Genomic DNA, 230,686 nt, shown 5'->3' on the forward strand with positions numbered 1-230,686 from the left:
ATGGATGCTTGGCCCCGCTGTCTGGAACGTCTCGAAGCTGAATTCCCGCCCGAAGATGTCCACACCTGGTTGAAACCCCTGCAGGCCGAAGATCGCGGCGACAGCATCGTGCTGTATGCGCCGAATGCCTTCATCGTCGAGCAGGTCCGCGAACGGTACCTGCCGCGCATCCGCGAGTTGCTGGCGTATTTCGCCGGCAATGGCGAGGTGGCGCTGGCGGTCGGTTCACGTCCGCGTGCGCCGGAGCCGCTGCCGGCACCGCAAGCCGTCGCCAGTGCGCCGGCGGTCGCGCCGATCGTGCCCTTCGCCGGCAACCTGGATTCGCATTACACCTTCGCCAACTTCGTGGAAGGCCGCAGCAACCAGCTCGGTCTGGCCGCGGCGATCCAGGCCGCGCAGAAGCCGGGCGACCGTGCACACAACCCGTTGCTGCTGTACGGCAGCACCGGGCTGGGCAAGACCCATCTGATGTTCGCGGCCGGCAACGCGCTGCGCCAGGCCAATCCGGCCGCCAAGGTGATGTACCTGCGCTCGGAACAGTTCTTCAGCGCGATGATCCGCGCGTTGCAGGACAAGGCGATGGACCAGTTCAAGCGCCAGTTCCAGCAGATCGATGCGCTGCTGATCGACGACATCCAGTTTTTCGCCGGCAAAGACCGCACGCAGGAAGAGTTTTTCCACACCTTCAACGCGCTGTTCGACGGCCGCCAGCAGATCATCCTGACCTGCGACCGCTATCCGCGCGAAGTCGAGGGCCTGGAGCCGCGGCTGAAGTCGCGCTTGGCCTGGGGCCTGTCGGTGGCGATCGACCCGCCGGATTTCGAGACGCGTGCGGCGATCGTGCTGGCCAAGGCGCGCGAGCGCGGCGCCGAGATTCCCGACGACGTGGCGTTTCTGATCGCCAAGAAGATGCGCTCGAACGTGCGCGACCTGGAAGGGGCGCTCAACACGTTGGTGGCCCGCGCCAACTTCACTGGCCGCTCGATCACTGTGGAGTTCGCACAGGAGACGCTGCGTGACCTGTTGCGTGCGCAGCAGCAGGCGATCGGCATTCCCAACATCCAGAAGACCGTGGCGGACTACTACGGCCTGCAGATGAAGGACCTGCTTTCCAAGCGCCGCACCCGCTCATTGGCGCGCCCGCGCCAGGTGGCGATGGCGCTCGCCAAGGAGTTGACCGAGCACAGCCTTCCCGAGATCGGCGATGCGTTTGCCGGCCGCGACCACACCACCGTGCTGCACGCCTGCCGGCAGATCCGCACGCTGATGGAGGCCGACGGCAAGCTGCGCGAGGACTGGGAAAAGCTGATTCGCAAGCTGAGCGAGTGAGCGTTCGGCGCCCTTCTCGCTCGGCTTGGAAAAAAGCGTGGATGAGTTGGGGCCAAATGCGGGAGAATCTGTGGATAAATGCGGCTGCAGCGTTGAGGCGAAAACTATCCACAGGTTTTCCCGCCGCTCCAGGGGCACTAGTCCATAGACTTTCAAGCTCAAAAATGTCTTTGGAAACAATACGTTAGCGTGGTTGTCCGCCGAAAACGGCCCTACCATCACCACCAAGCTTTTGATTTATTCCACATCTTTAAAGCATAGAGGCACGGAACCACATGCGTTTCACACTGCAGCGCGAAGCCTTCCTCAAGCCGTTGGCCCAGGTGGTCAATGTCGTCGAACGGCGTCAGACATTGCCGGTACTGGCGAACTTGCTGGTGCAGGTGAACAACGGCCAGCTGTCGCTGACGGGGACAGACCTGGAAGTCGAAATGATCTCGCGCACCATGGTCGAGGACGCCCAGGACGGCGAAACCACGATCCCGGCGCGCAAGCTGTTCGACATCCTGCGGGCCCTGCCTGACGGCAGCCGTGTCACCGTCTCGCAAACCGGAGACAAGGTCACGGTGCAGGCCGGGCGCAGCCGCTTTACGCTCGCCACGCTACCGGCCAACGACTTCCCGTCGGTCGACGAAGTCGAGGCCACCGAGCGTGTAGCCGTGCCGGAAGCCGGGCTGAAGGAGCTGATGGAGCGCACGGCGTTCGCCATGGCCCAGCAGGACGTGCGTTATTACCTCAACGGCCTGCTGTTCGACCTGCGCGATGGCCTGCTGCGCTGCGTGGCGACCGACGGTCACCGCCTGGCACTGTGCGAGACCGAGCTGGAAAAGTCCGGTAGCGCGAAGCGCCAGATCATCGTGCCGCGCAAGGGCGTGACCGAGCTGCTGCGCTTGCTGGAAGCGGCTGATCGCGATGTCGAGCTGGAACTGGGCCGCAGCCATATCCGCGTCAAGCGCGGCGATGTCACCTTCACCTCGAAGCTGATCGACGGCCGTTTTCCGGATTACGAGGCGGTGATACCGATCGGCGCAGACCGTGAGGTCAAGGTCGACCGCGAGGCGCTGCGTGCGTCACTGCAGCGTGCGGCGATTCTGTCGAACGAAAAGTATCGCGGCGTTCGCGTCGAAGTATCGCCGGGCCAGCTGAAGATCAGCGCGCACAACCCTGAGCAGGAAGAAGCGCAGGAAGAGATCGAGGCCGATACCAAGGTCGACGATCTGGCTATCGGCTTCAACGTGAACTACCTGCTGGATGCGCTGTCTGCACTGCGCGACGAGCACGTGGTGATCCAGCTCCGCGATGCCAATTCGTCGGCGTTGGTGCGTGAGGCCAGCAGCGAGAAGTCCCGCCACGTTGTGATGCCGTTGCGTCTCTGACCCTGCGTTCCACGTGGAACACGAAGGGCCCGGCTTACGCCGGGCTTTTTTGTGGGCCAAGGAACATTGAGACAGATGGCTCGCTGCCATCAAACGTGTCTGCCGGCGTACTCGGGGTTTCCCGAGCCAATGCGCCTTGGTTTGCGATCTGAGATGTCGTGAACGACCGTTGGCGCGAAGTCATGCGGATTGGCTGAGGCAGCGAGCTTCCGCGCACCTAGCATCAACTGCTGGACTGTTTCCCGGTTCCCATGGCAATGGGCGGATGTTGTGCGCGCTTGCTCTGGGCCTGCTCTGAAGACGGTAAGAGCCATCACGAGCAATCAGGAAAGCGATTATTTGCTCTCTGCCAATCAAGGCTCGAAAGCACTCGCGGTCTCGTGGCTGAACTCGGCGGCTATTGGCACACACTCTCTGCCTCAGTTCGCCCTGCTCCGTAAAAGAACTGACATCGCCACTTGAGCTAGGACATCAGAGCTAGAGGTGACCAGCGAAAAGCTAAGAGACCAGATCTTCGGAAAGAAAGGTTAATCCGACTTGAGCACGGCTTCGCAAGGCGCGTTTGAGTTATGCACAACGCTCAAAGCTTTTAAATCTAGGTAAATCTTAAAGGCTTGGTGGTGATGGTAGGGCCAGATTTCGCCGAAAAGTAGGTTAAACATCTGTTCTTAAACGCTTTTGTGGCCTTGAAACCCTGTGTCTAGACCCGCTCAAACGGCCTGATTACCTGTGGATAAGCGAAACGGCCGCCATGGGCATTAAAACTGTCCACAACTTGTCCCCAGTTTGTCGCCGCGTGACGGAAATGTTTGCCGCAGCACGTCCACCGCCGATCACGTATGCTCCGCCCCGTCCGATGCCGGACTTCAAGGCCAAGCAGACCGATCGATGCATGTAGCGCGGTTGTCCATCCATCGACTTCGTCGCTTCGAAGCAGTCGAGTTTCATCCAGCCAGCACGTTGAATCTGTTGACCGGCGACAACGGTGCTGGCAAGACCAGCGTGCTTGAAGCCCTGCATGTCATGGCCTACGGGCGCAGCTTTCGCGGCCGGGTGCGGGACGGGTTGATCCGCCAGGGTGGTCAGGATCTGGAAATCTTCGTCGAATGGCGCGAACGTGCGGGCGACAGCACCGAGCGCACACGCCGTGCCGGCCTGCGGCATAGCGGGCAGGAATGGACCGGCCGCCTTGATGGCGAGGACGTGGCCCAACTCGGGTCGCTATGTGCCGCGCTTGCGGTGGTGACCTTTGAGCCAGGCAGCCATGTGCTGATCAGCGGTGGCGGCGAACCACGGCGGCGTTTCCTGGACTGGGGCTTGTTCCACGTGGAACCTGACTTTCTGGCGCTGTGGCGCCGGTACGCACGCGCACTCAAGCAGCGCAATGCCTTGCTCAAGCAGGGCGCACAGCCGCGGATGCTAGATGCCTGGGATCACGAACTGGCCGAATCCGGCGAAACCCTCACCTCGCGGCGCCTGCAGTACCTGGAGCGGCTGCAGGAACGCCTGATCCCGGTCGCAACGGCCATTGCCCCGTCCCTCGGCCTGTCTGCACTGACGTTCGCACCTGGCTGGCGCCGCCACGAGGTTTCGTTGGCGGATGCCCTGCTGCTCGCCCGCGAACGCGACCGCCAGAACGGCTACACCTCGCAAGGCCCACACCGCGCCGACTGGGTGCCGTTGTTCGACGCACTGCCCGGCAAGGACGCGCTGTCACGGGGGCAGGCCAAGCTCACGGCACTGGCCTGCCTGCTCGCCCAGGCGGAAGATTTCGCGCATGAGCGCGGCGAATGGCCCGTCATGGCGCTGGATGATCTGGGTTCCGAGCTGGATCGTCATCATCAGGCCCGGGTGATCCAGCGCTTGGCCAGCGCGCCGGCGCAGGTACTGATTACCGCAACTGAACTTCCCCCCGGACTAGCCGACGTTGGCAAGACCCTTCACCGGTTCCACGTGGAACACGGTCAGCTGGCGCCTACGGCCGCCGCCGACTGATCCGCCGCGGCTGGCATGAGCCGGCTGGTATAATTTCCGCGCTATCCCCCTTTTCCCACGCGCGATACGGCTTCCGCCGTCCTCGTGCGTGTTGTGGAGCCAACGGCACGCGCATGACCGACGAACAAACCACACCGCCAACACCCAACGGCACCTACGACTCCAGCAAGATCACCGTGCTGCGTGGCCTCGAAGCCGTCCGCAAGCGCCCCGGCATGTACATCGGCGATGTGCACGACGGCACCGGTCTGCACCACATGGTGTTCGAGGTGGTCGACAACTCGGTCGACGAGGCCCTGGCGGGCCACGCCGATGACATCGTGGTCAAGATCCACGTGGATGGTTCGGTAGCGGTGTCGGACAACGGCCGCGGCGTTCCGGTGGACATCCACAAGGAAGAAGGCGTCTCCGCAGCCGAGGTGATCCTCACCGTGCTGCATGCCGGCGGCAAGTTCGACGACAACAGCTACAAAGTGTCCGGCGGCCTGCACGGCGTGGGCGTCTCGGTGGTCAACGCGCTGTCCGAGCACCTGTGGCTGGATATCTGGCGCGACGGCTTCCACTACCAGCAGGAATACGCGCTGGGCGAGCCGCAGTACCCGCTCAAGCAGCTGGAAGCCTCGACCAAGCGCGGCACCACGCTGCGCTTCAAGCCGGCGGTGGAGATCTTCAGCGACGTCGAGTTCCATTACGACATCCTGGCGCGCCGCCTGCGCGAGCTCTCGTTCCTCAATTCCGGCGTCAAGATTGCGCTGATCGACGAGCGCGGCGAAGGCCGGCGCGATGATTTCCACTACGAAGGCGGCATCCGCAGTTTCGTGGAGCATCTGGCCCAGCTCAAGACCCCGCTGCACCCGAACGTGATTTCGGTGACCGGCGAGCACAACGGCATCGTGGTGGACGTGGCCCTGCAATGGACCGACGCCTACCAGGAAACCATGTACTGCTTCACCAACAACATCCCGCAGAAGGATGGCGGCACGCATCTGGCCGGCTTCCGCGGCGCGTTGACGCGCGTGCTGAGCAACTACATCGAGCAGAACGGCATCGCCAAGCAGGCCAAGATCACCCTGACCGGCGACGACATGCGCGAAGGCATGATCGCGGTGCTGTCGGTGAAGGTGCCCGACCCCAGCTTCTCCTCGCAGACCAAGGAAAAGCTGGTCAGCTCGGACGTGCGCCCGGCGGTGGAAAATGCCTTCGGTGCGCGCCTGCAGGAATTCCTGCAGGAAAATCCGAACGAAGCCAAGGCCATCACCGGCAAGATTGTCGATGCCGCCCGGGCCCGTGAAGCCGCCCGCAAGGCGCGCGATCTGACCCGCCGCAAGGGCGCGCTGGATATCGCCGGCCTGCCGGGCAAGCTGGCCGATTGCCAGGAAAAGGATCCGGCACTGTCCGAGCTGTTCATCGTCGAGGGTGACTCGGCTGGTGGCTCGGCCAAGCAGGGCCGCAACCGCAAGAACCAGGCGGTGCTGCCGCTGCGCGGCAAGATCCTCAACGTCGAACGCGCGCGCTTCGATCGCATGCTGGCCTCCGACCAGGTGGGCACGCTGATCACCGCGCTGGGCACCGGCATCGGCCGCGACGAGTACAACCCGGACAAGCTGCGCTACCACCGCATCATCCTGATGACCGACGCCGACGTGGACGGCTCGCACATCCGCACGCTGCTGCTCACGTTCTTCTACCGGCAGATGCCGGAGCTGATCGAGCGCGGCTACATCTACATCGGCCTGCCGCCGCTGTACAAGCTCAAGCAGGGCAAGAGCGAGCTGTATCTCAAGGACGATGCCGCGCTCAACGCCTACCTGGCCAGCAGCGCGGTCGAAGGTGCAGCGCTGATCCCGGCCAGCGACGAGCCGCCGATCACCGGCGAAGCGCTGGAAAAACTGCTGCTGCTGTTCGCTGGCGCCAAGGAGGCCATTGCCCGCAATGCCCACCGCTACGACCCGGCGCTGTTGACCGCGTTGATCGACCTGCCGCCGCTGGACGTGGCGCAGCTGCAGGCCGAAGGCGACGTGCATCCCACGCTGGATGCGCTGCAGGCAGTGCTCAACCGCGGCACCCTGGGCACGGCGCGCTATCAGCTGCGCTTCGATCCGGCCACCGACAGTGCCGCCGCCTCGCTGGTGTCGGTGCGCAAGCACATGGGCGAGGAATTCACCCAGGTGCTGCCGATGGGCGCGTTCGAAAGTGGCGAACTGCGTCCGCTGCGCGAGGTTGCGCTGGCGCTGCATGGCTTGGTGCGCGAAGGCGCGCAGATCCTGCGTGGCAACAAGAGCCACCCGATCACCAGCTTTGCGCAGGCGCAAGCCTGGCTGCTGGAAGAGGCCAAGCGGGGCCGCCAGGTGCAGCGCTTCAAGGGCCTGGGCGAAATGAACGCCGAGCAGTTGTGGGAAACCACGGTCAATCCGGACACGCGGCGCCTGCTGCAGGTGCGCATTGAAGACGCCGTGGCGGCCGACCAGATCTTCAGCACCTTGATGGGCGATGTGGTGGAACCGCGCCGCGACTTCATCGAGGACAACGCGCTGAAGGTTTCCAACCTGGATATCTGATCCGCCGCCTGCACCGCCGCATCGCCACGCGCGATGTGGCGGTGTGCGCCGGCCCTGCAGGGATGACGATGAGCGCAGTTCTTCCGCCTTCCCCGGCGCCGGTTTCGGTGCCCGGTCCACCGTCACTGCGGTCCGCCGTGCTCGGTTTCTGCATCGATCTGCTGATCGCCATCGGCCTGTTGCTGCTGTTGAGCGTGGCCGGCTTTGCGGTGTGGGGCTTTCTGCGCAGCATGGGAGAGGTGCAGGCCGTGCGTGCGCAGGGCGGCAGTCCCTCCCCGGCCGCGATCATGGCCGCCATCGGCCAACCGGGCGTCATGGTGCAGCTGCTGATCGCGCTGGTCAGCACTGCGACTCCGGCGGTGCTGCTGTACTTCTGGCGTCGCCGTGCCACGCCTGCCGAACAGGCGACGTCGCGTGCCGCGATCCGGCGCCGGTCGACCTGGGGCTGGATCGCCGCCGTGGCCGCCGGCGTGTTCATGCTCAGCAATCTGGTCAGCGTTCTGGCCTCGGCGCTGGGCATCAAGCCGGTGCCGACCAACCTGCCGCTGATGGAAGAGGCCATCAAGCAATGGCCGCTGGCGCTGGTGGTGTTTGCGGTCGCCATTGCTCCGGCCTACGAAGAACTGCTGTTTCGGCGCGTGTTGTTCGGGCGTTTGCTGGCGGCCGGGCGGCCGTGGCTGGGCGTGGTGCTCAGCAGCCTGACCTTCGCCCTGGTGCACGAGGTGCCCGGTATCAGCGGCAATGGCGTGGTCGCCATCGCCCAACTGTGGCTGGTCTACGGCGGCATGGGCGCGGCGTTTGCATGGCTGTATTGGCGCACCGGCACGCTGTGGGCGCCGATCCTGGCGCATGGGATCAACAACGCGACCGCCCTGGCAGCCCTGTACTTTTTTGGTTTCGGCTGACCCGCTTGACGAAAAGTTAAGACGACCCTGCCAAAATGCCCCCAGGGTTCAAGGGGGATTGAATGAAAGCCAGGTTGTTGATCGTTGTTGCCGTCCTCGCGTTGACGGCGTGCGCCACCACTACTTCGCCAACCGGCCGCCGTCAGGTGGTAGGCGGCGTGACGCAAGACCAGCTCGACAAGCTTGGCGCGGAGTCCTTCGCGCAGACCAAGGCCAAGGAAAAAGTCAGCACCGACGGCAAGCAGAACGCCTATGTGCAGTGCGTGGTCAATGCCCTGGTCGCGCAGTTGCCGCCGCAATGGCGCGAGACGCGTTGGGAGACCGCGCTGTTTGTCGACGACGAAGCCAATGCCTTCGCCCTGCCCGGTGGCAAGGTCGGTGTGAATACCGGCATCTTCACTGTGGCCAAGACCCAGGATCAGCTGGCCGCCGTGCTCGGGCATGAAATCGGGCACGTAATCTCGCGCCACCACGAAGAACGCATCACTCGCCAGCTTGGCGCGCAGACCGGTCTAGGCATCATTGGCGCGCTGGCCGGCGCGGCCTACGGCGATGGTGCCGCCAGTGCGGTGAACCAGGTCGGCGGTATGACCGCGCAAACCGTGTTCCTGCTGCCCGGCTCCCGCACCCAGGAAAGCGAGGCCGACGTGGTCGGCCAGCGCCTGATGGCGCAAGCCGGCTTCGACCCGGCCCAGGCGGTGAGCCTGTGGCAGAACATGATGGTCGCCAGCGGCAACCGTCAGCCGCAGTGGTTGTCTACCCACCCGGACCCGGCCAATCGCATCCGCGAGCTCCAGGCCGACGTCAATGCCCTGCAACCGGTGTATCAGCAGGCCCGACAGGACGGTCGAGTGCCCCGTTGTGGGTAATGGCGCCGATGCTGCACCACAGCACGGAAACCGTTTTCGGGAACTGAGACTTTCTGCTAAGTTTGCCGGCTCAGAATTTTCGTACAGCTTCCATTCCGCTTTTCGTACCGCCCAACGGCGGCTCGTCCGAGGTGAATCATGAAACTGCTCAACCGCAAGCACGCCCTGTTGTCCCTGATCATCGCCGCATCGCTGGGCGGGGCTGTCGTTACCGATGCGGTCGCGCAGTCGGACCGCTCGACCGAGCGGGCCAACCGCAAGTCCAAGAACAGCGGCAAGGCCGAAGAGCTGTACCCGCAGTCCACCCGCACCGCGCCGACCATCAAGCCGTCGTCCAAGCTGGGCAGCAAGCTGCAGAAGCTGATCGAAACCTTCAACAAGGGCGAGGATTTCCCGGCGGTGCGGGCACAGGCCGACGAGATCCTGGCCAACAGCGCTGCCAACGAAGCCGACAAGGCGCTCGCCGGCCAGCTGGCCGCCCAGGCGGCGTACAACATGGACGACACCGCCGCTGCCAAGACCTATCTGCAGCAGGCCATCGCACTGAACGCGCTGGACAACAACGGCCAGTTCCAGTCGATGCTGATGCTGGCGCAGCTGCAGTTGCAGGATGACCAGCAGGCCGAAGGTCTGGCCACGCTGGACAAGTACCTGGACGAGAGCAAGTCGCAGCGCCCGGAAGATCTGATCCTCAAGGGCCAGGCGCTGTACCAGGCCGAGCGCTACAAGGACGCCATTCCGGTGCTCAAGCAGGCGATCGCTGCATCGCCCGAGCCCAAGGACACGTGGAACCAGCTGCTGATGGCGTCCTACGCCGAAGCCGGCCAAACCGGTGAAGCCGTTGCCGCCGCCGAGGCGCTGGCCGCAAAGACGCCCAACGACAAGAAGGCCCAGCTCAATCTGGCCAGCATGTACATGCAGGCCGACCAGATGGACAAGGCCGCCGGGGTGATGGACAAGCTGCGCGCCTCCGGTCAGCTGACCGAAGAGAAGGAATACAAGCAGCTGTACTCGATCTACGCCAACACCGAGAACAAGGAAAAGGACGTCATCGCCGTCATCACCGAGGGCATGCAGAAGGGCATCCTCAAGCCTGACTACCAGACCTACCTCGCGTTGGCGCAGTCGTACTATTACAGCGAAGACGTGCCGAAGGCGATCGAGAATTGGCAGAAGGCCGCCCCCCTCTCCAAGGACGGCGAGACCTATCTGAATCTGGCCAAGGTGCTGCATTCGGAAGGACGCATCCCCGAGGCCAAGCAGGCCGCACAGCAGGCGATCGCCAAGGGTGTTAAAAAACCCGAAGACGCCAAGAAGATCATCAATCTGAAGTAAAAAAAGAAAATAAACCCCCGAAATCCCTGTGTTTTTAGTGGTTACAGGACTCGGGATTGGTATAAGCTTGGGAGTTCCTGCGGTGTCAAAGCCGTCCGAAAACCTGGGGATCATCACAGTGATCCGGGCCCCCACTGAAAGAGCCATTGGCGCATGACGGAACAACTCGTTATCCACAGGCATGACTATGATGCCGGGAACCAGGGTCTGAGCTGGGCCCGCATTATCGGCATTGCTTTCGTAATTGCCCTGCACCTTACTGCATTGATGATGTTGCTGATCCCTGCAGTCGCGCCGAAGGCTCCGGCCGAGAAGGAGCGCACCACCATGGTCACCTTGGTGGATGCACCGCCTCCTCCCCCGCCGCCGCCGCCGCCGCCGCCGCCGGAAGACAAGCCGCCACCGCCGGTCAAGAATCTGTCGCCGCCGAAGCCGTCACCGGTTCCGCCGCCGCCGGAAGCTCCGGTGGTCGACGTTCCCGAACCGCGTCCGAGCGATATCGTCACGCCGCCGAGCCCGCCAGCTCCGCCGGCTCCACCGAGTGACATCGGTGCCAGCGTCGATATCTCGTCCAAGAACATGAACCCACCGAAGTACCCGCCGGCCGCATTCCGTGCCGGTGTCCAAGGTGAGGTCATCCTGATCGTGGATGTGGATGCCAACGGCAACGTGACCAATGTGTCGGTCGAAAAGTCCAGCCGCAACCGCGACCTTGACCGTGCCGCGATGGACGCAGCACGCAAGTGGAAGTTCAACGCCTCCACTGTCAATGGGCAGAAAGCCGCCGGCCGCGTCCGCGTCCCGGTCAACTTTGCTCTGAACTGATCCACGGGCCGGCTGCGGCCGGCCCAGGATCCTGTCTTCCTTTCGCTCCACCCTTCATCACCACACACAACAAAGGTAAGCGTCATGCTGCAGGAATTCGTTATCGCCGCCGCTGCAGGGGGCTCCAATCCGTCGGCCGCTCTTTCGCAGATGGGCTTTGAGCACCTGATCACCGAAATGACCTCCAGCCCCGGCGACTTCGCCGTGTCCTGGGTCGTTCTGATCACCCTGATCGCCATGTCCGCTGCCTCTTGGTACTGGACTGTCATCAACATCTTCCGCGCCACCCGTCTGAAGAGCGCGGCTGACCGCGTCACCACCGCGTTCTGGGATGCCCCGAATGCACAGGACGCCATCCGCGCCATGGAAGAGCAGCCGGCTTCCGAGCCGTTCTCCAAGATCGCACTGGATGCAGCCCAGGCTGCTGCGCACCACCAGCGTGCCGAAGGCAGCACCGGCGGTATGGGCGAGAGCCTGAGCCGTTCGGAGTTCGTCGACCGCGCTCTGCGTCAGGCCGTGACCCGCGAAAGCACCAAGCTGCAGTCGGGCATGACCCTGCTGGCGACCGTCGGTGCAACCGCGCCGTTCGTCGGTCTGCTCGGTACCGTGTGGGGCATCTACGGCGCGCTGATCAAGATCGGTGCAACCGGTTCGGCCTCCATCGACGCCGTTGCCGGCCCGGTGGGTGAAGCGCTGATCATGACCGCCATCGGTCTGTTCGTCGCAATCCCGGCCGTGTTCGCGTTCAACTTCTTCTCCAAGGTCAACAGCTCGGTGATCGCCAAGTTCGACACCTTTGCCCACGACCTGCACGACTTCTTCGCCACCGGTTCGCGCGTTCGCTAATCCGGTAGTAAAGAACGCCTTCGCAACGATTTAGACGGAGCCCGTTATGGCCTTCAGTAGTGGAAACAGCGGCGGCCCGATGGCCGACATCAATGTGACGCCCCTCGTGGACGTCATGTTGGTGCTGCTGATCATCTTCATCATTACGGCACCGCTGATGTCCCACAAGGTCAAGGTGGAGCTGCCAGAGGCCAACTTGATCCAGAAGGAAGATGCGGAGAAGCGCGCCGCACCGATCACCCTGGCCGTCAAGGAAGACGGGTCGCTGTACTGGAACGACGAGCCGATCTCCAAGGAAGCCCTGGAGTCGCGCCTGTCCACCGCCGCACAGCAGACCCCGCAACCGCCGCTCAACTTGCGCGGCGACCGCACCACCAAGATGCGTACGATCAACGAGATCACCAAGATCGCGCAGGGTCAGGGCATGTTGGACGTCGGCTTCGTTGCAACCAAAGAGAAGGGGCAGTAAGCCATGGCATTCAGTACCGGTGGAAACCGCGGCCCAATGGCCGACATCAACGTCACGCCCCTCGTGGACGTGATGTTGGTGCTGCTGATCATCTTCATCGTGACCGCGCCGATCATGACCTACCCGATCGCCGTGGATCTGCCGCAGCGGGTGCTCAACCCGCCACCGCAGACGACCGAACCGCCGCCGCCGATCGAATTGCGGATCGACGCCAGCAACCAGGTGTTCTGGAACAACAGCCCGACCCCGGTCGCGCAGTTGCAGCAGAAGATGGAAGAAGTGGTGCAGGCCGATCCAACCAATCAGCCGGAGCTGCGCATCGATGCCAACGAGGATGCTGAGTACGAGGTGATGGCCAAGGTCCTCGCCGCGGCAAAGAACTCGCAGATGAAGAAAATCGGCTTCATGCAGTAAGACATCGCACGACCGCAACACAACAGTCATGACGCGACTGCAACGCCACCGGAAACGGTGGCGTTTTTTTGTGCGGTGATGACGCGAGAGTGCTGCGCATGCGCGTTCGATGCTGCCGATCAAATAGTGGATGCAATCGGTGCGTTGTTGTTGATCCACATTTGCGGATGGCAGCGATGCGCTGTTGAAACGACCTCGCTGATGAAGCGTTGATTGGCAGCCATCGCCCGCTGCTGGTGTTTCTGTAGGTGCAGCGGTGCGTCTGATGCAGACCTACTCAAGGCATCTTGCGCTGCGTACCTATCAAGCGAGTCTTGGGAAAAGGCGTGCGTTGCGATGGGTTGGCAAGCAATCGCACTAGCTGCAGATCGCTTCTATCGCATCGCATCGAACGCGATGCCTTATCGCCGAGATGCATACAGAGATGCACACAGAGATGCGCTAAGTAGTGCCGCGCACACGCAACGAGCTTGTGACTCGTGCTTGCGATTTCCGTGACCAACCAAACAGCTGACACGTGCATTCGAACGCGTGTGCAGTGGCTTGATGGGATGCCTTGATGAGCTGACATGCAGAGCGACGTTCGCATGAGATCGACGAACGCTCGCACATGCAAACCTGACGTGCATGTCTGCACATTCCGGTCCACGTCTCATCGTCATTCGTCTTGGGTATATCTTCTCCCGAAGTGCGGAGCATGCAGCTTCGTTAGGACCTGATTCCGCCCAACGCGCGCCACCTGCTGGCGTCGGCTGTGGCAACACCCAAGCAGCAAGCGCCATCCAATATGTAAATAGTGAAGCGATGGACGACATGCCGAGCGGCATTCGCATGCGATCTGCGGACTCTCATACATTCAAACCTGACATCCATCTAGAAACGCACTTCCCCTCCACCCAAACGCATCCGCCTTTCGGGCAACCTCTTCTTGAACATCGAATCTGATGCCTAGTCGGCGCTGAGTCCATCAATGCTGGCAACATCGTGTTGCCGCCTCCAAACGCTCATGGCCATTTCGAGTACGGAGAGGCACGGGCTGAGTGGGTACGAAAGTGCTTGGGCGAAGCGCGATTGCACGCATCGCAAGCTCGACTGCGCGGCCGATGCGCTATGTGAGCCACAGCTGCCCCGCCCTTCCCACCCGCAATCCCGGGTGTATGCTCGATCGTGCAGCACCCACAACCACAGCACAGGAGGCAGGTCATGGCTTTCAGTACGACAGGGAACCGGGAGCCACTGGCGGATATCAACGTCACGCCATTGGTCGATGTCATGTTGGTGTTGTTGATCATTTTTATCGTGACCGCGCCCATGCTGGCCCGGCCAATCGTGGTGGATCTGCCGCAGCGCACGCCGCAACAGTTGGTGCAGGCCGTGCCGCCCGAGCCGATCGCCCTGCGGCTGGACGCCGACGGCCAGGTGTTCTGGAACGCCAGCCCATTGCCGCTGCAGCAACTGCAGGCCCGCTTGAGCGAAGAAATGCAGGTGACAAGCAGCCAGCAGCAGCCGGAATTGCACATCACTGCCAGCCCTGACGCGCAGTACGCGGTGCTTGCCAAGGTGCTGGCGGCGGCCAAGAACGCGCAGGTCAGCCGGATCAGTTTCGTGCAGTAAGTCATGCAGCTGCGCGTCCGTGACGGACGCGCAGCTGCATGTTGCGATAACTGCGCGCGGCTCGCTAAACCCGCGCCTAGGCGGCTGTGGTTGCGCTGCCCGCAATGATCGCCAGGTAGGCGCGCACGGTCGGTTCCAGGCCCTGATACAGCGCCTCGCCGATCAAGGCGTGGCCGATCGAGACCTCCAGGACGCCGGGAACCCCGGCCAGGAAATCGGCCAGGTTGTGCTGCGATAGATCATGGCCGGCATTGATCCCAAGGCCGGCCGCATGGGCACGCCTGGCGGCACCGGCGAACAGGGCCAGGGACGGTTGCGCTTGGCCGTGTTGATGGGCCTCGGCATACGGGCCGGTGTACAGCTCGATGCGATCGGCACCCAGCGCAGCCGCCTGCGCAATCTCCGGATTACCGGCATCCACGAACAGGCTCACGCGGCAGCCGAAAGTCTTGAAGGCGGCAATCAACGGCGCCAGCCGCGCGCCATCGCGGGCGAAGTCCACGCCATGGTCGGAGGTGAGTTGGCCGTCGCCATCCGGCACCAGGGTGACCTGTTGCGGGCGCGTGGCCTGGCAGAGTTCCAGCAAACCCGGATAGCCGGCGCGCGGCGGGGCGAACGGATTGCCTTCGATGTTGAATTCCACACCGTGCGTGCGTGTCAGTGTGCTGAGCGCGTACACATCGTCAGCGCGGATATGCCGCTGGTCCGGGCGCGGATGCACGGTGATGCCCTGGGCGCCAGCTGCAATGCAGCTGCGCGCGGCCTGCACTACATCCGGGTCTTGGCCGCCGCGCGAATTGCGCAGCACGGCGATCTTGTTGACGTTGACGCTGAGGTGAGTGCTCACGTGCTGCTCAGGCCTGCGGCTCGCCGTCGCGCGCGGCAGCCAGTGCAGCGGCCTTGCGGGCTTCGGCCAGTTCGCGCAGCCGGCGCAGTTCGGCCGGGTCGATCATGCTGCCGGTGTCGCGCTGGGTATCGCCCATGCGTGCGGCGAACCAGCCGCGGGTCCACAGCAGCAACAGCAGCAGTGCCACCAGCAGCGACACCACCAGCAACCACACATGCGGCGTGCTGAAGGCCAGTACCAGTGCACCCAGTGCCATAAGCAGAAACAGCCAGTGCATGACGAGCTCCCCGTTGAGTGGCGGCAGTGTAGCGCTGCGCCCGGCGTGGTTCCACGTGGGGCGCAGCGCGGTGGTCAGAGCAGCGGCGACAGCAGCCGCGCGAAGGCTTCCGGCAGGCGCGATCGCCAGAACGGCCGGCGCAGGTTGAAGCGCACTTCCTGCGCCTGGGCCATGTCGGTGCCGATCATGCCGGCGAGCTCGGCGGCCACTGCCTGGTCGCGGAACAGCATCGACAGCTCGAAGTTCAGCCGGAAGCTGCGGCTGTCGAAATTGGCGCTACCGACGATGCAGACATCGTCGTCGGCGATCAGCGCCTTGGTGTGCAACATGCGCGGGCCGTACTCGTAGATGCGCACGCCGGCCTCCAGCAGTTCATCGAAATACGAACGCGCAGCATAGGTGACCAGGCGCGAGTCGCTGACGCGCGGAATCAGCAGGCGCACGTCCAGCCCGCCCAGCGCCGCAGAGGTGAGCGCCATGCGCGCGGCCTCGCCCGGAACGAAGTACGGCGTGACTAGCCAGACCCGATGCCTGGCCTCATGGATGGCGGCCACCATCAGCCGGTGGATCGCCTCCCAGGACGAATCCGGGCCGGACACCAGCACCTGCGCATCGATGCTGCCCTGCTTGCGGGTGGGCACATCCTCCGGCCACAGCTGCTGGCCATGGAAGGCGCCTTTGGCCTGGCGGGTGGCGTAGAGCCAGTCCTCCAGGAACACCAGCTGCAGGCTGCGCACCACGTGGCCCTGCAGACGCACATGCAGGTCGCGAAACGCGTCGGGGCGAACCTGCTCGTTCTCTTCGTCGGTGACATTGATGCCACCGGTGAACGCGATGCGGCCGTCGATGACGATCAACTTGCGGTGCGTACGCAGGTTCAGCCACGGGCGCTTGAACGGCTTGAGCAGCTGGGTGGGATGGAACCAGGCGGTCTCCACGCCGGCCGCACGCAGCGTGCGCAAGGTGCGCCGGGTCATCGCCGAGGAGCCGACTGCATCCATCAACAGCCGCACCTTGACCCCCGCGCGCGCGCGCTCCATCAAGGCCTCGCAGATCGGCATGCCGCTGCGGTCGGGCTGGAAGATGTAGTACTCCAGATGGATGTGGTCGCGCGCGCGCGCGATCGCCTCGATGATCGCCGCATAGGTGGACGCGCCATCCACCAGCCACAGCGCTTCGGTGGCGCTGCTTGGGGCCAGGCCGGTGGTGGATTGGGCGATCTTGGCCAGCTCGGTGCAATCGGCATCGGGCGGACACACGCTGCTGTAGCTTTCCATGCCCGAACGCGACCGCCCGCGGCGCAGACGCTGGCGTTTGACCTTCTGCGGGCCCAGCCAGTAGTAGATCAGCAGGCCCAGATACGGCAGCGCGGCCAGCGAGAGCACCCAGCTCAGCGTGGCCACCGGCTCGCGCTTCTGCAGGATGATCCAGCTGACGATCCACAGCAGATACAGCACGTAGGCGGCGAAGAGGAGCGCTTTGAGGTGGGGAATGTCGGCCAGCCAATCCCACGCGCCCTGTGCAAGTGCGAGCATGCGCGGATTCTACGGCGCACACGCTCTGCTGCGATGACTGCCGGCTGCTGCCCTGGCGATCCTGGCAGCACATGCACGGGCGAGCTGCGGATTAGGACTCAATGAACCAAGACACGTCTTGCATTTGGTATGGGGCCTACCGAACGTCGCGCTGCAGTGCCCGTTGCCGAGGCGAGCGTTCTACTCAGACAGTGCAGGCAGCACATCGAACACGAAGGCTGAAACCTTCATCCATGCAGCGGGCTGATCCCAGCAGGTGAGACGCGGCCGCCGTAGCATGCCGGCATGGCAAGCGCGATCAAGGGCCGGGGTGCGACCGGCCATCTGCCCGGACGGTTCGAGGTCACCACGCCGCAGGCGGTGGACGATGGCTGGCACGTGGACGATAGCGACGAGTTCGCGCCGCCCGCATTGCGCACCCAGGTCACCGACGAGACCGCGCGCAGCATCATCAGCCGCAACCAGTCGCCGGACATCGGGTTCTCGCAGTCGGTCAATCCGTATCGCGGCTGCGAACATGGCTGCAGCTACTGTTTCGCACGGCCCTCGCATGCCTACCTCAACCTCTCGCCGGGGCTGGATTTCGAAACGCGGCTGTTTGCCAAGACCAATGCGCCGGAGCTGCTGCGCCGGGAACTGGCGCGGCCCAGTTACGTGCCCAGCCCGATCGCACTGGGCATCAACACCGACGCCTACCAGCCGATCGAGCGCAAGCGCGGGTTGACCCGGCAGTTGATCGAAGTGCTGTGGGAGGCGCGGCACCCGTTCACGCTGATCACCAAGAACGCCCTGGTCACGCGGGATCTGGATTTGCTGGCCCCGCTGGCGCGCGCGCGCTTGGTCAATGTGCACTTCTCGGTGACCACGCTGGATCCGCATCTGTCGGCCAGGCTGGAACCGCGTGCGTCCGCGCCGCATGCGCGCCTGCGCGCGATGCGCAGCCTGCACGAGGCCGGCGTGCCGGTCGGGGTGATGGCCGCGCCAGTAATCCCGTGGATCAACGACCATGAGCTGGAAGCGATCCTGCAGGCCGCCGCCGATGCCGGCGCCAGCAGTGCCGGTTACGTGCTGCTGCGCCTGCCGCACGAGGTGGCGCCGTTGTTCCGCGAGTGGCTACAGACCCACCACCCACAACGTGCCGAGCACGTGATGAGCACCATCGCCCAGCTGCGCGGCGGCAAGGACTACGACAGCACCTTCGGCACCCGCATGCGCGGCCAGGGCGTGTACGCAGACTTGCTGGCGCGCCGCTTCGCGCTGGCGCATCGCCGCGCCGGCTTCGACACCCGCCGCACCCCGCCGTTGGATACCGAACAATTCCGCCGCCCTGCACCGCCGCCCAAGCCGGTCAAGGACTCGCCGCAGGGGCAGTTGTTTTAGGGCGGGGAATCGGGAGTGGGGATTGGGGATTCGCAACGGCGAGAGCCACCGCAACAGCGCAGGTCTGCTGGTGCGATTCTCCATTGCCGATTCCCTATTCCCCGCCGTACAGCGCCTGCGCCGATTGGAACAAAATCCAGCTGGTGGCGATGAACTTGTCGCCGCCGACCGGGCGGTTGCCGCGGTGGGTGTGGGTGAAGGCGGTGGGCGCGATCAGCAGGCTGCCGGTGCGTGGGCGCGCCTTGCGGTGCTGGAACAGGAATTCGGTCTCGCCCTGTTCGAACTCTTCGTTGAGATACAGCGTCCACAGCAAATGGCGGTGCAGGGTCTCGGCACCGGCGTCGCGCGGATACAGTTCGCAGTGCCAGTACGGGTAGCCGCCCTGGTCGGCCAGATACCACTGCAGGTTGATGGCGCCCGGGCGCAGGCAGGTGCGCGCCAGGTCGCTCAAGGCCGCATCGCTCATCTGCGCAATGTCCTCGGCAACCAACCGATGCGGGCTGCCATCGGCGGTGGTGACCTGCAGCATCAACGGCGAAATCAACGCCTGCGGATACTGCCGCAGGTAGCGGAGCAGGCCCTCGAAGACGGCCTGTTGCAGACGGCTATCCACCGCCGCCCAGTCGGCCAGGCCGCTGATGCGTAGATCGCGGCTGTGCTTGAGGTCCGGGAACACGCCGCTGCCGATGCGGCCCGGCTGCAGCTGCTGGCTGTCGCGCATGCGTTGCACGATCGCCGCGCAGTCGTCGCGCGAAACGGCATCGTCGGTGATCTGGATGAAGTCGGGTTGGTCCATACGCAGGACCATAGCAACGTCATCGCTGTGCTGCACAGCCCTGTGTGCCGGTGCGGCACGCTCACGCACGCGGCGTCTGCGCAGTGACGATGATCGTCGCGCCGCGCAACGGCGAGGCCAGAGCGATGTCGTGCCATTGGTCGTGGTGTTGATGCTCGAGACGGCGCACCGCAATCAGCGGCGAACATGCAGGAGCGACGATGCATCACTGGCTGCAACGCGAGGTCGTGCAACTCGCCTGTCCCGTAAAAGCAAAGTGGCTGTTGCGCATGCGCGCAAGGTCGGCGGTGCGGTGGCGGTGCCCTAACCTTCGGCCGGGATCTTCGCGACGACATGGGTAAGCCCTGGATTTGCATCGCCAAGCTCCCGTGCGTGCCAGTCCGCGCGTCGCTATCTGCCACGCCGTAGCGCGATGTACTGCCGCCACAACCAGAAAAACAGTGCTCGGGCTTTGATCGACTTTTACAGCGCATTCGCAGCCGCCTCAAAGCGAACGGTCCATTGAGGCGACGCCCTACGGCTCCGCCAGTTCACAGATGCAGCGTGCCCCGGCGCCTCGAATCCATGCCATGGAGATACCTGCGCCCCAAAAAAACCCCGCCGAAGCGGGGTTTTTCGTACGTCATGCAGCAGCGACGATCAGAACTTGTAGTTGATCGACGCGGCCAGCACGTCGCCGTGCACCTTGTAGCTGCCGGCCAGCGCGTTGCCGGTGGCAGTGGTGGTGTCGCTGGTCGGATCGCTGGTGAACAGGTGCGTGTAGCCGAAGTTGTACTCGGCCTGCTGCGACGGACGCCAGCTCAGACCCAGCGAGACCCACTTGCGGCTCGCGTCCGGCACGCGCACGTCACGGTGCTCGGCGGTGGTCGGGGTCTGGTCATACGCCACACCGCCACGCAGGGTCAGCGTCTCGCTCATGCGGTAGTCGGCACCGATCGAGGCGAAGGTGGTGTCGCGGTAGGAGAAATCCAGCACGCTGTTGGGCTGATTGGAGGCGAAGTCCACGGTCACCTGGTCGAACTTGCTCCAGGCGGTGCGGGTGACGTCGGCCATGATCGACCACTGCTCGTTCACGTTGTGGGTGAAGCTGGCGGTGGCGCTGGCGGGCAGCTTGACGGTGGCACGGCCCTTGGTGTCGATGAAGGTGCCCGGTGCGGCGACGCCCAACACTGCAGCGGCATTACCCGGCACGGTGAAGTCGGCATCGCCGTCGGTGATCTTGTGCTCCACTTCCGAGCGGTAGCTGAAGCCGATGTGGGTGTTCTCATCGATGCTGAACAAGCCGCCGAGGGTGAAGCCCACTTCGGTGCTGTCGCCCTTGATGCGCGAATAGCCATCGGCGCTGCCCGGCGCGAAGCCTGGCACGCGACGCGCGGCCAGCACGCTGCCGAAGTCCACCGCATTGCCCAGGTCGATATCCAGACGCTCGGCGAACACCGAGGCGCCGAACGACACGTACGGGTTCACGTCGTAGGAGAACGCGACGTTGAAGTCGATCGCCTGCAGCTCGGTCTTGGTGCCGTGGTAGCGGCCGGTCCAGTCGCGGTCGTATTCGGTCTTGAAGCCGAACGGCACGGTCAGCGACGTACCGAGGTGCATGTTGTTGTTTTCACCGAACGGCACGTGGAAATACGCTGCCGGGACCGGCGCGATCATGCCCGCGTCGCCACCGTTGCCGCCGGAGATCGGCGCGCCGTTGGCGTAGCTGCCGCCTTCGCCCTGGTACTTGGCCGAGAAGCTGATGGCGCTGACGTCGGCCTGGAACAGGCGGCCGTCCAGCTGGCGCATGCCGGCCGGGTTGTTGGCGATGATCGATGCGTCGTCCGGGGCGCTGCCCGAACCTGCGAAGGCGCGGCCGAGGCCCTTGGCGCTGTTTTCCTTCAGCTGGAAGGCGGCACCGTGTGCCTGGCCAACGGCCAGCACGCCGGCAATACCAACGGCCAGCAGGGTGGCGCGGCTGAGAGTGGAAGCGGTAGACATGAGTTGTTGCTCTCCGGAATAAAGACTGCAGTGGTCGGTACAGCGCCCGCGCCCAGTGGCCAACATGGCCCTGGAGCGCGCCGGAGACCCCCCCCCGACATACGACGCCGTACGCAGTATAACCACGACGATTAACCGAACAATAACGAAGTGCGCGTTATTAGCCCGGTCAGGTTAGGGGTGGGTTCAGGACGGTGAACCCGCTATTGTGCCACTCCGATGTTTGTCTCGATCCCCTCCCGCAAGAAATCCGCGCCGCGCTGGGCGGTGCCGCTGCTGTTCGCGGCCGTCTGGCTGGCCTATCTGTGGTCGATCAGCCGCCCGACCGAGGCGCGCAATACGCTGTGGCTGGACTGGGGCGCGCTGTCCAGCGGCGTCTCCAATCTGGGCGACTGGTGGGCCACCTTGCGCGACGGCAGCGTGCTGCGCCTGTTCACCGCATTGTTCCTGCACGCGGACTGGTCGCACCTGTTGGGGAACCTGGTGTTCCTGCTGATCTTCGGGCTGCCGGCCGAGCGCATCCTCGGGCCCTGGCGGTTGTTGCTGCTGTTCCTGCTGGGCGGCGCGGCCTCCAACCTGGCGGCGATCTTCGCCATCGGCACGCCGGACCGGGTGATCATCGGCGCCTCCGGTGCGGTGTCGGCGTTGATCGGCACCTATCTGGCGCTGTTTCCTGGCGCCAAGCTTGGCGTGGTGCTGCCGCTAGGCGTGTTCCTGGAATTCATCCGCGTGCCGGCGCCGCTGTTGATCGGTGCGTGGGCGGTGTTGCAGGTGGTGTTTGCCTATATCGGCCCGGCCTTCGGCATGGTGGCGTGGTCGGCGCACATCGCCGGTTTCGTGTTCGGCATCGTCTATGGGTTGTATGTGCGCGCGGCGATCGCGCGGCGGCTGCGCAAGCGCCACGGGTTCTAGCGCCCTGCCCTGCGCCTATAATTGCCGCATGTCCAAGCCCTTGTACAAAGTCACTTTCCTCAATCACGGCAAGGTGTACGAGCTCTACGCCCAGCACGTCACCGGCAGCCATCTGTGGGGCTTCAACCAGATCAGCGAGCTGGTATTCGACGTGCATGACGGGTTGGTGGTCGACCCCACCGAAGAGCGCCTACGCGAAGAGTTCGGCAACACCAAGGTGCTGCACCTGCCGATGCAGAGCATCGTGCGCATCGAGGAAGTGGAAAAGAAGGGGCAGTCGGTGATCCGCGATGCCACCACCGGCGACAAGGTGGTCACCCCGTTCCCGCTGCCGACCAAGCCACGCTGATGCGCATCCTGGTGCCGGACGATTACCAGGGCGCCGTGCGCGCCCTGCCCTGCCTGCAGCGTCTGCAGGGCCATGAAGTGCAGGTGCTGGGCGCGCTGGCCACCGATCCCAACGAATGGGCCGAGCGGCTGGTGGAAGCCGATGCGCTGGTATTGATCCGCGAACGTACCCGCGTGGACGCCACCTTATTGCGGCGCCTGCCGCGGTTGAAGCTGATCAGCCAGACCGGCCGCATCGGCCCGCATGTGGATGTGGCGGCCTGCACCGAGTTTGGCGTGGCGGTCACCGAGGGCGTGGGCTCGCCGGTCGCGCCGGCCGAGTTGACCTGGGCGTTGATCCTGTCCGCCAGCCGGCGCCTGACCGAGTACCAGCGCGCCCTGCATCAAGGCCGCTGGCAGGCGCTGGGCGATTCCGGGTTGGGGCGCACCTTGCATGGGCGCACGCTGGGCATCTGGAGCTACGGCCGCATCGGCCAACGCGTGGCCGCATTCGGGCGGGCGTTTGGCATGCAGGTGCTGGTATGGGGCGGCGAGGCGTCGTGCGCGCAGGCGGCGCGCGATGGCTATGCAATCGCCGACAGCCGCGCGGCCTTGTTCGAACGTAGCGATGTGCTGTCGTTGCACCGGCGCCTGAGCGCGCAGACCCGGCATGACGTGACCGCCGCCGACCTGCTGCGCATGCGCCCCGATGCGTTACTGGTCAACACCAGCCGCGCCGAACTGATTGCACCCGGCGCGTTGATCGCGGCCCTGGACGCCGGCCGGCCCGGGCACGCCGCCGTGGACGTGTTCGAGCGCGAACCGGTCCTGGATGCGCGCGACCCGCTGCTGCAACACCCGCGCGTGCTGGCCACGCCGCACCTGGGCTATGTGGAACTGGACAGCTACGCGGCCTACTTCGAGGCCGCATTCGACAACGTGCTGGCGTTTGCTGCTGGCACACCGCGCAATCTGGTCAATCCTGAGGCATTGCTGGTTGCGCGTTAGGGTGTGATGTTGCGCCGGTGCGTTGCGGATTGCTGCTGCGCTGTAACTGCCGATGTCTGATGCGCGAACGGGTTGTCATCACCTGCTCTTCTAGAACGATGTAGCGAAAACAGCTGCAACAAGTCCGTATGTGTCCATGCGGCTTCCCGCAAGCACGCGTCGTGGTCCTGCGATGCACAGTGCGCCCAAGAGGCACGACCGCATGTCTTGCTGGCCACCTGCAATGACGTGCAGGGAGCACGCATGGCCGACACAATGGCCAGGTTTTGGAGCCCCCGTATTGGTGGCAGCGTGGCACGCATCATGCGCACCTGCGGTATCCGGACTGATCGTGTGCTGCTGCACCGCGCATCGATTTCGGTGACGCATTCGCGCGATATGCAGTGCGTGCATTCCATGCCACCCAGCTTAGGTGGTGGGCGCGAATCACTGCATCGAGCAGCGCGGCACCCGCAAAAGCCAGCAGAGCATCGTTATTGATGAAGTGGTGTTTTCAACGCGCAACCTCAACGCGCAACTGCGTCGCTGGGAGAGTGCTTAGGCTAGGTGCCCTCGCTCAGCGTCTAGGCTGCTGGCGAAGACGTGCTAAAGACGTTCTACACGTTTAATGACGTGCAGTGCGCGGAGTCCCTACGTATCGCGCACATCAGCAAGTGAGTGCGACCAAACGTGGAAGACCACCTGCAAAAAAGCGCCGACATCTTGCAGAGAGTTTTTCAAAGCAAATAGCAGTCGCCTGGCGACCAGCGATGCCTACGAGACGTGCCGCTATTCTGCAACGTCTGCGTCCAATCACCGCATGCGTGCCTAACAACTGCTGTATGTAAATTCGCGGCACGACGTACAACGTACGACGTCCGATGCGCGCATGCACACCAGCACCGGCTGCGCACTGCGGGTGCACGTGGCACCCGCAGCACTGCCCGTTACTTGACCGGCTCGTCCGGCACAGCTGCCGGTACTGGCGCCGCCGGCTTGGCCTTATCCGTCGGCTCGGCCGGCGTGGTCTGCTGGCTGGCTGGCGGGCGTGGTGCGGCCGGCTTGGGCTCGGGCGTCGGCTTGATGGCCTTGGGCTTTTGCGCTTGCGCCTTGGCCTTGCGCGCGGCCTGTGCCTTGGCGACCGAGCCAGGTTGCTTGAGTTCGGCCAGCGCCTCGTTGATCGGGCCATCGCCCGGCAGCACGTCGCCGGCGCTATAGCCCTCCTCGCCTTCCGCATCGCCGCGCAGGTGGCCCGGTAGGGTCGCCTCGCTGAAGTCGGTGAGGCTGGCCGGCACGTCGGCGTCGCCGGGCTGCGGTTCGGGAGTGAGCATCACTTCGGGCACGATGCCGCTGGCCTGGATCGACTTGCCGCTGGGCGTGTAATAGCGCGCGGTGGTGAGCTTGACCGAGTCGCCGTTGTCCAGCGGCAACACGGTCTGCACCGAGCCCTTGCCGAAGGTGCGGCTGCCGATGATGCGCGCGCGCTGGTTGTCGCGCAGCGCGCCGGCCAACACTTCCGATGCGCTCGCCGAGCCGGCGTCCACCAGCACCACCACCGGCGCACCGCCGAGCAGGTCGCCCGGGGTTGCGTCGAACTTGGCGTCGCTGATGGAGATGCGCCCGCGGGTGCTGACGATGTTGCCCTTGTCGAGCAGATCGTCGGCCACCTGCACGGCCGAGGTCAGCAGGCCGCCCGGGTTGCTGCGCAGATCCAGCACCAGGCCACGCAGCTTGCCGCCGGCCTGCAGTTGCTTGAGGTTCTTCTGGAAGTCGGCGCCGGTGTCGGCCTGGAAGGTGCTGATGCGGATGTAGCCGTAGCCGGGTTCGAGCAGCTTGCTGCGCACGCTGGCCACGCGAATGGTTTCGCGCTGCAGGGCGATGTCGAACGGCTTGGCGACCTTGTCACGCACGATGGTCAGCGTGACCTTGCTGCCGGATTCGCCGCGCAGCGGCTCCATTGCCTTGCTGGCGTCGATCGGTTTGCCGTCGATGGCCACGATCACATCGCCCGCCTTGACCCCGGCGCGTGCAGCCGGCGTGTCGTCGATCGGTGCAATCACCTTGAGCGTGTTGTCCTGCTGCTGCAGCAATTCCACGCCGATGCCGTCATAGGCGCCGGTGGCCTGTTCGTCGAAGGCCTCGGCGTCTTCCTTGTCGAAGTAAGTGCTGTGCGGATCGAGATCCGACAGCAGACCGCGCACGGCCGCGTGCATCAGCTTCTTGTCCTCGACCGGGTCCACGTAGGCCTGCTTGACCGCGTTGTACACGGCCACGAAGCGGCGGATCTCGTCCAGCGGCACCTTGGAGACGGCGGCTTCGTTGGCTTCCGGGTCGTCCGCGGTGGCCGGTGCGGCAGCGGGGCTGGCCTGCTGTGCCCAACCGGGCGACGCGAACAGGGCCAGCGACAGGGCAACGGACAGGACGGCTACGCGCATGAAGCACTCCGAAAAGAGAGAAGACGCCCCACAGCGCGGCGCTGGCTGGATTATGCGCGAAGCAGCAGTAAATCCGCGTTGAATCGCTGTCAACGCCGGTGTGCGAGCGAAGCCTCTACAAGGCTGCGCGATGAGACATGCTGCCGCGGTGCCGTCGGGACAGTCCGCAGCGACACTCTGGCGCCGCGAGCTGCCGGCATGTGAGCGGCAACACCATGCAGCAAGCAGACGCCGGATAAGAGCAGCGATCAAAACGACTGCGCAGCCGCCAGGCGGGCGCGGCCAGTGCTCGGAATCGGCATGTACCTCCGTACACTCCGGTTCCGCCGCGCCGTCCGCACCCACCTGGCTGCTGCTCGCTACGTTTTGTTAGCCGCTCTAAGTGCGGCGCCCCCTGCACTCAGCGGCGCTGCAGCCAGCTCGAAGGATCCACTGGCTGGCCGTTGCGACGCAGCTCGAAGTACAACGCCGGCACACCCTGCCCGCCCGAACTGCCGACCTTGGCCACGGCCTCGCCACGCTTGATGCTGGCGCCGGCATCGCGCAGCAAGGTGTCGTTGTGCGCGTACAGGCTCATGTAGCCGTTGCCGTGATCCACGATCAGGATCATGCCGTAGCCGGTCATCCAGTCGGAAAACACCACCGTGCCATCGGCCACCGCGGTGACCGTGCTGCCCTTGGGCGCGCCGATCAGCACGCCCTTGCTGGTATGGCCATCCGGCAGCGTGGCGTTGAAGCGCGCCAGCAGGTTGCCCGACACCGGCCAACTCAGGCCACCGACCTTGGGCGCCGGTGCGTTGGCCACGACCTTGGGCGGAGTCTTGCCGGGGCGTTCCGGGCGATCGGTCTTGCCGCGCTTGGCCTGCGCGGCGGCTTCGGCGGCTGCACGCTTGGCCGCCGCGCGGCGCTCGGCTTCTGCCTTGGCCGCGGCTGCACGCAGATTGGCCAGCAACTGCTCCAGTGCCTTGGCATCCTGGCCCAGGGCTTTCTCGCGCTCGGCGCGCTGTTGATAGCGGGTGTCCAGTTGCGCAACGGTGGCGGCCTGCTGCGAGCGGTCTTTCAGCAGCGACGAGGCCTGTGCTTTTTGTTGTGCGCGTGCGGCGTCCAGCGCCTGGCGCCGCTCGGTGATTTGCTGCTCGACCTGGGTCAGTGCTTCCAGTTGCGTGGTGAGCCCCTGGATGCGCTGCGCGCGTGCGTTCTGTACGTAGCGGTGGTCGGCCAGCATGCGCGTGGCATCGCCCACGGTGTCTTGCGACAACAGCACTTTCAGCGGCGCGTTGCGGCCTACATGGTCGGCGGCGCGCAGCAGTGCGGCCAACTGCATGCGTTGCTCGCGCAGGCCACGCTGCAGCTGCGCGCGCTGCTGCTGCAGTTCGGAGAGTTTCTGTTCGTGCGTACGCAGCGCGGTTTCGGTCTCGCTCAGCGCACGTGCGGTCTTGGCCACTTTTTCATCGGCCTGGCGCAGCTGCTGGGCGGCGGTGCCGCGCTTGCCTTCCAGGTCGCGGCGGTCGGCGCTGATGGTTTTCAATTCATCGCGCAATTGCTGCAGCTTGCGCTCGGCCTCGCGCTGGCTCTGCGCCCCGGCGCTGGTGCCGGCCAGCAGCGTGCAGGCGAACACGGCCGCGGCCAGCCATGCGCGTGCGGGCGGGCTGCGGGTCGGGTGCGGCAATGGCGCGGCGGCAGGAGGCAAACGAAAGTTCCAGTGACTTCAGGCAGGTGCGCGATTGTAGCCAAGCATGGTGTGATCGCTGCCACGTTACCGATATCCGCCGCGGCGGGAGGTTCAGCATGAAGCACGCGCATTGGATCCTCGTGTTCTCCCTGGCCTGCGGCAGCGCCTTGGCCGATGAGGACATCAGCAAGGTCAATGGCCGCATCAGCGCCGAGGCCGGCAAGACCTACGGCGACCTGGAAACGGTCAACGGTTCCATCGAGATCGGCGCCGCGACGCAGACCAAGAACGTGGAAACCGTCAATGGCAGTATCCAGGTTGGCGAGCGCGCCCGCACCGGCGGTGTTTCCACCGTCAACGGCGGCATCCGCCTGGGCAGCAAGGTGGTGGTGTCGGGCAATCTGGAAACCGTCAACGGCTCGGTGCTGGCCGAGCGCGGCAGCCAGATCAGCGGTGGCGTGGAAACCGTCAACGGCAGCATCGGGCTGGTGGAAACCGAGCTGGGCAAGGGCATCGAGACCGTCAACGGCGACATCACCGTGGGCGTGGGGTCGCACGTGCGTGGCGGGATCCTGGTCACCAAGCCCAATTTCGGCTTCTCGTTCAAGCCGAACCGCAAGCCGCGCGTGATCATCGGCCCGAATGCGGTAGTCGATGGCCCGCTGAAGTTCGAACGCGAGGTCACCTTGTACGTGCACCGCAGCGCCAAGATTGGCGCGGTCACCGGGGCCACCGCGCGCAGCTTCGATGGCGATGTGGCGCCGGAGGACTGACGCGCTCACCACCGGCTGCGCCTAGAATCGGGAACCCCCGCCGCACCGAGGAGTCCCGATGCCCCGCAAGATCGTGTTGTGTCTGGCCGCCGCCGTTGCGTTGGCGGGCTGCAAGCGTGAGTCCGCCGACCCCACCAGCGCGCCCAGCGCGCAGGCACCTGCCGACAGCGCCCCCAGCGCACCGGTCAGCAGCCACGCCTTCTCGCCGGAACTGACCACCGGCGACTTTGCCGAGCTGGTCAAGACGCTGGCCTCGGATTCCTTCGAAGGCCGCGGGCCGGGCACGCCGGGCGAAGAGAAAACGGTGACCTACATCCGCGACCAGATGCAGCGCATCGGGCTGCAGCCGGGCAATGGCGACAGCTGGTTCCAGGATGTGCCGATGGTGGAAACCACCGCAGACCCGGCCACCGCGCCCAGCCTGCGCAGTGGCGCGCAGAGCCGCCCGCTCACCTTTGGCACCGACATCGTGGTGGGCACGCGCACCGGCCAGGCCGAGGTCAAGCTCGACAACAGCGAGCTGGTGTTCGTCGGCTACGGCGTGGATGCGCCGGAGCAGCAGTGGAACGACTACGCCGGGCAGGACTGGAAGGGCAAGACCGTGGTGATGTTCGTCAACGACCCGGGCTTCCACAGCAACGACGCCAAGTTGTTCGACGGCAAGCGCATGACCTACTACGGCCGCTGGACCTACAAGTTCGAAGAAGCCGCGCGCAAGGGTGCGGCCGCCGCGCTGATCGTGCACGACACGCCCGGCGCCAGCTATGGCTGGGATGTGGTGAAGAATTCCTGGTCCGGCCCGCAGTACGACCTGCCGGCCAAGGACGACCCGGACCCGCGCCTGCCGGTGCAGGGCTGGATCAGCGCCGACACTGCCAAGCAGCTGTTCGCCGACGCCGGGCTGGACCTGGCGCAGGCCTACAAGGACGCCGGCAAGCGCGGCTTCAAGCCGGTGCCGTTGAAGGCCAGCTGGTCGGTGGACCTGAAGAGCACGATCGCCCAGAAGTCCTCGCGCAACGTGGTTGGCGTGCTGCCCGGCAGCACGCATGCCGACGAGGCGGTGCTGTACATGGCGCACTGGGATCACCTGGGCAAGCACGACGGCGAAACCGGCGACAACATCTACAACGGCGCGGTGGACAACGCGACCGGCGTGGCCGGCATTCTGGAAATCGCCGATGCCTTCGCGCACCAGGATCCCAAGCCGGCGCGCTCGGTGGTGTTCGTGGCGGTGACGCTGGAAGAATCCGGCTTGCTGGGCTCCAAGTACTACGTGGCCAACCCGAGCTTTCCGCTGGACAAGATCGCTGCGGTGATCAACCTGGATGCGATGTCGGTGGCCGGGCGCGCACGCGATGTCACGGTGGTGGGCATGGGCAGTTCGGAGCTGGAAGACATCCTCAAGCCGATCGCCGCCATGCAGGGGCGCACGCTGCACGGTGAGGCCACGCCGGAGAGCGGCTCGTACTTCCGCTCGGACCACTTCAACTTCGCCAAGGCCGGCGTGCCGGCGTTGTACGCCGACGGCGGCGAAGACCTGCGCGATGGCGGTACCGCTGCCGGCCGCGCAGCCGCCGAGGACTATGGCCGCAACCGCTACCACGCGCCTGGCGATCAGTACGACGCGGCCACCTGGAAGCTCGATGGCACCATCGAGGACCTGCAGGCGGTGTATGGCGTGGGCAAGCAGGTGGCGGCTGATCAGCAGTGGCCCAACTGGTATGCGGGCAATCCGTTCAAGGCCGCGCGCGACCGCATGATGGCCGGCAAGCCGGGTGCGGCCGCTGCGCCGGCGCCAGCGCCAGCGGCCAAGGACGACGCCAAGCCTGCGCCTGCGCCGTCGCGCTGAGCTGCGGGCAGCCCCTGTGACCGCGCGCTGCGTGGCGACAGGGGCTGCAGCGGTCTGCTACAACCAGTGCGAAACGCTGGCACGTTGAGTCCAACGTCTGACCGCACTTTGCGCCGAACAAAAAAGGGCCTCCGCATGGAGGCCCTTTCGTTTGTAGCGAGTTTAAGAGCGGCTAACAAAACGTAGCGAGCAGTCGTCAGGTGGATGCGGGCGGCCCGGAGGAACCGGAGTGTACGGGGGTACATTAGATTCCGAGCACCGGCCGCGCCCACCTGGCGGCTGCGCAGTCGTTCTGATAGCTGCGCTAAATCGCAATGCACATCCCGCGCGGCTGCTGCGTGCACGTGTTACACGGGAGCGATCAATCGTTATCCACGCTCACCACGTGCCCATCTTCCGGGTCAACGTGCAGGTCCACCTTCTGCCCACCACTTTGTTCGGCATCGGCCTTCCACAGGCCATCTTCGAACTTGAGGTCATGTACCTTGGAATAGCCCTTGGTGGAGAGCGCTGCACGAATGTCGGCCTCGCTCATCTTGGAGGTGGTCTGGTCGCCATACACGCGGCCGGTAGTCGGGTCGATCCGCACATCCACATCCTTGCCGTCGCCGCTGCGCGCATCGGCCGTCCACACGCCGTGCTCGAACTTGATGTCGTGCACCTTCGTGTAGCCCTTGGCCGTCAACATGCTGCTGACTTCGGCAGAAGTGAGAGCCTTGGCCGGCTTGGCGGCGTCCTGCGCGAACGCACCGTGTGCGGTGAGGGCAAGTGCGCCAATCAGCGCGGTGGTCATCAAACGCTGTGCCATGAGAGTGCTCCTAGCAGTGAAGTGCGTCCATGCTGGGCGTCGGCAGATGGCGGCGTGGTGAAAAAGCGACCCTATGCATTGCAAAAGTTCAGTTAGCTGACAACCGCAGATACATGCTCACCCATGCTGCACGCGGCGTTTACATCTGCGCATGAGGTCGCTCATAACGATCATTGCAGCCTAGCGCCGTCGTTGACCTCGAAAGCGCACGATCGTGTAGGCGAGCAAGCAGAGAGCCGCTGTGCACCGACGGTATCTATTGCCACGACTGCCACCGCAGCTAGAAGTACGTCTTCGTCGCAATTCAGGCAAAAAATCTGCAGGAATGCCCTTGGGCGCGATGAAGCCCTACCGATCACGGTAACGCTCCATCGCGCCCAGGGGCGCTCCTACGAAAGGCGGGCATGCGACAACGTGTCAGCGTGTAGCGCGCGCGGCCTGCGGCGAGAGGATGGTCATCTGCGGCTTGTCGGTGCCGTCCTTGTTCGGATGCACGTTGTAGGCGTAGCTGGTGTTCCACCATGCGCCCGCTGCCCACCATGTCCAGCCCAGCCAGACATCGGCGTTGTTTTCCATGTAGGCCAGCATGCCTTGCAGCGCGGTATTGCAGACGGCGTTGTTGGCGGTGCCGAACTCACCGAGAAAGCCACGCTTGTTGTTGGTGCGCAGCCATTGGGTGAATGCACGCAGGCGATCGGCGCCGATGGTTTCACTGACGCAGACACTGGAGGTGCCGCTGGAATCGGCATCCAGATACTGATGCACTTCGAACGCATAGCGATTGAGCGGGTCGCTGATCGATGCCAACGCGGTTGCATTGGAATACCCATCGCTGGTCAGCGAGTGCCAGCTGTGTGCGCCGGTCCACAGCGCACCCGGGACCAGGATCAGATTGTTGGCGCCGGTGGCACGGATCGCATCGATGCCTGCCTGCGCTGCACCGGCCCATTCGCTGGCAGAGATGTTGTTGGGCTCATTCATCAGCCCGAAGATCACGGCGTTATCGCTATTGAAGATCACCGCCAGGCGCTGCCACAGATCGGCAAAGGTGGCGAGCGGCACTTCCGGCCCACCCACTTTATAACCGTAGTACTTGCTGTAGTTGTGGATATCCAGCACCAGATACATGCCCGATGCCTTGGCGCGTGCCACCGCTTGCTGCACCAGTGCCAGCTGGGCCGGATCCAGCTCGCCGCGTGCGGCAGGTTGCAGACGTTCCCACAGGATCGGCAGGCGAATCACGTTCATTCCGGTCCCAGCGAAATAGCTGTAATCGGTGCTGGCGGGATACATGTAGTCCTTGTTGAGGACGCCAGGTTTTTTCGATGACGCAAATTCCGCACCCGACAAATTGACGCCGGCGTACTTGAGTGCACGCGTTTGTGCATGGCCCATCGGCAGAACACCGAGCAGCAGGAAGAACACCGCGCAGGACATTAGCCTGCGCAACCACAGAGAACACGACATGGAAACCACTCCTTCGACGACGGAAAAGATGCATCGCAGCCCCATGGCGTGCGATCGACGTTCGTTACGCTGCATCTGCCCGTTCAATGCATCACGCGTGCCAGCCGCGCATCGCGCGGTGGTTAAAGATGATGTGCGCAGGGGCTCACAAACAAACTGCGTTGTGGCCTGCACTTTATGCGGCGTGGGAGGAGCTGGCACCGGGATCCTGCGGTTGTGCCTGCTTTCAAGGGAGACTGCGCTTTCACGTGTGACGCGACCGCGACGAAATCTCGACATGCGATTTGCTAAGCGACGAAAGCGTGACGCCAAATCTCTGGCTGCGCATGCAACCGACGCACCAGCAGTACAGGTCTACTGCGTGCGCCGGCTGCTGCAGTTGTACACAAGCGAACTGATCGATTGCCGTTATCGGGTGACGCGATGCGCGCGTGCGCTCAAGGTTTTCATCTGCGGCTTGTCGCGGCCTTGCGCATCGGGCTGCACATTGAACGGATAGCTGGTGTTCCACCACGCGCCCGCCGCCCAGAACGTCCAACCGATCCACACATCGTGGTTGGTTTCGAGATAACCGAGCATGCCGTCCAGCGCCGCATTGCAGGTTGCGTTATTGGCGGTGCCGAATTCGCCAAGAAAGCCACGCTTGCCTTGCGCGCGCAGCCAGCCGGTGAAACTGCGCAAGCGCTCCGCACCGATCGTGCGGCTCACACAACCGGCACTGGTGCCGCTGGAGTCGGTGTCGAGGTATTGATGGACTTCGATCGCATAGCGATTCAATGGGTCGCGGATGTCCGCAAGCGCCACTGCATTGGACTGCCCGGCCACGGTGGAATACCAGCTGTGTGCGCCCGACCACAATGCACCGGGCACCAGAATCAGGTTGGTGGCACCGGTGGCACGAATGCTGTCGATGGACGCCTGCGCGGCGGCGGCCCAACTCTCTGGCGAGATGTCGTACGGCTCGTTCATCAGCCCGAAGATCACGGCGTTGTCGCTCTTGAACGCAATGGCCAGACGGCGCCAGAGGTCGGTGAACGTGCGCACCGGCACCGGCTTACTGCCGATCTTCTGGCCGTAGTACTTGGCGTAGTTGTGCACATCGATAATCAGGTATTGATTGGCGGCCTTGGCGTTGGCCACTGCCTGCTTCAGCAATGCCAGTTGTGCCTGATCCAGCGGACCTTGAGCTTTGGGCTGCATGCGCTCCCACAGGATCGGCAGGCGCACGATGTTCATTTGCTTGCCCGCGAAGTACCTGTACTCGGACGCGGCTGGATAGCGGTAGTCGATATTGAGCACGCCCGGTTTTTTGGACGACTGGATCTCTGCACCGGAGATGTTGACGCCTGCGTATTTCAGACGATTGGGGCTTTGCGCCTGTGCGATGGACATCGTGGCGATGCACAGCATGATCAACGCGCAGCGCAGCAGCTGGCGTGGCCAGGAGGGGGAGGCAGACATGGGGTGTTCCTTGCAGTTGCGGGGGAGATACGCTGCCCGCAACGTCATGCCGCGCGACGCGGCCAACAGCGCATCTGTCTCTACCCTAGGCGCAACGGCACGCTGAAACTACAGATGCGAGGTATCACTCTTCCAAGCTGTGCGTTATTTCGCAGTGGCGGCAGGATCTGGTCGACGCATCCGCGAGAGAGGCACTTTGTCATGCCCATGTATGGAAGCGTGCACGCAGCTTGCAACGGCGCGCGTGGCGCGTCGGCCAAGAGACCTGTGGCGAAAAAACTGCCTGGCTAAAAACACGGCATGCGGTGATCACTGCATGCACGGGCAGCCACACCGCAACGACCGCGGTGCGCCAGCGTGATCACGGTTGCCTATGTGGCTGCGAGCCGGTGTACGCGCACGTGGCAGTTCCACCTACACGCCGCACAAACGGCGCGTCAGATGACAGACATCGCCAACGTCGCGCGTGCGGCGTTGGCATTCGGCCGCGCTAAAGCGGCCAGCAAGTAGATACACAGACGCCAGGCAGGCGCGAGCGTGGAGGTGCATCGGTATGGACTGAGTGTCCACGCCAACGGCTCCGCGCATGCGCACTTGCCTGGCGTTTGCTCGCCGTGACGCTTATTTGCCGGCGCGGCGCGCGTGCTCGCTCAGGATCGACATCTGCGGCTTCTCGCTGCCGTCCTTGCCCGGCTGCACATTGAACGGATAATCCGGCTTCCACCACGCGCCGGCCGCCCACCAGGTCCAGCCCAGCCACACGTCGCTGTTCTTTTCCATGTAGCTCAGCATGCCTTTCAGCGCATCGTTGCAGACCGCATTGTTGGCCGTGCCGAACTCGCCCAGGAAGCCTTTCTGCTTGTTCTCGCGCAGCCAGTCGGTAAAGCCGCGCAACTTGTCCGCGCCCACCGTGGCACTGGTGCATTCGGGCTTGGTGCCGCTGTAGTCGCCGTCCAGGTATTGATGCGCTTCGAAGGCCAGATTGTTGCCCGGGTCCTTGAGAATCTGCAGGGCCTTGGCATTGGAGACGCCGTAGCTGGTGCTGCGCCAGCTGTGCGCGCCGGTGTAGGCCGTGCCAGGCACCAGAATCAAATTGGTCGCGCCGGTCTTGCGGATGGTGTTGATCGCCGCTTGTGCGGCCGCGGCCCAGTCGGTGGAGGAGATGCCATTGGGCTCGTTCATCAGCCCGAAGATCACCTGCTTGTCGTCCTTGAACTCCAGCGCCAGGCGGCGCCACAGATCGGCCAGTGCTGCAGGCGGCACCTCGTCGGTACCGATGCGCTTGCCGTTGTACTTGGCGTAGTTGTGCAGGTCCAGGATCAGGAACTGCTTGTTGGCCTTGGCGGCGGCCACGGATTTCTTGATCAACGCCAGTTGCGCCGCATCCAGCTCGCCATTGAGGGTTGGCTGCAGGCGCTCCCACAGGAACGGCAAGCGAATGGTGTTCATACCCTTGCTGGCGAAATAACTGAAATCCGCCGCCGCCGGGTAGGTGTAGTCCTTGTAGAGCGTGCCGGGCTTCTTGCGCGAGTTGAACTCGGCGCCGGAGATGTTGACACCCACGTACTTCAATCCGCCGCGGGCGTTGTCCGGCTCCTTGGCGTGCGCCAACGGCAACGACGCGAGCAGGGTCAGCGCGAGTGCGGCAGCGTGGGTACGGGGGGAGCGGGGGAGAGATGGGAACATGGGGGAGCCTCCTTCGGCAGTCGACGTAGGTGGCCGCAGGGGGAGGGCACGGCCAGCGAGGATGGTGCAGCGCCACACCATCGATGGTCAGCCTAGGGGCCCCGGCGTTAGCGCGCCATTCACGCGGGCAACGCTGATTTGATGATGCGCGAACGTCCAAAGCGCCATGCTGGCGCCACGGTCGAGTTCGCAAGCCGACTGGCAAGACGCACTGTCGCAGGAGTGCGACGGAGCGGTGTCCTAAGCTAATGCACCTACTTTTTTGCTGTCTGCGCCCTGCGCGGGCGGCGTTTCCGTCCCCTGGAGTATTCCCATGAGCAAAGCCCACGCCTACGCCGCCCAAACCGCCGACCAGCCGCTGGCGCCGTTCGTCTTCGAACGTCGCGCGCCGGGTCCCGACGATGTGCAGATCGACATCGCCTACTGCGGTGTGTGCCACTCGGACCTGCACACCGCACGCAACGAATGGCACAACACGGTGTATCCCTCGGTGCCGGGCCACGAAATCGTGGGCCGCGTCACTGCCGTCGGCAGCGCCGTGACCAACTTCAAGGTCGGTGACCTGGCCGGTGTGGGCTGCATGGTCGACAGCTGCCGCAGCTGCGCCTCCTGCCAGGAAGGCGAGGAGCAATATTGCGAACAGGGCTTCACCGGCACCTATAACGGCCCGATGTTTGGCGGTGGCGAGAACACCTATGGCGGGTACTCCGACCATATCGTGGTGGACCAGAAATATGTGCTGCACATTTCCCACAGCGACAACCTGGCCGCCGTGGCCCCGTTGTTGTGCGCCGGCATCACCACCTATTCGCCACTGGCGCATTGGAAGGTTGGCCCCGGGCAGAAGGTGGGCGTGGTCGGCCTGGGTGGCCTGGGCCACATGGCGGTGAAGATCGCCAAGGCCATGGGCGCCACCGTGGTGCTGTTCACCACCTCCGAAAGCAAGCGCGCCGACGCGTTGCGCCTGGGCGCCAGCGAAGTGGTGATTTCCAAGGACGAGGCGCAGATGGCGGCGCAGTACAACACCCTGGATTTCATCCTCAACACCGTGGCTGCGCCGCACAACCTGGACCCGTTCCTCAATGCGCTCAAGCGCGACGGCGCGATGGTGCTGGTGGGCGTGCCCGAACATTCGCATCCGTCACCGGCGGTGTTCAACCTGGTGATGAAGCGCCGCACGCTGGCCGGTTCGCTGATCGGCGGCATCCGCCAGACCCAGGAAATGCTCGATTTCTGCGCCAAGCACAACATCGTCTCCGACATCGAAACCATCCGCGCCGACCAGATCAACGAGGCCTACGAGCGCATGCTCAAGGGCGACGTGAAGTACCGCTTCGTGATCGATATGGACACGCTGGCCAAGGCGGCCTGATCCGTCAGCGCATCAGCCGTCCTGCCATCGCCTGCGTCGCTGTTGGGCTCAGGCGGTGGAGCTTGGCGTACAAGAACGTGTGACACACGCAGCAATGGAAACTATTCGTGTCAATGTTCACCGGATGCTTGCTTGATGACCTCTTTACAGAGCACCACCCATTCGCCTGAGAAATTCGCGTAGTTGGTCAAGGCACTATAGAAGGCTCGCGAATCCATCTCTGAGAACGTATGGAGATGTGCAACAAACGAGGGGTCGTAGTGATGGCCGACCTTATTGCGGAAGTCTGCAAAAGCTTCGATACCGTTTAGTGGATATCTTTTTCTAAGAGCTTTTATCTTAGCTTTGAGTGCGGATACGTCTGCGCCGCTTGAGGATGCGATATTCTGCAAGTTGGTGTTGCCGGTCTTCTGAAACCATATCTTGGCTTCATAAAGCATAGAGACGATGTCACCCATCCAAAGTAAACGAACAAGTCCTTCTGTGGTTGAGTTTTCGAAGGTAACGATATAACGAAGGATGTCACAGTGAAGAATGGCAGCTGCGGCCCATGTGTGTCGTTGCACTTCTGGATAGTGAGCATTATTAGTAGACGTCGCAGCTTTAAAAGCACGCTCAGCGTTGAGTGACGCCGTCCTAAGTCCTTCGAGGCGGCGAATTGACTGATTCAAAATCTGACGTGCCTCACGCCGCAGCCGGCTCCTTGACCTGCGCTTTGACACCCAGCAGCTGCACGATGCTGCCGGCCGCGTCGCGGCCTTCGGCCACGGCGGTGACCACCAGGTCGGCGCCGCGCACGCAGTCGCCACCGGCGAACAGGCGGGGGTTGCTGGTCTGGTAGGGCAGGCGGCCGTTGCCGTCGGCCGGGGCGACGATGCGGCCGTTGCTGCCGGCTTCCACGCCTTGCGAGGACAGCCACTCCGGCACCGTCGGCGAGAAGCCGAACGCGATGATCACCACGTCCGCTTCCAGCAGGGATTCGCTGCCTTCCACCGGCACTGCGTTGCGGCGGCCGCTGGCGTCGGGCTCGCCGAGTTTGGTTTCCACCACGGTCACGCCGATGGCTTCGTCGTCGGCGCCGGACTCGATCGACAGCGGCTGGCGGTTGAACAGGAAGCGCACGCCTTCTTCGCGCGCGTTGGCCACTTCGCGCGCCGAGCCCGGCATGCTGGATTCGTCGCGGCGGTAGGCACAGGTGACTTTGGCCGCGCCCAGGCGGATGGCGCTGCGCACGCAGTCCATGCCGGTGTCGCCGCCGCCCAGTACCACCACGCGCTTGCCGTTGAGGTCGGGCAGGGCGATCTGGTCTTCCCAGCCGGCGATCGGCCGGCCGTGCGGGTCGTTGCCGCTGACGATGCGGCTGTTCTGCACCAGAAACGGCAACGCCGGCAACACGTTCTTCAGATCCTGGCCGGGCAGGCCGCCGTCGGTGTAGCGGTACGCGCCGGTGCCCAGGAACACGGCATCGTATTCGCCGAGCAACTGTTCGATGCTGACATCCTTGCCGATCTCCACGCCCAGGCGGAACTGCACGCCCATGCCTTCCAGGATCTCGCGGCGCTTGCCGATCACCGACTTGTCCAGCTTGAAGCTGGGGATGCCGAACTGCAGCAGCCCGCCGATCTGTTCGTAGCGGTCGTAGACCACCGCTTCGATGCCGGCCCGCACCAGGCGGTCCGCGCAGGACAGGCCTGCCGGGCCGGCGCCGACCACGGCCACGCGGTGGCCGCTGGGCTGCACGTTGCCCAGGTCCGGGCGCCAGCCCATGCTGAAGGCGGTATCGACGATGTACTTTTCCACCGCGCCGATGGTGACCGCGCCGAATTCCTCCAGCGTGCAGCTGCCCTCGCACAGGCGGTCCTGCGGACACACGCGCCCGCACACTTCCGGCAGCGGGTTGGTGGAATGGCACAGCGCGGCGGCCTCGATGATGCGATCTTCCTGCACCAGCTGCAGCCACTGCGGAATGGCGTTGTGCACCGGGCACTTCCAGCTGCAGTACGGGTTGCCGCAATCCAGACAGCGGCCGGACTGGTATTGCGCGTCGGCCTTGTCGAACTTGCCGTACAACTCGCCCCAGTCACCGGACGTACGCAGCTCCACCGGGATGCGCGTGGGCATGGTCCGCGGCAGGTCAAGGAATTGGAAGGCTTGCTTGCGGCTCATAGGGGCTGGGATTCGGGAGTTGGGATTGGGGATTCGCTAGAGCGGGCGACCTGGGTCTGATGCAGTGCGAACCTCGAACAAAGCATCTCGACGCTTGAGCGCAGGGGATGGAGATCCGGGAATCGGAATTCGCCAATGCGACGGCAGGTCGCAGGGATCGAGCGAATCCCAAATCCCAAATCTCCAATCCCGTCGCTGCGCCGTGCCGCCATCAGGCGGCGCGCCGCAGCGACTCGGTCAACGACTCAATGCTGGCGGCCTTGGGTTTGACCAGCCAGAACTTGCCGATGTAGTCACGGAACTCGTCGAGGATCTGCTGCGCCCAGATGCTGCCGGTCAGCTCGCGGTGGCGGCTGATCAGGGTGTGCAGGTGCTGGCGATGGTTTTCGAAACCTTCGGCGGAGACGCGGTGGATGTCGATCAGTTCGTGGTTGTAGCGGTCCACGAAGTCGCGTTCGATATCCAGTACGTAGGCCAGACCGCCGGTGAAGCCGGCGCCGAAGTTCAGGCCCACCTTGCCCAGCACCAGCACCACGCCGTCGGTCATGTATTCGCAGCAGTGGTCGCCGGCGCCTTCCACCACCGCCAGTGCGCCGGAGTTACGCACCGCAAAGCGCTCGCCCGCGCGCCCGGCTGCGAACAGCTCGCCGCCGGTGGCGCCATACAGGCAGGTGTTGCCCACGATCGGCGTATTGCGCGCTTCAAAGCGTGCGCCGCGTGGTGGGCGCACCACCAGCCGGCCGCCGGCCATGCCCTTGCCGACGTAGTCGTTGGCTTCGCCTTCCAGCTCCAGCTGCAGGCCACCGGCGTTGAACGCGCCGAAGCTTTGCCCGGCGGTGCCGCGGAAGCGCAGGTTCAACGGCGCATCGCTCATGCCATGGTTGCCGTGCGCCCGCGCAATGGTGCCGGACAGGCGCGCGCCGATCGAACGGTCGGTGTTGTGGATCAGGAAGCGATGGTCGCCGCCGGTCTTGTTGGCGATCGCATCGGCGAGCAGGCCGTCCATCTGCGTGGCCAGGCTGTCCGGCGATTCGTACAGGCGCTGGGCCGCGCAATGGCTGCCGTCGTACTGCGCATGGGTGAGCAGGCGTGACAGATCGACCTTGACGCCCGGACGCGGCGAAACCTCGAGCTGTTCCAGCAGGTCGGTGCGGCCAACGATCTCGTCCAGCGAACGCACGCCCAGGTAAGACAACCACTGGCGCACTTCTTCGGCCAGCAGGCGGAAGAAATGCTCCACGCGTTCGGGCAGGCCGGTGAAGTAGTTCGCGCGCAGGCGCTCGTCCTGCGTGGCCACGCCGGTGGCGCAGTTGTTGAGGTGGCAGATGCGCAGGTACTTGCAGCCCAGCACAATCATCGGCGCGGTGCCGAAGCCGAAGCTGTCGGCGCCCAGCAACGCGGCCTTGACCACGTCCAGGCCGGTCTTCAGGCCGCCGTCGGTCTGCAGGATGGTGCGGTCGCGCAGGTCGTTGGCCACCAGCGCCTGGTGCGACTCGGCCACGCCCAGTTCCCACGGCACGCCCGCATAGCGGATCGAGCTGACCGGGCTGGCACCGGTGCCGCCGTCATGGCCGGACACGGTGATCAGATCGGCGCCGGCCTTGACCACGCCGGCGGCAATGGTGCCGACGCCGGCATGCGCGACCAGCTTCACCGACACCAGTGCGGTCGGGTTGACCTGCTTGAGGTCATAGATCAGCTGGGCCAGGTCTTCGATCGAATAGATGTCGTGATGCGGCGGCGGGCTGATCAGGCCGATGCCGGGCTTGGCGTAACGCAGCCGGGCGATCAGCTCGTTGACCTTGTGGCCGGGCAGCTGGCCGCCTTCGCCGGGCTTGGCGCCCTGCGCGACCTTGATCTGCAACACCTCGGCGTTGACCAGGTATTCCGGGGTCACGCCGAAACGGCCGGAGGCCACCTGCTTGATCTTGGAGCGCTTCTCGGTGCCGTAGCGGGCCGGATCTTCGCCGCCTTCGCCGGAATTGCTGCGCCCGCCCAGGCGGTTCATCGCAATGGCGAGCGCCTCGTGCGCTTCCGGCGACAACGCACCCAGGCTGATCGCGGCGGTGTCGAACCGGCGCAGCACATCGGCGGGCGGGGCGACTTCGTCCAGCGGGGTGGGGGTGTCGGCGCGCTTGAGCTGCACCAGATCGCGCAGCGTGGAGGCCGGGCGCGAATGCACCGCATCCACATACTTCTGCCAATCGCTGGCATCGCCGGTGCGGGTGGCGCGCTGCAGCGTCATGACCACGTCCGGGTTGTACATGTGGTACTCGCCGCCGTGCACGTACTTGAGCAGGCCGCCCACTTCCGGCTTGAGCTGGTCGTTCCAGGCGCGTGCGGTGAGTTCGCGCGCTTCGGTATCCAGCCGCGACAGGCTCACCCCGCCGATACGCGCCGGCGTTTCGGCAAAGCACAGCTCCACCACGTCCGGGTCCAGCCCGACGATTTCGAACAACTGCGCGCCGCGGTAGCTGGCGATGGTGCAGATGCCCATCTTGGAGATGATCTTGGACAGGCCCTTGTAGATGCCCTTGCGGTAGCGGCGGCCGATCTGCGACTGCTCGCCGCCCTTGCTCAGCTGCAGGATGCCGCGCCGGCCCAGGTCGAACAGGGTCTGGTAGGCCAGATACGGGTACACCGCGGTGGCGCCGAAGCCGAGCAGGCAGGCCATGTGGTGCGGGTCGCGCGCGGTGCCGGTTTCGATGATCAGGTTGACGTCGCAGCGCAGGCCCACCTTGCACAGGTGGTGATGCACCGCGCCGGTGGCCAGCAACGCGTGCGCCATCGGGCGGTCCGGCACTGGATAACGGTCGGACAGCAGCAGCATCACCGCGCCATCGCGGGCGGCGGCTTCCACTTCCTGGCAGATGCGTTCCAGGCCGGCCTTCAAGCCTTCTTCGACGCTGTAGGACAGGTCGATCAGCCGATTGCGCGCAACGTACTGCTCCATCTTCAGCAGCTGGCGCAGCTTGCGCTGGCTGAGCACCGGCGAATTCAGGATGACGTGGTTCACCGTCTCCGCGCCGGCATGGAAGATATTGGTCTCCTTGCCGAGCTGGGTGGTGAGCGACATCGCGATGCCTTCGCGCAGCGGGTCGATCGGCGGGTTGGTGACCTGCGCAAAGGCCTGGCGGAAGTAGTCGTACAGCGGCCGGGTCTGGCGGCTGAGCACTGCCATCGGGGTGTCGTCGCCCATCGAGCCGGTGGCCTCCTGCTCGGTCTCGGCCAGCGGGCGCAGGATCTGCTCCACTTCCTCGGTGCTGAGCTGGAACAGCTTGTGGTAGCTGCGCAGGGTCTGCTCGCTGAAGGGTTCTTCCACCAGCGAGGGGTCGATCAATTCGGTCTGCAGGTAAGTCACGCCCTGCTGCAGCCATTGCTTGTAGGGCGCACGCGCACGGTTGATGCGGTCGATGGCATCGGAATCGAGCAGATCGCCGCGCTTGAGATCGATCGCCATCATCTCGCCCGGGCCCAGCTTGCCCTTGCGGGTGATGCGCTCGGCCGGCAATTCCCACACGCCCGCCTCGGAGGCCACCAGGAAATGGCGGTCGGAGGTCAGCATCCAGCGCGCCGGACGCAGGCCGTTGCGGTCGAGCATGCAGGCCGCGTAACGGCTGTCGCAGGCCACGATGCCGGCCGGGCCGTCCCACGGCTCGGTATTGAGGCCGTAGAACTCGTAGAACGCAGCCAGATCGGCGTCCTTGAACTCCAGCGACTGGGTCGCCGGCGGCACCAGGATGCGCAGCGCCTGCAGCAGGTCCATGCCACCGGCGATCAGCAGCTCCAGCATGTTGTCCAGGCTCTGCGAATCGGAGCCGTGCATGGAGATCACCGGGTCGAATTCGGCGATGTCAAAGCGCGGCGTCTGCCACACCTTGCTACGCGCCTGCGCCCAGCGCCGGTTGCCTTCGATGGTGTTGATCTCGCCGTTGTGGGCGAGCAGGCGGAACGGATGCGCCAGCGGCCAGCGCGGCAGCGTGTTGGTGGAAAAACGTTGGTGAAAGACAATCGCGCTGGACGATAGATCGCTGCGCTGCAGGTCCGGGTAGAACGTGCTCAGCTTGTCCGGCAGCACCATGCCCTTGTAGCTGATGCCATTGGGCGACAGCGTGGTGACGTAGAAGTTGTCCACCTCGCGCAGGGCCTGCTCGGCGCGGCGGCGCGCCAGAAACAGCGCCAGGGTGAAGCCGTCTTCGGTCTGCTCGGCGCCGGCATCGACAAACACTTGCTCGATGCGCGGCAGGGTGTCGCGGGCCAGCTGGCCGCACACGCTGTCATCGGTGGGCACCACGCGCCAGCCGCGGAACTGCACGCCGGCAATCTGCAGCTGGGTTTCCAGCTCGCTGCGACAGCGCGCCGCATCGGCCTCGTCCAGCGGCAGGAACACCACGCCGGCCGCATAGCGCGTGCCTAGCGTGATGCCGGCATCGCGGGCCAGCCCGCGCAGGAAGGCATCGGGTTTGCGGATCAGCAGGCCGCAGCCGTCGCCGGTGAGCCCGTCGGCGGCCACGCCGCCACGGTGGGTCATGCGCGACAGCGCAGCGATCGCGGTATCGACCAGCGAACGGGAAGGCTGGTCGTCCAACTGCGCGACCATGCCAAAACCACAGGCGTCGCGTTCGTCGCGCGCGCTGTTGTAGAGACCGTAGTCGTCGAGCCCTTGGCGAGTGCGGGGGGCCATGTCTGCCTCTTTGCGATCCGGGAAAACGGCGACGACGTTGCACCGCTCGACCATGGAGCGGTGCAGGAGATCACCGGATCATCGACTAAAACACAGTTGATGCGGTGCCGCAATACACCGTTACAGCTGCAACGAGAGCGGCCTGAATCCCTTGTGCCAGCAGGCTTGGCGCCCGATGGGAGCGCCAGGCCTGCTGCGTGCTCAGCCGCAGCGGACCGAGGTGATCATGTTCTTGGCGTCCACTTCCAGATTGAGCCGTTCGCCGTTGAACTCCATCGTGGTCATCTGGCCGGGTTTGAGCACACGCACCGCCTTGGCACCGGCGTCGTTGCGGGCTTGTTCGCTCACGGTTTCGGTCAAGGGCTGGCCCACCAGCGATTGCACTTGAGTGGCATCGCAGGTGCCGATGGGCGGTGCGTCCGGTGCGGCAGCCGGTGCCGGGGCGGAGGCTTGTTCGGCGGCTTGCTGCGCCTTGGCGGAGACGGCTTCCTGCTCGTCCGGTTGCGGCTTGTTACAGGCGCTGAGTGCGGCCAGCACAACCAGCGTGCAGGCCAGGCGGGCGGTAGGCAGGACAAACCTCATCGATGACTCCAGCACAGGGGGATGGCCCAAGCATAAGCACAAACGCCGCCGCAGGCATTGCTTGCGCACGCTGCGTTGCCATGACGTTGACGCGGCCTAGTCCGGCCCGGCCCAACAATCGGCGCCAGCCTTCCGATGTGTGCGCAATGAAAGCCAACCGTGTTCTTCGCAATGCCGCCGTCGCTGCCAGCACCGCGGGCAAGCTGGCCACCGTCGCCACCACTGCGGTGGCCGCCACCGCCGCCGTCACCACCGCTGCTGCGGTGGCCCAGGCCAAGGCCACCGCGCGTGCGGCCGGCCTGGTCTATGTCAATGATCAGCAGCCCGGTATCAGCCGCCGCAAGGCTGGCAAGAGCTTCAGCTACCGGGACGCGGACGGGCAGCGGGTGACCGATGCCGACACCTTGCAGCGGATCCGCGCGTTGGCCATTCCGCCGGCGTATACCGAGGTGTGGATCTGCGCCAAGCCCAACGGCCATCTGCAGGCCACCGGCCGCGATGCACGCCGGCGCAAGCAGTACCGCTACCACGCCGATTGGGCGCAGGTGCGGGGCGAAGGCAAGTTCGAGCGCGTGATCGCCTTCGGCGAAGCACTGCCGAAGTTGCGCCGCCGGCTGCGCCGCGATCTGCTGCTGCCGGGCTTCCCACGCGAAAAGGTACTGGCCATCGTGGTGGCGTTGCTGGCTGACACGCTGGTGCGTGTGGGCAATGCCGAATACGCGCGCAGTAACCGCTCCTACGGGCTGACCACGCTGCGCAACCGGCACATGGAATTTCTGAAAGGCGGCCGCGCGCGGCTCAAGTTCCGCGGCAAGAGTGGCCAGGAACATGAGATCGAAGTCGACGACAAGCACCTGGTCAAACTGATCCGCGAATGTCAGCAGCTGCCGGGGCAGTCGTTGTTTCAGTACAAGGACGATGACGGCCAGCTGCAGCCGGTGGATTCGGGCGAGGTCAACGACTATCTGCGCGAGGCGATGGGCGAGGACTTCACCGCAAAGGACTTCCGCACCTGGGGCGGCACGCTGGCGGCGTTGCAGCGCCTGGCGCGGCTGCCCTTGCCCGAGCGCAGCAGCGAACGGGCGCTCAAGCAGGTGCAGAACGATGTCATTCGCGAGGTGGCCGATGCGCTGGGCAACACGCCGTCGGTCTGCCGCAAGGCCTACATCGACCCTTGCGTGTTCGAAGGCTGGCGCGCTGGCGAGTTGCAGACCCTGGCCACCGGTGTGCGCGGCGAACGGCAGTGGGAAGCGGCCACGCTGCGGTTCTTGAGCGCCTCGCGCGCCAAGGTGCGCAAGGTGGTGAAAGCGGCGAAGTCCTCGGCCACATCGGTCAAGCCAGCCAAGCGTGCGAGCAAGCGTGCCATCAAGCGGCCGACGACGGCGAAGGTGGGCGCACGCAAGGCGGCGTGATGCGGTGCGTGTCCTGGCGTGGTGCCGAGGCAATGGCGGTGTGCATCGCTTCGGCAGGTGCCTTGTGCGTTTGTCGCGCGACCTGTTGTGCGCGCGGTGCGCGACCGGATTGTGTGAATCAGCAGGCGTACGAACGGCGCTGCAGGCGGTAGGTAGTCGCCGGCGGCAGGTTGCGATACGTGCGCCCGATCTTGACCGCCTCCAGATCGAGCTGGTCGAGAATGCAGTCGGGCACCGAGCACTTCAATCCGTAGGTAAACAGATACATCCGGCCATCATCCTTGAGATGCAGGAAGGCACCGCGCACGATCGCCGCCACCTGGTGCATGGGCATGGTCAGCAAGCCCAGGCCACAGATCACCGCATCCACGCGCCCGCCGTCGATGCGCGGCAGTGCTTCCAGGCCGGTCACATCCATCTGCAGCAGGTTGGCACTGGGAAACCGCTGTTTGAGCAATGCGGAAAACGCCGCGTTGTACTCCAGCAGCACCAGGTTGTTTTCCTGCACGCCCCTGTCGAGCATCGCTTCGGTGAACACACCGGTGCCGGGGCCGAGTTCGAGCACCCGCTCGGTGGTATGCGAGAGCTCGGAGGTGATCACCGCGGCCAGCGCGCGCCCGGAGGGAAGGATCGCCGCAACCGATGCGGGCGCAGTGATCCATTCGCGAAAAAATGAAGTCCTGTACGAACGCGCCATCAATCCTCACACCCGGTTGCAGAGTCTGGCTCAGGCACCCGCCGCCTACCTTGTGGATGCAGTGTGCCAGCACGCCGCGCAAGGCATCCCCGCAAGGATGAGTCCGCCGGCAGTCTGTCGCGGGCGGCGGGATGTTTTCAACCGTTTGTGGCTGGACGGGTGTTCGCGGTGGTGCGTGCGTTCAGTGCGCGCGCGATGTCTTTGTAGATTAGCAACGTCGCGAAATGCATCCGCCCAGCAGTCACGACGTTGCACTGTGCGCAGTTGCTGACAGGGCTTCAGAGCGAGCGGCAACGGGCACTGCGGGGCCATGCGAACGCTCGGTCATACAAGGATGTGCAGTGTGGATGGCAAGCAGAAGAAAATTGCTGCCCGCTAGACGACAGTTTCGCCGGCGACGCCGCACGGTCGCATGTGCATGTGCATGTGCGTAGGCATTGTGTGGCTTTGCATACCGGCGCGACGCATCAGCGACCGGCAACGGTCGGGACCATCGGTAAGGGTCAAGGTGGCTAACGGGCCATCGGGAAGAGCCAGGCGGCTGCCACAACGGCTCTCAGCCGCACCTTGCTCATGTTGGGCGACACGCCGTCTTGCGCGCATGCGGATGCCACTGCTTGCCGATGCCGCCGCTCAGCCTTGCTGGCGCTGCGCCCATTTTTGCGTATCGGATCGTGCGGCACAGCGTGGTTTTGCGCGACTGTGGTTTGGAGAGCACTTCAACGCATCGGCATCAGGCGAACTGCAGGGCCGCAACCTGCGCGCATCGGCGTGGCTTCAAGGCAATTCGGACCGACGCGCCATGCGCATGGTCCGCGCGTTGTGCCGCATGGCTTTATCCAATGCCATCGGCGCCCTGCAGACGTATGCGAATGCGCCGCGCTGGCGAGTCACCAGGCGGCGATGGCGCAGTTGGCGCGCGCGGAATACTCAGCCGCAATAGATGGCGGTGATGTTGTCGTTCGGGCCGGTCTCGATGGTGAGGTGATCGCCGCCGGTTTCGCTTGCGCCCTGGGCCGGGTCGGCCAGGCCGCTGGCGGTGGTGCCGCCGGTGCTGCGCTCGCCACGGCGCACGCTGACCTGCAGGCTGTCGCTATCCACGCGGGCGCGTTCTACGGTCTGCGCCGCGGCGGCCAGACCCACGGCGCCGCGCACCTTGTCGGTATGGCACTGGCCGGAGATCACGCCATCGATCGGCTGCACCTGCGCAACCTGGTTGGTGCTGCACGCCGACAGCAACAGGACGGCGGCAAGCGGGGCGAGGGTGCGGACCATGGTGATCTCCAGCGGGAAGAATGGCCGCAAGCGTGAAGGCCGCGCTGTGGGGATCGGATGAAGACGCCGGTGCTTGCGGCGCGCGTGGCGAAGCGTTGAGCGGATGTCGCGCGCTGGTTGGGGCATCTGGTTGCGGAGTAGACCGCCGATCAGTGCGCAGTGCTTGGTCAGGCCGAAAGCCAAGCTCCTACGCCAGGAACGCCCAACGCCTGGCGCGTCGCTCAGCGAGCTGGTTTTGAAGGTCTGGTGCGCATGTCGTCGGTCCAAGCGTCAGGATCGAGACGAAACAGGACGCTGACTGCCGAAGGCAGTGATGCACGAGCAACCGCATCGATACCGGCGACAGCAACCAACGGCACCGGCAACAACAGCATCAGCAACCGCAACTCCACTACTCATCAGTTCCGGCTGCAAGGCAACCACGACAATACCCATCGCATATGGCCCGGCGCCGAGCATTGCTTGACCCGGGTCACATGGAGGTGCTGCCTTATCCCGTCACCCGCGGACGTGCTGGGCCACAGACAGCGGTGGCGATGGCTTCAGCTCCCGCAACTGCGACGGTCGCGTGTGGGCCACCGTCGCACTGCCGCTGCCAGCCTTCCAACTCAGAGTTTGACGAAGCTGGCCACCGACAGCGGGCCAAACGGCAGGTCGAACAAGCTGCCGCCGCTGGCCAGGCCGCCCAGGTCCACGCTGGCCAGGTCCAGCTGCGTGATCAGCGCGGCGACCTGCGCCTTGGCATCGGCATCGTCGCCAGCCAGGAAGAACGCGCGTTTGCCTTCGGCGACGTCGAGCTTGGCCAGCAGCTGCGCGTCCAGGTGGTTGAACGCCTTGACCACGCGGGCGCCCGGGACCAGCTCGGAGAACACCACGCTGGAGGGCCGGCCGCCGAGATCGATCGCCTTCAGCCCATAGCCGCCGAGCGGGTTGGACGGGTCGGTGGCGTCCGGTGAATCGGGTGCAACGTCCATCAGCGCGTTGTTGGCATCGATGACGATGCGGCCGTTCCAGTCGGGCAGGCCAGCCAGAGCGGCGGACAGGCTTTGCCAGCGCACCGCCACCAGCACGATGTCGGCCTGGGCGGCCTGCTGGGCAGTGGCCGGGGTGATCGAGGGGCCGAGTTCGGCCGCCAATGCCTGCAGCGAGTCCGGGCCGCGGCTGTTGGAAATCATTGCCGGGATGTGCTTGCTGGCCAGGATGCGTGCGAAACCACTGTCGATGGCGCCTGCGCCGATGATGCCAATGCTCATGGTGACTTTCCTAATGTATGTCGTCGACATGACGACATTTAAAGTGAAATGAAGGGGTGGGATTGGACTACTGTTCTAGCGGTAGGGTGAACTTGCCCAGCCGGGCCACGTCGGCCGCGAGCTGGGCCACGCTGACGGCGGCCAGTTGCGCTTCCATTGCCTGCTGCGCGCGTTGCAGCACCGGCTGCAGGGCCGGCAGGATGTTGCCGCCCACCGCGCAATTTTCGCACGGCGGGGTGCGGTGCACCGCAAACAGCTCGGTGTTCTCCACCGCACGGTAGATGTCCAGCAGGGTGATCTGCTCGGCCGGCTTGGCCAGCAGCGCACCACCGCCAGCACCGAGCTGCGAGGTGGTCAGCCCGGCAGCCGTCAGCCGCGAGAGCAGACCGCGGACCACCACCGCGCCGGTGTTGGCGCTGTAGGCCAGGTCTTCCGAGCGCATCGGCTTGCCGCCCACGACCGCCAGAGCGGTCAGGAGATGGGTTGCGACGACGAAGCGGGTACTGGTAGTCATGGCGGTCAAGTCGATGTGTTGGTGACACGATTACACGCGATTCAACGGCTGTCAACGGTTTTTTGAAATCTCTGCCGTGGGTCCACGTCTCCCCGGCGTGCGGGGCACTGCCGCCAGTGTCTGGCAGTGAGGCGTTGATGCGTGCTGTTAGGTGGGTTTCTCATCGCACAGGGCTTAACCCAAGGTGCGACTGGGGTGTCTCGCGTACGAACCGCCTGGGAGCTCAGCAGCGTGTACTGCTGTCGCAAGTCAGTGAGGGCGAGCGTGCGGTGATCGGCGACCAGCATCGCTGGAACCCCTTCGCGCTGTGAGCGGATGCACCTGCTTTGCTGCTGTGCTCCGGTATTGCCATGCAGCGATCAGCGATCAGCGGCGACCAATCCCTGGCAATTCGAGCAGATACGCGTGCTTGGCTGCAATGCACCCGGTTGGCGCCAAGCCGCAATCAGCGATCCGCCGTCATGGAGCCGCTACGCGCTGCGAACCCATGCATACGCTTTGCTGCCGGGCATTCCGGTGAGTGCCATACCGCGATCAGCACGCTGCGATTACAGCCAGTGACCAGTCGCAAGAAACCCTTTGCAGTGCGAATGGATGCACACGTTTGCGCCGCGCAGCAGGCAGCGACGCAACGCGCGCTGCAACCTAAGCGGCCCAGAGCCAGGCCGGCTGGCCACTGCCAGCAACCAGTCGATTACTTCGAATAGTGGACGACTCCACTCCAAATCTTCCGTCTAGTCGATCAATGCGGCGGCGCCTAGTCTTTTCCTCACCGGAGCAGACCGCTCCACCGACACCCCAAGGGGAACCGACATGAACGCACAACTGGCCTCCTTCCACGCCAATACTCCGTCGCAGGGCGCGCCGATCGTGCCGTCCGCCGCCCGGCCGCGCCCGGTGGTGTTCCGTACCAGCGGCACCCGTCGCGGCCCGATCACCCGGCTGATGAGCCCGGGCGACCTGGGCCAGCTGGTCAAGCCGTTCGTGTTCCTGGACCTGTTCACCGTCAAGCCGACGGTTGACGGGGCGCCGATGGGCATGCATCCGCATTCGGGTATCGCCACGCTGACTTACCTGATGGAGGGCGAGGTGGGCTACGAGGACAGCACCGGCAAGCACGGCACCCTGCCCACCGGCGGGGTGGAGTGGATGCGCGCCGGCAACGGCGTCTGGCACGACGGCATGCCAGTGGGCGGCGCGTCGGCGGTGGGTTTCCAGCTCTGGGTGGCGCTGCCGGCCGCCGAGGAGAACGCCCCGGCGCAAAGCCTGTATCTGTCGCCAGAGAAGGTGCCCAGCGTGGGCCCGGCGCGGGTGTTGCTGGGGCGCTATGGCCAGGCGCAGAGCCTGATCCCGGCACCGGCCGACATGACCTACCTCAGCGTGCAGCTGGCCGACGGCGAGCGTTGGCGCTACGTGCCGCCGGCCGGCCATGACGTGGCCTGGATCGCGGTGCACGGTGGGCAGCTGGAGGCGGCCGAAACCATCGCCAGCGGGCACATGGCGGTGTTCAAGGACGGCGAGCAGGCGATCGAGGTGACCGCGGTTGGCCCGACCACCTTCGTGCTCGGCTCGGCGGTTAAGCATCCGCATGATCTGGTGATGGGCCATTACTCGGTGCACACCAACCCGGCCAGCCTGGCCCAGGGCGAAGCGGAGATCCGCCGCATCGGCGCGCAACTGCGCAGCCAGGGGCGCCTGGGTTGAGCAACGCGATCGGCGGCATGCGTGCCGCCGATCACTGCGCTGCACCCAGGACGGAGCAGCGCAACGCGCTGATGCCATCGCCCGCAGGAAACGCCGCACGCCACGCATCTCAGCCGTGCGCTGCAGTGCAGATGCGTCTCGCACGATGTAGCAACGGCCTGACGCGCTGCAGCTTGCGCTGTTCTCCGCTTTCAACAGGGCGCTGTGACCATCACCCGTGTGTGCACAGCGCTCCATGACTCACCACCAGACCACCGCAGCAACGCCTTCGCGCGTTGCCGCACCCCACGCATCACTTCAACCACTTTCATCACTTCCATCAGAGACATCACCATGAAACTGCTCCATCTCGATTCCAGCATCCTGGGCGACTATTCCGCCAGCCGCCAGCTCACCGCCAGCATCGTGGCCAAGTTGCAGGCCGCCGATCCGGCGCTGCAGTACACCTACCGCGACCTGGCGGCCAACCCGATCGGCCACCTGTCCGGCGCACATCTGGCGGCCGCGCAAAACCCCACCGGCGACCAGACGCCGGAGCTGGCCAACGACCTGGCGCTGGGTGCGCAGGTGCTGCAGGAATTCCTGGATGCCGACACCGTGGTGATCGGCGTGGCGCTGTACAACTTCACCATCTCCACCCAGCTCAAGGCGTGGATCGACCGCGTGCTGGTGGCCGGCAAGACCTTCCGCTACACCGCCGAAGGCGCGCTCGAAGGGCTGGCCGGCAACAAGCGGGTGATCCTGGCGGTGGCGCGCGGTGGCCGCTATGGCGAAGGCTCGCCAACGGCGGCACTGGAGCATGCGGAAACCTACATGCGCGCCGCGCTGGGGTTCGTTGGTCTGCATCAACCGGAAGTGGTGGTTGCCGAAGGCCTGGCCCTGGGGCCGGAGGCACGCGCCGCCGGCATGGCCGCTGCGCAGGCGCAGATCAACGCCTTGCCGGTGTGATCCGGTGCGGGCGGTTGCATGCCGCTCGCAGCAACCGGTTGGCGCGGTGAGGTATCGCTGCGCCGACGTGATCTTCAGGCAGACACCTCGAGCGATTGCATCGCTCGAGGTGTGTTGTGGAAAGCCCTACAAACGCCGCTTGCTTACGCCTTAGCGCAGCGATCAACACGATTGCGCAGCGGCCAGGCGGGCGTGGCTGGCGATCGGAATCGGCAAGTACCCGTACACCCCGGTTCCCTGCACCCGTCTGACGGTTGCGCGCTACGTTTTGTTAGCTGTACTTAAGTCGCAAACGCGCGCAGCAAATCATCGACCACCCAATCAACCAATGCCCGCGCACCGCGCTACATCGCATTCAAGCGCGCGCTGACCGCCTCGATAAACGCTGTCACCGCGCGCGGCTGATGCCGCCGGCTGGGATACAGCGCATGCACGCCCTGGCCATTGCGCTGGAAATCCGGCAACACCGTGATCAGGCGGCCTTCGGCCACATCCGGCCAGGTCAGTGCCTGCGGCAACAAGGCGATCCCCAGCCCGGCCACGGACGCCAAGCGTAGCGCGCGCGCTGTATTTGCGGAAAAACGGGTGGGCACCTGCACTGTTTCGGCAAGCCCGGACGGACCTACCAGCGTCCAGCTGACGTGCCCGCTGGGATGCGGAATGCCCAGGCAATCGTGCTGCGGCAGCTCATCCAGGCGCAGCGGCCTGCCACGTGCCTGCAGATAGCCTGGGCTTGCCACCAGCACATCGCGGTTGTCGGCCAGGATCGGCCGCCCCACGTAACTGGAGTCGGCCAGGGTGCCGGCGCGAAATGCCACGTCGATGCGCTCGGCAATCAGGTCCGCACGCGCATCGCTGAGCAAGAATTCCAGGCGTACGCGCGGATGCGCGGCCAGGAAGTCGGCCACCCATTCGACCCGAAAGAAATCCAGGAAATCCGCCGGCGCCGCCACCCGCACCAGGCCGGCGACCTCCTCGCCACCGGCCATCAGCGACTGCCCGGCATCGGTCAGCCCGTCCACCGCATCGGCGCAACGTTCGTAGAACGCCTGCCCGGCATCGGTCAGGGTGAGCTTGCGGGTGGAGCGCTGCATCAGCCGCGTATCCAGCTGCGCTTCAAGCTGCTGCACGCGCCGGCTCACGCTATTGGGCGCGGTGCCCAGCCGGCGCGCGGCCTCGGCAAAACTGCCGCTACGCACGACCTGCACATACAGCGCAATGTCATTGAGGTCGATCACGGCAGGCACACCTTTTTCGGTCTGCGGTGAGTTTAAGCGGGCCGGGGATCAGGTGTTGTGCGTCGGACGGCAGGCGCTGATCAGGCCCGACGCGTCCCTGCATGGATGCGGCTGAACCGGTGTGCAGGCAAGCAAACAGCCAATTACGCGTAGGTGCCAACGTCGAGCACGGAGCGCGCAATGCCGAGTAGGAGCGCACTTGCGCGCGATGAAGCCTTCTCGGGAACGCCCCTCGCGCGCAAGCGCGCTCCTACAAAAGCCACGGGCCATCATCCCTGACAGCCCGCATGACAACGGCTCAGTCGAGCGTCTCCAGCAGATCCACCTGCCGGCTGCTCAGCAGTGGCACGATGCGTTCGACCACCAGGCTGCGGTAGTGCGTGGTGCTGCGGTGTGCCTCGATGGCGGCGCTGTCGCGGTAGCGTTCGATCAGCACGATGCACTTCGGGGCCTGCGGTGCATGCAGCACCTCGTAACCGAGACAAACGGGTTCCTGCAGCGACTGCCGCTGCAGCTCTGGCAGTAGCGCCAGCACCGTAGCGCGCGCGCTGTCAGGCACGCTCCAGCGCGCCACCACCACGATGGGGCGGGCCGGCGCGCTCATGCCTGCAACTGCAGTGCGGCCACCAGTGCGTGCGCAAGCGGGCCGGCAGAGGCGGGGTTCTGGCCGGTGATCAGCGTGCCGTCCACGACTACATGCGGCTGCCAGTCTGCGCCGGCCGCATACAGTGCGCCTTCCTCGCGCAAGGCGGATTCAAGGTCGAACGGCACATCGGCGCGCGCGTAGCCGTCCTCCTCGGCGGTGGAAAAACCGGTGACGCGGCGGCCCTGGACCAACGCGGTGCCATCGTCCAGCGTGATGCCCAGCAGCGCGGAGGGGCCGTGGCAGACGGCGGCGACCAGCATGTCGGCTTCCCACGCCTGCTTGATCAACGCCTGCACATCGCGGTTCCCACTGACGTCCACCATCGGGCCCAGCCCGCCGGGCACGAACACCGCGTCGTAATCGCGCACGTCCACTTCGGACAACTTGCGGCTATGCGCCATGCGGCCGAAGGCCTTGCTGTGGCGAAACGCCAGCTGCGCCGCATCAGACGCGTCGTAGCCATCCTCCGGTGCCGCGCCACCGGCAGGCGAGGCGAATTCGATCGCGATGCCAGCCTGCTCCAGCACCTCGACCGAGTGCGCCACTTCCGGGAAGAAATAGCCGATGGGGCGCTGATGGGGGCCGATCTGGCCAGCGTTTGTCAGTACGAACAGGACATGCTTGATGTGCATTGCGCTCTCCTTGATTGAGTCCGGCAGCAGCCGGTGGAGAGACGATAGAAGGCGCGCGGCGCGGGCAGTAGACAGCGGGCGGCTGACAGATTGTAAAATCCAGTAAGACAAACGCATTTGAGGCTGCCATGGCTCTGCTGGACGAACTGCGCGCCATGGCGATCTTCGCCACGGTGGTCCGCTGTGGCAGTTTCGCCGCGGCCGCGCGCGAACTTGCGCTGACCCGCGCAGTGGTCAGCCATCACGTGGGCGCGTTGGAAGCGCGCCTGGGCGTGCCGCTCGCGTACCGCAGCACACGCAGTTTCAGCCTGACCCCGGCGGGCGAGGCGTTTCGCGTGCATTGCGAGCGCTTGCTCGACGAAGCCTCGGACGGCTTGCGCGGCATGGAGCTGTTGCGCGCCGAACCGCAGGGCGAAGTGCGGCTCACCTGCTCGCACCATTTCGGCAACAAACGCATCCTGCCCGCGCTGCTGGCCTTTCGCCGCCGCTACCCGGCGATCCGCCTGCATATCGCGATGGGCGATGCCAACGTGGATCTGGTGCAGCAGGGTGTGGATCTGGCGGTGCGCGCCGGCCCGCTGCCGGATTCCACGCTGTATGCGCGGCCATTGGTGCGCGAAGCCACCTTGCTATGCGCGTCACCGGCGTATGTAAAGCGTTACGGCACGCCCACCACGGCCGCCGCGCTCAAGGAACACCGCTGGGTGATCTACCCACCCAGTCAGCGGCAGACGCAGATCCAGATCGACGGCGAACGCATCGATATCCCGGTGCAGGGCGACATCGTCACCGACAGCGCGGTGTCACGGCTTGCCTTCGTGCTCGCCGGCGAAGGCATCGCGCGCCTGCCCGGCTACGACGCCGCCGCCCCGCTGGCTGCAGGCGAACTGGTGCAGGTGCTACCGCAGGCACAGACCGCACCGCTGGAGATCTACTTGGTGCATTCGAAAAAGATCGGCCCCAGCGCCCGATTGCTGCGCGACTTTCTGCTGGAGGTGGCGCGTGAGGGTGGCTGGTAGTGGCTAGCGGAAACAGCGCCGTGCGCTAAGGAGCCCGCTAACGGGCGTGCATGTCCCACAGGTGCATGAGCTGCGAGATGGCCGCATCCATCGCCTTGAAGGTTTTGCCGTCCCTGGCGAGCGTGGATAGCCCGAGCATGAAGCTGTCGAACACGCACGTCAGCGCGGCCGCGTCGAGATCCGCTGCAAGGCTTCCATTGGCGATGGCGCGGTCCACGCACGCGCGGATGCCGGCGCGTGTGTGCGCACGCGAGCGCGTCAGCGGGGCAGAGAGCGCGGAGAACTCCGGCGACAGCGTGCTCATCACGCCAAGCGTCACCATGCAGCCCTTGGGATGGCCGCGTTCGCACTGCATCCTGGCCGAACGGCGCAGCGCAAGCTCCACGGCCTGCTTTGGCTCAAGCGAGGTGTCCCACAGGCAGTGGGTCACTTGTGCGTAAGTCGCCAGGTAGCGCTGCACGCATTCTGCGAAGAGTGCTTCCTTGGAGCCGAATGCGGCGTAGAAGCTGGGCGCACTGATGCCGCCGCCGATGGCCTCCTTGAGCTGGCTCAAGGAAGTGGATTCGTAGCCCTGCTCCCAAAACAGATGAAGCGCCTGCTCGACCGCGGCGTCGCGGTCGAAGCTGCGTGGTCTACCCATCTGTGCCATGGCGCCCTCCAAGACTGACATCAATACTAGTCGATACAGATATGGTTGACAAACGCAACTGTGCCGGCCAAATATGTATCGATCGGTACATATCTGTGACCTCCACGGTCCGTCACCAAGGAAAACCCTGTGGCTTCTTCAAACGCATCATCGGTAGACGCGGTGCCCGCGCCGCTGCCCATCGCGGCCCTGTTGGCACTGGCCATGACCGGTTTCATCTGCATCGTGACGGAGACCCTGCCGGCCGGGCTGCTGCCGCAGATGTCCGCGGGCCTTGGTATTACTGCAGCGCTTGCCGGGCAGACGGTCACCGCCTACGCGCTGGGTTCGGTGCTGGCGGCGATCCCGCTGACCATTGCCACCCAGCAATGGCGGCGACGTCATGTGCTGTTGCTCACCATCGTCGGCTTCCTGGTGTTCAATTCGGTCACTGCACTGTCCAACAGCTACAGCCTGACCCTGGTGGCGCGCTTCTTTGCCGGCGCAGCGGCAGGGCTGGCGTGGAGCCTGCTGGCCGGTTACGCGCGGCGCATGGTTGCGCCGGCACAGCAGGGCAGGGCCATGGCGATTGCGATGGTGGGCACCCCCATTGCGCTCTCGCTCGGTGTTCCCCTGGGCACGTGGATGGGCGGCCTGTTGGGCTGGCGCACCGCATTCGGCAGCATGTCGGCGTTGACGGTGATCCTGATCGCCTGGGTGCTGCTGAAAGTGCCCGATTACCCCGGGCAGGCGGCATCGCAGCGCGTGCCGCTGCGCAAGGTGCTCGCCACACCGGGTGTCCGGCCGGTGCTCGCCACCGTGATGGCATGGATGCTGGCACACAATATTCTGTACACCTATGTCGCTCCATTCGCGGCGCACGTGGGTTTGGGCGATCGTGTCGATGTGCTGCTGCTGACCTTCGGCGTGGCGGCACTGCTGGGCATCGCAGTGACCGGCAAGCTGGTGGAACGCCACCTGCGCCGCACCGTGCTGATTTCGTTGGCGACGTTCTTCGCCATCTGCGTGGTGTTGATCGTGCTGCAGGACATGCAGCCGGTGGTCTACGCCTGCGTGGCGGTCTGGGGGCTGACCTTCGGCGGTGCGGCCACCCTGTTGCAGACCGCACTTGCCGACAGCGCGGGTGAGGGGGCCGATGTTGCGTTGTCGCTCAATGTCGTGGCCTGGAACAGCGTCATCGCCGGCGGCGGTGTGATGGGCGGCGTGCTGCTGAACCACTGGGGCGCGCAGAGCTTTCCCGCGGCCATGGCCGTGGTGCTGGCGATTGGCTGGTGCATCGCCTGGCGCGCGCGGCGCCATGGCTTTGCCCCGGGCACGCGTTCAGCGGTTGCGGGCCATTGAGGTTCCGCTGTGAGTGAGGGCATGCGCGAAGTAGCGAGGAGCGTCCGCGCAGTGGCCTGGGCGTTGGCGCGCAGAGCGTGCTGGCGCAGAGGTTTCAGCATTACCGACGTCGGGTGGAGTTCCGCAGGCCCTTGTTCGTCGACGGAATGCGTTCGTTTCTAGCTGCGTGGTCGCATCGCGGCGCAGCATCGCGGCATCGGACTCGGCGTGGGAATGCAGCTGTCCAAATACCAAGGCCTCGTTGCGCGTAGAGGCCGCTGGTCGCCGGTTGCTACCCTGTGCGCTCGCCCTAATCGACAACACGGCTCTACTTGGTCGCATATCAGCGCATGGGTTTATCCCAGGCTGTTGCGATAGCAGATGGCTCCGCCAGTGTATGGCCGGCGGAGCCATCTGCCGAGCTGCGTACGACACAGCATCTCGGCATTCACGCACAAACAAGCGTTGGTTACGCCTGCTCGGTTGGCACGACATACAGCTCGGCAATATTCACGTGGGCCGGCGCCTGCACCGCAAACAGCACGGTTTCCGCGATATCGGAGGGGTCGAGGGCGCGCAGCGACCCTGCAAATCCCGCCATCATGGCCTGGTATTCCTCGCTGCTGGTCTGGGCAAACAGTTCAGTCGCCACTGCCCCAGGCTGAATGCTGGTCACCCGAATATTGTGCTTCTTGCCGACCTCGGTTCTGAGGCTCTCGGTAAAGGCGGTCACGGCATACTTGGTTGCGGAATAGACCGCAAATCCAGGCCCCAGCAGCTTGCGCCCCGCGACCGACGAGGTATTGATGATATGGCCGGAATGCTGCTTGATTAACTGCGGAAGCACCGCCGCGGTGACATGCAGTACGCCCTTGAGGTTGACGTCGACCATCTGGTTCCATTCGTCGGTCAGCAGATCTTCGACGTTGGACAGCGGCATGAGCCCGGCGTTATTGAACACGATATCGATCGCACCATACGCATCCAGCAATGCTTTGACGCCCGCGTCGACGGAGTGCTTGTTGGCAACATCCATTTCCAATACCAATGCGTGCCCACCCTGGCTCTCGATCTCGGTTTTCAGAGCCTCCAGCCGATCTGCGCGCCGCGCTGCAATTCCCACCTTGACGCCTGCCTTGGCCAGCCTGAGTGCAGTCGCGCTGCCGATGCCACTGGATGCGCCAGTGATGAGTGCAACTTTTCCGCTGATCTCGATATTCGTCATTTAGATAGTCTCTGGAGAGGTAAATAGCCTGAGTAACGCTTCCGGCGAAAGTGACGGGCGATGTCGGCATGCGGTTTAACTTCATGGCATAACCGAGCGCCCGAGGTGGCAGAGAATATCTGTTCTATACTAGGTTTCAATTACGCACCTTGAAGGTACTAGATATGGTCGACGATACCGACAGGGTCTGTAGCCTCGGCAGAGTCGAGGAAATACGCGTCGCCCTGGATCCGATCGCCAACAAGTGGTCGATCATGATCCTCACTGTTCTTTGCATGGGGCCCACGCGCTTCAATGACATCAAACGGCGCCTGGGCGGTGTGACCCATAAGTCGCTGACCGATTCGCTGCGTCGGCTCCAGCGCGTGGGTCTGATCAAGCGTCAAGTGATTTCTTCTTCGCCAGTGGCTGTTCAATACGAACGTACCGAGCTTGGGAAAACTCTCGAAGGCCCACTTCTCGGCTTGCTGCATTGGTGCGACGTGCACGCGGACGACATCGCTGCAGCAGAGGCACTTTATGTATCCAACGAGGCAGTCACCGAAAATGCGGAGCCAGTGGCCGACTACTGACGCGCAGCACGTTGATTACATGGCATGACCAGGCAGCGTTGCAGCAGACCTTAGAGCAGCTATCAAAACTACTGCGCAGCCGCCAGGCGGGTGCGGCCGGTGCTCGGAATCCTCATGTACCCACGTACACTCCGGTTCCTCCGCGCCTTCCGCACCCACCTGACGGCTGCTCGCTACGTTTTGTTAGCCGCTCTTAGTGCGACGCGGCGGCCAGAGTGCGGCGGCTACGACATCACGTCAGCGATTGAATTGAACGGTGGCAGGGAACATCCGCCGACAGCGCGGTGGTGAAGCGCTGACCTGATGAATATTTGCACGCGGGCAACGCAGCAAGCCCGCAGTGGATGTAGCAAATAGAGCCTTCCCGTTTAGAGCGCTTTTGCAGAAGGCAGGCATCGAACCCGTGAGTTTTCCGCGCGCATACGCTGCAAGGTGTCTGTAATTCGCGCGTACTTCGGAGTCGCCCATCCAGCGGTACTGGCCGAGGCGAGCGACATCTCAGACCGTGACCGTCGCTTGGCACCGGCCACCGAGCAGCGTGTGCCACACCTCGAACCACCCGCTCCCGGCGAGGTACGGTGCACTGCTGTCATCTCCTTGTTGGTGATGGCAGAAGCTGAGAGCAAAAGCCTCCTCATGGCTGGCCTTAAGGATGAAATCGAGTCTACGGAGAGATCGCCTGCGTAGCAGAAAATGAGATTTGAGCCGGAGTCATGTGGGACAAGCAGAGAGTGGCCTCTACCAATGCTTGTGGGGCATAAAGGCTTGCAGACGGGGAGGCCGTTAGCCCTGGACTTCCTTAGGAGGCCCCGCCCGTGTAGATCCACCTGAGTCATGAGCGAAGACCCATTGCTCGGCGCAGAAAGATGACCCACCGAGCATCTGCACCGCTCCTACTTCCTGGTCTATGCTGACGGCACCCAGCTCTACTAAAGGTTCTGGGGTTGGAACATGCTGCGTCTACTCACGTGGTTGCCCGAGACCATAAATTCGGCTTGGCCCCGGTAGTGAAGGGTCTGCGGGCGCTTAGGAGACTTGGCGACATGCGCCTTTACAACTTGCCAGATAAACATGCCGTACTCATCGATCTGCCGGTCGTCGACAAGTTTGCACTCGAAGTTGGCGTGGCATTCCGTGATCAACGGAGCGCCAACAATAGCTGCTTTCTGTGCAGTAAGGCCGAACCTCTTGAACTTATCGACGTCGGCGCCTGTGCAGTTGCCGATCCCGACAACAGTGTTGACCATGTCAGCAGTAGGCAGATTGATGACACACTCGCCACTCTGACGAATAGCCTCAAAGCTATGGTTGCCGTTCCATATGTAGCAAGCAAACAGGGCCGGGGAAAATCCCAGCATCATGTGCCAACCCATCGTCATGATGTTGCTCTGGTCTTGCCAGTGCGAGCTCACCAGTACGATCGGGCCTGGCTCTAGGTATCGACGGATCTCTGTTAGAGGCAGAGCGTGTTTTTTTGACGCACTCATAAATGTTCTCGGCTAAGGGCGCCGGCAGCTGTAGCCGGCGCCCCTGGGTGATCACTTACCCCATTCGGGGCCGCCATCGGTGCAGGTCTGCCCCCCGTCGACCGGCAAAGCGATGCCGGTGATGTAGGCGGCTTCGTCACTGGCCAGGAAGGCAATTGCTGCGGCGACCTCTTCCGGCGTGGCGGCGCGTCGCAGCGGGATTCGCTCCCAAGCTTTCTGCAAAAGCGCCTCGTCATCCATGATGCCCTCTACCATTGCTGTGATGGTCAGGCCGGGGCAGACGGTGTTCGCACGAACGCCGTAGCGTCCGTTATCGCAGGCGATCGCTCGCGTCAGGTTGGCCACTGCAGCCTTGGCAGCGCAGTAGGCAGCATGGCTCCAGCCGCCGCCGAGAGACGAGACCGATCCGACGTTGACGATCGACCCACGGGTAGTACGTAAGTGTGGCAAAGCCGCGCGAACGATGAAGAAAATACTGTCAAGATCGGCACCCATGCATTGCCGCCAATCGTCATCGCTGGTGTCGCTCAAGGAGCCAACCAGGTTCATGCCGGCTGCATTGATCACCGTGTCCAATCGGCCAAAGCGCCCCACTGCACTGGAAACCAGCGCTTCGCATTCCGTACGCACCGCCACGTCCGCTGCGACAGTCAATACGCGCTCTACGGGCAACGTGGCAGTTGCCGCATCAAGGCGCTGCCGATTACGACCAGCGATGACTACATTGGCGCCCTCGTCCAGAAAACGCCGCACGGTAGCCAAGCCAATACCAGATCCGCCGCCGGTGACGATCACCACTTTGTTGTTAAAACGGCTCATGAAAGTTCTCCTTAGAAAACTAAGTGCTCGGGAAGTCGGCAGTTACAGCAGCATCGCGCCACCGAACGAACTCTTCTCGCATGTTGTCGATCTTGCGTAACGCGTCTTCATAAGCGCGCTGACCAAGCAGTAGGCGCTCAGGTGGTTTTGGTGTGTCGATCGCGCGTACGATGGCGGCGGCAGCGCGGGCTGGATCTCCTGGCTGCTGACCGACTGATTCGTGATAGGCCCGGCGCGCACGTCCCGCGGTGGCTTCGTAGTCAGCAATTGTTTCGGCGCTCTCCTCTGCCGAGCCTGCCCATTCCGTACGAAATGCGCTGGGTTCAATGGTCAACACACGAATTCCCAGCGGCGCGACTTCGTGGCGCAATGCATCCGACAAGCCTTCAACGGCGAACTTGCTGGCACAGTAATGGCCCACTGCTGGGTAGCCACACAGGCCACCAATGGAGGTGAGGTTGGCCAACGTGCCACGGCGCTGACTACGCATTACGGGGAGCGCCGCCTGGATCATGTTGGCCGTCCCACGGTAGTTCACCGCAAAGAGACGGTCGATGACACTGGCCGGGGTCTCTTCGACGGCGCCGAAGTACCCGATACCTGCATTGTTGACAACAACATCGAGACGGCCGAGGCGCCGTTGGACTTCTGAGACAACGCTCGAGCACTTGCTTGCATCGGTTACGTCGAGAGCAAGCAAGGTGGCATTGGCATAAGCTCCCAGCTCTTGAATGCTGTCCAGGCGTCGGGCGGTGGCAACTACCTGGCGCCCCTGTTCCAAAAGGTGGAGGGCGAGGTGGCGCCCGAATCCGGTTGAGCAGCCGGTGATCAACCATGTTTGGTTTTCAGTCTGCATGGTGTTCCCCTGGAAATGTGCGGAAGTCACTCGTCGAGCGCTTGCTGTACGTGCGGATGTCTGGCTCGGAATCGCATAGGGACGGCACTAGCTGCATGAACGCCCGAACGTAGTCCGTTGCCATGTGGAAGTCGAAGTCTGCTTCGCTACGCCAGTCCTCCAAGACGGTCCATAGGCCGTCGTCGTTGCTGTCCTGTAGGATTTCGTAGCGCATGCTTCCTGGCTCGGCCCGGCTGGGGCCAACGAGAGCTAGCAGTTGCTCACCAAGTGCTGCTTCTTCACCATGCTTGGCAGCGAAGAAAGCGATCTTGCTGATTCGTGTCATGGGAATATTCCTCGTGAGGCTGGTACTCGCAGCCCCGCCACTGTGGCCGGGGCTACGACCGGCGTTGATCACCAAGGCTGGTCTGTGGGGAGCACGAACAGCTCAGCAACGTTGACGTAGTCCGGCGCCTGCAACGCAAACAAAACGGTGTTGGCGATATCGGATGCCTGCAGGAATGCCATTTGCTCACGCAGGCCTTCCATCTGCTCCCGATAGTTCTTGTCACTGACGTGTTCGAAAAGCTCTGTATCCACGGCCCCAGGCTGAATACAGGTCACACGGATATTGTATTTTTTTGCCACTTCGAGGCGCAGGCCTTCGGAAAACGCTGTGACTGCATGCTTGGTCGCGCAGTACACGGACAAGCCCGGAAATACTTTGCGTCCGGCGATCGAGGATGTATTGATGATGTGGCCTTGGCCTCTTTTCTTCAGATATGGCAGAACTGCAGCAGTACTGTTCAACAGGCCCTTGATATTGACGTCCACCATGCGGCTCCACTCGTCGGTTTTCAGAGACTCGATATCCGAGATGGGCATCAGCCCCGCATTGTTGAATAGGATATCGATGCCGCCGTAGGCGTCTGCCAGTTGCGTCGCACCTGCTTGGACAGAGGCAGGATCCACTACGTCCATCTCGATCACTAAGGCTTGGCCGCCTGCAGACGTAATTTGATCCGCCAACGATTGCAGTCGATCGGTACGTCGTGCGGCCAGACCCACCTTTGCACCATTTGCTGCCAGCTTCAGAGCGGTAGCAGCGCCAATGCCGCTGGATGCGCCGGTGACAAGAGCGACCTTATCTTTGAGGTTCATGAGATTCACCTTTCAGTCGGGGGAAGTGCCTCCGATGCACAGTGCGTCGGCTTGGCACGGGGCGTAGGTTGCCCCCGTCTGGGAAGTGCTTCTCTCGTAGTTTTGCCGTGCTTGTCGTGATCTTGCGCTTAGGTGTCGCCGCGGTACTCGCGGGGAGTCACGCCGATCTCGCGACGAAAGACCTGCGAAAAATGGCTGGCGCTGGAATAGCCTACTTCCAGGCCGATCTCGATGATCGGGCGTGACGTCTCGCGCAGCAGCCGCCGTGCATGCTCCATCCGCATTCGGATGAAGTAGCGTGACGGGGCATAACCGGTATTCTGTTTAAAGGCTCTGCAGAAATGGAACTCGCTTAGGCCAGCCGCGCGAGCGAAGCGGCCGAGTTCGAATTCATCTGCGAGGTCTTGCTCCATCAGAGCAATGGTGCGACGAAGCTTGAATGCGGGCAGGCCACCGCGCGGACGTCGCCTTGTGTGGGCAACACTGCCATAACTTCGGACCAGATGGATTGCCAGGCTCTGGGCCAGTCCTTTCACGAAGAGCGGACTGGGCGTATGGCCGGACACCAGTTCTACCCGTAGCGGCTCCAGCAAGCTGGACAGCAGGGCGTCGCGCGCTCCAGAAACATCTCGTAGCTCCAATTCGCCAGTGCGGGTGAAGACCTCTTGGAAAGCACGCTGCAGCAACGGCAGGCCTAAATACAAATGCATGACCGCGAATGGCTCGCTCCCTTCAGCGGTCCAGCAAAGCTCATAGGGTTCAGTTGCGTGAGTAAGAAAGAAATCGCCCGCCGAGACCCTATTTTTTTGCCAATCACCGTTGAGTTCGCGTTCCTCCACCACCGCTTCTCCGGAGAGTACCCACACGACCAGTGGCTCAGGGACCGCGGGTATGAGCAAACACTTCTGCCTCCGGTCGCGCTCGAAGATCTGCACCAGCAGATTCTCCCAGGCGCTGCCTTCGCTGCTGGCCATGCACTTGCCGGGTATCCTCAGGTCTAGTGCTTCGGCTGAAGTATGGGCAGAAGTGGGCATCAGCAATCTCTGTTAGGACAGCGCTAGAGATTGGACTAGGTTCGGCCGAGCGGGCGACGAGAGATTCAGAACATCCTTCAGGTGCTTTGCCTCATCCACTGGACTACGGCCAAACATCCGCTTGAACTCACGGCTGAACTGAGATGCGCTTTCGTACCCGACACGCTCAGAGGCGCTAAGCGCGGTGAGCCCTCCTCGAATCATCAAAAGCCTTGCCTGGTGAAGCCGCATGGCCTTGATGTATTGAATAGGAGACGTAGCGGTAACCGCTTTAAAGTGGGCGTGGAACGCGGGAATACTCATGCTGGCTTCATTGGCAAGGGTTGCAACATCCAAGTCGTGGTTATAGTGACTGTGAATGCGGCGCAAGGCCTTTGCGATACGGCTGAAGTGGCCGCCTTGGGCCAGCGCCGCGCGCAGACCGCCTCCTTGCTCACCTGCGAGCACCCGGAAGGTCAGCTCCCGCACCACGCCCGGGCCAAGTAATTTGGCTTCGGTAGAATCGGTCAAGGTCTCCAGCAGCCGCACAGTTGCGTCGGCAATACGTTCGTCGATCGGTGTGGCGTACATCGTGTGGGGTACCGGGGGGGCGACCTGATGACCTTCATCCACAGCCAGGGCCAACTCAGCCGTCATGGCTGGATCGATTCGCAGCGCAACGCCGAGCATTGGCTCCTGTGGACTCGCCTCAGTCTCGATTTCGAACGGAAGCGGCACCGCGAGTACCAAATAATGCTGGGCGTCGTAAACATAAGTTTTTCCGCCATGAAAGCCCCGTTTTCGGCCCTGTGCCACGATCACGATGCTGGGTTCGTAGAGGGCAGCTGTGCGCTCTAGAGGCCGGTTAGACCGCATTAGCGTTACGCCCTCAAGTTGCGATTGGGTGTAGCCCTCTGCCGGTGCGAGCCGATCAATCAGATCGACCATACGTGCTTGGCGGTTGAGCGCGGCGGGGGAAGCGTCAGGGTGAGGCATCGGGGGCTCCTGGAGAGGAGCAGGCTATATATCACCAGATGGAAGGCACTGCATGATGGCCGTGTAGAGGATTGTGCAATGTCAGGAGATGATCCGGTCTTAGCATGGACCCCGGTGATTCCTAGCATGGCAACACCTGGCGCGGTCCACCGCGATCTCACCAGAGCCCACACTTGAGGCCGCCATGCCATGTCATCCCACACTGTTGTGGCGGCTCCCTTTCTAGTGCTGTGCGCTTGCAGCGCAGCGTAAATCTGGAGTCTGCCTATGAATACTTCTTCTTCTAAGCTGGTCTTGGTCACAGGCGCCAGCAGCGGCATCGGCGAAGCAACAGCCCGTTCCCTTGCCCAGCGGGGCCATCGTGTAGTGCTTGGGGCACGTCGCACCGACCGGCTTGAAGCACTCGCCACACAATTGCGCAACGATGGCGGACAGGTGGCGTTCCGAGCCCTGGACGTGACAGATATGCAGGACATGGACGCTTTCGTTGCTTTCGCTGAGGCCACCTTCGGCCCTGTCGATGTCATCGTCAACAATGCTGGCGTTATGCCACTGTCACCACTGAAGGCACTCAAGATTGACGAGTGGAATCGGATGATCGACGTGAATATCCGCGGCGTGTTGCACGGGGTCGCTGCCGTGCTTCCCGGCATGGAGGCACGTGGCCGTGGGCATGTGATCAACGTGTCGTCCATCGGCGGCCATTCGGTGTCTCCGACCGCAGCGGTCTACTGCGCCACCAAGTATGCCGTCCGTGCCATCTCCGACGGTCTGCGCCAGGAGACGGACAAGATTCGGGTCACCGTGGTGTCGCCGGGTGTAGTCGCCTCAGAGCTCGCCGACACGATCTCCGACAGCAGCGCACGTGATGCGATGAAGACGTTCCGGCGTATTGCTTTGCAGCCGGAGGCCATCGCGGCTGCCATCACCTACGCGATCAGCCAGCCGGACGAGGTCGACGTCAGTGAACTGATTGTGCGGCCAACTGCCAGTCCTTACTGAGAAAGTTGCAGGTCCCAGTGACGGGAATGTTTCTCGGACAACCCCCGCTTATGGCGTCTGCATCGAGGCGCTACAACCTAGCCTCAAGAGGTCTTTAATGAACACGCATTCCTATGTCGGCATGTGGGTAACCGCCGACGGCAACATTCGCCATGAACTGCTGCCCGAAGGGCGCTATGACGAAGCACGCGGCATGCATCGCAGCGCTTATCAGGGGAGCTACACGATTTCTGGTGATCACATCGACTACGTAGACGATACCGGCTTTACCGCCGATGGCGAATTCATCGACGGCGTATTGCATCACGCAGGGATGCTGCTTTACCGCGAACAGTAGTGTCGGCGCCACTTCATTATCATTAATTGGAGAAAGGAAATGTCTGCTTTTTTGATTGGAAACGTCGAGATTCATGACGAGAAAGCGATTACCGAATATCGCCGCAGGGCGCTGCCGTTAGTCGAGAAGTTCGGTGGGAAGGCAATCATTATTGATGCCACGCCAGTGGTTTTCGAGGGAAAATGGGCGCCCAAGAACATGATCCTGCTTGAGTTCCCAAATATGGAGTCTGTCAAAAACCTGCTGGCGTCGCCTGAGTATGCACCGCTCGCCGCCCTGCGGTGCGCCAACGCGCACACCGATCTCGTCGCTTTCGGCACGGACTAAATTCTGGAGTCAATAATGTCTACGATCTCTGATCGTTACGCTCTCGGACTTTCGACACTGAACGCCATAACAGGACGTACTGGCGAAGCGGTAGTCGAAAGCTTGAAAGACATCGCGCCTAATTTTTCAGATTGGATTGTCGCGTTTGCCTACGGAGACGTCATGGCCAGGCCTGGCTTGGAGAAGCAGGTCAGGCAGATCGCCACGATCGCAGCATTGACTGCGCTAGGGACTGCGACATCGCAGCTCAAGGTGCATATCGATGGCGCACTGAACGTGGGGTGCAAGCCGAGTCAGATCACCGAGACCATCTTGCAGATGGCGGTATACGCAGGATTTCCGGCAGCCATCAACGGGCTGGTAGCCGCCAAAGAGGTGTTTGATAGACGCGAAATAACGCGCGTGCAAGAAACGGAGTAGCAGCATGGCGCTCTTCGAATCCTTCCTGGTTCTGCTCCTGCTTTCAGCGGCGTTGCTTCAGCTTGCGCGCCGCGTGAAGCTTCCCTACCCGACGATGCTGGCCCTTGCTGGGGCGGTGGTGACAGTGCTTCCGTCGACGCCGCAGATAGGGATCGACCCACATCTTGCCCTCGTCTTGTTCGTCGCGCCGGCCATTCTAAGCACCGCCTACGACACATCACCCTATGAACTTCGTCGGCATTGGGCCGCGCTCGTCGCTCTGGCATTGGTTGCCGTGCTGCTGACCACAGCTGCGGTGGCTTGGGTCGGATGGGCTCTGGCTGGGCTGCCCTGGGCTGCGGCCATCGCGCTTGGTGCGATTGTCGCACCGCCCGACGCGGCTGCTGCACAAGCCGTTCTGTCCAGTCAGGGGTTACCCAGGCGGACGATGACTGTGCTACAGGGCGAGAGCCTATTCAACGATGCGGTGGCTCTGCTGGTGTTCTCAGCGGCGGTGAGTTCGTTACGGTCTGAGCCGTCCATCTCAACAACATTGCTTTTGGGCCTGGCCGCCCCCGGCGGGGTGCTGCTGGGCTGCATTGCCGGCATCTTGTTTGTGTGGCTGTGGCGTTTGTGGGCCGGTACGCTCAGTTCTACAATTCTTGAGTTTGCTTCCACCTTTGGCGTCTGGCTGCTCGCAGAAAGGATGCATGTCTCGCCAGTGCTTGCGGTTGTGGCCTACGCCATGTGGGTTGCGCGTTCTGCGCGACACCATCAATCTGCGCGAGATCGTATCCATTCGTTTGCGGTTTGGGACGCGGCAGTCTTCATCCTGAACGTCATTGCATTTCTCCTCATGGGTCTGCAGGCCCGCACAATACTTTTGCGATTGGACAGGGCGGGCATTGTTGAGGCACTTGCTTTTGCTGCCGCGGTGTTCCTCGTCGTCGTTGTCGTCCGAATTGCATGGGTCCTGAGCTATCGGCTGCTTCTGGGACCCTGGTTGCCCTCGCTGCGGCAGCAACCTGCAGGAACAACGCGGACACGCCTTCTGGTGGGATGGTGCGGGATGCGTGGCATCTTGACCTTGGCCACGGCAATGTCGTTGCCGACGCAATTTCCGGGGCGGGACCTGATTGTATTGAGCGCGTTTACCGTAGTGCTTGGGACGTTGATCGTGCAAGGCGCGACAATCGCACCACTGATGCGCTGGCTTGGCATCCCGAAGGACACCACGCTTGAGCAGGATGTGGCGCTGGGCCGCACTGCTTTGGTGCAAGCACGCTCTCTCACGATTTCCGGCAGCGATGACACGCACGAATCAGCCGATGACATTGAGCGTGCGTCGGTGGCAGCGCAACGGGTTGCGCTACAACGTCTACACAGCGACAACCAGATTCCCCAAGACGCGTTCCAGATTCTGCAGGAGGAGCTGGACTGGCGCGAGCTGAGCTTGACGCCGCATGCGAAGCGAGAAATAAGCGAAGCCTAGCTCTGCGCCGAGTAATCATGCTGGTGCCGGGCGCGGCGGCTCGGGCCCGCAAGGACTTTCCTGGCGCGATCGTGTGCGTGCTGCCGCTATGCGCGTCATTGCGTCCTTGCTAAGATTTTTGAAGTGAACATGCTGATGGCCGCAAGGGCGAAGCGGGGAGCTGCTCTTGTAAGCGTCCACGGTCTATCGGGCTGACCGCTCCGAGATGGGTCACCAATCCGCGTATCTCCAATCCGGTCGTAGAGGCCGTGCCCAATCCCTGTGGCGCAGGGCTCCCCGATGGAGCGGAATGTAGATACGGCCATAGGCGTGGGTCTATCCATTTGAAGCGGCAACCGCGACGGCACCGGTGGGTCAGAAGTATGTGGTCAAACGTTTGGGGTAGTGCGATGAGGGTGATGGTGTGGAACTGGGTGCCCTGGAGCTACCGGCTCTGCTTGACCTTCTTGCTTGGCCTAGGGCTTTGCGCCTCATCTGAAGTCCTTGGTCAACAAGCGTCATTTGTCGTGGACCGGTACCGGGTCGACACATGGAGATCTCAGGGTGAGATCAAACTTGCCTTCACCTCCAACCTCGTCCAGACACGAGACGGCTATCTGTGGCTTTCATCTCAGTCGGGGTTGTTGCGCTTCGACGGCTACCGCTTTAAGGCGTTCACTGCTGACAACTCCCCCGCATTGCGTGGTCGCATCCGCCTCATCACCATCCCGCTGGCTGAAGATCGCAATGGGGGCCTCTGGGTGGGGAGTGGGAGCGGTGTGTTTATGCTCACTGCCGGCACGCTTCATTCAGTGACCACAAACGAATCGTTCAAGTCAGACATTGTCAACGTGGCGGCGGTCGATGGGCACAATCGCCTCTGGGCAGTTACGCGGAGCGGCCGTATTTTTGTCATCGATCAAGAGGGGCGACAGCAAGAGGTTAACGGGACGGTCATCAGCTACGCCGGAAGCAGTATGTCGATCGACAACGGCGGAGATATCTGGATCGCAGCAGGCGAAGATGCGGTTTACCGTGTCCACAACGGTGCGCTGACGAAAGTCAACTTTCCGGGCGGTGCCAGTTTGGGGAATACCAGTCGGGTGTATGCAGCACGCGACGGCTCAGTCTGGTTCGGCACGGAGTCCGCGGTATTCCGTTTGAGCCAGGGTCGGCTTCGTCGTTTCGCGCTTCCTCCTACGGAAGGCAGGGGCTCTGTGTCAGTTATCACCGAAGGGGCGGACGGGACGCTGTGGATCGGCACGCACGGCGCCGGCTTGCACTGGTTTGACGGAAGTCGATTCCAATCTTTCTCGCGCAAGGATGGATTGTCGGACGACCGCGTCATCGACATCCTCCCCGACCGGCAGGGTAACGTCTGGGTCGCCACACGTGACGGGCTGAACCGATTTCAGCCACTGCCCTTTTCCTCGTACACCACCTACTCAGGGCTGCCCGTCGAAATGCCAGGAGGCATGACGCGGGACACCACGGGCGGCGCCTGGCTGGCTCCCCCAACAGGCGGTGTGTTCTTTGGGAAGATCAACGCGAAGGGCGCACTGTTTAATCGGGTCGATCGGATTGGAGGTGACTTCGTCACTGCGATGACATCGGCGCGGCAGCGGGGCGTGTGGATCGGTCAACCCGACGGTACCGTCATGCGCTTGGCCGAAGGGAAAAGAACGGCTGATGCGGTGTTCAAGGGCCTACCACCGGTCACCGATCTTGTAGAGGACGCTAGCGGGAAACTGTGGATTGCTACTTGGCGAGGGCTGTATCGCGCTAGTGGCAGCCAGCTAACTCGTGTTGAGCAGCATGGTCGTTGGCGCGATGAGTATTTACTGCGGCTGTTTGAGGACACGCGGGGAACGATCTGGGGCGCGGGGCTGACAGGCATCAGCCGCGTCGACGCTGCGGGCAAGATCACCTTTGTACCGTGGCCCGAGCATGTCGCTGTGCGTGCGAATGTGCTGTTTGAAGTGGCGGGTGGAGCGATCTGGGCTGGCTCGGAGGAAGGCCTGGTGCGGGTGTCAGGAGGTCGCTTAGCGGTGGTAACTGCCCGACAGGGGCTGCCCGCCAGTTGGGTTGGCGCCGCCGAGTCCGATGCGTCAGGTCATCTTTGGCTCGGTCAGTTGGGTGGCATCACCCGGCTTGATATCGACGAGCTCGAAGCAGTGGCGGATGGGGAGCTGGACCAGCTTAAGAGCAGCTATCAAAACGACTGCGCAGCCGCCAGGCGGGCGCGGCCGGTGCTCGGAATCGGCATGTACCCACGTACATTCCGGTTCCTCCGCGCCGTCCGCACCCACCTGACGACTGCTCGCTACGTTTTGTTAGCCGCTCTAAAGACGTCGCAAGCTACAAGGCACTCGACGGCCTTCCGGGAGGAGATCCGGCGGCTTGGCCGCATCCTTGGTCGTACAAGGATCAGAGCGGGAAACTTTGGTTCGCCATGGGACACGGCATCGTCAAGATCGATCCGGCGGATGCAATCAGGCCTGTTTTCTCGCCAAAGGTTTTAATTGATGAGGCTGCAATCGACGGTGTCTCACAGTCCGATCCGCGACAACTGACCCTTGATGCAGGAGCACGAAGGATCGACTTCACCTACACGGGCGTCGATTTATCGCATGGACCTGATATCCGCTTCCGGTATCGACTGGACGGCTTTGATCCGGATTGGGTGGATGCCGGAACGCAACGAATGGCGTCATACACGTGGCTAGCGCCTGGGTCTTACCGGTTCCGGGTCTCGGCGCGCGACTTGCAAGGCCAATGGACTGCCGCCGATGCGAGCATCGATGTGGTGGTGCTGGCCCCGTTCTATCTACAGGCTTGGTTCCTTCTTACGTCCGTGCTGACAATCGTAGCCGTCCTATGGTTCTACCTTCGCACCATCTCCCGCACACGCACGGTAGCTATTCACGACGAACGCACTCGGCTCGCAAGAGATATCCATGACTCTCTTCTACAGGGATTCGGGGGGATTGCACTGCAACTGCATGCTGTCACGCAGAGCGTCGCGCCGCACACCGATGAGCGGCCTCATCTTGAACGCATTCTCACGCTTATTGATCGGACCCTGACTCGCGCACGCAAGGCTGTGTGGGATATTCGGCAGCCCCACGAGCTTGGCGACCTCGCCGCTGCCATCTACGCGTCTGCTCATCAGATCTTTGCCGAGACTGATACCAGCGTCGCGCTAGAGCTGGTCGGACGCGTTCGCCACTTGCATCCGGACGCCACAAGTGAATGCGTGCGTATTGTCGAGGAGGTGCTCACCAATGTCCGCAAGCATGCCCACGCAGCGCACGTCGGAATCAAGCTCGTCTACACCTGGAATCATCTGCAGATCAGCGTCCGTGACGATGGATGTGGTTTCGATGCCGAGCAACTTCCCAATCGGAGTGGTCACTGGGGGCTGCAGGGAATCCGCGAGCGCGCGCAAAGGGTGAAGGCACGTGTGTCGATATCCGCATGTCCGGGCACAGGCACCGAAATTGCACTCAGAGTCCCATTGATGCGCTGGCTGAGTTGGCCGTTGCATCTGCTCGACCACAGCGTTCGACGTCAGGTGCCATGACGGATCTCCCCACCGCTAGCCAGATGTAAGCGCTTTCAGCCAATACTAGCCAATCGGTCAATTGTTCCTTCCTTCCGCTACGTCCACCCTGTGCCGATGTCTGCCGACACCAACCACTGTGAGTCAGTCCATTCAACGGGTCGACGGATTCGTGTAATGGCAGTAGATGACCATCCTATCTATCGCGACGGGCTGGCTGCGGTCTTGTCACTGCATGAGGATTTGGAATTGGTAGCGGAGGCCGGAGACGGTGTCCAAGCCATCCTTGCGTTCCGGGAGCACCAGCCTGATGTCACGCTCATGGATCTCAGCATGCCGGTGATGGGGGGCGTGGACGCCATCTCGGGCATCGTGGCCGAGTACCCTGCTGCTCGCATTATCGCCTTGACGACTTACCAGGGGGATACGGATATCCATCGTGCGCTTGAGGCAGGCGCGCGCGGCTATTTGTTGAAAGACGTGCTTCGTAACGAGGTAGCAGACGCGGTGCGCGCTGTCTGGCAGCAGGGGTGGATACTCCCGGACGCTATCGCACGCAGGCTTGCGCAATACGTTCCCCGTGTGGAGCTCACCAGCCGAGAGCTAGAGGTGTTGAAGCTCATCGCGAAGGGATTGCGCAACAAAGAAATCGCCGAGCACATCTGTAGGACCGAAGCGACAGTCAAGGTGCACGTGCTGCACATCCTTAGCAAACTTCGTGCTCAGGATAGAACGGAAGCGGTCATCGTCGCGCTCAAACGGGGCATTATTCATCTGCCTTGATTCACCCTTTTGCCCTGCTGTGTTGAGCAGCTGCTTGGAACTGATCACTGACACATCCCTTCGCAATGCACCGCGTGGCTGCACGGGCTTGTACGCCGCGCCGCACACCCTACGCGATTGATCTGGCTCCCGACATCCATCAAAAGGCGTAGATAAAATCTGAGCCGACGATGGATGTTCGCATGCAGACCTTGCCAGTAACGTGACTCCACTCTTAGGGAGAACACCATGGCAAATGAAATGCAGAACAACAAGGTTGGGCTAGAGGCTCTGCTTACCCCCGACAACTGCGTCCTGGTGCTGATCGATCACCAGCCGTTTCAGGTGAGCGGCGTCAAGAACATCGACGGCGCCCTGCTCATCAATAATGTGGTGGCTCTTGCCAAGTCAGCCAAGGTGTTTGGCGTACCGACATTGCTGACAAGCGTCGTCCAGGATCGCGGCGGTTACATCGTCAAACCGCTGCTGGACGTGTTTCCGGAGCAGACGCCCATCGACCGAACCACAATCAACACGTGGGAAGACACGGCCTGTGTCGAGTGGGTCAAGCGCACCGGTCGGAAGAAGGTCGTCATCGCCGCGCTGTGGACCGAGATCTGCCTTGCGTTTCCGGTGATCCAAGCGCTGGGTGAGGGCTACGAGGTCTACTTCGTCACAGATGCCTCCGGCGGCACCAGCGTCGAGGCTCACGAAATGGGTATCGCCAGAATGATACAGGCGGGTGCAGTGCCGCTGACCTGGGTCGTCTTCGCATACGAACTGCAGCGTGACTGGGCGCGGGAAGAATCAGCAGCGAAGCTGGTCGAGGTGTTGCTACAGCACGGCGGTGCAACGGCGACCAATCTGGCTTGGGAATTCCAACTGCTGGCAGGCAAGGCCGGCGCTGGCATCTGAGCGGCTGCGCACGCCCCGACCGCGCTAAAAATCGTCACGCCAAACATCTGAAGGAATTTCAATGGCCAAAGTATTGGTGCTGTATTACTCGTCTTACGGGCACGTCGAAGCGCTGGCCGAAGCCATCGCACAAGGTGCTCGCAGTTCTGGCGCGACTGTTGATATTCGCAGGGTACCGGAGACCGTTCCCGAAGAGGTGGCGGTTAGAAGCGGATTCAAGCTCGATCAGTCGGCACCAGTTGCCAGGGTCGAGGAGCTCGAACACTACGATGCCATCGTAGTAGGAACCGGAACCCGTTATGGCCGCATGTCCTCGCAGCTTGCTTCTTTTCTTGACCAAACAGGTGGCCTGTGGATGCGCGGTGCGCTAAACGGAAAAGTCGGTGCGGCGTTCACCAGCTCCGCGACTCAGCACGGTGGGCAGGAGGTGACGTTGTTCTCGATCATCACCAATCTGCTGCACTACGGGATGACCATCGTCGGCCTCCCTTATAGCCACCAAGGTCAGATGAGTGTCGACGAGATCGTGGGTGGTGCGCCGTATGGGGCCACAACCGTTGCTGGCGGTGATGGCTCCCGTCGACCCACCGAGATAGACCTGGCTGGCGCACGGCATCAGGGCGAACTAGTTGCTCGGACCGCAGCGAAGCTCTTCGACTGAAACAAGAACGTGCCTAAGCGGATTTTCAACGCCGCATTGAGTTGCACCAGGGACGTCGTTTTCCTACTGATGGAGTTACCAGTGAGCCAGGCATCTGAAGTGGCCAAAGCCATCGTGCGCAAAAATACCGAGCAGGTACAAGGGCAGGGTGACTTCGCGCTGTTCGAGGAACTGTTTGCAGAAGATTTCGTGGACCATACGCCCCAGCCGGGCACAACGGCCAACAAGGATGGGGTACGCGTGCTCTACCGTCGGCTGCGCGATGCGTTTCCGGACTTCCGTCCGGTCATTCACTGGCAGACCGTCCAAGACGACGTAGTCACGACGTTCAAAACCTATCACGGTACCCATCTCGGACCACTGTTCGGGATCGCGCCGACCGAACGTAGCGTCCAGTTCGAGACTGTTGATGCAATGCGTGTGCGTGACGGGAAGATCACAGAGCACTGGGGCGTGGCCAATCTTTACTCGCTGATGCAGCAGCTCGGGGCATTGCCGTCTTGAAGTGCAGTTCCTGCCACATCCAACCTCACACACAGATTGCAGGCCTAGAGCATGACTATGCACGTTCATCCATTTGCTAAGCAGTCTTTATTGGCAGGACTGCCTGCAGATCTCCTTCGCGTCGATCGTCGCCGAGCCAGCCAACATGTCTGATATCGATTTGAACAAGGCGCTCGTGCGGCGCTACTTCGACGCATTCAACCGCGGTGACTTGACGCATCTAGCAGACATTGTCACCCAGGATTACGGTGATCGCCTGGAAGGGCAGACAGCAGGGATCGACGTCATCCGCAACTACTTGCAGGGCTTGAAGAACAGCTTCCCCGACTTTACCTGGACCATCGAGCAGATGCTTGCCGAGGGCGATCGCGTTGCAGTCATGAATCGGGTCTCTGGAACCCACCTTGGTGACTTCGGCGGTATCGCAGCGACCGGAAACCAAGTGGACTTTCTCGCTTTCCAGATTTATCGGATCCAGGACCGAAAGCTCGCAGAGCACTGGGAGGTTGCGGATTTTGCAACCTTTCATTCCCAGCTCGGTGCGACGCATCAAGTGTCGGCGTTCCGTAACTTTCAGAACGTGCTGAACCACGCATCCGAAAAAAGTGAGTTAGCGCCATGACCGATCTTCTGGCGGGCAAAGTGGTCGTCGTCACGGGAGCAGCAAGTGGGATCGGTCGAGCAATAGCGGTTGCAGCTGCCCGGCACGGCGCTAAGGCGGTTGTCGTTTCCGATGTCTCTGAGGCGCCCCGTGAAGGTGGCGAGTCAACGACCAGTGTGCTGATGGAGCTGGGTATACGCTCACGCTTTGTCACTGCTGACGTGAGCAAGCGCGATCAAGTTGATCAATTGGTTGATGCGGCTGAGGAGTTTGGTGGCGTCGATGTCATGGTATGCAACGCGGGAATCACGCTGCGCGCTGATGGTGTCGATGTTGCCGAGGACGCTTACCGGCACCTGATGTCGGTGAACCTAGACGGCGTCTTGTTTTGTGCGCAGGCGGCAGCAAGGCAGATGCAGAGCCATTCCAAGCAAGGCAGCATTGTCATGATGGCAAGCATGGGCGGGATCAAGGGCGCGGGCATGACGGTCGCTTATTCCACCAGCAAGGGCGGCGTCGTATTGATGGCCAAAGCGATGGCCGATGCGCTCGGCCCGACGGGTATCAGGGTGAACGCAATCTGCCCGGGCACCATCGACACCGCATTACTGCGCAATACGCCAGGCGTGGCAGAAGCATCTGAGGGCTTTCGGAAACGAACACCGCTGCGCCGACTTGGCAAGCCTTCCGAGATCGGCGATGCCGTGGTCTGGCTGGGATCGGATATGTCTAGCTATGTCACCGGAATCGCCTTGTACGTCGATGGTGGCTTGCTATCGGTGCTATGACCGGGGCGGGTTATCGCGCTTAGTAAAAACGCTGATTCACACTCACATAAGGGGAACCATCTGTATGTCGACAACAACAGTTTTCGCGCGCACCACTGACTCCGGCTTAGAGCAGCTATCAAAACTACTGCGCAGCCGTCAGGCGGGCGCGGCCGGTGCTCGGAATCGGCATGTACCCACGTACATTCCGGTTCCTCCGCGCCGTCCGCACCCACCTGACGACTGCTCGCTACGTTTTGTTAGCCGCTCTTAATCCCCGCACTGGCGCTGCTTGGAAGGCTACTTATGGCCGTGCTGTTTCTGATTTCGGGGGTCGGAAAAGTGGTTGCACCCGAAGCGACCATCGGATATATCGCATCCGCAGGCCTGCCATTGCCCCAGTTGGCGTTCGGTACTGCCGTCCTTGTAGAAATCCTCGGAGGTATCGCCTTGGTGCTGGGTTTTCGTACCCGGTGGGTAGCTGCAGTTCTCGCGCTGATGTGCATAGCAACGGCCTTGGGCTTTCACGCCAATTTCTCGGACCAGAACCAATTGATCCATTTCCTAAAGAATCTGACCATGGCTGGCGGCTTCATGCAGATCATTGTGTTTGGTGCCGGTAGCTACAGCCTGGATGCCCGGCGAACTTCGCTGCAGCCGGGGGCGTTGTAATCGCAGCAAACCTGCGGCGTCTTTTTTCTGCTCGTTATGAAGCGTCTGCCGACCGTGGAGCGTACCGGCGGAGCGCAGCGTGCGCCTCAACAATCGTATCTTGGCATCTCATGAGTCTTCTATGACAACAACAATTCGATTTCGTCAGTACGGTGGCCCCGAGGTGCTGGCGCCAGAAAACGAACAGGTAGGGCCCCCCGGCGTTGGCCAGGTTCGACTACGCCAGGAGGCGATTGGCGTCAACTTCATCGATACGGCGTTTCGCCTTGGCATCTTCCCAAGGCCGTTGCCAGGGGTCACCGGCGTGGAAGGCGCGGGCATCGTCGAAGAAGTAGGTCCCGGAGTAGAGGACATCTCTGTCGGTGACCGAATGGCTTATTTTCTGTCCCCAGGCGCGTATGCCGAAGTACGCCTAGTCAACGCGGCCGATCTGGTGCGCTCCCCAGCTGATCTTTCTTCCTCCCAGATCGCGACGGTACTCACTAAGAACCTGTTCACGATCTTTCCTGATCAGTGCAGACTATGCGGATGCGCCAAAAGACCTATCCGAGCGACATGAGCCGGGAGCAGTTCGAACACGTGCTGCCGATCCTGGAACAAGCGCGTAAGCGCACCAAGCCACGCCGTGTGGATGTGTATGAGGTGTGGTGCGCAGTGTTGTACGTGCTGCGAACCGGTTGCCAATGGCGAGCGTTACCCAGCGACTTTCCGAAATGGCGGACCGTGCACTCGTACTTTGCCAAGTGGAGCGAGTGCGATGATGAGGGAGTGAGCCTGCTGGAGCAGGCACTTAAAAAATCAGGTTGGCGTGGCCCGCGCCAGACAGGAGCGCAACGCTTGCACCAGGTTCTTGATCGTGGACGCGCAGAGCGTAAAGAACACGGACACAGCGGGGCAAAAGGGATATGACGCGGGCAAGAAGGTGTCGGGCATCAAGCGGCATATCGCTGTTGATACTCAGGGATTGCCCCACGCAATCGCGGTGACGACGGCGGAGGTGACCGACCGCAAAGGTGCGCTGCAGGCGTTGGAACGCTGCCAGTCAAACTTGACGCATGTACAAACCTTACTGTGCGACAGCGGTTACACCGGAGTACGGTTTGCCGACGGCGTGCGAGGAATTTTAGGCGAGCAGCTCACGGTGCAGATTGCCAAGCGCAGCGAACTGCACACCTTCAAGGTCATGCCCAAGCGATGGATCGTCGAGCGTAGTTTTGCTTGGCTGGAGAAGAACCGAAGGCTATGGAAGAACTGCGAGCGCAAACTCAACACCAGCCTGCAGTTCATCCATTTGGCCTTCTTGGCACTATTACTCAGAAGATCGTGAACAGGTTCTAAGGGCTTGACCGCGTGGACTGCGATCAATGGCTTCCATCCCCTCAAGCCTGGTGAGGTCGTCTTGGTGCAAGGCGCTTCCAGCAATGTCGGCACGCTGCTCTCGCGCTGGGCTAGAACACGGGGCGCCATGGTGATCGGAACCGCCAGCTCGGAAACCAAGCGACTAGCACTACACGGAGCAGTGGATCACGCACTGCTGTCGAGCGACGCGCAGGTAACCACCCAAATCCGTGCCTTGGCACCGAAGGGCGTTGATGTCGTCTACGAGTTCGTTGGCAAGGCGACCTTTGCAACATCAGCGGCTACGGTGCGCGATGGCGGCACACTCGTCACGATCGGCGCTGCGTCGGGTGCACCGGAGGTGGATCAGGCGAGCCTGGCGGCGCGAGGCGTCCGGATAGTTGGCGGCCCCATGGCGCAGCATCTCCAGGGCAGGGCAGCGCAGGCAGCCAAAGACGTGTTCGACGCATATCGCAGCGGTGTCTTCGGAACACTCTCAGCCACTACTTATCCGCTTGCTAGCGCGGCACTCGCTCATGCAGACATCGCTGCAAGGACAGTCGCCGGTCCAATGTTGCTGATGCCATGAATATGCATGGCCGCGCACGCTTAGCAAGCACGAAGTAGAAAATTTTCTCCTGTCAATAAAGATTGAATCTCTGTCATCGTGGCCGTGATGCGAAGGCAATTTTCCGGCGCAAAGTTAGCTGCGCAGCAGCGGCGTCGTGCTCCGCGCAGTGCCGCGTATGCCTTACGCCATGTCAGAGGTCTGCGCTATGGAGCTAGTCCACTGTGCCGCAGATGCTTCGGCAAGGGGCGCTGCCCAATTGACGAGCGATACAAGCGGGTGCGCGAGGTTCACCCGCCTGGTCCCCCTTCGCTCTTGGCACGTCTTGAGCGACTAGTGGGGCGGCACGCGCTACGCACTATTGGGCAGATGCACCGATAGAAACCGGCAATCCCCGCACACGAAAAGGTATTCGCATGATCAGCGCGTCTGCCTAAGATTTGATCACTGCCAAGCAATCCACACATTGCCGGGACTAAGAGCGGCTAACAAAACGTAGCGAGCAGTCGTCAGGTGGGTGCGGACGGCGCGGAGGAACCGGAATGTACGTGGGTACATGCCGATTCCGAGCACCGGCCGCGCCCGCCTGACGGCTGCGCAGTAGTTTTGATAGCTGCTCTAAGACAAGAACCTTCAACCAAGGAGCATCCCATGATCAATCAAGCGAACGAGCAACTTATCCGCGAGTTGTATGACGCCGTCAACAGCAAAGACCTGCAGACAATTGCCAGCTACGGAGCGCCGGAGAGCGAATGGCTTGACGTTCCGTTCAATTTCACCACATACGGCATCAATGCCATCCTCGATCCGTGGAAGAGCTGGTTCGGTATCTTCCCGGACGCCACCTGTGAGCTGCGTAGCATCATCGCAATCGATGACTATGTGATCGCACAGGGCATCGGCCGTGGCACACACTTGGGTGTATTCAACTCGCCTGCTGGCGAACTGCAGCCCACTGGCAGGCCAATGCAGGTGAATTTCTGCGATGTCTATCGGCTCAAGGACGGAAAGATCGTCCGTGCTGACTCCTACTTCGATTTCTATGACGTGCTCAAGCAACTCACGGCGAGCGCCGTAGCCTGAGTACAGGCTATCTTCGCGATGCGCTGATGCAATATCACCAGCACGCATCTGACCATGGCTGTGATCGCAGATTCCTGAGTCATGTTGATCACACGCTCTTCAATGCTGTGGGCACGGCGCCATGTGGCTCATAGACCCGGCCACTAGTCAGCACTGATGCATGTGCGTGCTGACTGTTGGTCCGCATCAGCCTCTTGCCATTAGAGGTTTCGAAGAGTGGCGCAGCACGTGCTCACGTCATAGAGACGTCAGTCGCCATGGCGCAGAAAGCCTGGCAATCATCCAAGCCGTGCCATCTGCGCGCAAAGACTCCCTACCTATGCAGGAAACGTATGCCGTTCATCCACTGGCTCTGTCTCGGTCTTGTGTTTTCTACAGCCGTAGACGACGCGACAGCGTCCGTCGCATGCGCGTCGGTTGACCGCCAAAGATCCACTGCGAACATCCGGCTGGACAATGACTTGTTGGGCGGAAGACATCAGGATCGTGGCTATACCAATGGGATCCTGCTTGCCTTCACCGGACATCCTTTCGACGAGCCGGGAGACATGTGCGCTAGCTGGGATAGCCGAGCCACGATGTGGCTGGTCAAATGGATGTTTGGCGGTAAGAAAGGTCAGGGCAGCACGGCCGTGTCGGTGGAACATGCGATCTTTACTCCGACTCAGGCTAGCCGCAGTGATCTCATCGCGGATGACCGCCCTTATGCCGGCGTACTGTTGGTCAGCAGAAGCTACAGCATGCGAGAAGCCAACTTGCAGCGAGGCGTTCGATTGACCATCGGTGTCGTCGGCCCAGCGGCGCGCGGGAAGCAGGTTCAGGGGATGGCACATGAAATCACCGGCGGTCAGCGCTTCCTTGGCTGGGATCACCAGTTAAAAGATGAGCCCATCTTCAATGTTGGCTATGAACACCGACATAGATCACCCACCAGACGGCTGATGGGTGGTTTGGAATCCCAGATGATCAGCCGCTGGGAGGGCCAGGTTGGCAACCTCCTCACCGCAGCTGAGGTGGGGGGAGAGTTGCGCCTAGGATTTCGGCTGCCCAATGACTTTGGAACAACGTCCTTTCGAAGCGTTGGTGAAGGCCTGGTTTGGAGCGAAGGTGACGCCTTGCGCCAATGGTCAGGTCATCTATTTCTAGGCGCAACCGGTCGCTTGGTAGCCAGGGATGTCACGCTCGATGGCAACACTTTTGCAAATAGCCACAGCGTTAGCAAACGCCCGCTGGTCGGAGTGATCAGTTACGGCGTTGACGTTGCGAAAGGCCGGTGGCGCATCGTTCTCTCGCGAATGCATGCAACACGTGATTTCGATACGCAAGCGGATGCACCGGTTTATGGAAGCGTGGCGGTGACCTATGTGCTGTAGGAGGCGTTGGCGTCACACATCTAGCTAGCGGCGAGGTTCGAGAAAAGAGTCCGGCCAACTCAGACCGTGATCTCCAAGATTGAAAGGGGAGAGAGACGCCTGGATTTGGTCGAGTTCGTTTCGTTATGCCGAGCCATGGGCCTGTCTGCCCAGGAGCAACTACCGCTATTGCTCGCGGACTTTGAAGAGCTTTCGGAGAACGCTTGGCGGCGGTTGCGTAACAACACTTAGATCGCCGACTAGAAAGATGAAGGCCTGTCAGGTCCGCAAGCGACATCGCGTATGGGGGGCATTCCGGTGGCCGCAGGTTCCCACCCCCGCTCGCGAGCAGCCTCGAAGCTGCAGTAGCCCCATCCGGTAGCGATCAAGATGCCTCGACACTGATGATCCATCTTCGATCAACCAGGAACTGTCAGCCCTGGTGCCAACGGCTGCGCACTGCTGAGACCCTTCTGTTCAAGGCTGCCACTCTCACCTTCTGCCGCAAATCACTCTCACGTTCCCTCCTGAAATCTCACCTTCTGCCCAACCCAACAACCTCCTGCTCAACCGCACCAACGGCACCCTGCCATCCGACCTATTGACTACAGCTGTCGTCAGGCCTAGCGTAGCGACAACTGTAGTCAGGGAGTCGGGCATGCGCGGCAAGACCATCGGGGACCAGGAGCTGGCCCTGCTGCAACACATCGAGGAACAGCGGCACGCCAGTGTCGGTGAGGTGGCTGCGGCGTTCGGCGAGCCGCGTGGGCTGGCGCGCTCGACCGTGTTGACCATGATGGAGCGGCTGCGCACCAAGGGCTTCCTGCGGCGCAAACAGGTGGATGGTATGTACCGCTACAGCGCCACCGCTGGCCAGGACGATGTGGTGCGTGGGGCGGTGGGGCAGTTCGTGGAAAAGACCCTGCAGGGGTCGGTATCGCCGTTCGTGGCGTGGATGTCGCAGCGCGCCGAAGTCAGCGATGCCGAACTGGCCGAACTCGAAGCATTGGTTGTCAAGCTGCAATCGCAGCGCAAGGAGGATTGAGTCATGTCGCCCCTGATCGAAGCGGTGTTATGGAAGCTTGGCGCCACCAGCGTGCAAACCGCGGTGCTGGTGTTGGTCGTGTGGGCGCTGTGTCGCGGCGTGCGCCGTCTGCCGGCGGCCACGCAAACCTGGTTGTGGTGGTTGGTGGGTGTGCAGGCGCTGGTTGGCTTGGTATGGAGCAGCCCGGTGCAGCTGCCGGTGCTGCCAGCGCATCACCTGACCACTGCGCTGGGTTCGGCCGATAGCCTGGCCCCGATGGCAAACGCCGCCGCGGCATCCACGGCCGCACATGCCAGCGCCACCGCGCAGGCGATGCAGGTCGGCTCCTGGCCCACCGTTGCGATGGCATTGCTGGCGCTGTGGGCGGCGGGCGTGCTGGTGCTGGCTGCCGGCACGGCGCGCGCCTATCTGCGCAGCCGTGCATTGGTGCGTGCGGCCGAGCCCTGCACCGACCACGCCTTGGTGCAGGCGTTGCAGATGGCCTCCGAAGCGCATGGCTTATCGCGCCCGCCGGCCCTGCGGTTGTCATCGCAGATCGATTCGCCGCAGTTGATCGGCCCGTGGCAACCGGTGTTGCTGTTGCCTGCTGCACGTCTGCCGCACATGGCCGATGACGATCTGGACATGGCGCTGACCCACGAGTTGATCCATCTGCGCCGTGGCGATCTGTGGTGGGGCTTGTTACCGGCATTGGCGCAGCACCTGTTCTTCTTCCACCCGCTGGTGCATCTGGCCGCGCGCGAATATGGCATCGCCCGTGAAGCCGCTTGCGATGCTGCTGTGGTCGCCGGGCACCGCCATTGCCGTCACGAGTACGGCCGCTTGTTGCTGCAACTGGGTGTGGCGCCGCGCCCACGCGGTGGCGTGGCGAGCGCGTCGCCCTCGTTTATCAGTTTGAAGCGCAGGCTGTCGATGTTGCAGGACACCCGCGCGTTTCCACAGCTGGCCGCCGCGGTGATTTTGGCCACAGTAGCGGTGTGCGGTGTGCTGCCGCTGCGTCTGGTGGCCAAGCCGGTACCGGTGACGTCTCCCCGCATGCAGCCGGTTGTGGTCACTGCCCCGGCAGCAGCACGCGCTGCACGCGCACAGGTCAACACTGCAGACGCTGCAGCACCGATGACCGCGTTGCCTGCACCGGCGCTGCCGGCTGCTGCGCCCGCGGAAGCGGCCGCCCCTGCCACGCACGGTGTCATCGCCGATGTGCTGGGTGCCGAGCCGCTGCATGACGCGGATGCGGACCCAGCGGACAGCGGCTGGAATCTCGACCTGGACCGCATCCGCCGCGATGCCACCCGTGGCGCGCAAGCCGCGGTGCACGACGCGCTCGCTGCCAACAACCAGGACCTTGAGATGCAGCAGGAGCGGATGCAGGAAGCACAGGACGCATTACAGGAAGCACGCGAACAACTGGCCTCGTTGGGCCCGGAATTGGCCCAAGCCAAACAGGACGCGCAACAGCAAGCACGCGAAGCCGAGCAACAGATTCGCGAAGTGGCGCAGCAGCATCGTCAGGCGCAATACGCGTATGCCGCTGCGATGCGCCAAGCAGACGCGCTGTCGCGGCAGCAGGTCGAAATGGCCAAGCAGGCCGCGCGTCAGGGCCGCGCCGAAGCCGAACGCGGGCGACGGGAAGCGGCACAAGCGCAACGCGAGGCAGCGCAGGCGCAGGTAGAGGCCGAAAAAGCGCAAGTCGAGGCAGACCACGCGCAAGCAGAAGCAGAACGGGCGAAGAACAGCTAGGAGCCATCGACGAAACGGCTGCGCTTACCGTCAGGCGGGTGCGGTCGGTATCAGGAGCCGGCATGGACCAAGCGCGGGTTTTGGCGACGAATCCCTTCATAGCCTGCTAAAAGCAGCTATCAAAACGACTGCGCACCCACCGCGCGGTGAGCGCAATCTTTTTCATTGCGCTTCAGCGCAGTTACTGACGCCAAGCACCTGCCGGCGCAATGCGCTGGTATCGCATCGCTACAGGTAGCACCTGCTTCACCACGGGCCCGCCACAGCCCGGCATTTCCTGAGTCTGGACGCCTGCAGCGTCGGCAACGCCGTGCCGTGTATTCGCAGTTCTTGATCCACCTGCGCAGTCAAGCAGGCACCCGTTGCACGTTGAGGAGATCGCAGATGCATCAAGTCACAGTGTCACGTCGCTGCGTAGCGCTGTAACGCAGAGCGTTAGACGCACCACCTGAAGTCAAAGCAGGCCACGCCACCGGCTTGCCCGCCGATCCACCGATCCACCGAGTTTCGACGCCCACAGCGTCGGCAACGCCGTGGGCGCGCGTTTGTTGTTCCCCAATTCGTCTGCGCATACGTGCAGGCGGAACCAACCTTTCAAGGAAATTGCACATGCGCCAGATCAACCTTCTACAGCGGTACCTGCGTGATGCGGTGCTACTGGCACTCGGTGCGTTCGCCGCACCTGCAGTGATGGCGACACCGCTTGCACCTGCGTCGTTGGCAAGCGCGGCGCCCGCAGCCGCCGCTGCGCCGTTGCCGCCTGCGTCGGCAGTGTCGCCCAGCGCCACAGCGCAACCTGCAGCACCGGCTGCTCCGGAAACAGCATTGCGCGCTGCATCGCCAGCACCTGCGGCGCGCGCACGCCACGCCCAACCTGTTGCGCCTTCTGTACCGGCCGCACCCACAGCATCACCGCATCCGCCGGCGCCACTCGCGCCTGTCTCATCTTCGACGCAAGCGGCGCACCCCTTCGTTGTTCCGCGGCCACGCCAAGTCGCACAGCATGCGCTGCCAACCAGCCGTACCTGCGGCACCGCGACGCCAAGTACGCAAGACGATGGCGATGCCTATGTGTTGCTGCAGGGCGAACGCGAGCTGATGCACGGCACGGCTGACGATCTGCAGGCCGCGCGCCGGCATACCAATGCCAACGGCTGGGTGTTGTGGTTCCGTGCCAGCGGCGTGCAATACGTGGTGCGCGACCCCGGCTTGATCCATCGGCTGCGCACCGGCTATGCACGCAGCCTGCAATTGCGCGCGGCGCAGGAGCGGCTGGATGCGCGTCAGCAGGCGCTCGATGCACAGCTCGCTGCAGCGCCCGAGGCAGGCACTGCCGCATCTGGTGCGCCGTCGTCGAAGGTACCGCCCGCCAGCACGCAGGCCCTGGACGCCCAGCGACACGCATTGACCGAACAGCAGGCCGCGCTGGCAAGGAAACAGGCGGGCGCCACGCGTCTGGCCACACGTCAGGCGCTGGGCGTTTTGCGCGAGGCGCTCGCCAGTGGCCGGGCAACGCGGGTGGCGGGTTAGCGGCCAAGGCAGGTAACGCGTGCCGCGCTGCATCGTGCTGCGTGTGTTCCAAAACGCTGTCAGCAATGTCACGCAATGCTCGGCCCTGCCCATCAACGCAACACCGTCCGCACCAACTCACTCATCCGTGGAGATTCTTATGTCGTACACCACTCGTCTGCTTCCGCGCGCTCGCATGCACGTGATCCAGCGTGTTGCGCTCACCGCCATGCTGCCGCTCTGCCTGAGCGTGATGCCTGCGGCGCAGGCAGCACGCAACACCGCCACTGCAGCGGCGCCTGAGCTTGCACGCGCGGCAGCATTGCGCGCCGACACCGCACTGACCGCAGCCCAGGCAGCCAACACCTCGCGCTCCACGGCACCGACGTCGGCACCAACCCGCCCGGCAACAAGCGGCGTAACCACGCACGGCCAGCTCAGGCTCTCGGCCAGCGCCGACCAGGACGCCTATGTGCTGATCCACAACGGCGAGAACGTCATGCATGGCACGCTCGATGATCTCAAGCGCGCCCAGCGCCTGGCCGGCAACAGCAACGCAGTGCTGTGGTTCCGCAGTGGCGGCAAGAGCTACGTGGTGCGCGACCCGGCAACGCTCGATCGCCTGCATGCACTCTATGCACCGGTGGCGCGGCTGGGCGATGCGCAGGGGGCGCTGGGCGAGCGGCAAGGCAGGCTGGGCGAGCAGCAAGGTGCACTGGGCGAACAGATGGCCGCCCTGGCCGAGCACGATGCAGCCGCTGCTGCCGCACAGGCGCATGCAGCAATCGCAGGTGGTCCCTCTGCCTCAAGCAAGGCCGAGCATGCCGCCCAGCAAGCCAATGCGGCGCAGCAGCGCAGCAAGCAACAGCAGATGGAGGCGCTGGCCACGCAACAGGCCGCACTGGCCGCGCAGCAGGCCGACCTTGCCGAGCAGCAAGCAGTGGCCAGTGCGCGCGCAGAGGCGCAGGCGCGAAGCCTGATGCGCGAAGCAATCCAGCACGGGCTGGCAACCCTGGTCGAGCGTTGATCGCCGCACTGCCTGTTCGCCGATACTGTGCGGTATCGGCAGGCGGCGAGCAGGCAATGACATATCGGGTGATGGTCTTGGGCGGCTACGGGCACTTCGGCGCGCGCATCGTGCGTGCGTTGGCGGCGGCGCCACAGGTGCATGTCATCGCTGCGGGGCGTCATCCGGGCGCGATCGCCGCCACCTGGCCCGATGCCGCGCCCGGGCGCATTTCGGCATGCCGCCTGGACATGGCCGCTGACGACTTCGCCGCGCAGTTGGCTGCCACCGCGGCCGACGTGGTGGTGCACACCGCCGGGCCGTTCCAGGGCCAGGACTACGCGGTGGCGCGCAGTTGCCTGCAGGCGGGCATGCACTATATCGACCTGGCGGACGGCCGCAGCTTCGTGCGTGATTTCCCAGGCGCCATGAACGCGCTTGCGCAGCAGGCCGGGCGTGTGGCGATCAGCGGGGCCAGCACCTTGCCGGCGCTGTCGAGCGCGGTCATCGACGCACTGCTGCCACGGTTTTCTGCGTTGCACGACATCGGCATGGTGATCGCGCCAGCGCAGGGCACGCCGTTGGGGCTGGCCACCGTGCGCGCGGTGCTGTCGTACTGCGGCACACCGTTTCGGTGGTGGAGCGAGGGGCGTTGGCAGACCGTGGTGGGATGGGCCGCGCCGCAACATGTGCACTTCGCAAGGCTAGCACCGCGCCTGGCATCCCCCTGCGATGTGCCCGACCACGACCTGTTGCCGCAACGCTATCCCGGTGTCCGCAGCGTGCAGTTCCGCGCCGCGCTGGAGGTGGGTTTCCTGCAGCGTTGCCTGGCCGCACTCGCCTGGCTGCGCCAACGCGGGGTGCCGCTACCGATGGCGCGCGTGGCGCAGCTGCTCGCACGCGCCGGGCGCTGGTTCGATCGCTTCGGCACCGACCTGGGCGGGATGCGCGTGATGCTGCGCGGCGAGCGCGACGGCCAGCCACTGACCGTGCACTGGGACCTCACCGCCCCGATGCTGCACGGCCCGGAGATTCCCTGCCTGGCCGCGATTCTGTTGGTACGTAAACTCGCCGCCGGCGCTGCATTGCCCAGCGGCGCCCATGCCTGTATGGGCTTGCTGACGCTGGCCGAGTTCGAGCAGGCGTTCGCCGCGTGGCAGATGACCACCGAGGTGTCTGAGGCGCGGGCATAAGCGTGCCCCGCAAAGCTGTCAGTGACAGCGCCGGTCACCTTCAGCCACGCTCACACTTCGTATTCGGTACGAAACGCGTACATGTCGGCAAACGTGCAGAAGTGAAAGTGCGGAATGGTGATTGGCCCAGCGTCGGCAAGCCGCTTCAGCCACGACGTCACCACGCTGCGATACGCCGCCTGCTCCGCAGCATCGAGCGTGGCGCACAGATACGCCAACGAAATATGGAAGCGGAAGTTGACGTAGTCCGGCCGCTGCAAACGGGTCAGCGCCATGAGCCCCGCGCGTGCAGCGTCCAGCCGCTGCGTCGTTGCTGCATCGGCCGGCAGCAGCGGAATCAGCAGGTTGTCGTTGCTGCCGGTCTTGGCCACAGACGGGTCGACGATGAACCGGCATTCCCCCAACGGGGCGGCAGCGCGCTGCTTCAGCCGCGACAGGAAGCTGGCATTGATCTCGCCCAGCGGCACATCGCGTGCCACATCGCTTGGCCATGGCCCGCGTTTGCGATCGGTCTCGTTAACGCCGCCCAGCAGGGTCACGTGATAACTGCTGGGCGGCAGCAGCGCGAACTTGTTGCCGAAGCGCTGCTCCGGCAATTCGCGATAGATATCCAGCACGCGGTCGAAGCTGTCGTAGCCATCGCCCTGTTGCAGCAGATGGCCGACGAAGGTGTTGCCCGCAAACGGCAGCGGGCGCCGGGAGCGGGCAAACTTGCGGCCTACGTCCGAGGGCGCCGCAGCCGCCGCAGTGGCGAGTGCGGGCACTGTAGCGGCCAATGCCGATGCGCCGGCGCAGGCAAGCAGGGCGCGTCGGCTGATGCGTGGAGGTGGAAGCGGGGGCATATGCAGTTCCTCAGAGTTTGACATTGACGCCAAGCATCACCGTTGGCGCCATCTTCCACGCCGACTGCACGTATTCCTGCTGGCGGCCGATGCGGTATTGATAGCCTTGCCCAGCCAGGTTGAGCACATCCAGGCTCACCGCCACCGTGGGCGACACGTCCCAGCCCAGTTTCAGGTCGATGCGATCCAGCGGCTGCTGGTAGCGGTTGCGGTAGAACTCCAGCGCGTTGCTGTAGTTGGGGTAGCGGTCGTCCCACAGCTCGCCGGTGTGGTTCCAGGCCAGCGATGCGCGCAGCGGGCCGCGCGCGTAATTCATGCTCAGATTCCACAGCTGTTTGGGTTGCTGTGGCAGCACGGTGAGCGAGGTGCGGGTGCCATCGCCCAGCACCACCGGATACGCCACGTCCAGCAACGTGAGGTTGGCACCCACCGACAGGCCGTTCAGTGCAGGCAACCAGGGGCCCAGCTCCTTGATGGCACCGAGTTCGGCGCCGCGCAGGCGCACCGGGCGGTCGGTGTTGCGCGGTTGGGTGACCAGCACCTGCTGGCCGTCGATGTCCTGCAGCTGGCCGTAGCGGAAGATCTCGTTGGATATCGTCTTGTGGAACAGCGCGACCGACAGCAGGCTGCCGCCATCGTCGAAGGTCCAGTCGTGGCCCAGGTCCAGATTCTGCGAGCGGCGCGGTTGCAGGTCCGGGTTGCCCTGGTTGAGCGTGGGTGGGGTGCTGCCGAGGGTCAGCACACCGCCGTTCAATGCCATCTGGTCCAGGCGTGGTCGGCCGATCGAGCGCGATGCGCCAATGCGCAGCATGCCGTTGGCACTGGTCTGCAGTTGCGCGGCAAACGACGGCAACCAGTTGCGATACGTCCGCACCGCGCTGACCGGCGTCCAGGTGGCGCCGCTCGCCTGCAGGCCGGCGCTGCCGAAGCGTGTCTGTTCCAGGCGGACACCCCCGGCCACCTGCCAGCGCTCCCCGCGCCATTGCGCCTGGGCAAAGCCGGCGCGGACCTGCTCGTCCACGTTGTAACTGCCGCTGTTCTGGGCGCTGGTGTCCACCACGCCGCGCGCCTGGCCGGCGGCCGTATCCCAGCGTACGTCGGCCAGTGCCGGGTCGATGGTCATCATCGGCATCGTGCAGCCCAGTGCGCAGATCGGGCTGCCCAGCACGTTGTCCAGCGCATACGGCAAGCCGCTCCAGGTGGTGCGCGCAAACGCGGTCTGCATGTGCGTGCGTACCTGCCGCAGGCCCCAGGCCAGGCCCAGGCCGCGGCTGTCCTCGTCCATGTTGCGCCGCAGGTCCAGCTGCAGGTCGCTGACCCGCTCGGCGTAGGTCGTGCGCTCCTGTTGGTGATTGAGGTTGGCGTAGCGTGCGGGGTCGTCGGCCTGCGTGGGGTTCAACGCAGCGAAGGCCGGCAGGGTGCCGGTCCAGTCGAACGTGTAGGCCAGGCGGTTTTGCTGGAAGCGATCCCAGGTCTGCGGGTTGTCCACCGTGGCGCGCGAGGTGCTTGCCCGCAGCGCGCCGCGCCACTGGGCCGGCAGCTCGGCCAGCAGCTCGCCATTGAGCCCGGACAGCCCACGCTTCCAACGCAATTGCCCCAGCTCGACGAGCTGATTGACGTTGTCCAACGTGCCGCCTTGCGCGCCGGTGCGGGTCAGGCGCGCGCTGTTTTGCACCTGTGCGGCCTGGGTGTTGCGGTCCGATGCCTCGCGCTGGCGAAACGCGTATCCGGAGATATGGCCACTGAGCGGGCCGTCCGGCTGCCAGTCCACGCGCAGGGTGACGCCGCGGCGTTCGCGGGTGTTGTCGTAGTTGTACCAACGCCGTTCGCTGGGCACGGCAGCACCCACGCCGGCATAGGCGAGCGGCGCACGCGTGCCGTCGGCGTCGTACCAATTCAAGCCGCCGCCGTTTTCCTGCTGCGGCACCGAGATCTCACGGCGCCACACGCTGGCCGCGCCGAGGAAGGCAAATTCGCCCTCACGCCCGAAGCGTTTGCTCCATTTCAATTCGCCCTCGCCCACCGGGGTGCGCCCGCCGTAGCGCTGCCCCATCAGGTTGGCACCGCCCTTGGCCGAGGCCGTCAGCAGGCCGTCCGGTCGCGCGAAGCCGGTCGCGGTGACCAGGTTGGTGACACCGCCAATGGCAGCGCCGTCGTTCTCCGGCAGCAGCGACTTCACCACATCGATGCGGTCGACAAAATTCGCCGGCAGCACATCCATCAACGCCTGCCGACTGCCGATGTCATTGCTGGCAAACGCAAAGCCATCGATCAGCATGCTGTTGTAGTTGCCGTTGAGGCCGCGCACGGTCACGTAGCGCGGTTCGCCCTGGTATTCGACGGTGCTCACGCCGGTGACCCGGCGCAGCGCATCGCCCACATTGAAGTCCGGCAATTGCCCGATGCTGTCGGCGGCGACCGAATCGACGATGGTGGGCGCCGCCTGCTTGGTGGCGATGGCGCGCGTGTTCTGCGACTGGAACGGGTTGCGCACCTGCACGGCATCCAGGGTCTGCGCCGAGGCATCGGCGGGCGCCTCTGCAGCCTGCGCCGGCGCGTGCATCCAGCCCACCACGGCCATGCCCAGCGCGAGCGACAATATGCGACGCTGCGGGCCGCAGGCCGGACCGGGCAGACACACAGGGCCAGAGGAAGAGGGATGAAACAGACGCATGGCACGATCCGCGATGTCGGGCGGCCCCAACGCGGTGCCGCAGGCGGATTAAATTAATCTGCTTAATTTAAGCTTATGTGACATCCACTGCCCTTTTGCTCCCTATGTCTTCCTTCTTCGCCCACGCGGCCATTCGTTCGCATTACCGCCGTCGTAGCGACGGGCAGGCCGCCGGTTCCAGCGAGCGCGCGTTGCTGGATCTGATCCGCAGTGCCGGCCAGCTGGCACGTGCCGATCTGCCGCGTGCCAGCGGGCTCAGCGTTCCCGGCACCAAGGGCATCATCGACCCGCTGGTCGCACAGGGCCTGCTCCAGCTCGGCCCGTCGCTGCGGCGTGGTCGCGGCCAACCGAGCGTCCAGCTGAGTCTGGTGCCCGGCTACGCGTTCAGCGTGGGGGTCTCGGTGATGGTCGATGGCATCGCGGTGGTGCTGATCGACTTCGCCGGGCAGGTGCGCGGCATGCGCCAGCTCACGGCCTTCCCGCTGACGCTGGATCTGCTCGCGGCGCGCTTGCCGGAATTGCTGGAGCAGTTGTTGCAGGCGGCCGGTGTGGACCGGCAGCAGCTGTTTGGGGTGGGCGTCAGCATGACCGGCCCGCGCATCGGCGACGGTACACGGGTCAATCCGCCGCTTTCGCTGGCCGCCGAATGGATGCAGGTGGAGCTGGACCGGTTCATCGCCGAGCGTCTGCAGTTGCCGGTCTGGATGGACAACGACGCCCATTGCGCCGCCCTGGCCGAGGCCTTGTACGGGGTCGGCCGCCAATCGCCGGATCTGGTCTATCTGACGATCGCCGACGGCTTCGCCGCGGGCGTGATCGCCGCCGGCAGCGTGCACCGCGGCGCGCACGGCAACGTGGGCGAACTGGGGCGCATCTCGGCCATCACCGGCATGGCGCGGCCAACGCTGGAAAGCCTGCGCCAGGCGCTGGTCGCCGATGGCCATGCGCTGCCGGACCTGCACACCATGCTGCAGCACTACGACGCGGCCTGGCCGCAGATCGAGGCCTGGCTGGATGCGGTGCAACCCACCGTGACCCTGGCGGTGGCGGCGATCATCGCGTTGATCGACCCGCGCGTCATCGTCTTCGGCGCTCGCCTGCCGGCAGATCTTGCGCAACGGCTGATCGCCCGTATCGCATTCGAATCCGCGCCACGGCGCGGCGTTGCATCGCCGTATCCGGCGTTGCTGGTCGGGCAGGTGCAGGCACACGCCACGGTGCTGGGCGCAGCCATGCTGCCGTTCAAGGAAACGCTGTTCTAAAGCAGGCGATGGACCACGTGGTGCGGTGCGCCGGGGGCATCGCTTCGCATTGCTTCGGCAGACTTCGCCTCGGTTGCGAATTGTCATATGCCACGCGCTTTACTGGCCGCCCGCAGTGCTCTTGAGGTCGTCATGCGTATTGGTCCTTTGCAACCAGCCGCCACGCACACCACCGCGCTGGCAACACCCACGCACACCAGTGCCATCACCCCGATGGAGGTGCCGCACGCGCCAGGCGGCAATCTGCCATTGCGTGCACGGCCTCGTCGCCAGGCCCTCATGCAACCACCGCTGGTGCCATTGAACGACAGCGCCATGACCGGCAAGCAGGCGTTGGTGGCGCTGGACAGCGAGTTTTCGGAGCAGCGGCTGGCTGAAGTGCAGGCAAGGCAGATCATCGTGCAGGCAGCGCAAAGCAAGCTTGCCACCCATTTCGCGCAGGCCGGCATGGCGCTCAAACCGGACAGCATCGCGGCACGCTTTGCCGCCGGAACGCTGGAGCCGGTCTACCTGGATACCACCGCGTTCAACGCCATGGCGCGCGGCCTGCCCGGACGCGCAAGTGCAGCGGCAGGCCCGGTGCTGGTCGATGCGCAGCAAGGCCGCATCATCTTCGATCTACAGCGCGCTTTTGCGCCTGGCGACACCTTCAGCGACGCAGCGCGCACCGCCTTGCCCAAGGCGCTGGATCTGCCCGGGCATGGAGTGGAAAATCCCGCCTGGCTGGCGGCTGCTTCGCAGTCACATCCAGCGCGACGAAAGATGCAGCAGACCTTGAAGTATCGCGGGCATCAGGTTCCCGCACAGCACGGCGGCGCCGGGTTCTACAAGCCCGACGATCATCGTCTGCTGGAAGGCAAGGCCACGCAGCTGCACGAACACCTCAAGCAGGTCGTCCACGAGAACTATCTCCAGGCAGAAAGCACAAAGTCGCTCGGTAAGGACGTCATGGTGCACCGTGGGCTCTACGACTTTCGCAATGGCATTCCGGAGAACTCACTCGCTGCAGTCGATCACGCGTATGCGCAGGGGTATCGCACCGTCGAACTGGATGTCCAGGTAAGTGCCGACGGTGTGCCGATGATGCTGCACGATTTCACGGTGGGACGGGTGCTGGATGATCCGGACAATCCGCTGGTCGCCAACACGCCGTTTTCGCAATTGCACGATCAACCGCTGGTGATTCGCAATCCTGTGGACGGCAACTTCGTGCAGACCACTCAACGTCTTTCCAGCATCGAACAGATGCTGAAGCATGTGGTGCACACCAAGCCCGGAATGTCGGTTGTGCTGGACTGCAAGGAGAAAACCGCCGAGGACGTTGCCCTGCTGTTGATGAAGCAACCGCAGCTGCGGCGCTTCACGGCGGTCAAGGTGTATTCGGCTGCCTATAAGGGCGGTTTCGATGAGCTGTTCTCTAACATGTGCAAGCGCCTGCAGATTAATCCTCTGCATTCGCAGGACGAACCGCGACGTCAGAAACTACGTCGCGATCTCAGCAAGATCAAGGTCGTGCCCATCCTGGACCAGGACTCCATCCAGGATCCGCAGCTGCGCGCCCTTTTTCCCGGCGACGAGAGCACCAGCGGCCTGGTCGACACCGCCACCGGCTGGATGCAAAGCTGGAATGGCATGCATCCCGTGGTTGCCGAGACCATGGTCACCGATCGCGACAGCAAAGCAGGCAAGGCCTTGCAGGACGCTCGCGCAAGCCTGCAGCAGCCCGGTTCAGGTTATGAGAAAGCCGCGTTGAGTTCGGCCTACCGCTACGAAGATTTTTCGATGGCGCAGTCGGATGGAAGCCGGAAATACTTTACTTGGGGCATGTTCGGCGAGATCAATCCGATTCCGGAGACCGGCTTCGAGCCGACACGTGGAACTGCAGGTGCATTCCGCGATCAAGGCGACAGTGTGCTTACCGACCAGCCGAACGAAGAGGTTCTGGCACTGCGTGAGAACCGTACGCTGCCGCGTGGGCACACCGGCGTGGAGTTGAACGCCCCTCCAGGCACGCCCATCGACACCGGGCGCGATGCCGCGCTTGTCGGCCTGCGACTGAGCCAGTTCAATGCGATGAAGCAGCCCCTGGACAAGGTGAACGTCGACGCAGCGCGCGAAGGAGCAACACTGGATCGAGATGCGACAGCGCAGCAGACACCGGCAGCACGCGATGCCACCGATAAGCGTGCCGAATCGCTCGGTCTGCTAACCGATCGCTATCGCGGCGCACCCGTGAGCCATTATCTCAACGAGCAGGCCAAACACGCCGAGCCGGAGGAATGATCCTGACGCAAGAATCCTGCATTGACACGCCGCGCCCGGCGGCATGCCGGAAGCACGGTGCTTTCGCCGGTGCCAGGCAAGCAGGCGCATTATTGAATGGCGGCAGGCGTGTCATCGCGTAGCGCATTTGAAAGAGCGCCACGTCGTTGCTGCTTCCAGGAGCGTCAAATGAGTATCTTGTGGCTGCACAAGCACGGCATTGCCGATGCGATGTGCGTGTTTAATTGTTATCTGCGTGAGCCGCACCGATCACGCAGCAGCCGATGCACTGCAGCCCGGGATATGCATCGCTCCGGGCGAGGAAGGCGAGGGGTAGCGCGCCCTCAGACATACCAGCATCGCGCCACTGCCGCGCCTGGTCCAGCGTTACGGCATCTCCAGCATCGGAATCACCTCGCGGTCCTGCGCGTCCACCGCCACCAGGCGTTGCAGCAACAGCGACAAGGTCACCACGTCCTGATGATTGTGCTCGGCCACGCGGCGCAGGTTGCGCGCGCTGCCGCCGCGCAGGTAACTCAACCAGGCGGCCGGGGCTTCGGAGCCGGGCAGGTCGTCCTCGCGCACCACGCGCAGCAGCTGCCGCTCGATGGTGGAGAGCTTGCAGTTCTCCCAGGTGCCGCGATACCGGCGCCGGGTGGGGAATAGCAGGTCCACATGGTCCAGTGCGGAAATTGGATCGCCGCGCCGTGCCAGCCGGTAGCGCGTCTTCAACAGCGGCGCGTCGTAGCAACGGCCGTTGTAGCTGGACAGCACCGTCTGCGGGGTGAGCCAGCTGCGGAACAGATCCAGCATCGCGCTTTCGGCGGCCATCGTGGACATCATCAACTGACGCACGCGCAGCCCGCTGCCGCGCGTGGCATCCACGCGCCAATCGGCCACGCCAATCATGAAGGCACGCGTGCCGGTGCCGCCGGCCAGGCCGGTGGTTTCGGTATCGAAGAACAGCAGGTGCTCCGGTTCCACCGCATCCTCGCGTTTGGCGAAAGCCAGCGACAGCGCCTCGCGCGGGATCGCCTGCGGCAGGAAGGCTTGAATCAGGTGCAGGCCAGGTGCGATTTCGTCGCCTGGCAGATGCCGATCAAGGGAAGGCACACGCACCGGCATGGTGGCGGATACCGCGCGCTCTCGCACACCAATCATCTTGCGCAACGCACCGATGTCGGCGCGCCGTTGCATGGCTGGCGCCGCTGCTGGCGTTTGCACTGTTGGCAACGCAGGCGCGACTCCGGCACTGGGCGCTACCGCGGGCTTGTGCCGCACATCGTGTTCCACCCACGCAAACACTGATGCATCGCGTGCCGGCGGTAACGCCGGTGACTGGAGTGCGCGGCGCATCATTCCCGATGGGCTGGCTTGCTGCTGGGCCGCATCCATGCTGCTTGCGCCGGACGCGCGCGTGGGGCGCATCACGCCAGCGCTCCGCGTACCCGCGTTCGCGTCAGACGATAACGCGCCGTCATCGCGCGTGGATGACGGCAACGCACGCGCAGCGTGATCTGACAATCCGCGCGCCGTTGCTCCCGATGCCGCCACACCACCACCCGCCACCGCTTGCCGTTGTGCGCGCGTCGGCACTGCCGCGGCGTCCTTCCGGGGCGCAGGCGTCACGCCACCCACCTGGCGACGCAATAGCCGTAGCCGCTCTGCACTGACACCGGTCGTGTTGCCCGCTGCCGCAGTCGCCATGGCAACAGGCGCATCTGTTTCCACAGGCACGGGCGGCGCCGATGTTGCGGCACGCGACGCCGCACGGTGCTCACCACGCTGCACCGTCCCGGCATCGCGACGCATGCTCAACGGCTGCAGGTCATCGGCATAGGTCGCAAGATCGCGCGCACTGACGGCATTCGAGGGCACATCGAGCCGTTCACCAGCCGTGGCGTGCGCTGCGGCGCTGTCAGCGCGCGTGCCGTCCACGGCAACTGCGGCCCGTTGCGAAGCGGCGGTGCCATCGACACTGGCCTGTGCACCGGAACCAACAGCAACGGACGTGTCCGCCTCTACAGCTGCACCCGCACCCGCGCGCGCACCACCATCCACGCGCAACGCATCGGCCGCCTCCACACGCGCCGACGTAGCAGCCTCTCCACCCACCGGCCCGCGCACATCCGTCTGCCCCGCCTGGCGGCGCAACAGCCGCAGGCGGTCCGCACTCACAGTCATGCAAGCACGTCCAGCGCCAGGTCGTCATCCACGTGCGTGGCGTGGCGCAGTGGCGCATCCGGGTCGAACAACAGCGCCAGCACCGTCAGTGCCAGCGACTTCGGCGATTCGCCCTTGCCTTCCTCGTGCGCGGCCAGCACCGGGCCCACGCAGGCCGGGCAGCCGGCGGTGCAATCGCAGCGGCGCACCAACTCGTCGGCGCGTTGTAGCAGCTCGGCCTGGCGCAACCACAGTGGTTCGCTCAGGCCCACGCCGCCGGGGAAGTTGTCGTACAGGTAGACGGTGGGCACGAAGGCCTGCTGCAACTCCACCGTGCCTTCCTCGCCTTCTTCCACACCGCGCAGTTGCCCGCGGCCGGTCTGGTCGGCCACCGCAAACCACGCGCCGTCGCCATTGCCTACGGCTTTTTGCAGGTCGCGTGCATCGGCCATCACCGCCACCGTGGCCACCACGTGCAGCGCATAGGCCGCACCCAGAAAACCATCCAGCGCATCCTGCTTGGACGCGAATGCCTTGCCCAAGGTGGCTTGCGGCAGCTGCCACCACACCGCGGTGGTGTGCAGTTCCTGGTCGGGCAGGTTCACCGGGCCGTAGCCGATGTTTTCATGCGTGTAGTAACGGATCTTCTTGTAGCCGGACACACGCCGCACCACATGCACTTCGCCATGGTGGGAATCGCCGCGCCCGGCCACGCCGCCATCGAAGCGGTCCAGCACCTTCAGCCTGGTGTAGTCGATGCTGTCGGTGTAGTAGTCCACGTGGGTGCGCGTTACGTACGCCTTGCGGCCTTCCCAATCCAGCCGCTCCACCTGGTACGGCGTGCTCTGCACCATATGGATGGCGCCTTCGTACAAGGTGAGCGCAGCGGCCGAATAATCCACCTCGGCGATGATCTGCTGTTTGCCGTCGGTCTTGTCCACCACCACGAAGTTGCCATCGGCCACCGAACGCAGGCTCACCGCGTTGGCCGGGTAGCTGTCGGCAATCCATTCCCAGCGGTCGCCTTCCTGATGGATCACTTCGCTTTCGGCCAAGGCTTCCAGAAACACCAGCGGGTCGATCGGGCCGAACGGTTCATCGGCAATGAAGGGCAATTCGAACGCCGCGCAGCGGATGTGGTCGAACAAAATCAGCGGCTGATCCGGCGCAATGCGTGCATGTTCGGGCGAGGCATCGGCGAAGAAATCCGGGTGCCGCACCACGTATTGGTCCAGCGGCTGCGAGCTGGCCACCAGCACACCCAGTGCCGGTTGCTGCCGCCGCCCGGCGCGGCCAAACCGCTGCCAGGTGGCCGCCACGCTACCGGGGTAGCCATTGAGGATCACCACGTCCAGCGCGCCGATATCCACGCCCAGTTCCAGTGCAGACGTGGACACGATGCCGTCGATGGTGCCCGCGCGCATCGCGCGCTCCACTTCACGCCGCTCGGTGGGCAGATAGCCGCCGCGGTACGCACGGATGCGCGCCGGCTTGCGCGGGTCGTGGTCGAAGATGTCCTTCAAATACTTGGTCAGCACTTCCACCATCAAGCGCGTCTGCGCGAACACCAGCGTCTTCAGCCCGCTCTTGATGGCGATGCGCGCGATACGGTTGCTCTGCGACCGTGCCGAGGCGCGCAGGCCCAGGTCGGCATTGACCACCGGCGGGTTCCACAGCAGCACGTGCTTGTCACCGGTAGGCGCGCCGGATTCGGTGATGGCATGCACGCGTTCTTCGATCAAGGCCTGTGCGTGCGCATGCGGGTTGCCGATGGTGGCCGAGCACAGGATGAACTGCGGATTGGCGCCATAGAACGCGCAGATGCGCTTGAGCCGGCGCAGCACGTTGGTGACGTGGCTGCCGAACACACCGCGGTAGGTGTGGATCTCATCGATCACCACATAGCGCAGGTTTTCGAAGAACTGCGCCCACTTGGTGTGATGCGGCAGGATCGCCTGGTGCAGCATGTCCGGGTTGCTCACCACGATGTCGCCATGCAGGCGGATCGCCTGGCGCGCATCGCCGGGCGTATCGCCATCGAAGGTGAAGGCCTTCACCCCCAGCTCGCCGGCGCGGTTGAGCTCCAGCAACTCGGCCACCTGGTCCTGCGCCAGCGCCTTGGTCGGGAACAGGTACAGCGCCTTGGCGTCGGCGGTCATCGCCGCGCTCACCACCGGCAGCGTGTAGCACAGCGACTTGCCCGAGGCGGTGGGCGTCACGATCGCCACATGCTCGCCGCGCTGGGTGGCCGCCCAGGCATCGGCCTGGTGGCTGTAGAGCTGGCTGATGCCGCGCGCGCGCAGCGCATCGGCCAGGGCCGCCGGCACGTCGTCCGGAATCGGCGCGTAATGGCCTTCGCGCCCGGGAATGGTGAAGCTGCCGGTGATGCGGTCGTGGTAGCGCCGCTCCAGGCGCTCGGTGAGCAATGCGCCGTCGCGGCTGGGCCGGCCATCGGTGGTGGCCAGGGCGCGTTCGGCGGTTTCGGTGCGGGGAGCGAGGGCAAACGGAGGCATACGGCGGCTCCCAAAGAGGGGCATGAGACAGGGGAGGTGTCTCAGGGTATGAGACCGCGGCCAAACCGGCGAGCCTGTGTCACTGAGCGGATTCAGCAAGCGGGTATCCTGTCGGGCCCACCGGGCCACGCCATGCGGCGCCGGCGGGCTCCCCCACCTCGAAGACCTGCCGTGCCCGTGCCCCCCAGCGCTCTCGCCCCGCACTACAAGACCCCTTCCGCCCGCCGTGCCGACGTTGTGGTGCACGCCGCCGGGTTGTTCCTGGCCATCGTTGGCGGCGCCTGGATGATCTGGCGCGCGCATGCCAACGGCACGATGGTGCTGGCCACCTGCGTCTACGCGCTGGGGCTGCTGGTGATGTTTGCCTGCTCGGCGGCCTACAACTTCGCCCCGCCGCAGCGCCAGCCGATGCTGCGCAAGTTCGACCACGCCGGCATCTTCGTGATGATCGCCGGCTCCTACACGCCGTTCTTCCTGCTGGCGCTGGATGGCAGCTGGCGCTGGGCCATGATCCTGAGCGTGTGGGGTGTGGCCTTGTTCGGTGTGTTCGCCAAATTGTTCCTGCCCGGCATCGCCAAAGGCTTCTGGGTGGCCATCTACCTGCTGCTGGGCTGGGCCGGCATCGTGGTGATCAAGCAGATCGTCGCCGGGCTGGACAGCACCGTGCTGTGGCTCATCGCCGCCGGCGGCGCGTTCTACACCGTGGGCGTGGGCTTCTACGTGCGCAAGTCAATGGTCTACAACCGCGCCATCTGGCACGCCCATGTGCTCGGCGGCGCGCTGTCGCACTGGTGCGCCATCTGGCTGTGCCTGCGGCCGATGGGCGAGGTGTAGCGCGCTGTCGATGTCGTCGAGCAGTCGCGTATGCCCCTCGCTCGCTAGCATCGACACGTCATGGATCTATTGATCGACTGACGACGTCGGCTTCCAATCAGAGCGCGCAGGTACAAGGACAAGGATCAGCACATCGTCGCCGTCGTGGGTATAGATCAAGAGATATCTGCCGTGCTGGCAGGTGGACAAACGCGTTCCCGGCAGTGGCCCAGAGTGATAGATGGCGGCACCATCCAGCGCGTCGCCCTCGGTTTCGATCCGGTCGTCCTGTTCACATGCGGCGAAATACATCTGCGGGTCGGAGATGTCGATCGCGCGCGCCAGTGCTGAGGCGAGCAATGCGGTGCGCGCATCCAGCGCGCTCTGCTTCCAGGCCACGTTCACGCACGCGTGCACTTTGCAGCCAGTGCTGCCTCAAGCGCCGCACGTTGTTGCGTCTTGAGCGTCTCCATTTGCTGCTTCGCCTGCGCGCTGGAGAGTGCGGGGCGGGGGTCGGCCAGGGCATGCTCGGTCTGGGTGCGTAGCGACACCGCATAGCGTGCGTCCAACTCCTTGACCTTCATCGCCTCGGAGCGGTCAGGCCGGCGCTTCGTCTTGCCGCTCTCGGCGTCCCACTGCGCAGCGTCCACATGAAGCACGTCCAATGGCATGCCCATCTCGCGCAAGACCCGACGTCCCCCCGCCCTGAGTAGCGGCCTGGTTTAGAGTCCGGGGTTGATGATATCGGTGTTTGCCAGATGTTGAGCATAAGCAGCCGGCGTCATGCCGCCGATTGCTTTCTTGGGTCGGTCCTCGTTGTATTCGCGTCGCCAGCGTTCGATTTCGGTGCGCGCGTGCAGTAACGTCGGGAACCAGTGCTCGTTGAGGCATTCGTCGCGCAGTCGGCCGTTGAAGGATTCGACATAGGCGTTCTGGTTCGGTTTGCCTGGCTGGATGAGCCGTAGTTGCACATCACGGGCATGCGCCCAGGCGACCATCGCCTTACCGCAAAACTCCTTGCCATTGTCAGTGCGGATCACCTTCGGCAAACCGCGACTGTGCGCCAGTCGGTCCAGCACGCGCGCAACGCCGTGGCCCGAGATCGCGCGCTCCACCTCGATGGCGACCGCTTCGTGGGTTGCATCGTCCACGATCACCAGACACTTGATCACCCGCCCTTCGGCGGTGCGGTCGAACACGAAGTCCATCGACCACACCTGGTTGGCCTGCGCTGGCCGCAGCAGCGGTTGACGCTCGCCTATTGGGACCTTCTTGCGCTTGCGGCGGCGCACTTGCAGCTGCTGCTCGCGGTACAACCGTTCCACACGCTTGTAGTTCACGATGCGCCCTTCTTGCCGCAATTTGAGATAGATCATTCCCACGCCATAGCGGCGATGGCGATGTGCCAACGCACAGATGCGTTCGCGCAGTTCGCCATTGCGATCTTCGCGCGGGCAATACCGCAGTGCACTGGCGCTCATGCCGATCACTGCCAACGCACGACGCTCGCTGGCACCACGCCCGATCCATTCGCGCACCAGCGTCCGACGCGCCGGTGCGCTTACCACTTTTTTCGCAGTGCATCCTTGATCAGGTCGTTCTCGAACAGCTGCTCGGCCAGCAACTTCTTCAGCCGCGCGTTCTCGGACTCAAGCTCCTTGAGCCGCTTGGCATCGGGCACGCTCATCCCGCCGAACTTGCTGCGCCACAGGTAGTACGAGGCCTCGCTGAAGCCATGCCGCCGGCACAGGTCCTTGATGGCGACGCCGCTTTCGGCTTCGCGCAGGAAGCCGATGATCTGTTCTTCGGAAAAACGCTTCTTCACGTCCAATCTCCTCGGGGTAGGGAATTGGACTCCAAACTGAGGCGCTACTCAAAATTGGGGGGACGTCGCCACCACCGATCACATTATATTCGACATAGCGATAAGAGTTGACGGCGTCGACGGGGTAGCGCAACTCTAAATTCTGATGAAAGGGCGTATCCGGGCGTACACCGCCATTTTTAATAGCGTTCTGCAGAAAGTTGGCAACGTTACTATACTTCTGTTGCCGCAGCACCCCTAGATCGATCACATCATAATCAATACCTGAGATGCGGATTTTCTTGTTGATGATATTGATGACCTGACGATGTACGTGGTCCTTCTTCTCGCGATCGGTCTTGTAGTCCTGCTCATAAGCACTTCTGAGCGTTAGGTCCGATGCCTTGGTTAAATCTTTCACAGGCATGTCCGCCTCCTTTAAAATAATATTGGGGTGGATTGAAGGAAAGGAGCTGATGTCAACCGAAATGACACAAAAATTGATCGTTCTTGACATCCACTTTGACTAGAGCGTGTTATGAACTTTGCCCTTGTCACGATAACGTATACGGATGAAGCCTCGTAAGCCATATCCAACCGATATCTCCGACGAAGAATGGGCCTTCGCTGCGCCATATCTCACACTGATGGATGCGCAAGCACCGCAGCGCAAATACGCGCTACGCGCGATGTTTAACGCACTGCGCTGGATCGCACGCGCCGGCACACCGTGGCGATTGCTTCCCAACGATTTCCCGCCTTGGGAAGCGGTGTATCAGCAAACGCAGCGCTGGCTGCAGGCTGGCTGCTTTGAGGCCATGGTCAGCGATCTGCGCTCACTCTTGCGTGTGGCACAGGGGAAGAAAGGCCAGCCGAGCGCGGTGATTTTTGATGGCCGGACGCTGCAGTCCACCTGTGAAAGCGGGCCGCGTGCTGGATACGATGGCTATAAGCGCAAGAAAGGCAGCAAGGTGCATATGGCCGTCGATACGCTGGGACATCTGCTTGCCGTCCAGGTCACGCCGGCCAACGAGCAGGAACGCGCACAGGTCCGTTCGTTGGCCCAGGAGGTACAACACGTGACCGGTGAAACGGTCAAGATCGCTTTTGTGGATCAGGGCTATACCGGCCAAGAACCGGCGCAAGCGGCTAAGGAAGAGGGCATTGAGTTGCACGTCATCAAGCTGCAAGAAGCGAAGAAAGGTTTGTCTTGCTGCCGCGCCGCTGGGTTGTCGAGCGCAGCTTCGGCTGGGTCAATCGCTTCAGACGACTGGCGCGCGACTATGAGCGATTGCCGGAAACGTTGGCCGGTTTGCACTTTGTCGTCTTCACGATCCTGATGCTTGGAAATGCAGCCGCTCTATTTCAAAGTTCATAACACGCTCTAGTGAGGCAAGCTTGCCTTCGAGGTTTCGGCTGAGAAGTTCTCGACTGATCTCAGGCAACATCGAATTCGTCAAAATCGCATCGATCATCCGCCCACCCGACTCGCTCTCGGTGCAACGACTTACCACCAGCTCCACCACCGAATCGTCGTAATCGAACGGAATCCTGTAGCGCTCCTCAATCCGCTTCTTGATGCGGTTCAACTGCAGCCGCACGATCTGGCCGAGCATGTCGTTGCTAAGCGGGTAGTACGGAATCGCGACCAAACGCCCGAGTAATGCAGGCGGAAACACCTTCAACAGCGGCTCACGAATGGCTTTTGTCATGCCTTCCGGATCCGGCATTAGTTCCGGGTCCTTGCACAGGCTGGCGATCAGGTCGGTGCCGGCGTTGCTGGTGAGGATGATCAAGGTGTTGCGGAAGTCGATGCGGCGGCCTTCGCCGTCTTCCATCCAGCCTTTGTCGAAGACCTGGAAGAACAGTTCGTGTACGTCCGGGTGGGCTTTTTCCACTTCATCCAGCAGCACCACCGAGTACGGCTTGCGGCGCACCGCTTCGGTGAGCACGCCGCCTTCGCCGTAGCCGACATAGCCGGGCGGTGCGCCCTTGAGCGAGGAGACGGTGTGCGCTTCCTGGTATTCGCTCATGTTGATGGTGATCAGGTTCTGCTCGCCGCCGTACAAGGTTTCTGCCAGGGCGAGTGCGGTTTCGGTCTTGCCCACGCCGGAGGTGCCGGCCAGCAGGAACACGCCGATCGGTTTGTCCGGGTTGTCCAGGCCGGCGCGGCTGGTCTGGATGCGCTTGGCGATCATATCCATGGCGTGGTCCTGGCCGATGACGCGCTTGGCCAGCAACTCGGGTAGGCGCAGCACGGTGTCGATCTCGTTACGGGCCATGCGCCCGACCGGGATGCCGGTCCAGTCGGCGACTACGGCGGCGACGGCTTGATAGTCGACCGTGGGCAGGATCAGTGGCGATTCGCCCTGCAGTGCGCCCAACTCGGCCTGCACCAACTGCAGGCGCGCCAACAGCGTGTCGCGATCCACGTGCACCGGTGCTTCGAGCACCGCTGTGTCACCAGACGCGATCTGCTCGGCATCGGCATCGGCCTCTGCTTCCAGTGCACTACCAGTGCCTTCCACCGGCGCGTTACCGCTACGCAGTTGTGCACGCAGCGAAAGCAGCTCGTCCACCAATGCCTTCTCGGCAACCCACCGCTGCTCCAGATCACGCAGGCGGCCGTGTTCGCTTTCCAGCAAGCCGGCACACGCAGCGGCGCGCTCCTCTACCACGATGCCGATCGCGCGCTCGCGCTCGATGATGGCGTGCTCGGTATCCAGCGATTCGATGCGGCGGCGGCTGTCGTCCACTTCGGCCGGGGTAGCGTGCAGGCTCACCGCCACGCGGGCGCACGCGGTATCGAGCAGGCTCACCGATTTGTCCGGCAGTTGGCGTGCGGGGATATAGCGGTGGCTGAGCTTGACCGCCGCTTCCAGCGCTTCGTCAAGGATCTGCACGCTGTGGTGCTGCTCCATCATCGAAGCAACGCCGCGCATCATGCGCACCGCCTTGGCTTCGTCCGGCTCGTCCACCTGCACGGCCTGAAAGCGGCGGCTCAGTGCGGGGTCTTTTTCAATGTACTTCTTGTATTCGGCAAACGTGGTCGCGCCCACCGTACGCAGCGTGCCGCGCGCCAGTGCCGGCTTGAGCAGGTTCGCCGCATCACCGGTACCGGCCGCGCCACCGGCACCGACCAGGGTGTGGGTTTCGTCGACAAACAAAATGATCGGCTTGGGGCTGGCCTGCACTTCGTCGATCACCGCGCGCAGGCGCTGCTCGAACTCGCCCTTCATGCTGGCACCAGCCTGCAATAGGCCGACATCCAGCGTGCGCAGTTGCACATCCTTCAACGCGGGCGGCACGTCGCCGCGGGCGATGCGTTGCGCGAAGCCTTCCACCACGGCGGTCTTGCCGACACCTGCTTCGCCAACCAAGATCGGATTGTTCTGGCGGCGACGCATCAGGATGTCGACCACCTGGCGGATCTCGTCATCGCGGCCGATGATCGGGTCTAGCTTGCCCTCGCGCGCCTGCGCAGTGAGATCGGTGGTGAATTTTTTCAGCGCTTCCTGCTTGCCAAGCGCGGCAGGCGCGATGGCACCGCTAGCCTCACCAGGGGCAGCGGTCTGACCGAGCGAAAATCCATCGCTGGGCAGCAGGCCGTCTTCCGGCGAGCCGGCCACGATCTCGGCGAAGTGCTCGTTGAGCACCGCAGGCGTGAGCTTGTCGAACTCCTTGGAGATCGCCAGCAACGCATTGCGCAACCCACGCACGCTCAGGATGCCGACCACCAGATAGCCAGTGCGCACCTGCGCCTCACCAAAACTCAGCGAGGCATACACCCAGCCGCGCTCCACCGCTTCTTCCACATTGGCCGACAGATCGGTGACGGCGGTGGAGCCGCGCGGCAAGCCATCCAGCGCGGCGGTGACATCACGCGCCAGCGTGGAGGGGTTGAGCTGGAAGTGCTTGATGATGCGGTGCAGGTCCGAGTCCTGCAGCTGCAGCAACTGATGCAGCCAATGCACCAGCTCCACATACGGGTTGCCACGCAGCTTGCAGAACACGGTGGCGCTTTCGATGCCGCGATAGGCCAGCGGATTGAGCTTGCCGAACAGGGCACTGCGGGAGATCTCGGCCATGGGTGCGTCCTTCGAAGTCAGTACATCGGTCGTGAGCGAATCAAGTGGCCGGGCGCCTCACCCGGAGGGGCGCAGCAATACGTCGTCGGCATCGGCAATGCTCCAGGCGCGGCGGCCAAGCCAGGTGTCCAGGCCCAGCCGGCTGTTGCGCGCCAGGCGCGGGGTGGGCACCTCGTCGGCCTTGAGCAACAACTGCAGCTCCCAGCCGAATTCGTCGCCCAGATAGCTGCGCACCGCAGCGGTGAGTTGGCGCAACGCCTGCCCGCCGGGCAGGAAGCGTTGAAAGGCGATGCGTGGCAGCGGCCCCAGGCGAATACGCACGCGCTGTTGCGCGCCACGCACCTGCGCGCCGACGACGCTATCCACACCCAGACGCGCATTGCGCGGGCCGATGCCTAGCTGCAGGTGCGCATCGACAGGCAGGCGCATCCATTCGGCGATGAACTCCTGCACCTGCACCGGCCAGGCAAACAGTTGCTGCAGCAAGGCACGCAAGCCTTCCGGTGTGCGTGTCGCCGCGCCAAGGCGGCCGGCGTAGTAACGCCGTGCGTCGTCGGGCAAGGCATCGCGGTCGCGCAACTGCGGGCTGGCGATACCCACCAGTGCATCCAGCCAGGAACGGAACTGGTCGCTCGCCGGGCGCTCGGCCTGCACGCTGGGTTGCGCCTGCGCCCAGGCGCGGTAGAACAGGCTCAGCATGCGGTGATGGAACACATCGGCGAACGCGGCGAAGGTGCCGTCCTTGGCTTGCTGCGCACGCTCGATGGCGTATTCGGTGAGATGCAGCGGCAGCGGCGCATTTGGCCCGAACAGGCCGAGAAACACGCTGTATAACGCGGCCGGTTGAGCGTCTTGCTGTGGCACGTAGCGCTCCAGCGCACGCGGGGCGAAGGCCAGTGACGGCAGATGCCGCAAGCGCACCACGTCGTCGCTGGCGCGCGCGGATTCGCCCAGGCGCGGCTGCTGCGGATGGCAGCGCTCGATCGCGCGCAAGGCCGCAAACGGGCTGAAGTCGTGTGGCCGGGCCTGCAGCGCCTGTTCCAGCGCGGCGGCGGCCGCGCTCACAGACGCGGGCGGGAGCCGGGCTGAGCGGGCCATCGGGCCACCTCGTTGCGTTCGGTGGTGCGCAGCACCGTTTCGGTAAACGCATTCACCGAGACGTAGCGCGCAAAGAAGTGCCGCAGTACCGAGGCCAGCAGGAACGCGCCGGTGCCTTCGAAAGCGGCGTCCTCGCAGGTGAGCGTGATCTGCAGCCCGCGCCCGAAAGTGATCGGGCCAGGCACCGGAATGCGCCGTACGATCGGCGTGCCACTCACCTGTTTGATGCCCTCGATCTGCCGCTGTGCGGAGGCGTCGAACGGGTCGCAGTACAAGGTGAGGATCTCGCGCAGCGCCGCAGCACTGGTGCTCTCGCCAGTGCCCTCGTCGAACAGCGACAGATAATTGAGCTGCAATTGACTGAGCAGGCGCCAGGCAGTTTGCCCATCGCAGAGCGCCGGGCGCGGCTTGGTGGGGCCGGCCACGCAGCGCACGCTCTGCACCGGCACACCGCTGTCCATGCTGAAATCGGTGCTGCCTTTGCCCACCGGCATGTGCAGCGGCAGATCGCGGTTGCTGCACCACAATTGCAGACCCAGCTGGCGCAGCCGTGTGCTGTGCGGCTGGTCGTCGGCGTCCACCAAACTGACGAAGACCTCGCTACCCACATAGCTGGAACGCGCACCGTCGCGGCGCTGGCGTGCCGACAGCAGCCGCGGCTCACGGCGCATGGTGTAGAACGCGCCGTGCCGCGCATGCCAGGTGCGCGCATCGCCGCCGTAGAACGGCGTATAGCGCTGCTCCGGCTCCTGGCGATCGCCAAAACCTTCCACCTCGCCCAGGTGATGGATCTCGAAATCCATCGGCCGGGTGCGGTCGGCCAGCACGTGATAGCCGTGCTGACCGGTGTGCAGGTGGATGCGGTCGGCGCGGCGTTCGAACAGATTGATCGCCGGGGTGCAGAACAGCTTGAAGTGCTCTGCGCCCACTGCCGCCGCCAGTGCGGGCACACTGCGCTCCAGCAACACCACGATTTCGAAACTGCTGCCATGCAGGCGACGCAACGCCGCGCGCAGGCCGGTGAGTTCGGCGAACAGGAAGCGCTCCGGGCAAGCGAAGTATTCCTGCAGTAGCCGATAGCCGCTGAAGGAGCGGCCGTCGTAGGGAATCAATGCATCATCGTCGGCGAAGCCGCGCGTGCGCAGTGCATTGGCATCAAGCAGCAGTTCGCGCGTGGCGCCGCCGGCATCGCTGCCACGCACCACCACACCCGCGCAGTCGCCGTGCAACTGTTCGTACAGGCGCTTGGGCAGGCCATCGGCGCCGGCCAGGAACAGCGGCAGCGCATCCAGCGCCAGATCCTGCGCCTGTGCGCCGCCCACCACCTCCAGGCGCAGGCGGATGCCGGCACGCACGCTGCGCCCGGGCGGCACCGCCACACCGGCAGCGGCCAGCGCGGCCGGCGAATCCAGGTACTTGGCTTCGGTCAATTGCAGCGGCCACAGCGTGACCGCATGGGCGGTGCGGAATTCGCAGGCGGTGCGCTCGCCGGCGCCGATCAGGCTGCGCAGCGCGCTGTGGCGCGGCACCGCCACGCCGGCGGCCAGGCCGCTATCTTTCAGGTCCGGCTGCAACTGCACCACCGCCATCGATGGCAGCGGCGCCAGGTAATGCGGGTAGACCATCTCCAGCAGGTGCTGGGTGAACACCGGGTACTGCGCATCCAGCTTGAGCTGCACGCGCGCAGCCAGAAACGCAAAACCTTCCAGCAACCGCTCCACGTACGGGTCGGCGCATTCGAAGGCATCCAGGCCGAGCCGCCCGGCAATCTTGGGATACTCGCGCGCAAACTCCGCGCCCATGTCGCGCACGTGCTGCAATTCGCGGCTGTAGTACGGGAGCAGGCGCGGGTCCATGGCTCAGCCGTGCCCTTCGACAACGTCGAGCCGGCCGGTTTCCAGGTCCAGCGCGGTCTTCAGATACAGGTTCAACGGCAGCGGCTGCGCCCACATCTCCGATTCGATGGTGAACAGCAGCGAGCGCCGGTCCATGCGCGCGCCATCGGCATGCACGCTCACACGCAAGGTCTCTGGAATCAGGCGCGGCTCGAATGCCAGGATCGCCTCGCGCAACCGCTGCTGCAGCGCCGCCGCATCGATGCCGGTGACCGCAACGCCGGCCAGATCGGGAATGCCGAAATTGAGCACCGAGCGTTGCACCTGCGGGTGCGCCTCCAGCGGATGGTTGGTGTCCAGATTCACGGTGTTCAACAACCACGACAGATCGCGGATGACGCATTCGCGCAGGCGCGTGGCGGAGATCACGCGTTGCTCGCGGCTCTCATCGCGTTGGCTGGGTGCGGTGTCGGTCAGCCGGTCCAGCAGCGAGGGCTGCAGGCGTTCGGTGGTGGTGAGCTCGGCCATGGCGGGTCAGTCCGCGTCGAACTGCACGTCGCGCACTTCGAGCAGCGCCACATCGCGAGACTCGGTGCTCCACATGCGCTGGCCCAGGCCGATCTCGCCCTGCGCGCCCTGGGTCCATTCGGTGCGACGCGCCAGCTGCAGTTCGCCGGCATCCAGATGCTCGCTGCCGGGATAGCGCACCGGTACATAACCGAATGCCTGGCCGCCATTGCGCCACAGCACGCTCACCGGTGCCCACACGGTGTCGCGCAGATCCAGCGGTGCTTCAAAGCGCAGCTGGCGGAGCTGGCTCAGCGGTGCCCAGGCATAGCCGCTGTCGAGGATGAGCTCAATGCATGGGCCAAAGCGCGGGTCGGCATCGGCAAGCCAGTCGAAGCGCTGCCCATCCAGCGTACCGGCGCTCGCAGGTGCCTGCGCGAAGGCCTGCGCACGCAACAACGCGGCCTGTTCGCCATGGCCTTGCGCAGAGAGTTGCAAGGCCTGCAGCTGCATCGCCAGCCAGGCAGCCGGTTCACCGATCACATGCGGCAGGCGCGTGCCCGCGAACACCTCGGCGCGCGTCTGCTCGGCGTGCAACACGGTGAGATAGGTCTGCACCAGCGGCTTGGTGCTGCTGTCCAATTCGGCGCAGGCACGCAGCTGGTCGGCCGCGCGCGACCACTGGCCCAGCACGGCCAGCAGCTGGAACAGGAACACGCGTTGCGCTGCATCGGCCGGTTGCCGGCGCACCTGCTGGATCAGCTGCTGCAGCGCCTGTGCCGGCTCGCCACGGGCAAGCAGGGTCTGTGCGGTGGCATCCATCGCGCGGTTCCTTGTTGGAAGAGGGGGCGACGCCGGGTGCGGCGCCGCCGGTCATTGCCGTGTTGAATTACGCCTTCGCGACACCCTGGATGTCGTAGGTGAATTCCTTCGCGCCGCCCTGCGCGATGCCCTTGTCGTCCTGCGGCTGGAAGCCGTACTTGAACTTGCCGAAATGCAGCGTCACGTTTTCGGTCAGGCGATCTTCGCCACCGGAACCGCCGGTGGACAGCGAGGTGATCAGCACACCTTCGCTCAACTCGATGGTGAGAAAGTCGCTCTGCTCGCCGGTGGCATTGGTGACGTACAACCAGGCGCCATCCACGCGCGCGCCGGTGCACACTGCATCCAGCAAGGCATTCGAACAGCCATCGACATACTTGGTGATGGAGATGTCCTGAATGTGCGCCTTGCCGCCGCTGGCCGAACCACCGCCGGTGTGCAGGTCGCCGGAATTGCTCGCGCCCCACGACCACGCCAGGATCGGGATCTCGCCCTTGTGCTTCTTGTGGTTGGATGCGCCTTCGATCTTGACCTTGCCGCTGCCAAACTTGATGTGCATGTCGAACGCCATGGAACTGCTCCTTCGCTAAGTGGGAAACACAGGGGCGCGACGTGCCAGATGCACGCCGTCGCCGTGACGCAAACGCGTCGGATCAGGCCTTGGCGGCCGAGGGCAAGCGCGACACCAAGCGCAGGGAGACGGTGAGGCCTTCCAGCTGGTAGTGCGGCTTGAGGAAGAACTTGGAGCTGTAGTAACCGGGCGCGCCCTCGACCTCTTCCACCACCACTTCGGCCGCGGCTAGCGGCTTGCGCGCCTTGGTTTCTTCGCTGGAATTGGACGGGTCGCCGTCGATGTACTGGGTGACCCAACGCGTGAGCCAGCCCTGCATCTGTTCGCGATCGGAGAACGAGCCGATCTTGTCGCGCACGATGCACTTGAGGTAGTGCGCAAAACGGCAGCACGCGAACATGTACGGCAGGCGCGCGCCCAGTGCGGCATTGGCGGTGGCGTCCGGGTCGTCGTATTCGTCCGGCTTGTTCAACGATTGCGCGCTGATGAAGGCGGCCATGTCCGAGTTCTTGCGGTGTACCAGCGGCATCAGGCCCATCTTGTCCAACTCGGCCGAGCGACGGTCGGTGATCGCCACTTCGGTGGGGCACTTCATGTCCACGCCACCATCGTCGGTGGGGAAGCTGTGCGTGGGCAGGCCTTCCACAGCGCCACCGGATTCGATGCCGCGAATACGCGAGCACCAGGCGTATTGCTTGAACGAGCGGTTGATGTTCACTGCCATCGCATAGGCCGCGTTCTGCCAGGTGTATTTGGCCGAATCGGCACCGGCGGTGTCTTCTTCGAAATCAAATTCATCCAACGGTGCGGTGGCCGCGCCATACGGCAGGCGCGACAAGGTGCGCGGCATCGCCAGGCCGATGTACTTGGCGTCTTCGGACTCTCGCAGCGAACGCCAGGCGGCGTAGTCGGGCGTGGAGAAGATCTTGGCCAGATCGCGCGGGTTGGAGAGCTCGCTCCAGCTGTCCATGCCCATCAACTTGGGCGCAGCGGCGGCAATGAACGGTGCATGCGCGGCTGCGGCCACTTGCGCGATACCGTTGAGCAACTCCACATCCGGCGGGCTCTGGTCGAAGTAGTAATCGCCCACCAGGCAGCCGTACGGCTCGCCACCGAGCTGGCCATATTCCTGCTCGTACACCTTCTTGAAGATCGGGCTCTGATCCCACGCGGTGCCCTTGTAGCGCTTGAGCACCTTGCCCAGTTCCTTCTTGCTGATGTTCAGCACGCGGATCTTGAGCTGCTGGTCGGTTTCGGTGTTACTCACCAGATAATGCAGGCCACGCCAGGCACCTTCGAGCTGCTGCAGATCGGCATTGTGCAGAATCTGGTTGAGCTGCGCGGTGAGCGTGCGGTCGATCTCGGCGATATAGGCCTTGATGGTCTGCGAGACATCTTCGCTGACCACATCGCTGCGATGGAGTACCTGCTCGGCCAGGGTGCGCACGGCCGATTCCACTTCTTCCTTGGCGCGTTCGCTCTTGGGGCGGAATTCGCGATTGAGCAAGGCGGCGAAATCGCCGTGTTCCAGGGTGTCGGCGGTGCTACTGGCCAGTGCGGCTTCGGTGGCGGACATGGTCAGGCTCCTTCCGGCTCGGAGGCAGGCTTGGCGGCGGACACCAGCGACTGCAGCAGTGCCGGGTCACGGATGGCTTGCGCAATCAAATGCTCGGCGCCGGCCTTGCCGTCCATGTAGGTGTCCAGGTTGGCCAGCTGCGTGCGTGCTTCCAGCAGCTTGGCCAGGGGCTCGACCTTGCGCGCGATGGCCGCAGGCGAGAAGTCGTCCATGCTTTCGAAGGTGATATCCACCGCCAGCTCGCCTTCACCGGTGAGCGTGTTGGGCACCTTGAACTGCACACGCGGGCGCATCGACTGCAGCCGGCTGTCGAAGTTGTCGACATCGATCTCCAGTGCCTTGCGTTCTTCCAGCGAGGGCAGCTCGCCGGCGTTGGCACCGGACAGGTCCGACATCACACCCATCACGAATGGGATCTGCACCTTCTTCTGCGCGCCGTAGACCTCCACGTCGTATTCGATCTGCACGCGTGGTGCCCGATTGCGGGCGATGAACTTCTGACTGCTGGCCATGCCTGATCTCCGATTGAGCTTGCCCGTTGCGCCACCGTGCGATGCACGTGCGCTGCATTTGCCTGATTCCGCCGGCCCGGTGTGACGGCCTGGACCGTGCTGTGGCGCCCGGTGTGCGAACCCCGCACCCGCCGCGCACCACGCGTGCCGAACAGGGCCGTGGTGCCGCTTTCTTAGCGCTGCGGCGAGTCTAGGAATGGCCCTGGGCGCTCACCCGACAAATCGTCTCAATCGCATGGATGCGTGATGCATCGCCGATTTCGTGACATCGCCGTGATGGGTTGCCGGCGCTTTTCTCGGTTGATCAAGGGACAGGCCCCGGGGAGTGGGCCGTGATGCACGCGCATGACCATGTCCTACCGCACCACCCTGACCACCGCGCCGATCATGCCTGGCGAGGCCAGCGCCGCGTTGATGATCGACCTGCTGGCGTATATCGAGCAGCACATCGGCGAAGCCGAACTGGGCACCGACTCGCTGCAGCAGGCGTTCGCGTTATCGCGTGCGTCGTTGTACCGGCTGTTCCAGTCGCGCGGCGGCGTGGCCAGCTATATCCGCGAGCAACGGCTGCGCACCGCGCACCGCTATCTGCAGGCGTACCCGGAATGCAGCCTGACCTGGTTGCTGTATGAAATGGGGTTTGCCTCTGAACGCCAGTTCCAGCGTGCGTTCCAGCAGCGCTTCGGCATGCCGCCGATCCAGTGGCGCCGGCAATGCCGCGCCGCCCCCGCCGCGCAGACACCGCGGCGCGGCCATTACATGCCGATGTGGCGCTTCATGCGCGAGCTCGGCCAAGACGTGCAACCCGAGCGCACCGCCCCGCGCACCAGCGCCATCGCGCCCACCCACGGCGCCCCGCTGGTGCATGCCGAAGCCCTGCGCCGACTGGCACGGCCGATACCGCGGTTTGCGGCGCAGCTGGAGCCGATGGACGGCTGAGCGTGGGGCTGGTTGGACCCGAGATTTAGGTAGGAGCGCGCTTGCGCGCGATGAAGCGTTATCGGTAACGCCCGTCGCGTCCAAGGGCGCTCCTACGGTGATCCGCACGCATCACGATGCGCATGCCGCTGAGCGCGGCTGTTGCCGAGCTACCTCATGCGAATGACGAGCTGCACGCCCTGCGTAGGAGCGCGCTTGCGCGCGATGAGGCCTTCCCGGTAACGCCCATCGCGCCCAAGGGCGCTCCTACGACGAGCTGGATGCATCACGCTGCGAGTGCCGCTGAGCGCGCTGTTGCCGAGCTACCTCAGGCGAATGGCGAGCTGCACACACCTGCGTAGGAGCGCGCTTGGGCGCGATGGGCCTTACCGGTAACGCCCATCGCGCCCAAGGGCGCTCCTACAGACGTTCTGCACGACTAGCCTGGACTCGATTGGTCATCGCGCTCGCATCAACCGCAATCTCAACGAATCACCAGCACCGGAATCGTGCTGTGTGTGAGCACCTCCACCGTCTGGCTGCCGAGCAATACGCGGCTCATGCCGCGGCGGCCGTGCGAAGTCATCACGATCAGGTCGCTCTTGCAGTCCTCGGCGGTCTGCACAATGCCCTCGGCCGCAAAACGGTCAAGCACATGCCGCGCGGTCGCCTTGAGGTTCGCAGCGATCGCCAACTCCACAGCCGGACGCAGGATCTTTTCCGCAGCCGCCTCGCGCTCCTTGCGATAGTCCGGGCTGGCTTCGTACCCCACGCTCCAACCCATCGCGTCGTACATGCCCATCGCCCACGGCTCGGAGACGGTGACGATGTCGACCTTGGCGCCAGTGGCCTTGGCCAGTTCCAGACCCTGAAACAACCCGCGGTGGGACAGCTCGGACGCATCGATGGCGATCAGGATACGTTTGTACATGGTGGCCTCCTGGAATGCCGGCACATCCACCGGCGGAATCAGCGTGACAGCGCGGCGCAACTATCGCCTTGAGACAGATCAATTCAGCGGGATACGCGGTCAGTCGGTCGGGGTCGCCTGCGGATCGGTGCGCGCCATGCGCACACGCGCAGGATTCCCCACCGCAGTAGCGCCTGCCGGCACATCGCGGGTGACCACCGCACCGGCGCCGATCAACGCATCGTCACCAATGCGCACGCCCGGCAGAATGATCGCGCCGCCGCCAATCCACACATTGCGTCCCACATGAATCGGGCGGCCAAACTCCAGCCCGCTGGCACGATCAGTCGCATCGCGCGGATGGTCGGCCGCGTAGAACTGCACCGCCGGCCCGATCTGCGTGCCATCGCCGGTACTGACCTCGCACACATCCAGAATTACGCAATTGAAGTTGAGAAAAACCCCAGCACCCAAGCGGATGTTGTAGCCATAGTCGCAATGGAACGGCGGGCGAATCACCGCACCTGCACCCACCTCGGCCAGACGCTCGACGAGCAAGGCATGGCGCTGCGCAGCGGGCTGTTGCGCAGCGGCGTTGTAACGCGCCATCCATTGCGCCGCCGCCGCTTGATCTGCCTGCAGTTGCGCGTCCGCCGCGTTGTACAGCTCGCCTGCGAGCATCTTCTGTTTTTCGGATTGCATGCCGTCGTGCGCACCTGTGCAATGAAGTGGTACCAGGGTGGCATGGATCTGGGGGGCACGCATCGAGCGATGCACCAATGGCCCGATTGCCGGCTCACGCGGCTTACAGAACGTCGCGATCGGGCGACTGGTTGAAGCGACTGGCGCGCTCACCACCGACGTGGAAACGGCCAATGCGCATTTCATGCAACGGCCTCACCCGCATAGCGGCTGTGTCTCCATTGCGTTGCTTGCCGCCCACGTTGCAATACCGCTATGCCAGCATCGATACTTCTTCCCGTGCCATTCCGGCACGACCGCGGTCAAGGATGACGTCATGACACGATGTGTATTCGCCTGCATTGCATTACTGGTGTTGGCCTGCCTGAGCACATCTGCACACGCAACCACCTCACTTTCTTTTGAAGAAGGTGGCTACTCCATCATGTTCGAAATCGGGCACGACACCCGGCCAGTGATCGCCAGTTTTCGTTTCAATGCACCTGGCGACAGCGAGGGCGTGTGGTTGCGGGACGGCTTCCAGGTCAAGATGTTCGATACCAAGCGCAGAATCCTCCGCCTGATTTACACAGGACACGACACGCGTGTGCCACCGTTCACCCTGGTCGTGCTCGCCAACAAGTCGACACTTACCGTGAACGGCAAGCAGATCAACTCCCGCTTCAGCTGGGAAATGTAAGCGCACAACGGGGCAACGGCGACGACGCTTCATCCACCTGCTGTCTGCCGCACGCGTCACGCGATTTCGCTTGACGCGTGACACACACCAGCGCTCGGGGCCCTCTCGTTGCACGCACGGTGCAACGCACTACGACTACGCCTGCTAAAAAACGCAATCGCAGGGGAATGCAACCGGCCTACACCACCGTCAGATTCGCGTACGCCATCACCAGCCACTTGGCGCCCACTTCATCGAATTGCACCTGCACGCGTGCATGCGCGCCGGCGCCTTCGTAGTCGACAACCACGCCACCACCGAACTTGGGGTGTTCGACATTGGCGCCGAGCTTGATCGGTGCAGCGTCCACCACGGCGTGCATCGGGCCGCCGCGTGCGGCGCCCAGCGAGGCGGTGCGCGAGACCTGCACCTTGGGCCGCACTTCATGCAGCAGGTCGCGCGGGATCTCACGCAAGAAGCGCGACGGCACGTTGTAGTTGTCCTGGCCGTGGATGCGCCGCGATTCGGCGTAGCACAGCACCAGTTTCTGGCGCGCGCGGGTGATGCCTACGTAGGCCAGGCGGCGTTCTTCTTCGAGCCGGCCGCTTTCTTCCAGCGAGCGTGCGCTGGGGAACAGGCCATCTTCCAGCCCGACCAGGAACACGATCGGAAATTCCAGGCCTTTGGCCGAGTGCAGCGTCATCAGCTGCACGCCTTCTTCGCCGGCCTGCGCCTGGCCTTCGCCGGCTTCCAGCGAGGCGTAGGCGAGGAAGGCCACCAGTTCGGTCATGCCCTGGCTGTCTTCATCGTCCGGGCGGGTGAAGCGCGAAGCCACCGAGACCAGTTCGTCCAGGTTCTCGGTGCGCGATTCCGAATCCAGCCCGCCGCGGCTTTCCTTGGCCCAATGCTCGCGCAGGCCCGAGCGCATCAGCACATGGTCGATGCGCTCGGCCAGGTCCATCTCGCCGGTTTCGGCCTGCAGCTGGCCGACCAGGCTCAGGAACGTAGCCAGTGCATTGCGCGCGCGCGCCGCCAGGGTGTTTTCCTGCGTGCACAGCATCGCCGCTTCCCAAAGCGACAGCGCATTGGCGCGTGCCAGCCGGCGCACTTCATCCAGGGTGCGATCGCCAATGCCACGCGTGGGCGTGTTGACCGCACGCTCGAACGCCGCATCGTCGCTGCGGTTGGTGAGCATCCGCAGGTACGCCAGCGCGTCCTTGATTTCGGCGCGTTCGAAAAAGCGCATGCCGCCGTACACGCGGTACGGCAGTTGTTCGGCAATCAGCGCTTCTTCCAGCGCGCGCGATTGCGCATTGCTGCGATAGAGCACCGCCACTTCGCCATAACTGCCACCATCGCGCACCCACTGGCGCGCGCGCTCGACCACATAACGCGCCTCGTCGACTTCGTTATAGGCCGCGTACAGATCGATCGGGTCGCCATCACCGGAATCGGTCCACAACTGCTTGCCGATGCGGTCGGGGTTATGCGCGATCACCGCATTGGCCGCGCCCAGAATATTGGCGCTGGACCGGTAGTTCTGCTCCAGCCGCACCGTCTGCGCGCCGGGGAAATCCTTGAGGAAGCGCTGCACGTTCTCGACCTTGGCACCGCGCCAGCCGTAGATGGCCTGGTCGTCGTCGCCGACCACGAACACGTGGCCGCTCTCGCCGGCCAGCACGCGCACAAAGGCGTACTGGATGGCGTTGGTGTCCTGGAACTCGTCCACCAGAATTTCGCGGAAGCGCGCGCGGTAATGCGCCAGCAGGGCCGGGGTGTCGCGCAGCAATTCGTGCGCGCGCAGCAGCAGTTCGGCGAAATCCAGCAGCCCGGAGCGGTCACAACGTTCCTGGTAGGCGGCGTACACCTGCCGGCGCACCTCGGTCCAGTCGTCGTTGGGCTCGGGCTGGATGTGCTGCGGGCGGCGGCCTTCGTCCTTCTGCTCGTTGATCCACCAGCTCATCTGCTTGGGCGGATACTTGGTCTCGTCCAGCTCCAGCGACTGCACCACGCGCTTGACCAGCCGCAACTGGTCGTCGCTGTCCATGACCTGGAAGCCTTCCGGCAGCCGCGCGTCCTGCCAGTGCAGGCGCAGCAGGCGATGGGCCAGCCCATGGAAGGTGCCGATCCACATCCCGCGGCTGCCGTTGCGCAGTTGCAGGTCGGTGCGGTGGCGCATTTCGCCGGCGGCCTTGTTGGTGAAGGTCACCGCGAAGATGCCGTGGTTGGGCACGCCCTGGACTTCATTGAGCCAGGCAATGCGATGGATCAGCACGCGCGTCTTGCCGGAGCCGGCCCCGGCCAGCACAAGGTAATGCCCCGGCGGCGCGGAAACGGCCTCGCGCTGGGCGGGGTTCAGGTGATCGAGCAAATGAGAGACATCCACCCGGGCATTTTACCGGTTGTGGCGTCGCTGCGGCTGAGATTGGGATGAAGGGGTTTGGGATGCGAGGCTTCGCTCGGACCCTCATCCGCCCCTTCGGGGCACCTTCTCCCGGCGGGAGAAGGGAACAACGCCCCTCTCCTACGGGAGAGGGGTTGGGGTGAGGGTACGGGGCGAAGCCACTACGAGTGGTGGGTAACACGAGAGCTTCGCTCGCACCCTCATCCGGCGCTTCGCGCCACCTTCTCCCAGCGGGAGAAGGGAACAACGCCCCTCACCGCCCAAGCAATACCAGCACATCCCGCGCAATCGCCGTTGCCTGCTCACGCAGTTCCGGTACCGCCAGGCTTTCCCATAGCGAGCCGATGCGCAGGCTGCCGATCACCCGCAGGCGTGGATTGGGGCGGCCATCGGCATCGAGCAGCGCGCCATTGGCGGCGGTGTCCACGCCGATGCCATGCGGGCCGGGCGCGGCGATGCCCTGGCCCAGCAGCTGCTGCAGCAGGCCGTTGCGCATGGCCTGCACGCGCATTTCCACGCCGGTGGCGTTGATCAGCGTCTGCACATCCAGCTGCAGCGCATGCCCCGCGCCGGCACCGGCGCTCACCCGTACGCAGGCACCGGCCTGGTACGCCACATCCAGCCGCGCGCGATGCAGTTGCAATTGCCCACGCGCCTGCATTGCCTGCAGGTGCGCATGCACCGGCGCGGCGATGCGGTGGCGATGCACATCCCAATAGCGCACCACATGCCGCAAGAAGCGGCGCTGGTCGGCGGCCGACAGCGTCTGCCATAGCGCCTGGCTCAACGGGCGGATGCGCTCCATCACGCTCTGCCAGGGCAGGCCCTGCGCGGCCGCGTCGCGCGCGTGTCCGCGCAATGCGCGCATGCGCGCGCGCAGGGGCAGTGCCAGCAGCGGTTGCGGGTCGAACGGTGCCGGCGTGGCGTGTGCGTGCGGCAGCGGCAGCAAGCCGTGCCGCGAGACCACGTGCACCGCGCCGCGGAGCTGCTGCGCGGCCAGGGTGACCACGCTGTCGGCCATGCTCAACCCGGAGCCAATAATGCACACCGCCGCGTCCTGCGGAATCTGCGCCACTGCGGGCGTGTCCCAGGCTTCCACGCGCTGGCCGGGCGCCAGGCCGGCGGCGCCGCGCAATGGCAGCGGCCGCAAGGCATTGCCCACCGCCAGGATCACGCTGGCAGCCTGCAGGTGCTGGCCGTTGTCCAAGTGCAGCAGCGCGCCTGCGGCATTGGGCTGCAGGTCGCGTACGCGAGCGCTGCAGACAGTGAGTGTGGCGGGGCTGTGCGCGCAGGCCTCCTGCAACCGCGCACGCAGGTACGGCGCATACAGGCAGCGGCCCACGAACTGCTGCGGTAGTTGCGCCGCGTCCAGCGCCGGGCAGGCCTGTGTGGCCTGCAGGTAGGCGACAAAATCGCCTGGCAACTCGGCCAGCGCGCTCATCCGCGCGGCCGGCACATTGAGCAGATGCTCGGGCCGCGCCGTGGCGTAGGCCACGCCTTCGCCCAATGCCGCGCTGGGCTCGATCATGACGATCTGCAGCGGCGCGGTGGCCTGGCGCAGCAGATGCAAGGCCACCAGCACGCCGGACGCGCCACCACCGACAATGGCGATCGCTGCATCGCCGGGCACACGCTGTTCGTTCATGCTGCAATTGTAGGCGATGGCTGCGTCGGACCCATGACCACCGGTGCAGCGGCAACCGACATGTGAGGTGCTGGATTCGCTGCGCGGCAGCTGACTGCTGGGTGAGGTTCGCAGCCCCACGCGGTGAGACTGCACGCAGCACCCAGGCCGGCATTAGCCCGGCGCCACACTGTGCGTGCGCTGCTCTCAATTACCCGTGGCAGAGGGGTGCATGCTTCGGCTTCACTACGCCAAGCCTGTGCGAATCAGGCCACCATGCTGCCCGACGCTTCAATGCCAGGCCTCACCGCGCGACAGCCATCCAGCCGCCCACTACATCAGCGCATCCGCCAGGCGTGCGATGCCTTCACGGCTTCGCCGCCAGGCCGGGCGGCGGCGCCACTGCGCGATGTCCACCGGCTGCGACTGCGCCAGGTAATCCTGCTCGATCTCGCGCAGGCGTAGCACCACGTTACGGTCGTAGCAGAGCATGCCGATCTCGGCATTGAGCGCAAACGAGCGAATGTCCAGGTTGATCGAGCCCACCAACGCAATGTCTTCATCCACGCTCAGATGCTTGGCGTGCAGAAAGTGCGGCCGGTACAGCGCAATCTTCACTCCACAGCGCAGCAACTCTTCGAAATAGGCTTCCTGCGCCCACGCCGCCAGCCGCTGGTTGTTGTGTTCGGACAGGATCAACTGCACGTCCACGCCAGACATCCCGGCGATGCGCAACGCACTGAGCATGGCTTCGTCCGGCACGAAATACGGCGTGACCAACACCACCTTGCGGCGCGCCAGATGGATCACCGCGTTGATCGCATCGCGTGCGTTTTCGAACGGATACGCCGGCCCGCTGGGCAGCAACTGGGTGGCGATGTTGTCGTCGTACACCGGTGCGTCCGGCCACACGTCCAGGCGCTGCCCGGTTTCGGTGAACCAGTCGCTGGCGAACACCGCTTCCAGGTGGTTGACCACCGGCCCGCGCACGCGCGCGACCAGTTCGCGATTGGGCGCACCGGCGATGAAGCCGGGCGCGGCCAGGTTCTGCGAGCCGACAAAGCCGACCTGGTTGTCGATCACCGCAATCTTGCGGTGGTTGCGCAGGTCCATGCGCCCGCTGCGGCGCCAACGCAAGCCGCCGGGCAGCAAGGCCAGCACCTCCACGCCACTGGCCTGCAGGCGCTGGCGATAACGGCGCAGGCCACGCTTGGCGCCCATCGCATCCAGCAGCAAGCGGCAGCGCACGCCGCGTGCGCAGGCGCGTTCCAGCGCAGCCACCACCGCCTCGCCCACCGCATCGTCGAACATCAGGTAATACAGCAGATGCACGCGTTCCTGCGCCTGGTCGATCGCGGTGATCAGCGCCTGCAGCGAGGCCTCGTAGTCGTCCAGCAGTTCCACCGCATTGCCCAGCGTTGGCATGAAATCGCCCTGCCGCTCGATCAACGGCACCACCTCGGCGCTGCTGGTGTCCGGCTGCGGAGTCCAGCGCAAGGCGTGCAACGGCAACTGCTGCTCGCGGATCACCTGCGAGGCCGTGGCCTGGCGCTGTACGCGCTGTCGCGACAGCCACGGGTGGCCGAACAACAGGTACAGCGGCAGGCCAACCACCGGCACGAAGCCGATCAGCAGCAACCAGCTGCGCGCCGCCCCAGGCGTGGTGCGGGTGGGGATCCACAGCAGCGCGGCCAGGCGGATCGCCCAGTCCAGCGCCAGCAGCCAGGTCCCTTGCAACCAGTCAGGCAGCATCGGCATCGGGTCTCGTCAAGGGGAGCCCGATTCTGACCGGGCCGCGCATAAACGCAACGGTCCGGACGCCGCCGCTGCGCAATGCCGGAATGGCCCGGCCGCAGTATCGGCCGGCAGTGCGCGATCGGCGCACACCTGGCGCACGGTCTGCACGAAGGCCGACTGCGCGCGGGTGGGGTGCCAATCAGCGCGTGTGGTCAGGCCAATCTGCCGGCGCAGCTGCGGCACCGCCAGGCCGATCTCGCACAGCAGCCCGGCGCGTTGCTCGAACAGGAACTGGTCGCGCGACATCACGGTCAGCCACTCGTCTTCCAGCAGTAGCCCGCGGATGACCAGCACCGACCCGCATTCGATGCGCGGCGGCGGCGGCTCCAGCTGCTGGTCGCGGAACATGCGCTCCCAGCGCGCGCGCAGCGGCGTGCCCGTGGCCGCCACCACCCATGGGTAGTCCAGCAATTGCGCGAAGGCGTAGGCCTGCCCGGCCAGCGGATGCCCGCTGCGCGCCACGATCACCGCCGCATCGTTGAACAGCGCGTCCTGCACCACGTCGTGCACGGGCAACGGCTCGCGCAACGCGCCGATCAACAGGTCCAGCCCGCCCTCGCGCAGCTGCGCCAGCAACTCCGGATACGGCCCTTCCACCACGCTGACGGTGGCACCGGGGTGGCTGCGTGCGAAGCGCGCCAATGCACGCGGCAGCAATACCGCGCGGGCAAGCGGCATCACCCCCACCGTCACCCGCCCGGCGTGCTGGGAGCGCAGCGCGGCCACTTCGTCCAGCCCGGCGCCCAGCTCCGCCAGGGCGAGCCGCACCTGCCGCAGCAACCGCAGCGCCACCGGCGTGGCGTGCACGCTCTTGCCGCGGCGCACGATCAACGGCACTTCGACCACATCGGCCAGCGTCTGCACCGCGCGGTAGATGGCCGGCTGCGAGACCCCGGTGCGCACCGCCGCCAGCGAATAGCTGCCGGCGACGTCTACCGCCACCAGTGCCTGCAGTTGCCCCAGCGACACCCGCCGCTCCAGGCCCGGGCGGGCCGGCAGCCGCAGCGCGCGCCGGGCCACCCGCAGCCCGCGCCCCAGGTGCGCCAATGCGCGCGCCACCCGCGGTGCCAGCAGGCGCGTGGCCTCGGTGCCGGCCATGCCGCCGGGATGGCGGTCGAACAACCGCACGCCCAATTGCTGTTCCAGCCGCGCGATGGCCTGGGTGAGCGCCGGCTGCGACAGGTTCACCTGTGGCGCGGCGGCGCTGACGCTGCCCGCTTCGGCCACCACATGCATGGCATACAGGTGGCGCAGGTTGATTTCGAAGGGTATCGACATGCTCTAACTATAAGCAGAATCAATAGACATACCTTAAATTGATCTTGAGCCAGCAAGCGCTCCACCAACAGACTCGGCGTATTGCTAACGAGGATGGATGGATGAGCCAGGTCGTCACCGACATCGCGCGTACCCCGGTCGCGGTCGTGCAAGGGTTGGCGCAGGCGGGCGTGGCCACCGTGCACGAAGCCATGGGCCGCAGCGGGCTGCTGCATCACCGGCTGCGGCCGATCTATGCCGGCTGCCGCATCGCCGGCACCGCCGTCACGGTGTCGGTCCCGCCGGGCGACAACTGGATGATGCATGTGGCGATCGAGCAACTGCGCGACGGCGACCTGCTGGTAGTCGCGCCCACCAGCGAGTGCTGCGACGGCTATTTCGGCGACCTGCTCGCCACCTCGGCGCAGGCGCGCGGCTGCCGTGGGCTGATCATCGACGCCGGCGTACGCGACGTGCGCGACCTCACCGCCATGGGCTTCCCGGTGTGGAGCCGCGCCATCTGCGCGCAGGGCACCATCAAGGAGACCCTGGGCGCGGTGAACGTGCCGCTGGTCTGCGCCGGGCAGCTGATCCAGCCAGGCGATGTGGTGGTGGCCGACGACGACGGCGTCTGCGTGGTGCCGAACGCCCAGGCACAGGCGGTGCTGGCCAAAGCCCAGGCACGCGAAGCGCGCGAATTGATCAAGCGCGAGCGGCTGGCGCGCGGCGAACTGGGCCTGGACATCTACGCCATGCGCGAGCGGCTGGCCGCGAAGGGCCTGCGCTATGTCTGAGGGCGTAAGCGCGATGTGGATGCGCGGCGGCACCTCCAAGGGCGGGTTCTTCCTGGCCGCGGACCTGTCGGCTGACACCGCCGCGCGCGATGCCTTCCTGCTGCGCGCCTATGGCTCGCCGGACCTGCGCCAGATCGATGGCATAGGCGGCGCCGACCCGCTCACCTCCAAGGTGGCGGTGGTGAGCCGCTCCGCGCGCGACGATGCCGACGTGGACTACCTGTTCCTGCAGGTCTCGGTGGATCAGGCCCAGGTCAGCGACGCGCAGAACTGCGGCAACCTGCTGGCCGGTGTGGGGCCATTCGCACTGGAGCGCGGCCTGCTGCCTGCCCAGGACGGCCAGACCGCGGTGCGCATCTTCATGCGCAACACCGGCACCGTGGCCACCGCCACCGTGTGCACGCCGGGCGGCCAGGTGACCTACGCCGGCAACACCCGGATCGACGGCGTGCCCGGCACCGCCGCGCCCATCGCGCTGGCCTTTGCCGAGATTGCCGGTTCCAGCTGCGGCGCACTGCTGCCCACCGGCAACCCGGTGGACCTGCTGGATGGCATTGCGGTCACGCTGATCGATAACGGCATGCCCTGCGTGGTACTGCGTGCCAGCGATGTGGGCATCCGCGGTGACGAAGACCGCGCCACGCTCGATGCCGATGTCGCACTCAAGGCGCGCCTGGAAACCCTGCGCCTGCAGGCCGGGCCGCTGATGCGGCTGGGCGATGTGGCCACCGCCACCGTGCCGAAGTTGATGCTGGTTTCCGCCCCACACAACGGCGGCGCGATCACGGTGCGCTCGTTCATTCCGCATCGCTGCCATGCCTCCATCGGCGTGCTGGGCGCGGTCACCGTGTCCACCGCCTGCCTGCTGCCCGGCACGCCGGCGCACGCGCTGGCACAGCTGCCGGGCGGCACCACGCAGCAGCTGGAGATCGAACACCCCAGCGGTACCAGCAGCTGCCTCATTGCACTGGACGCGCACGGCAACGTGGTGCGCGCCGCCGTCGTGCGCACCGCCCGCAAACTGTTCGATGGGGTGCTGTTTGGCTAGTCAGCAGCCCATGCCATTCACGCCTGCCGATGACGGCACGGCCGGGGGCTTGATGCAGCTGCCGGTGCACTCGGCAGCTCAGGCGGTACCGTCTGCGCGATGTGCCGCCTGCAGCGGCTATCGCCTGCGCAACCGCGCGTATGTAGGCACCTGCCGATCCCGCGCGCCCGGCTGCAGCGGCTGCAAGCAACCGCGCGATGCGCACGTTCCCTCACATCAGACGACCCGATGATCATCGACTGCCACGGCCACTACACCACCGCACCTGCTGCGCACGATGCGTTCCGCAAGGCGCAGATCGCCCATCACGACGACCCGCAGCGACCGGCCCCGCAATACCCGCACATTTCCGACGATGCGCTGCGCGAGAGCATCGAACAGCACCAATTGCGGTTGCTGCGCGAGCGTGGCGCGGACATGACCATTTTTTCGCCACGCGCCAGCACCATGGCCCACCACATCGGCGACGAAGCGGTGAGCCAGGCCTGGACGCAGCGCTGCAATGACCTGATCGCGCGCGTGGTGCAGTTGTATCCGCACACCTTCATCGGTGTCTGCCAGCTGCCGCAATCGCCAGGCGTTCCGATCAGCCACTCCATCGCCGAGCTGGAACGCTGCGTCAACGAACTACGCTTTGTCGGCTGCAATCTCAATCCCGACCCGTCGGGCGGGCACTGGAATGGCGTACCGCTCACCGACCGTGCCTGGTACCCGTTCTTCGAGAAAATGGTGGAGCTGGATGTGCCGGCGATGGTGCATGTGTCCGGCAGCTGCAATGCCAACTTCCACGCCACCGGTGCGCACTACCTCAACGCGGATACCACCGCCTTCATGCAGTTCCTGGAAGGCGATCTGTTCCGCGACTTCCCGAGCTTGCGCTTCATCATTCCGCATGGCGGCGGCGCGGTGCCTTACCACTGGGGGCGCTTTCGCGGGCTGGCCGATATGCTGGGCAAACCGCCGCTGGCCACGCATGTGATGCACAATGTGTTTTTCGATACCTGCGTGTATCACCAGCCGGGCATCGACCTGCTGTTCGAAGTGATCGACATCGACAACATCCTGTTCGGCTCGGAAATGGTGGGCGCGGTGCGCGGCATCGACCCGCAGACCGGGCATTACTTCGACGACACCAAGCGCTACATCGATGCACTGACCATCTCCGATGCAGACAAGCGCAAGGTGTTCGAAGGCAACGCGCGGCGGGTCTACCCGCGCCTGGATGCGCAACTGCGTGCGCGTGGGCTGTAGCGGTGTTCCCGTCTCCCAGCGGGAGAAGGTGCCCCGCAGGGGCGGATGAGAGTACGTGCGAAGCCTCTGGCACTCCAACCACTGCGAGTGGCTTCGCCCCGCACCCTCACCCTACCCCTCTCCCGCAGGAGAGGGGATGCCGTCCGCCGAGGTGTAGTGGCCCAGAACGCCAGGTGGGTCTACCCGCGCCTGGATGCGCAACTGCCTGCGCGTGGGCTGTAGCGGTGTTCCCTTCTCCCATCGGGAGAAGGTGCCCCGCAGGGGCGGATGAGGGTACGTGCGAAGCCTCTGGCACTCCAACCACTGCGAGCGGCTTCGCCCCGCACCCTCACCCCTACCCCTCTCCCGCAGGAGAGGGGATGTAGTCCGCCGAGGTAGTGGCCCAGGAAGTGTGCGGATTTAAACCATTGGTGCGATCAAACCCCGCAATACTCCACAAACGCAAAAACCCCGCCTCGCGGCGGGGTTTTTGTTGGAAGCAGATCGCGTAATCGGTGGATTACTTGATCTTGCCTTCCTTGTACATGACGTGCTTACGCACGACCGGGTCGTACTTCATCATTTCCATCTTCCCCGGAGTGTTTTTCTTGTTCTTATCCGTGGTGTAGAAGTGGCCGGTAGCGGCCGAGGAAATCATACGAATCTTGTCACGCTTGCCTTTTGCCATGACTGCTTACTCCTCAGACCTTTTCGCCGCGCGCACGCAGCTCTTTCAGAACGGCATCAATCCCGTTCTTGTCGATGGTGCGCAACGCATGCGCGGAAACACGGAGCTTGACCCAGCGGTTTTCGCTGGCGACCCAGAAGCGGCGCTCGTGCAGGTTGGGCAGGAAACGACGACGGGTTCTGTTGTTTGCGTGGGAGACGTTGTTACCCGTCTGCACACGCTTGCCGGACACTTGGCATACGCGGGACATTGCGCACCTCGATAAAGTTTGGTGTCTTCCTTAGCCAGGAAAACGGCGGCCCCGACAGCGCTTGGCTGCCACGCAACGTTGGGAATCAAGTACTTACGCTGGGAGCAGGCCGGCACCCCATCGCGTTGGGTGCCGCCGTCCGGAGCTATCCGGGCACAGCGAGCCGCGCATTATGCACGGCATTTCCTTGTGCCGCAAGCACTTAGGCCGGCCTGTACCCCCTCCCGGGCGGCGGCCCTCCAGACGCCTCCCCGCATACGCAACAGGGCGCGCTCATGGCGTGCCCCCGTGCTGCGGCGCCGTCATCGCTGCGGTGCGTGGGGCGCGCTCGCGGTGCAGCCAGCGATACAGCACCGGCAACACCAGCAAGGTAAGCAGGGTCGAGGAGACGATGCCGCCGATCACCACCGTGGCCAGCGGGCGCTGCACTTCCGCACCGGCACCGACATTGAAGGCCATCGGCACGAAGCCCAGCGCCGCCACCAGTGCGGTCATCAGCACCGGCCGCAAGCGCGCCAACGCGCCTTCGCGCAGGGCCTGCTCCAGTGGCATGCCCGCATCGCGCAGGCCGCGGATGAAGGCGATCATGACCAGGCCGTTGAGCACCGCCACGCCCGATAGCGCGATGAAGCCCACACCGGCCGAGATCGACAGCGACAGCCCGCGCAGCGCCAGCGCCACCACCCCGCCGGTCAGCGCCAGCGGCACGCCGCTGAACACCACCACCGCATCGCGCAACGAACCGAACGACCAGTACAGCAGCGCGAAGATCAGCAGCAGCGTGGCCGGCACCACCCAGGCCAACCGCTGCCCGGCGGAGATCAGCTGCTCGAAGGTGCCGCCGTAGCCGATCCAGTAACCGGTCGGCAGCGCCACCTCGGCCTGCACACGCTGCTGCACCTCGGCCACGAAACTGCCCAGATCGCGGTCGCGCACATTGGCGGTGATGACGATGCGCCGCTTGCCGTCTTCGCGATTGATCTGGTTCGGCCCGAGCACGCTCTCGATCCTGGCCACCTCGCGCAACGGCACCGTGGTCGGCGCACCGCTGCGCCACCCGGCCGCGCGGCTGGATTCATCCGCATCGTTGCGCTCACCATCACCCTGCAGCGGAATCGGCAGGTCGGCCAGCGCGGTCGGGTCCTGGCGCAAGGCTTCCGGCAGGCGCACCACGATGTCGAAGCGGCGGTCGCCGTCGAACAATTGCCCGGCCGGTTGCCCGCCCACCGCCGCGGCCACGGTGTCCTGCACTACGCCGGGATTGAGGCCATAGCCGGCCAACGCATCACGATCGGGCACCACGGCCAGCATCGGCAGCCCGGTGGATTGCTCCAGGCCCACGTCGGCCGCGCCAGGCACGCTGCGGGCGATGGCTTCGATCCGCCGGCCCACCGTCACCAGCGTGTCCAGGTCATCGCCGTACAGCTTGATCGCCACGTCCGCCCGCACGCCGGAAATCAGCTCGTTCATGCGCATCTGGATCGGCTGGGTGAACTCATAGTTGTTGCCGGGCAATTGCCGCACTGCCGCTTCGATCTCGGCCACCAGCTGCGCCTTGGGCTTGCGCGGATCCGGCCATTGCTCGCGGGGATGCATGATCAAGAACGTATCGGCCACCGATGGCGGCATCGGATCGGTGGCCACTTCCGCCGTACCCAGCTTGCCGAACACATGCGCCACTTCAGGGAACTGCTTGATGCGCCGCTCCAGCGTGGCCTGCATGCTGATCGCCTGCTCCAGGCTGGTGCCGGGAATGCGCATGGCATGCAGGGCGATGTCGCCCTCGTCCAGGTTCGGGATGAATTCGCTGCCCAGCCGCGTGGCCAGCGCCGCACACAGCACCACCGTGGCTAGCGCACCAATGCCGACCCAGCGCGCATGCCGCAACACGCGATCCAGCAGCGGCGCATACACCCCGCGTGCCCAGCGCATGGCGCGGTTTTCGTGCTCGGCCACCTTGCCGCCGAGCAACAAGGCGATGGCCGCCGGCACGAAGGTCAGCGACAGCAGCATCGCGCCGGTGAGCGCGAGCACCACGGTGACTGCCATCGGGTGGAACATCTTGCCCTCGATACCGGTGAGCGCGAACACCGGCAGATACACCGCCGCGATGATGCCCACACCGAACAGGCTGGGGCGGATTACCTCGGCAGTGGCCTCGGCGGTGAGGGCAAAGCGCTCGTCACGTTCCAGCACGCGGCCCAGCCGTGCCTGCGCCTCGCCGAAACGGCGCAGGCAGTTCTCCACGATGATCACCGCACCGTCGACGATCAGGCCGAAATCCAGCGCACCCAGGCTCATCAGATTGCCCGACACCCCACCGCGCACCATGCCGGTGAGGGTGAACAACATCGCCAGCGGAATCACCGCGGCGGTGATCAGCGCTGCACGCACATTGCCCAGCATCAGGAACAGCACCACGATCACCAGCAACGCGCCTTCGATCAGGTTCTTGGCAACGGTGACGATGGTGCGGTCCACCAATGCGGTGCGGTCGTACACCGGCACCGCACGCACACCGGCTGGAAGACTGGCGTTGGCCAACTCCAACCGCTGCGCAGCCGCCTGCGCCACCGTGCGGCTGTTGGCGCCCACCAGCATGAATACCGTGCCCAGCACCACTTCGGTTCCGTCCTGCGTGGCGGCACCGTTGCGCAGCTCGCGGCCTTCGCCCACCTGTGCCACATCGCGCACCCGGATCGGCACACCTTCGCGCCGATCTAGCACAATCGCCCCGATCTGCGCGATGCCATCCACCTGCCCCGGCACCCGCACCAGGAACTGCTGCCCGCTGCGTTCGATGTAGCCGGCACCGACGTTGCGGTTGTTGGCCTCCACCGCCTGAGCCACATCGTCCAGGGTGAAGCCCAACGCCACCAGACGCGCCGGATCAGGGGTGATATGGATCTGCCGCGCATGCCCGCCGATGGTGTTGACCTCGGTCACGCCAGGCACGTTGCGCAACTGCGGGCGCACCACCCAATCCTGCAAGGTGCGCAGATCGGTCGCGGTCCACGCACTGCCATCGGCCTTGCGCGCGTTTGGCTTGGCTTCGACCGTGTACATGAAAATCTCGCCCAAGCCGGTGGCGATGGGCCCCAATTGCGGCTCCAGCTCCGGCGGTAATTGCGACTTCACCTGCTGCAGCCGCTCGGCCACCTGCTGCCGCGCAAAGTACAGATCGGTGCCATCGGCAAACACCGCGGTCACCTGCGACAACCCGTAGCGCGACAAGGACCGCGTGGACTCCAAGCCCGGCAGCCCCGCCAGCACCGTCTCCAATGGAAACGTCACCCGCTGCTCGGATTCCAGTGGCGAATATCCCGGCGCCGCCGTATTGACCTGCACCTGCACGTTGGTGATATCCGGCGTGGCATCGATCGGCAACCGCGAAAGACTCCACGCACCGATCGCAATCAACACGCCCGTCAACGCCAGCATCAACCACCGCTGCGCGATCGCAAACCCAATGATCTTAGTAAGCATGGCGGGCACCTCCACAAACGCGCGACGTACACAGCGAAGTGATCGCGCCAACAGCACGCCCACGACCTATCGTGCCAGAGAACCCAGCACTGCCCAGAGCACTGCGGGTACCGCTGATGCAGCAAGCGTCTTTGTGATCAGCTTTGCCATTGACGCTGTTGCTGTTGCTGTTGCTGTTGTTGTTGCTGTGGCTTTCGATCTTGCCGTTGCCGTACCGGGGCCCCTTCCGCAGCGGCGGAGACGGTGGGCAAACCCCACCGGGGCGGCGCGCAAGGATGCGCGACGTTTTCGGCAGGGACAGGATGTCCCTTCCGAAAATTCCCGCCGGCTCCGCGCACCCGAAGGGCGCGTAGGCGGGGTGTGCTTTCTTTTGGTTACGTTTCTTTGCACAAGCAAAGAAAAGTGACTCGCGCCCGAGAGGGCGTGAAAGCCCCTGCCCTTGCACCATCCGAAAAGACCGAACACCGCGTTCGTTATTGCTAGCGAAGCACGCAACCTCGCCCACGCCATGGTTTGAGCTGTCACGAAGCACCGGCAAACCCAACTGAAATGCCAGCGCAGCGGAGGAAACAGCAGATACGCAACGATCAATGATCATGCGACGCCCCCGACTTCTCGATATCCGCCTTCACCAGATAACTCTGCTCCACTACCACAACATCCCCCGCCGCCACCCCCGACAGCACCTCCACCTGCTGCGCATCGCGCGCACCCAGCGTCAACGGCCGCACCTCGTAGGTCTCGCCCACCTGCACGAACACCACCTGCCAATCGCGGAACTGCTGCAACGCGCTCACCGGCACCACCAACCTGGCCGGCTGCTGCGCCACCGTCACCCGCGCCTTCACTGCCGACCCTGGCCGCCACAGGCCATCGGTATTGCGCAGCACCGCGCGCGCCACCGTGCTCTGGCTCGCCGTTGCCGTGCCCGGCAAGACCCGCTCCAACGTGGTCTGCGCCACCACACCGTCGCTGATACGGGTCACGGTGACCGGCGCGCCGGCGGTGATGTGCCCGGCATCGGCACCGACGATGTGCAGGTCCACCCACAAGGTGGAGAGGTCGGCGATCTCGAACAGTGCCTGGCCTTCGCCGGCATTGCTGCCCACGCTGGCGTTGCGTGCCAGCACGGTGCCGCTGATCGGCGCGACCACGCTGTAGGTGGTCAGGCTCAGATTGCTCTCCACCGTGGCCAGTACCTGCCCGGCGCGCACCTGGTCGCCCACGTTGGCGCGCAGGCTGCGCACCGGGCCGGGGAAGCGCGCGGTGGCCTGTGCCTGCCCGCCTTCGGCCGGCGTCAGCAGGCCCTGTACTTCATGCTGGTCGGCAATGCTGCCAGCGGCCACCGGTGCCACGCGAATGCCACTTTCCTTGGCGATCGCCGCGGCGATCGTGGTGCGGCCTTCGTAACTCTCATAGGTCCAGCGATGCGCCTTGCCTTGCACCGTCGCGCGCAGCTCGACATCGAACGAATGCGGCTCGGCCACCACGCTGTCGGCCAGCAGGCGGCCATCGGGCCGTGCGCTGAGCCGGTGCACTTCGGTGGCGCCGCCCAGACGGGTCAGCCGCACCTCCACGCTGCCGGCGGTGGCCGGGAGCGGTTTGCCGTCGCGGTAGAGCCAGGCCTGGTAGGTGGGCGGGGTGCCGTCTTCGGCAATCGCCAACTCGACGCTGTCGCCGTCCTGGCTCAGCAGGCGCCCGCCATGGCTGCCTTTGGCGGCTTCTTCGGCGTGCGCCTCGCCGCCGTGTTCTGCGGTTTCGCCAGCGTGCGCGTGTGCGTCTTCGCCGTCACGGCCGCAGCCGCCCAGCAGCAGCGCCAGCAATAGCGGCGCGATCCAAGAAGTCGTGGTCATGGAAAAAAATCCTGTGAGGTGCCCGCGCAGTGCGCTGGAGGCAGCAAGCGCTGAAGAACAGCGCGTGGAGGTGGTGCGCGAGGTGTGCGTTTGCACGCGCGCGCATGGCAACACGCGCAGGCGTGCCGCCGCTGCAAGACAACCGGTGGTGATGCGTGCAGGCAGCAGTGCAATCAGCCTGCTGCGGCACTGCAGGTGCCAGACGTGCAGGCTCATGGCGTCACCTGCGCGGGCACGACAAACGGCTGGCCGGTCAGGCGCTGGATTTCGATCAGCGCGGTCTGCGCCTCCGATGCGGCAGCCAGTTGCTGCTGGCGTGCGTCGTTGTGCTGCGCCTGCAATTGCGCCCAGTCCAGATAGCTGGTGGCGCCGGCGCGGTAGGCGCGTTCGGCAGCAGCATCGGCGCGGGCGAGTGCGGGCAGCACGTCCTCGCGCATGCGGCTGACTTCCAGCTGCGCAGCGCGGTAACGGCCGTGCGCATCGGCCAGCGTGGTATAGAGCACCAGCGCCTGCGACTGCCGTTCGATGTCCAGCAGCGACAGCTCCGCTTCGGCCGCGCGGATCTCCGGTTGCGCGCGTGCCGCGCTGCCCAGCGCCAACGACACGCCACCGACCAGCGCGGTGGCATCGCTGCCCTGCAGGCGGCGCACGCCCACCTGCCAATCCAGATCCGGGCGTGCCTGGCTGCGGGCCAGCCGCACCCGTGCCTCGCGCACGCGCTGCTCGTTGTTCAAGCGCGCCAGCTCGGGCGTGGCATCGAGCAGCTGCGCCAGCACGTCGAAGTCGGGAATCGCCGGCAGCTGCAGCGGGTCGCCGGTGACTGCGGCGAAGTCGGGCGTGCGTTCGCCCCACAACACCGCCAGCTGCCGACACGCGGCCAACCACTCCTGCTGCGCGCGATCGCGCTCCAGTTCCGCCCGGGCCTGCAGCGCCTGCGCGGTCAGCACCACCGATTCGGGCGATGCGCCGGCCTGCAGGCGCTGACGCGCCGCTTGCACGGTGCGCTGCCGTTGCGCCAGCGTCTCCAACGCCACCGTCTGCCGCTGCGCCGCCAGGCTGATGGCCAGATAGCGCCGCGCCACTTCGGCCAACACGTCCAGCCGCGCCAGTGCGCGTTGGGGTGCCAGCGCGTCGATGCGCGCCTGGGCCAGGGTGCGGCGCGCGTCGAGCTTGCCGCCGCGCTCCAGCACCCCAGCCAGTGTGACGGTGAGTTCGGCCTGATCCAGCGCGCGCGCAGGTCCGGTGCCGAACACGTTTTCGACCTGGGCGCCCAGGCGCAGCGGCGGACGCAGGGCGTCGCGTTCGGCTTCGGCGGTGAGCACCGCACGCTGGCCATCGGCCAGGCGCAGATCGGGATGCTGCCGGGCAACGCGCGCAATGGCGTCGTCCAGGGTCAGCACGGGTTTGGGCGGTACGTCCTGCGCCATGGCGCACGGCACGACCGCGAAGACGGCAAGTGCCGTCAGTCGCAACCACATGAGGGTGTCTCCGGAATCGGGATCGATGGACAGGCCGGCAGCTGCCGGCGATGCATCACGCCGCGATCGGGGGACGCAACAGGGTCTCGATCAGGTGCGAGCGGTAGACGCTGGGCAGCGGCGCCGGCTGCGCCTGCGCGCTGGCCGGCAACGGGCCCCACGCCGCGGCCGACAACAGGGCCGGGCTGTGCCCGTGGCAATAGCCGCTGTGCATCAGGGCATGCAGCAGGCCGGCGCCATCCTGGTCGCCGCCTGCATCGGCTTCGTCGGCACCGTCGTGGCCATGCGCGGCGGTGTCGTCCAGATGTGCCTGGGCATGCGCCAGCGCATGCACGTCGCCCAGCGCACAGGCGATGGGGGCGACCAGCACGCCCATCATCAGCACCGCCAGCGCCATCAGGCGCAGCAACGGGTGCAACAGGCGGGCGCGGCGGAGCAACATGCCCGCAGCGTATAGAGGCCGGGGGGGTTACACAATCGCAGTGCGGGTGTCTTGTCGCTTTAGGCGTAGAAACACCGATGCCGGTGTCGGGGTGCGCCTGACGGGTGGACGTCGGTTGGGGATCGGTACGGCTTCGCGGCCAGGGCCGCTCCTACGTGGAGCGGGGCACTGGTGCCGTCTTTCCTGCGCAGGCCGCCGCGTGGCTGCGGGCCTGGGCGATCACGGCGCGGTGGTCGGTGCCGGCTTCTGGTCGGCCGGGCGGGCCTTGCTCTGCGCGATGAAGGCGCGCACCTGCTGTTCCAGCACCGGCAAGGTCACCGAGCCCTGGCGCAGCACCACGTCGTGGAACGCCTTGATGTCGAAGCGCTCGCCCAGCGCCTGCTCGGCTTCGGCGCGCAGCTTGACGATGGCAATCTCGCCGAGCTTGTAGCTCAGCGCCTGCGCCGGCCAGGAGATGTAGCGGTCCACCTCGGTGGTGACTTCGTGCTCGCTCAGCGCGGTGCGGTCGCGCAGGTAAGCCAGCGCCTGGTCGCGGCTCCAGCCGTCGTGATGCACACCGGTGTCGATCACCAGACGGCAGGCGCGCCACATCGCATAGGTGAGCCGGCCGAACTCTTCGTACGGTGTCTCGTAGATGCCCATCTCCTGGCCGAGTTTTTCGGTGTACAGCGCCCAGCCTTCGCCATAGGCGGAAATGTAGTTTTCGCGGCGAAAGGCCGGCTGCTCGCCCTGTTCCAGCGCCAGTGAGCCTTGCAGCGAGTGGCCGGGCGAAGACTCGTGCAGGGTGAGCGCGGGCAGGTTGTACAACGGCCGCGACGGCAGGTTGTAGGTGTTCACCCAATAGGTGGTGGCGCCGCCGCGCCCGGCGGTCCAGAACGGGGCGATATCGTCCGGCACCGGCTTGATGGTGAAGCGCCCGCGCGGCAGCGTGCCGATGAACTTGCCCACCTGCCCGTCCACGCGCTTGGAAATCCACGCGGCGCGGTCCAGCAGCTCCTGCGGAGTCTTGGCATAGAACTGCGGATCGGTGCGCAGGAAGGTCAGAAACTGCGCAAAGCTGCCTTTGAAACCAACCTGTTGGATGATTGCGTTCATCTGGGTTTGGATGCGCGCCACCTCGTCCAGGCCAATCTGGTGGATCTGGTCCGGGGTGAGATCCAGCGTGGTGTATTCGCGGATCTGCTGGCGATAGAACGCCTTGCCGTCGGGCATGGCTTCGGCGGCCAGGGTGGTGCGCGCCTTGGGCACGTAGTCGTTGCGGAAGAAGGTCAGCAACCTGGCGTACGCCGGGATCACCGCGCCGCTCACGGCCGCCTTGGCCTGCGCGCGCAGCTGCGCCTGCTCGGCGGCGGGGATCTGCGCGGGCAGCTGCTTGAACGGTGCGTAGAAGGTGGACTCGGTGGGCTCGCTCACCTGCGCCACGGTGGCGATGGAGCCATCGCGCCCGTCCAGCACCGCGCGCGGCACGCTGAAGCCGCGGGCCAGGCCGGCGCGCATGTTGGCGACCTGCTGGTCGAAATAGCGCGGCACGTCATTGAGGCGGGCGATGTAGGCGCGGTATTCGGCGGCGGTCTTCATCGGCCGCTGCGCCATGAAGCCCAGGTTGGACCAGAACGAGCTGTCCGAATTGAACGGCATCTCGTAGGCGCGCAGGCGCACTTCGGCGGCGAGGTTTTCCACCTGCGGGCGGTAGATGGCGTAGTTGACCTGGTTGGCCGGCGAGAGCGTGGCCGGGTCGATGCCGTCGAGCTGCTTGAGCACGCCGTCCCAGACCGCCAGGCGCGCCTGCTGCGCGGCCGGGCCAACGTCGGGCAGGCGGGTGTTGTCGCCGGTGGTGTCGGTGTCTTCGTCGGCCTGGCCGGTCTCGGCCTGCCGCCATGCCCATTCTTTCTCGTAGATGGCGCGGAAGCGCGCATCGGCTGGCGCTTCGGCGCGCAGCGTGGCCGGCGCGTTGGCCGCTCCCGGTGGCGCGGCATCGGCGCTGAAGGACAGGCCCAGCAGGGCGAACGAAAGTGCGGCGGCAAGGGGAGATGTCACGTGCGGGCAACCTGCGGTCGAAACGAACCTCCGATCATCGCAGGCACCGGCCCGGCTGCCATGGGCCGGAAGTCCCAACGCGTGCGTCAGGCTTGCGGCTGGGCTTGCTTCCATCGGCGCCGCCGCGTGTGCGGCCACGCCAGATCAGTCCTTGTGCACCACCACCAGGTGGCGCTCGCCCTCCAGGCCGGGCACCTGCAACGGATGCACCTCGCCCACGCGCCAGCCGGCGGGCAATGCCGCGATTTCCTCGTGCGGATAGACGCCCTTCATCGCCAGCAGGCTGCCGCCCGGGCGCAGCAGATGCCCGCCGACGGCGATGATGCCGGCCAGCGTGTCCAGCGCGCGGGCGGTGAGGTGGTCATAGGCGGCCGGTTCGTCCACGGCTTCGGCACGCGCCTCGGCCACGCGGGCATTGCCCAGCGCCAGGTGCCGCAGCGCCTCGCGCATGAAACGCGCCTTCTTGCCGTTGCTTTCCACCAGTGTGACCTGCAGCTGCGGGCGGGTGATCGCCAGCGGGATGCCGGGCAGCCCGGGGCCGGTGCCCAGATCGGCCAACGTGCCGCTGACGATGTAGGGCTGCATGGCCAGCGAATCGAGCAGATGGCGGGTGACCATCTCGCGCGGGTCGCGCACGGCGGTGAGGTTGTAGGTCTTGTTCCAGCGCACTAGCAGCGTCAGGTAACGCAGCAGCGGCGCGGCAAAGTCCGCATCCAGGGATTGGGCCTGCAGGCCGTTGGCCAGTGCGGCGGAGACATCGGGGGGAAGCGCAGCATCGTTCATGGCGCGATTATCGCAGCTGGTGTGCCGCGGCGGGATTGGGGATTGGGGATTGGGGATTGGGGATTGGGGATTGGGGATTGGGGATTGGGAAGTGGGAAGTGGGAAGTGGGAATTGGGAAGTGGGAAGCCGAAAGCGTCTGTAGCAGCACACGAGCACGGTGCACACCGACGCCAGCCAGCCGGTGTCGGGCGCGACACAGCGGCGCATCCCCGGCGCGGCCTGACGTGTTCGGTGGGGGACGCGCATCCGGCCGCCCGGCATCAGCGTGATCCCGGTCACGCGACTTCCACCAGTGCCCTCCCGCGGACACGCGTCGGTCAAACAGCCGCGCTACACCTGCAGGCAGCCGCCGCTTACTGAAGGACATCCCATGTCTGCCTCCGATCCCACCCGCCGCCGCCTGCTGCAAGGTTTGGGTGCCGGCCTGCTGTTGCCGGCCACAGCCGGCTGGTCCACACGCACGTTGGCCGCGCCGTCCGGGCGGCCGCTGATCACCGATGGCGTGCAAAGCGGCGATGTGCAGGGGGGCCGCGCGATGCTGTGGAGCCGCTGCGATCGCCCGGCGCGGTTGCGGGTGGAATGGGATACGCGACCGAGCCTGCGCCATGCACGGCGGATCGACGGCCAGCTGGCGCTGCCCACCCAGGATTTCACCGCACGCGTGGACCTGGCCGCGCTGCCGCCGGGGCAGGACATCTTCTACCGGGTGCGCTTCGAAGATGCGCACAGCGGCGTGTTGAGCGCACCGGTGCATGGGCATCTGCGCAGCGCGCCGCAGACACGCCGCGATGTGCGATTTGTGTGGAGCGGCGACACCGTGGGCCAGGGCTTTGGCATCAATCCGGACATCGGCGGCATGCGCATCTATTCGGCGATGCGCGCACGCAACCCGGACTTCTTCCTGCACAGCGGCGACACCATCTATGCCGATGGCCCGGTCCCGGCCGAACTCACGGTGGAAGACGGCAAGCGCTGGCGCAATCTCACCACCGCGGCCAAGAGCAAGGTGGCCGAGACCCTGGACGAATTTCGCGGCAATTACCGCTACAACCTGCTCGACGACCATCTGCGCCGCTTCAACGCCGAGGTGGCGCAGGTGTGGCAATGGGACGACCACGAAACCACCAACAACTGGTCGCCCGACAAGCAGCTGGATGCGCGTTACCAGGTGCGCGATATCGAGGTGCTGGCGGCGCGCGCACGCAAGGCCTTCCTGGAATACGCGCCGATGCGCGGCGTGCGGGCCGACGGCGATGGGCGCATCTACCGCAAGATCAGCTATGGCCCGCTGCTGGATGTGTTCGTGCTGGACATGCGCAGTTATCGCGGTGCCAACAGCGACAACCTGCAACCGACACCGGGCGCAGATGCCGCGTTTCTCGGCGCGCAACAACTGGCCTGGCTGCAGCGCGAACTGGCCGGCTCGCGCGCGCAGTGGAAGGTGATTGCCGCCGACATGCCGATCGGGCTGCAGGTCCCCGACGGCCAGGATGCGGATGGACGTGCGCGCTGGGAAGCCATTGCCAATGGCGACCCGGGCGTGCCGCGTGGCCGCGAGCAGGAAATCGCCGCATTGCTGCGTTTCATCAGCACCGCGCGCATCCGCAATACGCTTTGGCTCACTGCCGACGTGCACTACTGCGCGGCGCATTACTACCATCCGGATCAGGCCGCGTTTCAGCAGTTCGAACCGTTCTGGGAATTTGTCGCCGGCCCACTCAATGCCGGAAGTTTCGGGCCGAATGCACTGGATGCCACCTTCGGCCCCACGGTGGTGTTCCAGAAGGCGCCACCGGCACCGAACACCTCACCGTTGGCAGGGTTCCAATTCTTCGGCGAGGTGGAGATCGACGGCCACAGCGGCGTGCTCACGGTGACCTTGCGCGACCTCGATGGTGTGGCGCAGTTTCGCCAGCCGATCCTGCCGCACGGTGCATTGCCGCCTCACACCGCCAACGGGTAACAGGCCAGCGCCGCGCAGCAGTCGGGCGCGGCCAGCCATTCGTGCAGCTGCCAGCGCGTAGCCTCGCCCAGCGCCGGGTCGCACCAGTGCAGCCGCAGCGCACCGGAGGCAACCGGTGCAAACGCCAACCGGTGCAGGCCGAACGATAGCCCGTGGCCATGGGCCTTGAGCAGCGCTTCCTTGGCGCACCACAGGCGAAAGAACAGCGGCTGTTGCACCTCGGCGGGCAGCGCCGTCAGCCAGGCGATTTCGTTCGGGTGGAAGAACCGCTGCGCGATGTCCAGCAAGCGGGGGCGTTCGCGGATGCGTTCCAGATCCACACCCAGCCGCACGCCGTGGCCCAGCCCTACCAGCAGATGATCGCCGCTGTGGCTCCAGCCGGTGTCCCACTCGGGCAAGGCCGGCTGCAAGGTCGGCCGCCCACGCGCGTCACGCTGCAGCGGCACCTGCGCCGGGTCCAGTCCCAGCGCCTTGCCCAGCAATTCGCGCGCCTGCGGCTCGCCGCGTTCGCCATGCCGATGCGCACGCCGCCAGACCTGGGTGGTGCCGAATTGCCAGTGGTCCGGCTCCGCGGCTGGCTGCATGCCGGACGCCATCACGTGGCCTGCACCAACCCGAACCGCAGGCCGCGCTGTTCAGCGCGCTGCACAGGCGTTTCACGGCCGGCTGCGTTGAATGGCGCCCACGCACCAGCTCCGGTGCGAACGAACGAGGAGAGTGGCGGCATGGGCATCATCATCTGGTTGATCGTCGGCGGGATCGTGGGTTGGCTGGCCAGCATCATCATGCGGCGTGATGCGCAGCAGGGCATCATCCTCAACGTGGTGGTGGGCATCGTGGGTGCAATGATCGCCGGGTTCCTGTCTGGCAACAGCATCAACCAAGCCATCACACTCATGACATTCGTGTGGTCGTTGATCGGTGCGGTCATACTGCTGGCCATCGTCAATCTGTTTACCCGCGGCCGCGCGCGCTGAGTCCAGCGCAGGGCTGTGAACACAACGCCCGGGCAAGCCCGGGCGTTGTTGTTTCAGCCGGCCAGGGGCTCACTGCGGCGCAACGCGATCGGCCGGGTGATGGATGCCGTCTTCCACCGGCACGGTGATGTTCAACGCGTATGGGTTGACGCCCTCCAGGCAGCCGACGTTGTAGCCGTATTCGTTGGGATTGGAGCGCCGGCGGTGATGCGTGTAGATGCCGCACACCCCGCAGAAATAATGCGCCGCCGCATGCGTGTTGAACTGGTACAGCCGCAACACGTCCTCGCCTTGACGCACGTGCAGGCCTTGCAGCGGCACCGACGCCACGATGGCCCCACGCCGGCGACACATCGAGCAATCGCAGCGGCGCGGATCCACCAGGCCGTGCGGCAGGTCCAGATCGATCTGCACCGCCCCGCAGTGGCAATTCAACCGATGCACGGCGCCCAGCGTGACATCGCCCACCTTGTGCGTGCTGCGCCGCAAATGCCGCTCGCTCATGCGCCTGCCTCGGCCAGCCGCACCCACGCCGGCGCATGGTCGCTGGGGCGCTCCCAGGTGCGTGGTTCGCGGTCGATGCCCGCCTCCACCGCGCGGGCGCGCAGCGCATCCGACACCAACGTCAGGTCGATGCGCAGCCCCAGGTTGCGGCGGTAGGCGGCCTGGCGGTAATCCCACCAGCTGAAGTGCCCGGCATCGTCGTGGTGCAGGCGAAAGGCATCGTGCAGGCCCAGCGCCAGCAGCTTGTGCAGGGCGCCGCGCTCGGCGGTGGAAGTGAGGATGTGGTTGTCGCTCCACACCTCCGGCTCGTACACGTCGCGCGCGTCCGGGGCGATGTTGAAGTCGCCCAGCACCACCAGCTGCGGGTGGCGCTGCAGCTCCTGCGCGATCCAGTCGTGCACCGCCTCCAGCCAGCGCAGCTTGTAGGCGTACTTGTCGGTGCCCACGTCCTGGCCGTTGACCACATACAGATTGATGATGCGCACGCCATCGACGGTGGCGGCAATCACGCGCTGCTGCACGTCATCGAACCCGGGGATGCCCATCTGCACGTCCAGCGCCGGCGAGCGCGACAGGATCGCCACGCCGTTGTAGGTCTTCTGCCCGCAGAACACGCTGCGGTAGCCCAGCGCGGCCAGTGCCGCATCCGGGAACTTGTGGTCTTCCAGCTTGGTTTCCTGGATGCCCACCACGTCCGGCGCAAAATCCGCCAGCCACTGTTGCAGGTGCGGCAGGCGCACGTTGAGCGAGTTGACGTTCCAGGAGGCAATCTTCATGGCGCGGACCGTGGTTCAAACCACCAATGGTACCGCGCCCTCGTCCATGGCCCGATCCGCCTCAGGGCTGTGGCGCGATGCGCACGCCCAGCTGGTTGGCCACCGGGCGCTCGCGGCCCGGGATGCCGGTGTGGATGGGGCGATTGAGTGCGCGCACGTCACCGTCCACGCGTGCGGCCAGGGTGCTGGAGCCGCCCCCATCGAGATTGATCGCTGCATGCGCGCCAAGTTGCTCGAACACGGCGGTGAGCGCGTCCAGTGTCATGCCGGCGCTGTAGCCGGGCTGGCGCCCGTCGGCCACCACCATCCACAGGGTGTGGCCGCTGCGGTCCAGGCCCACGGCGCTACGCGGTTCGGGGCCATCGTAATAGGCGGCGCGGCTGGCTTCGCGCGGTTGGCGCTTGCCATCGAGCAACAGCAGCGGGCCGGCACCCACGCCCAGCCGCGACCCGGCCGGGCAGCTGCCGCGCATGATGCGCACCGCCTCACGTTGGCTGATGCACAGCGCCGCGTTGACGCGGGGGTCGCTGGTGGTTGCCGCCGAATCGGTGCGGCCGGCGTCGATGGCCAAGCCTTCGGCGGTGACGCCCTGGCCGGCGGCCGGTACGAACGGCTTGTCCAGCAGATGGCCGCCATCGAAGGGCAGGAAGTAGTCGGCGTTGATGGCCAATGCCAGCGCGCCGTCGCGCACGAACGCGGTGGTGGGCGTGGCGCGGAATTCGCCGCCGTCGCTGCGGTCGCCAGGGGTGCCGACCAGCTGCAGGCCCGGCGTGGTGAGGTCGATCTGAGCGATGTGCAGCATCACCGGCTGTGCCCCGCCGATGGCCTGCCGCCAATAACGCACCCCCGGTGCCAGCGTGAGCGGTGCGGTGGGTGCGGGCACCGGCGCCACCAGCGGCTCGATGGTGACGCGCGCACGCGCCTGGGCCTGATCCAGCACCGCCAACACGTTGTCCAGCTGCGCCGGCGGCACGCGCAAGAGCAAGCGCTGGGTGGGCGCCAGCTGCAGCACCTGCAACAGCCCGGCGCAGCGCGCGCCCGTGCACGGCGTGGCATCCATCCCCACCCGCGCCGGGCCGCGCGCCTCATCGCGCACCTGCAATGCCAGGCGGTTGCCTTCGGCCGCTTTGCAGCGGCTCACCGCCGCCAGCACATCCTGCGGCCACTGGCCCCAGCAGTCGCCGCTGACCACGGTTTCGATCGGCACGAATGGCACGCTGGCGCCGGGTGCGCTGTTCTCGGCATCGGCGGCACCGGCGGCAGCGCCGATCGGGGCCAGCAGTGCGCACAGCAACGCGGCGGCACGCATCGGGTCAAAACGCATAGTCCACTCCAAGGTAATAGGCACGGCCGTTTTCGAGCTGCTCGCGCATGAGTTGTTGCTCTGCACCGATCACGCGGGTGAGCCGCGCATTGCTGAGGTTGCGGCCCTGCAGGATGAGCCGCAGCTGCGCGCTCAGGCGCCAGGCCAGCTGCGCGTCGTAGCTGGTGATGTCGTCGTAATAGCGGTCGTTGACGCGGTTGTCGGTGGCTGCGGAAATCAGCTGCGCGCCGGTGTAGTTGGCGCTGATGCGCGCACTGAACGGGCCCACGTCGTACAGCAGCGACGCGTTGGCGCTGCGCTTGGGCGATTCCATCAGCCCGGGCAAGCCGCGCTGGCTGCCATCGGCCATCTGTATCTCGGCCGTGCGCGGGTCGAGCACGGTGAGGTTGAGCATCGCGCCCAGGTTGGACCAACCGCCGGGCAGAAAATCGAAGCGGCTGTCGATGGCGGTGAATTCGATGCCCTGCACCTGCGCGGTGCCGGCATTGATCGCCTGGGTGGTGGTCACCTGGTAGGTGCCGCTCAACCCGCCGGGATCGCGCTGGGTGTCGGTACTGGTGGTGCGCACGATCTCGTCGTCGATGCGCTTGTGGAACAGCGCCACCGACAGTTGCGAGTCGCGGTCCGGGTACCACTCCAGCGACAGATCCAGGTTGTCCGAGCGGCGCGGGCGCAACTGCGGGTTGGCGATGCTGCGGTTGATGGTGAAGCCGGTGACATCCACCACCGGGCTGCTGTTCTGGCCGATGTCGCCATAGGTGGGCAAGCCAATCGTGCGGCTGCCGGCCATACGCAGCTTGAGTGCCTGGGTGATGTCCCAGGCGAAGTTCGCCGATGGCAGCAAGAAGCGGCGGTCGCTGTCGGCCGATTGCTGGACGTAGTTGCTGGTGCTGGTCAACGGCTGCGGCACCGCGCTGAGCACGGTGCGCTGCAGGTATTCGTTGCGCAGGCCCAGCGTGGCCTGAGTGCGTGCGCCATGCCAGACACCCATCGCGTAGGCGGCGCCATTGCGCTCATCGATGCGGAAATCACTGATCGCGCTATTGCGCGCGTTGGTGTTGGCCAGCACGTAGGCGCCGGGTGCAGCAGCGGCGAACGCGGCCACCTTGCCGGGGTCGACCAGCAGCAGGCAGTTGAAATCGGCGTACGGGCAGATGTGCGCGTCATCGGTGCCAACAGTGGCCAGCGTCACGCGCCCGGATGGATTGCGGCGCACTTCGTCCAGGTTGTAGCGCTGTTGCAGATCGCGGTACTGCAGGCCGGTGCGCAGCCCCCAGCCTTGCGCGTCGGCATCGGCGTTCTGGCTGTAATCCAGCTTGACGGTGGTGGTGTCGGTGCTGCTCTTCTCAGTGCGGGTCAGGAAATACGACTGCGTGTAGTTGGCCGGGTTGGCGTAGTACGCCGGGTCGGCCAGCGTGATGGTGGGCCGCGTGTCGCTGCCCAGCGCATAGCCAAAGCCCAGCCGCGCGGACGCGGCCGCCGCAAAGACGTCTTCGCGGGTGTCCTGCACATAGCGCCCGGTGGCGCGGTTGAGCACCAGATCCACATGGCCTTCGGGATTGAGCCGGAAGCTGCCGCCAAGCTGGGCGTAACGCAGCGTGCGGGTCTGGTCGAAACGGTTGGCATCCACCTGCGCGCTGCCCTGCGCGAACCGGCCGCTGTCGGCATCGGTCACCGCCGCATTGCCGACGCGGTTGATCCACTGCGAACGGCGCTGCTCGTCGTTGCTGTGCTCGAACACGCCGGCGCTGAGCGCAAGTTTCAGGCTATCGCCATCGTCGTATTCCAGCTTGCCGAACGCGCTGCGGCGCTGGCGCACGTTGTCGTAGCTGAGCGGGCGAAACCGGTCTGGCGCGATCGCCAGGCCGTCGGTGTCCAGCGCCGGGGTGAGGTCCTGGCGGCGGCCGTTGGCGTAGTAGCTGTAACTGTCGATGGCAGTGTTCAACGACGACGAATCGCGGCGGAAGTAGTCCGCCGACAACACCACGCCGAAGTGATTGTCCGGCCCGAAGGTCTGGCTGAAACTGCCCTGCACCTGCCCGGACGGCGTGCTGCCCTGCAGCTGCCGGCGGTTTTCCCAATCGGCCACGTTGGCCCGCACGGTGGCGAAGCGGCCGTCGTGATCGAAGGCGCTGCGCGTGCGCAACGCGGCGATGCCGCCAATGGCATTGCTGTCCATGTCGGCGTTGAAGGTCTTGTAGATGTCCACCTGCTGCGCGAGCGAGGCGGGAATGACGTCCAGCGATTGCACGCGCCGGCTGGTTTCGGTGGACGGCAGCGCCACGCCATCGATCAGCACCGTGTTGTAGTCCGGGTTGAAGCCACGCAGGCTCATGAACTGCGCTTCGCCGCGGCCGTTGTTGACCACCATCGAGACGCCAGGCACGCGCTGCAGCGCCTCGCCCAGGCCAAAGTCCGGGATCGAGCCGATGTCATCGGCCGCCACGCCGTCGGAGACCACCGCCGCCTCGCGCTTGGCGCCAATTGCCTGGCGGATGGACAGGTGCTGGCCGGAGACCTGCACGGCATCCAGTTGCACCGGCGCGGTCTCGCCCCCGGCCGCGGCCACCACGGGTTCGGCGGCCTGCGCGCTCAGGCTGGCCGCGACACCCAGCGCCAGCAGACTGCGACAAGGGCAAAAAAAGGTGCTGAAACGTGACATGGCGCAACCAATGAGGGCAGAAGCTGCCAATTTAATAACTTACTGTGAATTAATTATTTCAGCCGCAGCGGCTATGCTTGCGCGTTGCTCCCCCGCCCTGCTCGCCCATGCTGTCCTCGACCGCCTTCGCCGCGCCCGCGCACCGCCAGCCCTTCGAGGGGCTGAGCCTCAATGAGCGCGACATGCTCAACCGCCTGCGCCTGGCCGGCGTGCTGACCCGCGCCGACCTCAGCCGTGGCACGGGGCTGACCGTGCAGACCGCGGTGCGGTTGATCGAAAGCCTGCAGGCGCGCGGCATGGTGCGCATGGGCGAGGGGCTGGCGCGGCCCGGCCGCGGCAAGCCGGGCATCGCCGTGTCGTTGCGCCCCGGCCACGGGCACACGCTCGGGGTTTCGATTGCCACCGACGCGCTGACCCTGGCGCTGATGGACTTCGCCGGGCAGGTGCTCGGCGTGCAGGAGCTGCCGCTCACCGATCCCAGCGCCGCCAGCGTGCTGGCGCAGCTGCAGGCCGGCGATGCTGCGCTGCTGGCCAGCCTGCCGCATGCGCCCGGCCCGCGCCTGGGCATCGGCGTGGCGATGACCGGGTTCTTCACCGGCCAGGACGGGCGTATCAATCCGCCCGACCCGTTGCGTGCGCTGGGCGAGTTCGCCCTCTGCCCGTGGCTGGCCGAGGCCTGCGCGCAGCCGGTGTGGATGGACAACGACGGCAGCGTGGCCGCCGCCGGCGAGGCGATGCTCGGAGTAGGCCGGCGTCATCGCGACTTCGCCTATCTGTATCTGAGCTACGGCCTGGGCGGCGGCCTGGTGATCGATGGCCGGGTGCTACGCGGCGCACGCGGCAACGCCGGTGAATTCGCCGGCATGCTGCCCGCGCAGCGGCTGGAACGCGCCACCCTGGAATTGCTGCGCGAGCTACTGGCCGAAGACGGCGTGGAGCTGCCGGATATCCGCGCACTGCTGGCCGCCTACGACCCGCGCTGGCCGGCAATCGAACGCTGGCTGGCGCGCAGTGCCCCGGGTGTGTCGCTGATCGTCTCGGCCATCACCGCGGTGTGCGACCCGGAGGCCATCGTGTTCGGCGGCCGCCTGCCTGCAGATCTGGCGCGCCGCCTGATTGCCGCGGTCCGCATCGACAACCAGCCACGCCGCGGGCAAGCACGCCCGATGCCACTGCTGCTGCCGGCCGAAGCACCCGCCGATGCCTGTGCGATTGGTGCTGCGACATTGCCGTTGCAGGCGCGCTATTTCGGTTGAGCAATTGCACCGCGGTTAGGTGCGTCATCGGCTGCACGACGACAGCAGGCATCGAAGATCTCCCACGCCAGCGTGCGTGCCTGCGCGCCCTGCTGTTCGCTCAAACCGTCGAGCAGTTCCTCCTCGCCTTGCAACGCTGTGGAAGCATCGTGGGATGACCCCGCAGGTTGGCGCGCGGCCAGGCGCCAGGCTGCGGCATACACCGAGTCAGGCGCACGTAGCAGTGGTGATGCCACCACCTGCGCCAGGCTCTCGATGGCATCGGGCTGCCCCTGCAGCGCCAGCAACTCCAGCGCGCTGACGATCGAGGCCATCTCCCGTTCGTCATTGGGCGCCAGCCGTGCCTGCTGGCCGGCGGGTGTCGTGGCGGCAGTGGCTTGCATCATCTGCGCGGCACGTTGCGCCAACAGATAGCGCTGCGCGGCCAGATCGCCACGCGCCGCCGCCGTACGCAGCAGCGCGTCGACCTGCTCCGGCGGCATCGCCGTGCACAGCACCTGCGCAGGCTGCGCGGTTGCGCCACGGGCGATCTGCGCCCTGCGTTGCTGCAGCCGCTCGGTGCAGGCAAGCGCCTGCATCGCAGTGTCGAACAGGTCGCCTGATGTTGCGTGTCGAACGGGCGCACGAGCGGCGACCTTCACCGCCGCTGGTACGGCCACGACGGCTGCAGCACGGCCCGCGGAGTTCGCCGCACCGTGCATGCACCACGCCACCACCAGCGCGGCGACTGCCAACACGGCCGCCAACACCCAGCGTGATCTGCCGACGGCAGCGCGCGCACCGGGGACGGACATCTCCATCGGTTCCTGCCTTTAGCGCAGCGCCGCTTCCAAGGCGGCATGATCGAACTGCAACGGGTTGGCCTGCCGCAGTCGCTCCAGCGCGGCCGTCGCCGCCTGCTCACGCAACTGCACCTCGATCTGCCCGCGTGCGGTCTCCAGCGTGGCGGGGATGCGCGCGTCCACACGGATCAGGTGATAGCCCTCTGGCCCACGCACCGGTGCCGATACGTCGCCCACGCCCAGCGCCTGGACCGGGGCAGCGAAGACATCGGCCACGTTGCGCAGGAAGATCGACGACAGCTCGCCGCCCTCTGCGGCCGTGCTGCCATCGTCGGATTCGCGCTTGGCCACTTCCTCGAACGGCGTGCCGCTGTCCAGCTGACGCTTGAGCTGCTGTGCACGGGCCAATGCCTGCGCATCGCTCAGCGGCGTCCCACGGCGGGCATCGCCTTGCGGCTGCAGCGCCACGAACACATGGCTCAAGCGGACTTCGTCATAGTCGTGCGGGTGCGCGTTGAATTGCGCCTGCACTTGCGCTGCATCGATGTGGGCCGTGGTGCGTGCGCGCCGCTGCATCGCGTCGGCAAGGATGGCGTCAGTGGCCTGGCGGAGCTGCACAGCGACCACCGGGTCGTCTTGCAGGTGCACCTGACGTGCCTGATCCAGCAGCAGCCGCCTGTCGGCAAACGCGCGGACAAATGCCGGGTCAGCCGCACCGGCCGGGTTGGCGCCCCGCGGCAGATCAGCCAGCGCAAGCGCGCGGTATTCCGGTGCAGTAAACGCCTGCTTGCCGATCTGTAACACCGTGGTGACGCTGTGGGATACGCCGGAATCGGCGGTGGCGGCCTGCGCCGACGGCACGCCAGCAATCAGACCCAGCGCAAGCGCGCCGGACAAACAAAGGGACTGCAACATGCAAGAGATCTCCGTGATGACAGGCCCCGACGACGGGCAATGCCGGCGTCGGGGCCACTGGCCCGCATGGGCCGGGAAAGGCACCAGTTAGTCGTGCTTGTGGGCTGCCTGCAGATACCGGATCGCGGCCTTCGGATCATCGGTGGTGATCAGGCCGAAGGCCTGGCTGTGGACGATGTAGTCCAGATTGCCGCGGTTGTCTGCGGTATCGCGGCCACCGGAATAGGAGAAATACAGATCCGACAACGCGTAGCAGCAGGCGCCGCTGTTCTGATAGAACTTGCCCGCAGACGGGCCATCCGGAATCGCCTGGAACACGCCCACGCGATAACCACGCTCGCGAATGAAATCGGCATCGCTCTGCAGCAGGCCGCCGAGTTGCTTGACGTTGATCTCCATCGTCTGGTGACCGTTGTTCATCCATGCCGAGATCGTCTGGCGCACATTGATCTTGCCCAGCATGTTGGTGGTGAACACCGGTATGCCGACCATGCCGCTGCCATCTGCACGGTAGGCATCGCGACTGGTGTACAGCGTTGCATTGACCTTGGCGGCCACATAGCTGCCCGATGCCACGCCGAACTGGCTCTCGGCGGCCTTGCGCACTGCGCGTACCGTGGCCGCGTCCTTGATGTCGAACACCATCGGCGTACGCAGGTTGTGCTGCTTGTAATAGGCAAACAGCTCATCCACACGCGGTACGTGATAGCCGGTGGTGGTACGACGATCAGGCGTCAGCAGGAACAACTGGCTGACCTGCGACCACGGCGTGACCAGAATCGACGGGTTGACGCCCTGGTTGGTGATCGGGTCGTACTTCACTCCGGGATGTTGCTGCCACACGGTGGTGGTGCGGCCCAGGTTGTAGTCGTGCAGCAATACCGGCACGCCATCGCTGGTGAGCTTGACGTCAAGTTCCACGCCATCCATGCACTGGTCGTTGGCGATCTGCAGCGAGCCGCGCGAGTTTTCCGGCATGTCGGCGATGCCGGCGTATTTGCCCCATAAGCCACGGTGCGCCAGCACAACGGTATTGGAGGAGTTGAACAGGATGCGTTGCATCTTGATGTCGGAGCTGTCGTTACAGGCGGCCATCGCCAGCTGCGGCAGTGCAGCCAGCAGTGCCAGGGCGCCGAATAGACGGCAGGCGCGGGCCAGCGGATGTGGAGCGAGGAGGGTAGGCATGGTCTCTGTGTCCCGGTTCGTAGGTGCAGGAAGGGCAAGGGATGGACGAGAGCCGACGGGTCGACGCAATCGGCGAACTCGCTTGCAGCGCACTCGCCAGCCGGTGGATACCGGGGAGAGGCCAAGCCGGGCGTGATCAGCGTTCGGCTTGCGGGCCAATTTAGTCACTCTCGATGACTTAATTTCTTCGCTGGTGTTGCCGTTTTCTGCGGCCACGCAGCGGTGGCGCGAAAAACGAAGTAGATGACGGCGTCACCCGAATCGGCGCGAGATGAGGCGACGCCTGACCGCATGCAGATGCGTGCACATCGGGCATGGCGCGCCGACGTCGACGGTCAGGGGTGTGGTGGTCAGGCGCGGGACCTTCGGCATTCGATCCGTGCATCGCGTGCGCGCTGCGCAGACGGTCGGCTTCTGGAGAAGGGTTCGGCTGCGCCTTTGCACAGCGCAGCCGCCGGTGGACGCGCAGGCGCATGAACCCATCGACGAGAGGTATCGCAGCACGCCGGTGCGTCGCTCGTCTCATCGCCCCCAAACGCAAGACGCCGGCACAAGGCCGGCGTCTGCGTGACAGCACTCAGTGATGCGCTGGATCAGTGACCGGAGGCACCGGAAGCACCCAGGCCGGTTTCGGCACGGATCTGCTGCGCCTTGAACGCGGAACGTTCGTTGGCCGCCTGCGGGCTGCGATCCAGGATCGAGAACAGCCAGATGCCGACAAAGCCAATCGTCATCGAGAACAGCGCCGGCGAGGTGTACGGGAACGGCGCCGAACCGGCCGCGTTACCCAGCGTGTCCACCCACACCGACGGCGACAGCACGGTGAGCACCAGCGAGGAGATCAGGCCCAGGAAGCCGCCGACCACCGCACCACGCGTGGTGCAGTTCTTCCACAGCAAGGACAGGATCAGCACCGGGAAGTTGGCCGAGGCGGCGATGGCGAAGGCCAGCGACACCATGAAGGCCACGTTCTGCTTCTCGAACACGATGCCCAGCAGCACGGCGATCACGCCCAGCACCAGGGTGGTGGCACGCGAGACCTTCAGCTCCGAACCCGGCGCGGGGTTGCCCTTCTTGATCACCGTGGCGTACAGGTCATGCGACACCGCCGAGGCGCCGGACAGGGTCAAACCTGCGACCACCGCCAGGATGGTGGCGAAGGCCACCGCCGAGATGAAGCCCATGAACACGTTGCCGCCCACCGCATTGCCGACCAGCACTGCCGCCATGTTGGCCGCGCCCTTGCCGCCGTGGATGGTGCCGGTGGTGACATCGGCGAACTGCGGGTTGGTCAGCACCAGGGCGATCGCACCGAAGCCGATGATGAAGATCAGGATGTAGAAGTAGCCGATCCAAGTGGTGGCCCACAGCACCGACTTGCGTGCCTGCTTGGCGTCGGGAACGGTGAAGAAGCGCATCAGGATGTGCGGCAGGCCGGCGGTACCGAACATCAGCGCCATGCCGAAGGAGATCGCCGAGATCGGGTCTTTCACGAAACCGCCCGGCCCCATGATCGACAGGCCCGCCTTGGCTGCATCCTCAGGCGATGCACCGCCATTGGCCGCGATCGCGGTCTTCACCCGCACGCCCTCGGCAAACAGCGCCTCGAAGCTGAAGTTGAAGTGCCACATGATCGCCACGGCCATGAAGGTCACGCCGGTCAGCAGCAACACCGCCTTGATGATCTGCACCCAGGTGGTGGCGGTCATGCCGCCGAACAGCACGTAGACCATCATCAGCACGCCGACCAGGGTCACCGCCACCCAGTAGTCCAGGCCGAACAGCAACTTGATCAACGCACCGGCGCCGACCATCTGTGCGATCAGATAGAACAGCACCACTACCAGCGTGCCCGATGCGGCAAAACTGCGGATGGCGGTCGGCGCGAAGCGGTAGCCGGCCACGTCGGCGAAGGTGTACTTGCCGAGGTTGCGCAGCCGTTCGGCCATCAGGAAGGTCAGGATGGGCCAACCGACCAGAAAGCCGATCGCGTAGATCAGGCCGTCGTAGCCGTTGGCCATCACCGCGGCGGTGATGCCCAGGAACGAGGCGGCCGACATGAAGTCGCCGGCGATCGCCAGGCCGTTCTGAAAGCCGGTGATGCCACCGCCGGCGGTGTAGAAGTCAGCCGCCGACTTGGTCTTGGCGGCCGCCCATTTGGTGATCCACAAGGTGCCCAGCACGAAGAAGCCGAACATGCCGATCGCCACCCAGTTGGTGGGTTGCTTGTCGACCTGGCCCATGTCGCCGCCGGCGGCCAGCGCGAGGCCGGCCGGCAGCAGGCCGGCCAAAATCAGAAGAAGGCGCGAAGTCTTGCTCATTTGCGGGCTTCCTCCAGGATCTGCGCGGTCAGCTGGTCGTAGGTGTTGTTGGCACGACGCACGTAGATGGCGGTGATGATGATGGTGAACACCATCACCCCGATCGCGATCGGGATGCCGACGGAGGTCACGCCGTCGCCGATGGGCTTGGCCAGGAACGCCTTGTCGAAGGCGATCAACCCGATGTAGCCGTAGTAGGCCAGCAACATCAGCGCGGTGAGGGTCCAGCCCAGCGTGTTGCGCTGGCGCTTGAGGGCGTGGTACTTCGGATTGGCATCGATCTTGGCGATCAGTGCGTCATTCGAGACGGTCATGGTCAGTCTCCAGTGCTGCAGGGGCGGTACGGCCCCCACCACCGCGTGGCAGGGGCAACCGATGGGTGAAACTTAGAAGCTGTACTTGGTGGTGAACTGCAGGCGCGAGATGTCGCCGCTATCGCCGTTTTCGGCTTCGCGGCGGCCGTACATCAGCTCTGCGCCCACATCCACCTTGGGCAGTGGCGAATAGAAGACGTTGGCGCGGATGCTCTGCTGCGACTTGCTCGCCAGCGCGCCGGTGTTGGCAATGTCGTGGTCGTAGTTCACGCGCGAATACATGATCGTGCTGCGCAGCTTGGCGTTGTAGTCGTGGCGCCAGGCCACCCAGCCTGCAAGCGTGCTGACGGTCTGGATCTTGCCGTCGATGTCGATCTCCACGTCCGAGCCGTTACCCAGGCCCAGATACCGCCCCAAACCTTCGCCGTAGCTGAGCTGGTAGCGCAGATCGTTGTTGGCATTGATGATCCAGCGGCCACCGCCGGCGATGGCGCCGCCGAAATCGGTGTCGTTGGTCAGCGCGCTGCGCGTGCGGTACTGGCGGGCAATCGCCGACAGGCCAAAGGTGCCCCAGGTGCCCTTCCAATTGTAGCGCGCGGTCAGGTCCGGCATGGCGCCGTGGTCCGAGGCCAGGATGGTGTTGCCGCCCTGGTAAGGCGTGGTCAGGGTCTCGGGGTTTTCTGCCGACACGCTGAAGGCGCCGCGGGTGTAGCGGATCTGGGTCTGGCGGCTGAACAGCGCGCCGTCGGTCGGCCCGACGATATCGGCGGCTTCGGGCAGGATCGTGGCATCGACGAAGTTGGACCAGGTCTGACCGGCCAGCCAGTTGTTCCAGCTCATGTAGGCATGCCGCAAGGTGCCGCCGTACAGATTGTTGACCTGGTTGGCCAGCGCGTTGCCGAAGAAATCCAGCTCGATGAAGCCGGTGAGCTTGTCGCCGTTCTCGGTGACGGTGTCCACGCCCAGGTTGAAGCGCGAGAACTTGGCATGGAAGTCGGTGTCCGTGCTCGAGGCCTGTCCCCCGACAGGCGTCTGCGTCGGGATATACAGGTACCGCCCCACCGCGCCTTCGGGCAATGCGCCGTCGGAGGTGCGAGTGGTCATGAAGTCGGCCTTGATGAAGCCACCGTAGCGGAACGTGGTGCCCGCCGCCGCATTGGGCGTGATGCTGGTCAGCTGGATCGGGCGCTTGCCCGCCGGCAGTGCCGGGGCTGCAGGTGCCTGTGCCTGCGCGGCACGCACCTCGCCGACCTGGGTCTGCGTCTGGGTGATCTGGCCCTGCTGTTGCTGCTGGGCGGAGACCAGCATCTGGACCTGGCGTTCCAGATCGGCAATGCGTGCTTCCAGCGCCTTTTCCTTGGAGGTCTGCGCGAACGCGACACCCGGCAGGATGGTGGCCACGAACAAAGCGGCAGCCAGCGGTTTGCGCACCAACGGTGCTTTACGGTGTTTCATGGAACCCCCTCCCCGGTGAAGGCATCGCGCATGGACGGCGACGCTAGGCGGAGCGTGCGGCAGGCCACGCTTTGCCGCCTATTCGCCTTTGGTCGTAGCTGCAATGCAGCATTTCGCAAGGCGACCGACGGTCGCAGCGGCAGTTACGACCATGGTCTAAGACTCCGTTGACCGCCGGGACAGAATGGATGCGGCACACTGATTGTCTACGGGGCGCGCGCAAGCGGCCCTCTTCCGACAAGTTGATCGCAAGTGAGGGTGCCATGGCTGATGTTTATCCCGTCGATCCCGCGTTCGCCGCCGGTGCGCGCATCACGCGGGAACAGTACGCAACGCTGTACCGCGAATCGATCGAACACCCCGAGCAGTTCTGGGGCAAGGCCGCGCAGCGGCTGGACTGGTTCAAGCAACCCACCCAGATCAAGGACGTCAGCTTCGCGCTGGACGACTTCCACGTGCGCTGGTTCGGCGACGGCGAGCTCAATGCCAGCGTCAACTGCCTGGACCGCCAGCTCGCCACGCGCGGTGACAAGACCGCGCTGCTGTTCGAACCCGACAGCCCGGATTCGCCGTCCTACCCGGTCACCTACCGCGAGCTCTATGAGCGCGTGTGCAAGCTGGGCAACGCGCTGCGCAACCTGGGCGTCAAGAAGGGCGACCGGGTCACCATCTATCTGCCGATGATCGTCGATGCGGCCGTGGCGATGCTCGCCTGCGCGCGCATCGGTGCGGTGCACTCGGTGGTGTTTGGCGGCTTTGCGGCCAACTCCATCGCCGACCGCGTGATCGACTGCCAGAGCAAGCTGATCATCACCGCCGACGAAGGCCTGCGTGGCGGCAAGAAGATCCCGCTCAAGGCCAACGTCGATGCCGCGTTGAAGATCCCCGGCACCAACACGGTCGAAACCGTGCTGGTGGTGCGCCACACCGGCGGCGCGGTGGACATGCAGGCCCCGCGCGACCGCTGGTTCCATGACGTGGTCGACGGCCAGCCGGCCGAGTGCGAACCCGAGCGCATGAACGCGGAAGACCCGTTGTTCATCCTCTACACCTCCGGGTCCACCGGCAAGCCCAAGGGCGTGCTGCACACCACCGCCGGCTACCTGCTGTTTGCCAGCTATACGCATGAAGTGGTGTTCGACCTGCGCGAGGACGACATCTATTGGTGCACCGCCGACGTGGGCTGGGTCACCGGCCACAGCTACATCGTCTACGGACCGCTGGCCAACGGCGCCACCGCGGTGATGTTCGAAGGCGTGCCGAATTACCCGAACGTGTCGCGTTTCTGGGAAGTGATCGACAAGCATCAGGTCACCATCTTCTACACCGCGCCCACCGCCATCCGCGCGTTGATGCGCGAAGGCGAAGCACCGGTCAAGAAGACCTCGCGCAGCAGCCTGCGCCTGCTCGGCAGCGTTGGCGAGCCAATCAATCCTGAAGCCTGGCGCTGGTACTACGAAGTGGTCGGCGACAGCCGCTGCCCGATCGTGGACACCTGGTGGCAGACCGAAACCGGCGGCATCCTGATCTCGCCGCTGGCCGGCGCGGTGGACCTCAAGCCCGGCTCGGCTACCCTGCCGTTCTTCGGCGTGCAGCCGGCCCTGGTCGATGCCGAAGGCAAGATCCTGGAAGGCGCCACCGAGGGCAACCTGGTGCTGCTGGATTCGTGGCCGGGCCAGATGCGCACCGTCTATGGCGACCACCAGCGCTTCATCGACACCTACTTCCGCACCTACCCGGGCAGCTACTTCACCGGTGACGGCTGCCGCCGCGACACCGATGGCTACTACTGGATCACCGGCCGCGTGGACGACGTGATCAACGTCTCCGGCCACCGCATCGGCACCGCCGAGGTGGAAAGCGCGCTGGTCTCGCACCCGAAGGTGGCCGAAGCGGCCGTGGTCGGTTTCCCGCACGACGTCAAGGGCCAGGGCATTTATGCCTACGTGACCCTGATCGCCGGCGAGACGCCCAGCGAAGAGCTGCACAAGGAATTGGTGAGCTGGGTGCGCAAGGAGATCGGCCCGATCGCCTCGCCGGACCATCTGCAGTGGGCCCCGGGCCTGCCGAAGACCCGCTCGGGCAAGATCATGCGCCGCATCCTGCGCAAGATCGCCGAAAACGCCCCGGATCAGCTGGGCGATACCTCCACGCTGGCCGATCCATCGGTGGTGGATTCGCTGGTCAATGAGCGGCTGACGCGCTGAGGAGCTGGGAGTGGGGAATCGGGAGTGGGGAATCGTGAGAGCGGTTCCCTGGGGGCTGGGGAGTTAGGGCGCGAGGTGGGGATTGGTGAGACGCCGATCCCTGTTCGCGCACCTCCTCTTCGGCGCCCCGCTCCCGCCGCCTTACACGCCCAACGCCAGATCGCACGCCCTTCGCTTTCCGCTGTTGCTTTTGCAATTCCCGATTCCCCACTCCCGATTCCCGGCCCCAAAATGACCACCCTGCTGATTGCCGACGACCATCCTTTGTTCCGTGAAGCCTTGCGCGGGGCGGTGCAGCGGGTGATGCCGGGGGTGGAACTGTTCGAGGCCGACAACGTCGATGCGCTGTACACCCTGGCCGATGCGCAGCCCGATGCCGACCTGCTGTTGATGGATCTCAACATGCCGGGCGCACAGGGATTCAGCGCGCTTGTGCATATGCGCTCGCTGCATCCGCAGCTGCCGGTAGTGGTGGTGTCTGCACGCGAAGAACCCACCGTGATGCGGCGTGCGATCGACCACGGCGCGTTCGGCTTCATCCCCAAATCCGCCGATTCGGACACCATTGGCCGCGCCCTGGCCACGGTACTCGATGGCGAACGCTGGATTCCGGCCGAGGCACAGAACCTGCCGCCGACCGACAGCGAAGAACGTGAGGTTGGTCAGCGCCTGCGCGATCTCACCCCGCAACAATTCCGTGTGCTGCAGATGCTCGGCGCCGGCCGCCTCAACAAGCAGATCGCCTACGACCTGGGCGTGTCCGAAGCCACCATCAAGGCACACGTCACTGCCATCCTGCGCAAGCTTGGCGTGACGAATCGCACCCAGGCGGTGTTGATGGCCGGCAAGCTCGCCATCGATGCCGACGGCATCGTGTTGCCTCCGCCGGAAGACGACTGACGCCCGCACGCGTGCGTGTGCGGGCGTTGGGTTGGTCGGGGGAAGCTCGGTCGCGCGCGAGCGCGCTCCTACGTGTGATCCCGCTACCCTTGCCGTCGTTGTCGTTGTCGTTGTCGTTGTCGTTGGGTAATCGATAGAGTTGCTATACGCGCAACGCAATCCCGCACCAGCGTAGGAGCGCACCTGGGCGCGAAGGCTCTCTCGTCAAAGCCGCGCGTTGCAGAAGAACCCTGATACGCGTTGGCGCGTACGACTGTGGTGGGCGTTACAGGTAAAGCTCCGTCGCGCCTGGGTGCGCTCCTACATGTGGAGCGCTGCCGTCTATTCCGGCGCGCGCACGAACAAGATGTTCAGATCGCGCATCGGCACGAAGTTGGCCTGCTTGAACTGGAAGGTCAGCGGGTCGACCTTTTTCAGCTCGCCGTCGAAGCACAGGCTGAGGATGTCGCTGGCGGCTTGCTTGCGGATGGTCAACTGGAAGTCCTTGATCGGGCCGTTCCAATTCTTGCCGGTGGTGAGCACGTAGCGCAAGTTGGCCCAGGCCAGGCCGGACTGGCCTTCGCGGCGTTGCATGCTGCTCTTGGTGGCCGGTTCAATGCACGTGTCCTTGGCATAAGACTCCAGCAAATACGTGCTGGGCTGCGGCACGCCGGTGGACAGGCTGGGCGCATACGCATGCCGGATCTGCACGCTGCGGCGCGCCGGAAAAGCCTGTTGCCACACGAAGTACTCGTTGAGGGTGAAACGCGGTTGCGCGTCGGCATCGACCCAACGCGCGGGCAACGGTTTGCGTCCCTTGGGTGTGGTGCCGGATTCGGTGAAGGCGGCCACATCGTCCTGGGTCCAGCCGGTAGCAGCGAACGCCTTGGAGATGTCGCTACCGTCGTCCAGCAACACCACCAACTTGCGCGTGGTGGCGATCGGCTTGCCGTCCGCCCACAGTTTGAAATCGGTGAGCTCGCTGTGGTCGGCCATGCCGAAATACATCGGCGGCATCGGGAAGGCCACCGGCGCGCTGAGGTCGCGCTCGCTGTTGTTGGTGAACACGTAGTCCACCTGCACGCGCTCCTCGCTCAGGAACAGCGCTTCCTTGTCCATGCTGATGTCCGGCTGGTGCAGCAAGCGGATGGTGCCGTTGTCATCGCCAAAACTGCTGTCGTTGGCCTGCGCGCTGGCGCAGACAAGCACGGCCAGCGCCAGCAGGCGGCGTGCGGAAAAGAGCATATGCATGGGTCCCCTGGTACCGGCGCGCACCGACGCGCCGCAGAGCGCTAGCATGCCACGCTGTCTCCAGGCGCAGCAGACCCAAGCGCCATACCGCTACGACTGCGCGCAAGCGGGTGCGAGGCGCTTGCTCACCTTTTGCCGGCCGCCGGCGAACCCACACGTCCTGCAACACGACCTGTTGGCAACATGCGCACCGCGCGCCAACCGCGTGCACTTGCGCAACTACCGGCTATGTCGCGCTGAAAGTCTGGCAAGCCCAAGCGCTGCGGCGTGATCGCCTCCACCGCCAGGTATCGCGCGCCATCGCAGTTGTCGATATCACCATTGACCATCTGCTGATGCCTGGACAAGGCTCGTGCTCACGCGATGCAGCAGGAGCACAGATGGCGCGACGTTTTCCATGGCTATGGTTGGGCTTGCTGGTGGCGTGCATCCTGGTGGCGGTGCTGGCGTGGCAGAACCGGCAATTGCGCACGCAGCAACAGTGGCTGCAGACGCGCGACTGCGCCCTACGCCGGCATGTACGTGCCGACCATCGCTGCCCCGGGTGTGGATGGACGCAGCTATACGTTGGGCGCCGCGCAGGGGCAGCCGCAAGTGCTGTTCTTCTTTACCACCACCTGTCCGTATTGCCGGCGCTCGGCGCCGACGGTGGTGCGTGCGGCGCGCCAGTTGCAGGCCAACCTGCCGGGCCGTCCGCAATTGCTGGGCGTCTGCCATTGCGACCCGGCACAGGCTGCGCGCTATGCGCACGTGCATGGTTTCGATTTTCCGGTGGTCACGCTGACCGACCGCCGCGCGCTGATGCTGTTTCGGGCGCGCAATGTGCCATTGGTGATGGCCGTCGATGGGGAGGGGCGCGTGCGCCATTCCCATGTTGGCCTGTTCGATACCACGGAGCGGGTGCAGGACCTGGTCGCCGCATTGCGCCGCACGGATGCGCCAGCGGCATTGGCAACGGTGAAGGAGTGAGTGCATGAACAAGCGTTGGTTATCTGTACGCAATGCGTTGGTGGCAGCGGCGTTCCTGGCCAGTACCGGCTTCGGCGCATTCCAGGTCATGGCAGGCAGCAACACCCAGCCGACGACCGAGGCCTGCAGCGCATGGCAGTGCGCGGCCGAGTGTCCGGAGTTCGGCGGCCAATTGGGGCAAGGCAACGTGTGCTATTGCTGCGGCTAAGCCGCCAGGCGGGGCCACGTGGCCCCGCTTTTCCGCACGCGGGAACTGTGCGGCGCACTGCGTGCAAGGCAGCAGGCGCCTGGTGGATGTCGCAATAGACGGCGCGCGTGGTGTGCGCTTTTTTCTCGTCGTTGCAATGTAGTGACGTGCGCATGCGCTGAAAGTGCCTAGGTGATAGCGCTGCCTCAACGTGTTCCCGCATGTCCTCGCGCATGCTGTCCACACGTGCGCATGCACTGGCAACGCACCCGCGTACTCAATCGCATCAACCCAGCGCGCGATAGCGGAAATCACGCAGCACCACGCTGCCCTCCTGCGCGGCGTAGATGCCCAGCTGCAGACTCAGGAAGCCGCCGAACACGTTGTGATGCATGCCGGAGACTTCCATGCGGGTGGGATGGCGCAGCAAGTTGCGGCCCTCATCGAATGAATAGTGGTAGGTCACCACTTGCTGATCGTTGGTCAGGCGCACGCGGATGTGGCGCTGCGTGTTGGGCGCGCGTGCCCACACCAGTTCTTCGGAATATTCGTAGGTCTTCATGGTGTCGGCGGTGAAACCGATCCCGACGAACGCCTTGTGGTTGTAGAACAGCAGGATGCCGCCTTCGGCATTGCCGACCAGCTCCAGCGTCACCTCGGCCGTGTAGGCGCGATCGGGGACGCCGCAGGTCAGCGGTGCGCTGTCTGCCGGCGATGTGCCGGCGCATGCCAGCGTCAACGCCTGGTTGGCCCGCCGCACGCGCGCCTGCTCGCCGGGCTTGGGCGCATGCAGGCTCCATTGGGTGCCAAGCTTGTCGGTGGAAAATTCGTCCGACAACGCGAAGCCTGTCGCCATCGGTGCCGCCGCCGTTGCCAGACGCGCCGGCGTGCGCAACGGCCTGGACAGATCACCGCCGGTGGCCCGGAACCAGCCATCGGCGGTCCATTCGATCGGCTCCAGCAAGGTCTGCCGGCCCAGCGTGCGGAAGCCGTTTTCGTAGCCGTGATAGACCATCCACCAATCACCGCGTGGGCCTTCCACGAGCGTGGCATGGCCGCGCGACCACCACGGCTCCTGCGGTGATTGCGTGCGCACCAGTGGATTGTGCGGGCAGTGCTCCCACGGCCCATGCACCGAGCGCGAACGCGCGGCGATCACCATGTGCCCGGTCACCGGCCCGGCGGTGCCACCGACCGCGGTGACCAGATACAGCCAGCCGTTGTGCCAGGTGAGCTTGGGGCCCTCGGGCGCGAAGTTTTCCACCACCCAGTCGTCTGGATAACGCCACGGCGCGTATGCCGGTTCGAGCGGGCCGTCGGTGGCCAGGCCATCGGCGCGCAGACGGATCTTGCGGATGCCGTTGACGAACAGATAGCGCGCGCCGTCTTCGCCCACCACGTGGCCCGGGTCGATGCAGCCGGCGATCTTCAAATCGATCGGCGCGCTCCACGGGCCACGAATGTCATCGGCCCAGATCACGAAGATCGACCAGCCGCGGTCGTCCGGATTGGCCGGGATGTAGATGAAGTAGCGGCCGTCGTGCTTGCACAGGTCCGGCGCCCAGATGGTGCCGAGCTGCTGGCGCAGGGCCGGGCCGATCGGCGTCCAGTTGACCAGGTCGGTGGAATGCCACAGCACGATGCCCGGGTAGGAGAAGAACGACGAAAACGTCATGTAGTAGTCGTCGCCATCCTTGAGGATGGTCGGGTCCGGGTGGTCGCCGGCCACGATGGGATTGCGATAGGTGCCGTTGCCCAGATCCGCAGTGCGCTGGCCCTCGACTCCGCGCCCCCACTGCAGGAGTTGCCCGCAGGCTGCGGCCGGCGGCGCTGCGGTGGCGCCCAGCGCCGCCGGTGCCACGGCGGCACCGGCACTTGCGGCCAGCAGCTTGAATACGTCCCGCCGGGTGGTGGTTGGCATGCAGGGCCTGTGGCGTCATGAGGACCTGATATCTAGCCCCAGCACCTGCGTGCAGGCAACCGCAATCGGCCCTGCTATAGGAACCTCGACTGGCAGGCACGCCTGCCGGCATATGCTGCACTGCAGCGTGCCCTGTTCACTTATGATTGCGATATTCATATGCGAACAGCCCGGCCCCACCGGCTGCTGGATGTCCCCGATGTCGCATCACCGCTGTGCCGATCACGTTCGCCTCCTTGCCGCCCGCGCCCTGCGCACCCGGTGGCCGGCATGAATGTGCCGCGCCAGCGTGTGGGCAGCACTGCGGTGCAGCTGTCGGCGCTGGGCTTTGGCGCGGCGCCGATCGGCAATCTGTACAGCGCGGTCGACGAGGGCGACGCACTGGCCGCGGTGACGGGCGCGTTCGAGGCCGGCATCCGTCATTTCGATACCGCGCCCTACTACGGCTACGGGCTGAGCGAGACGCGCCTGGGCCGTGGGCTGGCCGGCGTGCCGCGCGCGGACTACACGCTGTCAACCAAGGTGGGCCGCTGCGTCTATGACGACGCAACGGCGGTTGCCGGGCGCGACGGCTTTGCGGTGGCCGGCCGGCGCGCCGAGTTCGACTACAGCGCCGATGGCGTGCGGCGCGCGTTCGCCTCCAGCCTGGAACGCCTGGGCACCGACTACATCGATGTGCTGTTGCTGCACGACATCGGTGCGCTGACCCACGGCGATACCCATGCCAACGTGCTGCGCCAGGCCTTGGAGGAGGCCTTGCCGGCGATGGCGGAGCTGAAGGCGGCCGGTGCGTGCGGAGCGATCGGGCTGGGCGTCAACGAGCAGGACGTGGCACTGGAGGTGCTGCCACGGTTTCCGCTCGACTGCGTAATGCTGGCGGGCCGCTACACCCTGCTGGAACAGCACGGCGCTGCTGCGTTGCTCGACCAGGCGCAGCAACGCAACGTGGCGATCCTGTCGGCTGGCCCATACAGCTCGGGCCTGCTGAGCGATGCGCGCGGCCCTGGCGCCACCTATAACTACGCGCCGGTGGATGCAGCCACGCTGGACCATGCGCAGCGCCTGTACGCCGCCTGCGCCGCGTTCGGCGTGGATATCGGTGCGGCCGCGTTGCAGTTCCCGCTGGCGCATCCGGCGGTGATCACGGTGGTGGCAGGCATGCGCAGCGTGGCCGAAGTGCAGTCGGCCAGTGCGCGCCTGCAGGCGACGGTGCCGGCCGCACTGTGGCAGCGGCTGCGCGACGACGGCCTGCTCGACGCGGCGTTGCCCACGCCATGAACCGGGTCGATGCGCACCTGCATTTCTGGCACCTGGGCCGTGGCGATTACGACTGGCTCACGCCGGAGCTGAGCGCGCTGTACCGCGACTTCGGCCCGGACGATATCAGCGCCGCGCTGGATGCGGCCGATGTCGACAGCGTGGTGGTGGTGCAGGCCGCCGCCACCGAGGCAGAAACCTGCTACCTGTTCGAGCTGGCGCGCGACACCCCGCGCATCGCCGGCGTGGTGGGCTGGGTGGATCTTGCCGCGCCCGATGCACCTGCGCGGATCGGCGCATTGGTGCGCGCCGGCGGTGGCCTGCTCAAGGGCCTGCGCCCGATGGTGCAGGACATTGCCGATGTGCAGTGGCTGGCCAGCCCCGCGCTGGATGCCGCCTTCGATGCATTGATCGCGCACGACCTGGCATTCGATGCCTTGATCCGCGCCGCGCACGTGCCCGCGTTGCAGGCGCGCCTGCAGCGTCATCCCGGCCTGCGCGTGGTCGTCGACCATGGCGGCAAACCGGCGATTGCCGCCGGCGAATTCGTTGCCTGGGCCGCCGGCATCGCGGCGCTGGCGCAGCATCCCGGCGTGCACTGCAAACTCTCCGGCCTGCTCACCGAAGCGGCGCGCGGCGCCACCGCGCAAACGCTCGAGCCCTATGTGGCGCATCTGTTCGCACGCTTCGGCGCGCAACGTGTGCTGTGGGGTAGCGACTGGCCGGTGCTGACCCAGCGCGCGGGCTACGCACAGTGGCTGCAGATCGCACAGCAGCTGGTACAGCAGTACGCCGACGGCCACGCCGCGGCGGTGTTTGGCGACAACGCACGCACGTTCTATCGTCTGCCACGGCCGGCGGCCCCCACCCACGGAACCTTATCGGTATGACAGTCTCCATTCCCACGACGTCCAACACCCGCCTGCAGGGCAAGCGTTGCCTGATCACCGCCGCCGGCGCCGGCATCGGCCGCGAAAGCGCGCTGGCCTGCGCACGCGCCGGTGCGCACGTGATCGCCACCGACATCGACGCCGCCGCACTGCAGGCGCTGGCCGCCGAATCCGACGCCATTACCACCCAGTTGCTGGATGTCACCGACGCGGCGGCGATCACTGCGCTGGTGGCCGCGCACGGCCCGTTCGATGTGTTGTTCAACTGCGCCGGCTACGTGCATCAGGGCAGCATTCTGGACTGCGACGAGCCGGCCTGGCGCCGCTCGTTCTCGATCAATGTCGATGCGATGTACTACACCTGCAAGGCGGTGCTGCCGGGCATGCTCGAGCGCGGCCACGGCAGCATCATCAACATGTCCTCGGTGGCTTCCAGCATCAAGGGCGTGCCGAACCGCTTCGTGTACGGCGTGACCAAGGCCGCGGTGATCGGCCTGAGCAAGGCGATCGCCGCCGACTACGTGGCCCAGGGCGTGCGCTGCAATGCGATCTGCCCCGGCACCATCAAGACGCCGTCGCTGGGCCAGCGCGTGCAAGCACTCGGCGGCGACGAGCAGGCGGTGTGGAAGAGCTTCACCGACCGCCAGCCGATGGGCCGCCTGGGCGACCCGCGCGAGATCGCGCAGCTGGTGGTGTACCTGGCCTCGGACGAATCGTCATTCACCACCGGCCAGACCCACATCATCGACGGCGGTTGGTCCAACTGAGCGCGGCAACGCATCAAGGTGCCGCTCACCACAGCGTGGACGCGGCCAGTGCCAGATGCGGTCTGTATCGCGCGTCCGCCCTGATTTGAGCACCCCATCCTTACCCACCCGATGCACGCGCGCTAGGTTTACTAGCCGCTCCATTCCTCATCTGCAAAGGAAGACTGCATGAAACTCGTACGCGTAGGCGCCCCCGGCCAGGAACGTCCCGGACTGATCGACAGCGACGGCAAGCTCCGCGACCTGAGCGGCGTGATCAGCGATGTGGCCGGTGAGCACATCACCAACGCCGGTCTGGACACGTTGCGCGCGCTGGATGTCGCATCGCTGCCGCTGATCGAAGGCGAGCAGCGCTACGGCGCGGCGGTTGGCCAGATCGGCAAGTTCATCTGCGTTGGCTTGAACTACGCTGACCACGCCGCCGAATCGGGCATGGAAGTGCCCAAGATGCCGATTCTTTTCATGAAGGCCACCACCGCGGTGTGCGGCCCCAACGACACCGTGATCATCCCGCGCGGCTCGGTGAAGAGCGACTGGGAAGTGGAACTGGGCGTGGTGATCGGCGATGTGGCGCGTGATGTGTCGGTGGACGAGGCGCTAAACCACGTGGCCGGCTATGCGGTGATCAACGATCTGTCCGAGCGCGAATTCCAGCTCGAACACGGCGGCCAGTGGGTCAAGGGCAAGAGCGCCGACACCTTCGGCCCGATCGGCCCGTGGCTGGTGACGCGCGATGAGATCGCCGACCCACAGAACCTGTCGATGTGGCTGGAGGTCAACGGCCATCGCTATCAGAACGGCAGCACCCGCACGATGGTGTTCGGCGTGGCCGAACTGGTCAGCCATATCAGCCGCTACATGACGCTGATGCCGGGCGATGTGATCAGTACCGGCACCCCGCCGGGCGTGGGCCTGGGCCAGAAGCCGCCGGTGTACCTCAAGCCGGGCGACGTGATGGAGCTGGAGATCGAAGGCCTGGGCCGCCAGCGTCAGCCGGTGGTGGCGCATCCGCGGGATGCTGTTTGAAGCCATCGGCTTCCCGGACCTTGGTTCTCGAAGAAAGATTGAGTCAAGGTAAGTGGCTAGGTATCCGCACGAAGTAGCTAAAGCCCCTCTCCCCTCGGGAGAGGGGTTGGGGTGAGGGTACGTAGCGACGTATCCAAGCAGTTCGTCGCAATGTGCCTTTGTCGTTAGGCGTGACGGGTCGGCATGTGTGTTGATGTGTCATGCGCAAATTTTTTTAAGCGGCGTGCGAGGGCGTTGAACTTCCAAGCGCTGTCGCGCGTTGATATCGACACGCAGTTGGTCGTGCAGTGATTCGTTGATCTGTGTTGTTCGTTGATCTGCGTTACAAACGCATGAGTACCTGCAGCGCTACAACATAGTCGGCGCTGCGCGTCCGTACCCTCACCCCAACCCCTCTCCCGGAGGGAGAGGGGCTCTGGCGCCCTTCTCCGTTTACGTTCCCCGTTTCCGTTTTACTCCGCGCGTTTTTATTTCCGTCTTCCATCGCCCAGGACTTCCATGCGCACCATCATCGCCCTCGAGACCCACGACGTCCGCTTCCCCACCTCGCGCGAGCTCGATGGGTCGGACGCGATGAATCCCGATCCGGACTACTCGGCCGCCTATGTGGTGCTGCGCACCGACGGCGCGGAAGACCTGGCTGGCCACGGCCTGGTGTTCACCATCGGCCGCGGCAACGACGTGCAGACCGCCGCCGTGGCCGCATTGGCCGAGCACGTGGTTGGCCTGTCGGCGGACGAGGTGATCGCGGACCTGGGCGCGTTCGCACGCCGCCTCACCAACGATTCGCAGCTGCGCTGGCTGGGCCCGGAAAAGGGCGTGATGCACATGGCGATCGGCGCGGTGATCAACGCTGCCTGGGATATGGCCGCGCGCGCGGCGAAAAAGCCGCTGTGGCGCTTCATTGCCGAGCTCACGCCCGAGCAGCTGGTGGACACCATCGACTTCCGCTACCTCAGCGACGCCCTCACCCGCGACGAAGCGCTGGCCCTCCTGCGCGATGCACAACCGCAGCGTGCAGCACGCATCGCCACGCTGATCGAACAGGGCTATCCGGCCTACACCACCTCGCCCGGCTGGCTCGGCTATTCGGATGAAAAGCTGGTGCGCCTGGCCAAGGAAGCGGTGGCCGATGGCTTCCGCACCATCAAGCTCAAGGTCGGCGCCAACGTGCAAGACGATATCCGCCGCTGTCGCCTGGCGCGCGCCGCGATCGGCCCGGACATCGCAATGGCGGTAGACGCCAACCAGCGCTGGGACGTGGGCCCGGCGATCGACTGGATGCGCCAGCTGGCCGAATTCGACATCGCCTGGATCGAAGAACCCACCAGCCCGGACGACGTGCTTGGCCACGCCGCCATTCGCCAGGGCATCACCCCGGTGCCGGTCTCCACCGGCGAGCACACCCAGAACCGGGTGGTGTTCAAGCAGTTGCTGCAGGCCGGCGCGGTAGACCTGATCCAGATCGATGCCGCGCGCGTGGGCGGCGTCAACGAAAACCTCGCCATCCTGCTGCTGGCCGCCAAGTTCGGCGTGCGCGTGTTCCCGCACGCCGGCGGCGTGGGCCTGTGCGAACTGGTGCAGCACCTGGCGATGGCCGACTTCGTCGCGATCACCGGCAAGATGGAAGACCGCGCCATCGAATTCGTCGACCACCTGCACCAGCACTTCCTGGACCCGGTGCGCATCCAGCACGGCCGCTACCTCGCTCCAGAGCTGCCCGGATTCTCGGCAGAAATGCACCCCGCCTCGGTCGCCGAATTCAGCTACCCCGACGGCCGCTTCTGGGTCGAAGACCTGGCAGCCAGCAAGGCGAAGGCCTAAGCAGCGTCAACGCACCGCGTGCCGCAGCAGTGCGCGGTGCGACAACGGCTTCATGAGCGACAGGCAGTTTTCGCTGAGCCTGATCGCGACTGAAGCCGTTTCTCGTTGGTTTGCAGTGGACCAGGGTGTGACCGAGCGGTGCACTGACAAACACAGCCAGGTGATGCGGGGCGCTGCTCTATGCGTCACTTATGGAGTGACGCACCTCCAACGAGCGGCAACCGGCGACAACGCGCCGCATTCCACAACAACCCCACACCGATCGGCTGCCCAACATGCGCGAACGGCATTGCGAGCGCCACAGAAAGAAACGCATCTTCGGTGCGCAACGTCAGCACCGAAGCACCGAAGCAACACGACAACAAGACAACAAGTCCAGGACAGGCCAGGCACATCGCGTAAGCGTCACCACGCAACGTGATCGCCTTCTTCACGCTTTTCTTCAGCGCCTTGGCAAATCGGGTCGGGAAACTGACGTTGATGTACATACTTTCTGGCACCTGGTATCGCTTACCCATCCGCGCTTCCGGCGAGCGACGCGACCGCGCACCAGCAACCGGCGAGAACCTACTGCCCTCGCCTAATACCTGAGCCGCCGTTATTGCTTGGCTATTGTTGCTTTGGCACTGCTGCACTGCTTGCTGCCCCGACTTTTTGCTTCGACCGTGGCTCCGAATGTTGCGCTGACTCTCGCTCGCTCACTCGCTCACTCGCGTTGGCTTTGGCTTTTGCTGTTGCTTTTGCTGTTGCTTTTGCTGTTGCTTTTGCTGTTGCTGTTGCTTTTGCTGTTGCTTTTGCTGTTGCTGTTGCTCTTGCTTTGCCATTCCGCTCCCGGGGCCCCATACCGCAGCGGCAAGGCTGGCAGATACAACCCGCAGGGCGGCGCGCATGGATGCGCGACGTTTTTGTAAGGGACATGGATGTCCCTTACAAAAATTTCTGCCGGCCTTGCGTACCCGTCGCGCGCAGCGCGCCGGGCGCGAGGACGGGGTGTGCTTTCTTTTGGTTACTTTTCTTTGCACAAGCAAAGAAAAGTGACTCGCGCCCGCAAGGGCGTGAAAGCCCCTGCCCTTAGAGCAACGAAAACAGCACATCACTCAAAAGCTGCGCCAGCGGAAACACAACTTGGCGCTACACAGTACGAAGCAATCTACGCAGCAGAACCCTGCTGCACACTCACCGCCTCACTCAACGCAAAAATCCGCCCAGCCTCGCGCCACTTCTCCCCCGGCGCACTCCCAGGCAAGGCTTTCTGAAACCGCCACATCAGCTCTTCCCACGCCTGAATCCGCGGATCACCTGCATCCCGCGCCGCCTTGGCCGCCGGATCGTAATCGTCACCGACCTCCATCAACATCACCAAGCGATCGCCGCTGCGAAAGATCTGCAACTCCAGAATCCCCGCCTGGCGCAACGACGCCACCACTTCCGGCCACACCTGGGCCGGTTGATGCCAGCGCTCGTACTCGGCGATCAGTTGCGGATCGTCGTGCAGATCCAGCACGTAGCACAGACGCCGCACACTCATACGCCCGCTCCTGCAACCAGAGGCGCAGCGCGACGGGCACGCAACGCGAACAGCAGGATCACGCCGAAGCACACACCCGGCACCACCATCGCCCAATGGATGCCGGCCATGTCCGACACCGCACCCATGAGTGCAGTGAGCAAGGCGCCACCAATGATGGCCATCACCAGCAACGAAGACCCCAGCTTGCGTGCGTCATCGTGCATGCCATCCAGGCCCAGCGCGAAGATGGTCGGGAACATCACCGACATGAACACGCTGGCCGCAACCAGCGCATACAGGCCCGTCCAACCGGGCAAGGCGATCGCGACTGCGCACAGCAGCAGATTGATCGTGGCAAAGCTGGCCAGCAACTTGGCCGGCGCCAGATAGCGCAGCAGCGCGGTGCCGATAAAGCGCCCGGCCATGAACAACACCAGCGAGATGGTCAGATAGGTGGCCGCGCTTTTTTCCGGTGTACCCGGCACCGCATCCTGCAGGTAGCGGATCAGGTAACTCCAGATGCCGACCTGCGCGCCCACGTAAAAGAACTGCGCCACCACCGAAAACACGAACAGCCGGTTATGCAGCAATTCGCCGAATTTGGCACGCTTGGGGGCCGCCGCGCCCACGCCGGCGTCGCCGGTCGGGAAGCGCACCAGCGCGATCAGGATCGCCCACAGCACCACCACCACGCCGATGATCAGATAGGGCATCTGCACGGCTGAGGATTCGGTGGCGAAGAAGGCCTCGCGCGCGGCCGGCGCCATCGCCGCCAGTTCGGCTGGGGTGTGCTCCACGCCGGAGAAAATGAAATGCTGGCCCACCAGCACGCCGGTGATCGAGCCCAGCGGATTGAAGGCCTGCGCAAGATTGAGCCGCCGCGCCGCGCCGTCAGCCGGGCCCAGCACGGTGACCAACGGATTGGCGGTGGTTTCCAGAAACGCCAGGCCGCTGGCGATCACAAACAACGCCAGCAGGAACAGCCAGTAGGTGTGCACCTGCGCGGCCGGATAGAACAGGAACGCGCCGCAGGCATACAGCAGCAGGCCCAGCACTACCGCCGCCTTGTAGCTGTAGCGGCGCATGAACATCGCCGCCGGCATCGCGAACACGAAATAGCCCAGGTAGAAGGCGCTCTGCACCAGCCCGGCCTGCAGGTCGGACAGCTCGAAGGCCTTCTTGAACTGCTTGATCAGGATGTCGTTGAGGTTGTTGGCCATGCCCCATAGAAAAAACAGGCTGACGATCAACAACAGGGGCACCACGGCGGTACGCGCCAGGTTGCCGCGCGGTGACGCGGCGGTATCGCTGTAATGCATGCGACCTCTCCCCTCCCAAGGCTGTGGCGCTTGCGCAAATTGTGCAGGCGAGCGTACTGCGCGCCGCAGTGGCATGCAAATATAAAAACTTTGTTTATATTTGCACCGAGTGGCGTTGGCGAGCCTCCAGCCGATGCCTGTACCCTGACGCGCCGCATCGTGCCTGGAGTTGCAAACGGATGAGCATCGAACCCGCCAAGTACCGTGCCCCCGCCCTGGACAAGGGCCTGGACATCCTGGAGCTGCTGGCGCGCCAGGCCCAGCCCATGAGCATGGGCGCGATCTCGCAGGGCATCGGCCGCTCGCGCGGGGAGATCTTTCGCATGCTGCAGGTGCTGGAAGAGCGCGGCTACCTCACCCGCGATGGCGAAGGCGACTACGTGCTGACCAACCGGTTGTTCATGCTCGGCATGCAGCAGCCGCAGGTGCAGACCATTACCGACGCCGCGCTGCCGGTGATGCGCCGGCTGGCCGATGCGATCTTCCAGCCCTGCCATTTGGTAGCGCCGTCCGGCGACCAGATCGTGGTGATCGCGCAGATGGACGTGCCCAGTGACCTGGGCCTGGTGGTGCGGCCCGGGCATCGCCGCCCGCTTGCCCATTCCACCTCGGGCCTGGTGCTGTTCGCCTTTCAGCAGCCGGAGGTGCAGACCCGCTGGCTGGAGCAGCTGGACGCCAGCGAGGTGCCCTACGACCGCGCGCAGTTCCTGCGCGATGCCGAGCAGACCCGCCAGGCCGGCTACGCGATGCACGCCAGCGAGGCGGTGGTGGGCGTGGTGGACCTCACCGCACCGATCCTGCAGCGCGGCAGTGCCACCTACACGCTCACCGTGCCCTTCATCGAACGCCGCCCGGAGCTGGTCGGCCCGCAGGCCGCATTGAGCGCGCTGCGTGCGGCAACCGCCGAGATCTCGGCCGGGCTGCACTGACACACCGTTGTTGCGCGCGGCTGCGGAGATGGCTGCACACGCCTGATGCACCGCGCCGCGGACGCGGGCGCAGGCCTATACTCGGCGCGATCGGCACAGCGGGATGACATGTCCAGCATCAGTTTCGGGATGTGGAGCACCAGCCTGCTGCTTGGGAGTGCGCACGGCGTGATCGGCGCGGGCCTGCTGCTCTGGGCGCCGCGCAACCGCATCGCCAACCGCTGTCTGGCCGCCCTGCTGCTGGTGGTGGTGGCGCTGATCACGCCCTATACGCTCGGCTACGCCGGTGCCTACGATGCCTATCCCGACCTGACCTACGCCCCTTTGTTTTGGGAGCTGGCGATTGGCCCGCTGGTCTGGCTCTATGTGCGCCAGTTGGCGCGCGCGCATCTGCCACGCCGATGGGCGCTGCACCTGCTGCCGGCACTGCTGCAGGGCGGCTACTACGCCTGGCTGTTCACCTGGCCGCTGCAGCGCAAATGGGCCTGGGACGCTGCCGTACAGCGGCCCTGGGTCGCGCCGCTGCAGGACGCGCTGGTGCTGCTCTCGCTCGGCGTGTATCTGCTGATGGCCTGGCGCGAATATCTGAGCTATCAACGCTGGCTGGAGCATCACAGCGGCGCGCGCGAGGAACTACGCCTGCCCTGGCTGCGCGGCTTCCTGCTGGCGGCCAGCGCGCTGCTGCTGTTGCGGCTCGGCTTCACGGTCAGCGACCGCTGGTGGCACCGGCTGTCGTACTTCGACGAATTTCCACGCTACCTGGCCACCGTGGCAGTGGTCTATTACCTGGGCCTGGAAGGCTGGCGCCATGCGCGTGCCCGGTATCCGCGCCGCGATCTCCTGCTGAGCGGCGATGCGCCGGCCGATGCGCCGGCGCGTGCAGGGTCCGCGCCCCCCACTGTTCCGCTGCCGGAGCACGCCAGCGCCCCGGCGGGGCTGGCAGTGGTCAGCGCGGCCCAGGAAAAAGACTGGCACGCGTTTGGCGCGCGCATTGCGGCCGAGGTCGATGCACATGGCTGGTGGCGCGAGCCGGACCTGAGCCTGCCGGAGCTGGCGCGGCGCATGGGCACCAACAGCAACTACCTCTCGCGCGGCCTCAACGAGGGGCTGGGGCAGACCTTCAGCGGGTTCATCAACGGGCTGCGGATTGCCGAGGCGCGGCGTCTGCTTGCCGGCGACCAGGACATCCTCACCATCGCACTGGCGGTCGGCTTCGGCTCCAAGGCCAGCTTCAACCGCGTGTTCCGCGCCAGCGTGCAGTGCACGCCCAGCGACTACCGCCGCTCGCAACGTCCCATCGCCTGAAAATCGTCGCGTCATTGGGCCGTTGAGTCGTCTGCTGCAGCAGCGATCAGCAGGCTGGGTGCTCCCTATCAAGGAGTCGCCATGTCCCGTCGCCTTCGCCTGTTGTTGGCCGTGGCACTGCTGAGCTGGCAGCCGGCTGGCGCCACCCCTGCAGCCTCTACGCCACCGGTGCGCAGTGATAGCGTCCTGCCTGGCCCCGCCCTGCTTGCCGACATCGCGGTGCTGGAGCAGGCCTACGCTGCGCTGCATCCTGGCCTGTATCGGTATTCCAGCGAGCAGGCGGTGGCGCAACGCTTTGCAGCGCTGCGCGCCGAACTCGGCGAGGGCGCCACCCTGGCCCAGGCCTATCTGGCGATCTCCCGCCTGACCGCCAGCGTGCGCTGCGGCCACAGCTTCCCCAACTTCGTCAATCAACCCGAGGCGATCCAGCACGCGTTGTTCGACCACGACCGCCATCTGCCGTTCTACTTCCGCTGGCTGGACGGGCGCATGGTCATCAGCCGCAACGGCTCGAACCAGCGGTCGCTGGTCCCCGGCACCGAGGTGCTGGCGATCGACGGCGTGCCCGCCGCGCAGATCCTGCCGGCCCTGATGGGCGTGGCACGCGCGGATGGCAGCAACGATGCCAAGCGCATCGCGCAGATGGAGGTGCAGGGCTTCGCGCGCATCGAGGCGTTCGATGCCTACCTGCCGCTGCTGTTTCCGCAGATCAGCGCCGAACCGTTGCTGCGCGTGCGCGGGCCTGGGGGTGGCGCAGTGCGCACGCTGCAGGTGCACAGCCTGACGGCAGCGCAACGGCAGGCGATGGCGCCGATCCAACCGCGCGACAGCACTGCGCCGGCATGGCGCCTGGAGATGCCAGACGCGCGGCTGGCGATCCTGCGCATGCCCGATTGGGCCTTGTACGACAGCCAGTGGGACTGGCGCGGATTTCTGGCGCAGAGCTTTTCCACCCTGGCCGCGCGCAAGGTACCCGCGCTGGTGATCGACCTGCGTGGTAACGAAGGCGGGCTTGATGTGGGCAGCGTGCTGCAGGGGTATCTGTCCGCGCGTGCGCTCGATGTGCCGCCGATGCGCAAGCGGCTGCGCTACCGCCGCCTGCCCGCGTCGCTGGCGCCATTCGTCACCACTTGGGACGCCTCCTTTCGCGATTGGGGCACGCGCGCGGTTGAAGATGCTGACGATGCACGCTTCTACACACTGCGTGACGCGGCCAGCGACGATGCATCTACCGAGACGTCAACGCAGATCGCGCCGCGCGCGCCGCATTTCGCCGGCAAGGTGTTCGTGCTGATTGGCGCCGAGAACAGCTCGGCCACGTTCGAATTCGCCCAACGCGTGCAAGCCAATGGGCTGGCCACGCTGGTCGGGCAACCCACCGGTGGCAATCTGCGTGGCATCAATGGCAGCGCGTTCTTCTTCGTGCAGCTGCCCAACTCGCACATCGAAGTGGACCTGCCGTTGGTGGGCCAGTTCCCTTTGACCGCACAACCGGATCGCGGCGTGCTGCCCGACATCACCGTGCGGCCAAGCGCTGCGGATCTGCAGCACGGTACCGATGCGGAAATGGCGGCGGTCACCGCGTTGCTGCCCGGTGCCTGAGCCGGGTAAGTCGCCTTCCGTAGTGCTGCCACATAGCTTCGGCTATAAAGATCAGACCGACCTTCGCGTGCAGGCAAAACGCGCTGATCCGTGGCGCACGTTGGTACACTGCGCGCCCCCTTGGGGAGTAGCCTGCTTCCAGTCGATGGAAGCGCCCGCATCAACATACTCGGCCGTTGCGCCGTGGTGCGGGCAACCGCTCTTGGTTTGGCGAGACCAGCGGCATGCGTGCACAACGATGGTTGGGCGCGGGCGCATGCCGTTGTGATCGTGCCCAACCCGAGGTTGTCGATGTCTCCGCTCTCTATCGTGTTGCTTGGTTTTGCGATGTCCACCGACGCATTTGCTGCGGCCATCGGCAAGGGAGCGGCGATGCGGCGGCCGCGCTGGCGTGATGCCGTGCGTGCCGGGCTGGTGTTCGGCTGCATCGAAGCGATCACCCCGGTGATCGGCTGGATGCTCGGACGCGCGGCCTCCGATTACCTCGCCGCCTTCGATCACTGGATCGCCTTCGGCCTGCTCGGCGCGCTGGGGGCGCACATGATCGTGGCCGGGCTGCGCAACGAGTCCGAGGTGGATGAGGCACTGCGCGATACGCCCAAGCGCTATGGCTTGCTGGCACTGGCCGCCACCGGCTTTGCCACCAGCATCGATGCGATGGCGGTGGGCGTGAGCCTGGCGTTTCTGGATGTGCACATCGGCGTGGTGGCGGCCGTGGTCGGGCTGTGCACGTTGAGCATGGTCACCGCCGGCGTGATGCTCGGCCGTGCACTGGGCGCGCTGATCGGCAAGCGTGCGGAGATCCTGGGCGGCGTGATCCTGATCCTCATCGGCAGCACCATCCTGTACGAACACCTCAGCGGCGCGGCGTAAGCAGTGTGATTGCCGTGTAGGAGCGCGCTTGCGCGCGATGGGGCGTTCCCGGTGATGTGTGGCGTTCTCGGTAACGCTTCATCGCGCGCGAGCGCGCTCCTACGGTGTTGGGTGTCCTGTAAGCAACGTGGTGCATCAAAGATGCCGCCGTGCATCAACGCATCTTGTTGCGATGGGCGCTCAAGAATGCGCACGGCGACATCGGCGGACCGTTGCCTGCGCACAGGCTCCTGGATCAGGGGGCGACTCACTCGTAGGAGCGCGCTCGCGCGCGATGGGCATTCCCGGTGATGCCGTGTCCTCGGCAAAGCCTCATCGCGCGCAAGCGCGCTCCTACGGTGTTGCGTGTTTTGTAAGCAGCGCGATCAAGCCGCAACTAACGCACGTCACCGCATGGTGTCGTGATACGCACTCAAGAACGCGCGCAATGACGCCGGTTTGACCGGTTTGGTGAGCAGGCGGTAGCCGCGTTGGCGCGCCAGTTTCTTGAGTTCATCGCGGCCGTCGGCGGTGAGCAGTGCGCCGGCGATCGGGTCCACGGCGGCGGCCTGCAAGGCGTCCAGGGTGTCCAGGCCATCGAGGCGGTCGTGCAGGTGGTAGTCCACCAGCATCACGTCCGGGCGTTCGCGGGCACGCTCCAGCGCCTGGTCCACGGTGCTGGCGGTGATCACCTCCACCTGCCAGCGGCCGAGCAGCGCGCGCATGCCGTCCAGAATCTCGCGGTCGTTGTCCACGCACAGCACCCGCAGCCCGGCCAGCGAATCGCCGCTGGCCTGCGGGCGCACCGCCAGCACCGGCACCGGTGCGGCCGGCACCGCGTCCACACGCGGCAGCAGGATCGAGAACATGCTGCCCTGGCCGACCTGGCTACGCGCGCTCAGGTCGTGATCGAGCAGGCGCGAGATGCGCTGGCAGATCGACAGGCCCAGCCCCAGCCCCTGCTCGCCCCAGTCGAACGGCTGCTGGTAGCGGCGGAACTCCTCGAAGATCTGCCGCATGTGGTGCTCGGGAATGCCCGGGCCGGTATCCCACACCTGCAGCTCCACCTGCGCGCCGCGCCCGCGCATGCCCAGCACGATGCGGCCCTGGCGGGTGTAGCGCAGCGCGTTGGCCAGAAAGTTCTGCATCACCCGGCGCAGCAGGCGGCGGTCGCTACGCACCCACAGCGCGCGGGCGTGCACCTGCAGCCGCAGCCCGCGGCTGGCCGCCACCGGCGCGTACTGCGCGGCCAGCTCGTGCATCAAGGCACTGGCATCGAAATCCTCCACCGTGGGCCGCAAGCCGCCGGCATCCAGCCGCGAGACGTCGAGCAGGCCGTCCAGCAACTCTTCGGCTGCACGCAGCGAGGCATCCACGCGCTCGGCCAGGTGGCGCTGTTCTTCGTTGTTCTGGTGGCTCTCGCGCAATGCCGAAGCAAACAGCCGCGCGGCGTTGAGCGGCTGCAGCACGTCGTGGCTGATCGCCGCCAGAAAGCGCGTCTTGGACTGCTGCGCCAGCTCGGCCTCGCGCGAGCGGTCGGCCACGCGTTGCTCCAGGTTTTCGTTGGCGTCCAGCAGCGCGCGCTCGGCGCGCTTGTAGTCGGTGATGTCGTTGTAGCTGGTGACGTAGCCGCCGCCGGGCAGCGCCTGGCCACGCATTTCGATCACCTTGCCGTCGCTGCGGGTGCGCTCGAACACGTGCGGCGAGCCGGCGCGCATGTGGCGGATGCGGCGGTCGATCTGATCTTCGATATCGCCCTCGCCCAGCTCGCCGCGCTCGGCGTTGTAGCGGATCAGGTCCGCCACCGGGCGGCCGACATAGAGCATGCCGTCGGGGTAGCCGAACAGCTGCTGGTAGCGGCGATTCCACGCGGTCAGGCGCATGTCCGGGTCGACCACGCTGACCGCGGCGCTGATGTTTTCCAATGTGGTGGAAAGAATTTCGCGATTGAAGCGCAGCTCCTGGCCGGCCTCGTCGAGCACCGCCACCACCTCGCCCAGCTCCATGCCCGAGCCACGCAACAGGCTGGTCAGCACCAGCCGCGCGGAAGCGGCGCCAATGGATGCGGCCAGCAGGCGCTCGGTGAACTGCACCCAGGCGCGGTCGGCCACCGCGGTGGGCTGCAGCTCGCGTTCCAGCAACTGCGCCTGATCCAAAAACGCACGATGCGCATGCCGCTCGCCCACCACGCGCTCGGCCAGCGCCTGCAGGTCGGCCACATGCACGTGGCCAGGCCATTCGCCGGCCACCGCCGGCCGTTGCGAATACGGGTCCAGGAACGGCGCTGCGCGCAGGCGCTCGTCCACACCGGGCCGCCAGCGCGCCGATACCACCATCATGGTGCCGGTGTTGATCAGCAGCGACCAGAACGTGCCATGCGCCAGCGGGTCCCAGCCGCTCATGCCGAACAGTTGCTGCGGCTGAAGCCAGCCGATGCCGAACGGGCCATCCACCAGCCACTCCGGCTGCAGCCAGCCGGCGCGCGTGGCCGCCGGCAGCAGCAGCGTGTAGATCCAGGTCATGAAGCCCAGCACCATGCCGGTCTCCACGCCCTTGCGGCTGGCGCCGCGCCAGTACAGCCCGCCGATCACGCCCGGCGCGAACTGCGCCACCGCCGCGAACGCCATCAACCCGTAGGCGGCCAGCGTGGTGTCGTTGGCCACGCTGCGGTGGTAGCCGTAGGCGATCAACGCCAGCAACAAGATCGCCACGCGGCGGATCCACAACACCCGCGAGGCCACAGTGGCGCGCGCGTCGGCACTGCTGCGCCGGCGCAACAGCACCGGCATCACCAGGTCGTTGCTGACCATGGTGGCCAGCGCGATGCTGGCCACGATCACCATGCCCGTGGCCGCGGAGAACCCGCCCACGTAGGCCACCAGTGCCAGCACGGTATTGCCCTGGCTCAGCGGCAGCGCCAGCACCACCGCATCGTCCACCACCGAGCTGTCCTGGCCGAACAAGGCCACACCGGCCGAGGCGATGGGCACCACCATCGCCGAGATGATCACCAGGTAGGCGCCGAACAGCCAGCGCGCGCGGCGGATGTCGCCGACATCGCTGCATTCCACCACCGCCACATGGAACTGCCGCGGCAGGCACACCACGGCCAGGAAGCTGAGCAAGGTCTGCGAGATGAAGCCCACCGATGGGGTGTGCTGGAACAGCGTGCGCGCCGAATCGGCGATGCGCAGCTGGTGATCACCCAGCCACAGCCAGGCGAACACGCCCACCGCCACGATCGCCACCAGCTTGATCACCGACTCCAGCGCAATCGCCAGCATCATCCCGTGGTGATGCTCGGTGGCATCCACCTGGCGGGTGCCGAACAAGGTGGCGAACAACGCCATCAGCAACGCCACGTATAGCGCCGGATCGGCAAAGATGCCGCGCCCGGCGCTGCTGTGGCCGGTGAGCACTTCCAGGCTCATCGCCACCGCTTTGTACTGCAGGGCCAGGTAGGGAACGATGCCGACCAGCGCGATCACCGCCACCAGCGCCGCCAGCCGCCGCGAGCGGCCATAACGCGAGGAAATGAAGTCGGCGATGGAGACGGTGTTTTCGGCGCGTGCGATCAGCGCCAATCGTTCGATGATGCGCCAGCCAAACAGCAGCAACAGCAGCGGACCCAGGTAGATCGGCAGGTAGCCGATGCCGTTGCGCACCGCCGAGCCCACGGCGCCGTAGAAGGTCCACGACGAGCAGTACACCGCCAACGCCAGGCTATACACCGCCGGCCGCAGCCACGGCCGCTCCGGGTACAGCGGGCGGTGATCGCCCCACCACGCCACCCCGAACAGCAGCGCGGCATATCCCAGCGAGACCAGCAGCAGTATCCAGCTCGAGACCAACGGGCTTCCTAGGCGGGAATGCGAGGGGGGAGTTTACGCAGTGGGGTCGGGAATCGGGAATCGCCGTTGGGGAATCGGGAATCGGGAATCGGGAATCGGGAATCGCAAGAGCGGTTGGCTGGGGCGCGGTGGAGGGTGTTGGCTATGGCGGTGGATGCCGGTTATCCGCGCAGGGCACTGGCCGGCGTCCGCCAGCTCTCGTAGGAGCGCGCTTGCGCGCGATGGGCTTTACCGGGACGCCCATCGTGCTCCTCGCGCCCACGCTGCGCCGTTACCGGTGCAATTAGGCCGGGCAAGCAGCTGCAGCTGGGCCGTAGCCACAGCTGCTAGGTGAGGCGTCTTGCCAGACGTGCGTGCCTTTGGTGACTAAACAGCCGCGGTGAGACGGCGCTAGGCGTTCGGCGTATCGGGACCGCTTCATCGCGCGCAAGCGCGCTCCTACCAGGGCGTTGTGATCGTGGCGTCTGGCTGGTGGCGGCCTGCGGGGCGTCGAGAACCGAAGGTGATGTGGTATCGAAACGCGCATGGCCTATCCGTTGGCGTTTAATGTGCCAGCGCGGCCGATGCCGCCATCCGCACAGGAACGATCTGACCAACGTCCGCTGGCCCGCTCCCGTAGGAGCGCGCTAGCGCGCGATGGGCTCTACCAGCGATGGGCCTCACCAGGAACCCCATCGCGCACGTCGCCCCAACGCTGCACCATCAAACGCTCCGCCGTCACCTGACGCCTAGCCCGGCAGCCGTACCTGGAGCTGGTAGGTGCGTCCGGCGACGATGCCGTGCACGCGCTGGTCCGGGCTGACCACGCCATCCACCAGCACTTCCAGCTGCGTGCGGCCCGGCTCGCGGGTCAGGGCCACTTCGAACTGCGCGCCGCGGAACTGCCGGGTCACCTGCGCCTGCGGCCAGTGCGAGGGCAGCTGCGGGCGCACCGCCAGTGCATCGCCGTCACCCACCAGCCCGAACAGGCCTTCGAGCACACAGCGGTACACCCAGGCCACGGTGCCGGTGTTGAACAGCTGGCTGGAACGCCCAGCGGTGCGCGGATACTGGTGCCAGGCACCGCGGTAGTAATTGGGCAGCGACACCGGCAGATGGCCGCGTTGCAGCGCGTCGGCCATGTCCGCGCCCGGCAGCATGGCGCGCAGGATCTCCCAGGCGCGGTCAGCGTCGCCGATCTGATACAGGCTGTAGAGATAGAACGCCACCGCGTGGTTGTAGACCGCACCGTTCTCCGCGGCGCCCGGCCATTTCTGGGTCAGGCGGCCCACGTCATCACGCATGTGCGTATACGCCGGCGCCAGCATCACCGGCCCGTACGGGGTGTGCAGTTGCTCGCGCACCGCGTCCAGCAGCGCCGTGCGTTGTTCGGCGTCGGCGGTCCCGGCCAGCAGCGCCCAGCTCTGCGGATTGAGATAGATGCGGCCTTCTTCATCGTCGGCGATACCGAAGCGCACGCCATCATCGGTGATGCCGCGCGCATACCAGTGGCCATCCCACAGCTCGCGGTTGGCGGCGGCGTTGACCTCCTCCACCGCCTGGCCGAACTGCGTTGCCTGCGCGCTGCGCCCGTTAGCGGCGCAGATCCCGGACCACAGCCGCAGCGCATAGGCCGTGGCCACGGTCAGCCAGCCGGACACACCCACGCCGCGCCAGCCCACCATGTTCATCGGGTCGTTCCAGTCGCCTTGCGCGATGAAGCTCAGCCCGCGGGCGTCACGCGCATCCAGTAGCCATTGCATTGCCGCGTCCAGCCGCTCGGCCACGCTGAGCGCCTGCCCGTCGTGCGTGCGCACCACCGCGTCCAACACTGCTACGTCACCGGTTTCGGCCAGATACGCATCCAGGAAGATCGGCAGCCACACGCAGTGGTCGGTATGCGGCACCTGGTTGATGTATTTGAGCTCGGCGCCTTCCACCAGCAGGATGCCGTCGGGCATCGCACCGCTGGGCTCCTGTTGCGACAACGCATGCAGCAACGCCGCGCGCGCGGTGGCCGGCTGCAGATAGGCCATGCCCATGTGGTCCTGCAGATAGTTGCGCGTCTGCGGATCGGTGGTCAGGCGATTGACGTCGCCGTGATAGAACACCTGGCGCGGCAGCCAGTGATTGACCAGGTTGTCCAGCGCCGCATCGGGCGTGGCGATCTGCACGCAGCCGCGCCCGGCCTGCAGATACTGCGCGTAGTCCTGTGCGGCAGCGGCGAAACCTTCGGCCGACAGGTACCGCGCACGCAGGGCCGCAATCTCCGCATCGTCCTTGGCCGGGCCGAACGCGAAGCGATACACCGTTGCCGCATCCGGCTCCAGGCTGAGCCGGTACTGCAGCGCGGCGGCGGGGTTTTCGTAATGCGCGTCATGGTTGCCTAACTGCTCGGCCTGCACCGCCGACGGTGCATGCAACCCGCCCTCGCCTTCGAACGCCATCTGCTGCGCGTCCCAGGCCACCGGCGGCTGCTCATGCAGCAAGAACGTGCAGTCCTTGAAATCACGCTGGCGGAAGTAGTCATCCACCTTTTGATACGGCGTCACGCTGCGGCAGACGATGCCACCGAGCTCCGGCGAGTAGCCGCCGCTCTGGTGCATCCACGACATGTAGCCGATCGGGAAATACGGATACAGGCTGAGCCGCCGCGTACGCCCGGACTGGTTGTGCACGCGGCATTCCCATAGCTCCACCGCATCGTCGGTGGGCAACGACACGCACAGCTCCACCACGATGCCGTCGTGGCGCACCCGCCAGCGCACATCGTGCTTGCCGGCGGAAAACTCGAACGCTTCCGCCGGCGCACGCACCGGCTCATGCGGCACCGAATACAGCGCGCCGGTGTCTTCGTCCTTGAGGTAGAAGAAGCGCCCGGGATGATGCGCGTAGTACGGCTGCTCGGGCATCATGAAATTGCGCGCTTCCAGCAGCGGCGCATGCGCGTACTTGGCCGGCTCCGGCTGCATGAATTGCGCGGTGGCGTAACCGCGGCAGGTGAGCTGCACCATCATGCGGCGGTTCCACAGGAAGCCGCCGGCCGTGGGCATGGCGGTGGGGCTGTAGAGCGCATAACGCATGCCATCGGCGCTGGGCGCCATCAACGTGGCGAGATCGTCGGGTGCGGGGGAGGCTGCAGACACGGTCAGGGGTGCTCCGGTTCGTCGCGCTTGCGCGCGGCCAGTTCAAGCTGGATGCGGCGTAGCAGGCCGTCGTCCAGCGGGTAAAAACGCATGGTCCAGGCAGCCAGCAAGGCCACCACGCCGGGGATCACCGTCAACAGCAGCACGATGCCCGTCAACGACGCTTGCGACTGCGCGCTGTTGGCGACATAGCCCATGCCGGCCAGCACCCAGGCGATGCCGGCCGAGGCCAGCGCGCCGCCAAGCTTTTGCGAGAACGTGGCCGCGGCAAAGGTCATCGCGGTGGCACGCCGCCCGGTGCTCCATTCGGTGTAGTCGGCGCTGTCGGCATACATCGAAAACGCCAACGGCGATTTCGGCCCCAGCGCCACGCCGATCAGCATGTTCAAGGCGAAGATCGCCCACACCATGTCGGCGGGGATGAAGAACATCAGGCAGCTGAGCAGGCCCACGATGGCCATGAGCGCAGTCATCAGCGTTCGCTTGTCCCAGTGACGCGTCAGCAGCGGCGTGATTGCCGCGCCCACCGCCAGCGACACCGAATAGCCACCCAGAAACAACCCGGTGAGCTCCGGGCGCTGCACGTAATACTTGAGGTAGTACACGCCGGCACCGCCACGCATCACGATGGTGATCATGATGATCAGCGACAACACGAACAGCACGCACCACGGGCGGTTGTGCAGCAGGTCGGCGATGTCCTGGCGGATCGGCGAGCGCTGCTGCGGCGGTGGCTGCACACGTTCGCGCGTGGTCAGCGCCACGGTGACGAACAACGCCACCGCCACCGCGCCATACAGCATCATCGTGCGTTGCCAGCCCAGCGCATCGTTGCCGCCGCCGAACCACTTGACCAGATCCATCGTGCAGTAATTGACCAGCGTGGTGCCGGCAAAGGCGGCGATGAAGCGCAGGCTGATCAGACTGGTGCGCTGGTTGCTGTCGGCGGTGATCACGCCCGACAACGCCGAGTACGGAATGCTCACCACCGTGTAGGCCAGCATCATCACCAGGAAGCTGATCGTGGCCCACCACATGCGCCCGTTCTGATCCAGCGCCGGCGTGGTGTAGGCGAGCACGCCGGTCACCGCCATCGGGACGGCGCCCCACAACAGATACGGGCGGAACTTGCCCCAGCGGCTGCGCGTGCGGTCGGCCAGCGCGCCCATCGCCGGGTCGGCGATCGCATCGGCGATCTTGGTGAGCAGGATCATCGTGCCCACGGCCGCGGCCGGTAGGTGCATGGTGTCGGTGTAGAAGATCAGCAGGAACGCGGAAATGTTGGCCCAGTACAGATTCAGGCCCAGATCGCCGGCACCGTAACCGAGTTTTTCGCGCAGGCGCAGTGGCGCCAACGGCGGAGGCGTTGCAGGCGATGACGTCATCGACAGACCTTCGGATGCGTTGAACCCGGCGGAGCGCACCGTTACGCTGCTGGACCGCTCACCTGGCAAGGAGCGCCGACGCTACACCACGCATTGGCCTGCCGCCAACGTGAAATCCGGCAACATGCCGAATCGATCCGGAGATATAACCTGACGTGATGGAGACTGCAGCAGCTGCCACGCCCGCGTCCGCTTCGCCCCTGGCCATCGTGGTGATGGGCGTTTCGGGCAGCGGCAAGACCACCATTGCGCAGGCCCTGGCCACGCACTACGGCTTCCGTTTTCTCGATGCCGACGACTATCACAGCGTGGCCGCGCGCGCGCAGATGGCATCCGGGCAACCGCTTACCGATGCGATGCGGCTGCCCTGGGTAGAGCTGCTGTCGGCCACCTTGCGCGACTGCGTGCAGAGCGGTGAATCGGTGGTGCTGGCGTTCTCCGGATTGCGCGGCACGCACCGCCAATTGCTGCGCCGCAGCGGGGTTCCGATGCGCTTTGTGTTCCTGCATGCCGCGCCGCACGTGATCGCCGCACGCCTGAGCGCACGCGCGGGCCACTTCATGCCGCCGAGCCTGCTCGACAGCCAGCTGCAAACGCTGGAACTGCCGCTGGACGAAGCCGACGTGGTGTCGGTGGACGTGGATGCCACCGTGCCGGAGGTGGTGCAGGACGCGATCGCGCAGCTGGCGCTGGAGTAACGCAAACGCGTTGCAGTGACAGTGATAGTAATAGTAATAGTGCCAGTGGGATCGATGGGTCGCATGCGTGCGAGGCGGCGTGCGATAGCGCCGCTGCAGCGTCGCCCTATTGCGGTGACTGCGCGACGTGGCAGCGCGTAGACCAGCCGCAGATCGCGCAGCTCCGTTTGCGGATGCGATAGACGTTGCTGTCGCAGAACGCGCTGCTGACGCTGCTGCGCTCGGCACGTTGCAGCAAACGGCACCATCGCGTTTGCATTCGACGACGATGCGCAGCTGGCTGCTTCCACGCCATCCAACTCAACGCGCCCTCGCATATCCGCGGGCATGCGCCAATATGTAATCGGTGCATGCACCGAACCCTCACCGTGACCCGCGCGGGCGTGCACACGCAGCGTACTGCACCGCTACAAGATCGAACGCATCGAACGCTTGAAGCGCTATGTGTTGGTGGTCTGCAAATGCCGCGATACAAGGCAGCTCACGCGTGTGCCGGGCGTCACACAGGATGCGCAACGTGGCCAGGTTACTTTCAGTAGACCGCTGTTTTACAGGGGTTTGCGTGATCGTCCGATTGAATCATTTTGTCTATCGCTGCCCGCGCAGATCGTGATGCATCATCACTATTTGTGCGAATAACGAACGCGCTGAACAGAATTTTTCCAAGCTGGTACTACCAGATACAACCAGACCCGACCGTGACATGAACACGGCGACGCCGACGGGTTGCACGGTCATCGCAATCGGCGATCTTCACCACGCAGATCCGGGGGGATTCAGCGCTTTCCTTCACCAATGGACACGCCGTGATGACCAATTCTCTTCGCCGCTTGCGGTTCCGTAGTTTGATGCTCATCCCCTGCCTGCTCGCCAGCGCAGTGGCTTTCGCCCAGTCCGGCACAACCGCCCCACCGTCGGTGTCCTCCCTGGATACCCGCGCCTTTGCAGCGTCCGGCCAGGTCTGGCGTTCCTTTGGCAGCAATCTTCCGTTTGCCAGCCCCAATAATTGGCCTACCGCCGGTGGCGGTTATTTCAACAGCCGCTTCGCGCCTGGCGAATGGAAGATCAATCGCACTACCGCCCCGACCCTCAAGCCGGCGTGGACCTTGACCACCACTGGCGACATCTCGGCGACGCCGAGCGTAGAAGGCGGCACGCTGTACGTGCCCGACTGGGGCGGCACGCTGTATAGCGTGGACACGCAGAGCGGCAAGCCGAACTGGCAGGCCAAGCTGTCCGACTACACCGGCAATGCCAACTCGGTGACGCGCAATACGCCAGCCATCAGCGGCAAGAGCATCATCGTTGGCGACCAGGCCTCCGGTACGGTGATGGCAATCGACAAGAAGACCGGCAAGTTGCTGTGGAGCAGCGTGGCCGAATCCAACCCGCAGGCACGCATCACCTCTTCGCCGGTGATCTACGGCAACCGCATCTACGTAGGTATTTCCTCGGGTGACTGGGGCAACCTGGCCGCCAACCACACCTTCAGCTTCCGCGGCAGCGTGGTGGCACTGGATCTGAACACCGGCAAGAAGGTGTGGCAGTTCTACAACGTGCCCGAGGGCTATACCGGCGCATCGGTGTGGGGCCAGGTGGCAATCGATCCGATCAGCCGCCGCCTGTATTTCGGCACCGGCAACAACTACAACATCCCCGCTAGCGTGGGCAATTGCGTCTCCAATGCGCGCTCCTACCGCGGCAGCGAACTCACCGTGCAGGATGAGTTGAACTGCATGGCGCCGGACAACTACGTCGACTCGGTGGTCGCCTTGAACCTGGACACCGGCAAGCTGGCCTGGGCCGACCGCGCGCAGGGCTACGACGCCTGGAACCTGTCCTGCATCGTGGCGCCCACCAATGGGCTGTGCCCGAACACGCAGGCCACCAACCTGACCGGGCCTGACTACGACTTCGGCGGTGCCGGCGTACAGCTGTTCACCGTCTGGCGCGACGGCAAGCCGCAGCAGTTGGTCGGCGCCGGCCAGAAGAGCGGCATTTACTGGGCCTTCGACGCCAGGACTGGCGCCAAGGTGTGGTCCACGCAGGTGGGCCCGGGCGGCACCACCGGCGGCGTCGAGTGGGGCACCGCGTTCGACCCGTACAAGTCGCAGGTCTATGTAGCCATCAACAACAGCTCCAACGCCACCTACACCCTGGGGCCAGACAACACCGTCAGCCACAACGGCGGCTCGTGGGCAGCGCTGGATGCGGCCACCGGCAAGATCAAGTGGCAGGTCAAGGTGCCCGGCGTGAACAGCGTCAACCCGAACGTGCCGGCCGGTGGCCAGGGCTCGCTCACCGTGTCGCCGAACCTGCTGTACGCCGGTTCGATGGCCGGCAACATGGTCGCCCTGGATACCGACACCGGCGCCACGTTGTGGAACTGCAACGCCACCGGTTCGGTGATCAGTTCGCCGGCAGTGGTCGATGGCGCGCTGTACTGGGGCGCGGGCTATGGCCGCTTCAACTTCGGCACCGCCGCCACCAGCAACCAGCTGATCAAGTTCGTGCCGGATAGCGGCGCGGCCAAGTAATCGGCCAGTACGTGCGCTGCGTTGAATGACGCGCAGCGACGGCAGAACGACGGCGCCACCTTCGGGTGGCGTCGTTGTGTGTGGCGCCGAGCGGCGGGCCACATCCGATGCGCATGTGCACTTGATCGGCGCCCTCATTGCTGTGCGTCCACACCGGCCTTGCTTCGAGCGCGAGCGCGCCCTACAGCCGCGTGACCTGGCACAAGCGGATCTGTCCGGCTTCCAGCCCATGTGCTTCGGCCGCGCGACGGCGCAACGCGCACACCAGTTCTGCGGCATCCAGCACGCCATCGGCAGGCACCTCCACGCTGTAGGCCAGTTGCCCCCACAGCACCGGCCGACCATCGCAATAGCCTTCGTAGTCGGCGAAGTAATGCAGCAGCTGCCGCTCAGGTGCCAACGTGGACATCGCCCTGAATCTCCGTGCAGCCCATATGTTCCAACGCGATCTCCAGCCCAAGCAAATAACTCTGCGCGCAGTAGCCACGCACGATGGCCACACGCTGGCCCAGCCCGGCGGGCAAACAACGCTCCGGCCGGTCAGTGCTGTCGTCGTGGGCTTCCACGTACGGATACGCCAGCCCGGCGAGCACGCAGTGCAGCCGCACGCTGTCCACGCAGCTGCCCGGATCGATCAGCGCGATCTCCATGCGCGCCTGCCCGGCAACGCGTAAGGCATCCAGCAACTCCTGCTCCGACCCACAGGCGCGCAGCGCCACCGTCTTGCCCGCATCCCCGGCGCAGCGCACCAACTGGGTGATCACCGCACGCGGCAATGCCTGCGGCCCACGCACCAACGGCATCGCCGCTTCCGGCCCACGCACGATCATGATCGACATGTCAGCCTCCTCAGGCAGCAACGCGCAACGGCGCGCACAAGGACGGCAGACAACGCGCCGCAATCCCCAATGACATCGCATAGGCACGCGGCGCATCGTGCGGCGTAATCACCACCGCCAGCGGCGCATGCTGCGGATGCAGCCACGGCTCCAGCTCCTGCCCGGCGTCGGCATGCAGCTCGATATACGGCGTGGGCAAGGCATCTACCGCCGCACGCAGTGCCGTCGCACACGCCCGCTCGGACAGCGGCAGATCGCCCGAGTCCAGCAGCACCAGTTCCACATCGGCATCGCCACCGGCTGCCTGCAGCCCGGCAATCAAGCTCGCAAGGTCAGCACACGCCAGCGTGCGCAGGTCACGCCCGGCACACAGCGGCAGCGGCGCCATCGGCATTGCATCGGACTGCGGGCCACGCAAAATCAGGATACACATCGTCTTCGACTCAACGCACCACAGTGCGGGAGTGCCAAAGTAGGCCTGCCGGGCATAAAGGCGCTATTTGCGCCGAGGCCACAGACCATAAAAAAGGCGTAAGCGGCCAGGTAGGTAGGCAACAGACGCGCGACGCTCAGTGTCGTAGGAACAGGCGACTACCCGTCATCACATATGCGGCGCGATGAGATCCATCGCGCCGCATATGTGGTCTGCAGAAGACAGCGTGCAGCAGGCTTCCCCCTACTTCTCCCGCCGCCAATTGATCGAGCCTTTGGTCTCCACCGTGCTGGATTCGGCTTCCACATCGAAGCCGCGGCTGAGCAGATATTTCAGCGTCAATACCGAGCCGCTGCCGACCATCGAGACGCCGTAGCCGACGTAGAGTTTGGGCGAGAGGTACTTGCCGAAGCCCACGACCGAGCCGACGGTGCTGGATTCGCTCACGCCGGCTTCGTCGAGGCCGAGCTTGGCGCCGATCTGCGAGGCGATCAGGCTGCTGCCGGCCGAGAGCGCGGCCGAGGCGGCGCTGACCTGCTGGGTTTCGTCGCTGCTGGCGGTGGACAGGCCGCGGCCGAGCACCAGGTACGACAGCGCTTCGGATTGCGACATTGCCGGCTCCGACCACACATCCGCACGCGGCGATTCGGCGCGTCCGCTGACATCGATACCGGCGGTGACATCGCCGATCTTGCGTTCGGCGCGCAGGCTCACGCGCGGGTCGGAGACGATGTTGTTGTTCCAGGTCAGCTGGCCGCGGCTGATGGTCAGATCCTGTCCATAAGCCTTGTAGCGGCCACGCACGTCCAGCCCGCCATTGGCGGTCATTTCGCGGCCCGGGCGCGCGCGGATCTGCATCTGCCCGCTTAGCCCGCCTTTCAGGCCGAAACCGCTCATGTTGACCTTGTCGCCGAGCACGATGGCCAGGTCCATATCCAGTGGCGAGGCGGGCGCGGCTTCCGGGTCCACCGGGTCCAGCACCACCACGTCCTCGGACACCGAGGTGCCGCGGTCGAGCCGTTCCAGATCGATGTCGGCCTCGGGCACGGTGACCTTGCCACGCAGTTGCATGGTGGTGTCGACGATGCCGAATTGCATGTCCGGGTTGGCGACGATGCGCAACTCGCTGGTGTTGTAGGCCAGCACGTTTTCACCGCGGATATTGAGCAGCAGCGGCGTGCTGGTGCCGAACCACGACAGCCCGCCATCGATGTTGAGCGTGCCGTCGCCGGACTTGGCCGAGGCGGTGATCTTGGCCGAGCCATCCGGCAGCGCGTCGAAGCGGCCCTTGCCCTCGCTCAGGGTCAGGCCCATCGACGGGTATTCGGCGGTGAAATCGCTCAAGGTCGCATCGCCGCCGAGCAGCGGTTTGTCGCGCGTGCCGCGCAGGCTCACGTGGCCTTCGACCAGGCCCTTGGGCCGCACCACATCGGCCACCACCAGCTCCAGCCAATACAGCCGCGACATGTTGAGATACAGCTCGCCGTTGAGCGGCGCATACGCATCCCAGCCGGTGTTGAACTTGGCATCCACAAAGCCATTGCCCTGGAAGCCCACGCCGAGCTTGCCCTGGATCTGTTGCGGGGTGAAATCGGCCTGCACGCTGAACTGGTCGTAGCGCAGCAACTCGCCACGATTGGGATTGCCGGCCACCGCCGCGTAGCGGGTCTCGCCCAGGCGCACGCCGCCTTCCGGCGAGGCGATGCGGAACGAGCCTTCCCAGGCATTGCCGCGTGGCTTGAAGCTGCCGTCCAGGGTGAGGTCACCGCGCAGATAGATCTGCCGGCCTTCCTGCTTGGGCAGCCACGGCTGCACCAGCGATAATGGCAACGCGTCGCCATGCACCACCATGCCCTCACGCGGCCAGTTGGCGCTGGCGCACAGCGCACCGCCGGTGGCTGCGCCGAGGCAGGTATCCGACAGGGTGAATGCAGCGCCCTCGGTGCTGAACTGCGCCGGCTGGCGCAGCGCCCAGGCATCGCCCTTCGCCGGCACGATGCGCAGCGTGCTCACCTGCCCCTGCCAGCGCGCGCCGTTGCGGCGCACATCGCCCTGCAGCGCGACGCTGGCCATGCTGTTGGCGATGTCCGCATCCAGCCGCAGCGCTTCCACCGCACCGCGTGCCTGCACGCGCACGCTATCCAGCACCACGCCCGCTTCGATGGCGGTGCCCTGCAAGGCCAGCTGCCCGTCGCTGCCGCTCCATGGCAGGCGCCCGCGCAGGCTCACGCTCTGCGCGCTGTAGTCGTTCCAGCGCAGGCCGGTGCCGGCCAGGTCGGCGGTGACAGTCGGCGCATCGCGGCGGCCGTTGACCTGCAGCTGCCCACGCACGGTGCCGGTGGCGCCGGGCAACAGGTCGTCCAGCTGCAGCGGCTGCAATTGCGCGGCGATGTCGAGCTGGTCGCCCACGGTGCCCTTGGCGTCGATGCGGCTACTGCCCAGTGCCAGTTGCAGTTGCCCTTCGCCCTGCGTGCCGCGCAAGGCGAACTTGCCATTGGCCGACAGCGCGCGTTGGCGCAACTGGCCGCTCAGGGTCGGGATGTCGGCGGTGGCCTCGTAGCCCGGCGAGACGCCCCCGGCCGGTGCTGGCAACTGGCGGCCCTTGGAGGCGACCTGGCCGGACAGATTGCCGTTCCAGCCCGGCACGAAATAGCCCGGGTCGAACTTGGCCAGCTGCGCGGTGAGGTCCCACTGCAGTGCGGGCGCCCAGGCCACTTCACCGGTGAGATCCAGCGAGCCGCCCGGGGTCTTGGCCTGCACCTGCTTGAGCTGGGCACGCTCGTCGTTGCCGCGGCTGTCGAACACCAGTTCGGCCTGCTGGCCATCGCGCTGCACGGTGGCCCGCCCGATGGCGGCCCAGGCCTTGAGCGTCCCGGCCAGGCCCAGGCGTGCGTCGGTGAGTTCCACCGGCACCGCCGGCGCGTCCGGGGTGGCGGGGTCTGCTGCAGGCGTGAAGCGCAGGCCGCTGGCATTGACCGAAAACCGGAAGCTGGCGTTGTCGGGGTCGCGGAAATCGGCGCTGCCACGCAGCTGGGTGCGGCCTTCGAACGCATCGATGATCAGCGGTTCCACCGTGAGCACCTGGTCTTGCAGGCTCACGTGCGAGGGCTGCAAGGTGGCGCTCAACTCGCCTTGTTTGACGCTGCCACGCAAGTCGGCCTTGCCGCCCTTGCCCGAGGCCTGCAGGTCCAGCGCGATCGGCGTGGCCGGCGGGGTCTCCTGCCCGGCGGGCGCCGGTATCAGCAGTGAGGTATCCAGAGCTTCGGTCACCGCCTTGAAGGCCCAGGTCGGGTCGTCGCGGCCGGTGAACACCAGGCTGGCACGCAGCGGCGCCGGCGCGCGCCCGGCGATCGCCACTTCCATCTTGTCCAGGTCACCGCGTGCCACCAAGCCCAGGCTGGCCGGCGTGCGCCCACGTGCGGCCGGCAACACCGCGGTGGCGGTGAGGTCGGCGCGGTAATCGTCGCTGGGCACGTAATCGCCGTTGAGGCGGAAGTCGCCCATGTCGGTATCGACCACCAGATTGCGGGTGCGCAATTCGCCGGTGGCCACTTCCAGGCCGCCCTGCACGCGGTGCAGGGTGATCATTGGCTGTTGCAGCTGGGTGATACGCAGGTTATCCACGCCGATGTGGTCGGCCTGGATCGCCAACGGCACATTGATCTGCGGCAGCGACTCCGGCCAGCTCGGCAGGGTGAAAGGCTCGTCGCTCTTGCCCAGGTTCAACGTGGCATTACTCACCTGCACCGCGTCCAGTTGCAGCTTGCGGCCCAGCAGCGGGCGCAGGTCGGGTTCCAGGTACACGCGCTCGGCGGTGAAGTGGATGTCCTGATACCTGAAGTCGACATTGCGCAGGGTCAGCGGGCCGGCCACCGGGCCTTCGACGCTGCCATAGGTGAAGCTGGCACCCACCGGCAGGCGCGCGGTGACCTGGGCCAGCAACACATCGCGCCCTGCCACGGTCTGCAGCAACCAGTACAACGCAATCAATGCCAGCAGGCCCAGGCCGAGCACGGTCAGGCCGGAGCCCACCCAGAACCGGCGGCGCCGGTAGAAGCGCGGGCGCGGCGCGGGGCTGGTGGGGGGCGTTGGTGTACTCACAGGTTCGCCCCGATGTCGATGTAGAGCTGGAACTGCGAATCGGGGTCGTTCAAGCCGTGCGCAATATCCACCCGCACCGGCCCCACCGGCGAGCGCCAACGCAGGCCGAAGCCAATACCGGTGCGCCAGTCCGGGGTGTCATCGAAGGCACTGCCGCTATCGACGAACACCGCACCGCCCCACGGCCCGCCCTTGAGGTAATGCTCGTATTCGGCGCTGGCGGTGACCACGTTCTTGGCACCCAGCGCGAATTCGTCCGGCTTGGGCGTGCGCGGGCCCACTTCGCGGAATGCATAGCCGCGGATGCTGTTGGGGCCACCGGCAAAGAACCGCAGGCTCGGCGGCATTGCCACCAGATCGCTGGTCCAGGTGGTGCCACCTTCGCCACGCAGGATCACCCGCCCATTGTCGCCGGCGCCCAGGAACCACCGTAGCTGGCCGTAGAGCTGACCGAAATTGGTGTCCGAGCCGGCGCCCTCGGCGCCGCCGCGGATGAACATCTGCCCGGACACGCCGCTGCGTGGAAACAGCCGGTCATCGACGTTGACGTAGTTGGCCTGCAGCTGCGGATAGATCAGCGTGGAGGTCTCGTACACGGCATCGGTGAAATCGCTGCCGCTGCTGAAACGCCAACGCTCGCGCAAGGCGTTGATCGAGGCGATCGCACTCCAGCGCTCGTTGATCTGGCCACTGCGGCTGCCGGTGAGTTTGACGTTGCGCAGGTCGATGTATTCGGTCTGCTCGTCGTACAGGCGCGCCGAGGCGGTGTACCAGCCATCCAGCCAGCGGAACGCCGGCACCCGGTAGCTGGTGGTCAGGCTCTTGCGGTTCTGCGCGTAGTCCAGCTGCGTGTCCATCTTGTGGCCGCGCGAATTGACATAGCGCCGCTCCACGCCTCCGCGCACACCGGCGCCGCTCTCGCTGCCATAGCTCAGACCGGAGGTGTACACGGTGCGCTTGGCACGGGTGAGTTTGACGTCCACCGGCACCCGGCCCTGGTCATCGGCTTCCTCCGGCTTGGGCTGGATGTCGATGGTGCTGAAGTAATCGAGCTTGGTCAGCGACTCGCGCAGCCGATCCAGCTTGCCTTCGTGGTAGTAGCTGCCCTCGTCCCAATACACCAGCGGCTCGAACAGCCCCGGGCGGAAATAATCGTAGTCAAAGCGCACGGTGCCCATGTCGTAGCGGCGGCCGCTGTCCCAGTTCAGATCGATGTCGGCGGCATGCTCGGCACGCGTCACCGCCACCCGGCGCTGGGTGAAGTCGGCATCGAAGTAGCCGCGCTCGGCCAGGCGGCGGGTGATGCGCACCTTGCTGGCTTCGTACTGCGGATGGCTGAAGACCTGCCCTTCGCGCGGCTCGAATTGCTTGAGGTCCTGGCCCAGGTAGCGGTCTTGCTCGGCCCAGCCGGTGATCGAAATATGCGACTGCCGCACCCGCACCGGCTCGCCACGGTTCACGGTGATCACCACGGTCAGGCGCTCGCCGTCGCGCGGCGCGGCAATGTCGATGGTGGGCGAGTAATAACCAAACGGCTCCAGTGCCTCGCGCGTCTGCCGCTCCGCCTGCGCCAGCAGGTACTCCAGCCGCGACTCACCCTGCTCCTTGCCGACGGCCTCATACAAAGACAAGGACACCTCGATGTTCTCGATCATCTCGGCGTCGTCGTCGCCGTCCAACCCCTTGATCTCGATCTTGTCGATGGTTCCGCGGGCAGCCGCTTGCAGCGGAATCAGCAGAGTGCACAGCAGGGAAAGAGCAAACGCGACTTTAAGCATCGGCAAAGGATACCCAGCCTATGCGTGAAGGGACAAAAAATCTGAAGAAACATGCCTATACGGTACCGGACTGAACTGGGTACAGTCGGTACGCGTTAACGTTTTGTTGACACCCATTGCGCGCGGCCCCCCCGATTGCCGCACGCCCGTTAGACCTTTGGAGAGAGAGAGGTTCGTTACATGAAGCGTCATTTGCTGGTTACCGCCGTCTGCACCGCCCTGACCATGCCATCGCTCGCAATGGCGCAGGCACAAGGCGAAGTGACTCAACTGGACAAGGTGACGGTGACAGGGTCATTGATCCCCCGTTCCCAGGTCGAGACCGCAACCCCGGTGTTTTCGATCACCGCCCAGGACATCCAGCGGCGCGGCTTCAAGGACGTCTACGACGTGCTGCGCTCGCAGCCGATGGCGACCGGCGCGGTCCAGGATGGCCAGTTCAGCAATGGCTTCACCGCGGGTGCCAAGTCGCTGAGCCTGCTAGGGCTCGATCCAGGCTTCACCCTGGTGCTGATCGATGGCCGGCCGATGGCCGACTACCCGTTGCTCTACAACGGCCAGAGCAACTTCGTCGATCTGGCCAGCGTGCCGGTGGGCATGGTCGAGCGCATCGACGTGGCGCCCGGTAACCAGTCCTCGATCTACGGCTCCAGCGCGATTGCCGGTGTGGTCAACATCATCCTGAAAAAGCGCATGGACGGCGTGCAGATGAATTACCGCATGGGCACCTACGACGGCGGTGGCGGCAACAACCAGCGTTTTCAGCTCACCGGCGGCAACGAGATCGGCGGCGCCAACATCGTGTGGGGCCTGCAGCTCAACAATCAGGATCCGATCTACGGCTATCAGCGCCGCGATTTCGATTCCACCAACGACAATCCGGACCCGACGCTGCGCTATGGTTCGCGTATTGCCTTGCATAACCTGCCAACTACCTATATCGATCCCGGTGCCGAAAATTGCGCTGCATTGGGACCGCTGTTCAATGGTTCGGTGCAGTACGACAATCGCGCCAACCGCGGCAACTTCTGTAGCAGCCGCGCAGTGCCAGGGTACGCCAGCATCCTCAACAAGGAACGTAGCGCCAGCGGCTATGCCAACCTGAGTTATGCGTTCAACGACAATGCCGAGCTCTATTCCACCTTGCTGCTCAATCGCACCAAGGTGGAAGTCAACGGTGGCTCGCGCTTCTGGCAGACCTCGTCAGACACCGGTGGCTTTTTCTACAACCAGAACAGCCAGCAGCTCGAAAGCTATCAACGTATTTTTGCGCCTGAAGAAACCGGCAATCAGAATTTCAACAACGACCGCCAGACTGCCGACTCCTACAACATCGCACTCGGCCTGAAAGGCGGCCTGGGTGCCAGCAACTGGACCTACGATGCGTACTACGCACGCTCGGAATATCGCATCGAAAGCCGTCAGCAGTGGCCGCTGGCCGACCGCATCGAGGATTTCTTCCGCGAACAGTTCCTTGGCGCTCCGCAGGGCGAGTACTACGGCTACCCGATCTATTCGCCCAACGATGCCAACTTCTATCGCGCGTTGACGCCGGCGCAGTACCGCAGCTTCAACGACGAAATCCGCACCAAGTCCAGGACCTGGACCCAGAACGTCAACCTGCAGCTGACCAACACCGAGTTGTTCAACATGCCGGCCGGTGCGGTCGGCATTGCCGGTGTGTTGCAGGCCGGTAATCAGTACTGGACCAACCCGACCGACCAACGCGTGATCGCCGGCGACTTCTACCAGCTGACCGGCACCCAGGGCAGCGGCAAGCGCGAGAACTGGGCAGCGGCCTTCGAAATGCGGGTGCCGATCCTGAGCACCCTCACGGCCAACCTGTCCGGCCGCTACGACGACTACAAGAACCAGGGCGGCGGCGGTGATTCCAAGTTCACCTACAAGGCTGCGCTGGAGTTCCGCCCGATCGATTCGCTGCTGTTCCGCGGCAACTACGCCACCGCGTTCAAGGCACCGGACATGGCGTTCTCGTTCGCTGGCGACAGCGGCTTCTTCCAGGGCGTCAATGACTACTACCGCTGCGCGGTTGAAGAACCCGGTGTGCCGATTTCCGACTGCACCTATGCCGGCACCAGCATCCAGGGCCGTCGATCCGGCAATGCGGATCTGAAGTCGATCACCGCAAAATCCTGGGGCGCCGGCGTGGTGTGGTCGCCGAGCGCACGCTTCAGCGTCAATGCCGATTACTACAACATCAAGATCGATGACAAGGTCAGCGACCTGAGCACCGATGCATTACTGCAGAACGAATCGGCCTGCCGGCTCGGTGCCCTGGACATCAACTCACCGACCTGCGTGGATGCGCTGTCGCGCATCGATCGCACGGCCGCTGATGCGCCGGTACCGAATCGCCTGAGCAACATCCGCATCAACCCGGTCAATATTTCCAACGAGGAAATCTCCGGCGTGCTGACCAAGGCGACCTACAACCTGGCCACAGAATCCTGGGGCCTGTTTGTGTTCGACGCGCAATACAACCTGACGCTCAAGCACGAAAGCCAGCAGTTCCCGCAAGACCCGGTGCGCGACCTGCTGAGCGAGCCGTTCTTCTCTTCCGAGTTCCGCAGCATCACCAATGCCTCGATCACCTGGCAGAAAGATGCGTGGACCACCACCTTGTTCGGCCAGCGCTACGGCCGTACGCCCAACTTCACCGCGGGCCAGAGCACCGATGGCTATGCGGTGGAAGGCGCACGCAAGGTCGGCGCCTGGACCACGCTCAATGCAACACTGGACTATGCGATCAACGACGACATCTCGCTGACGGCCACCGTCAACAATCTGGCCGACACCCGCCCACCGCGTGATCGTACCTACACCGACTACCCGTACTACAACATCTTCAACTACACCGGCTATGGCCGTTCCTACATGCTGGAATTGAACTGGCGTTTCGGCGCGCACTGACGTTACCGTCAGGCCGTCTTCGACCAACGGCAGCCACTGGCTGCCGTTGGTGTTTCAGGGAGTGGCTGGTGCAGCCGTGTTTGTCCATCAGAGGGCCACGCGGGCGGGGCGATACCTCAAAGGGATGGGCTGCAGCGGCGCGTCGGGCAATGACCCAGTGCCCCAGGCAAGTGGCTCAGATCAGCCCGGCCTGCAACAAGGACTGCCGCAGCGGCTCCAGCTGCGTGGCATAGCGGCGCCATTCTTCGACGTTGCGTGCATGCACGCCTTCGCGCACCTGTACGCTGCTCAAGGTGGCCGAGGCCGCCGCATTGCGGGTGATGTCGACCTGCTCCGGTTCGATCTCCAAGCCGCAGCGCGCCATCAACTGTTCCAGGATCGCAGATGGCGCGCGCACCATCTGCGCATAGTCCACATCGATCACACGCCCGGGCAAGGCCGCGCGCCACTGCGCCATCAATGCGTGGTACGCCTGGTAATGACGCGCGAGCGTGGTCAGGTCGTAGCTGTACGCATACGAGTCACCGAACAGCGCACGGTAGTTGGAGAAACACACCGCCATGGGGTCGCGCACCAGATGCACGATCACCGCATTGGGCAGGGCGCGAGCAATCGCGCCGATCGCAACGGCATTGGCCGGCAGTTTGTCGATGAACCAGCGCGCGCCACCGGCACGCCATTGGGTCTGTTCCAGATAACGCTGGCCGATCTGCGCGTAGTCCAGTGTGGGAAACGCCTGCAGCAGGCGCGCGTCCAGCAGGCTGCGGCCCGCCTGGTCGGCCCCCCAGCGCAACTGATGACCAAAGTCGTTCAATTCCCCAGCCGACACGATCTGCGAATGATTGCCGAGCATGCGCTCCAGCACCGTGGTGCCCGAACGTGGCAGGCCCAGCACGAAGATCGGTTGCGGCCCCTGCATCTGTTGCGCACCGGGCGTTGAAAACACGCCCTGCTCGGCCAAGGCACCCAACTGCGCATACAACCCGGCCTCGGCGGCGGCGTCATGGCGCAGGCGGGCATGCATCACCGCATTGCCGTGCGCAAGTGCCTGCCAGGCGCCCTCGGTATCGCCCAGATCTTCCAGTTCCTTGTACAACGCAAAGGCGATCGCAGCGCGATCTTCACTTTGCGGCGCGGCCTGACGCAGCTGGTACTGCAAGTGGTCGACATGGTTGCTGGCGTGGGTCTGGCGGCGCAGGCGCGCACGCGTCAACGACGCCCGCCCATAGCCGGGCGACTGCGCTAATACATGCTCCAGCGCCTGCGCGGCCGCATCGAGCTGCCCGTTGAATTGCAGCTGCACGGCCAGGAAAAACCGAAAGTCCGCGCCATCGAAGCCAGCGGCCTGCGCGCGTTGCATCATCGCCAGCGCTTCGGGGTGTTCGCCCAGCGATTGATGCACGTGCGCCAGCAGCGCCAAGGTCGCGCCATCGTGACAGCCGGTGACCGAAGGATGCCGCAACAGTGCATGCAATGCGCGGTGCTCGCCAACACGCAGCAGCGCCTGCGCCACCCGGCAACGCAAGGCCACATCATCGCCCAGGTCCTGGGCGGCCAGCCGCAACTGCGCGACGGCTTCGCGCATCCTGCCGCTGGCGAGCACGGTGCCGGCCAGCAGCACACGTGCCGCAACATGCGCAGGCTCTTCGGCCAGCAATGCCTGCAACGCGGCTGCCGCCACGCCCATGTCGCGACGTGCCAGCGCGGCCTGGGCGTGTTGCCAGTGAACCGCGCCGGCGGAGGTCGCCATCAGCTGGACAGATGCTCGATGGCGGCCACGCTGCCCAGGCGGTCGCCGAGCTTCTTCAGCAGGGCGAGCCGGTTGGCGCGCAGCTGTGGATCGTCGGCATTGACCATCACGCCATCGAAGAATGCATCCACCTGCGGGCGCAGGCGCGCCAGGCGGGCGAGCACGGCGACGTAGTCGTGGCGGTGCAGCGCATCGCCGGTGTCGCCGATGGCCGCTTCCACTGCTTCGGCCAGGGCTTCTTCGGCCGGTTCGCGCAACAGCGTGGTGTCGATGTCGCCGGGAATCTCGCCTTCGACCTTGCGCAGGATGTTGCGGATGCGCTTGTTGGCTGCAGCCAGCGCTTCGGCCTCGGGCAAGGTGGCGAAAATGCCGATGGCGTCGATGCGGCGGTCGAAGTCGTAGAGGGAGGCGGGCTTCAACTCGGCAACGGCATTGAAGTGCGTGGCCGCGACGCCCTTGTCGGCGTAGTAGCCCTTCAGGCGGTCGAGGATGAAGTCGTAGAGATCCGCCCGTACCGTCTCTGTGTTGCGGTCGGCATGCGGTTTCACTGCATCCGGCAACGACGCCAGGCCCACATCAATCAGCTTCGGCAGATCCAATTCAAATCCAGACTCAATCACCGTCCGCGCCAACCCCAACGCATTACGCCGCAACGCAAACGGATCCTTGTTACCCGTCGGCTTCAATCCAGCCGCAAAGCCACCAGCCAAGGTATCCAACCGCTCGGCGATTGCCAGCACCTTGCCCAGCGGCGAGAGCGCGATGTCATCGCCGGCAAAACGCGGCTGGTAGGCCTCGTCGATCGCCAGCGAAATTTCGCTCGGCTCACCGGCAGCCTTGGCGTAATGCCGGCCGGCGATACCCTGCAGTTCTGGGAACTCGTTGACCATGCGCGACTGCAGGTCGTTCTTGGCCAATTCCGCGGCGCGACGCGCCTGCACCGGATCGGCACCTACTTGCGGCGCAATTGCTTCGGCCAGCGCGGCCACACGCGCCACCTTGTCGGCCACCGTGCCCAGCTTGGCCTGATACGTGACGCTGGCCAGGCCCGCGCCCATCGCCTCCAGCCCCTGCTTGAGGTCTTCGTCGAAGAAGAACTTGGCATCGGCAAACCGTGGTCGGATCACGCGCTCGTAGCCCTTGGCCACTTCGGCGACATCCTTGGAGACGATATTGGCAATCCCGATGAACTGCTCGGTCAACTTGCCGCCGTCGTCCAGCACCGGGAAGAATTTCTGGTTGATCTCCATCGTCTCGATCAGCGCTTCCTGCGGTACCGCCAGGAACGCGCGCTCGAAACTGCACAACACCGCCGACGGCCATTCGACCAGGTTGACCACCTGCTCCAGATTGTCGTCGCTGATGCGTGCGCTGCCGCCGGCCTGCCTGGCGGCCGCATCGACTTCTTCGACAATGCGCGCACGGCGTGCATCGGCATCCACCAGCACGTGCGCGGCGCGCAGTGCGTCGATGTAATCGCCCGGCGCCGCCAGCGCGATGTCGCCGTCATGCATGAACCGATGGCCGCGGGTGATGCGGTCGCCACGCACACCCAGCAGCTCGGCAGGAATCACGGCGTTGCCGAACAGCAACACCAGCCACTGCACCGGCCGCGCGAAGGCGTATTCGTGCGCACCCCAGCGCATCGGCTTGGGGATCGGCATGGCAGCAATCGTTTCGCGCAGGATCTCCGGCAGCAGCGCGGCGGTCTGTGCGCCCGGCGTCACCGCGCGATGCACGAAGCGCTCGCCCTTGGCGTCACTGGTGCGCTCCAGCGCGGTCCAGTCGATCCCGGCCTTGGCCGCAAAACCGGCCAGCGCCTTGGTCGGGTTGCCCTCGCCATCGAGCGCAATGTTGAGATACGGGCCCAGCACTTCGGAGCGTTGCTCGGGCTGCTCGGTGGCCACGCCCGGCAGCAGCACGGCCAGGCGCCGCGGGGTGGACAGCGGCTTGGCATCGCCACGGGTGACGGCGACGCCGCGCTTTTCCAGCCCGGCCAGTACGCCGTCGAAGAAGGCCTGCGCCAGACCCGGCAGCGCCTTGACCGGCAGCTCTTCGGTGCCCAGTTCGATCAGCAGGGGTTGCATGCTCATATCACGTCCTTCCGGGTCGCCAGCAGGTCGCCGCGCCCAATCGTTTTGTCTTTCGACTTGCCGCGGCCAGCGCGGTCGTCGCCATTGATTGCCAGCAGCCAGAGTCCGGCCACCGGCAGCAGAAAGCAGCCAAACAGGAACCAGCCCAGTGCGTTGCGGCCGCGCTGCTGCGCCCACCAGGCGCAGAAGTAGCCGAACGCCAGCGGCGCCGACCACAGCGCGCCAATCACCCAGATCATTTCGCTGTTCGGTCGCACCGGTCTCGGCTCAGCGCTTCACGCCGGGAAAGCCCAGCTTCTCGCGTTGTGCGTAATACGCCTGCGCCACGCCTTGCGACAACGTGCGCACGCGCAGGATGTAGCGCTGGCGCTCGGTCACGCTGATCGCACGGCGCGCATCCAGCAGATTGAAGGCGTGGCTGGCCTTGGTGACCTGCTCGTACGCAGGCAGCGGCAGGCCCACCTCCACCAGATGCTTGGCTTCGGCCTCGCAGGCGTCGAAGCGGTGGAACAGCTCTTCCACATTGGCATGCTCGAAGTTGTAGGCGCTCTGCTCCACTTCGTTCTGGTGATACACATCGCCGTAGCTCACCGGCGTGCCATCCGGGCCATAGGTCCACACCAGGTCGTAGACGTTGTCGCAGCTCTGCAGGTACATGCACAGCCGTTCCAGCCCATAGGTGATCTCGCCGAGCACCGGCTTGCACTCCAGCCCGCCAGCCTGCTGGAAGTAGGTGAACTGGGTCACCTCCATGCCGTTGAGCCAGACTTCCCAGCCCAGCCCCCAGGCGCCCAGCGTGGGCGATTCCCAGTTGTCTTCGACAAAGCGCAGGTCGTGCACCAGCGGGTCGATGCCCAGCGCCTTGAGCGAGCCCAGGTACAGGTCCTGGATGTTGTCCGGGTTGGGCTTCATCGCCACCTGGTACTGGTAGTAGCGCTGCAGCCGGTTGGGGTTTTCGCCGTAGCGGCCATCGGTGGGACGGCGCGAGGGCTGCACGTAGGCCGCATTCCACGGCTCCGGTCCCAGCGCGCGCAGGAAGGTGGCCGGATGGAACGTGCCCGCGCCCACTTCCAGGTCCAGTGGCTGGATCAGCACACAGCCCTGTTCGGCCCAGTACTGGTTGAGGGTCTGGATCAGGCCCTGAAAAGTGATTGGAACGCGCCGGGAATCGGACATGCAGCAAAGGCCGTGCGGAAGGGGTGCGCTAGTATACCGGCCGACCCGTAGCGCTTTGCCGCGGGAGCACCGCCGCAGGGGACTACAGCAGATGGAACAGCGGCGCCCGGCCGATCCCAGCACCTCCGCACCGCTGCCGCGCGGACGCCTGATGTTCGATCCGGTGGCAGCCGCGCTGCTGGCCGATGGCATGGTGGTGCCGCACGAACACGAGCGCGTGCAGTTCTCCGCCGCCGGCGTGCGCAACGCCAGCGAAGTGCATCCGCTGGTGCTGCTGGCCAACCTCAAGCTGCACGCCGCGCAGCCGCCAGCCGGTGAGCTCGGCCTGGAGCGGCTGACCGAATGGCTGGCCACCCGCACCGGGCTGCGCTACCTACGCATCGACCCCACCCGCATCGACGTGGCCGCGGTCACCGGCGTGGTCTCGCATGCGTATGCACGCCGCCACCGCATCCTGCCGCTGGCACTGGACGCCGAGCGCGTGCTGGTGGCCACCAGCGAGCCGCTGGCGCTGGACTGGCTGGCAGACGTGCAGCACCTCAGCCGCCGGCGCATCGAGCTGGCGCTGATCAACCCGCTGGATCTGCACCGCTACACGATGGAGTTCTTCGGCGTCACCCAATCGGTGCGTGGCGCGCGTGGCGATGCGCGCAGTGCCGAACCCGGCTCGGGCCTGCCCAGCTTCGAACAGCTGGTGGAACTGGGCCGCGCCGGCGACGTCAACGCCGACGATCACCACATCGTGCATATCGTCGACTGGCTGCTGCAATACGCCTACGAACAACGGGCCAGCGACATCCATCTGGAACCGCGCCGCGAAGCCGGGCGTATGCGTTTTCGCATCGACGGTGTGCTGCACAAGGTGCTGGAAGTGCCGCCCACGGTGATGACCGCGGTGGTCAGCCGGATCAAGGTGCTCGGGCGCATGGACCTGGCCGAACGCCGCCGCCCGCAGGACGGCCGCATCAAGACCCGGTCGCCGGGCGGGCGCGAAGTGGAAATGCGTCTGTCCACGATGCCCACCGCGTTCGGCGAGAAGTGCGTGATGCGTATCTTCGACCCGGATTCGGCATTCAAGAGCATCGAACAACTCGGCTTCAGCGCCGAAGAAGCCGCCGGCTGGAGCGCGCTGGTGGAGCGCCCGCATGGCATCGTGCTGGTCACCGGCCCGACCGGCTCGGGCAAGACCACCACGCTGTATTCCACGCTCAAGCGCCTGGCCACGCCGGATGTGAATGTCTGCAGCGTGGAAGACCCGATCGAAATGATCGCCCCCGAATTCAACCAGATGCAGGTCCAGCAAAACATCGACCTGGATTTCGCCAGCGGCGTGCGCACGCTGCTGCGGCAGGACCCGGACATCATCATGATCGGCGAAATCCGCGACCTGGAAACCGCGCAGATGGCGGTGCAGGCCTCGCTCACCGGGCATCTGGTGCTGTCCACCCTGCACACCAACGATGCCGCTTCGGCGATCACCCGTCTGCTCGATCTGGGCGTGCCGCACTACCTGGTCGCCTCCACGCTCAACGGCGTGCTTGCCCAGCGGCTGGTGCGCACGTTGTGCGTGCATTGCAAGCGCCCGCACACGCTCAGCGAGGCGGATTGGGCGGCCATCCAGGAACCCGGCGAAGCCTTGCCGGAGGTGCTCACCGTGCACGCCCCGGTCGGCTGCCTGGAATGCCGCCGCACCGGTTACCTGGGCCGCGTGGGCCTGTACGAACTGCTGCCGGTGACCCCACGCTTGCGTAGCCTGATCCGCGCCGACACCGACCTGGCCAGTTTCAGCCAGGCCGCCCGCGGCGACGGGCTACGCACCCTGCGCCGCACCGGCCTGGAAAAGGTCGCCGCTGGCCTGACCACGGTGGAAGAGGTGCTGTCGGTGTTGCCACCTCGGGAATAGCGGATTGCTGGGGTTTGCACCGTTAACGGCGCAGGCAACCCTCACCCCAACCCCTCTCCCGGCGGGAGAGGGGCCTTGATCGCGCCCCGGCCCGCGTTTGCGACGTGGGCGCCCCAAGGCACGCGCGCCAGTGGCGCGCAAGCCGTGCCCTCTCGCCCGGGCGGTAGAGGGGCTCGCTCCGTTCTCACACCGTTGCTCCCTTCTCCCAGCGGGAGAAGGTGCCCGAAGGGCGGATGAGGGTACATCAGCACGCACATGTCGCCATCGGCGGGGGAATTCTCACCATTGACCAAGTCCACGGCACGGCCGAGGACGGCCGAATCAGTGGCGCGGCGATCACTGCACAATCAAGTCGGGGACCAACGTGACCCAAACTATCTCAGCCATCACTGCTCTTCCCTGCACAGCGCGCGTAGCCAGCCCCCCCGCCTAGCCCGGTCTCCAAACCTCATACATAGCCATCCGGCATAACCTTAGCTACATGCGTTGGCACGCCAGTTGAAAAAACCCGGCCGCTGCTGCCTACAATCGGACCCATCCATCGCTGCCGGGTGTTTCGTCCGCATGTCTGCCTTGCCGTTCCTGATCATCGAAACCGGCCACCCTGTGTCGGGGATGAAACGGTACGGGCGATTTCCGCATTGGATCCGCGTGGCGGCCGGGCTGGCCGAGCGTGAGACGGTGGTCATCGATGTCGCCAACGGCGACCGCCTGCCCGACCGCCGCGGCTTTGCCGGCACCTTGATCAGCGGTTCGGCCGCGTTCGTCACCGATCGCGCCGACTGGAGCGAGCGCAGCGCCGAGTGGCTGCGCGATGCCGCCCACGCCGGCATGCCCTTGCTAGGCATCTGCTATGGCCACCAGTTGATCGCACACGCGCTTGGCGGGCAGGTCGACTACAACCCAGCCGGGCGCGAATCCGGCACCATCGCCCTGGAACTGCACCCACCCGCGCACGAAGACCCCTTGTTCGCCGGGCTTCCGCCGCAGTTCCCGGCGCATGCCACCCATTTACAGACCGTGCTGCGTGCGCCCGACGGCGCGGTGGTGCTGGCGCGCTCGCCGCAGGATCAGTGCCACGCGTTTCGCTGGGGCCAGTCCACCTGGGGCGTGCAGTTCCACCCCGAGTTCGCCACCCACCATATGCGCGGCTATGTGCGCGCGCGGGCGGACTGCATCGCCCGCCACGGCCGCTGTGCCCGCACCGTGGCCAACGAGGTCAGCGCCGCACCGATGGCGCGCAAGCTGCTGCGGCGCTTCGTCCACCACGCACGTGGCTTGCAAACTGTGGCCGGCCATCCCGCCGCGCACACGCAAAAGCAGCGATAATCCCCATTCGCCGGGTGGTCCGGTGCGTATCGATCCGGAATGGGAATGAGCGAAATCCGCAAGGTGCCGGCATCTGCCGGCGCAGAATGGCTGTTGACCGGGTTCTCCCTGCTGAAGCGGGCGCCGCTGGCGCTGGGCACGCTGGGGGTGATCTGGAGTGTGGCCGCCACCCTGGTGGTGTCGCTGTCAGTGCTGGTGCCGTTGCTGGGCCCGGCGCTGCAATTCCTGATGGTGCTGGCCGGCCCGTTGTTCATGGGCGGCCTGCTGTGGGCGGTGCGCGAAGTGGACGAAGGCCGCGTTGCCCGCCCCGGGCACCTGCTGCACGGCCTGCAGGACGGCCGCGCGCCGCATCTGCTGGTCTCGCTGTTGCCGCAGTTGCTGGCCGGCCTGGTGCTGGGTGTGCTGCTGCTGGTGATGATCGGCCCGAGCGGGCTGCAGCAGCTGTCCGAGGTGATGGTCAAGATCAACGAGATCAGCCAGTCCGGCGCGCAACCGGACCCGGTGCAGATCGAGCAGCTGGCTGCCAGCTTGCCGGCCGGCCGCATCCTGCTGTGGTTGCTGCTGATGGTGGCGACCTTCGCCGCGCTGACGCTGGCCCTGTTCGTGATGCCGCCGCAGGTGATGTTCGACCGCAGCACCGGCGGCCATGCGTTGCGCGAAAGCCTGCGCGCCAGCCTGCACAACCTGCCGGCGATGCTGGTGTTCTTCGTACTGGCCTTCATCGCCATCTTCGCGATCTATTTCGCGGTGATGATTGTGGCGCTGATCGTCGGCCTGGTGGCCGGCCAGACCGTGGCGATGTGGCTTGCCCAGCTGCTGCTGATGGCCGTGCTGATGCCGGTCTTCGCCGGCTCGGTATACGCGGCCTGGAAGCAGATGTTCACCCACGAAGGCGCCGTCGCCCGCCCGCCGCCGCCCTCGCGCCCGGACGTATTTGCTGCCTGATACCGCAGCATCCGTAAGAGCGCGCTTGCGCGCGATGCGGCTCTACCGGTAAGGCCTCGTCGCGCACAAGTGCGCTCCTACCAGAAGCCATTCTGGCGAGCGCGGAGGCTAGCTTCTCTCGACGCCGGAGATTTCCCGGAAAAGCCCATCGCGCCCGGGTGCGCTCCTACGAAATTCGATCCGGTTCCGCAGCGTCAGACCGTATGGTCGAGTTCCACCCGAACGGTCGTGATGCAGTCGGGTATGGCGCCAAATGGCAATGGATGCGCTGCAAACACGTTTTCGTAAATGATCACCTCCGCACCTGAGCGCGTTGCGTGCAGATGCCCCACGCCGCTGAAAGACGTGTTCGCAGTCTCCCGCAAGCGCGCATTGCGCCCGTGGAAAAGACCGCTTGCCGCACGGCCAGACGCATCGATTCGGACCGTCAGCTCGCCATACATGGCGCTGAGAAAGTCATTCTGTTCGGTACCGAACAGCTGCATCGGATCAACCGTGTTGTGAATCAACAAGATGGCCGGCATGCCCGCACTGGCGGCGACGCGCAGCTGGGCACGCGCCTCGGCAATCTTCTGACGGACGTGCCAGCCAATGGTTCGTGACCATCCACCGTCTGGATCGACTCCGCGTCTACTTTCGATCTGCTTGATTTCGACGGCCACCGCCGTGCTGCCCAGCCGGACGTGATAGTCGGGTGTACTGGCAGACGTCTCGGCAATCCGCTGACAGTCCAACCGATGGTGGGCGCAGAAAATCTCGAATAGCTGCTCCGAAGCGGTTTTCGGCATTTTCGATCCAACCTGGTGGCTGGATGCAGCCTACGCGTCTGTCAGCACCTTCGTGTCCGGGAGCGTGTTTGTACCCGTGCCACGGCATCCGTAAGAGCGCGCTTGCGCGCGATGAAGCGCTACCGGTAAAGCCTCATCGCGCACGAGCGCGCTCCTACAAGCAGCCGTACTGCTGCGCGCACTAACTCGCCTTCGGCGCCACGGCACGTGAGGCGATGATGCCCAGTTCGTAGAGCAGGCACATCGGGATGGCGAGCATCAGCTGCGAGACCACGTCCGGGGGAGTGAGCACAGCGGCCAGGACGAAGATGCCGACGATGGCGTAGCCGCGGCCTTCGCTCAGCTGCTTGGGACTGACCCACCCCATCAGCACCAGGATCACCAGCGCCACCGGCAACTCGAAACTCGCGCCGAAGGCGAAGAAGATCGCCAGCACGAAGTCCAGGTAGGAATTGGCGTCCGGCGTAATGGCGATGACGTCCGGCTTGAAGGTCGTCAGGAAGTGGAACACCGCCGGCAGCACCAGGAAGTACGCAAACGCACAGCCGATGTAGAACAGCGCCACCGCCGAGGCCAGCAACGGGAAAGCCAGCTTCTTTTCGCGCTGATACAGGCCCGGCGCCACGAACGCCCAGGCCTGGTACAGCAGCCACGGCACGCTGAAGAACACCGCCACGAAGAAGGTCAGCTTGAGCGGGGCGAAGAACGCGCCGGCCGGGTTCATCGCGATCATCGTCTGCCCCAGCGGCAGCTGCGAGATCAGCGGGGCGGCGAGCCACGAGTAAATGGTGCGCGAGAACGGCAGCAACGCGATCAGCACCACACCCAGGCCGATCAGCGCGCGGACCAGCCGGCTGCGCAATTCGACCAGATGCTCGATCAGACTGCTTTCGGCCTGTGCGTCGTCGAACAGGCTCACGGCGTCTTCTCCTGGGGACTGGTGCTGCTGGCGGTCGCCGACGCGGTGGGAGCATGCGTCGTGACCGGGGTGGAGGTCAGGCTGCCGTGCGGTGCCGGCACCAAGGTCTGCTTGGGCGCTGGCGCCATCGGTTGTGCCTGGGCGACCACCGGCGCAGGCGCTGGAACAGGCGCGTGCGGCTGCGCGCTGCCGGGCTCCAGCACCACCGGCGCATCGGCCGGCAGCTCTAGCGGTGCGGCAAGCGGCGTGGCGCTGGTGCGGATGTCGATATCGCGGCCGACCTCGTCGTGGAGTTCGCGTGCTTGGTCATGCAGGCCGCGTGCGCCGTCTTCGACCTGTTGCTGCGTGTTGCGCAGCTGGCCTTCGGCTTCGCGCAGCGACGCCTGTACATCCTGCAGGCTGCGCTTAAGCTCTTCGGCTTCGAGCTCGCGTTCGAGTTCCTGCTTGACCGAATCCCACTGCATGCGCGCGCGGCGCACCCACAACCCGGCAAATCGCGCGGCCTTGGGCAGGCGCTCTGGACCGAGCACCACCAGGGCAACCACCGCGATCAGCGCCAGCTCGCTAAACCCAATATCGAACACGGACGCTGTTCCGGATCAGCGCGCGTCGCGGTCGCGCTCGGCCTGCGCCTCGCGGGCCTGCTCGGCGCTACGCGAGTCGTCGCCGAGCTTGCCAGCTGGCTTGTCGTCGTCGTGCATGCCCTTCTTGAATTCCTTGACTGCGCTGCCGAGATCCTTGGCACCACTGGTGAGCCGCTTGGTGCCAAACACCAGCAGCACGATCACCAGCACGATCAGCCAGTGCCAAATGCTGAAACTGCCCATGATCCGCTCGCTCGCTTGAAGAATAGGAGACTCAGGATACCCCACCGCACCGCGCAGGGGGATGACAGCCGGTCAGCGGTTGCCGTCCAGTGATTCGGTGCGGATTTCACCATCGGACACCGGCTGAAAGCCTTGCTGCTGTGGCGGCGTGGCCGAAGGCTGGATCGGCATGGTGCTGGCCTCGTTGCTCGGCGGCGTCGCCGGAGCCTGCGCGGGTGACTGGCTGACCGGGCGCGGCGCGGGCGGCGGCGTGTCGCCATCGCTGCTGCGGTTGGTGCGCGCGGTATAGGTGACCTCTTCCAGACGGTCGCGGAAGGCGATCACGTCGGTGGACGGGCGCTCGTTGGTGCGGCCTTCGAAGATCATGCGCGGGGTGGCGCCGCCGCCGTAGGCGTTGAGATCGGCGGCATCGTCGATCTGCAGCACCGCGCCATCCAGCGCCACGCCGGCAAACAGGCCGCGGGCGCGCGACCAGGACCAGATTTCGGCCTTGAGCTGGCCGTCGGTGGCAGCGGCGGCGTTGCGGCCCACCGGGCCTGCGGCCACGCCGGCATCGGCGCCCAGGGTGAACTTGCCGTTGACGATGTTGTCCAGGCTGCGGTCGTTGCGGAACACCAGCACCACGTCGGAAGACTGCACGCCGGCCTGGAAGCCGATGCTGCCGCCGGTGAGCTTGACGAACACCGGCTGCGACCAGCTGCCGTCGGCGTTCTTCATCGACATCAGGCCGTGGCCGCGACGGCCGCCAATCACCAGGCCGGCCTTGAGCGTGTCGGGGATCACTACGATCGCGCGTGCCTCGTCGAGCAGCTTGTCGGGGATGGCCTGCTCGGGGATGTTCATGATCTCGTTGAGCACCCGCACCGCATTACGCGCGCGCTGGTCCTCTTCCGGGCCCGCCACGGCATGGCCGGCGGCGAAGGTCAGCGACAACAACAGGGCCAGGCGCGACAAACGGGGCATGACAAGCTCCAAAGGACAATCCGTCAAAGATAAATCAATGGCGCGACGTTAGTCGCGGGGCAATGAATCGGTGGTGAGCGCAATCGGGTTCAGACAGGCCCGATCGCAGTGATCGGATCGGTGCATTCGGCACGCTCGCCAAGCTCTGCCAGAATGGTCGCCATGAACACCACTTCCGACACCGCCCTGCTGGTGGTCAACCTCGGCACCCCCGAGTCGCCCACTGCCCCGGCCGTGCGCCGCTACCTGGCCGAGTTTCTCAGCGACCGCCGCGTGGTCGCCATCCCGCCGCTGTTCTGGAAGCCGCTGCTGTATGGCGTGATCCTGCCCATCCGCGGCCCCAAGTCGGCAGAAAAATACGCCAAGGTGTGGCTGCCGGATGGCTCACCGCTGGCGGTGTACACGCGGCGCCTGACCGAAGGCCTGCAGCAGGTCATGCCCGACTGGCACGTCACCTGGGCCATGCGCTACGGCGCGCCGGCCCTGCGCAAGGCGATGGATGGCCTGCGTGCACGCGGCATCAAGCGCATCGTGGTGCTGCCGCTGTATCCGCAGTATTCGACCACCACTACCGCCTCGATCCAGGACGTGGTCGATGCCTGGCGCCCGAGCGCGCCGGAGATCGCGGTGGAGGTGATCCAGGACTATTGCGAAGACGCCGGCTGGGTGGCGGCGATCGCCGATTCCATCCGTGCGCACTGGCAGGTGCATGGGCGCAGCGAGAAGCTGATGTTTTCCTTCCATGGCCTGCCGCAACGCGTGGCCAACGCCGGCGACCCGTATCCGCAGCAGTGCGAACGCAGCGCGCAGGCGATCGTCACCGCGCTGGGCCTGGGCCCGGATGCGTGGCAGATGGGCTACCAGTCGCGCTTCGGTGCAGAACGCTGGTTGCAGCCGTATGCCGAACCCACGCTGTGGGCACTGGCCGAGGGCGGCGTGCGCAGCTTCGACCTGGTGTGCCCGGGCTTTGCCACCGACTGCCTGGAAACCCTGGAAGAAGTGGCGCTGGGCTTTGCCGAAACGCTGGCCGAACGCGGCGCCATGCTGAGCTACATCCCCTGCCTCAATGACAGCACCACGCATGCGCAGGCGTTGGCCGCAGTGGCCCGCCGCGCGTGAGGTTGCAGCCGTTTCACTGCGACCTGCCGATTGGCCGCATCACCGGGCTGCGCACTGCCGAGCGCGGGTCACGCCGGGTGTTGGCGCTGCATGGCTGGCTGGACAATGCGGCCAGCTTCCTGCCACTGAGCGCGCACCTGCCGGCCGAGGCGCTGGATCTGGTGTTGCTCGACCTGCCCGGCCACGGCCATAGCGCGTGGCTGCCGGTGGGCGCCGAATACACGCTCAGCAGCGCCATCCACAATTTGCTGCTGGTGGCCGATGCGCTGGGCTGGGAACGCTTCACCGTGCTGGGCCACTCGCTCGGCGGCGGCGTGGCCAGCCTGATGGCCGCGGCCGCGCCGGAACGGGTCGAGGCCTTGATCGCCATCGAGGCGCTGGGCGCGCTGGCCGAGCCGGTGGAGAGCACCGCCAGCCGTCTGCGCGAGGCTGTCAGTTCCACGCGCACGCTGGCGCAGCGGCCGCTGCGGGTGTTCCCGTCGATGGAGATGCCGGTGCGTGCGCGCATGATGGCCAACCAGCTCACCGAGTCGGCGGCCCGCCTGCTGGTGGAGCGCGGCGTGCGCGTGGTGGAAGGGGGCTACAGCTGGTGCTCGGACCCGCGGCTCACCCTGCCCACCGCCATCCGCATGACCGAAGTGCAGATCGATGCGCTGTTGAGCAGCATTGTTTGCCCCACTCAGGCCATTTTCGCCACGCCGGCGCAGCCGTATTTCCCCGACGACTTGCGCGACCATCGTGTGGCGATGGTGGCCGATGCGCGCCTGCATCTTTTACCCGGCACGCACCATGTGCACATGGAGGCACCCGAAGCGGTGGCCGCGGTGATCAACGCGTTCCTGGCCGGGCTGCCGGCGCCGCGCGTGCAAGAACACACGCTCCGCTGATAACGGCATTCGATAGATGCTTGCTGTGATACACGCATCATCTGCAATTGTGTGCACGGCGGATCACTGCACATCACCATCGAGGTCTCGCGTTGAACACGCCTGTCCACGTTGTCACCGCGATCGAAGCATTCCAGGCGTGGCACACGCCGTGGACATTCTTCGACAGCGTGTGCGCAGCACTGCAAGCGCAGGAACGCCCTCTTCTGCAGCAGGTCTGGGCCGCAGCCTGCGACCCGCCGCTATGGCGCGGCAACGCGCCGCTTGCTGTGATGATTGATGCCGTGCAGACCGCATTGGCCACCCGTTATCCGTGGCTGTCGTCGCGTGCGTGTGGGCAGCTGGCGCGCGCAGCGGCGTATGCGTGGCGGTAGCGAGAGGCACGTGGCCGCCGCACGCACTGCCGTGAGTTTGCCTTGTCCAGCCCGACCCTGCCCGTTCTTCCAGCACTGTCAGGCGTCGGCGAATCAAGACGGCTGGACAGATGGGAGAGCTCGGTGTGGCGTCAGCGCACCACGCGTCCGTTCTCTGGCGCCAGTGACGTTGCGTTCGCCCAAGTGTCCAGCACGCGCGCACAAGCCCCGCACGCACGCACGCTTAGGCGCCGACGATCACTCCGCCTGCAGCAACCGTCGCAATTGCGCCTTGAGCTGGCGGCCGTGTTCGTGGAAATAGCTGCGCTCGTCGCGCCAGGCGGGAAAGCGCTGTTCCACCTCGGCCCAGAACGCCGGCGAGTGGTTGGCCTGCACCAGATGGCAGAGCTCGTGCACCAGCACGTATTCGAACGCCGAGGGGCGGCCGAGCACCAGCGCCAGGTCCAGCGCCAGCGAGCCGTCCGGTGCCAGCGAGCCCCACTGCGAAGACATCACCTTTAGCCGCAGACGGGCAGGCGCGCGCGGTAATCCTGGCAGGTAGGTGGGCAGCCAGCGGCCGAGATCGGCGCGCGCCTGCGCTTCGTAGAATTCCTTCAAGGTGCGCCGCAGCCCGGCGTCCCCCAGGCGCGCCGGGACGTGGAACTGGGCGCCGTCATCGGTGATGTCGATGCGGGCATAGCGGCCGTCGTGCCAGCTCAACGGCAGCAACGCGCCGCGCAACGGCAGCAGGCCGGGCACGCCACGCTCCAGCGGCGGTAGCGCATCCACCTGCTGGTAGCGCGACAGCTGCGTGCTCAGCCAGTCCAGATGTGCGTGCAAAAAACGCTCGCCGGCCACCAGGCTTGCACGCAGCGGCAGGGTCAGCCGCGCGCCGCGTTCATCCACGCTGAGCTTGATGCGCCGCGCGCGTGGGTCGCGCACGCGCAGCACGACGATCTCGCGCCCTTCCAGCTGCAGGCGCACGCAGTCGCGTTCGACGACCTGCGGTGCGGGTGCGATGAGGCGGCGGACAGGCTTGAACATGGCCACAGGATAGCGCTGCGATGTGTCAGCCGGTGAGACCGATCAGGCCTCGGCCTTGCTCAGCTTCAAGGCGTCTTCCAGCAACAGGAACAGGCGTCGCACTTCGGCGCTCATCAGCGCAAAGCGCGCGTCGAGTTCGGCACGTGCGCCGTCGCCTTCGCTGTGCTCGAGCTGGTCCAGTGCGCCATCGAGGAACTTGAGCTTGCGGATCACCAGATCGTCGCCGAGCACGAAGGACAGGTTGTCGTCCATCACCAGGGCCAGCTTGGTGACCTGCTTGCCGGCTTCCAGGTGCTTGTCGATCTCGTCGCCGCGCAATTCCTGGTGCTGGCACTTGACCACCGCACCGCCTTCGATCGGGTCCTTCATCTCGCACTCTTCGCCCAGGCTCAGGCCTTCGGGCAGCGGTTCGCCGGCGATCCAGCCGGTGAGGATCGCACGCGGGGCGACTTCGGCATTCAAGGGCAGCGCCGGGAAGCTGCCGAGTGCGCCGCGGATCTCGCTCATCACGTTCTCGCCGCTCTTGCGGCTGGAGGTGTTGACCGCGATGTAGCCGTGCTGCAGGTCCAAGATGGCGTCGGTGCGCGAACTCTTGACGAAGGCACGCGGCAGCAGCTCATGGATCAGGTCGTCCTTCAGACGCTTGCGCGCTTTGCCACCCGGGCGGCGGCCTTCCTTCTCTTCGATCTCGGCCACCTTGCGCTCGAGCAGATCGTTCACCACCGCGCCGGGCAGGATCTTGTCCTCGCCGCCAACGGTGAGCCACAGGAAATCCTCGAGCCGGTGCGAGAGTACTTCGTGCTCGTCGCGGCCGAACGGGGAGATGAATCCGCGCGAGGTCATTTCCAGCGGGCCAACCGGCTTGAGCTGCACCTGTGGCAGCAGCGTTTCGATTTCGGAAAAATCCAGGGTGGTCGGGAAGCGGAACAGCGTGAGATTGCGAAAGAACATGCGAAAGACCGAAGAGGAGGAAAGAAGGTGGCGCGGGAGTGAGGTGGTCGGTAACGAAGTCTGCGCTAGTCGCGCGCGTACTCGGCAGCGCTGCCGGCCAACCAGCCAGCGGCATCGGGCAGCGGTGCGTCGGCGCCGCCGCCCAATCCCAGAAAATCAAATAACGTGCGGTCGGCCAGCTGCTCGGGACGCACATCGCCCAGCGCGCGGGCGATCTGGTCCACGCGGCCGGGCTGCTCGCGGTCCCACTGCTGCAGCATGCGCCCGACCTGCTGGCGCTGCAGGTTTTCCTGGCTGCCGCACAGGTTGCAGGGAATGATCGGGAATTGGCGGGCCTGCGCATAGGCGGCGATGTCGGCCTCGCGCACATAGGCCAGCGGGCGGATCACCACATGCGCACCGTCGTCGCTGCGCAGCTTGGGCGCCATCGCCGCGAGCCGGGCGTGGTGAAACAGGTTCATGAAAAAGGTCGCCACGATGTCGTCGCGGTGATGGCCCAGCGCAATCTTGGTCACCCCGTGCGCCTGCGCGTAAGCGTAGAGCGCGCCACGGCGCAGCCGCGAGCACAGCGAACACATCGTCTTGCCCTGCGGAATCACCCGGCTGACCACCGAATAGGTGTCCTGTTCGATGATGTCGAACGGCACCTGCTGGGCGCGCAGGTAGGTGGGCAGCACGTCGGCGGGAAAGTCCGGCTGCTTCTGGTCCAGGTTCACCGCCACCAGCGTGAACGGCACCGGCGCCTTGCGCTGCAGCTGCAGCAGCATGTCCAGCAAGGTGTAGCTGTCCTTGCCGCCGGACAGGCAGACCATGACCTTGTCGCCGGGGGCGATCATGCCGAAATCGGCAATCGCCTGGCCCACCGCGTGGCGCAGCCGCTTGGCCAGGCGCAGCGGCTCGCGCTGCAGCCGCGGGGTGCGCGGAGCGGGATCGGCCAGGGGAAGCGGCAGCGGCAGGACAGCGGTCATAAGCCGGCCATTGTAGCTGGCCGGACCGCCGCTGCCTGAGCGCTGGCCCGCTGGCGCGGTGTGACTGCGCCGATGCCGGCGATGGCCGCCGCGCCTGCCTTGGCGGCGGCCGGCCGCTGGCGGCCCCGCCCCTGCGGCAATTGTGTGACAGCGCACGCGGCCGCGCTGCGCATCTCGCAGCGCAGCAAGCCTTTCTGGCGCGGGCTGGGTAAAGTCGCCCGGACCGTTCGACGCAGGATCGGCATGACCCACTCGGCTTCGCTGCATGGCGCGGCTTTTTTCAGTCGCAGTTTTGGTAGCGCTAACATTGCGCAATCCCCGAGCGTGCGCTGCATGCAACCCTGCTCCGCGCGCAGCACCGTCACGGCGTTGCGCGCAGCCCCATTGCCCTCTCCCTCTGCAGGAGCTTGACCCCATGAGCAACACCGTTTTCATCGGCGCGAAAGAATATTTCCCCGGCATCGGCAAGATCGGCTTCGAAGGCCGTGATTCGGACAACCCGCTCGCGTTCAAGGTCTACGACGCCAACAAGCAGGTCGCCGGCAAGACCATGGCCGAACACCTGCGCTTTGCAGTGGCCTACTGGCACAGCTTCTGCGGCAATGGCGCCGATCCGTTCGGCCCGGGCACGCGTGCGTATCCGTGGGATGTAGGCAACACCGCGCTGGCGCGTGCCGAAGCCAAGTCCGATGCCGCGTTCGAATTCTTCACCAAGCTCGGTGTGCCGTACTACTGCTTCCACGACATCGATCTGGCGCCGGATGCGGACGACATCGGCGAGTACGAAAACAACCTCAAGCACATGGTGGGCATCGCCAAGCAGCGCCAGGCCGACACCGGCGTCAAGCTGCTGTGGGGCACCGCCAATCTGTTCTCGCACCCGCGCTACATGAATGGTGCCTCCACCAATCCGGACTTCAACGTCGTGGCGCGCGCCGCAGTGCAGGTCAAGGCTGCGATCGATGCCACGGTGGAGTTGGGCGGCGAGAACTACGTGTTCTGGGGCGGCCGCGAAGGCTACGCCTGCCTGCACAACACGCAGATGAAGCGTGAGCAGGACAACATGGCGCGCTTCCTCACCCTGGCACGCGACTACGGCCGCGCGATCGGCTTCACCGGCAACTTCCTGATCGAGCCCAAGCCCATGGAGCCGATGAAGCACCAGTACGACTTCGACAGCGCCACGGTGATCGGCTTCCTGCGTCAGCACGGCCTGGACCAGGATTTCAAGCTGAATATCGAAGCCAACCACGCCACGCTGTCGGGCCACAGCTTCGAGCACGATCTGCAGGTGGCCAGCGATGCCGGCTTGCTCGGCAGCATCGATGCCAACCGAGGCAATCCGCAGAACGGCTGGGATACCGACCAGTTCCCGACCGACCTGTACGACACCGTCGGCGCGATGCTGGTGGTGCTGCGTCAGGGCGGGCTGGCACCGGGCGGGCTGAACTTCGATGCCAAGGTGCGGCGTGAATCGTCCGACCCGCAGGACCTGTTCCTGGCCCACATCGGCGGCATGGACGCGTTCGCACGTGGGCTGGAAGTGGCCGACGCACTGCTGACCTCTTCGCCGCTGGAAACCTGGCGCGCGCAGCGTTACGCCAGCTTCGACAGCGGCGCGGGCGCAGACTTTGCCAACGGCACCAGCACGTTGGCGGATCTTGCCAAGTACGCCACCGGCAAGGGCGAGCCGACGCAAGTCAGCGGCCGCCAGGAAGCCTACGAGAACCTGATCAATCAGTACCTGACGCGTTGATGCCTCGCTAATGCTCGCCCAGTGCATCGGGCGAGCGTGCAATGCCGTGACGCTGGCGACAGCGTTTACGGCCCGGCGGAGGGCTGCTCTGCCGCGTCGGCTGCCGGTGCAGCCACCGAATCCCGCTTGACCAGCAGGTGTGCGACCACATGATCGACCATCGTCCGCGCGGGCCGCTCCTTGGCGCGAATCGTCTTCAACAAGATGTCCAATGCGGCATCGGCCATGGCGGCGATCGGCTGCTGCACGGTGGTGAGTTCCGGCCACACCGCGGTGGCGGCGGAGGTATCGTCGAAGCCGACCACCGACAGATCTCGCGGCACATCCAGCCCACGCCGGTGCGCGACCGAAATGGCAGCGGCGGCCATGTCGTCGTTGCTGGCGAAGATCGCGCTGGGGCGCCGCTTGCGTGCGAGCAACTTTTCGGCCGCAAGCAGACCCGAGCGGTAGGTGTAGTCGCCAGGTTGCACCAGGTGACGATCCAGGCGCAGGCCGGCATCGGACAGCGCGGCCTGGAATCCCTCAAAACGCCGCGTGCTGGCCGACAGGTTCGGATGGCCGGCGATATAGCCGATGCGCGTGTGGCCCTGCGCGATCAGATGCTCGGTGATTTCCTTGGCGGCGGCGAATTCGTCGATGCGCACACAGGCCACATCCGGGCTGAAATGGTTGGAGGCGATTGCCACCACCGGCACCTTCGCACGCACCAGCTCCAGCACCGCCGCCTTGGATTCGCACAGCGGCGGCGGCAGGATCACACCAGCCACGCCCTTGGCGAGCTTGCGTGCGGCCTTGCGCTCGGCATCGGCGTCCAGATCGTCCCAGCAGTCGATGACCAGCTGGATCGAGGTGCGCGATGCCACACGCAACACACCGAGCAGCAATTCGCGCAGATACGCACCGCTGGGGTCGCTGTAGATCAACGCGATGCGCGTGCTCTGTGCGGCGGCCAACGCGCTGGCAGCGAGGTTGGGGGTGTAACCCAGTTTGTCGACTGCGCGCATGACGCGCGCGCGCGTGGCGTCGCGCACATTGCCGTTGCTGTTGACCACGCGCGATACCGTCATCGGCGAGACCTTGGCCAGCGCTGCCACCTCGTTGATGGTGATCGCACGGCTGGTGCGGCGGACCGATTTCCTGACCTTCTCCAAGCGTGGCCTCTTCAAATGGCTGACGAACATGCGGTATGCAAGCGCACCGCGGCGCTGGTGCAGCGACGAGCAACGCGCCTGGCTGTGCGTCGCATGGTACCGGGAAGCAGGCAGAGCGGCGACAGGCACGCACATCACGATCAGGCAACCGGATGCAAGGTATGAGCGCACGCATGACCAGGAAATTTGTGCGGCGCACGCAGGCCGCCTGCGCGCATTGGCTGCTGCTGGCGTTGCTGGTGTGCAGCGCGGTGTTGCCAGCGATGACCGCACATGCCGAGGACGGCTACGATTTATGGTTGCGCTACCATTTATTGCCCGATGCGGCACAGAAGCAAGGCAGCGCGCGCGAATTGGTCGTGCTGGGCGCAACGCCCACGCTGCAGGCGGCCGGTGACGAGTTGCAGCGCGGCCTGCACGGTCTGCTCGGTGTGGCGCCGGCGCCGACGCAAGCCGCCACGCGCGATGGCGCGATCGTGCTGGGGACCGCGCAGACACCGCAGATTGCCGCATTGGGCCTGGCAACCCAAGCGTTGGGGCGCGAGGGTTACCTGATCCGCAGCACGCGCGTGGATGGGCACCAGGCGACCGTGATTGTCGGCGGCAGCGATGTGGGCGTGCTGTACGGCGCGTTCCATCTGCTGCGGCTGGTGCAGACCGGGCAGTCGCTGAGCGCGCTGGATATCCGGCAGACGCCACGGCTGCAGCTGCGCCTGCTCAATCACTGGGACAACCTGGATGGCGTGGTGGAGCGCGGCTATGCCGGCGCCTCCTTGTGGAACTGGCAGACCCTGCCCGGCTACCTGGACCCGCGCTACACCGACTACGCACGCGCCAACGCCTCGCTCGGCATCAACGGCACGGTGCTCAACAACGTCAACGCCAAAGCGTGGAGCCTGACGCCGCAGTATCTGGACAAGGCCGCGGCGCTGGCCACGGTGTTTCGCCCCTATGGCATCCGCGTGTTTCTCAGCGCGCGCTTCAGTGCGCCGATCGAGATTGGTGGCTTGAAGACCGCCGACCCACTGGACCCGCAGGTGCAGCGTTGGTGGCGTGAAACGGCCGATGCGATCTATGCGCGCATCCCTGATTTTGGTGGTTTTTTGGTCAAGGCCAATTCCGAAGGCCAACCGGGCCCGCAGGATTACGGCCGCAGCCACGCCGACGGTGCCAACCTGCTCGCCGATGCACTGGCGCCGCACGGCGGCGTGGTGATGTGGCGTGCGTTTGTCTATTCGCACGAGCAACCGGACGACCGCGCCAAGCAGGCCTATAGCGAATTCCTGCCGCTGGATGGCGCATTCCGCGACAACGTGATCGTGCAGGTGAAGAACGGTGCGATCGATTTCCAGCCGCGCGAGCCGTTCCACCCGTTGTTCGGTGCAATGCGCAAGACGCCGCTGATGCCCGAGTTCCAGATCACCAAGGAATATCTAGGCTTCTCCACGCATGTGGCCTACCTGGGCAGCCTGTTCTCCGAAACGCTGCAGGCCGATACCTATGCGCGCGGCAAGGGCTCGACCGTGGCCAAGACGGTCGATGGCAGCCTGTTCAAGGCCACCACGCGCTCGCCGCTGACCGGGATTGCCGGGGTGGCCAACATCGGAGCAGATCGCAACTGGAGCGGCTCGATCTTCGACCAGGCCAACTGGTATGCGTTCGGAAGGCTGGCCTGGGATCCGGATCTGCGCCCGGAAGCGATCGCGCAGGAATGGGTGCGCATGAGCTTTTCCAACGACACCGCGGTGGTCACGCCGGTGGTGGACCTATTGCTGCGCTCGCGCGAGGCGGTGGTGGATTACATGACCCCGCTCGGCCTGCATCATTTGATGGGGCGTGGCCATCATTACGGCCCGGCACCGTGGGATGCCGGCAGCGAGCGCCCGGACTGGGACCCGGTGTATTACCACCGTGCCGATCGCAACGGGATTGGATTTGATCGCAGTGCCAGTGGCAGCAATGCGGCTGCGCAATATGCCGCGCCGGTGGCGCGCGTGTTCGGCTACGTGCAGCGCGTGCCCGAGCGTTACCTGCTGTGGTTCCACCACGTGCCATGGGACCACCGCATGGCCTCGGGGCGGCCGCTGTGGGACGAGCTGGTGTGGCATTACGACCACGGCGTGGATGAAGTGCAGCAGATGCGTGCGACGTGGCAGCAGCTGCACGGCCGCATCGATGCGCAGCGTTACCAACAGATCGCAGCGTTCCTGGCGATCCAGCAGGACGAGGCGCAGTGGTGGCGCGATGCCAGCATTGCGTACTTCCAGCAGGTGTCCGGCCGTGCGTTGCCGGCTGGCACGGCGCCACCGGCGCATCCGCTGGCGTACTACCAGGCGCTGAAGTTTCCATACGCACCGGGGAACCCGAAATGAGTGCACGGACACGGGTGGCATTGATCGCGGCGCTGGGCGTGTTGCTCGCACCTTCCCATGCAGCGGCGGCCGATGCGCCATTGCTGCATGCGTTATTCCAGCCGCACATGGTGCTGCAACGTGATGCGCCGATCCGGCTGTGGGGCGATGCGCCGGCCGGCGAACAGGTGACGCTGCGCCTGGGCGAGCAGCAGGTGCAGGTGCGTGCCGACCGCCAGGGGCGTTGGCAGGCACGCCTGCCGGCGCGTGGCGCCGGTGGCCCGTACACGCTGAGTGCGCGCAGTGCAGGCGGCGTGACCCAGCAACTGGACGATGTGCTGGTGGGCGATGTCTGGCTGTGCTCGGGCCAGTCCAACATGGAGCTGCAGGTGCATCGCACACTGGATTCCCGCAGCGAAATCGCCGACGCCGATCACCCCAGCATCCGCATGTTCAAGGTGCCGGCGCAGTCCAGCCCGACCCCGCAACGCAGCTTCGCTGGCGCTGCCGTCTGGCAACCCACCACGCCTGAGACGGTGAAGGATTTCTCGGCAGCTTGCTATTACTTCGCACGCGAACTGCAGAAGACCGTGGCGGTGCCGATGGGCTTGATCAATGCTTCGTGGGGCGGCTCGCAACTGCAGGCGTGGATCGGCGACGCCGCACTGCGCGCGGCCGGCGATGATGGCCCCGCGCTGGACGTGCTGGCGCGTTACGCCAGCAGCCCGACCGATGCCGCACCACGCTGGGGCAGGTTATGGGAAACCTGGTGGCATGCGCATGGCGACGGCGCGCCGTGGCAGCCGGATGCGCCGGGCGCATGGCAACCCGCGCCGGCCACGCTCGGTGCCTGGGACGAGTGGGGCGTGCCGCAGCTGGTCGGTTTCAACGGCATGGTTTGGTACCGCAGCACTGTTGAGCTCACCGCGGCGCAGGCCGCGCAGGACGCCACGCTGCTCCTCGGGCCGGTGGACGAACTGGACCAGACCTGGGTCAACGGCCATGCGGTGGGCAGCAGCTACGGCGCCGACCAGCCGCGCCGCTACAGCGTGCCACGTGGGCAGCTGCAGGCCGGGCGCAACAGCATTGTGCTCAACGTGCTCAACACCTACCGCCGTGGGGGATTACTGGGCGATGCGTCCTCGCGTGTGCTGCAGCTTGCCGATGGCAGCCGCGTGCCGCTGGATCGCCCCTGGCAGTACCAGATCGTTCCCACCGCAGTAGGCACGCCGCCCCGCGCGCCCTGGTCGTCGGCGGCCGGGCTGACCACTTTGTACAACGGCATGATCGCCCCGCTCGGCCAGCTGGGCCTGCGCGGCGTGCTCTGGTACCAGGGCGAATCCAATGCCGGCGATGCGGCGCACTACCCGGCCTTGCTGGATGCCTGGCGGCGCGACTGGCGGCAGCGCTTCGGCGCGCAGCTGCCGCTGCTGGTGGTGCAGCTGGCCAACTACGGCATGCCGCCTACCCAACCGGTGGAAAGCGGCTGGGCGCAACTCCGCGAAGCGCAGCGCCGCTTCGTGGCCGGCGATGCGCATGCCGGGCTGGCGGTGGCCATCGATATCGGCGACCGCTACGACATTCATCCGGCCAACAAACAGGAGCTGGGCCGCCGCCTGGCACGCGCGGCGCGGCATGTGGTGTATGGCGAGGCGATTGCCGCTTCCGGCCCGGTACCGCGCGATGTGCAACGCGATGGTGAGGCACTGCGCGTGCGCTTCGATGCCGTGGACACTGCCTTGCAAAGCTACAGCGCCAGCGCGCCGATCGGCTTCGAGGTCTGCGGCGCGGCCAGCGGCAGTTGCCGCTATGCGCCGGCCAGCGTGCACGGTGACACCGTGACGCTGCGCGTGCCGGCCGACCTGCAGGCCACACGCGTGCGCTACTGCTGGGCCGACAGCCCGGTGTGCACCTTGTACGACCGCAGCGGCCTGCCTGCAGGCCCGTTCGAACTTCCCATCACTGCCGCCACTTCCCGATGAGCGAGACCCCGATGTCACAGACCGTCGACTCCCCCTCCCCGCTGCAAGGCTCGGCCCGCGATCGCGAGATCGTCGAGGCGCGCGTCATCGTCACCTGCCCGGGGCGCAACTTCGTCACCTTGAAGATCCGCACCCGCTCGGGCATCACCGGGCTGGGCGATGCCACGCTCAACGGCCGCGAACTGGCGGTGGCGGCGTACCTGCAGGAACACCTGGTGCCGAACCTGATTGGCCGCGATGCCGGGCGTATCGAGGACATCTGGCAGTTCTTCTACCGCGGTGCGTACTGGCGGCGCGGGCCGGTGACGATGAGCGCGATTGCCGCGGTGGACGTGGCGTTGTGGGACATCCTGGGCAAGATGGCCGGCCTGCCGCTGTACCAGTTTCTGGGCGGGCGCTCGCGCGAAGGTGCGCTGGTTTACGGCCACGCCAACGGCCGCGACATCGCCGAAACCAGCGACGAGGTGGGCCGCTTCCGCGAGATGGGCTTTATCGCCATCCGCGCGCAATGCGGCGTGCCCGGCATCAAGAAGACCTACGGCATCTCCAGCGGTGGCAAGCCGTACGAGCCGGCCGAGAGCGAACTACCCACCGAAACCGTGTGGTCCACGCCGCGCTACCTGGGGGTGGTGCCGAAGTTGTTCGAGCAGCTGCGCGCCGACCACGGCGATGAGATCGAATTGCTGCACGATGCGCACCACCGCCTCACGCCGATCGAAGCCGCGCGGCTGGGCCGCGACCTGGAGCCGTACCGCCTGTTCTGGCTGGAAGACGCCACCCCGGCGGAAAACCAGCGCGCGTTCGAAGTGATTCGCCAGCATACGGTGACGCCGCTGGCGGTGGGCGAGGTGTTCAATTCGCTCTGGGACTGCAAGCACCTGATCGAGCAACAGCTGATCGACTACATCCGCACCACCATTGTCCATGCCGGCGGCATCACGCACGTGCGCAGGCTGGCCGATTTCGCCGCGCTGCATCAGGTGCGCACCGGCTTCCACGGCGCCACCGATCTGTCGCCGGTGTGCATGGGCGCGGCCCTGCACTTCGACACCTGGGTGCCCAATTTCGGCATCCAGGAATACATGTTCCATTCCGACGAGGCCAATGCGGTGTTCCCGCACGACTACGTGTTCCGCGACGGGCGCCTGCATTGCGGGGAGACGCCCGGGCATGGCGTGGACATCGATGAAACCCTGGCCGCGAAGTACCCCTACGTGCCCAAGCAGTTGCCGATCGCGCGTCTGGAAGACGGCGCGATGTGGGACTGGTGAGGCGCATGCGTGCCTTACTGCTGGCTGTAAGCGTGGCGTTGGCCGCACCGCTGGCGGCACATGCGCAGCCGGCGGCGCCGAAGCAGGCCGTGGCGTTCGACTGGTTCGAGTACCGCGGCGATGACCCAGTGTTCGCAACGCCACTGCCCGCCGGGCATTATCGCAATCCGATCCTGGCCGGGTTCTATCCCGACCCCAGCATCACGCGGGTGGGCGAGCGCTATTACCTGGTCAATTCCACCTTTGCGTATTTCCCGGCGATTCCGGTGTTCAAGAGCACGGACCTGGTGCATTGGACGCAGGTCGGCAATGTGGTCGAGCGGCGTGAGCAGCTCGATTACGATGGCCTGGGCGTGTCGCGCGGCATGTTCGCCGCCAGCATCCGCCACCATGCCGGGCGGTTCTATGTGGTGGGCACCGCGGTGGACAGCGGCGGCAACTTCATCGCCAGCGCAACCAGTGCGGCCGGGCCGTGGTCCACGCTCAGCTGGTTACCCGGCGTGGATGGCATCGACCCGTCGTTGTTCTTCGATACCGATGGCAGCGCGTACCTGCTCAACAACGGCCCGCCGGAAGGCACGCCGTTGTACGAAGGCCACCGCGCCATCTGGATGCAGCGGTTTGATCTGGCCACCAATCAGCCGCTGGGCCCACGCAAGGTGCTGCTCAACGGCGGCGTGGACCTGGCCAGCAAGCCGATCTGGATCGAAGGCCCGCACCTCTACCAACGCGATGGTTGGTACTACCTGTCGTGCGCCGAAGGCGGCACCGGGCCGCAGCATTCGCAAGTGGTGCTGCGTAGTCGCAACGTGTGGGGCCCGTACGCGCCCGCGCCGCACAACCCGATCCTCACCCAGCGCGACCTGCCTGCCGGGCGCGCGCAGCCGATCAGCAATGCCGGCCATGTCGACCTGGTGGACACGCCCGACGGGCAGTGGTGGGCGGTGTTCCTGGCCAGCCGGCCGTATGCAGACGACCGTTACAACACCGGGCGCGAAACCTTCCTGCTGCCGGTGCAGTGGCGCGATGGCTGGCCGTCGATCCTGACGCCGGGCGCACCGATTCCCTACGTGGCCAAGGCACCGCACGGCACGCCGGCGCGCATCGACCAAACGCCGCTGTCCGGCAACTTCACCTGGCGCGACGGGTTCGACACCAGCACGCCGCAGCGCGAATGGCTGTCGTTGCGCGTGCCCAAACGCGACTGGGCCGACCTGCGTGCACGCCCGGGCTGGCTCACCCTGCACGCCACACCGCAAGGACTGGCCAGCACCGGCAACCCGGCGTTTCTGGGGCGGCGCCAGCAGCACACGCACTTCACCGCCAGCACCGCGCTGGAGCTGCCAACCCACGCGGGCATCAGCGCCGGCCTGGCCGCGGTGCAGAATTCCAACGCGTGGTACGCGCTGGGCGTACGCCGCGATGGCGATGGCGCGGAGGTCTTCGTGGACAAGCGCGACGGCACGCGCACCACCACCCTGGCGCGTGCGCGCATCCCGGTCACCACCGCCCCATTGCGGCTGCAGATCAGCGGTGATGGCGGGCGCTACAGCTTTGCCTTCGATGCAACCGGGCACGGCTGGCAATGGCTGCAGCGTCACGACGACGCCAGCATGCTGAGCACTGCACAGGCCGGCGGCTTTGTCGGCAGCACGATCGGGCCCTTCGCCCAGCTGGACCCAGACCGCACCAAGGAGGATTGAGCATGCATTCCCACCCTGCCCCGCACGCCCGCGTGCCGCACCGTGCCCTGGCGCGCGGCCTGTTGCTGGCGCTCGGCGTGGCCGCCGGCAGCACGCATGCCGCGACGCCGCCGCCGTACCTGGACCCCACGCAACCGCTGCAGGCGCGCGCCGCCGATCTGGTGGCGCGCATGACGCTGGAGGAAAAGGCCGCGCAGATGCAGAACGCCGCGCCCGCCATCCCGCGCCTGCAGGTGCCCGAATACGATTGGTGGAACGAAGCCCTGCACGGCGTGGCCCGCGCCGGCGGTGCCACGGTGTTTCCGCAGGCAATCGGCCTGGCGGCCACGTTCGATACCCCGTTGATGGCCGAGGTGGCCACCGCCATCAGCGACGAAGCACGCGCCAAGCACCATGCCTTCCTGGCGCGCGGCGAGCACAAGCGTTACCAGGGGCTCACATTCTGGTCGCCCAACATCAACATCTTCCGTGACCCGCGCTGGGGCCGTGGCCAGGAAACCTATGGCGAGGATCCGTACCTCACCGCGCGCATGGGCGTCACCTTCGTACAGGGCCTGCAGGCGCAGCAGGGGCCGTATCGCAAGCTCGATGCCACCGCCAAGCATTACGCGGTGCACAGTGGCCCGGAGGCGGATCGTCATCATTTCGACGTGCATCCCAGCGAGCGCGATCTCTACGAGACCTATCTGCCCGCCTTTCAGGCGCTGGTGCAGGAAGGCCACGTCGCAGCAGTAATGGGCGCCTACAACCGCGTCAACGGCGAGTCCGCATCGGCCAGCACGCGGCTGGAAGGCATCCTGCGCCGTGATTGGGGGTTCGATGGCTACATCGTCAGCGACTGCGCGGCCATCCGCGACATCTGGCAGAACCACAAGATCGTGCCCACGCCCGAAGCCGCCGCCGCACTCGGCGTCAAGCACGGCACCGACCTGGATTGTGGCGACACTTACGCCGCCTTGCCTGCCGCCGTGCGCGCCGGCCTGATCGATGAAGCCACCATCGATCGGTCGCTGACACGGCTGATGGCCGCGCGCCTGCGGCTGGGCATGTTCGACCCGCCGGCCAAGGTGCCGTGGGCGCAGATCCCGGCATCGGCCAATCAATCGCCGCAGCACGATGCACTGGCCCGGCGCACAGCACGCGAATCGCTGGTACTGCTGAAAAACGACGGCCTGCTGCCACTCAAGCCCACGCTCAAGCGCATTGCCGTGGTCGGCCCCACCGCCGACGACCCGATGTCGCTGCTGGGCAACTACTACGGCACGCCTGCCGCGCCGGTCACCATCCTGCAAGGCATCCGCGATGCGGCCCCGCAGGCCGAGGTGGTGTATGCACGCGGCAGCGACCTGGTGGAAGGCCGCGAAGACCCCAACGCGGCCGCACCGATCGACGCGCGCTACCTGCGCCCGGCCGCCGGTGCCAGCCAGAACGGCCTCACCGGTGAGTACTTCCGTGGCCGTGCACTGGCAGGCCAGCCGGTGCTCACCCGCATCGACCCGCGCATCGCCTTCCGCTGGGACCGCAATGCACCCACCGACGATGCGGTCGGCCGCGGCGAACTGCAGCCCGGCCAGGCGCTCGACAAGGACGACTTCAGCGTGCGCTGGCACGGCCAGTTGCTGCCGCCGGTGTCGGGGAACTACGAGCTGCAGATTGCCGCCGACGACGGCGTGCGCCTGTCTCTGGATGGCAAGCCGCTCATCGACCAGTGGAGCGATGCGCCGCGCATGCGGAGCGGCACGGCCGCCGTGGCACTGCAAGCCGGCAAGGCCTACGACCTGCGCGTGGAATATTACGAAGCCACCCGCGATGCCGGCGTGCGCCTGGCCTGGCGCATGCCCGGCGCCAAACCGCCGTTGCAGGAAGCCGTGGATGCCGCGCGCAATGCCGATGTGGTGGTGTTTGTCGGCGGCCTCACCGGCGATGTCGAAGGTGAGGAAATGGACGTCAATTACCCCGGCTTTGCCGGCGGCGACCGCACCGACACGCGCCTGCCCAAACCCCAACGCGAGCTATTGCAGGCACTGCAGGCCACCGGCACGCCAGTGGTCGCGGTGCTCACCACTGGCTCCGCATTGGCCATCGACTGGGCACAGCAACACGTGCCCGCCATCCTGCTGGCCTGGTACCCCGGCCAGCGTGGCGGCACCGCGGTGGGCGATGTGCTGTTCGGCCAGGCCAGCCCGGGCGGCCGCCTGCCGATCACCTTCTACAAGGAAGACGAACGCCTGCCGGCCTTCGACGATTACGCCATGCGCGGGCGCACCTACCGCTACTTCGACGGCAAGCCGCTGTACCCGTTCGGCCATGGCCTGGCCTACACGCAGTTTGCGTATTCGAACCTGCGGCTGGACCGCACCACCGTCGCCGCCGATGGCACGCTGCGCGCCACCGTGTCGGTGAAGAACACCGGCCAGCGTGCCGGCGATGAAGTAGTGCAGCTGTATCTGCACCCGCTCAACCCGCAGCGCGAACGCGCACGCAAGGAGCTGCGCGGCTTCCAGCGCATCACCCTGCAACCGGGCGAACACCGCGAGGTGAGCTTCACCATCACCCCGCGCGAGGCGCTGCGTATTTACGACGAGCAGCGCAAAGCGTACGCCGTGGACCCAGGCGCCTACGAGCTGCAGATCGGCGCCTCCAGCGCAGACATCCGCAGCAAACAACGCTTCACCGTCACCGCAAACTGATCCCACCGCACGCCGCGGAATCAAGGCCCCTCTCCCGTCGGGAGAGGGGTTGGGGTGAGGGTACGGCCACCAGCGAACTTGCATCACCCCACGATTTCAAACAAACACCCATGCCAATTTCAACGCTCTCCATCGCAACACTCGCCCACCTACCGAACACCGTCCTCACTCCCAACTACAACCCCAAACACACCACCATCGGCATCGTCCACCTGGGCGCCGGCGCCTTCCATCGCGCGCACCAGGCCGTCTACATCGATGACCTGCTTGCCAACGACCCCGCCTGGGCCATCTGCGCGGTGTCGCTGCACAACCCGCAGGTGCGCGATGCGCTGCGCCCGCAGGACGGCCTGTACACGCTCGCCATGCTCGATGCCCAGCCACAGCTGCGCGTGATCGGTGCCATCGCCGAAGTGCTCTGCGCCAGCGATGAGCAACCTGCCGTGCTCGCACGCCTCGCCGATCCGGCAGTGCGCCTGGTCACGCTCACCGTCACCGAAAAAGGCTATTGCCTGGCAGGCGACACGTTGGACCTCAGCCACCCCGACATCGTGCATGACCTTGCACATCCGCAGACACCGTGCAGCGCGATCGGCTACCTGGTCGCCGGCCTGCACGCACGCAGGCAGCACGGCCGCGCACCGTTCAGCGTGCTCAGCTGCGACAACCTGGCCGACAACGGCAGCCTGCTCCGCCGCGCCACCGTGCTGCTTGCGCAGCAACGCGATCCCGCGCTCGCCGCCTGGATCGAACAGCACGTCAGCTTTCCGCGCTCGATGGTGGACAGCATCACCCCTGCCACCGACGAGGCGCTACGCGCGCAAGTGCTCGCACAGACCGGCCTGCACGACGCCTGGCCGATCCAGCGGGAGCGCTACACCCAGTGGGTGATCGAAGACCGCTTCTGCAACGGCCGCCCGGCGTTCGAACGCGCAGGCGTCACGCTCAGCGACGATATCGCCGGCTACGCACGCGCCAAACTGCGCCTGCTCAACGGCCCGCACTCGGCGCTTGCCTACCTCGGCAGCCTGTTGCAGCTGGAGACCGTGGCCGATGCCATGCAGCACACGCCGCTGGCCAGCTTCGTCGAAACGCTGATGCGCGAGGACATCGGCCCCACCCTGGCGCCGATGCCCGGCTTCGACCGGCACCGCTACAGCGACGCCATCCTGGCCCGCTTCCGCAACCCCGCCATCCGCCACCTGCTGGCCCAGATCGCCTGGGATGGCTCACAGAAGATTCCGGTGCGCCTGCTCGGCACCATTGCCGATGCACTCACCGCCGGCCGCCGCATCGATCGCCTCTGCCTGCCGGTCGCAGCCTGGCTGCACTATGTGCGCAGGCAAGCGCACGCAGGTGTTGGGTTGGTTGATCCGCTGGGCGACGCACTCGGCACGCTAGGGCGTTCGGCCACCGATGATGCCGGCACTGCGATGTCGACCTTTCTCGCGTTGGAGACCGTGTTTGGTGCGCTGGCTGCAGACCCGCGTTTCACCGAGGCCCTGCAAGCGGCCTACGCCGCGCTGGGCAAGGGCACGCCGGCAGACGTGGACCGCGCGCTTCGAGCGCAGCGTCTCACCTGAGTGATGTGCTGCGGCCGGCATTGGCTGTGAAACTGGACACGCTGCAGGTGCCAGCGGGCACGTGCGCATGCTGTCCCTGCAAACCTAGCGCCGCACTTCTTCACTGTGGTGTAGCCCTGCGGCGCCGTAAGCAGCCTGGCGTGTGATCACGGCGTACATCACCCGGCTGCGATCACCTGCCCGATCCGCAGCAAATTGCCGCTCTCATCCACAATCGCAAATTCGCGCATGCCCCAAGACTTGTCGCCGAGCGGATCGATCCGTGGAATGCCTTGTGCCGGAAGCGCTGCTGTGCGCATCGCGGCATAGACACCATCCACATCAGTCACGCGCAGATAGCAGCCCGCATAACAGGCCGCCGGGTCCAGATCCGGATGCGCAAAGAAATGCAGCTCCACATCGCCGCGCTGCAGGATCGCGTAGCCCGCATCATGCGGGTGCGCATCGCCGGTAAAGCCAAGCGCGCGGTAGAACGTCAGCGTCTGCGCGATCGAGCGGCTGGGGAGGATTGGGATAGCTTGGTCAGACATGAGAGGCCCTAGTGATTCATGTGTGTGTTGGTGATTCGTGCCTGCTACGACGGTGTGCTTCCGTCAGCCGTTTCAGGGCTACCAACCCATCCTGCTTCGACATGCGCGATTGCTGCCTGCAGCTGGGCCACGAACCTGTGTGCACTCGCCGTGTCAAATTCGACTGCATCCACGCCAGGTAGTGCGACAACCTTGATGAAAATAACACCTTCATCCTGGCGCGCTTCGCACAGCACTATTTCCTGGCACGCCCGCTCCCGTTCGTCCTGCATGCCGTGCCTCCGCTTTATGCCAAGAAGTTCTCGCTTGTGGCAAAGACCCACGATCGAGCTTGTCGCAACCGTGCCGGTTTAGAGCGGCTAACAAAACGTCGCGAGCAGCCGTC

The 230,686-nt window shown here is 65.1% G+C and carries 187 protein-coding genes, 7 other RNA genes, 5 pseudogenes and 1 riboswitch (1 of these 200 cut by a window edge); of the genes and pseudogenes, 94 read left to right on the forward strand and 105 right to left on the reverse strand.

Translation table 11 applies throughout. The features are described from left to right. The 12 genes from dnaA (at position 1) to ACCQ01_RS00060 (ending at position 14,535) form a co-directional block, all read left to right on the forward strand. Positions 1-1,329 carry a chromosomal replication initiator protein DnaA gene (gene dnaA, locus ACCQ01_RS00005; protein ID WP_228433608.1) on the forward strand — a complete coding sequence of 443 codons (1,329 nt, stop codon included), beginning with the start codon at positions 1-3 and terminating at the stop codon, positions 1,327-1,329. A 275-nt stretch (positions 1,330-1,604) separates the two neighbouring features. Continuing rightward, entirely contained in the window at positions 1,605-2,705 is a 1,101-nt protein-coding gene (gene dnaN / locus ACCQ01_RS00010; protein WP_011035260.1) for a DNA polymerase III subunit beta, read from the forward strand. An 888-nt stretch (positions 2,706-3,593) separates the two neighbouring features. Further along, the gene (gene recF, locus ACCQ01_RS00015; protein WP_228433607.1) at positions 3,594-4,700 is read left to right on the forward strand and encodes a DNA replication/repair protein RecF; all 1,107 of its coding nucleotides are present in this window, start codon (positions 3,594-3,596) and stop codon (positions 4,698-4,700) included. A gap of 113 nt (positions 4,701-4,813) precedes the next feature. Beyond that, positions 4,814-7,258: a DNA topoisomerase (ATP-hydrolyzing) subunit B gene (gene gyrB, locus ACCQ01_RS00020; RefSeq protein WP_228433606.1), complete on the forward strand. Its 2,445-nt coding sequence runs from the start codon at positions 4,814-4,816 to the stop codon at positions 7,256-7,258. 68 nt (positions 7,259-7,326) lie between these two features. Further along, positions 7,327-8,163 (forward strand): CPBP family intramembrane glutamic endopeptidase, encoded by an 837-nt coding sequence (locus tag ACCQ01_RS00025; RefSeq protein ID WP_228433605.1) that lies wholly within the window; start codon positions 7,327-7,329, stop codon positions 8,161-8,163. Positions 8,164-8,225: 62 nt separating this feature from the next. Then, complete coding sequence (locus ACCQ01_RS00030) at positions 8,226-9,032, forward strand: M48 family metallopeptidase (RefSeq protein WP_228433604.1); 807 nt, start codon at positions 8,226-8,228, stop codon at positions 9,030-9,032. Between the two features lie 138 nt (positions 9,033-9,170). Next, positions 9,171-10,367 carry a tetratricopeptide repeat protein gene (locus tag ACCQ01_RS00035; RefSeq protein ID WP_114996522.1) on the forward strand — a complete coding sequence of 399 codons (1,197 nt, stop codon included), beginning with the start codon at positions 9,171-9,173 and terminating at the stop codon, positions 10,365-10,367. Positions 10,368-10,520: 153 nt separating this feature from the next. Continuing rightward, entirely contained in the window at positions 10,521-11,192 is a 672-nt protein-coding gene (locus tag ACCQ01_RS00040; RefSeq protein WP_011035266.1) for an energy transducer TonB, read from the forward strand. A gap of 84 nt (positions 11,193-11,276) precedes the next feature. Further along, complete coding sequence (gene exbB / locus ACCQ01_RS00045) at positions 11,277-12,038, forward strand: TonB-system energizer ExbB (protein WP_011035267.1); 762 nt, start codon at positions 11,277-11,279, stop codon at positions 12,036-12,038. A 46-nt stretch (positions 12,039-12,084) separates the two neighbouring features. After that, positions 12,085-12,507: an ExbD/TolR family protein gene (locus ACCQ01_RS00050; RefSeq protein ID WP_011035268.1), complete on the forward strand. Its 423-nt coding sequence runs from the start codon at positions 12,085-12,087 to the stop codon at positions 12,505-12,507. A gap of 3 nt (positions 12,508-12,510) precedes the next feature. Further along, positions 12,511-12,921: an ExbD/TolR family protein gene (locus tag ACCQ01_RS00055; RefSeq protein WP_011035269.1), complete on the forward strand. Its 411-nt coding sequence runs from the start codon at positions 12,511-12,513 to the stop codon at positions 12,919-12,921. A 1,203-nt stretch (positions 12,922-14,124) separates the two neighbouring features. After that, positions 14,125-14,535, forward strand: a complete 411-nt coding sequence (locus ACCQ01_RS00060; protein ID WP_228433602.1) for an ExbD/TolR family protein — start codon at positions 14,125-14,127, stop codon at positions 14,533-14,535. Between the two features lie 76 nt (positions 14,536-14,611). Here ACCQ01_RS00060 and ACCQ01_RS00065 read toward each other — a convergent pair whose 3' ends face one another. From ACCQ01_RS00065 to cls (ACCQ01_RS00075), 3 genes are all read right to left on the reverse strand, one after another. Continuing rightward, complete coding sequence (locus tag ACCQ01_RS00065; protein ID WP_228433601.1) at positions 14,612-15,382, reverse strand: pyridoxine 5'-phosphate synthase; 771 nt, start codon at positions 15,380-15,382, stop codon at positions 14,612-14,614. Positions 15,383-15,389: 7 nt separating this feature from the next. Then, a complete protein-coding gene (locus tag ACCQ01_RS00070) occupies positions 15,390-15,659 on the reverse strand; it encodes a hypothetical protein (RefSeq protein WP_042595429.1) in 270 nt (89 codons plus the stop codon). 74 nt (positions 15,660-15,733) lie between these two features. Next, positions 15,734-17,194, reverse strand: coding sequence for a cardiolipin synthase (gene cls / locus ACCQ01_RS00075; protein WP_228433600.1), 1,461 nt, complete (start codon positions 17,192-17,194; stop codon positions 15,734-15,736). 285 nt (positions 17,195-17,479) lie between these two features. On the opposite strand from cls (ACCQ01_RS00075), the gene ACCQ01_RS00080 reads away from it, so the two are divergent. Then, on the forward strand, positions 17,480-18,574 hold the full coding sequence (locus ACCQ01_RS00080; protein ID WP_228433599.1) for a PA0069 family radical SAM protein: 1,095 nt from the start codon (positions 17,480-17,482) through the stop codon (positions 18,572-18,574). 94 nt (positions 18,575-18,668) lie between these two features. Here ACCQ01_RS00080 and ACCQ01_RS00085 read toward each other — a convergent pair whose 3' ends face one another. Further along, a complete protein-coding gene (locus ACCQ01_RS00085; protein WP_228433598.1) occupies positions 18,669-19,382 on the reverse strand; it encodes a 2OG-Fe(II) oxygenase in 714 nt (237 codons plus the stop codon). Between the two features lie 627 nt (positions 19,383-20,009). Continuing rightward, positions 20,010-21,350, reverse strand: coding sequence for an outer membrane protein transport protein (locus ACCQ01_RS00090; RefSeq protein ID WP_042595433.1), 1,341 nt, complete (start codon positions 21,348-21,350; stop codon positions 20,010-20,012). Positions 21,351-21,569: 219 nt separating this feature from the next. Here ACCQ01_RS00090 and ACCQ01_RS00095 point away from each other — a divergent pair, with 219 nt between their 5' ends. Genes ACCQ01_RS00095 through ACCQ01_RS00105 form a run of 3 tightly spaced genes read left to right on the forward strand, consistent with a single transcriptional unit; the run spans position 21,570 to position 23,597 of the window. Continuing rightward, positions 21,570-22,262 (forward strand): rhomboid family intramembrane serine protease, encoded by a 693-nt coding sequence (locus ACCQ01_RS00095; protein ID WP_012436869.1) that lies wholly within the window; start codon positions 21,570-21,572, stop codon positions 22,260-22,262. 28 nt (positions 22,263-22,290) lie between these two features. Then, positions 22,291-22,611: a DUF1820 family protein gene (locus ACCQ01_RS00100; RefSeq protein WP_011035277.1), complete on the forward strand. Its 321-nt coding sequence runs from the start codon at positions 22,291-22,293 to the stop codon at positions 22,609-22,611. Beyond that, entirely contained in the window at positions 22,611-23,597 is a 987-nt protein-coding gene (locus tag ACCQ01_RS00105) for a D-2-hydroxyacid dehydrogenase family protein (RefSeq protein WP_228433597.1), read from the forward strand. The genes ACCQ01_RS00100 and ACCQ01_RS00105 overlap by 1 nt, the downstream gene beginning before the upstream one ends. A gap of 926 nt (positions 23,598-24,523) precedes the next feature. On the opposite strand, the gene ACCQ01_RS00110 is transcribed toward ACCQ01_RS00105, so the two are convergent. After that, positions 24,524-26,011 (reverse strand): S41 family peptidase, encoded by a 1,488-nt coding sequence (locus tag ACCQ01_RS00110; protein ID WP_228433595.1) that lies wholly within the window; start codon positions 26,009-26,011, stop codon positions 24,524-24,526. 300 nt (positions 26,012-26,311) lie between these two features. Here ACCQ01_RS00110 and ACCQ01_RS00115 point away from each other — a divergent pair. Further along, a non-coding RNA gene (locus ACCQ01_RS00115) (sX9 sRNA) lies at positions 26,312-26,386 on the forward strand. A gap of 25 nt (positions 26,387-26,411) precedes the next feature. On the opposite strand, the gene ACCQ01_RS00120 is transcribed toward ACCQ01_RS00115, so the two are convergent. After that, a complete protein-coding gene (locus ACCQ01_RS00120; protein WP_372358885.1) occupies positions 26,412-27,680 on the reverse strand; it encodes a murein hydrolase activator EnvC family protein in 1,269 nt (422 codons plus the stop codon). 119 nt (positions 27,681-27,799) lie between these two features. On the opposite strand from ACCQ01_RS00120, the gene ACCQ01_RS00125 reads away from it, so the two are divergent. Both ACCQ01_RS00125 and ACCQ01_RS00130 read left to right on the forward strand, forming a co-directional pair. Next, on the forward strand, positions 27,800-28,456 hold the full coding sequence (locus tag ACCQ01_RS00125; protein WP_228433593.1) for a DUF4097 family beta strand repeat-containing protein: 657 nt from the start codon (positions 27,800-27,802) through the stop codon (positions 28,454-28,456). Between the two features lie 58 nt (positions 28,457-28,514). After that, complete coding sequence (locus ACCQ01_RS00130) at positions 28,515-30,305, forward strand: M28 family metallopeptidase (RefSeq protein ID WP_228433592.1); 1,791 nt, start codon at positions 28,515-28,517, stop codon at positions 30,303-30,305. Between the two features lie 170 nt (positions 30,306-30,475). On the opposite strand, the gene ACCQ01_RS00135 is transcribed toward ACCQ01_RS00130, so the two are convergent. The 5 genes from ACCQ01_RS00135 to ACCQ01_RS00155 all read right to left on the reverse strand — a co-directional run bounded on the left by ACCQ01_RS00135 (position 30,476) and on the right by ACCQ01_RS00155 (position 35,727). Further along, positions 30,476-30,550, reverse strand: a non-coding RNA gene (locus ACCQ01_RS00135) — sX9 sRNA. A 116-nt stretch (positions 30,551-30,666) separates the two neighbouring features. Continuing rightward, positions 30,667-31,113: a PepSY domain-containing protein gene (locus ACCQ01_RS00140; RefSeq protein ID WP_228433591.1), complete on the reverse strand. Its 447-nt coding sequence runs from the start codon at positions 31,111-31,113 to the stop codon at positions 30,667-30,669. Positions 31,114-31,530: 417 nt separating this feature from the next. After that, positions 31,531-32,550, reverse strand: a complete 1,020-nt coding sequence (locus tag ACCQ01_RS00145; RefSeq protein WP_372358886.1) for a glycoside hydrolase family 5 protein — start codon at positions 32,548-32,550, stop codon at positions 31,531-31,533. A gap of 438 nt (positions 32,551-32,988) precedes the next feature. Beyond that, positions 32,989-33,990, reverse strand: coding sequence for a glycoside hydrolase family 5 protein (locus ACCQ01_RS00150; RefSeq protein ID WP_372358887.1), 1,002 nt, complete (start codon positions 33,988-33,990; stop codon positions 32,989-32,991). Positions 33,991-34,662: 672 nt separating this feature from the next. Then, positions 34,663-35,727 (reverse strand): glycoside hydrolase family 5 protein, encoded by a 1,065-nt coding sequence (locus tag ACCQ01_RS00155; RefSeq protein WP_228433588.1) that lies wholly within the window; start codon positions 35,725-35,727, stop codon positions 34,663-34,665. Between the two features lie 313 nt (positions 35,728-36,040). Between ACCQ01_RS00155 and ACCQ01_RS00160 the strand changes: the two genes are divergently transcribed. After that, complete coding sequence (locus tag ACCQ01_RS00160; RefSeq protein ID WP_011035287.1) at positions 36,041-37,099, forward strand: NAD(P)-dependent alcohol dehydrogenase; 1,059 nt, start codon at positions 36,041-36,043, stop codon at positions 37,097-37,099. 110 nt (positions 37,100-37,209) lie between these two features. On the opposite strand, the gene ACCQ01_RS00165 is transcribed toward ACCQ01_RS00160, so the two are convergent. The 4 genes from ACCQ01_RS00165 to ACCQ01_RS00180 form a co-directional block, all read right to left on the reverse strand. Next, complete coding sequence (locus ACCQ01_RS00165; protein WP_228433587.1) at positions 37,210-37,770, reverse strand: hypothetical protein; 561 nt, start codon at positions 37,768-37,770, stop codon at positions 37,210-37,212. Positions 37,771-37,783: 13 nt separating this feature from the next. Further along, positions 37,784-39,265 carry a glutamate synthase small subunit GltD family protein gene (locus ACCQ01_RS00170; RefSeq protein ID WP_228433586.1) on the reverse strand — a complete coding sequence of 494 codons (1,482 nt, stop codon included), beginning with the start codon at positions 39,263-39,265 and terminating at the stop codon, positions 37,784-37,786. 211 nt (positions 39,266-39,476) lie between these two features. Further along, positions 39,477-43,949 carry a glutamate synthase large subunit gene (gltB, locus tag ACCQ01_RS00175; RefSeq protein WP_228433585.1) on the reverse strand — a complete coding sequence of 1,491 codons (4,473 nt, stop codon included), beginning with the start codon at positions 43,947-43,949 and terminating at the stop codon, positions 39,477-39,479. 201 nt (positions 43,950-44,150) lie between these two features. Beyond that, positions 44,151-44,531 (reverse strand): I78 family peptidase inhibitor, encoded by a 381-nt coding sequence (locus ACCQ01_RS00180; RefSeq protein ID WP_012436878.1) that lies wholly within the window; start codon positions 44,529-44,531, stop codon positions 44,151-44,153. A gap of 146 nt (positions 44,532-44,677) precedes the next feature. On the opposite strand from ACCQ01_RS00180, the gene ACCQ01_RS00185 reads away from it, so the two are divergent. Beyond that, entirely contained in the window at positions 44,678-45,943 is a 1,266-nt protein-coding gene (locus tag ACCQ01_RS00185; RefSeq protein ID WP_161963451.1) for a DNA topoisomerase IB, read from the forward strand. Between the two features lie 118 nt (positions 45,944-46,061). Here ACCQ01_RS00185 and ACCQ01_RS00190 read toward each other — a convergent pair whose 3' ends face one another. The 5 genes from ACCQ01_RS00190 to ACCQ01_RS00210 form a co-directional block, all read right to left on the reverse strand. Continuing rightward, complete coding sequence (locus ACCQ01_RS00190; RefSeq protein ID WP_115529573.1) at positions 46,062-46,640, reverse strand: class I SAM-dependent methyltransferase; 579 nt, start codon at positions 46,638-46,640, stop codon at positions 46,062-46,064. A gap of 930 nt (positions 46,641-47,570) precedes the next feature. After that, positions 47,571-47,915, reverse strand: coding sequence for a hypothetical protein (locus ACCQ01_RS00195; protein ID WP_012436881.1), 345 nt, complete (start codon positions 47,913-47,915; stop codon positions 47,571-47,573). Between the two features lie 221 nt (positions 47,916-48,136). Next, a complete protein-coding gene (locus tag ACCQ01_RS00200) occupies positions 48,137-48,295 on the reverse strand; it encodes a hypothetical protein (protein ID WP_228433584.1) in 159 nt (52 codons plus the stop codon). A gap of 228 nt (positions 48,296-48,523) precedes the next feature. Next, positions 48,524-49,168: an NADPH-dependent F420 reductase gene (locus ACCQ01_RS00205; protein ID WP_228433583.1), complete on the reverse strand. Its 645-nt coding sequence runs from the start codon at positions 49,166-49,168 to the stop codon at positions 48,524-48,526. Positions 49,169-49,235: 67 nt separating this feature from the next. Next, positions 49,236-49,682, reverse strand: coding sequence for an Rrf2 family transcriptional regulator (locus ACCQ01_RS00210; RefSeq protein ID WP_103699816.1), 447 nt, complete (start codon positions 49,680-49,682; stop codon positions 49,236-49,238). Positions 49,683-50,495: 813 nt separating this feature from the next. Here ACCQ01_RS00210 and ACCQ01_RS00215 point away from each other — a divergent pair. After that, positions 50,496-51,386, forward strand: coding sequence for a pirin family protein (locus ACCQ01_RS00215; RefSeq protein ID WP_228433582.1), 891 nt, complete (start codon positions 50,496-50,498; stop codon positions 51,384-51,386). A 333-nt stretch (positions 51,387-51,719) separates the two neighbouring features. Then, entirely contained in the window at positions 51,720-52,334 is a 615-nt protein-coding gene (locus tag ACCQ01_RS00220) for an FMN-dependent NADH-azoreductase (protein ID WP_040940273.1), read from the forward strand. A gap of 344 nt (positions 52,335-52,678) precedes the next feature. Here ACCQ01_RS00220 and ACCQ01_RS00225 read toward each other — a convergent pair whose 3' ends face one another. The 3 genes from ACCQ01_RS00225 to ACCQ01_RS00235 all read right to left on the reverse strand — a co-directional run bounded on the left by ACCQ01_RS00225 (position 52,679) and on the right by ACCQ01_RS00235 (position 54,850). Further along, positions 52,679-53,572, reverse strand: coding sequence for a LysR family transcriptional regulator (locus tag ACCQ01_RS00225; protein ID WP_228433581.1), 894 nt, complete (start codon positions 53,570-53,572; stop codon positions 52,679-52,681). Between the two features lie 298 nt (positions 53,573-53,870). Next, positions 53,871-54,176 (reverse strand): putative quinol monooxygenase, encoded by a 306-nt coding sequence (locus tag ACCQ01_RS00230; protein ID WP_228433580.1) that lies wholly within the window; start codon positions 54,174-54,176, stop codon positions 53,871-53,873. Continuing rightward, entirely contained in the window at positions 54,173-54,850 is a 678-nt protein-coding gene (locus tag ACCQ01_RS00235; RefSeq protein ID WP_228433579.1) for a type 1 glutamine amidotransferase domain-containing protein, read from the reverse strand. The genes ACCQ01_RS00230 and ACCQ01_RS00235 overlap by 4 nt, the downstream gene beginning before the upstream one ends. A 128-nt stretch (positions 54,851-54,978) precedes the next feature. Here ACCQ01_RS00235 and ACCQ01_RS00240 point away from each other — a divergent pair, with 128 nt between their 5' ends. Next, entirely contained in the window at positions 54,979-55,869 is an 891-nt protein-coding gene (locus ACCQ01_RS00240) for a LysR family transcriptional regulator (RefSeq protein WP_014505976.1), read from the forward strand. A gap of 37 nt (positions 55,870-55,906) precedes the next feature. Here the strand turns inward: ACCQ01_RS00240 and ACCQ01_RS00245 are convergent, their stop codons facing one another. Next, positions 55,907-56,518, reverse strand: a complete 612-nt coding sequence (locus ACCQ01_RS00245) for a TetR/AcrR family transcriptional regulator (RefSeq protein ID WP_228433578.1) — start codon at positions 56,516-56,518, stop codon at positions 55,907-55,909. A gap of 129 nt (positions 56,519-56,647) precedes the next feature. On the opposite strand from ACCQ01_RS00245, the gene ACCQ01_RS00250 reads away from it, so the two are divergent. Then, complete coding sequence (locus tag ACCQ01_RS00250; protein WP_323370336.1) at positions 56,648-57,859, forward strand: MFS transporter; 1,212 nt, start codon at positions 56,648-56,650, stop codon at positions 57,857-57,859. Between the two features lie 448 nt (positions 57,860-58,307). Here the strand turns inward: ACCQ01_RS00250 and ACCQ01_RS00255 are convergent, their stop codons facing one another. Next, positions 58,308-59,063, reverse strand: a complete 756-nt coding sequence (locus tag ACCQ01_RS00255; protein ID WP_103699809.1) for an SDR family oxidoreductase — start codon at positions 59,061-59,063, stop codon at positions 58,308-58,310. A gap of 164 nt (positions 59,064-59,227) precedes the next feature. On the opposite strand from ACCQ01_RS00255, the gene ACCQ01_RS00260 reads away from it, so the two are divergent. Beyond that, positions 59,228-59,635, forward strand: coding sequence for a winged helix-turn-helix transcriptional regulator (locus ACCQ01_RS00260; protein ID WP_228433577.1), 408 nt, complete (start codon positions 59,228-59,230; stop codon positions 59,633-59,635). 114 nt (positions 59,636-59,749) lie between these two features. After that, positions 59,750-59,824: non-coding RNA, sX9 sRNA (locus ACCQ01_RS00265), on the forward strand. Positions 59,825-60,564: 740 nt separating this feature from the next. Here ACCQ01_RS00265 and ACCQ01_RS00270 read toward each other — a convergent pair. The 7 genes from ACCQ01_RS00270 to ACCQ01_RS00300 all read right to left on the reverse strand — a co-directional run bounded on the left by ACCQ01_RS00270 (position 60,565) and on the right by ACCQ01_RS00300 (position 65,898). After that, entirely contained in the window at positions 60,565-61,122 is a 558-nt protein-coding gene (locus ACCQ01_RS00270) for a flavin reductase family protein (RefSeq protein WP_228433576.1), read from the reverse strand. 51 nt (positions 61,123-61,173) lie between these two features. Beyond that, a complete protein-coding gene (budC, locus tag ACCQ01_RS00275) occupies positions 61,174-61,941 on the reverse strand; it encodes a meso-2,3-butanediol dehydrogenase (RefSeq protein ID WP_228433575.1) in 768 nt (255 codons plus the stop codon). Between the two features lie 19 nt (positions 61,942-61,960). Next, positions 61,961-62,797: an oxidoreductase gene (locus ACCQ01_RS00280; protein ID WP_228433574.1), complete on the reverse strand. Its 837-nt coding sequence runs from the start codon at positions 62,795-62,797 to the stop codon at positions 61,961-61,963. After that, entirely contained in the window at positions 62,787-63,122 is a 336-nt protein-coding gene (locus ACCQ01_RS00285) for a putative quinol monooxygenase (protein ID WP_228433573.1), read from the reverse strand. Before ACCQ01_RS00285 ends, ACCQ01_RS00280 begins: the two co-directional genes overlap by 11 nt. A gap of 68 nt (positions 63,123-63,190) precedes the next feature. After that, positions 63,191-63,937 (reverse strand): SDR family oxidoreductase, encoded by a 747-nt coding sequence (locus tag ACCQ01_RS00290; RefSeq protein ID WP_228433572.1) that lies wholly within the window; start codon positions 63,935-63,937, stop codon positions 63,191-63,193. A 128-nt stretch (positions 63,938-64,065) separates the two neighbouring features. Further along, complete coding sequence (locus tag ACCQ01_RS00295; protein ID WP_228433571.1) at positions 64,066-64,911, reverse strand: helix-turn-helix domain-containing protein; 846 nt, start codon at positions 64,909-64,911, stop codon at positions 64,066-64,068. 72 nt (positions 64,912-64,983) lie between these two features. Further along, on the reverse strand, positions 64,984-65,898 hold the full coding sequence (locus ACCQ01_RS00300; RefSeq protein ID WP_228433570.1) for an AraC family transcriptional regulator: 915 nt from the start codon (positions 65,896-65,898) through the stop codon (positions 64,984-64,986). 315 nt (positions 65,899-66,213) lie between these two features. Between ACCQ01_RS00300 and ACCQ01_RS00305 the strand changes: the two genes are divergently transcribed. The 19 genes and pseudogenes from ACCQ01_RS00305 (at position 66,214) to ACCQ01_RS00395 (ending at position 79,853) form a co-directional block, all read left to right on the forward strand. Next, positions 66,214-66,948, forward strand: coding sequence for an SDR family oxidoreductase (locus tag ACCQ01_RS00305; protein WP_228433569.1), 735 nt, complete (start codon positions 66,214-66,216; stop codon positions 66,946-66,948). A gap of 97 nt (positions 66,949-67,045) precedes the next feature. After that, positions 67,046-67,285: pseudogene (locus tag ACCQ01_RS00310) on the forward strand (Atu4866 domain-containing protein); the annotation flags it as partial. Between the two features lie 39 nt (positions 67,286-67,324). Next, the gene (locus ACCQ01_RS00315; protein WP_115576228.1) at positions 67,325-67,612 is read left to right on the forward strand and encodes a DUF1330 domain-containing protein; all 288 of its coding nucleotides are present in this window, start codon (positions 67,325-67,327) and stop codon (positions 67,610-67,612) included. Positions 67,613-67,627: 15 nt separating this feature from the next. Next, a complete protein-coding gene (locus ACCQ01_RS00320) occupies positions 67,628-68,032 on the forward strand; it encodes a carboxymuconolactone decarboxylase family protein (protein ID WP_228433568.1) in 405 nt (134 codons plus the stop codon). Positions 68,033-68,036: 4 nt separating this feature from the next. Continuing rightward, positions 68,037-69,503 (forward strand): cation:proton antiporter, encoded by a 1,467-nt coding sequence (locus tag ACCQ01_RS00325; RefSeq protein ID WP_228433567.1) that lies wholly within the window; start codon positions 68,037-68,039, stop codon positions 69,501-69,503. 956 nt (positions 69,504-70,459) lie between these two features. Continuing rightward, a pseudogene (locus ACCQ01_RS00330) lies at positions 70,460-70,846 on the forward strand (two-component regulator propeller domain-containing protein); the annotation flags it as partial. Between the two features lie 900 nt (positions 70,847-71,746). Next, positions 71,747-71,821: non-coding RNA, sX9 sRNA (locus ACCQ01_RS00335), on the forward strand. 113 nt (positions 71,822-71,934) lie between these two features. Beyond that, on the forward strand, positions 71,935-73,065 hold the full coding sequence (locus tag ACCQ01_RS00340; RefSeq protein ID WP_228433566.1) for an ATP-binding protein: 1,131 nt from the start codon (positions 71,935-71,937) through the stop codon (positions 73,063-73,065). 156 nt (positions 73,066-73,221) lie between these two features. Further along, positions 73,222-73,827, forward strand: coding sequence for a response regulator (locus ACCQ01_RS00345; RefSeq protein WP_115576224.1), 606 nt, complete (start codon positions 73,222-73,224; stop codon positions 73,825-73,827). A 228-nt stretch (positions 73,828-74,055) separates the two neighbouring features. After that, positions 74,056-74,721, forward strand: a complete 666-nt coding sequence (locus tag ACCQ01_RS00350) for a hydrolase (RefSeq protein ID WP_228433564.1) — start codon at positions 74,056-74,058, stop codon at positions 74,719-74,721. 61 nt (positions 74,722-74,782) lie between these two features. Next, positions 74,783-75,382 carry an NAD(P)H:quinone oxidoreductase gene (wrbA, locus tag ACCQ01_RS00355; protein WP_115576223.1) on the forward strand — a complete coding sequence of 200 codons (600 nt, stop codon included), beginning with the start codon at positions 74,783-74,785 and terminating at the stop codon, positions 75,380-75,382. A gap of 81 nt (positions 75,383-75,463) precedes the next feature. Continuing rightward, the gene (locus ACCQ01_RS00360) at positions 75,464-75,886 is read left to right on the forward strand and encodes an ester cyclase (protein WP_228433563.1); all 423 of its coding nucleotides are present in this window, start codon (positions 75,464-75,466) and stop codon (positions 75,884-75,886) included. A 145-nt stretch (positions 75,887-76,031) separates the two neighbouring features. After that, complete coding sequence (locus ACCQ01_RS00365; protein ID WP_228433562.1) at positions 76,032-76,508, forward strand: ester cyclase; 477 nt, start codon at positions 76,032-76,034, stop codon at positions 76,506-76,508. Then, positions 76,505-77,275, forward strand: a complete 771-nt coding sequence (locus ACCQ01_RS00370; RefSeq protein ID WP_228433561.1) for an SDR family NAD(P)-dependent oxidoreductase — start codon at positions 76,505-76,507, stop codon at positions 77,273-77,275. Before ACCQ01_RS00365 ends, ACCQ01_RS00370 begins: the two co-directional genes overlap by 4 nt. A gap of 170 nt (positions 77,276-77,445) precedes the next feature. Beyond that, a non-coding RNA gene (locus ACCQ01_RS00375) (sX9 sRNA) lies at positions 77,446-77,520 on the forward strand. Between the two features lie 40 nt (positions 77,521-77,560). Continuing rightward, entirely contained in the window at positions 77,561-77,926 is a 366-nt protein-coding gene (locus ACCQ01_RS00380; RefSeq protein WP_267132140.1) for a DoxX family protein, read from the forward strand. Between the two features lie 79 nt (positions 77,927-78,005). Continuing rightward, the gene (locus tag ACCQ01_RS00385; protein ID WP_228433560.1) at positions 78,006-78,485 is read left to right on the forward strand and encodes an alcohol dehydrogenase catalytic domain-containing protein; all 480 of its coding nucleotides are present in this window, start codon (positions 78,006-78,008) and stop codon (positions 78,483-78,485) included. Continuing rightward, a protein-coding gene (locus ACCQ01_RS00390) for an IS5 family transposase (protein WP_372358844.1) occupies positions 78,455-79,253 on the forward strand; the annotation gives its coding sequence in 2 pieces (ribosomal slippage) (positions 78,455-78,726 and positions 78,725-79,253; 801 coding nt in all). The genes ACCQ01_RS00385 and ACCQ01_RS00390 overlap by 31 nt, the downstream gene beginning before the upstream one ends. A gap of 15 nt (positions 79,254-79,268) precedes the next feature. Continuing rightward, positions 79,269-79,853: a zinc-binding dehydrogenase gene (locus tag ACCQ01_RS00395; RefSeq protein ID WP_228433558.1), complete on the forward strand. Its 585-nt coding sequence runs from the start codon at positions 79,269-79,271 to the stop codon at positions 79,851-79,853. 462 nt (positions 79,854-80,315) lie between these two features. On the opposite strand, the gene ACCQ01_RS00400 is transcribed toward ACCQ01_RS00395, so the two are convergent. Then, positions 80,316-80,390, reverse strand: a non-coding RNA gene (locus ACCQ01_RS00400) — sX9 sRNA. Positions 80,391-80,483: 93 nt separating this feature from the next. Here ACCQ01_RS00400 and ACCQ01_RS00405 point away from each other — a divergent pair. The 7 genes from ACCQ01_RS00405 to ACCQ01_RS00435 all read left to right on the forward strand — a co-directional run bounded on the left by ACCQ01_RS00405 (position 80,484) and on the right by ACCQ01_RS00435 (position 88,760). Then, positions 80,484-80,915, forward strand: coding sequence for a nuclear transport factor 2 family protein (locus ACCQ01_RS00405; RefSeq protein ID WP_228433557.1), 432 nt, complete (start codon positions 80,484-80,486; stop codon positions 80,913-80,915). Positions 80,916-81,247: 332 nt separating this feature from the next. Then, positions 81,248-82,288, forward strand: coding sequence for a lipid A deacylase LpxR family protein (locus ACCQ01_RS00410; RefSeq protein WP_228433556.1), 1,041 nt, complete (start codon positions 81,248-81,250; stop codon positions 82,286-82,288). 637 nt (positions 82,289-82,925) lie between these two features. Continuing rightward, entirely contained in the window at positions 82,926-83,312 is a 387-nt protein-coding gene (locus tag ACCQ01_RS00415) for a BlaI/MecI/CopY family transcriptional regulator (protein ID WP_228433555.1), read from the forward strand. A 3-nt stretch (positions 83,313-83,315) separates the two neighbouring features. Further along, positions 83,316-85,052: a M56 family metallopeptidase gene (locus tag ACCQ01_RS00420; RefSeq protein ID WP_228433554.1), complete on the forward strand. Its 1,737-nt coding sequence runs from the start codon at positions 83,316-83,318 to the stop codon at positions 85,050-85,052. Between the two features lie 1,071 nt (positions 85,053-86,123). Next, entirely contained in the window at positions 86,124-86,582 is a 459-nt protein-coding gene (locus tag ACCQ01_RS00425; RefSeq protein ID WP_228433553.1) for a hypothetical protein, read from the forward strand. A 139-nt stretch (positions 86,583-86,721) separates the two neighbouring features. Next, positions 86,722-87,588: a hypothetical protein gene (locus tag ACCQ01_RS00430; protein WP_228433552.1), complete on the forward strand. Its 867-nt coding sequence runs from the start codon at positions 86,722-86,724 to the stop codon at positions 87,586-87,588. 56 nt (positions 87,589-87,644) lie between these two features. Then, a complete protein-coding gene (locus ACCQ01_RS00435; RefSeq protein ID WP_228433551.1) occupies positions 87,645-88,760 on the forward strand; it encodes a saccharopine dehydrogenase family protein in 1,116 nt (371 codons plus the stop codon). 50 nt (positions 88,761-88,810) lie between these two features. Here ACCQ01_RS00435 and ACCQ01_RS00440 read toward each other — a convergent pair whose 3' ends face one another. Both ACCQ01_RS00440 and ACCQ01_RS00445 read right to left on the reverse strand, forming a co-directional pair. Beyond that, a complete protein-coding gene (locus ACCQ01_RS00440) occupies positions 88,811-89,602 on the reverse strand; it encodes a DUF1868 domain-containing protein (RefSeq protein WP_228433550.1) in 792 nt (263 codons plus the stop codon). Between the two features lie 10 nt (positions 89,603-89,612). After that, positions 89,613-92,276 carry a TonB-dependent receptor gene (locus ACCQ01_RS00445; protein WP_228433549.1) on the reverse strand — a complete coding sequence of 888 codons (2,664 nt, stop codon included), beginning with the start codon at positions 92,274-92,276 and terminating at the stop codon, positions 89,613-89,615. A 104-nt stretch (positions 92,277-92,380) separates the two neighbouring features. Between ACCQ01_RS00445 and ACCQ01_RS00450 the strand changes: the two genes are divergently transcribed. Both ACCQ01_RS00450 and avrBs2 read left to right on the forward strand, forming a co-directional pair. Then, entirely contained in the window at positions 92,381-93,538 is a 1,158-nt protein-coding gene (locus ACCQ01_RS00450) for an ROK family protein (protein ID WP_104550474.1), read from the forward strand. Between the two features lie 87 nt (positions 93,539-93,625). Continuing rightward, positions 93,626-95,821: a type III secretion system effector avirulence protein AvrBs2 gene (gene avrBs2 / locus ACCQ01_RS00455; protein ID WP_228433548.1), complete on the forward strand. Its 2,196-nt coding sequence runs from the start codon at positions 93,626-93,628 to the stop codon at positions 95,819-95,821. Positions 95,822-96,187: 366 nt separating this feature from the next. On the opposite strand, the gene ACCQ01_RS00460 is transcribed toward avrBs2, so the two are convergent. Together ACCQ01_RS00460 and ACCQ01_RS00465 are read right to left on the reverse strand one after the other, a co-directional pair. Next, positions 96,188-97,612 (reverse strand): ribonuclease H-like domain-containing protein, encoded by a 1,425-nt coding sequence (locus ACCQ01_RS00460; protein ID WP_228433615.1) that lies wholly within the window; start codon positions 97,610-97,612, stop codon positions 96,188-96,190. Between the two features lie 368 nt (positions 97,613-97,980). Beyond that, complete coding sequence (locus tag ACCQ01_RS00465) at positions 97,981-100,476, reverse strand: DEAD/DEAH box helicase (RefSeq protein ID WP_228433547.1); 2,496 nt, start codon at positions 100,474-100,476, stop codon at positions 97,981-97,983. Positions 100,477-100,647: 171 nt separating this feature from the next. On the opposite strand from ACCQ01_RS00465, the gene trhA reads away from it, so the two are divergent. Continuing rightward, the gene (gene trhA, locus ACCQ01_RS00470) at positions 100,648-101,310 is read left to right on the forward strand and encodes a PAQR family membrane homeostasis protein TrhA (protein WP_042595485.1); all 663 of its coding nucleotides are present in this window, start codon (positions 100,648-100,650) and stop codon (positions 101,308-101,310) included. 66 nt (positions 101,311-101,376) lie between these two features. Here trhA and ACCQ01_RS00475 read toward each other — a convergent pair whose 3' ends face one another. The 3 genes from ACCQ01_RS00475 to ACCQ01_RS00485 all read right to left on the reverse strand — a co-directional run bounded on the left by ACCQ01_RS00475 (position 101,377) and on the right by ACCQ01_RS00485 (position 103,114). Next, positions 101,377-101,694 carry a plasmid stabilization protein gene (locus tag ACCQ01_RS00475; protein WP_372358845.1) on the reverse strand — a complete coding sequence of 106 codons (318 nt, stop codon included), beginning with the start codon at positions 101,692-101,694 and terminating at the stop codon, positions 101,377-101,379. Then, a complete protein-coding gene (locus ACCQ01_RS00480; protein WP_228433545.1) occupies positions 101,691-101,960 on the reverse strand; it encodes a hypothetical protein in 270 nt (89 codons plus the stop codon). The genes ACCQ01_RS00475 and ACCQ01_RS00480 overlap by 4 nt, the downstream gene beginning before the upstream one ends. Positions 101,961-102,011: 51 nt before the next feature. After that, positions 102,012-103,114 (reverse strand): IS3 family transposase gene (locus tag ACCQ01_RS00485; RefSeq protein ID WP_228433650.1). Its coding sequence is split into 2 segments (ribosomal slippage): positions 102,012-102,856 and positions 102,856-103,114, totalling 1,104 coding nucleotides; the frame shifts between segments, so codons are not numbered across the junction. Between the two features lie 551 nt (positions 103,115-103,665). On the opposite strand from ACCQ01_RS00485, the pseudogene ACCQ01_RS00490 reads away from it, so the two are divergent. Continuing rightward, positions 103,666-104,471, forward strand: a pseudogene (locus ACCQ01_RS00490) (IS5 family transposase). Here the strand turns inward: ACCQ01_RS00490 and tssH are convergent. The 8 genes from tssH to tssB form a co-directional block, all read right to left on the reverse strand. Beyond that, positions 104,422-107,181 carry a type VI secretion system ATPase TssH gene (gene tssH / locus ACCQ01_RS00495; RefSeq protein ID WP_228433310.1) on the reverse strand — a complete coding sequence of 920 codons (2,760 nt, stop codon included), beginning with the start codon at positions 107,179-107,181 and terminating at the stop codon, positions 104,422-104,424. The pseudogene ACCQ01_RS00490 and the gene tssH sit on opposite strands and share 50 nt — an antisense overlap. Before the next feature lie 57 nt (positions 107,182-107,238). Further along, on the reverse strand, positions 107,239-108,279 hold the full coding sequence (tssG, locus tag ACCQ01_RS00500) for a type VI secretion system baseplate subunit TssG (RefSeq protein ID WP_228419813.1): 1,041 nt from the start codon (positions 108,277-108,279) through the stop codon (positions 107,239-107,241). Further along, the gene (tssF, locus tag ACCQ01_RS00505) at positions 108,243-110,135 is read right to left on the reverse strand and encodes a type VI secretion system baseplate subunit TssF (protein ID WP_228433308.1); all 1,893 of its coding nucleotides are present in this window, start codon (positions 110,133-110,135) and stop codon (positions 108,243-108,245) included. The genes tssG and tssF overlap by 37 nt, the downstream gene beginning before the upstream one ends. 3 nt (positions 110,136-110,138) lie before the next feature. After that, positions 110,139-110,642, reverse strand: a complete 504-nt coding sequence (gene tssE, locus ACCQ01_RS00510; protein WP_228433306.1) for a type VI secretion system baseplate subunit TssE — start codon at positions 110,640-110,642, stop codon at positions 110,139-110,141. 6 nt (positions 110,643-110,648) lie between these two features. Then, positions 110,649-111,443, reverse strand: coding sequence for a type VI secretion system accessory protein TagJ (locus ACCQ01_RS00515; protein ID WP_228433304.1), 795 nt, complete (start codon positions 111,441-111,443; stop codon positions 110,649-110,651). Positions 111,444-111,510: 67 nt separating this feature from the next. After that, complete coding sequence (locus tag ACCQ01_RS00520; protein WP_042597867.1) at positions 111,511-112,014, reverse strand: Hcp family type VI secretion system effector; 504 nt, start codon at positions 112,012-112,014, stop codon at positions 111,511-111,513. An 82-nt stretch (positions 112,015-112,096) separates the two neighbouring features. Then, complete coding sequence (gene tssC, locus ACCQ01_RS00525) at positions 112,097-113,590, reverse strand: type VI secretion system contractile sheath large subunit (RefSeq protein ID WP_228433302.1); 1,494 nt, start codon at positions 113,588-113,590, stop codon at positions 112,097-112,099. A gap of 2 nt (positions 113,591-113,592) precedes the next feature. Then, positions 113,593-114,102, reverse strand: a complete 510-nt coding sequence (gene tssB / locus ACCQ01_RS00530; protein ID WP_115007712.1) for a type VI secretion system contractile sheath small subunit — start codon at positions 114,100-114,102, stop codon at positions 113,593-113,595. Between the two features lie 281 nt (positions 114,103-114,383). Here tssB and tagK point away from each other — a divergent pair. Continuing rightward, positions 114,384-115,041, forward strand: a pseudogene (gene tagK / locus ACCQ01_RS00535) (transcriptional regulator TagK). Between the two features lie 463 nt (positions 115,042-115,504). Here tagK and ACCQ01_RS00540 read toward each other — a convergent pair. Next, entirely contained in the window at positions 115,505-115,951 is a 447-nt protein-coding gene (locus ACCQ01_RS00540) for a universal stress protein (RefSeq protein WP_228433300.1), read from the reverse strand. 99 nt (positions 115,952-116,050) lie between these two features. Continuing rightward, positions 116,051-116,632: a sugar O-acetyltransferase gene (locus ACCQ01_RS00545; RefSeq protein ID WP_228433297.1), complete on the reverse strand. Its 582-nt coding sequence runs from the start codon at positions 116,630-116,632 to the stop codon at positions 116,051-116,053. Positions 116,633-117,086: 454 nt separating this feature from the next. On the opposite strand from ACCQ01_RS00545, the gene ACCQ01_RS00550 reads away from it, so the two are divergent. Beyond that, a complete protein-coding gene (locus tag ACCQ01_RS00550; protein WP_103702600.1) occupies positions 117,087-117,311 on the forward strand; it encodes a hypothetical protein in 225 nt (74 codons plus the stop codon). A gap of 178 nt (positions 117,312-117,489) precedes the next feature. Here ACCQ01_RS00550 and uvrD read toward each other — a convergent pair whose 3' ends face one another. The 4 genes from uvrD to ACCQ01_RS00570 form a co-directional block, all read right to left on the reverse strand. Further along, entirely contained in the window at positions 117,490-119,676 is a 2,187-nt protein-coding gene (gene uvrD, locus ACCQ01_RS00555) for a DNA helicase II (protein WP_228433295.1), read from the reverse strand. Positions 119,677-119,947: 271 nt separating this feature from the next. After that, positions 119,948-121,339 (reverse strand): FAD/NAD(P)-binding protein, encoded by a 1,392-nt coding sequence (locus tag ACCQ01_RS00560; protein WP_228433293.1) that lies wholly within the window; start codon positions 121,337-121,339, stop codon positions 119,948-119,950. A 312-nt stretch (positions 121,340-121,651) separates the two neighbouring features. Continuing rightward, positions 121,652-123,070: a cardiolipin synthase gene (gene cls, locus ACCQ01_RS00565; RefSeq protein WP_029629072.1), complete on the reverse strand. Its 1,419-nt coding sequence runs from the start codon at positions 123,068-123,070 to the stop codon at positions 121,652-121,654. A 15-nt stretch (positions 123,071-123,085) separates the two neighbouring features. Beyond that, positions 123,086-124,393, reverse strand: coding sequence for a LysR family transcriptional regulator (locus tag ACCQ01_RS00570; RefSeq protein ID WP_228433291.1), 1,308 nt, complete (start codon positions 124,391-124,393; stop codon positions 123,086-123,088). Positions 124,394-124,494: 101 nt separating this feature from the next. Between ACCQ01_RS00570 and ACCQ01_RS00575 the strand changes: the two genes are divergently transcribed. The 3 genes from ACCQ01_RS00575 (at position 124,495) to ACCQ01_RS00585 (ending at position 127,465) form a co-directional block, all read left to right on the forward strand. Next, positions 124,495-125,166 (forward strand): 4-carboxy-4-hydroxy-2-oxoadipate aldolase/oxaloacetate decarboxylase, encoded by a 672-nt coding sequence (locus tag ACCQ01_RS00575; protein WP_228433289.1) that lies wholly within the window; start codon positions 124,495-124,497, stop codon positions 125,164-125,166. After that, positions 125,159-126,214 (forward strand): 4-oxalomesaconate tautomerase, encoded by a 1,056-nt coding sequence (locus tag ACCQ01_RS00580; RefSeq protein ID WP_228433287.1) that lies wholly within the window; start codon positions 125,159-125,161, stop codon positions 126,212-126,214. Before ACCQ01_RS00575 ends, ACCQ01_RS00580 begins: the two co-directional genes overlap by 8 nt. A 228-nt stretch (positions 126,215-126,442) precedes the next feature. Next, entirely contained in the window at positions 126,443-127,465 is a 1,023-nt protein-coding gene (locus ACCQ01_RS00585; RefSeq protein WP_228433285.1) for an amidohydrolase family protein, read from the forward strand. Between the two features lie 499 nt (positions 127,466-127,964). Here ACCQ01_RS00585 and rpmG read toward each other — a convergent pair whose 3' ends face one another. From rpmG to rsmG, 9 genes are all read right to left on the reverse strand, one after another. Then, a complete protein-coding gene (gene rpmG, locus ACCQ01_RS00590) occupies positions 127,965-128,132 on the reverse strand; it encodes a 50S ribosomal protein L33 (RefSeq protein WP_002809462.1) in 168 nt (55 codons plus the stop codon). A 13-nt stretch (positions 128,133-128,145) separates the two neighbouring features. Beyond that, positions 128,146-128,382, reverse strand: coding sequence for a 50S ribosomal protein L28 (rpmB, locus tag ACCQ01_RS00595; protein WP_002809459.1), 237 nt, complete (start codon positions 128,380-128,382; stop codon positions 128,146-128,148). Between the two features lie 273 nt (positions 128,383-128,655). Next, entirely contained in the window at positions 128,656-131,868 is a 3,213-nt protein-coding gene (locus ACCQ01_RS00600) for an efflux RND transporter permease subunit (RefSeq protein WP_228433282.1), read from the reverse strand. Then, the gene (locus ACCQ01_RS00605) at positions 131,858-132,466 is read right to left on the reverse strand and encodes a hypothetical protein (protein WP_228433281.1); all 609 of its coding nucleotides are present in this window, start codon (positions 132,464-132,466) and stop codon (positions 131,858-131,860) included. The genes ACCQ01_RS00600 and ACCQ01_RS00605 overlap by 11 nt, the downstream gene beginning before the upstream one ends. Then, entirely contained in the window at positions 132,456-133,721 is a 1,266-nt protein-coding gene (locus tag ACCQ01_RS00610) for an efflux RND transporter periplasmic adaptor subunit (protein ID WP_228433276.1), read from the reverse strand. Before ACCQ01_RS00610 ends, ACCQ01_RS00605 begins: the two co-directional genes overlap by 11 nt. 212 nt (positions 133,722-133,933) lie before the next feature. Next, on the reverse strand, positions 133,934-135,199 hold the full coding sequence (locus ACCQ01_RS00615) for a TolC family protein (RefSeq protein ID WP_228433275.1): 1,266 nt from the start codon (positions 135,197-135,199) through the stop codon (positions 133,934-133,936). Positions 135,200-135,254: 55 nt separating this feature from the next. After that, a complete protein-coding gene (locus ACCQ01_RS00620) occupies positions 135,255-135,641 on the reverse strand; it encodes a hypothetical protein (protein ID WP_228433274.1) in 387 nt (128 codons plus the stop codon). 219 nt (positions 135,642-135,860) lie between these two features. Next, on the reverse strand, positions 135,861-137,678 hold the full coding sequence (locus tag ACCQ01_RS00625; protein WP_228433273.1) for a DUF885 domain-containing protein: 1,818 nt from the start codon (positions 137,676-137,678) through the stop codon (positions 135,861-135,863). A gap of 144 nt (positions 137,679-137,822) precedes the next feature. Further along, entirely contained in the window at positions 137,823-138,461 is a 639-nt protein-coding gene (gene rsmG, locus ACCQ01_RS00630) for a 16S rRNA (guanine(527)-N(7))-methyltransferase RsmG (protein WP_040942410.1), read from the reverse strand. Positions 138,462-138,832: 371 nt separating this feature from the next. Between rsmG and ACCQ01_RS00635 the strand changes: the two genes are divergently transcribed. Further along, complete coding sequence (locus tag ACCQ01_RS00635; protein WP_228433272.1) at positions 138,833-140,425, forward strand: alkaline phosphatase D family protein; 1,593 nt, start codon at positions 138,833-138,835, stop codon at positions 140,423-140,425. On the opposite strand, the gene ACCQ01_RS00640 is transcribed toward ACCQ01_RS00635, so the two are convergent. Next, entirely contained in the window at positions 140,407-141,021 is a 615-nt protein-coding gene (locus tag ACCQ01_RS00640; RefSeq protein ID WP_228433271.1) for a 4'-phosphopantetheinyl transferase family protein, read from the reverse strand. The two genes, ACCQ01_RS00635 and ACCQ01_RS00640, sit on opposite strands and share 19 nt — an antisense overlap. Before the next feature lie 129 nt (positions 141,022-141,150). Between ACCQ01_RS00640 and ACCQ01_RS00645 the strand changes: the two genes are divergently transcribed. After that, positions 141,151-141,402 (forward strand): GlsB/YeaQ/YmgE family stress response membrane protein, encoded by a 252-nt coding sequence (locus tag ACCQ01_RS00645; RefSeq protein ID WP_011039113.1) that lies wholly within the window; start codon positions 141,151-141,153, stop codon positions 141,400-141,402. 69 nt (positions 141,403-141,471) lie between these two features. Here ACCQ01_RS00645 and ACCQ01_RS00650 read toward each other — a convergent pair whose 3' ends face one another. The 4 genes from ACCQ01_RS00650 to ACCQ01_RS00665 form a co-directional block, all read right to left on the reverse strand. After that, positions 141,472-141,906 carry a GFA family protein gene (locus tag ACCQ01_RS00650; protein WP_014506121.1) on the reverse strand — a complete coding sequence of 145 codons (435 nt, stop codon included), beginning with the start codon at positions 141,904-141,906 and terminating at the stop codon, positions 141,472-141,474. After that, on the reverse strand, positions 141,903-142,682 hold the full coding sequence (xth, locus tag ACCQ01_RS00655) for an exodeoxyribonuclease III (RefSeq protein ID WP_042595893.1): 780 nt from the start codon (positions 142,680-142,682) through the stop codon (positions 141,903-141,905). Before xth ends, ACCQ01_RS00650 begins: the two co-directional genes overlap by 4 nt. A gap of 61 nt (positions 142,683-142,743) precedes the next feature. After that, positions 142,744-144,006 carry a phosphodiester glycosidase family protein gene (locus tag ACCQ01_RS00660; protein WP_228433269.1) on the reverse strand — a complete coding sequence of 421 codons (1,263 nt, stop codon included), beginning with the start codon at positions 144,004-144,006 and terminating at the stop codon, positions 142,744-142,746. After that, entirely contained in the window at positions 143,996-146,668 is a 2,673-nt protein-coding gene (locus ACCQ01_RS00665; protein WP_228433267.1) for a TonB-dependent receptor, read from the reverse strand. The genes ACCQ01_RS00660 and ACCQ01_RS00665 overlap by 11 nt, the downstream gene beginning before the upstream one ends. A 107-nt stretch (positions 146,669-146,775) precedes the next feature. Here ACCQ01_RS00665 and ACCQ01_RS00670 point away from each other — a divergent pair, with 107 nt between their 5' ends. Continuing rightward, positions 146,776-147,924, forward strand: a complete 1,149-nt coding sequence (locus ACCQ01_RS00670) for an ROK family transcriptional regulator (protein ID WP_228433265.1) — start codon at positions 146,776-146,778, stop codon at positions 147,922-147,924. On the opposite strand, the gene ACCQ01_RS00675 is transcribed toward ACCQ01_RS00670, so the two are convergent. From ACCQ01_RS00675 to ACCQ01_RS00700, 6 genes are all read right to left on the reverse strand, one after another. Then, positions 147,912-148,502 carry a hypothetical protein gene (locus tag ACCQ01_RS00675; RefSeq protein WP_372358846.1) on the reverse strand — a complete coding sequence of 197 codons (591 nt, stop codon included), beginning with the start codon at positions 148,500-148,502 and terminating at the stop codon, positions 147,912-147,914. The genes ACCQ01_RS00670 and ACCQ01_RS00675 overlap by 13 nt on opposite strands. Before the next feature lie 234 nt (positions 148,503-148,736). Continuing rightward, the gene (locus tag ACCQ01_RS00680; protein ID WP_070693948.1) at positions 148,737-149,621 is read right to left on the reverse strand and encodes a peptidylprolyl isomerase; all 885 of its coding nucleotides are present in this window, start codon (positions 149,619-149,621) and stop codon (positions 148,737-148,739) included. 87 nt (positions 149,622-149,708) lie between these two features. Next, entirely contained in the window at positions 149,709-150,716 is a 1,008-nt protein-coding gene (locus ACCQ01_RS00685; protein WP_228433324.1) for a glycerophosphodiester phosphodiesterase family protein, read from the reverse strand. Positions 150,717-151,399: 683 nt separating this feature from the next. Next, on the reverse strand, positions 151,400-153,127 hold the full coding sequence (locus tag ACCQ01_RS00690) for a cation acetate symporter (RefSeq protein WP_228433261.1): 1,728 nt from the start codon (positions 153,125-153,127) through the stop codon (positions 151,400-151,402). After that, on the reverse strand, positions 153,124-153,441 hold the full coding sequence (locus ACCQ01_RS00695; protein ID WP_011039127.1) for a DUF485 domain-containing protein: 318 nt from the start codon (positions 153,439-153,441) through the stop codon (positions 153,124-153,126). The genes ACCQ01_RS00690 and ACCQ01_RS00695 overlap by 4 nt, the downstream gene beginning before the upstream one ends. 72 nt (positions 153,442-153,513) lie before the next feature. Next, entirely contained in the window at positions 153,514-154,896 is a 1,383-nt protein-coding gene (locus tag ACCQ01_RS00700) for a DcaP family trimeric outer membrane transporter (protein WP_042595882.1), read from the reverse strand. Positions 154,897-155,159: 263 nt separating this feature from the next. Between ACCQ01_RS00700 and acs the strand changes: the two genes are divergently transcribed. Together acs and ACCQ01_RS00710 are read left to right on the forward strand one after the other, a co-directional pair. Beyond that, entirely contained in the window at positions 155,160-157,103 is a 1,944-nt protein-coding gene (gene acs, locus ACCQ01_RS00705; protein ID WP_115541546.1) for an acetate--CoA ligase, read from the forward strand. 231 nt (positions 157,104-157,334) lie between these two features. Continuing rightward, positions 157,335-158,003, forward strand: coding sequence for a response regulator transcription factor (locus ACCQ01_RS00710; protein ID WP_011039130.1), 669 nt, complete (start codon positions 157,335-157,337; stop codon positions 158,001-158,003). A gap of 321 nt (positions 158,004-158,324) precedes the next feature. On the opposite strand, the gene ACCQ01_RS00715 is transcribed toward ACCQ01_RS00710, so the two are convergent. Continuing rightward, positions 158,325-159,233: a DUF4424 domain-containing protein gene (locus tag ACCQ01_RS00715; protein ID WP_228433259.1), complete on the reverse strand. Its 909-nt coding sequence runs from the start codon at positions 159,231-159,233 to the stop codon at positions 158,325-158,327. A gap of 407 nt (positions 159,234-159,640) precedes the next feature. On the opposite strand from ACCQ01_RS00715, the pseudogene ACCQ01_RS00720 reads away from it, so the two are divergent. Beyond that, a pseudogene (locus tag ACCQ01_RS00720) lies at positions 159,641-160,202 on the forward strand (peroxiredoxin family protein). Positions 160,203-160,206: 4 nt separating this feature from the next. Continuing rightward, positions 160,207-160,410 carry a hypothetical protein gene (locus ACCQ01_RS00725; protein ID WP_012439607.1) on the forward strand — a complete coding sequence of 68 codons (204 nt, stop codon included), beginning with the start codon at positions 160,207-160,209 and terminating at the stop codon, positions 160,408-160,410. 265 nt (positions 160,411-160,675) lie between these two features. Here the strand turns inward: ACCQ01_RS00725 and ACCQ01_RS00730 are convergent, their stop codons facing one another. Beyond that, positions 160,676-162,310, reverse strand: a complete 1,635-nt coding sequence (locus ACCQ01_RS00730; protein WP_228433257.1) for a family 43 glycosylhydrolase — start codon at positions 162,308-162,310, stop codon at positions 160,676-160,678. Between the two features lie 270 nt (positions 162,311-162,580). On the opposite strand from ACCQ01_RS00730, the gene ACCQ01_RS00735 reads away from it, so the two are divergent. The 5 genes from ACCQ01_RS00735 to ACCQ01_RS00755 all read left to right on the forward strand — a co-directional run bounded on the left by ACCQ01_RS00735 (position 162,581) and on the right by ACCQ01_RS00755 (position 168,074). Then, positions 162,581-163,588: an aldo/keto reductase gene (locus ACCQ01_RS00735; protein ID WP_228433255.1), complete on the forward strand. Its 1,008-nt coding sequence runs from the start codon at positions 162,581-162,583 to the stop codon at positions 163,586-163,588. Continuing rightward, positions 163,585-164,457 carry an amidohydrolase family protein gene (locus ACCQ01_RS00740; RefSeq protein ID WP_228433254.1) on the forward strand — a complete coding sequence of 291 codons (873 nt, stop codon included), beginning with the start codon at positions 163,585-163,587 and terminating at the stop codon, positions 164,455-164,457. Before ACCQ01_RS00735 ends, ACCQ01_RS00740 begins: the two co-directional genes overlap by 4 nt. Then, positions 164,454-165,224 carry an SDR family oxidoreductase gene (locus tag ACCQ01_RS00745; protein WP_228433253.1) on the forward strand — a complete coding sequence of 257 codons (771 nt, stop codon included), beginning with the start codon at positions 164,454-164,456 and terminating at the stop codon, positions 165,222-165,224. The genes ACCQ01_RS00740 and ACCQ01_RS00745 overlap by 4 nt, the downstream gene beginning before the upstream one ends. 168 nt (positions 165,225-165,392) lie before the next feature. Next, a complete protein-coding gene (locus ACCQ01_RS00750; RefSeq protein ID WP_042595873.1) occupies positions 165,393-166,250 on the forward strand; it encodes a fumarylacetoacetate hydrolase family protein in 858 nt (285 codons plus the stop codon). A gap of 498 nt (positions 166,251-166,748) precedes the next feature. Continuing rightward, positions 166,749-168,074, forward strand: coding sequence for an L-fuconate dehydratase (locus ACCQ01_RS00755; protein ID WP_228433252.1), 1,326 nt, complete (start codon positions 166,749-166,751; stop codon positions 168,072-168,074). A 185-nt stretch (positions 168,075-168,259) separates the two neighbouring features. Here ACCQ01_RS00755 and ACCQ01_RS00760 read toward each other — a convergent pair whose 3' ends face one another. From ACCQ01_RS00760 to fucP, 4 genes are all read right to left on the reverse strand, one after another. Next, a complete protein-coding gene (locus tag ACCQ01_RS00760) occupies positions 168,260-168,562 on the reverse strand; it encodes a hypothetical protein (RefSeq protein ID WP_228433251.1) in 303 nt (100 codons plus the stop codon). A gap of 210 nt (positions 168,563-168,772) precedes the next feature. Continuing rightward, complete coding sequence (locus ACCQ01_RS00765; protein ID WP_267132126.1) at positions 168,773-168,898, reverse strand: hypothetical protein; 126 nt, start codon at positions 168,896-168,898, stop codon at positions 168,773-168,775. Between the two features lie 326 nt (positions 168,899-169,224). Further along, positions 169,225-169,602: an L-fucose mutarotase gene (locus tag ACCQ01_RS00770; protein WP_228433250.1), complete on the reverse strand. Its 378-nt coding sequence runs from the start codon at positions 169,600-169,602 to the stop codon at positions 169,225-169,227. After that, a complete protein-coding gene (gene fucP, locus ACCQ01_RS00775; RefSeq protein ID WP_228433249.1) occupies positions 169,599-170,903 on the reverse strand; it encodes an L-fucose:H+ symporter permease in 1,305 nt (434 codons plus the stop codon). Before fucP ends, ACCQ01_RS00770 begins: the two co-directional genes overlap by 4 nt. A gap of 179 nt (positions 170,904-171,082) precedes the next feature. On the opposite strand from fucP, the gene ACCQ01_RS00780 reads away from it, so the two are divergent. The 4 genes from ACCQ01_RS00780 to ACCQ01_RS00795 all read left to right on the forward strand — a co-directional run bounded on the left by ACCQ01_RS00780 (position 171,083) and on the right by ACCQ01_RS00795 (position 175,612). Next, positions 171,083-171,832: an IclR family transcriptional regulator gene (locus tag ACCQ01_RS00780; protein WP_014506091.1), complete on the forward strand. Its 750-nt coding sequence runs from the start codon at positions 171,083-171,085 to the stop codon at positions 171,830-171,832. Between the two features lie 129 nt (positions 171,833-171,961). Continuing rightward, a complete protein-coding gene (locus ACCQ01_RS00785; RefSeq protein WP_228433322.1) occupies positions 171,962-173,137 on the forward strand; it encodes a helix-turn-helix domain-containing protein in 1,176 nt (391 codons plus the stop codon). Between the two features lie 81 nt (positions 173,138-173,218). Further along, positions 173,219-174,739: a S41 family peptidase gene (locus ACCQ01_RS00790; protein WP_228433248.1), complete on the forward strand. Its 1,521-nt coding sequence runs from the start codon at positions 173,219-173,221 to the stop codon at positions 174,737-174,739. A gap of 115 nt (positions 174,740-174,854) precedes the next feature. Further along, positions 174,855-175,026: riboswitch (yybP-ykoY riboswitch) on the forward strand. Positions 175,027-175,030: 4 nt separating this feature from the next. Next, entirely contained in the window at positions 175,031-175,612 is a 582-nt protein-coding gene (locus ACCQ01_RS00795; RefSeq protein WP_011039144.1) for a manganese efflux pump MntP, read from the forward strand. Between the two features lie 386 nt (positions 175,613-175,998). On the opposite strand, the gene ACCQ01_RS00800 is transcribed toward ACCQ01_RS00795, so the two are convergent. The 3 genes from ACCQ01_RS00800 to ACCQ01_RS00810 all read right to left on the reverse strand — a co-directional run bounded on the left by ACCQ01_RS00800 (position 175,999) and on the right by ACCQ01_RS00810 (position 183,952). Then, the gene (locus tag ACCQ01_RS00800) at positions 175,999-179,442 is read right to left on the reverse strand and encodes a hybrid sensor histidine kinase/response regulator (RefSeq protein WP_228433247.1); all 3,444 of its coding nucleotides are present in this window, start codon (positions 179,440-179,442) and stop codon (positions 175,999-176,001) included. A 728-nt stretch (positions 179,443-180,170) separates the two neighbouring features. Further along, positions 180,171-182,525, reverse strand: a complete 2,355-nt coding sequence (locus tag ACCQ01_RS00805; RefSeq protein WP_228433320.1) for a GH36-type glycosyl hydrolase domain-containing protein — start codon at positions 182,523-182,525, stop codon at positions 180,171-180,173. 44 nt (positions 182,526-182,569) lie between these two features. After that, a complete protein-coding gene (locus ACCQ01_RS00810) occupies positions 182,570-183,952 on the reverse strand; it encodes an MFS transporter (RefSeq protein ID WP_116891258.1) in 1,383 nt (460 codons plus the stop codon). Between the two features lie 158 nt (positions 183,953-184,110). Here ACCQ01_RS00810 and ACCQ01_RS00815 point away from each other — a divergent pair, with 158 nt between their 5' ends. Both ACCQ01_RS00815 and ACCQ01_RS00820 read left to right on the forward strand, forming a co-directional pair. Then, positions 184,111-184,650, forward strand: coding sequence for a gluconokinase (locus tag ACCQ01_RS00815; protein WP_012439617.1), 540 nt, complete (start codon positions 184,111-184,113; stop codon positions 184,648-184,650). Between the two features lie 809 nt (positions 184,651-185,459). Beyond that, complete coding sequence (locus tag ACCQ01_RS00820) at positions 185,460-187,187, forward strand: outer membrane protein assembly factor BamB family protein (protein ID WP_228433246.1); 1,728 nt, start codon at positions 185,460-185,462, stop codon at positions 187,185-187,187. 181 nt (positions 187,188-187,368) lie between these two features. Here ACCQ01_RS00820 and ACCQ01_RS00825 read toward each other — a convergent pair whose 3' ends face one another. From ACCQ01_RS00825 to ACCQ01_RS00845, 5 genes are all read right to left on the reverse strand, one after another. Further along, on the reverse strand, positions 187,369-187,596 hold the full coding sequence (locus ACCQ01_RS00825) for a hypothetical protein (protein ID WP_014506079.1): 228 nt from the start codon (positions 187,594-187,596) through the stop codon (positions 187,369-187,371). Further along, positions 187,577-188,026 carry a 3-dehydroquinate dehydratase gene (locus ACCQ01_RS00830; protein WP_228433245.1) on the reverse strand — a complete coding sequence of 150 codons (450 nt, stop codon included), beginning with the start codon at positions 188,024-188,026 and terminating at the stop codon, positions 187,577-187,579. Before ACCQ01_RS00830 ends, ACCQ01_RS00825 begins: the two co-directional genes overlap by 20 nt. Positions 188,027-188,036: 10 nt before the next feature. After that, positions 188,037-188,459: a hypothetical protein gene (locus ACCQ01_RS00835; protein WP_228433244.1), complete on the reverse strand. Its 423-nt coding sequence runs from the start codon at positions 188,457-188,459 to the stop codon at positions 188,037-188,039. Between the two features lie 243 nt (positions 188,460-188,702). After that, positions 188,703-192,560 (reverse strand): translocation/assembly module TamB domain-containing protein, encoded by a 3,858-nt coding sequence (locus tag ACCQ01_RS00840; protein WP_228433243.1) that lies wholly within the window; start codon positions 192,558-192,560, stop codon positions 188,703-188,705. After that, positions 192,557-194,338: an autotransporter assembly complex protein TamA gene (locus tag ACCQ01_RS00845; protein ID WP_042595862.1), complete on the reverse strand. Its 1,782-nt coding sequence runs from the start codon at positions 194,336-194,338 to the stop codon at positions 192,557-192,559. Before ACCQ01_RS00845 ends, ACCQ01_RS00840 begins: the two co-directional genes overlap by 4 nt. A 240-nt stretch (positions 194,339-194,578) precedes the next feature. Here ACCQ01_RS00845 and ACCQ01_RS00850 point away from each other — a divergent pair, with 240 nt between their 5' ends. Then, the gene (locus ACCQ01_RS00850; RefSeq protein ID WP_228433318.1) at positions 194,579-197,269 is read left to right on the forward strand and encodes a TonB-dependent receptor plug domain-containing protein; all 2,691 of its coding nucleotides are present in this window, start codon (positions 194,579-194,581) and stop codon (positions 197,267-197,269) included. Between the two features lie 175 nt (positions 197,270-197,444). On the opposite strand, the gene ACCQ01_RS00855 is transcribed toward ACCQ01_RS00850, so the two are convergent. From ACCQ01_RS00855 to glyQ, 4 genes are read right to left on the reverse strand one after another with little or no spacing between them, the layout of a single operon-like run. Continuing rightward, the gene (locus ACCQ01_RS00855) at positions 197,445-199,019 is read right to left on the reverse strand and encodes a tetratricopeptide repeat-containing sulfotransferase family protein (RefSeq protein WP_228433242.1); all 1,575 of its coding nucleotides are present in this window, start codon (positions 199,017-199,019) and stop codon (positions 197,445-197,447) included. Next, positions 199,019-201,112: a glycine--tRNA ligase subunit beta gene (gene glyS / locus ACCQ01_RS00860; RefSeq protein ID WP_228433240.1), complete on the reverse strand. Its 2,094-nt coding sequence runs from the start codon at positions 201,110-201,112 to the stop codon at positions 199,019-199,021. The genes ACCQ01_RS00855 and glyS overlap by 1 nt, the downstream gene beginning before the upstream one ends. After that, positions 201,109-201,351, reverse strand: coding sequence for a hypothetical protein (locus ACCQ01_RS00865; RefSeq protein ID WP_228433238.1), 243 nt, complete (start codon positions 201,349-201,351; stop codon positions 201,109-201,111). The genes glyS and ACCQ01_RS00865 overlap by 4 nt, the downstream gene beginning before the upstream one ends. A 28-nt stretch (positions 201,352-201,379) precedes the next feature. Further along, positions 201,380-202,288: a glycine--tRNA ligase subunit alpha gene (glyQ, locus tag ACCQ01_RS00870; RefSeq protein WP_228433236.1), complete on the reverse strand. Its 909-nt coding sequence runs from the start codon at positions 202,286-202,288 to the stop codon at positions 201,380-201,382. Positions 202,289-202,379: 91 nt separating this feature from the next. On the opposite strand from glyQ, the gene ACCQ01_RS00875 reads away from it, so the two are divergent. The 3 genes from ACCQ01_RS00875 (at position 202,380) to ACCQ01_RS00885 (ending at position 206,465) form a co-directional block, all read left to right on the forward strand. Then, positions 202,380-204,191, forward strand: coding sequence for a GspE/PulE family protein (locus ACCQ01_RS00875; protein WP_011039157.1), 1,812 nt, complete (start codon positions 202,380-202,382; stop codon positions 204,189-204,191). A gap of 564 nt (positions 204,192-204,755) precedes the next feature. After that, entirely contained in the window at positions 204,756-205,520 is a 765-nt protein-coding gene (locus tag ACCQ01_RS00880; protein WP_228433233.1) for a glutamine amidotransferase, read from the forward strand. Positions 205,521-205,565: 45 nt separating this feature from the next. Next, the gene (locus ACCQ01_RS00885) at positions 205,566-206,465 is read left to right on the forward strand and encodes a BPSS1780 family membrane protein (protein ID WP_011039159.1); all 900 of its coding nucleotides are present in this window, start codon (positions 205,566-205,568) and stop codon (positions 206,463-206,465) included. 194 nt (positions 206,466-206,659) lie between these two features. Here the strand turns inward: ACCQ01_RS00885 and ACCQ01_RS00890 are convergent, their stop codons facing one another. From ACCQ01_RS00890 to ACCQ01_RS00910, 5 genes are all read right to left on the reverse strand, one after another. Then, positions 206,660-207,253, reverse strand: coding sequence for a hypothetical protein (locus ACCQ01_RS00890; protein ID WP_228433231.1), 594 nt, complete (start codon positions 207,251-207,253; stop codon positions 206,660-206,662). A gap of 181 nt (positions 207,254-207,434) precedes the next feature. Further along, on the reverse strand, positions 207,435-208,172 hold the full coding sequence (tatC, locus tag ACCQ01_RS00895; RefSeq protein ID WP_011039160.1) for a twin-arginine translocase subunit TatC: 738 nt from the start codon (positions 208,170-208,172) through the stop codon (positions 207,435-207,437). Continuing rightward, entirely contained in the window at positions 208,169-208,756 is a 588-nt protein-coding gene (gene tatB / locus ACCQ01_RS00900; protein WP_228433229.1) for a Sec-independent protein translocase protein TatB, read from the reverse strand. The genes tatC and tatB overlap by 4 nt, the downstream gene beginning before the upstream one ends. A gap of 15 nt (positions 208,757-208,771) precedes the next feature. Further along, positions 208,772-208,999 (reverse strand): Sec-independent protein translocase subunit TatA, encoded by a 228-nt coding sequence (tatA, locus tag ACCQ01_RS00905; RefSeq protein ID WP_011039162.1) that lies wholly within the window; start codon positions 208,997-208,999, stop codon positions 208,772-208,774. A gap of 72 nt (positions 209,000-209,071) precedes the next feature. After that, complete coding sequence (locus ACCQ01_RS00910) at positions 209,072-209,962, reverse strand: lipid-binding SYLF domain-containing protein (RefSeq protein WP_228433227.1); 891 nt, start codon at positions 209,960-209,962, stop codon at positions 209,072-209,074. A gap of 153 nt (positions 209,963-210,115) precedes the next feature. On the opposite strand from ACCQ01_RS00910, the gene hemH reads away from it, so the two are divergent. From hemH to ACCQ01_RS00925, 3 genes are all read left to right on the forward strand, one after another. After that, positions 210,116-211,081, forward strand: a complete 966-nt coding sequence (gene hemH, locus ACCQ01_RS00915) for a ferrochelatase (RefSeq protein ID WP_228433225.1) — start codon at positions 210,116-210,118, stop codon at positions 211,079-211,081. A gap of 2 nt (positions 211,082-211,083) precedes the next feature. Further along, positions 211,084-211,968 carry an alpha/beta fold hydrolase gene (locus ACCQ01_RS00920; RefSeq protein WP_228433223.1) on the forward strand — a complete coding sequence of 295 codons (885 nt, stop codon included), beginning with the start codon at positions 211,084-211,086 and terminating at the stop codon, positions 211,966-211,968. A 92-nt stretch (positions 211,969-212,060) separates the two neighbouring features. After that, a complete protein-coding gene (locus ACCQ01_RS00925) occupies positions 212,061-212,342 on the forward strand; it encodes a hypothetical protein (RefSeq protein WP_228433221.1) in 282 nt (93 codons plus the stop codon). A gap of 237 nt (positions 212,343-212,579) precedes the next feature. Here ACCQ01_RS00925 and ACCQ01_RS00930 read toward each other — a convergent pair whose 3' ends face one another. The 3 genes from ACCQ01_RS00930 to ttcA form a co-directional block, all read right to left on the reverse strand. Continuing rightward, positions 212,580-213,365, reverse strand: coding sequence for a YgjP family zinc-dependent metalloprotease (locus tag ACCQ01_RS00930; RefSeq protein WP_228433219.1), 786 nt, complete (start codon positions 213,363-213,365; stop codon positions 212,580-212,582). 42 nt (positions 213,366-213,407) lie between these two features. Continuing rightward, positions 213,408-214,316 carry a recombination-associated protein RdgC gene (locus tag ACCQ01_RS00935; RefSeq protein WP_014509525.1) on the reverse strand — a complete coding sequence of 303 codons (909 nt, stop codon included), beginning with the start codon at positions 214,314-214,316 and terminating at the stop codon, positions 213,408-213,410. A 65-nt stretch (positions 214,317-214,381) separates the two neighbouring features. Next, a complete protein-coding gene (gene ttcA / locus ACCQ01_RS00940) occupies positions 214,382-215,284 on the reverse strand; it encodes a tRNA 2-thiocytidine(32) synthetase TtcA (RefSeq protein WP_228433217.1) in 903 nt (300 codons plus the stop codon). A 415-nt stretch (positions 215,285-215,699) separates the two neighbouring features. On the opposite strand from ttcA, the gene xylA reads away from it, so the two are divergent. Continuing rightward, on the forward strand, positions 215,700-217,040 hold the full coding sequence (gene xylA / locus ACCQ01_RS00945) for a xylose isomerase (RefSeq protein ID WP_228433215.1): 1,341 nt from the start codon (positions 215,700-215,702) through the stop codon (positions 217,038-217,040). Between the two features lie 65 nt (positions 217,041-217,105). Here the strand turns inward: xylA and ACCQ01_RS00950 are convergent, their stop codons facing one another. After that, complete coding sequence (locus ACCQ01_RS00950; protein ID WP_029216879.1) at positions 217,106-218,191, reverse strand: LacI family DNA-binding transcriptional regulator; 1,086 nt, start codon at positions 218,189-218,191, stop codon at positions 217,106-217,108. A 161-nt stretch (positions 218,192-218,352) separates the two neighbouring features. Here ACCQ01_RS00950 and ACCQ01_RS00955 point away from each other — a divergent pair, with 161 nt between their 5' ends. The 6 genes from ACCQ01_RS00955 (at position 218,353) to ACCQ01_RS00980 (ending at position 229,771) form a co-directional block, all read left to right on the forward strand. Continuing rightward, positions 218,353-220,563: an alpha-glucuronidase family glycosyl hydrolase gene (locus tag ACCQ01_RS00955; RefSeq protein ID WP_267132121.1), complete on the forward strand. Its 2,211-nt coding sequence runs from the start codon at positions 218,353-218,355 to the stop codon at positions 220,561-220,563. Then, positions 220,560-222,524 (forward strand): sialate O-acetylesterase, encoded by a 1,965-nt coding sequence (locus ACCQ01_RS00960; protein WP_228433213.1) that lies wholly within the window; start codon positions 220,560-220,562, stop codon positions 222,522-222,524. Before ACCQ01_RS00955 ends, ACCQ01_RS00960 begins: the two co-directional genes overlap by 4 nt. A gap of 11 nt (positions 222,525-222,535) precedes the next feature. Then, positions 222,536-223,795, forward strand: a complete 1,260-nt coding sequence (manD, locus tag ACCQ01_RS00965) for a D-mannonate dehydratase ManD (protein WP_228433211.1) — start codon at positions 222,536-222,538, stop codon at positions 223,793-223,795. A 20-nt stretch (positions 223,796-223,815) separates the two neighbouring features. Continuing rightward, positions 223,816-225,498 (forward strand): glycoside hydrolase family 43 protein, encoded by a 1,683-nt coding sequence (locus ACCQ01_RS00970; protein WP_228433314.1) that lies wholly within the window; start codon positions 223,816-223,818, stop codon positions 225,496-225,498. A 2-nt stretch (positions 225,499-225,500) separates the two neighbouring features. Further along, on the forward strand, positions 225,501-228,188 hold the full coding sequence (locus ACCQ01_RS00975; RefSeq protein ID WP_228433209.1) for a glycoside hydrolase family 3 protein: 2,688 nt from the start codon (positions 225,501-225,503) through the stop codon (positions 228,186-228,188). A gap of 110 nt (positions 228,189-228,298) precedes the next feature. Continuing rightward, entirely contained in the window at positions 228,299-229,771 is a 1,473-nt protein-coding gene (locus ACCQ01_RS00980; protein ID WP_228433207.1) for a mannitol dehydrogenase family protein, read from the forward strand. Positions 229,772-229,929: 158 nt separating this feature from the next. Here the strand turns inward: ACCQ01_RS00980 and ACCQ01_RS00985 are convergent, their stop codons facing one another. The 3 genes from ACCQ01_RS00985 to ACCQ01_RS00995 all read right to left on the reverse strand — a co-directional run. Beyond that, on the reverse strand, positions 229,930-230,301 hold the full coding sequence (locus ACCQ01_RS00985; RefSeq protein WP_228433204.1) for a bleomycin resistance protein: 372 nt from the start codon (positions 230,299-230,301) through the stop codon (positions 229,930-229,932). A gap of 44 nt (positions 230,302-230,345) precedes the next feature. After that, a complete protein-coding gene (locus ACCQ01_RS00990; RefSeq protein WP_228433202.1) occupies positions 230,346-230,573 on the reverse strand; it encodes a hypothetical protein in 228 nt (75 codons plus the stop codon). 85 nt (positions 230,574-230,658) lie between these two features. After that, a non-coding RNA gene (locus ACCQ01_RS00995) (sX9 sRNA) lies at positions 230,659-230,686 on the reverse strand; it runs 47 nt beyond the window's last position.

It is taken from the genome of Xanthomonas sp. NCPPB 4037 (genome assembly GCF_041475695.2).
Lineage (GTDB): Bacteria > Pseudomonadota > Gammaproteobacteria > Xanthomonadales > Xanthomonadaceae > Xanthomonas > Xanthomonas campestris.

Bases quoted from the DNA above. Each gene is read 5' to 3' on its own strand.
- dnaA (WP_228433608.1), top strand. From the start codon at position 1: ATGGATGCTTGGCCCCGCTGTCTGGAACGTCTCGAAGCTGAATTCCCG.
- dnaN (WP_011035260.1), top strand. From the start codon at position 1,605: ATGCGTTTCACACTGCAGCGCGAAGCCTTCCTCAAGCCGTTGGCCCAG.
- recF (WP_228433607.1), top strand. From the start codon at position 3,594: ATGCATGTAGCGCGGTTGTCCATCCATCGACTTCGTCGCTTCGAAGCA.
- gyrB (WP_228433606.1), top strand. From the start codon at position 4,814: ATGACCGACGAACAAACCACACCGCCAACACCCAACGGCACCTACGAC.
- ACCQ01_RS00025 (WP_228433605.1), top strand. From the start codon at position 7,327: ATGAGCGCAGTTCTTCCGCCTTCCCCGGCGCCGGTTTCGGTGCCCGGT.
- ACCQ01_RS00030 (WP_228433604.1), top strand. From the start codon at position 8,226: ATGAAAGCCAGGTTGTTGATCGTTGTTGCCGTCCTCGCGTTGACGGCG.
- ACCQ01_RS00035 (WP_114996522.1), top strand. From the start codon at position 9,171: ATGAAACTGCTCAACCGCAAGCACGCCCTGTTGTCCCTGATCATCGCC.
- ACCQ01_RS00040 (WP_011035266.1), top strand. From the start codon at position 10,521: ATGACGGAACAACTCGTTATCCACAGGCATGACTATGATGCCGGGAAC.
- exbB (WP_011035267.1), top strand. From the start codon at position 11,277: ATGCTGCAGGAATTCGTTATCGCCGCCGCTGCAGGGGGCTCCAATCCG.
- ACCQ01_RS00050 (WP_011035268.1), top strand. From the start codon at position 12,085: ATGGCCTTCAGTAGTGGAAACAGCGGCGGCCCGATGGCCGACATCAAT.
- ACCQ01_RS00055 (WP_011035269.1), top strand. From the start codon at position 12,511: ATGGCATTCAGTACCGGTGGAAACCGCGGCCCAATGGCCGACATCAAC.
- ACCQ01_RS00060 (WP_228433602.1), top strand. From the start codon at position 14,125: ATGGCTTTCAGTACGACAGGGAACCGGGAGCCACTGGCGGATATCAAC.
- ACCQ01_RS00070 (WP_042595429.1), bottom strand. From the start codon at position 15,659: ATGCACTGGCTGTTTCTGCTTATGGCACTGGGTGCACTGGTACTGGCC.
- cls (WP_228433600.1), bottom strand. From the start codon at position 17,194: ATGCTCGCACTTGCACAGGGCGCGTGGGATTGGCTGGCCGACATTCCC.
- ACCQ01_RS00080 (WP_228433599.1), top strand. From the start codon at position 17,480: ATGGCAAGCGCGATCAAGGGCCGGGGTGCGACCGGCCATCTGCCCGGA.
- ACCQ01_RS00085 (WP_228433598.1), bottom strand. From the start codon at position 19,382: ATGGTCCTGCGTATGGACCAACCCGACTTCATCCAGATCACCGACGAT.
- ACCQ01_RS00090 (WP_042595433.1), bottom strand. From the start codon at position 21,350: ATGTCTACCGCTTCCACTCTCAGCCGCGCCACCCTGCTGGCCGTTGGT.
- ACCQ01_RS00095 (WP_012436869.1), top strand. From the start codon at position 21,570: ATGTTTGTCTCGATCCCCTCCCGCAAGAAATCCGCGCCGCGCTGGGCG.
- ACCQ01_RS00100 (WP_011035277.1), top strand. From the start codon at position 22,291: ATGTCCAAGCCCTTGTACAAAGTCACTTTCCTCAATCACGGCAAGGTG.
- ACCQ01_RS00105 (WP_228433597.1), top strand. From the start codon at position 22,611: ATGCGCATCCTGGTGCCGGACGATTACCAGGGCGCCGTGCGCGCCCTG.
- ACCQ01_RS00110 (WP_228433595.1), bottom strand. From the start codon at position 26,011: ATGCGCGTAGCCGTCCTGTCCGTTGCCCTGTCGCTGGCCCTGTTCGCG.
- ACCQ01_RS00125 (WP_228433593.1), top strand. From the start codon at position 27,800: ATGAAGCACGCGCATTGGATCCTCGTGTTCTCCCTGGCCTGCGGCAGC.
- ACCQ01_RS00130 (WP_228433592.1), top strand. From the start codon at position 28,515: ATGCCCCGCAAGATCGTGTTGTGTCTGGCCGCCGCCGTTGCGTTGGCG.
- ACCQ01_RS00140 (WP_228433591.1), bottom strand. From the start codon at position 31,113: ATGGCACAGCGTTTGATGACCACCGCGCTGATTGGCGCACTTGCCCTC.
- ACCQ01_RS00145 (WP_372358886.1), bottom strand. From the start codon at position 32,550: ATGTCCTGCGCGGTGTTCTTCCTGCTGCTCGGTGTTCTGCCGATGGGC.
- ACCQ01_RS00150 (WP_372358887.1), bottom strand. From the start codon at position 33,990: ATGCTGTGCATCGCCACGATGTCCATCGCACAGGCGCAAAGCCCCAAT.
- ACCQ01_RS00155 (WP_228433588.1), bottom strand. From the start codon at position 35,727: ATGTTCCCATCTCTCCCCCGCTCCCCCCGTACCCACGCTGCCGCACTC.
- ACCQ01_RS00160 (WP_011035287.1), top strand. From the start codon at position 36,041: ATGAGCAAAGCCCACGCCTACGCCGCCCAAACCGCCGACCAGCCGCTG.
- ACCQ01_RS00170 (WP_228433586.1), bottom strand. From the start codon at position 39,265: ATGAGCCGCAAGCAAGCCTTCCAATTCCTTGACCTGCCGCGGACCATG.
- gltB (WP_228433585.1), bottom strand. From the start codon at position 43,949: ATGGCCCCCCGCACTCGCCAAGGGCTCGACGACTACGGTCTCTACAAC.
- ACCQ01_RS00180 (WP_012436878.1), bottom strand. From the start codon at position 44,531: ATGAGGTTTGTCCTGCCTACCGCCCGCCTGGCCTGCACGCTGGTTGTG.
- ACCQ01_RS00185 (WP_161963451.1), top strand. From the start codon at position 44,678: ATGAAAGCCAACCGTGTTCTTCGCAATGCCGCCGTCGCTGCCAGCACC.
- ACCQ01_RS00190 (WP_115529573.1), bottom strand. From the start codon at position 46,640: ATGGCGCGTTCGTACAGGACTTCATTTTTTCGCGAATGGATCACTGCG.
- ACCQ01_RS00195 (WP_012436881.1), bottom strand. From the start codon at position 47,915: ATGGTCCGCACCCTCGCCCCGCTTGCCGCCGTCCTGTTGCTGTCGGCG.
- ACCQ01_RS00205 (WP_228433583.1), bottom strand. From the start codon at position 49,168: ATGAGCATTGGCATCATCGGCGCAGGCGCCATCGACAGTGGTTTCGCA.
- ACCQ01_RS00210 (WP_103699816.1), bottom strand. From the start codon at position 49,682: ATGACTACCAGTACCCGCTTCGTCGTCGCAACCCATCTCCTGACCGCT.
- ACCQ01_RS00215 (WP_228433582.1), top strand. From the start codon at position 50,496: ATGAACGCACAACTGGCCTCCTTCCACGCCAATACTCCGTCGCAGGGC.
- ACCQ01_RS00220 (WP_040940273.1), top strand. From the start codon at position 51,720: ATGAAACTGCTCCATCTCGATTCCAGCATCCTGGGCGACTATTCCGCC.
- ACCQ01_RS00230 (WP_228433580.1), bottom strand. From the start codon at position 54,176: ATGAGCGCGCCGGCCCGCCCCATCGTGGTGGTGGCGCGCTGGAGCGTG.
- ACCQ01_RS00235 (WP_228433579.1), bottom strand. From the start codon at position 54,850: ATGCACATCAAGCATGTCCTGTTCGTACTGACAAACGCTGGCCAGATC.
- ACCQ01_RS00240 (WP_014505976.1), top strand. From the start codon at position 54,979: ATGGCTCTGCTGGACGAACTGCGCGCCATGGCGATCTTCGCCACGGTG.
- ACCQ01_RS00245 (WP_228433578.1), bottom strand. From the start codon at position 56,518: ATGGCACAGATGGGTAGACCACGCAGCTTCGACCGCGACGCCGCGGTC.
- ACCQ01_RS00255 (WP_103699809.1), bottom strand. From the start codon at position 59,063: ATGACGAATATCGAGATCAGCGGAAAAGTTGCACTCATCACTGGCGCA.
- ACCQ01_RS00260 (WP_228433577.1), top strand. From the start codon at position 59,228: ATGGTCGACGATACCGACAGGGTCTGTAGCCTCGGCAGAGTCGAGGAA.
- ACCQ01_RS00270 (WP_228433576.1), bottom strand. From the start codon at position 61,122: ATGAGTGCGTCAAAAAAACACGCTCTGCCTCTAACAGAGATCCGTCGA.
- budC (WP_228433575.1), bottom strand. From the start codon at position 61,941: ATGAGCCGTTTTAACAACAAAGTGGTGATCGTCACCGGCGGCGGATCT.
- ACCQ01_RS00280 (WP_228433574.1), bottom strand. From the start codon at position 62,797: ATGCAGACTGAAAACCAAACATGGTTGATCACCGGCTGCTCAACCGGA.
- ACCQ01_RS00285 (WP_228433573.1), bottom strand. From the start codon at position 63,122: ATGACACGAATCAGCAAGATCGCTTTCTTCGCTGCCAAGCATGGTGAA.
- ACCQ01_RS00290 (WP_228433572.1), bottom strand. From the start codon at position 63,937: ATGAACCTCAAAGATAAGGTCGCTCTTGTCACCGGCGCATCCAGCGGC.
- ACCQ01_RS00295 (WP_228433571.1), bottom strand. From the start codon at position 64,911: ATGGCCAGCAGCGAAGGCAGCGCCTGGGAGAATCTGCTGGTGCAGATC.
- ACCQ01_RS00300 (WP_228433570.1), bottom strand. From the start codon at position 65,898: ATGGTCGATCTGATTGATCGGCTCGCACCGGCAGAGGGCTACACCCAA.
- ACCQ01_RS00305 (WP_228433569.1), top strand. From the start codon at position 66,214: ATGAATACTTCTTCTTCTAAGCTGGTCTTGGTCACAGGCGCCAGCAGC.
- ACCQ01_RS00315 (WP_115576228.1), top strand. From the start codon at position 67,325: ATGTCTGCTTTTTTGATTGGAAACGTCGAGATTCATGACGAGAAAGCG.
- ACCQ01_RS00320 (WP_228433568.1), top strand. From the start codon at position 67,628: ATGTCTACGATCTCTGATCGTTACGCTCTCGGACTTTCGACACTGAAC.
- ACCQ01_RS00325 (WP_228433567.1), top strand. From the start codon at position 68,037: ATGGCGCTCTTCGAATCCTTCCTGGTTCTGCTCCTGCTTTCAGCGGCG.
- ACCQ01_RS00340 (WP_228433566.1), top strand. From the start codon at position 71,935: ATGGGACACGGCATCGTCAAGATCGATCCGGCGGATGCAATCAGGCCT.
- ACCQ01_RS00345 (WP_115576224.1), top strand. From the start codon at position 73,222: ATGGCAGTAGATGACCATCCTATCTATCGCGACGGGCTGGCTGCGGTC.
- ACCQ01_RS00350 (WP_228433564.1), top strand. From the start codon at position 74,056: ATGGCAAATGAAATGCAGAACAACAAGGTTGGGCTAGAGGCTCTGCTT.
- wrbA (WP_115576223.1), top strand. From the start codon at position 74,783: ATGGCCAAAGTATTGGTGCTGTATTACTCGTCTTACGGGCACGTCGAA.
- ACCQ01_RS00365 (WP_228433562.1), top strand. From the start codon at position 76,032: ATGTCTGATATCGATTTGAACAAGGCGCTCGTGCGGCGCTACTTCGAC.
- ACCQ01_RS00370 (WP_228433561.1), top strand. From the start codon at position 76,505: ATGACCGATCTTCTGGCGGGCAAAGTGGTCGTCGTCACGGGAGCAGCA.
- ACCQ01_RS00380 (WP_267132140.1), top strand. From the start codon at position 77,561: ATGGCCGTGCTGTTTCTGATTTCGGGGGTCGGAAAAGTGGTTGCACCC.
- ACCQ01_RS00405 (WP_228433557.1), top strand. From the start codon at position 80,484: ATGATCAATCAAGCGAACGAGCAACTTATCCGCGAGTTGTATGACGCC.
- ACCQ01_RS00410 (WP_228433556.1), top strand. From the start codon at position 81,248: ATGCCGTTCATCCACTGGCTCTGTCTCGGTCTTGTGTTTTCTACAGCC.
- ACCQ01_RS00415 (WP_228433555.1), top strand. From the start codon at position 82,926: ATGCGCGGCAAGACCATCGGGGACCAGGAGCTGGCCCTGCTGCAACAC.
- ACCQ01_RS00420 (WP_228433554.1), top strand. From the start codon at position 83,316: ATGTCGCCCCTGATCGAAGCGGTGTTATGGAAGCTTGGCGCCACCAGC.
- ACCQ01_RS00430 (WP_228433552.1), top strand. From the start codon at position 86,722: ATGTCGTACACCACTCGTCTGCTTCCGCGCGCTCGCATGCACGTGATC.
- ACCQ01_RS00435 (WP_228433551.1), top strand. From the start codon at position 87,645: ATGACATATCGGGTGATGGTCTTGGGCGGCTACGGGCACTTCGGCGCG.
- ACCQ01_RS00440 (WP_228433550.1), bottom strand. From the start codon at position 89,602: ATGCCCCCGCTTCCACCTCCACGCATCAGCCGACGCGCCCTGCTTGCC.
- ACCQ01_RS00445 (WP_228433549.1), bottom strand. From the start codon at position 92,276: ATGCGTCTGTTTCATCCCTCTTCCTCTGGCCCTGTGTGTCTGCCCGGT.
- ACCQ01_RS00450 (WP_104550474.1), top strand. From the start codon at position 92,381: ATGTCTTCCTTCTTCGCCCACGCGGCCATTCGTTCGCATTACCGCCGT.
- avrBs2 (WP_228433548.1), top strand. From the start codon at position 93,626: ATGCCACGCGCTTTACTGGCCGCCCGCAGTGCTCTTGAGGTCGTCATG.
- ACCQ01_RS00460 (WP_228433615.1), bottom strand. From the start codon at position 97,612: ATGCGTCGCGATGCCGGGACGGTGCAGCGTGGTGAGCACCGTGCGGCG.
- ACCQ01_RS00465 (WP_228433547.1), bottom strand. From the start codon at position 100,476: ATGCCTCCGTTTGCCCTCGCTCCCCGCACCGAAACCGCCGAACGCGCC.
- ACCQ01_RS00480 (WP_228433545.1), bottom strand. From the start codon at position 101,960: ATGCCATTGGACGTGCTTCATGTGGACGCTGCGCAGTGGGACGCCGAG.
- tssH (WP_228433310.1), bottom strand. From the start codon at position 107,181: ATGGCCGAGATCTCCCGCAGTGCCCTGTTCGGCAAGCTCAATCCGCTG.
- tssG (WP_228419813.1), bottom strand. From the start codon at position 108,279: ATGGCCCGCTCAGCCCGGCTCCCGCCCGCGTCTGTGAGCGCGGCCGCC.
- tssF (WP_228433308.1), bottom strand. From the start codon at position 110,135: ATGGACCCGCGCCTGCTCCCGTACTACAGCCGCGAATTGCAGCACGTG.
- tssE (WP_228433306.1), bottom strand. From the start codon at position 110,642: ATGGCCGAGCTCACCACCACCGAACGCCTGCAGCCCTCGCTGCTGGAC.
- ACCQ01_RS00515 (WP_228433304.1), bottom strand. From the start codon at position 111,443: ATGGATGCCACCGCACAGACCCTGCTTGCCCGTGGCGAGCCGGCACAG.
- ACCQ01_RS00520 (WP_042597867.1), bottom strand. From the start codon at position 112,014: ATGGCGTTCGACATGCACATCAAGTTTGGCAGCGGCAAGGTCAAGATC.
- tssC (WP_228433302.1), bottom strand. From the start codon at position 113,590: ATGTCCGCCACCGAAGCCGCACTGGCCAGTAGCACCGCCGACACCCTG.
- tssB (WP_115007712.1), bottom strand. From the start codon at position 114,102: ATGGCCAGCAGTCAGAAGTTCATCGCCCGCAATCGGGCACCACGCGTG.
- ACCQ01_RS00540 (WP_228433300.1), bottom strand. From the start codon at position 115,951: ATGTACAAACGTATCCTGATCGCCATCGATGCGTCCGAGCTGTCCCAC.
- ACCQ01_RS00545 (WP_228433297.1), bottom strand. From the start codon at position 116,632: ATGCAATCCGAAAAACAGAAGATGCTCGCAGGCGAGCTGTACAACGCG.
- ACCQ01_RS00560 (WP_228433293.1), bottom strand. From the start codon at position 121,339: ATGAACGAACAGCGTGTGCCCGGCGATGCAGCGATCGCCATTGTCGGT.
- cls (WP_029629072.1), bottom strand. From the start codon at position 123,070: ATGCTGCCTGACTGGTTGCAAGGGACCTGGCTGCTGGCGCTGGACTGG.
- ACCQ01_RS00570 (WP_228433291.1), bottom strand. From the start codon at position 124,393: ATGTCGATACCCTTCGAAATCAACCTGCGCCACCTGTATGCCATGCAT.
- ACCQ01_RS00575 (WP_228433289.1), top strand. From the start codon at position 124,495: ATGAGCCAGGTCGTCACCGACATCGCGCGTACCCCGGTCGCGGTCGTG.
- ACCQ01_RS00580 (WP_228433287.1), top strand. From the start codon at position 125,159: ATGTCTGAGGGCGTAAGCGCGATGTGGATGCGCGGCGGCACCTCCAAG.
- ACCQ01_RS00585 (WP_228433285.1), top strand. From the start codon at position 126,443: ATGATCATCGACTGCCACGGCCACTACACCACCGCACCTGCTGCGCAC.
- rpmG (WP_002809462.1), bottom strand. From the start codon at position 128,132: ATGGCAAAAGGCAAGCGTGACAAGATTCGTATGATTTCCTCGGCCGCT.
- rpmB (WP_002809459.1), bottom strand. From the start codon at position 128,382: ATGTCCCGCGTATGCCAAGTGTCCGGCAAGCGTGTGCAGACGGGTAAC.
- ACCQ01_RS00600 (WP_228433282.1), bottom strand. From the start codon at position 131,868: ATGCTTACTAAGATCATTGGGTTTGCGATCGCGCAGCGGTGGTTGATG.
- ACCQ01_RS00605 (WP_228433281.1), bottom strand. From the start codon at position 132,466: ATGATCATTGATCGTTGCGTATCTGCTGTTTCCTCCGCTGCGCTGGCA.
- ACCQ01_RS00610 (WP_228433276.1), bottom strand. From the start codon at position 133,721: ATGACCACGACTTCTTGGATCGCGCCGCTATTGCTGGCGCTGCTGCTG.
- ACCQ01_RS00615 (WP_228433275.1), bottom strand. From the start codon at position 135,199: ATGTGGTTGCGACTGACGGCACTTGCCGTCTTCGCGGTCGTGCCGTGC.
- ACCQ01_RS00620 (WP_228433274.1), bottom strand. From the start codon at position 135,641: ATGTTGCTCCGCCGCGCCCGCCTGTTGCACCCGTTGCTGCGCCTGATG.
- rsmG (WP_040942410.1), bottom strand. From the start codon at position 138,461: ATGAACGATGCTGCGCTTCCCCCCGATGTCTCCGCCGCACTGGCCAAC.
- ACCQ01_RS00635 (WP_228433272.1), top strand. From the start codon at position 138,833: ATGTCTGCCTCCGATCCCACCCGCCGCCGCCTGCTGCAAGGTTTGGGT.
- ACCQ01_RS00640 (WP_228433271.1), bottom strand. From the start codon at position 141,021: ATGGCGTCCGGCATGCAGCCAGCCGCGGAGCCGGACCACTGGCAATTC.
- ACCQ01_RS00645 (WP_011039113.1), top strand. From the start codon at position 141,151: ATGGGCATCATCATCTGGTTGATCGTCGGCGGGATCGTGGGTTGGCTG.
- ACCQ01_RS00650 (WP_014506121.1), bottom strand. From the start codon at position 141,906: ATGAGCGAGCGGCATTTGCGGCGCAGCACGCACAAGGTGGGCGATGTC.
- xth (WP_042595893.1), bottom strand. From the start codon at position 142,682: ATGAAGATTGCCTCCTGGAACGTCAACTCGCTCAACGTGCGCCTGCCG.
- ACCQ01_RS00660 (WP_228433269.1), bottom strand. From the start codon at position 144,006: ATGCGTTTTGACCCGATGCGTGCCGCCGCGTTGCTGTGCGCACTGCTG.
- ACCQ01_RS00665 (WP_228433267.1), bottom strand. From the start codon at position 146,668: ATGTCACGTTTCAGCACCTTTTTTTGCCCTTGTCGCAGTCTGCTGGCG.
- ACCQ01_RS00670 (WP_228433265.1), top strand. From the start codon at position 146,776: ATGCTGTCCTCGACCGCCTTCGCCGCGCCCGCGCACCGCCAGCCCTTC.
- ACCQ01_RS00675 (WP_372358846.1), bottom strand. From the start codon at position 148,502: ATGCAGGCGCTTGCCTGCACCGAGCGGCTGCAGCAACGCAGGGCGCAG.
- ACCQ01_RS00680 (WP_070693948.1), bottom strand. From the start codon at position 149,621: ATGTTGCAGTCCCTTTGTTTGTCCGGCGCGCTTGCGCTGGGTCTGATT.
- ACCQ01_RS00685 (WP_228433324.1), bottom strand. From the start codon at position 150,716: ATGGCCGCCTGTAACGACAGCTCCGACATCAAGATGCAACGCATCCTG.
- ACCQ01_RS00690 (WP_228433261.1), bottom strand. From the start codon at position 153,127: ATGAGCAAGACTTCGCGCCTTCTTCTGATTTTGGCCGGCCTGCTGCCG.
- ACCQ01_RS00695 (WP_011039127.1), bottom strand. From the start codon at position 153,441: ATGACCGTCTCGAATGACGCACTGATCGCCAAGATCGATGCCAATCCG.
- ACCQ01_RS00700 (WP_042595882.1), bottom strand. From the start codon at position 154,896: ATGAAACACCGTAAAGCACCGTTGGTGCGCAAACCGCTGGCTGCCGCT.
- acs (WP_115541546.1), top strand. From the start codon at position 155,160: ATGGCTGATGTTTATCCCGTCGATCCCGCGTTCGCCGCCGGTGCGCGC.
- ACCQ01_RS00710 (WP_011039130.1), top strand. From the start codon at position 157,335: ATGACCACCCTGCTGATTGCCGACGACCATCCTTTGTTCCGTGAAGCC.
- ACCQ01_RS00715 (WP_228433259.1), bottom strand. From the start codon at position 159,233: ATGCATATGCTCTTTTCCGCACGCCGCCTGCTGGCGCTGGCCGTGCTT.
- ACCQ01_RS00725 (WP_012439607.1), top strand. From the start codon at position 160,207: ATGAACAAGCGTTGGTTATCTGTACGCAATGCGTTGGTGGCAGCGGCG.
- ACCQ01_RS00730 (WP_228433257.1), bottom strand. From the start codon at position 162,310: ATGCCAACCACCACCCGGCGGGACGTATTCAAGCTGCTGGCCGCAAGT.
- ACCQ01_RS00735 (WP_228433255.1), top strand. From the start codon at position 162,581: ATGAATGTGCCGCGCCAGCGTGTGGGCAGCACTGCGGTGCAGCTGTCG.
- ACCQ01_RS00740 (WP_228433254.1), top strand. From the start codon at position 163,585: ATGAACCGGGTCGATGCGCACCTGCATTTCTGGCACCTGGGCCGTGGC.
- ACCQ01_RS00745 (WP_228433253.1), top strand. From the start codon at position 164,454: ATGACAGTCTCCATTCCCACGACGTCCAACACCCGCCTGCAGGGCAAG.
- ACCQ01_RS00750 (WP_042595873.1), top strand. From the start codon at position 165,393: ATGAAACTCGTACGCGTAGGCGCCCCCGGCCAGGAACGTCCCGGACTG.
- ACCQ01_RS00755 (WP_228433252.1), top strand. From the start codon at position 166,749: ATGCGCACCATCATCGCCCTCGAGACCCACGACGTCCGCTTCCCCACC.
- ACCQ01_RS00760 (WP_228433251.1), bottom strand. From the start codon at position 168,562: ATGTACATCAACGTCAGTTTCCCGACCCGATTTGCCAAGGCGCTGAAG.
- ACCQ01_RS00765 (WP_267132126.1), bottom strand. From the start codon at position 168,898: ATGGCAAAGCAAGAGCAACAGCAACAGCAAAAGCAACAGCAAAAGCAA.
- ACCQ01_RS00770 (WP_228433250.1), bottom strand. From the start codon at position 169,602: ATGAGTGTGCGGCGTCTGTGCTACGTGCTGGATCTGCACGACGATCCG.
- fucP (WP_228433249.1), bottom strand. From the start codon at position 170,903: ATGCATTACAGCGATACCGCCGCGTCACCGCGCGGCAACCTGGCGCGT.
- ACCQ01_RS00780 (WP_014506091.1), top strand. From the start codon at position 171,083: ATGAGCATCGAACCCGCCAAGTACCGTGCCCCCGCCCTGGACAAGGGC.
- ACCQ01_RS00785 (WP_228433322.1), top strand. From the start codon at position 171,962: ATGTGGAGCACCAGCCTGCTGCTTGGGAGTGCGCACGGCGTGATCGGC.
- ACCQ01_RS00790 (WP_228433248.1), top strand. From the start codon at position 173,219: ATGTCCCGTCGCCTTCGCCTGTTGTTGGCCGTGGCACTGCTGAGCTGG.
- ACCQ01_RS00795 (WP_011039144.1), top strand. From the start codon at position 175,031: ATGTCTCCGCTCTCTATCGTGTTGCTTGGTTTTGCGATGTCCACCGAC.
- ACCQ01_RS00805 (WP_228433320.1), bottom strand. From the start codon at position 182,525: ATGGCGCCCAGCGCCGATGGCATGCGTTATGCGCTCTACAGCCCCACC.
- ACCQ01_RS00810 (WP_116891258.1), bottom strand. From the start codon at position 183,952: ATGACGTCATCGCCTGCAACGCCTCCGCCGTTGGCGCCACTGCGCCTG.
- ACCQ01_RS00815 (WP_012439617.1), top strand. From the start codon at position 184,111: ATGGAGACTGCAGCAGCTGCCACGCCCGCGTCCGCTTCGCCCCTGGCC.
- ACCQ01_RS00820 (WP_228433246.1), top strand. From the start codon at position 185,460: ATGACCAATTCTCTTCGCCGCTTGCGGTTCCGTAGTTTGATGCTCATC.
- ACCQ01_RS00825 (WP_014506079.1), bottom strand. From the start codon at position 187,596: ATGTCCACGTTGGCACCTGAGCGGCAGCTGCTGCATTACTTCGCCGAC.
- ACCQ01_RS00830 (WP_228433245.1), bottom strand. From the start codon at position 188,026: ATGTCGATCATGATCGTGCGTGGGCCGGAAGCGGCGATGCCGTTGGTG.
- ACCQ01_RS00835 (WP_228433244.1), bottom strand. From the start codon at position 188,459: ATGTGTATCCTGATTTTGCGTGGCCCGCAGTCCGATGCAATGCCGATG.
- ACCQ01_RS00845 (WP_042595862.1), bottom strand. From the start codon at position 194,338: ATGCTTAAAGTCGCGTTTGCTCTTTCCCTGCTGTGCACTCTGCTGATT.
- ACCQ01_RS00850 (WP_228433318.1), top strand. From the start codon at position 194,579: ATGGCGCAGGCACAAGGCGAAGTGACTCAACTGGACAAGGTGACGGTG.
- ACCQ01_RS00855 (WP_228433242.1), bottom strand. From the start codon at position 199,019: ATGGCGACCTCCGCCGGCGCGGTTCACTGGCAACACGCCCAGGCCGCG.
- glyS (WP_228433240.1), bottom strand. From the start codon at position 201,112: ATGAGCATGCAACCCCTGCTGATCGAACTGGGCACCGAAGAGCTGCCG.
- ACCQ01_RS00865 (WP_228433238.1), bottom strand. From the start codon at position 201,351: ATGATCTGGGTGATTGGCGCGCTGTGGTCGGCGCCGCTGGCGTTCGGC.
- glyQ (WP_228433236.1), bottom strand. From the start codon at position 202,288: ATGTCCGATTCCCGGCGCGTTCCAATCACTTTTCAGGGCCTGATCCAG.
- ACCQ01_RS00875 (WP_011039157.1), top strand. From the start codon at position 202,380: ATGGAACAGCGGCGCCCGGCCGATCCCAGCACCTCCGCACCGCTGCCG.
- ACCQ01_RS00880 (WP_228433233.1), top strand. From the start codon at position 204,756: ATGTCTGCCTTGCCGTTCCTGATCATCGAAACCGGCCACCCTGTGTCG.
- ACCQ01_RS00885 (WP_011039159.1), top strand. From the start codon at position 205,566: ATGAGCGAAATCCGCAAGGTGCCGGCATCTGCCGGCGCAGAATGGCTG.
- ACCQ01_RS00890 (WP_228433231.1), bottom strand. From the start codon at position 207,253: ATGCCGAAAACCGCTTCGGAGCAGCTATTCGAGATTTTCTGCGCCCAC.
- tatA (WP_011039162.1), bottom strand. From the start codon at position 208,999: ATGGGCAGTTTCAGCATTTGGCACTGGCTGATCGTGCTGGTGATCGTG.
- ACCQ01_RS00910 (WP_228433227.1), bottom strand. From the start codon at position 209,962: ATGCCCCGTTTGTCGCGCCTGGCCCTGTTGTTGTCGCTGACCTTCGCC.
- hemH (WP_228433225.1), top strand. From the start codon at position 210,116: ATGGTCGCCATGAACACCACTTCCGACACCGCCCTGCTGGTGGTCAAC.
- ACCQ01_RS00930 (WP_228433219.1), bottom strand. From the start codon at position 213,365: ATGTTCAAGCCTGTCCGCCGCCTCATCGCACCCGCACCGCAGGTCGTC.
- ACCQ01_RS00935 (WP_014509525.1), bottom strand. From the start codon at position 214,316: ATGTTCTTTCGCAATCTCACGCTGTTCCGCTTCCCGACCACCCTGGAT.
- ttcA (WP_228433217.1), bottom strand. From the start codon at position 215,284: ATGACCGCTGTCCTGCCGCTGCCGCTTCCCCTGGCCGATCCCGCTCCG.
- xylA (WP_228433215.1), top strand. From the start codon at position 215,700: ATGAGCAACACCGTTTTCATCGGCGCGAAAGAATATTTCCCCGGCATC.
- ACCQ01_RS00955 (WP_267132121.1), top strand. From the start codon at position 218,353: ATGAGCGCACGCATGACCAGGAAATTTGTGCGGCGCACGCAGGCCGCC.
- ACCQ01_RS00960 (WP_228433213.1), top strand. From the start codon at position 220,560: ATGAGTGCACGGACACGGGTGGCATTGATCGCGGCGCTGGGCGTGTTG.
- manD (WP_228433211.1), top strand. From the start codon at position 222,536: ATGTCACAGACCGTCGACTCCCCCTCCCCGCTGCAAGGCTCGGCCCGC.
- ACCQ01_RS00975 (WP_228433209.1), top strand. From the start codon at position 225,501: ATGCATTCCCACCCTGCCCCGCACGCCCGCGTGCCGCACCGTGCCCTG.
- ACCQ01_RS00980 (WP_228433207.1), top strand. From the start codon at position 228,299: ATGCCAATTTCAACGCTCTCCATCGCAACACTCGCCCACCTACCGAAC.
- ACCQ01_RS00985 (WP_228433204.1), bottom strand. From the start codon at position 230,301: ATGTCTGACCAAGCTATCCCAATCCTCCCCAGCCGCTCGATCGCGCAG.
- ACCQ01_RS00990 (WP_228433202.1), bottom strand. From the start codon at position 230,573: ATGCAGGACGAACGGGAGCGGGCGTGCCAGGAAATAGTGCTGTGCGAA.